The sequence below is a fragment of the Candidatus Saccharibacteria bacterium oral taxon 488 genome, assembly GCA_010202645.1.
Lineage (GTDB): Bacteria > Patescibacteriota > Saccharimonadia > Saccharimonadales > Saccharimonadaceae > Nanosynbacter.
In genome coordinates this window covers 401,385-632,070 of record CP047920.1, presented here as the reverse complement: position 1 = coordinate 632,070, position 230,686 = coordinate 401,385, and the positions used below count along the sequence as shown (strand labels likewise).

General features: G+C 51.0%; 238 protein-coding genes, 14 tRNA genes and 1 pseudogene (2 of these 253 only partly in view). 202 read left to right on the top strand and 51 right to left on the bottom strand.

Going from position 1 to position 230,686, the window contains the following annotated elements; all coding sequences use genetic code 11:
• On the bottom strand, positions 1-1,722 hold the 5' portion of the coding sequence (locus GWK77_03415; GenBank protein QHU93200.1) for an ATP-binding cassette domain-containing protein. It extends 42 nt beyond the left edge of the window; the window shows 1,722 of its 1,764 coding nt (coding positions 1-1,722); it begins with the start codon at positions 1,720-1,722; its stop codon lies off the left edge, out of view.
• A 268-nt stretch (positions 1,723-1,990) separates the two neighbouring features.
• On the opposite strand from GWK77_03415, the gene GWK77_03410 reads away from it, so the two are divergent.
• Genes GWK77_03410 through GWK77_03400 form a run of 3 tightly spaced genes read left to right on the top strand, consistent with a single transcriptional unit; the run spans position 1,991 to position 3,866 of the window.
• Complete coding sequence (locus GWK77_03410; protein QHU93199.1) at positions 1,991-2,701, top strand: NUDIX domain-containing protein; 711 nt, start codon at positions 1,991-1,993, stop codon at positions 2,699-2,701.
• On the top strand, positions 2,688-3,104 hold the full coding sequence (locus tag GWK77_03405; GenBank protein QHU93198.1) for a hypothetical protein: 417 nt from the start codon (positions 2,688-2,690) through the stop codon (positions 3,102-3,104). Before GWK77_03410 ends, GWK77_03405 begins: the two co-directional genes overlap by 14 nt.
• 48 nt (positions 3,105-3,152) lie before the next feature.
• Positions 3,153-3,866, top strand: a complete 714-nt coding sequence (locus GWK77_03400) for a phosphohydrolase (GenBank protein QHU93197.1) — start codon at positions 3,153-3,155, stop codon at positions 3,864-3,866.
• Here GWK77_03400 and GWK77_03395 read toward each other — a convergent pair.
• Positions 3,847-4,299 (bottom strand): hypothetical protein, encoded by a 453-nt coding sequence (locus tag GWK77_03395; GenBank protein ID QHU93196.1) that lies wholly within the window; start codon positions 4,297-4,299, stop codon positions 3,847-3,849. The two genes, GWK77_03400 and GWK77_03395, sit on opposite strands and share 20 nt — an antisense overlap.
• Positions 4,300-4,379: 80 nt before the next feature.
• Between GWK77_03395 and GWK77_03390 the strand changes: the two genes are divergently transcribed.
• Complete coding sequence (locus GWK77_03390; GenBank protein ID QHU93195.1) at positions 4,380-4,958, top strand: uracil-DNA glycosylase family protein; 579 nt, start codon at positions 4,380-4,382, stop codon at positions 4,956-4,958.
• Positions 4,959-5,000: 42 nt separating this feature from the next.
• Here the strand turns inward: GWK77_03390 and GWK77_03385 are convergent, their stop codons facing one another.
• Complete coding sequence (locus GWK77_03385; GenBank protein QHU93194.1) at positions 5,001-6,965, bottom strand: 1,4-alpha-glucan-branching enzyme; 1,965 nt, start codon at positions 6,963-6,965, stop codon at positions 5,001-5,003.
• A 39-nt stretch (positions 6,966-7,004) separates the two neighbouring features.
• On the opposite strand from GWK77_03385, the gene tgt reads away from it, so the two are divergent.
• Positions 7,005-8,207 carry a tRNA guanosine(34) transglycosylase Tgt gene (gene tgt, locus GWK77_03380; GenBank protein ID QHU93193.1) on the top strand — a complete coding sequence of 401 codons (1,203 nt, stop codon included), beginning with the start codon at positions 7,005-7,007 and terminating at the stop codon, positions 8,205-8,207.
• Between the two features lie 10 nt (positions 8,208-8,217).
• On the opposite strand, the gene glmS is transcribed toward tgt, so the two are convergent.
• Together glmS and GWK77_03370 are read right to left on the bottom strand one after the other, a co-directional pair.
• Positions 8,218-10,044 carry a glutamine--fructose-6-phosphate transaminase (isomerizing) gene (glmS, locus tag GWK77_03375; protein ID QHU93192.1) on the bottom strand — a complete coding sequence of 609 codons (1,827 nt, stop codon included), beginning with the start codon at positions 10,042-10,044 and terminating at the stop codon, positions 8,218-8,220.
• A gap of 136 nt (positions 10,045-10,180) precedes the next feature.
• The gene (locus GWK77_03370) at positions 10,181-10,699 is read right to left on the bottom strand and encodes a hypothetical protein (GenBank protein ID QHU93191.1); all 519 of its coding nucleotides are present in this window, start codon (positions 10,697-10,699) and stop codon (positions 10,181-10,183) included.
• Between the two features lie 123 nt (positions 10,700-10,822).
• Here GWK77_03370 and tuf point away from each other — a divergent pair, with 123 nt between their 5' ends.
• The 6 genes from tuf to GWK77_03340 all read left to right on the top strand — a co-directional run bounded on the left by tuf (position 10,823) and on the right by GWK77_03340 (position 15,629).
• The gene (gene tuf, locus GWK77_03365; protein ID QHU93190.1) at positions 10,823-12,007 is read left to right on the top strand and encodes an elongation factor Tu; all 1,185 of its coding nucleotides are present in this window, start codon (positions 10,823-10,825) and stop codon (positions 12,005-12,007) included.
• 148 nt (positions 12,008-12,155) lie between these two features.
• Positions 12,156-13,082 (top strand): L-lactate dehydrogenase, encoded by a 927-nt coding sequence (locus tag GWK77_03360; protein QHU93189.1) that lies wholly within the window; start codon positions 12,156-12,158, stop codon positions 13,080-13,082.
• 41 nt (positions 13,083-13,123) lie between these two features.
• Positions 13,124-13,738 carry a hypothetical protein gene (locus GWK77_03355; GenBank protein ID QHU93188.1) on the top strand — a complete coding sequence of 205 codons (615 nt, stop codon included), beginning with the start codon at positions 13,124-13,126 and terminating at the stop codon, positions 13,736-13,738.
• A gap of 119 nt (positions 13,739-13,857) precedes the next feature.
• Positions 13,858-14,175, top strand: a complete 318-nt coding sequence (rpsJ, locus tag GWK77_03350; protein QHU93187.1) for a 30S ribosomal protein S10 — start codon at positions 13,858-13,860, stop codon at positions 14,173-14,175.
• A 132-nt stretch (positions 14,176-14,307) separates the two neighbouring features.
• Positions 14,308-15,204 carry a hypothetical protein gene (locus GWK77_03345; GenBank protein QHU93186.1) on the top strand — a complete coding sequence of 299 codons (897 nt, stop codon included), beginning with the start codon at positions 14,308-14,310 and terminating at the stop codon, positions 15,202-15,204.
• Positions 15,205-15,296: 92 nt separating this feature from the next.
• Positions 15,297-15,629, top strand: coding sequence for a hypothetical protein (locus GWK77_03340; protein ID QHU93185.1), 333 nt, complete (start codon positions 15,297-15,299; stop codon positions 15,627-15,629).
• Between the two features lie 8 nt (positions 15,630-15,637).
• Here the strand turns inward: GWK77_03340 and GWK77_03335 are convergent, their stop codons facing one another.
• Complete coding sequence (locus tag GWK77_03335) at positions 15,638-16,162, bottom strand: TrmH family RNA methyltransferase (GenBank protein ID QHU93184.1); 525 nt, start codon at positions 16,160-16,162, stop codon at positions 15,638-15,640.
• Between the two features lie 52 nt (positions 16,163-16,214).
• On the opposite strand from GWK77_03335, the gene GWK77_03330 reads away from it, so the two are divergent.
• Entirely contained in the window at positions 16,215-17,837 is a 1,623-nt protein-coding gene (locus GWK77_03330; protein ID QHU93183.1) for a hypothetical protein, read from the top strand.
• 75 nt (positions 17,838-17,912) lie between these two features.
• Here GWK77_03330 and GWK77_03325 read toward each other — a convergent pair whose 3' ends face one another.
• A complete protein-coding gene (locus GWK77_03325; GenBank protein QHU93182.1) occupies positions 17,913-19,046 on the bottom strand; it encodes an NAD-dependent malic enzyme in 1,134 nt (377 codons plus the stop codon).
• Between the two features lie 176 nt (positions 19,047-19,222).
• Here GWK77_03325 and rplS point away from each other — a divergent pair, with 176 nt between their 5' ends.
• From rplS to GWK77_03310, 3 genes are all read left to right on the top strand, one after another.
• Complete coding sequence (gene rplS / locus GWK77_03320) at positions 19,223-19,744, top strand: 50S ribosomal protein L19 (GenBank protein ID QHU93181.1); 522 nt, start codon at positions 19,223-19,225, stop codon at positions 19,742-19,744.
• A 62-nt stretch (positions 19,745-19,806) separates the two neighbouring features.
• On the top strand, positions 19,807-20,316 hold the full coding sequence (locus tag GWK77_03315; GenBank protein QHU93180.1) for a hypothetical protein: 510 nt from the start codon (positions 19,807-19,809) through the stop codon (positions 20,314-20,316).
• Positions 20,300-21,376 carry a ribonuclease HII gene (locus GWK77_03310; protein ID QHU93179.1) on the top strand — a complete coding sequence of 359 codons (1,077 nt, stop codon included), beginning with the start codon at positions 20,300-20,302 and terminating at the stop codon, positions 21,374-21,376. Before GWK77_03315 ends, GWK77_03310 begins: the two co-directional genes overlap by 17 nt.
• A 44-nt stretch (positions 21,377-21,420) precedes the next feature.
• Here GWK77_03310 and GWK77_03305 read toward each other — a convergent pair whose 3' ends face one another.
• Positions 21,421-23,937, bottom strand: coding sequence for an aminopeptidase (locus GWK77_03305; GenBank protein QHU93178.1), 2,517 nt, complete (start codon positions 23,935-23,937; stop codon positions 21,421-21,423).
• 20 nt (positions 23,938-23,957) lie between these two features.
• Between GWK77_03305 and GWK77_03300 the strand changes: the two genes are divergently transcribed.
• The 5 genes from GWK77_03300 to GWK77_03280 all read left to right on the top strand — a co-directional run bounded on the left by GWK77_03300 (position 23,958) and on the right by GWK77_03280 (position 27,636).
• Positions 23,958-24,647 carry a DUF1524 domain-containing protein gene (locus tag GWK77_03300; protein ID QHU93177.1) on the top strand — a complete coding sequence of 230 codons (690 nt, stop codon included), beginning with the start codon at positions 23,958-23,960 and terminating at the stop codon, positions 24,645-24,647.
• A 63-nt stretch (positions 24,648-24,710) separates the two neighbouring features.
• Positions 24,711-25,163, top strand: a complete 453-nt coding sequence (locus GWK77_03295; GenBank protein QHU93176.1) for an RpiB/LacA/LacB family sugar-phosphate isomerase — start codon at positions 24,711-24,713, stop codon at positions 25,161-25,163.
• Positions 25,160-25,810 carry a hypothetical protein gene (locus GWK77_03290; GenBank protein QHU93175.1) on the top strand — a complete coding sequence of 217 codons (651 nt, stop codon included), beginning with the start codon at positions 25,160-25,162 and terminating at the stop codon, positions 25,808-25,810. Before GWK77_03295 ends, GWK77_03290 begins: the two co-directional genes overlap by 4 nt.
• A gap of 6 nt (positions 25,811-25,816) precedes the next feature.
• Positions 25,817-26,677 (top strand): transketolase, encoded by an 861-nt coding sequence (locus tag GWK77_03285; protein QHU93174.1) that lies wholly within the window; start codon positions 25,817-25,819, stop codon positions 26,675-26,677.
• Positions 26,674-27,636 carry a transketolase family protein gene (locus GWK77_03280; GenBank protein QHU93173.1) on the top strand — a complete coding sequence of 321 codons (963 nt, stop codon included), beginning with the start codon at positions 26,674-26,676 and terminating at the stop codon, positions 27,634-27,636. The genes GWK77_03285 and GWK77_03280 overlap by 4 nt, the downstream gene beginning before the upstream one ends.
• Here GWK77_03280 and GWK77_03275 read toward each other — a convergent pair.
• On the bottom strand, positions 27,629-27,853 hold the full coding sequence (locus GWK77_03275; GenBank protein ID QHU93172.1) for a hypothetical protein: 225 nt from the start codon (positions 27,851-27,853) through the stop codon (positions 27,629-27,631). The genes GWK77_03280 and GWK77_03275 overlap by 8 nt on opposite strands.
• A gap of 44 nt (positions 27,854-27,897) precedes the next feature.
• Between GWK77_03275 and GWK77_03270 the strand changes: the two genes are divergently transcribed.
• The 3 genes from GWK77_03270 to GWK77_03260 are packed head-to-tail and all read left to right on the top strand — an operon-like array spanning position 27,898 to position 30,412.
• Positions 27,898-28,809 carry a class II fructose-bisphosphate aldolase gene (locus GWK77_03270; GenBank protein QHU93171.1) on the top strand — a complete coding sequence of 304 codons (912 nt, stop codon included), beginning with the start codon at positions 27,898-27,900 and terminating at the stop codon, positions 28,807-28,809.
• Positions 28,809-29,771 carry a hypothetical protein gene (locus GWK77_03265; GenBank protein ID QHU93170.1) on the top strand — a complete coding sequence of 321 codons (963 nt, stop codon included), beginning with the start codon at positions 28,809-28,811 and terminating at the stop codon, positions 29,769-29,771. Before GWK77_03270 ends, GWK77_03265 begins: the two co-directional genes overlap by 1 nt.
• Positions 29,771-30,412, top strand: coding sequence for a hypothetical protein (locus tag GWK77_03260; GenBank protein ID QHU93169.1), 642 nt, complete (start codon positions 29,771-29,773; stop codon positions 30,410-30,412). The genes GWK77_03265 and GWK77_03260 overlap by 1 nt, the downstream gene beginning before the upstream one ends.
• Positions 30,413-30,429: 17 nt before the next feature.
• Here the strand turns inward: GWK77_03260 and GWK77_03255 are convergent, their stop codons facing one another.
• Entirely contained in the window at positions 30,430-31,116 is a 687-nt protein-coding gene (locus GWK77_03255) for a TIGR00730 family Rossman fold protein (GenBank protein ID QHU93168.1), read from the bottom strand.
• A gap of 93 nt (positions 31,117-31,209) precedes the next feature.
• Here GWK77_03255 and uvrB point away from each other — a divergent pair, with 93 nt between their 5' ends.
• The 11 genes from uvrB to GWK77_03200 are packed head-to-tail and all read left to right on the top strand — an operon-like array spanning position 31,210 to position 45,137.
• Positions 31,210-33,180 carry an excinuclease ABC subunit UvrB gene (uvrB, locus tag GWK77_03250; protein QHU93167.1) on the top strand — a complete coding sequence of 657 codons (1,971 nt, stop codon included), beginning with the start codon at positions 31,210-31,212 and terminating at the stop codon, positions 33,178-33,180.
• Positions 33,181-33,211: 31 nt separating this feature from the next.
• The gene (locus tag GWK77_03245; protein ID QHU93166.1) at positions 33,212-34,057 is read left to right on the top strand and encodes a hypothetical protein; all 846 of its coding nucleotides are present in this window, start codon (positions 33,212-33,214) and stop codon (positions 34,055-34,057) included.
• Positions 34,050-35,903, top strand: coding sequence for a hypothetical protein (locus GWK77_03240; GenBank protein ID QHU93165.1), 1,854 nt, complete (start codon positions 34,050-34,052; stop codon positions 35,901-35,903). Before GWK77_03245 ends, GWK77_03240 begins: the two co-directional genes overlap by 8 nt.
• 32 nt (positions 35,904-35,935) lie before the next feature.
• The gene (gene gatC / locus GWK77_03235) at positions 35,936-36,223 is read left to right on the top strand and encodes an Asp-tRNA(Asn)/Glu-tRNA(Gln) amidotransferase subunit GatC (GenBank protein ID QHU93164.1); all 288 of its coding nucleotides are present in this window, start codon (positions 35,936-35,938) and stop codon (positions 36,221-36,223) included.
• Positions 36,223-37,593, top strand: coding sequence for an Asp-tRNA(Asn)/Glu-tRNA(Gln) amidotransferase subunit GatA (gene gatA, locus GWK77_03230; protein QHU93163.1), 1,371 nt, complete (start codon positions 36,223-36,225; stop codon positions 37,591-37,593). Before gatC ends, gatA begins: the two co-directional genes overlap by 1 nt.
• Complete coding sequence (locus GWK77_03225; GenBank protein QHU93162.1) at positions 37,593-38,012, top strand: hypothetical protein; 420 nt, start codon at positions 37,593-37,595, stop codon at positions 38,010-38,012. Before gatA ends, GWK77_03225 begins: the two co-directional genes overlap by 1 nt.
• The gene (gene gatB / locus GWK77_03220; GenBank protein ID QHU93161.1) at positions 38,009-39,511 is read left to right on the top strand and encodes an Asp-tRNA(Asn)/Glu-tRNA(Gln) amidotransferase subunit GatB; all 1,503 of its coding nucleotides are present in this window, start codon (positions 38,009-38,011) and stop codon (positions 39,509-39,511) included. The genes GWK77_03225 and gatB overlap by 4 nt, the downstream gene beginning before the upstream one ends.
• Positions 39,511-40,083: an NUDIX domain-containing protein gene (locus GWK77_03215; protein QHU93160.1), complete on the top strand. Its 573-nt coding sequence runs from the start codon at positions 39,511-39,513 to the stop codon at positions 40,081-40,083. Before gatB ends, GWK77_03215 begins: the two co-directional genes overlap by 1 nt.
• Entirely contained in the window at positions 40,080-40,988 is a 909-nt protein-coding gene (locus GWK77_03210) for an NTP transferase domain-containing protein (protein QHU93159.1), read from the top strand. The genes GWK77_03215 and GWK77_03210 overlap by 4 nt, the downstream gene beginning before the upstream one ends.
• Entirely contained in the window at positions 40,975-41,319 is a 345-nt protein-coding gene (locus tag GWK77_03205; protein ID QHU93158.1) for a hypothetical protein, read from the top strand. The genes GWK77_03210 and GWK77_03205 overlap by 14 nt, the downstream gene beginning before the upstream one ends.
• Positions 41,320-41,375: 56 nt before the next feature.
• On the top strand, positions 41,376-45,137 hold the full coding sequence (locus GWK77_03200; GenBank protein ID QHU93157.1) for a DNA polymerase III subunit alpha: 3,762 nt from the start codon (positions 41,376-41,378) through the stop codon (positions 45,135-45,137).
• 14 nt (positions 45,138-45,151) lie between these two features.
• Here the strand turns inward: GWK77_03200 and GWK77_03195 are convergent, their stop codons facing one another.
• Complete coding sequence (locus tag GWK77_03195; protein QHU93156.1) at positions 45,152-46,570, bottom strand: threonine/serine exporter family protein; 1,419 nt, start codon at positions 46,568-46,570, stop codon at positions 45,152-45,154.
• A 78-nt stretch (positions 46,571-46,648) separates the two neighbouring features.
• Between GWK77_03195 and GWK77_03190 the strand changes: the two genes are divergently transcribed.
• From GWK77_03190 to GWK77_03135, 12 genes are all read left to right on the top strand, one after another.
• On the top strand, positions 46,649-47,386 hold the full coding sequence (locus tag GWK77_03190) for a phosphohydrolase (protein QHU93155.1): 738 nt from the start codon (positions 46,649-46,651) through the stop codon (positions 47,384-47,386).
• A gap of 18 nt (positions 47,387-47,404) precedes the next feature.
• The gene (locus GWK77_03185; protein QHU93154.1) at positions 47,405-48,091 is read left to right on the top strand and encodes a hypothetical protein; all 687 of its coding nucleotides are present in this window, start codon (positions 47,405-47,407) and stop codon (positions 48,089-48,091) included.
• A gap of 142 nt (positions 48,092-48,233) precedes the next feature.
• Positions 48,234-49,817 (top strand): GIY-YIG nuclease family protein, encoded by a 1,584-nt coding sequence (locus GWK77_03180; GenBank protein QHU93153.1) that lies wholly within the window; start codon positions 48,234-48,236, stop codon positions 49,815-49,817.
• A gap of 2 nt (positions 49,818-49,819) precedes the next feature.
• Positions 49,820-50,188: a prepilin-type N-terminal cleavage/methylation domain-containing protein gene (locus GWK77_03175; GenBank protein QHU93152.1), complete on the top strand. Its 369-nt coding sequence runs from the start codon at positions 49,820-49,822 to the stop codon at positions 50,186-50,188.
• Positions 50,189-50,213: 25 nt separating this feature from the next.
• Positions 50,214-50,585 (top strand): phage holin family protein, encoded by a 372-nt coding sequence (locus GWK77_03170; GenBank protein QHU93151.1) that lies wholly within the window; start codon positions 50,214-50,216, stop codon positions 50,583-50,585.
• Positions 50,586-50,594: 9 nt separating this feature from the next.
• Positions 50,595-50,831 (top strand): preprotein translocase subunit SecG, encoded by a 237-nt coding sequence (gene secG, locus GWK77_03165; protein ID QHU93150.1) that lies wholly within the window; start codon positions 50,595-50,597, stop codon positions 50,829-50,831.
• A gap of 9 nt (positions 50,832-50,840) precedes the next feature.
• Positions 50,841-52,637: a hypothetical protein gene (locus GWK77_03160; protein ID QHU93149.1), complete on the top strand. Its 1,797-nt coding sequence runs from the start codon at positions 50,841-50,843 to the stop codon at positions 52,635-52,637.
• 25 nt (positions 52,638-52,662) lie between these two features.
• Positions 52,663-52,749 (top strand) — tRNA-Leu (locus GWK77_03155).
• A gap of 22 nt (positions 52,750-52,771) precedes the next feature.
• Positions 52,772-54,574, top strand: a complete 1,803-nt coding sequence (locus GWK77_03150; GenBank protein ID QHU93148.1) for an ATP-binding cassette domain-containing protein — start codon at positions 52,772-52,774, stop codon at positions 54,572-54,574.
• Between the two features lie 20 nt (positions 54,575-54,594).
• Positions 54,595-54,668 (top strand) — tRNA-Cys (locus GWK77_03145).
• A 114-nt stretch (positions 54,669-54,782) separates the two neighbouring features.
• On the top strand, positions 54,783-55,157 hold the full coding sequence (locus tag GWK77_03140; protein QHU93147.1) for a hypothetical protein: 375 nt from the start codon (positions 54,783-54,785) through the stop codon (positions 55,155-55,157).
• 267 nt (positions 55,158-55,424) lie between these two features.
• Positions 55,425-55,510, top strand: a tRNA-Leu gene (locus GWK77_03135).
• 78 nt (positions 55,511-55,588) lie between these two features.
• Here GWK77_03135 and GWK77_03130 read toward each other — a convergent pair.
• The 3 genes from GWK77_03130 to GWK77_03120 are packed head-to-tail and all read right to left on the bottom strand — an operon-like array spanning position 55,589 to position 57,272.
• Positions 55,589-56,338, bottom strand: coding sequence for an ABC transporter permease (locus tag GWK77_03130; protein ID QHU93146.1), 750 nt, complete (start codon positions 56,336-56,338; stop codon positions 55,589-55,591).
• The gene (locus GWK77_03125) at positions 56,335-57,060 is read right to left on the bottom strand and encodes an ATP-binding cassette domain-containing protein (GenBank protein QHU93145.1); all 726 of its coding nucleotides are present in this window, start codon (positions 57,058-57,060) and stop codon (positions 56,335-56,337) included. The genes GWK77_03130 and GWK77_03125 overlap by 4 nt, the downstream gene beginning before the upstream one ends.
• Positions 57,057-57,272, bottom strand: coding sequence for an AbrB/MazE/SpoVT family DNA-binding domain-containing protein (locus GWK77_03120; GenBank protein QHU93144.1), 216 nt, complete (start codon positions 57,270-57,272; stop codon positions 57,057-57,059). Before GWK77_03120 ends, GWK77_03125 begins: the two co-directional genes overlap by 4 nt.
• A gap of 158 nt (positions 57,273-57,430) precedes the next feature.
• Here GWK77_03120 and GWK77_03115 point away from each other — a divergent pair, with 158 nt between their 5' ends.
• From GWK77_03115 to GWK77_03075, 9 genes are all read left to right on the top strand, one after another.
• Positions 57,431-58,000, top strand: coding sequence for a LemA family protein (locus tag GWK77_03115; protein ID QHU93143.1), 570 nt, complete (start codon positions 57,431-57,433; stop codon positions 57,998-58,000).
• A 71-nt stretch (positions 58,001-58,071) separates the two neighbouring features.
• Positions 58,072-58,947 (top strand): M48 family metalloprotease, encoded by an 876-nt coding sequence (locus GWK77_03110; GenBank protein QHU93142.1) that lies wholly within the window; start codon positions 58,072-58,074, stop codon positions 58,945-58,947.
• A 2-nt stretch (positions 58,948-58,949) separates the two neighbouring features.
• Entirely contained in the window at positions 58,950-60,065 is a 1,116-nt protein-coding gene (locus tag GWK77_03105; GenBank protein ID QHU93141.1) for a hypothetical protein, read from the top strand.
• Positions 60,046-62,076: an NAD-dependent DNA ligase LigA gene (ligA, locus tag GWK77_03100; protein QHU93140.1), complete on the top strand. Its 2,031-nt coding sequence runs from the start codon at positions 60,046-60,048 to the stop codon at positions 62,074-62,076. The genes GWK77_03105 and ligA overlap by 20 nt, the downstream gene beginning before the upstream one ends.
• 13 nt (positions 62,077-62,089) lie before the next feature.
• Positions 62,090-62,494, top strand: coding sequence for a hypothetical protein (locus tag GWK77_03095; protein ID QHU93139.1), 405 nt, complete (start codon positions 62,090-62,092; stop codon positions 62,492-62,494).
• A gap of 436 nt (positions 62,495-62,930) precedes the next feature.
• A complete protein-coding gene (locus GWK77_03090) occupies positions 62,931-63,155 on the top strand; it encodes a DUF1653 domain-containing protein (protein ID QHU93427.1) in 225 nt (74 codons plus the stop codon).
• 2 nt (positions 63,156-63,157) lie between these two features.
• Positions 63,158-63,715 (top strand): non-canonical purine NTP pyrophosphatase, encoded by a 558-nt coding sequence (locus GWK77_03085; protein ID QHU93138.1) that lies wholly within the window; start codon positions 63,158-63,160, stop codon positions 63,713-63,715.
• 20 nt (positions 63,716-63,735) lie between these two features.
• Positions 63,736-64,086, top strand: coding sequence for a hypothetical protein (locus tag GWK77_03080; GenBank protein QHU93137.1), 351 nt, complete (start codon positions 63,736-63,738; stop codon positions 64,084-64,086).
• 68 nt (positions 64,087-64,154) lie between these two features.
• The gene (locus tag GWK77_03075) at positions 64,155-64,724 is read left to right on the top strand and encodes a hypothetical protein (protein QHU93136.1); all 570 of its coding nucleotides are present in this window, start codon (positions 64,155-64,157) and stop codon (positions 64,722-64,724) included.
• Here the strand turns inward: GWK77_03075 and GWK77_03070 are convergent.
• Positions 64,714-65,577 carry a phosphate acetyltransferase gene (locus GWK77_03070; GenBank protein ID QHU93135.1) on the bottom strand — a complete coding sequence of 288 codons (864 nt, stop codon included), beginning with the start codon at positions 65,575-65,577 and terminating at the stop codon, positions 64,714-64,716. The genes GWK77_03075 and GWK77_03070 overlap by 11 nt on opposite strands.
• A 20-nt stretch (positions 65,578-65,597) precedes the next feature.
• Between GWK77_03070 and GWK77_03065 the strand changes: the two genes are divergently transcribed.
• The 5 genes from GWK77_03065 to GWK77_03045 all read left to right on the top strand — a co-directional run bounded on the left by GWK77_03065 (position 65,598) and on the right by GWK77_03045 (position 71,480).
• Complete coding sequence (locus GWK77_03065; GenBank protein QHU93134.1) at positions 65,598-66,035, top strand: GNAT family N-acetyltransferase; 438 nt, start codon at positions 65,598-65,600, stop codon at positions 66,033-66,035.
• A gap of 192 nt (positions 66,036-66,227) precedes the next feature.
• Positions 66,228-67,529, top strand: coding sequence for a hypothetical protein (locus GWK77_03060; protein QHU93133.1), 1,302 nt, complete (start codon positions 66,228-66,230; stop codon positions 67,527-67,529).
• Positions 67,530-67,559: 30 nt separating this feature from the next.
• On the top strand, positions 67,560-68,033 hold the full coding sequence (locus GWK77_03055; protein ID QHU93132.1) for a hypothetical protein: 474 nt from the start codon (positions 67,560-67,562) through the stop codon (positions 68,031-68,033).
• A complete protein-coding gene (locus tag GWK77_03050; protein QHU93131.1) occupies positions 67,943-68,884 on the top strand; it encodes a hypothetical protein in 942 nt (313 codons plus the stop codon). Before GWK77_03055 ends, GWK77_03050 begins: the two co-directional genes overlap by 91 nt.
• 13 nt (positions 68,885-68,897) lie before the next feature.
• On the top strand, positions 68,898-71,480 hold the full coding sequence (locus tag GWK77_03045; GenBank protein QHU93130.1) for a leucine--tRNA ligase: 2,583 nt from the start codon (positions 68,898-68,900) through the stop codon (positions 71,478-71,480).
• 3 nt (positions 71,481-71,483) lie between these two features.
• On the opposite strand, the gene GWK77_03040 is transcribed toward GWK77_03045, so the two are convergent.
• Positions 71,484-71,897 carry a hypothetical protein gene (locus tag GWK77_03040; protein ID QHU93129.1) on the bottom strand — a complete coding sequence of 138 codons (414 nt, stop codon included), beginning with the start codon at positions 71,895-71,897 and terminating at the stop codon, positions 71,484-71,486.
• 184 nt (positions 71,898-72,081) lie between these two features.
• Between GWK77_03040 and GWK77_03035 the strand changes: the two genes are divergently transcribed.
• Genes GWK77_03035 through mnmA form a run of 21 tightly spaced genes read left to right on the top strand, consistent with a single transcriptional unit; the run spans position 72,082 to position 91,888 of the window.
• Entirely contained in the window at positions 72,082-72,231 is a 150-nt protein-coding gene (locus GWK77_03035) for a hypothetical protein (protein QHU93128.1), read from the top strand.
• A gap of 27 nt (positions 72,232-72,258) precedes the next feature.
• The gene (nusB, locus tag GWK77_03030; protein ID QHU93127.1) at positions 72,259-72,714 is read left to right on the top strand and encodes a transcription antitermination factor NusB; all 456 of its coding nucleotides are present in this window, start codon (positions 72,259-72,261) and stop codon (positions 72,712-72,714) included.
• Entirely contained in the window at positions 72,695-73,192 is a 498-nt protein-coding gene (locus GWK77_03025) for an NUDIX domain-containing protein (GenBank protein ID QHU93126.1), read from the top strand. The genes nusB and GWK77_03025 overlap by 20 nt, the downstream gene beginning before the upstream one ends.
• A complete protein-coding gene (gene rnc, locus GWK77_03020) occupies positions 73,193-73,816 on the top strand; it encodes a ribonuclease III (GenBank protein ID QHU93125.1) in 624 nt (207 codons plus the stop codon). It abuts the gene before it with no gap.
• On the top strand, positions 73,795-73,908 hold the full coding sequence (locus tag GWK77_03015) for a hypothetical protein (GenBank protein QHU93124.1): 114 nt from the start codon (positions 73,795-73,797) through the stop codon (positions 73,906-73,908). Before rnc ends, GWK77_03015 begins: the two co-directional genes overlap by 22 nt.
• A gap of 46 nt (positions 73,909-73,954) precedes the next feature.
• A complete protein-coding gene (gene pyk / locus GWK77_03010; GenBank protein QHU93123.1) occupies positions 73,955-75,379 on the top strand; it encodes a pyruvate kinase in 1,425 nt (474 codons plus the stop codon).
• Between the two features lie 12 nt (positions 75,380-75,391).
• A complete protein-coding gene (pgk, locus tag GWK77_03005) occupies positions 75,392-76,627 on the top strand; it encodes a phosphoglycerate kinase (protein QHU93122.1) in 1,236 nt (411 codons plus the stop codon).
• A gap of 16 nt (positions 76,628-76,643) precedes the next feature.
• On the top strand, positions 76,644-77,408 hold the full coding sequence (locus tag GWK77_03000; protein QHU93426.1) for a triose-phosphate isomerase: 765 nt from the start codon (positions 76,644-76,646) through the stop codon (positions 77,406-77,408).
• Positions 77,409-77,416: 8 nt separating this feature from the next.
• Complete coding sequence (locus GWK77_02995) at positions 77,417-79,621, top strand: hypothetical protein (protein ID QHU93121.1); 2,205 nt, start codon at positions 77,417-77,419, stop codon at positions 79,619-79,621.
• Between the two features lie 5 nt (positions 79,622-79,626).
• Positions 79,627-81,717, top strand: coding sequence for a UvrD-helicase domain-containing protein (locus GWK77_02990; protein QHU93425.1), 2,091 nt, complete (start codon positions 79,627-79,629; stop codon positions 81,715-81,717).
• Positions 81,718-81,735: 18 nt separating this feature from the next.
• Positions 81,736-82,959, top strand: coding sequence for a DUF348 domain-containing protein (locus tag GWK77_02985; GenBank protein ID QHU93120.1), 1,224 nt, complete (start codon positions 81,736-81,738; stop codon positions 82,957-82,959).
• A gap of 57 nt (positions 82,960-83,016) precedes the next feature.
• Positions 83,017-84,075 (top strand): DUF348 domain-containing protein, encoded by a 1,059-nt coding sequence (locus tag GWK77_02980; protein ID QHU93119.1) that lies wholly within the window; start codon positions 83,017-83,019, stop codon positions 84,073-84,075.
• The gene (gene rsmA, locus GWK77_02975) at positions 84,076-84,864 is read left to right on the top strand and encodes a ribosomal RNA small subunit methyltransferase A (protein ID QHU93118.1); all 789 of its coding nucleotides are present in this window, start codon (positions 84,076-84,078) and stop codon (positions 84,862-84,864) included.
• Complete coding sequence (locus tag GWK77_02970) at positions 84,861-85,601, top strand: hypothetical protein (GenBank protein ID QHU93117.1); 741 nt, start codon at positions 84,861-84,863, stop codon at positions 85,599-85,601. Before rsmA ends, GWK77_02970 begins: the two co-directional genes overlap by 4 nt.
• 57 nt (positions 85,602-85,658) lie before the next feature.
• Positions 85,659-87,170: a methionine--tRNA ligase gene (locus GWK77_02965; protein QHU93116.1), complete on the top strand. Its 1,512-nt coding sequence runs from the start codon at positions 85,659-85,661 to the stop codon at positions 87,168-87,170.
• A gap of 26 nt (positions 87,171-87,196) precedes the next feature.
• Positions 87,197-87,991 (top strand): preprotein translocase, encoded by a 795-nt coding sequence (locus tag GWK77_02960; protein QHU93115.1) that lies wholly within the window; start codon positions 87,197-87,199, stop codon positions 87,989-87,991.
• 13 nt (positions 87,992-88,004) lie between these two features.
• On the top strand, positions 88,005-88,367 hold the full coding sequence (locus tag GWK77_02955; protein ID QHU93114.1) for a hypothetical protein: 363 nt from the start codon (positions 88,005-88,007) through the stop codon (positions 88,365-88,367).
• A gap of 13 nt (positions 88,368-88,380) precedes the next feature.
• Complete coding sequence (locus GWK77_02950) at positions 88,381-88,884, top strand: hypothetical protein (GenBank protein ID QHU93113.1); 504 nt, start codon at positions 88,381-88,383, stop codon at positions 88,882-88,884.
• A gap of 45 nt (positions 88,885-88,929) precedes the next feature.
• A complete protein-coding gene (locus GWK77_02945) occupies positions 88,930-90,072 on the top strand; it encodes an aminotransferase class V-fold PLP-dependent enzyme (GenBank protein ID QHU93424.1) in 1,143 nt (380 codons plus the stop codon).
• Complete coding sequence (locus GWK77_02940; protein ID QHU93112.1) at positions 90,069-90,665, top strand: YdcF family protein; 597 nt, start codon at positions 90,069-90,071, stop codon at positions 90,663-90,665. The genes GWK77_02945 and GWK77_02940 overlap by 4 nt, the downstream gene beginning before the upstream one ends.
• Complete coding sequence (gene mnmA, locus GWK77_02935; GenBank protein ID QHU93423.1) at positions 90,665-91,888, top strand: tRNA 2-thiouridine(34) synthase MnmA; 1,224 nt, start codon at positions 90,665-90,667, stop codon at positions 91,886-91,888. The genes GWK77_02940 and mnmA overlap by 1 nt, the downstream gene beginning before the upstream one ends.
• 159 nt (positions 91,889-92,047) lie before the next feature.
• On the opposite strand, the gene GWK77_02930 is transcribed toward mnmA, so the two are convergent.
• The gene (locus tag GWK77_02930; GenBank protein QHU93111.1) at positions 92,048-92,758 is read right to left on the bottom strand and encodes a hypothetical protein; all 711 of its coding nucleotides are present in this window, start codon (positions 92,756-92,758) and stop codon (positions 92,048-92,050) included.
• A 137-nt stretch (positions 92,759-92,895) separates the two neighbouring features.
• Between GWK77_02930 and rpsP the strand changes: the two genes are divergently transcribed.
• From rpsP to GWK77_02915, 3 genes are all read left to right on the top strand, one after another.
• Positions 92,896-93,258 (top strand): 30S ribosomal protein S16, encoded by a 363-nt coding sequence (gene rpsP / locus GWK77_02925; GenBank protein QHU93110.1) that lies wholly within the window; start codon positions 92,896-92,898, stop codon positions 93,256-93,258.
• A gap of 128 nt (positions 93,259-93,386) precedes the next feature.
• Positions 93,387-94,916, top strand: coding sequence for a BspA family leucine-rich repeat surface protein (locus tag GWK77_02920; GenBank protein ID QHU93109.1), 1,530 nt, complete (start codon positions 93,387-93,389; stop codon positions 94,914-94,916).
• Between the two features lie 42 nt (positions 94,917-94,958).
• Positions 94,959-96,866, top strand: a complete 1,908-nt coding sequence (locus GWK77_02915) for an alanine--tRNA ligase (GenBank protein QHU93108.1) — start codon at positions 94,959-94,961, stop codon at positions 96,864-96,866.
• A 43-nt stretch (positions 96,867-96,909) separates the two neighbouring features.
• Here the strand turns inward: GWK77_02915 and GWK77_02910 are convergent, their stop codons facing one another.
• Entirely contained in the window at positions 96,910-97,752 is an 843-nt protein-coding gene (locus GWK77_02910; GenBank protein ID QHU93107.1) for a hypothetical protein, read from the bottom strand.
• A gap of 77 nt (positions 97,753-97,829) precedes the next feature.
• Between GWK77_02910 and GWK77_02905 the strand changes: the two genes are divergently transcribed.
• The 6 genes from GWK77_02905 (at position 97,830) to trmD (ending at position 103,447) form a co-directional block, all read left to right on the top strand.
• Entirely contained in the window at positions 97,830-99,092 is a 1,263-nt protein-coding gene (locus tag GWK77_02905; protein ID QHU93106.1) for a hypothetical protein, read from the top strand.
• Complete coding sequence (locus GWK77_02900; GenBank protein ID QHU93105.1) at positions 99,093-100,706, top strand: hypothetical protein; 1,614 nt, start codon at positions 99,093-99,095, stop codon at positions 100,704-100,706. It abuts the gene before it with no gap.
• Positions 100,696-101,100 (top strand): Holliday junction resolvase RuvX, encoded by a 405-nt coding sequence (gene ruvX / locus GWK77_02895; protein QHU93104.1) that lies wholly within the window; start codon positions 100,696-100,698, stop codon positions 101,098-101,100. The genes GWK77_02900 and ruvX overlap by 11 nt, the downstream gene beginning before the upstream one ends.
• Positions 101,097-102,185 carry an endolytic transglycosylase MltG gene (gene mltG, locus GWK77_02890; GenBank protein QHU93103.1) on the top strand — a complete coding sequence of 363 codons (1,089 nt, stop codon included), beginning with the start codon at positions 101,097-101,099 and terminating at the stop codon, positions 102,183-102,185. The genes ruvX and mltG overlap by 4 nt, the downstream gene beginning before the upstream one ends.
• A gap of 61 nt (positions 102,186-102,246) precedes the next feature.
• Complete coding sequence (locus tag GWK77_02885) at positions 102,247-102,639, top strand: KH domain-containing protein (protein ID QHU93102.1); 393 nt, start codon at positions 102,247-102,249, stop codon at positions 102,637-102,639.
• A 136-nt stretch (positions 102,640-102,775) separates the two neighbouring features.
• Positions 102,776-103,447, top strand: coding sequence for a tRNA (guanosine(37)-N1)-methyltransferase TrmD (gene trmD, locus GWK77_02880; GenBank protein QHU93422.1), 672 nt, complete (start codon positions 102,776-102,778; stop codon positions 103,445-103,447).
• Here trmD and GWK77_02875 read toward each other — a convergent pair.
• On the bottom strand, positions 103,444-104,568 hold the full coding sequence (locus GWK77_02875; protein QHU93101.1) for a hypothetical protein: 1,125 nt from the start codon (positions 104,566-104,568) through the stop codon (positions 103,444-103,446). The two genes, trmD and GWK77_02875, sit on opposite strands and share 4 nt — an antisense overlap.
• A gap of 247 nt (positions 104,569-104,815) precedes the next feature.
• Between GWK77_02875 and GWK77_02870 the strand changes: the two genes are divergently transcribed.
• Positions 104,816-105,319 (top strand): hypothetical protein, encoded by a 504-nt coding sequence (locus GWK77_02870; GenBank protein QHU93100.1) that lies wholly within the window; start codon positions 104,816-104,818, stop codon positions 105,317-105,319.
• 21 nt (positions 105,320-105,340) lie between these two features.
• Here GWK77_02870 and GWK77_02865 read toward each other — a convergent pair.
• A tRNA-Gln gene (locus tag GWK77_02865) sits at positions 105,341-105,415 on the bottom strand.
• 97 nt (positions 105,416-105,512) lie between these two features.
• Between GWK77_02865 and GWK77_02860 the strand changes: the two genes are divergently transcribed.
• Genes GWK77_02860 through rmuC form a run of 3 tightly spaced genes read left to right on the top strand, consistent with a single transcriptional unit; the run spans position 105,513 to position 107,619 of the window.
• Positions 105,513-105,995 carry a phosphatase PAP2 family protein gene (locus tag GWK77_02860; GenBank protein ID QHU93099.1) on the top strand — a complete coding sequence of 161 codons (483 nt, stop codon included), beginning with the start codon at positions 105,513-105,515 and terminating at the stop codon, positions 105,993-105,995.
• A gap of 40 nt (positions 105,996-106,035) precedes the next feature.
• Positions 106,036-106,530, top strand: coding sequence for a hypothetical protein (locus GWK77_02855; GenBank protein ID QHU93098.1), 495 nt, complete (start codon positions 106,036-106,038; stop codon positions 106,528-106,530).
• A gap of 18 nt (positions 106,531-106,548) precedes the next feature.
• Complete coding sequence (gene rmuC / locus GWK77_02850; GenBank protein QHU93097.1) at positions 106,549-107,619, top strand: DNA recombination protein RmuC; 1,071 nt, start codon at positions 106,549-106,551, stop codon at positions 107,617-107,619.
• Positions 107,620-107,679: 60 nt separating this feature from the next.
• Here rmuC and GWK77_02845 read toward each other — a convergent pair whose 3' ends face one another.
• Positions 107,680-108,675, bottom strand: a complete 996-nt coding sequence (locus GWK77_02845) for a hypothetical protein (protein ID QHU93096.1) — start codon at positions 108,673-108,675, stop codon at positions 107,680-107,682.
• Between the two features lie 56 nt (positions 108,676-108,731).
• Here GWK77_02845 and GWK77_02840 point away from each other — a divergent pair, with 56 nt between their 5' ends.
• Genes GWK77_02840 through GWK77_02825 form a run of 4 tightly spaced genes read left to right on the top strand, consistent with a single transcriptional unit; the run spans position 108,732 to position 111,430 of the window.
• Complete coding sequence (locus tag GWK77_02840) at positions 108,732-108,968, top strand: hypothetical protein (protein QHU93095.1); 237 nt, start codon at positions 108,732-108,734, stop codon at positions 108,966-108,968.
• A gap of 1 nt (position 108,969) precedes the next feature.
• Positions 108,970-110,013 (top strand): phenylalanine--tRNA ligase subunit alpha, encoded by a 1,044-nt coding sequence (gene pheS, locus GWK77_02835; protein QHU93094.1) that lies wholly within the window; start codon positions 108,970-108,972, stop codon positions 110,011-110,013.
• A 30-nt stretch (positions 110,014-110,043) separates the two neighbouring features.
• On the top strand, positions 110,044-110,970 hold the full coding sequence (locus tag GWK77_02830; GenBank protein ID QHU93093.1) for a hypothetical protein: 927 nt from the start codon (positions 110,044-110,046) through the stop codon (positions 110,968-110,970).
• Positions 110,960-111,430, top strand: a complete 471-nt coding sequence (locus GWK77_02825; protein QHU93092.1) for a hypothetical protein — start codon at positions 110,960-110,962, stop codon at positions 111,428-111,430. Before GWK77_02830 ends, GWK77_02825 begins: the two co-directional genes overlap by 11 nt.
• Here GWK77_02825 and cyaB read toward each other — a convergent pair whose 3' ends face one another.
• Entirely contained in the window at positions 111,431-111,991 is a 561-nt protein-coding gene (gene cyaB / locus GWK77_02820; GenBank protein ID QHU93091.1) for a class IV adenylate cyclase, read from the bottom strand.
• A 143-nt stretch (positions 111,992-112,134) separates the two neighbouring features.
• Here cyaB and GWK77_02815 point away from each other — a divergent pair, with 143 nt between their 5' ends.
• From GWK77_02815 to GWK77_02780, 8 genes are all read left to right on the top strand, one after another.
• Positions 112,135-113,847: a hypothetical protein gene (locus tag GWK77_02815; protein QHU93090.1), complete on the top strand. Its 1,713-nt coding sequence runs from the start codon at positions 112,135-112,137 to the stop codon at positions 113,845-113,847.
• 37 nt (positions 113,848-113,884) lie between these two features.
• Complete coding sequence (locus GWK77_02810) at positions 113,885-114,340, top strand: HIT domain-containing protein (protein ID QHU93089.1); 456 nt, start codon at positions 113,885-113,887, stop codon at positions 114,338-114,340.
• Between the two features lie 23 nt (positions 114,341-114,363).
• Positions 114,364-114,870, top strand: coding sequence for a hypothetical protein (locus GWK77_02805; protein QHU93088.1), 507 nt, complete (start codon positions 114,364-114,366; stop codon positions 114,868-114,870).
• Between the two features lie 18 nt (positions 114,871-114,888).
• The gene (gene pheT, locus GWK77_02800) at positions 114,889-117,402 is read left to right on the top strand and encodes a phenylalanine--tRNA ligase subunit beta (GenBank protein QHU93087.1); all 2,514 of its coding nucleotides are present in this window, start codon (positions 114,889-114,891) and stop codon (positions 117,400-117,402) included.
• On the top strand, positions 117,402-119,201 hold the full coding sequence (locus GWK77_02795; GenBank protein ID QHU93086.1) for an ATP-binding cassette domain-containing protein: 1,800 nt from the start codon (positions 117,402-117,404) through the stop codon (positions 119,199-119,201). Before pheT ends, GWK77_02795 begins: the two co-directional genes overlap by 1 nt.
• Before the next feature lie 114 nt (positions 119,202-119,315).
• Positions 119,316-119,906, top strand: a complete 591-nt coding sequence (locus tag GWK77_02790; GenBank protein QHU93421.1) for a hypothetical protein — start codon at positions 119,316-119,318, stop codon at positions 119,904-119,906.
• Positions 119,899-120,831 (top strand): FAD-dependent oxidoreductase, encoded by a 933-nt coding sequence (locus GWK77_02785; GenBank protein ID QHU93085.1) that lies wholly within the window; start codon positions 119,899-119,901, stop codon positions 120,829-120,831. Before GWK77_02790 ends, GWK77_02785 begins: the two co-directional genes overlap by 8 nt.
• A 3-nt stretch (positions 120,832-120,834) precedes the next feature.
• Complete coding sequence (locus tag GWK77_02780; protein QHU93084.1) at positions 120,835-121,368, top strand: inorganic pyrophosphatase; 534 nt, start codon at positions 120,835-120,837, stop codon at positions 121,366-121,368.
• A gap of 329 nt (positions 121,369-121,697) precedes the next feature.
• On the opposite strand, the gene GWK77_02775 is transcribed toward GWK77_02780, so the two are convergent.
• Positions 121,698-123,221, bottom strand: a complete 1,524-nt coding sequence (locus GWK77_02775; GenBank protein ID QHU93083.1) for a RelA/SpoT family protein — start codon at positions 123,219-123,221, stop codon at positions 121,698-121,700.
• Between the two features lie 66 nt (positions 123,222-123,287).
• Between GWK77_02775 and gap the strand changes: the two genes are divergently transcribed.
• Entirely contained in the window at positions 123,288-124,316 is a 1,029-nt protein-coding gene (gene gap / locus GWK77_02770) for a type I glyceraldehyde-3-phosphate dehydrogenase (GenBank protein ID QHU93082.1), read from the top strand.
• Between the two features lie 80 nt (positions 124,317-124,396).
• Here the strand turns inward: gap and GWK77_02765 are convergent, their stop codons facing one another.
• Positions 124,397-124,729 (bottom strand): hypothetical protein, encoded by a 333-nt coding sequence (locus GWK77_02765; GenBank protein ID QHU93081.1) that lies wholly within the window; start codon positions 124,727-124,729, stop codon positions 124,397-124,399.
• A gap of 373 nt (positions 124,730-125,102) precedes the next feature.
• On the opposite strand from GWK77_02765, the gene nusA reads away from it, so the two are divergent.
• The 5 genes from nusA to GWK77_02740 are packed head-to-tail and all read left to right on the top strand — an operon-like array spanning position 125,103 to position 131,974.
• Entirely contained in the window at positions 125,103-126,224 is a 1,122-nt protein-coding gene (gene nusA / locus GWK77_02760) for a transcription termination/antitermination protein NusA (protein QHU93080.1), read from the top strand.
• 40 nt (positions 126,225-126,264) lie between these two features.
• Entirely contained in the window at positions 126,265-128,733 is a 2,469-nt protein-coding gene (locus GWK77_02755) for an AAA domain-containing protein (protein ID QHU93420.1), read from the top strand.
• On the top strand, positions 128,717-129,694 hold the full coding sequence (locus GWK77_02750; protein QHU93079.1) for a hypothetical protein: 978 nt from the start codon (positions 128,717-128,719) through the stop codon (positions 129,692-129,694). The genes GWK77_02755 and GWK77_02750 overlap by 17 nt, the downstream gene beginning before the upstream one ends.
• Positions 129,694-131,043 carry a DNA repair protein RadA gene (gene radA, locus GWK77_02745; protein ID QHU93078.1) on the top strand — a complete coding sequence of 450 codons (1,350 nt, stop codon included), beginning with the start codon at positions 129,694-129,696 and terminating at the stop codon, positions 131,041-131,043. The genes GWK77_02750 and radA overlap by 1 nt, the downstream gene beginning before the upstream one ends.
• 25 nt (positions 131,044-131,068) lie before the next feature.
• Positions 131,069-131,974, top strand: a complete 906-nt coding sequence (locus GWK77_02740; GenBank protein ID QHU93077.1) for a hypothetical protein — start codon at positions 131,069-131,071, stop codon at positions 131,972-131,974.
• Between the two features lie 78 nt (positions 131,975-132,052).
• On the opposite strand, the gene GWK77_02735 is transcribed toward GWK77_02740, so the two are convergent.
• The gene (locus GWK77_02735) at positions 132,053-134,761 is read right to left on the bottom strand and encodes a hypothetical protein (protein QHU93076.1); all 2,709 of its coding nucleotides are present in this window, start codon (positions 134,759-134,761) and stop codon (positions 132,053-132,055) included.
• 73 nt (positions 134,762-134,834) lie between these two features.
• Between GWK77_02735 and GWK77_02730 the strand changes: the two genes are divergently transcribed.
• From GWK77_02730 to GWK77_02700, 7 genes are read left to right on the top strand one after another with little or no spacing between them, the layout of a single operon-like run.
• The gene (locus tag GWK77_02730; protein QHU93075.1) at positions 134,835-136,052 is read left to right on the top strand and encodes a tyrosine--tRNA ligase; all 1,218 of its coding nucleotides are present in this window, start codon (positions 134,835-134,837) and stop codon (positions 136,050-136,052) included.
• Between the two features lie 2 nt (positions 136,053-136,054).
• Positions 136,055-137,821: a phospho-sugar mutase gene (locus GWK77_02725; protein ID QHU93074.1), complete on the top strand. Its 1,767-nt coding sequence runs from the start codon at positions 136,055-136,057 to the stop codon at positions 137,819-137,821.
• A complete protein-coding gene (gene recG, locus GWK77_02720) occupies positions 137,818-139,860 on the top strand; it encodes an ATP-dependent DNA helicase RecG (protein ID QHU93073.1) in 2,043 nt (680 codons plus the stop codon). Before GWK77_02725 ends, recG begins: the two co-directional genes overlap by 4 nt.
• A 10-nt stretch (positions 139,861-139,870) precedes the next feature.
• Positions 139,871-140,689: a hypothetical protein gene (locus tag GWK77_02715; GenBank protein ID QHU93072.1), complete on the top strand. Its 819-nt coding sequence runs from the start codon at positions 139,871-139,873 to the stop codon at positions 140,687-140,689.
• Entirely contained in the window at positions 140,679-141,230 is a 552-nt protein-coding gene (gene rsmD / locus GWK77_02710) for a 16S rRNA (guanine(966)-N(2))-methyltransferase RsmD (GenBank protein QHU93071.1), read from the top strand. Before GWK77_02715 ends, rsmD begins: the two co-directional genes overlap by 11 nt.
• Positions 141,223-141,783: a hypothetical protein gene (locus GWK77_02705; protein ID QHU93070.1), complete on the top strand. Its 561-nt coding sequence runs from the start codon at positions 141,223-141,225 to the stop codon at positions 141,781-141,783. The genes rsmD and GWK77_02705 overlap by 8 nt, the downstream gene beginning before the upstream one ends.
• Before the next feature lie 13 nt (positions 141,784-141,796).
• A complete protein-coding gene (locus GWK77_02700) occupies positions 141,797-142,342 on the top strand; it encodes a hypothetical protein (GenBank protein ID QHU93069.1) in 546 nt (181 codons plus the stop codon).
• Here the strand turns inward: GWK77_02700 and GWK77_02695 are convergent.
• Positions 142,339-143,928, bottom strand: a complete 1,590-nt coding sequence (locus tag GWK77_02695; protein ID QHU93068.1) for an alpha-amylase — start codon at positions 143,926-143,928, stop codon at positions 142,339-142,341. The two genes, GWK77_02700 and GWK77_02695, sit on opposite strands and share 4 nt — an antisense overlap.
• Positions 143,929-144,032: 104 nt before the next feature.
• On the opposite strand from GWK77_02695, the gene GWK77_02690 reads away from it, so the two are divergent.
• Positions 144,033-145,013, top strand: coding sequence for an alpha/beta fold hydrolase (locus GWK77_02690; protein ID QHU93067.1), 981 nt, complete (start codon positions 144,033-144,035; stop codon positions 145,011-145,013).
• A 335-nt stretch (positions 145,014-145,348) separates the two neighbouring features.
• On the opposite strand, the gene GWK77_02685 is transcribed toward GWK77_02690, so the two are convergent.
• The gene (locus GWK77_02685) at positions 145,349-149,587 is read right to left on the bottom strand and encodes a hypothetical protein (protein QHU93066.1); all 4,239 of its coding nucleotides are present in this window, start codon (positions 149,585-149,587) and stop codon (positions 145,349-145,351) included.
• A 301-nt stretch (positions 149,588-149,888) separates the two neighbouring features.
• Here GWK77_02685 and GWK77_02680 point away from each other — a divergent pair, with 301 nt between their 5' ends.
• Positions 149,889-150,374, top strand: coding sequence for a hypothetical protein (locus GWK77_02680; GenBank protein QHU93065.1), 486 nt, complete (start codon positions 149,889-149,891; stop codon positions 150,372-150,374).
• Positions 150,375-150,705: 331 nt separating this feature from the next.
• On the opposite strand, the gene GWK77_02675 is transcribed toward GWK77_02680, so the two are convergent.
• The 3 genes from GWK77_02675 to GWK77_02665 all read right to left on the bottom strand — a co-directional run bounded on the left by GWK77_02675 (position 150,706) and on the right by GWK77_02665 (position 151,843).
• A tRNA-Gly gene (locus tag GWK77_02675) sits at positions 150,706-150,781 on the bottom strand.
• A gap of 49 nt (positions 150,782-150,830) precedes the next feature.
• A tRNA-Phe gene (locus tag GWK77_02670) sits at positions 150,831-150,906 on the bottom strand.
• Between the two features lie 49 nt (positions 150,907-150,955).
• The gene (locus tag GWK77_02665) at positions 150,956-151,843 is read right to left on the bottom strand and encodes a family 16 glycosylhydrolase (protein ID QHU93419.1); all 888 of its coding nucleotides are present in this window, start codon (positions 151,841-151,843) and stop codon (positions 150,956-150,958) included.
• Between the two features lie 398 nt (positions 151,844-152,241).
• Between GWK77_02665 and GWK77_02660 the strand changes: the two genes are divergently transcribed.
• A tRNA-Gly gene (locus tag GWK77_02660) sits at positions 152,242-152,316 on the top strand.
• 213 nt (positions 152,317-152,529) lie between these two features.
• On the opposite strand, the pseudogene GWK77_02655 reads toward GWK77_02660, so the two are convergent.
• The 6 genes and pseudogenes from GWK77_02655 to GWK77_02630 all read right to left on the bottom strand — a co-directional run bounded on the left by GWK77_02655 (position 152,530) and on the right by GWK77_02630 (position 156,983).
• A pseudogene (locus GWK77_02655) lies at positions 152,530-152,760 on the bottom strand (NUDIX domain-containing protein).
• 366 nt (positions 152,761-153,126) lie between these two features.
• A complete protein-coding gene (locus tag GWK77_02650; protein QHU93064.1) occupies positions 153,127-153,687 on the bottom strand; it encodes a hypothetical protein in 561 nt (186 codons plus the stop codon).
• A gap of 25 nt (positions 153,688-153,712) precedes the next feature.
• Complete coding sequence (locus tag GWK77_02645; protein QHU93063.1) at positions 153,713-153,892, bottom strand: DUF4342 domain-containing protein; 180 nt, start codon at positions 153,890-153,892, stop codon at positions 153,713-153,715.
• 421 nt (positions 153,893-154,313) lie between these two features.
• A complete protein-coding gene (locus tag GWK77_02640; protein QHU93062.1) occupies positions 154,314-155,156 on the bottom strand; it encodes an alpha/beta fold hydrolase in 843 nt (280 codons plus the stop codon).
• Positions 155,157-155,180: 24 nt separating this feature from the next.
• The gene (locus GWK77_02635) at positions 155,181-155,924 is read right to left on the bottom strand and encodes a slipin family protein (protein ID QHU93061.1); all 744 of its coding nucleotides are present in this window, start codon (positions 155,922-155,924) and stop codon (positions 155,181-155,183) included.
• A gap of 24 nt (positions 155,925-155,948) precedes the next feature.
• A complete protein-coding gene (locus GWK77_02630) occupies positions 155,949-156,983 on the bottom strand; it encodes a D-alanine--D-alanine ligase (GenBank protein QHU93060.1) in 1,035 nt (344 codons plus the stop codon).
• Between the two features lie 62 nt (positions 156,984-157,045).
• Between GWK77_02630 and GWK77_02625 the strand changes: the two genes are divergently transcribed.
• Together GWK77_02625 and GWK77_02620 are read left to right on the top strand one after the other, a co-directional pair.
• Complete coding sequence (locus tag GWK77_02625) at positions 157,046-157,888, top strand: hypothetical protein (protein ID QHU93059.1); 843 nt, start codon at positions 157,046-157,048, stop codon at positions 157,886-157,888.
• 29 nt (positions 157,889-157,917) lie between these two features.
• Positions 157,918-159,063, top strand: a complete 1,146-nt coding sequence (locus tag GWK77_02620; protein ID QHU93418.1) for an AAA family ATPase — start codon at positions 157,918-157,920, stop codon at positions 159,061-159,063.
• Between the two features lies 1 nt (position 159,064).
• Here the strand turns inward: GWK77_02620 and treF are convergent, their stop codons facing one another.
• The 5 genes from treF to GWK77_02595 all read right to left on the bottom strand — a co-directional run bounded on the left by treF (position 159,065) and on the right by GWK77_02595 (position 164,804).
• Positions 159,065-160,663, bottom strand: a complete 1,599-nt coding sequence (gene treF / locus GWK77_02615) for an alpha,alpha-trehalase TreF (protein ID QHU93058.1) — start codon at positions 160,661-160,663, stop codon at positions 159,065-159,067.
• 92 nt (positions 160,664-160,755) lie between these two features.
• Positions 160,756-162,579 (bottom strand): translational GTPase TypA, encoded by a 1,824-nt coding sequence (gene typA, locus GWK77_02610; protein ID QHU93057.1) that lies wholly within the window; start codon positions 162,577-162,579, stop codon positions 160,756-160,758.
• Between the two features lie 116 nt (positions 162,580-162,695).
• Positions 162,696-163,280 carry an oligoribonuclease gene (locus GWK77_02605; protein QHU93056.1) on the bottom strand — a complete coding sequence of 195 codons (585 nt, stop codon included), beginning with the start codon at positions 163,278-163,280 and terminating at the stop codon, positions 162,696-162,698.
• A 1,348-nt stretch (positions 163,281-164,628) separates the two neighbouring features.
• A tRNA-Val gene (locus GWK77_02600) sits at positions 164,629-164,705 on the bottom strand.
• A gap of 14 nt (positions 164,706-164,719) precedes the next feature.
• Positions 164,720-164,804: transfer RNA gene (locus tag GWK77_02595), tRNA-Leu, on the bottom strand.
• A gap of 139 nt (positions 164,805-164,943) precedes the next feature.
• On the opposite strand from GWK77_02595, the gene GWK77_02590 reads away from it, so the two are divergent.
• The 11 genes from GWK77_02590 (at position 164,944) to GWK77_02540 (ending at position 175,600) form a co-directional block, all read left to right on the top strand.
• The gene (locus GWK77_02590) at positions 164,944-166,548 is read left to right on the top strand and encodes an FAD-binding protein (protein ID QHU93055.1); all 1,605 of its coding nucleotides are present in this window, start codon (positions 164,944-164,946) and stop codon (positions 166,546-166,548) included.
• A 60-nt stretch (positions 166,549-166,608) separates the two neighbouring features.
• Positions 166,609-166,695: transfer RNA gene (locus GWK77_02585), tRNA-Leu, on the top strand.
• A 124-nt stretch (positions 166,696-166,819) separates the two neighbouring features.
• A complete protein-coding gene (locus tag GWK77_02580; protein QHU93054.1) occupies positions 166,820-168,250 on the top strand; it encodes an aldehyde dehydrogenase family protein in 1,431 nt (476 codons plus the stop codon).
• Positions 168,251-168,341: 91 nt separating this feature from the next.
• Complete coding sequence (locus GWK77_02575; protein QHU93053.1) at positions 168,342-168,689, top strand: VOC family protein; 348 nt, start codon at positions 168,342-168,344, stop codon at positions 168,687-168,689.
• 94 nt (positions 168,690-168,783) lie between these two features.
• Positions 168,784-169,062, top strand: coding sequence for a DUF1905 domain-containing protein (locus GWK77_02570; GenBank protein ID QHU93052.1), 279 nt, complete (start codon positions 168,784-168,786; stop codon positions 169,060-169,062).
• 83 nt (positions 169,063-169,145) lie between these two features.
• Entirely contained in the window at positions 169,146-169,673 is a 528-nt protein-coding gene (locus GWK77_02565) for a TrmH family RNA methyltransferase (protein QHU93051.1), read from the top strand.
• A 69-nt stretch (positions 169,674-169,742) separates the two neighbouring features.
• Complete coding sequence (locus tag GWK77_02560) at positions 169,743-171,080, top strand: histidine--tRNA ligase (GenBank protein QHU93050.1); 1,338 nt, start codon at positions 169,743-169,745, stop codon at positions 171,078-171,080.
• Between the two features lie 26 nt (positions 171,081-171,106).
• The gene (gene tig, locus GWK77_02555; GenBank protein QHU93049.1) at positions 171,107-172,393 is read left to right on the top strand and encodes a trigger factor; all 1,287 of its coding nucleotides are present in this window, start codon (positions 171,107-171,109) and stop codon (positions 172,391-172,393) included.
• A 98-nt stretch (positions 172,394-172,491) separates the two neighbouring features.
• The gene (locus GWK77_02550; protein ID QHU93048.1) at positions 172,492-173,874 is read left to right on the top strand and encodes a twin-arginine translocation signal domain-containing protein; all 1,383 of its coding nucleotides are present in this window, start codon (positions 172,492-172,494) and stop codon (positions 173,872-173,874) included.
• 55 nt (positions 173,875-173,929) lie between these two features.
• Entirely contained in the window at positions 173,930-174,529 is a 600-nt protein-coding gene (locus GWK77_02545) for an ATP-dependent Clp protease proteolytic subunit (protein ID QHU93047.1), read from the top strand.
• 132 nt (positions 174,530-174,661) lie between these two features.
• Positions 174,662-175,600: a thymidylate synthase gene (locus GWK77_02540; GenBank protein ID QHU93046.1), complete on the top strand. Its 939-nt coding sequence runs from the start codon at positions 174,662-174,664 to the stop codon at positions 175,598-175,600.
• Positions 175,601-175,647: 47 nt separating this feature from the next.
• Here GWK77_02540 and GWK77_02535 read toward each other — a convergent pair whose 3' ends face one another.
• On the bottom strand, positions 175,648-176,145 hold the full coding sequence (locus GWK77_02535) for a dihydrofolate reductase (protein ID QHU93045.1): 498 nt from the start codon (positions 176,143-176,145) through the stop codon (positions 175,648-175,650).
• Positions 176,146-176,257: 112 nt separating this feature from the next.
• Here GWK77_02535 and dcd point away from each other — a divergent pair, with 112 nt between their 5' ends.
• The 29 genes from dcd (at position 176,258) to GWK77_02390 (ending at position 200,539) form a co-directional block, all read left to right on the top strand.
• A complete protein-coding gene (dcd, locus tag GWK77_02530) occupies positions 176,258-176,977 on the top strand; it encodes a dCTP deaminase (protein QHU93044.1) in 720 nt (239 codons plus the stop codon).
• The gene (gene tmk, locus GWK77_02525) at positions 176,974-177,621 is read left to right on the top strand and encodes a dTMP kinase (protein ID QHU93043.1); all 648 of its coding nucleotides are present in this window, start codon (positions 176,974-176,976) and stop codon (positions 177,619-177,621) included. The genes dcd and tmk overlap by 4 nt, the downstream gene beginning before the upstream one ends.
• A gap of 162 nt (positions 177,622-177,783) precedes the next feature.
• Entirely contained in the window at positions 177,784-181,155 is a 3,372-nt protein-coding gene (locus tag GWK77_02520; GenBank protein QHU93042.1) for a DNA-directed RNA polymerase subunit beta, read from the top strand.
• 1 nt (position 181,156) lies between these two features.
• Positions 181,157-185,005, top strand: a complete 3,849-nt coding sequence (gene rpoC / locus GWK77_02515; GenBank protein ID QHU93041.1) for a DNA-directed RNA polymerase subunit beta' — start codon at positions 181,157-181,159, stop codon at positions 185,003-185,005.
• A gap of 119 nt (positions 185,006-185,124) precedes the next feature.
• A complete protein-coding gene (locus tag GWK77_02510; GenBank protein QHU93040.1) occupies positions 185,125-186,690 on the top strand; it encodes a hypothetical protein in 1,566 nt (521 codons plus the stop codon).
• Positions 186,687-187,352 carry a hypothetical protein gene (locus tag GWK77_02505; protein ID QHU93039.1) on the top strand — a complete coding sequence of 222 codons (666 nt, stop codon included), beginning with the start codon at positions 186,687-186,689 and terminating at the stop codon, positions 187,350-187,352. The genes GWK77_02510 and GWK77_02505 overlap by 4 nt, the downstream gene beginning before the upstream one ends.
• A 241-nt stretch (positions 187,353-187,593) precedes the next feature.
• A complete protein-coding gene (gene rpsL, locus GWK77_02500; GenBank protein QHU93038.1) occupies positions 187,594-188,007 on the top strand; it encodes a 30S ribosomal protein S12 in 414 nt (137 codons plus the stop codon).
• 2 nt (positions 188,008-188,009) lie between these two features.
• A complete protein-coding gene (gene rpsG, locus GWK77_02495) occupies positions 188,010-188,489 on the top strand; it encodes a 30S ribosomal protein S7 (protein QHU93037.1) in 480 nt (159 codons plus the stop codon).
• Positions 188,490-188,569: 80 nt separating this feature from the next.
• Positions 188,570-189,064 (top strand): YajQ family cyclic di-GMP-binding protein, encoded by a 495-nt coding sequence (locus GWK77_02490; GenBank protein ID QHU93036.1) that lies wholly within the window; start codon positions 188,570-188,572, stop codon positions 189,062-189,064.
• 63 nt (positions 189,065-189,127) lie between these two features.
• Positions 189,128-190,039 carry a hypothetical protein gene (locus GWK77_02485; protein QHU93035.1) on the top strand — a complete coding sequence of 304 codons (912 nt, stop codon included), beginning with the start codon at positions 189,128-189,130 and terminating at the stop codon, positions 190,037-190,039.
• 123 nt (positions 190,040-190,162) lie between these two features.
• Complete coding sequence (fusA, locus tag GWK77_02480; GenBank protein ID QHU93034.1) at positions 190,163-192,250, top strand: elongation factor G; 2,088 nt, start codon at positions 190,163-190,165, stop codon at positions 192,248-192,250.
• A gap of 144 nt (positions 192,251-192,394) precedes the next feature.
• A complete protein-coding gene (locus tag GWK77_02475; GenBank protein ID QHU93033.1) occupies positions 192,395-192,646 on the top strand; it encodes a hypothetical protein in 252 nt (83 codons plus the stop codon).
• Between the two features lie 255 nt (positions 192,647-192,901).
• Positions 192,902-193,516, top strand: coding sequence for a 50S ribosomal protein L3 (gene rplC / locus GWK77_02470; GenBank protein ID QHU93032.1), 615 nt, complete (start codon positions 192,902-192,904; stop codon positions 193,514-193,516).
• Positions 193,516-194,115 carry a 50S ribosomal protein L4 gene (rplD, locus tag GWK77_02465; GenBank protein QHU93031.1) on the top strand — a complete coding sequence of 200 codons (600 nt, stop codon included), beginning with the start codon at positions 193,516-193,518 and terminating at the stop codon, positions 194,113-194,115. The genes rplC and rplD overlap by 1 nt, the downstream gene beginning before the upstream one ends.
• Before the next feature lies 1 nt (position 194,116).
• On the top strand, positions 194,117-194,437 hold the full coding sequence (gene rplW, locus GWK77_02460) for a 50S ribosomal protein L23 (protein ID QHU93030.1): 321 nt from the start codon (positions 194,117-194,119) through the stop codon (positions 194,435-194,437).
• Positions 194,437-195,276: a 50S ribosomal protein L2 gene (gene rplB / locus GWK77_02455; GenBank protein QHU93029.1), complete on the top strand. Its 840-nt coding sequence runs from the start codon at positions 194,437-194,439 to the stop codon at positions 195,274-195,276. Before rplW ends, rplB begins: the two co-directional genes overlap by 1 nt.
• Before the next feature lie 4 nt (positions 195,277-195,280).
• The gene (locus GWK77_02450) at positions 195,281-195,679 is read left to right on the top strand and encodes a hypothetical protein (protein ID QHU93028.1); all 399 of its coding nucleotides are present in this window, start codon (positions 195,281-195,283) and stop codon (positions 195,677-195,679) included.
• Entirely contained in the window at positions 195,676-195,942 is a 267-nt protein-coding gene (rpsS, locus tag GWK77_02445; GenBank protein ID QHU93027.1) for a 30S ribosomal protein S19, read from the top strand. The genes GWK77_02450 and rpsS overlap by 4 nt, the downstream gene beginning before the upstream one ends.
• A 2-nt stretch (positions 195,943-195,944) precedes the next feature.
• A complete protein-coding gene (gene rplV, locus GWK77_02440; GenBank protein QHU93026.1) occupies positions 195,945-196,409 on the top strand; it encodes a 50S ribosomal protein L22 in 465 nt (154 codons plus the stop codon).
• Positions 196,410-197,045 (top strand): 30S ribosomal protein S3, encoded by a 636-nt coding sequence (rpsC, locus tag GWK77_02435; protein ID QHU93025.1) that lies wholly within the window; start codon positions 196,410-196,412, stop codon positions 197,043-197,045.
• Positions 197,046-197,459: a 50S ribosomal protein L16 gene (gene rplP / locus GWK77_02430; GenBank protein QHU93024.1), complete on the top strand. Its 414-nt coding sequence runs from the start codon at positions 197,046-197,048 to the stop codon at positions 197,457-197,459.
• Positions 197,459-197,665 carry a 50S ribosomal protein L29 gene (gene rpmC, locus GWK77_02425; GenBank protein ID QHU93023.1) on the top strand — a complete coding sequence of 69 codons (207 nt, stop codon included), beginning with the start codon at positions 197,459-197,461 and terminating at the stop codon, positions 197,663-197,665. Before rplP ends, rpmC begins: the two co-directional genes overlap by 1 nt.
• Positions 197,665-197,976, top strand: coding sequence for a 30S ribosomal protein S17 (gene rpsQ / locus GWK77_02420; GenBank protein ID QHU93022.1), 312 nt, complete (start codon positions 197,665-197,667; stop codon positions 197,974-197,976). The genes rpmC and rpsQ overlap by 1 nt, the downstream gene beginning before the upstream one ends.
• Positions 197,973-198,341 carry a 50S ribosomal protein L14 gene (gene rplN, locus GWK77_02415; protein ID QHU93021.1) on the top strand — a complete coding sequence of 123 codons (369 nt, stop codon included), beginning with the start codon at positions 197,973-197,975 and terminating at the stop codon, positions 198,339-198,341. Before rpsQ ends, rplN begins: the two co-directional genes overlap by 4 nt.
• Positions 198,341-198,661, top strand: a complete 321-nt coding sequence (gene rplX / locus GWK77_02410) for a 50S ribosomal protein L24 (GenBank protein QHU93020.1) — start codon at positions 198,341-198,343, stop codon at positions 198,659-198,661. Before rplN ends, rplX begins: the two co-directional genes overlap by 1 nt.
• Positions 198,661-199,245 carry a 50S ribosomal protein L5 gene (gene rplE, locus GWK77_02405; GenBank protein QHU93019.1) on the top strand — a complete coding sequence of 195 codons (585 nt, stop codon included), beginning with the start codon at positions 198,661-198,663 and terminating at the stop codon, positions 199,243-199,245. Before rplX ends, rplE begins: the two co-directional genes overlap by 1 nt.
• Positions 199,245-199,514, top strand: coding sequence for a 30S ribosomal protein S14 (rpsN, locus tag GWK77_02400; protein ID QHU93018.1), 270 nt, complete (start codon positions 199,245-199,247; stop codon positions 199,512-199,514). Before rplE ends, rpsN begins: the two co-directional genes overlap by 1 nt.
• Positions 199,515-199,534: 20 nt before the next feature.
• Positions 199,535-199,936, top strand: a complete 402-nt coding sequence (gene rpsH / locus GWK77_02395; GenBank protein QHU93017.1) for a 30S ribosomal protein S8 — start codon at positions 199,535-199,537, stop codon at positions 199,934-199,936.
• A gap of 90 nt (positions 199,937-200,026) precedes the next feature.
• The gene (locus GWK77_02390; protein ID QHU93016.1) at positions 200,027-200,539 is read left to right on the top strand and encodes an RDD family protein; all 513 of its coding nucleotides are present in this window, start codon (positions 200,027-200,029) and stop codon (positions 200,537-200,539) included.
• A gap of 41 nt (positions 200,540-200,580) precedes the next feature.
• On the opposite strand, the gene GWK77_02385 is transcribed toward GWK77_02390, so the two are convergent.
• Positions 200,581-200,940: a hypothetical protein gene (locus GWK77_02385; protein ID QHU93015.1), complete on the bottom strand. Its 360-nt coding sequence runs from the start codon at positions 200,938-200,940 to the stop codon at positions 200,581-200,583.
• Between the two features lie 138 nt (positions 200,941-201,078).
• Here GWK77_02385 and GWK77_02380 point away from each other — a divergent pair, with 138 nt between their 5' ends.
• The 3 genes from GWK77_02380 to GWK77_02370 all read left to right on the top strand — a co-directional run bounded on the left by GWK77_02380 (position 201,079) and on the right by GWK77_02370 (position 202,829).
• Positions 201,079-201,576 carry a hypothetical protein gene (locus GWK77_02380; protein ID QHU93014.1) on the top strand — a complete coding sequence of 166 codons (498 nt, stop codon included), beginning with the start codon at positions 201,079-201,081 and terminating at the stop codon, positions 201,574-201,576.
• On the top strand, positions 201,566-202,174 hold the full coding sequence (locus GWK77_02375) for a hypothetical protein (protein ID QHU93013.1): 609 nt from the start codon (positions 201,566-201,568) through the stop codon (positions 202,172-202,174). The genes GWK77_02380 and GWK77_02375 overlap by 11 nt, the downstream gene beginning before the upstream one ends.
• Before the next feature lie 106 nt (positions 202,175-202,280).
• Complete coding sequence (locus GWK77_02370) at positions 202,281-202,829, top strand: hypothetical protein (protein ID QHU93012.1); 549 nt, start codon at positions 202,281-202,283, stop codon at positions 202,827-202,829.
• Here GWK77_02370 and GWK77_02365 read toward each other — a convergent pair.
• On the bottom strand, positions 202,801-203,340 hold the full coding sequence (locus GWK77_02365) for a hypothetical protein (GenBank protein QHU93011.1): 540 nt from the start codon (positions 203,338-203,340) through the stop codon (positions 202,801-202,803). The genes GWK77_02370 and GWK77_02365 overlap by 29 nt on opposite strands.
• Positions 203,341-203,910: 570 nt before the next feature.
• Here GWK77_02365 and GWK77_02360 point away from each other — a divergent pair.
• The 6 genes from GWK77_02360 (at position 203,911) to rplO (ending at position 207,055) form a co-directional block, all read left to right on the top strand.
• Positions 203,911-204,159 (top strand): hypothetical protein, encoded by a 249-nt coding sequence (locus GWK77_02360; GenBank protein QHU93010.1) that lies wholly within the window; start codon positions 203,911-203,913, stop codon positions 204,157-204,159.
• 392 nt (positions 204,160-204,551) lie between these two features.
• The gene (locus GWK77_02355) at positions 204,552-204,974 is read left to right on the top strand and encodes a DNA-binding protein (protein ID QHU93009.1); all 423 of its coding nucleotides are present in this window, start codon (positions 204,552-204,554) and stop codon (positions 204,972-204,974) included.
• 123 nt (positions 204,975-205,097) lie between these two features.
• The gene (gene rplF / locus GWK77_02350) at positions 205,098-205,631 is read left to right on the top strand and encodes a 50S ribosomal protein L6 (protein ID QHU93417.1); all 534 of its coding nucleotides are present in this window, start codon (positions 205,098-205,100) and stop codon (positions 205,629-205,631) included.
• Positions 205,632-205,633: 2 nt separating this feature from the next.
• Entirely contained in the window at positions 205,634-205,984 is a 351-nt protein-coding gene (locus GWK77_02345) for a 50S ribosomal protein L18 (GenBank protein QHU93008.1), read from the top strand.
• Between the two features lies 1 nt (position 205,985).
• A complete protein-coding gene (rpsE, locus tag GWK77_02340) occupies positions 205,986-206,576 on the top strand; it encodes a 30S ribosomal protein S5 (GenBank protein ID QHU93007.1) in 591 nt (196 codons plus the stop codon).
• Positions 206,576-207,055 carry a 50S ribosomal protein L15 gene (gene rplO, locus GWK77_02335; GenBank protein QHU93006.1) on the top strand — a complete coding sequence of 160 codons (480 nt, stop codon included), beginning with the start codon at positions 206,576-206,578 and terminating at the stop codon, positions 207,053-207,055. The genes rpsE and rplO overlap by 1 nt, the downstream gene beginning before the upstream one ends.
• Before the next feature lie 70 nt (positions 207,056-207,125).
• On the opposite strand, the gene GWK77_02330 is transcribed toward rplO, so the two are convergent.
• The gene (locus tag GWK77_02330) at positions 207,126-207,830 is read right to left on the bottom strand and encodes a hypothetical protein (GenBank protein ID QHU93005.1); all 705 of its coding nucleotides are present in this window, start codon (positions 207,828-207,830) and stop codon (positions 207,126-207,128) included.
• Positions 207,831-207,967: 137 nt separating this feature from the next.
• Between GWK77_02330 and secY the strand changes: the two genes are divergently transcribed.
• From secY to GWK77_02225, 21 genes are all read left to right on the top strand, one after another.
• Entirely contained in the window at positions 207,968-209,431 is a 1,464-nt protein-coding gene (gene secY, locus GWK77_02325; protein QHU93004.1) for a preprotein translocase subunit SecY, read from the top strand.
• 38 nt (positions 209,432-209,469) lie between these two features.
• The gene (infA, locus tag GWK77_02320; GenBank protein QHU93003.1) at positions 209,470-209,736 is read left to right on the top strand and encodes a translation initiation factor IF-1; all 267 of its coding nucleotides are present in this window, start codon (positions 209,470-209,472) and stop codon (positions 209,734-209,736) included.
• Between the two features lie 48 nt (positions 209,737-209,784).
• On the top strand, positions 209,785-209,913 hold the full coding sequence (gene rpmJ / locus GWK77_02315) for a 50S ribosomal protein L36 (protein ID QHU93002.1): 129 nt from the start codon (positions 209,785-209,787) through the stop codon (positions 209,911-209,913).
• Between the two features lie 2 nt (positions 209,914-209,915).
• A complete protein-coding gene (gene rpsM, locus GWK77_02310) occupies positions 209,916-210,302 on the top strand; it encodes a 30S ribosomal protein S13 (GenBank protein ID QHU93001.1) in 387 nt (128 codons plus the stop codon).
• 15 nt (positions 210,303-210,317) lie between these two features.
• Positions 210,318-210,707: a 30S ribosomal protein S11 gene (gene rpsK / locus GWK77_02305; protein QHU93000.1), complete on the top strand. Its 390-nt coding sequence runs from the start codon at positions 210,318-210,320 to the stop codon at positions 210,705-210,707.
• Between the two features lie 2 nt (positions 210,708-210,709).
• Positions 210,710-211,330 (top strand): 30S ribosomal protein S4, encoded by a 621-nt coding sequence (gene rpsD, locus GWK77_02300; protein QHU92999.1) that lies wholly within the window; start codon positions 210,710-210,712, stop codon positions 211,328-211,330.
• Positions 211,331-211,351: 21 nt separating this feature from the next.
• Positions 211,352-212,269: a DNA-directed RNA polymerase subunit alpha gene (locus GWK77_02295; GenBank protein QHU92998.1), complete on the top strand. Its 918-nt coding sequence runs from the start codon at positions 211,352-211,354 to the stop codon at positions 212,267-212,269.
• 2 nt (positions 212,270-212,271) lie between these two features.
• Positions 212,272-212,658, top strand: coding sequence for a 50S ribosomal protein L17 (gene rplQ / locus GWK77_02290; GenBank protein ID QHU92997.1), 387 nt, complete (start codon positions 212,272-212,274; stop codon positions 212,656-212,658).
• 1 nt (position 212,659) lies between these two features.
• Entirely contained in the window at positions 212,660-213,091 is a 432-nt protein-coding gene (gene rplM / locus GWK77_02285) for a 50S ribosomal protein L13 (protein QHU92996.1), read from the top strand.
• A 1-nt stretch (position 213,092) separates the two neighbouring features.
• Positions 213,093-213,491 (top strand): 30S ribosomal protein S9, encoded by a 399-nt coding sequence (rpsI, locus tag GWK77_02280; protein ID QHU92995.1) that lies wholly within the window; start codon positions 213,093-213,095, stop codon positions 213,489-213,491.
• Positions 213,492-213,566: 75 nt separating this feature from the next.
• A complete protein-coding gene (locus tag GWK77_02275) occupies positions 213,567-214,421 on the top strand; it encodes an alpha/beta fold hydrolase (protein QHU92994.1) in 855 nt (284 codons plus the stop codon).
• Positions 214,422-214,535: 114 nt separating this feature from the next.
• On the top strand, positions 214,536-215,192 hold the full coding sequence (locus GWK77_02270; GenBank protein QHU92993.1) for a hypothetical protein: 657 nt from the start codon (positions 214,536-214,538) through the stop codon (positions 215,190-215,192).
• Between the two features lie 49 nt (positions 215,193-215,241).
• Entirely contained in the window at positions 215,242-215,712 is a 471-nt protein-coding gene (locus GWK77_02265) for a hypothetical protein (GenBank protein QHU92992.1), read from the top strand.
• A 190-nt stretch (positions 215,713-215,902) separates the two neighbouring features.
• The gene (locus GWK77_02260) at positions 215,903-216,610 is read left to right on the top strand and encodes an amino acid racemase (GenBank protein ID QHU92991.1); all 708 of its coding nucleotides are present in this window, start codon (positions 215,903-215,905) and stop codon (positions 216,608-216,610) included.
• On the top strand, positions 216,610-217,671 hold the full coding sequence (gene trpS, locus GWK77_02255) for a tryptophan--tRNA ligase (GenBank protein QHU92990.1): 1,062 nt from the start codon (positions 216,610-216,612) through the stop codon (positions 217,669-217,671). Before GWK77_02260 ends, trpS begins: the two co-directional genes overlap by 1 nt.
• Before the next feature lie 92 nt (positions 217,672-217,763).
• Positions 217,764-218,945 carry an RluA family pseudouridine synthase gene (locus GWK77_02250; protein QHU92989.1) on the top strand — a complete coding sequence of 394 codons (1,182 nt, stop codon included), beginning with the start codon at positions 217,764-217,766 and terminating at the stop codon, positions 218,943-218,945.
• Positions 218,938-219,768 (top strand): hypothetical protein, encoded by an 831-nt coding sequence (locus GWK77_02245; GenBank protein QHU92988.1) that lies wholly within the window; start codon positions 218,938-218,940, stop codon positions 219,766-219,768. Before GWK77_02250 ends, GWK77_02245 begins: the two co-directional genes overlap by 8 nt.
• A 9-nt stretch (positions 219,769-219,777) precedes the next feature.
• Positions 219,778-220,473, top strand: a complete 696-nt coding sequence (locus GWK77_02240) for a tetratricopeptide repeat protein (protein QHU92987.1) — start codon at positions 219,778-219,780, stop codon at positions 220,471-220,473.
• Positions 220,474-220,515: 42 nt separating this feature from the next.
• Positions 220,516-220,592, top strand: a tRNA-Thr gene (locus GWK77_02235).
• Between the two features lie 63 nt (positions 220,593-220,655).
• Positions 220,656-220,740: transfer RNA gene (locus GWK77_02230), tRNA-Tyr, on the top strand.
• Positions 220,741-220,807: 67 nt separating this feature from the next.
• Positions 220,808-221,668: a CPBP family intramembrane metalloprotease gene (locus GWK77_02225; GenBank protein ID QHU92986.1), complete on the top strand. Its 861-nt coding sequence runs from the start codon at positions 220,808-220,810 to the stop codon at positions 221,666-221,668.
• A gap of 201 nt (positions 221,669-221,869) precedes the next feature.
• Here the strand turns inward: GWK77_02225 and GWK77_02220 are convergent, their stop codons facing one another.
• Both GWK77_02220 and GWK77_02215 read right to left on the bottom strand, forming a co-directional pair.
• Positions 221,870-222,160, bottom strand: coding sequence for a hypothetical protein (locus GWK77_02220; GenBank protein ID QHU92985.1), 291 nt, complete (start codon positions 222,158-222,160; stop codon positions 221,870-221,872).
• A gap of 199 nt (positions 222,161-222,359) precedes the next feature.
• On the bottom strand, positions 222,360-222,554 hold the full coding sequence (locus GWK77_02215) for a hypothetical protein (GenBank protein QHU92984.1): 195 nt from the start codon (positions 222,552-222,554) through the stop codon (positions 222,360-222,362).
• Positions 222,555-222,576: 22 nt separating this feature from the next.
• On the opposite strand from GWK77_02215, the gene GWK77_02210 reads away from it, so the two are divergent.
• From GWK77_02210 to rpmG, 7 genes are all read left to right on the top strand, one after another.
• The gene (locus GWK77_02210) at positions 222,577-222,876 is read left to right on the top strand and encodes a hypothetical protein (GenBank protein ID QHU92983.1); all 300 of its coding nucleotides are present in this window, start codon (positions 222,577-222,579) and stop codon (positions 222,874-222,876) included.
• Between the two features lie 36 nt (positions 222,877-222,912).
• Entirely contained in the window at positions 222,913-223,509 is a 597-nt protein-coding gene (locus GWK77_02205) for a hypothetical protein (protein ID QHU92982.1), read from the top strand.
• A 150-nt stretch (positions 223,510-223,659) separates the two neighbouring features.
• Positions 223,660-223,735 (top strand) — tRNA-Thr (locus GWK77_02200).
• Positions 223,736-223,764: 29 nt separating this feature from the next.
• Positions 223,765-224,283, top strand: coding sequence for an NUDIX domain-containing protein (locus GWK77_02195; GenBank protein QHU92981.1), 519 nt, complete (start codon positions 223,765-223,767; stop codon positions 224,281-224,283).
• A 14-nt stretch (positions 224,284-224,297) separates the two neighbouring features.
• Complete coding sequence (locus GWK77_02190) at positions 224,298-224,996, top strand: hypothetical protein (protein QHU92980.1); 699 nt, start codon at positions 224,298-224,300, stop codon at positions 224,994-224,996.
• Positions 224,993-225,664, top strand: a complete 672-nt coding sequence (locus GWK77_02185) for an NAD(P)H-dependent oxidoreductase (protein ID QHU92979.1) — start codon at positions 224,993-224,995, stop codon at positions 225,662-225,664. Before GWK77_02190 ends, GWK77_02185 begins: the two co-directional genes overlap by 4 nt.
• 100 nt (positions 225,665-225,764) lie before the next feature.
• On the top strand, positions 225,765-225,986 hold the full coding sequence (rpmG, locus tag GWK77_02180; protein QHU92978.1) for a 50S ribosomal protein L33: 222 nt from the start codon (positions 225,765-225,767) through the stop codon (positions 225,984-225,986).
• Between the two features lie 97 nt (positions 225,987-226,083).
• Here rpmG and GWK77_02175 read toward each other — a convergent pair whose 3' ends face one another.
• The 4 genes from GWK77_02175 to GWK77_02160 all read right to left on the bottom strand — a co-directional run bounded on the left by GWK77_02175 (position 226,084) and on the right by GWK77_02160 (position 230,463).
• Positions 226,084-227,805: a hypothetical protein gene (locus tag GWK77_02175; GenBank protein ID QHU92977.1), complete on the bottom strand. Its 1,722-nt coding sequence runs from the start codon at positions 227,803-227,805 to the stop codon at positions 226,084-226,086.
• Complete coding sequence (locus GWK77_02170) at positions 227,805-229,022, bottom strand: polysaccharide deacetylase family protein (GenBank protein ID QHU92976.1); 1,218 nt, start codon at positions 229,020-229,022, stop codon at positions 227,805-227,807. Before GWK77_02170 ends, GWK77_02175 begins: the two co-directional genes overlap by 1 nt.
• Complete coding sequence (locus tag GWK77_02165; GenBank protein ID QHU92975.1) at positions 229,013-230,224, bottom strand: glycosyltransferase; 1,212 nt, start codon at positions 230,222-230,224, stop codon at positions 229,013-229,015. Before GWK77_02165 ends, GWK77_02170 begins: the two co-directional genes overlap by 10 nt.
• A gap of 164 nt (positions 230,225-230,388) precedes the next feature.
• A tRNA-Trp gene (locus GWK77_02160) sits at positions 230,389-230,463 on the bottom strand.
• A 156-nt stretch (positions 230,464-230,619) separates the two neighbouring features.
• Between GWK77_02160 and GWK77_02155 the strand changes: the two genes are divergently transcribed.
• Positions 230,620-230,686 carry the 5' portion of a DUF11 domain-containing protein gene (locus tag GWK77_02155; GenBank protein QHU92974.1) on the top strand. The gene runs 1,469 nt beyond the window's last position, so only the first 67 of its 1,536 coding nucleotides appear in the window; its start codon is at positions 230,620-230,622; the stop codon falls past the right edge of the window.

The following is a 230,686-nucleotide window of genomic DNA, read 5'->3' as shown; positions in this document are numbered from 1 at the left end:
TGCGTAGTGGCCGCCATGCTTAATGAGCTGCTCATGTGAGCCATCCTCGACTATCTTACCGTTATGCATCACGATGATTCGATCAAGCTTGGCGATTGTTGAAAGTCGATGAGCAATGACGATTGAAGTACGATTTTTCATCAGTGTCTTGAATGATTTTTGGATTAGAACTTCTGACTCAGAATCAAGCGCCGAGGTCGCCTCGTCGAGGACTAAGATTGGCGCATCTTTCACGATGGCCCGAGCGATAGCGATGCGCTGGCGCTGTCCACCCGATAACTTTACGCCGCGCTCACCGACCAGTGTGTCAAAGCCGTCCTGCAGCTGAGTAATAAAATCATAGGCCCCCGCCTTTTTGGCTGCTTGTTCAATCTCGGCATCAGTAGCGTCGGCCCTGCCATAGGCAATGTTCTCGCGCACTGAACGATGAAATAGTAGCGGCTCCTGTGGCACGTAAGCGATCTGCGAACGGAGGCTGGCCTGTGTGACCTCGGCAATGTCCTGCTCGTCAATCATGATTGTGCCCGAGTCGATGTCGGCAAATCTCAGCAGCAATTTCGTCAGAGTCGTCTTGCCCGAACCACTAGAACCAACCAGCCCGACCTTTTCGCCTGGCGTAATATGCAGTGAAAAATTGTGGAACAAGGTTGCGCCTTTACCCTCGTCATGCGTAAAGGTCACGGTATCAAAATCAATAACACCGCGATTAACATGAAGCTTTTTATCACTTCTATCAACAAGTGATGTTGGTGTGTGTAATATCTCGACCATCTCATGGGCGTCACCGATGATACGGTTATAATTGCGCATGATGCTATTCATATTCCACAGCTCACGAGCGACACTGCCAGTGTAGGTGATGATTAAGTACACCGCTGCAACCGAAACGATATTATGCTGTGCTGCATAAATAGCGAACACGATAGCGCCGATTCGGATGCTGGTGTTTATTGTTGAGTAAACACTGCTGACAGTGAGGAATCCTCGCATGGTGGCCAGGCTAGCCTTGCGCCATGCACGATTCGTTTTATCAAATCGCTGCTGCTCGATTTTTTCAGCGCTGGATGACTTGACAGCAAGCACATTTGACACCATGTCAGCAAGGTTGCCGCTTACTTTGTTGCTGGCCTCCGCCTCATGTCTACTTAATTTGGCCATCGGGCGCGATCCAAAGAAGACGGCTACGCCAAAGATGATTGAGAACATGAATAGAAAGAGTGCGTACTGCCAGAGTAACATTGACAGGATAACGATTGATCCGGTGAGTGAGATAACCAGCGGCAGTACTGCCCACACTAGCTCATCCCAAAATCGCTCAACACAGCTACTGAGCTTGCTGTTTTGGCTGACAAGCGAGCCACCAAATTTGTTGGAGTGGAAAAACATGGTCTCACCAGATAGCTTGGCGAATACCTTGTTTGCGATGTCGCGCTGCATAATGGTTTCTAACGTCCACATCAAATACAGCACTATCCGCCACCCAATAATCTCCGACCATAGCTGACTTATGCCATAGAAAATTACCAATGTCCACACAGAGTCAGTCTGCAGCTGCCCATGTTGAATCATATCCAGGAGCTGTGCGATAATCAGCGGCCCGACAATTGTGCCTACCGCTAAGGTTAAGGTAGCTGTAATGAGCGCTAGATTGCGCCGCCATTTGTATGGACGTGACGCTCGCCATAGTAATTGTAATGTTGTTTTTGCGTGTTGTTGTCGCAAGGTAAAACTCCTTAGATTTATATTTTGATATAAAGATAGGTCATCCACGATCCGCTATGGTAGGCTCGGGTGACCAAGACTCACGATAATAATACGATTTCATTGTATAACAGAGGCGGGTTGGCTGTCAACTGACGGAAGAATGTTAGCGTACTATGAATAAAAGGTAGCCAAGGGAGCGTGACGTGTCTATGTCTCTACACTAGGGAAGTCGACTTCCCTAGTTTTTCTAACCTGATCGCGCTACACTAAGGCCAAAGGAGATGGTATGAGTTTTGAAGCAAAGATCCATGAGGCACAGACGAAAATTTTGCGGGAATTGTTATTTTTGCCAGCGGCTAATTTCGCAACACTACAAAAAGCGAGCGGCCTGGAAAGCGATCATATCAAATTTCATATCAAACGGCTCGTTGAGCTAGGTTATGTGCAGAAAGTCGACGGCGGGTACTGTCTCTCGGTCAAAGGCAAGGAGTACGCGAATAAGCTTGATACTGATGCCGGTGTTATTGAGCGGCAGCCAAAGGTGGCAGTCATGCTCGTGATCGAACGTGAGCGTAATGGAGAAAAACAATATTTATTGCAGCAGCGGCTCAAGCACCCCTACTATGGGTTTTGGGGTGCGCCTACTGGTAAAGTGCGGTGGGCCGAGTCAATCGTCGATGCGGCCTCGCGTGAATTGATTGAGGAGACGGGTTTGCGGGGTGAGTTTGTTCATCGCGGGGTATACCATGAACGTGTGCGCCATGCGCAAACGGGTGAAATTATCGAAGACAAGATCTTTCACCTGATGTTTTGCAAGGTATTTTCGGGCAAATTGGCTGTACAGTTTGAGGGCGGTAGAAATGCCTGGCGTACACTCGATGAGATGCGTGATGAGCCAAAAAAGTACAAGAGTTTTTTGCGAGAAATCACGGCGTGTATCAACGGGTGCGGCGAGTTGACTGAAATAATATATGAATATGGTAATGCGGAGTTCTAGACCGCGGGCAGCACGTGCGGTATTGTGTGGGTCGTACAGGCGCGATATTGACGGGTTGCGGCGAGCTTACGACGAGCTAGCCGTAACTGGCTGTCAGGTATTGTCACCGCGACGAGTGGACTTTATGGATGGTGAATTTGTTGTTGATGCTGCAGAAGTTGGCCTGTCGCCTCGAGAGATAGAAAACTGGCATTTACGGGCTATTGAGCAGTCTGATTTTATTTTACTGCATGTCCCCAAAGGCTATGTTGGCATAAGTGCCGCGATGGAGATCGGTTATGCTCTCGCATTAAAGAAACCAATCTTTTCACGAACAGCACCAGTTGATATTATGCTGCGTGAACTAGTTTACGTTGTTCCGAGTGTGTATGATGCATTATGCACCTTGGGGTTTCGTAGCTAATAAATAGATTTACGTCCATAACTTGCATGGGGGTGTATAATAAAGTCTATGAACAAATCAATGACGATAGTAAGACGGGAAGTTTGCCGACTGCTTGGCGGCGATACGTCAGGCCATAGCGACGATCACGTTGAGCGTGTAGCACGGCTAGCGGAGCGATTCGCGAATGAGCATAAAGAAGCGGCTTCGATGGACGAAGTGCTGTTGACGGCATGGCTGCACGACGTTGATGATTATAAATTAGTTGGCAAAAAGCAGGCGGATAAACTCAATAATGCCACGTCAATTATGGCGAAAGCTGGTGTTGCGGCTGATTTGCAGGATGCGGTGCGTCATAATATTGCTCGGATCGGCTATAGTCGTTATCTACATGGTGTGCGGCCAGAGCGTCTAGCTGGTCGGTTGGTGTCTGACGCTGATATGTGTGATGCAATTGGGGCATGTGGTATCGAGCGGGCACTTATTTATGCGGTGAATCACGGTAGTTGTCGGATATTTGATCCAACTGTTTGGCCTGATGTGAACATTGATGCGCATCGATATAACGCTAATGGTGGCACGCATGATGGCGATAGCTTCATTAATTATTTCTTTGAAAAGTTATTGAAGCTACCAAAGATTATGATGACCGACCCGGGCCGAGACGAAGCATTAATTCGTCAGCAAACTATGGTTACTTTTCTTCGTGCCTATTTTCGAGAAAAGAATGTACCGGAGTGGAGCGATTTCCTGGAAGAATATCTTACTTCAATGGATGAGTAGAGGTATATTGCTCTTCCCAGGTCGTTATAGCCTGCCAAATTGTTTCGTTAGTTGCGCTACACAGCTCAGCCACCGTGACGATATCCGATGAAAACTCACTGTCTGCTTGTTCGGCTGATGCTGCGTGTAATTCATCAGCCAGTTTATCAAACAGCAGCATACGTTGTTGAATGTAGGTGACGAGCGGTTTGATATCAAGAGCGATATGCTGCCGCCGTGAACTGTCTGTTTGGTAGGAGATCATATCAAGTGTTTCTAGGTAGCGTAGCCCACCAGTAATGGCTGCTTTGCTAAAGCCAGTTTGCTCATGCAGGCTCGTGTGGCTATGGTGGTACGGCGGGGCGATCAGAAGGCAATGGATGATTGTCGCCGAGGCTGGTGGGATGCCCAGCGAGACCAAGGTAGCTATGATATTTTTTGAGTTTATATCCATGTGAACAGTATATCACATAATATTGACGAAGGGCAGTCTGAAGCGTGAACAGTATAGAATGATTGTGATATACTAATGTGATGACTAGGCCGTTGCTATATGATGAAATCAATCAAGATAGTATGAATGCTTCGTTTCACACTCGTGGTTGGCCGCCAGTCTATACCGCTTCACCCCGCTCACGTATCGTGCTGGTTGGTCAGGCGCCGGGACGAATAGCGCAGGAAACACGCACGCCATGGAATGATGCCAGTGGCCGCACGTTGCGTCAGTGGCTGGGGGTTACCGATGAACAATTTTATGATCCTGATTTGTTTGCTCTAATGCCGATGGATTTTTATTATCCGGGTAAGGCTGCGCATGGTGATTTACCGCCGCGATCGGAGTTTGCCAAAAAGTGGCATCCACGGCTGCTAGCACAGATGCCGGATGTGAGGCTGACGATTTTAGTTGGTGCTCATGCTCAGCAATACTATCTTAATAAGCAGGCGAAGCGCAACCTGACCGAAACAGTCGCGCATTATGTGGAGTATCTGCCTCATTATTTTCCACTTGTCCATCCATCACCGCTTAACTTCCGCTGGCGGGCGCACAATCCGTGGTTCGAAATGAACGTCATTCCGATTCTGTCTGAGATGGTCAAAGAATTAGCACAGTAGTCAAGATCATGGTAGGGTATTCATACTAACATAGCTTCGCGGTCAATCTTTTTGTAGCACGAGGCCACTTCGTGTCGGTGTGTATACACGTATAATATGCTCGTCGTTATGTGGCGTTGTAAAGTAGCGGCCATTAGGGTCAATCCGGCCCTGTCCGCCAAACTGTTGGTCGTCGCTGCTGAGTGCTACCCGGTATGACCCAGCCGCCGCTGGTACGCCGTAATCCGTCCACGACTGGTTGGGCGAGAAATTCATAATAAATAGGAGATCGCCGCGTATGAAGCTGACGACGTGATCGTGCTGGTGAATGGTGAGGTAGTGAATGCCTGGGTCGTCAACGGTTTTGATGAGCTTCATCAGGCTCGCGTCAAATTCGCCCAGCCATTGATACTTGAGAAAGCCATTGTCGCGTAAACTCCACTGGCGCCGTGCGTGCTTGAACGACCAATTATTACCTTGGCGCGGAAAGTCGATCCACTCGGGATGCCCAAATTCATTGCCCATGAAATTAAGGTAGCCGCCGCCATGTAGTCCAGCTGTCAGCAGCCGAATCAGCTTGTGTAGCGCCACGCCGCGTTCCACGGTCAGGTCGGGGTCGGCCTTATCCATGTGCCAATACATGGCTTTATCGATCAGCCGAAAAATCAGCGTCTTGTCGCCGACCAAGGCTTGGTCATGGCTCTCGGCGTAGCTGATGACTTTTTCCTCTGGGCGGTGCGAGCTCAGCGTATGCGCCAGCTCGCCCAAATCCCAATCTTCGTCGCGCTTTTCCTTCAGCGTTTTGATCCAGAGGTCGGGCGCGCCCATTGCTAATCGATAGTCAAAGCCCAGGCCGCCATACTTAGCCGGTGCCGCCAAGCCCGGTAGTCCGCTCATTTCCTCGGCAATGGTCGTGGCATCGGGGCGAACGGCGTGAATGACGTCATTTGCCAGTCTGAGATAGACCAGAGCGTCTTTATCAACGTCGTCGCCAAAATAATCGTCATAGCTGGTGAAGCTTTTGCCCAAACCGTGGTCGTGATACAGCATACTGGTCACACCGTCAAACCGAAAGCCGTCAACATGGTACTCGTCCAGCCACCAGCGGCAATTGCTGGCTAAAAAGTGTAGCACTTCCTGCTTACCATAATCAAACAGCCGCGAATCCCACGCTGGATGGTCGTGAGCTTTGAAATATTGCGTTGGATCACCCGCGAAATTGCCCAGGCCCTCGACTTCATTTTTGGCGGCATGAGCATGAACTATGTCAATGATGACGCGTAGCCCCAATCCGTGCGCCGTATCAACCAACCGCTTAAAATCATCGGGCGTGCCAAAGCGCGATGACACCGCGAAAAAGTTACTGACGTGATAGCCGAAACTGCCGTAATATGGATGCTCGGCGATGGCCATCAGCTGGATAGTGTTGTAGTCAGCTTGCTTGATGCGTGGCAGCACGCCCGCGGTAAATTCATTAAAGCTAGAGACCTTTTCCTCCTCGCTGCTCATACCAACGTGCGCCTCGTAAATCAGCGGTACTTTTGGTGCGGGTGGAATGTCGTGTTGCCACTGATACGGCTCATCTGGCTGCCACACCACGGCCGAAAAATCCACCGAATCATCATTCTGAACGACGTAGGTTGCGTATGACGGTAAACGCCAACCGTCGCCATTTGGCCAATAGACGCGTAGTTTATAGTTCTGCCCGTGGCGCAGTGCATCTTTCGGCAAATCAACACTCCATTCACCATGTGCACCCGGCTGCAAAGCAAACTCCTCGCGCTCCTGCCAATCCGAGAAATCGCCAACCATCACGATGCGAGTGGCATTCGGCGCCCATTCTCTAAAAATCCAACCGTCTTGAGTGCGGTGCAGTCCAAAATGATGAAACCCCAGCGCAAAATCCGCCGGCGATTTACCATCCAAAACCCTCCGCAGCGTCGATGAAACATAAGTCTCGCGGGCGTTGATGACGCCCTCATGCGGTGCTAACCACGGGTCAAGCTCAACCAGCGTTTTCTTGCTCATGGTTATAGTGTAGCGGAAAAAACTGATATAATCTATCAAATGAAACCATTTTCTTTTGAAATAACATCTAGGCTTGACGACACTTTGGCGCGTACCGGTATTATTCACACGCCGCACGGGGATATCAAGACCCCGGCGTTTATTGTGGTCGGCACTAAGGCTAATGTCAAAGCGATGTTGCCCGAGATGGTGGCGGATGTTGGCGCGCAGGCGGTACTGGCGAACGCCTATCATCTGTATTTGCAGCCAGGTCATGAATTGATTGAAAAGGCTGGTTATTTGGGCAAGTTTATGCATTGGGACGGGCCGACATTCACCGATAGCGGCGGCTTTCAGGTGTTGAGTTTGGGTTCTGGTTTTAAGAAGGTTTTAGCGATGAGTACGGATGTTGATGAGGAGATCGCCATCGCTAAAAAATCCTCGCGCCACGCTTGGGTAGATGAAAACGGCGTGACGTTCAAATCGCACCTGGACGGCTCGTATCATAAATTTACGCCAGAACTATCCATGCAAATTCAGGCGGGCATTGGTGCGGATATTACCTTCGCCTTTGACGAGCTGACTTCACTGATTGATCCGTATGAATATCAAGTGGAAGCTTTGGCGCGAACGCACGCGTGGGCGGAGCGGAGTTTGGCGGAGGTTAAACGTCTGCGCGAAGTCCGTCCCGATAAGCCGTATCAAGCGTTATTTGGCGTGCTGCAGGGGGCAAATTATGAAGATTTACGCAAGCAAACGGCTGAATTTCTAGGCGCAATGGACTTTGATGGCTACGGCATCGGCGGCGCGCTAGAAAAGGAAACCATGGCCCAGACGATTCAGTGGGTCAATCAAATCTTGCCTGAGAACAGGCCGCGGCATTTGCTCGGCATCTCCGAGCCAGACGACATCTTTGCGGCGATTGAGCAGGGAATTGATACCTTTGACTGTGTTAGCCCGACGCGCGTGGCCAGAAACGGCGCGGCCTATACGCCATTTGGCCGGGTCAATGTCCGCGGCCAGAAATATCGCGAACTGTTTGAACCAATTATGGAAAATTGCGATTGCTATACTTGCAGGAATTATACTGCCGCCTATCTCTGTCATTTACTCCACGCCCGCGAATCTCTGGCTGGCACGCTGCTGTCGATCCACAATGAACGATTTATCGTCAAACTAGTTGATGATATTCGTGCCAGCCTAGAGGACGGAACATTTTACGAGTTTCGCGAGGCGTTTTTAGCGACGTACTATCGCCACTAGCGCGAGAGCATTATTCGACCGTCACGCTCTTGGCCAGATTGCGTGGCTGATCGACATCATGACCGCGCCTGACAGCCACGTGATAGGCTAGGAGCTGCGATACGACATTGAATAAGAGCGGCGTGAGGTGCGTCAATTTGGTTGAGACGCGAATCACCGTTTCGCCTGGCACCTTTTTCGTCGTATCGGTGATAACAATGGCATGAGCGCCACGAGTGTTCATCTCGATCAAGTTGCTCTGCGACTTCTCGTACAGCCAGTTGTCTTGGAGATAACAGACTTCAAAGAAACGATCATCAATCAGGGCGATCGGGCCATGCTTCAGCTCGCCAGCGGCATACGCTTCGGCATGAATGTAACTTACTTCTTTAAGCTTTAGCGCGCCCTCCATAGCGATCGGATACAGCGTATCACGACCGATATAGAGTGCGTGATTGTAATCAGCATACGCCCTAGCGATGGAAGGTATCTCGGCACCTTGTTTATCGAGGACTTTTTGGATCTCGCTTGGCAGTATCGCTAATTCTTGCACAAATTCATCAATAAATTGTGGGTTGGTGCCCTTGGCATTGGCGAGCATAATACCAAAGATCGTCAGAGCGGCGACTTGTGAGGTAAAGGCCTTGGTGCTGGCGACACTAATCTCGGCGCCAACGTGTAAGTACACGCCGCCATCAACCGCTCGGGCGATTGTGCTGCCGACGGCATTGACGACGCCGAGGCATTTAACGCCACGTCGCTTCAATTCATTCAGACAGGCAAGGGTGTCGGCTGTTTCACCACTCTGGCTAACAATTATAGCGACCGATTGCTCAGGTACGTTGAATGCGCGGTAGCGTAGCTCACTGGCAATCTCGACGCTGATAGTCACGTCATCGGTCAGTTGCTCGATAAAGTAGCTGGCTTGCACACCAGCAAAGTAGGCAGTGCCGCAGCCAACGATGATGACATGTTTGACTTGGCGTAGTTCATCATCGCTCATATTGAGACCGCCCAGGCGCGCATATTTCTGTTCAGGCAGTACGCGGCCAGCCAGAGTGGAGGTGAGACTGGTTGGCTGTTCGTAAATTTCTTTGGCGAGGAAATGGTCAAAGCCTTGCTTCTGAATTGCCTGCATATCCATGTCGAGCATTTCGATCTTGACGTCAAGCTTCTGTGATTCGATTGTTTGTAACTCTAGTCCGTGCCGAGTACAGCGGCCGATTTCACCATCGTGTAGATATACCACTTGATTGGTGTAGCCAACTAGCGCCGAGGCGTCACTAGCGATATATGTTTCGCCATCTCCGACGCCAATGATCAGCGGGCTGCCTTGGCGAGCCACGATAATTTCTTCGGGGTTTGTGGTGTCAAACACCGCGATACCGTACGCCCCGACCACCATTTTCAATGCACCGGTGACTGCTGTCAGCAAATCCGGCGAGTCACGCCGTAGATAGTCAATCAGGGCCGCCAACACCTCGCTATCGGTATCGCTCTTAAACTCGTACTCATGGCCAGAAAGCATCGTTTTAAGGTCTTGGTAGTTCTCAATGATACCGTTATGTACCAGATAAATCTCACCAACATGGTGTGGATGGGCGTTGCGTTTACTTGGTTCACCGTGTGTTGCCCAGCGGGTGTGTCCGATGCCGACCGTATCGTTCGTCTTATGTTGTCCGACGAGCTCTTCCAGCGCTGCCACCTTGCCTTTGGTGCGCAGCAGGGTTGGTGTGGCAGAACCCGACAGGGTGACAATTCCGGCGCTGTCATAGCCGCGGTACTCGAGCCGCTTGAGCTCGGCGACAAGGATGTTCTGCGCCTCGCGCTCACCGATATAGCCAACAATTCCACACATACATTATTTCTCCTTTAGCATTAACTGATACACATTCTTCAGTATACGACATCACAGAGAAAATAATAAACAAAAAGTAATAATTACAACAATCTAACCCTGTAAGAAAGTGTTGTATATAATACAATTATTGATATCACCATTCAAAATGGACGCAGCATTTGGCGAGTATACTCGTCGCAACGTAGTGTCCACCAGTAGCGACCAACAAAGTTGGGAGCGGCAGTAACAGAAGTGTGTGAAAGGGAGCGACACCGAGTTGGTGGCAGCACCCGAGTACGACACTAATGAGTGCGACGTAAACGATAACAAATTTTGTGCCACTAACGCTGAGCCTATCAAGGGTGCGCTTGACGTAGAAAAATGTAACACCGTAGCAGATCGCGATGAAGATAAATAGAAAGAATAATAGAAAGACGGCAGACTGTCCGCTGGCCTTGATAAATAAGGTGGTGAGCTTGATGAACATCCAGGTTGCTGCGAGCGCTATGGTTAGAAGGAAGGCGATACTTAAAGAGGGTAGCTTCGGTAGACTGGTTTGATGACGACGATCATACTCGGCATTTAGCTCCTGACGCTCGTCATATGATAATCGTTTTGGATATACACTAGTGCGGGTTGCTTCAGGTGTTGCTTTCTTAGAAAAGATACTCATGCTCATAGTATAAACCCTATTTACAACAGTTTGCAAACCAGTTATAATTAGCCCATACGCCGTGGAGCCTTTTTCGGGGGCTTATCGCGTGAAAATATTATTAAAAAAGGAGAACTTCTACAAATGGCAGATGCATTTGACCGAAGCAAGCCGCACGTTAACGTGGGTACAATGGGCCACGTTGACCACGGCAAGACGACACTGACCGCCGCAATTACGGCAGTGCTCGCAAAGCGCCTCCCAAGCGCAGTTAACAAACCAATTGCGTACGACCAGATCGACAACGCACCAGAAGAGCGCCAGCGCGGTATTACCATCGCCAGCTCGCACCAAGAATACGAGTCACCGAACCGTCACTACGCACACGTTGACATGCCAGGCCACGCTGACTACGTCAAGAACATGATCACTGGTGCTGCCCAGGTTGACGGCGCGATCCTCGTGATTGCGGCAACCGACGGCCCGATGCCACAAACCCGCGAGCACGTGCTGCTGGCGAAGCAGGTTGGCGTGCCAAAGATCGTTGTCTTCCTCAACAAGATGGACATGGCTGACGCAGATATGGTCGAGCTAATCGAGGAAGAGGTTCGTGAACTTCTCGAGAAGAATGGCTTTGACAAAGATGCACCGATCATCAAGGGTTCAGCTCTCAAGGCGCTGGAAGGCGACGAGAAATACGAAGACGCCATCATGGAGCTGGTTGATGCTATGGATAGCTATATCCCAGAGCCACCACGCGACATGGACAAGCCATTCATTATGCCAATTGAGGACGTCTTCTCAATCAAGGGTCGCGGTACTGTGGCAACTGGTCGTATTGAGCAGGGTGTTGTTAAGCTGAACGACGAGGTTGAAATCGTTGGTATCCGCCCAACCCAGAAGTCTGTGGTGACCGGTATTGAGGCATTTAAGAAGTCTCTGGATCAGGGTCAAGCAGGCGACAACGCTGGTGTCTTGCTACGCGGTATTGAGCGGACTGACATTGAGCGTGGCCAGGTCTTGGCAAAGCCGGGCACCATTACCCCGCACACCGAGTTTGAAGCTGAAGTATACATCTTGAAGAAGGAAGAAGGCGGTCGCCACACTCCATTCTCCAAGGGTTACAAGCCACAGTTCTACTTCCGCACCACTGACGTGACCGGTGAAGTTGAGCTGCCAGCTGACAAAGAAATGGTTATGCCAGGCGACACTGTAACCTTCAAGGTTAAGTTGCTCGCCCCAATCGCTATGGAGCAAGGTTTGAACTTTGCTATCCGCGAGGGTGGCCGTACCGTTGGTGCTGGTGTGGTAACAAAGATTAACAAATAATCTTCATAACCTAAGCATAAAAATCCCCTGGGAAACTGGGGGATTTTTGATGGGCTACATTGTCAATGGACTATCATGAACAGTTTGACAAGTTAACGAGATAGCGTTACAGTAGAGGGGTTATTGCAATAAAAATCAGGAGACAGACATGAATAAACAGAAGTTGGTGGTCGTCGGTGCGGGCGGTATGGTCGGTGCGACAGCGGCATACGCCTGCGCACTACGGAGTGTGGTTGAGGAAATCGTGCTGATTGACCGTAACCCCGATCTGGCGTGGGGTCAAGCGGCGGATATCACTGATGGAATGGGAATTGATCGGTGTGTTGTGGTGCGGCCTGGTAGTTATGATGACATCAAGACTGATGATATCGTGGTTATCACCGCTGGTGCACCGCAACAGCCGGGGCAGACGCGACTGGAGCTGCTCGGCGTGAATGCTGAGATTATGCGTGGGACAGTGAGAAATATTATGAGAAACGGTGCTCGCCCGTATATCATTGTGGTATCAAATCCGGTTGATGCACTAACGTATGTGGCGCTGAAAGAATCGGGCCTGCCAAAGAGTCGGGTGTTTGGCACGGGGACGGCACTCGATACCTCACGGCTCAAATCATATATTGCAGACGAGCTAGATGTGCATAGTCGGGAGGTTGACGCGTACATTTTAGGGGAGCACGGCGATTCATCATTTGCGACAATCGAATCGGCGCAAGTCGGTGAGGTGCCACTCGCTGATTATCCGGGATTTAAGCCAGCGATGGTCGATGGTATTGAGGAAAAAATTCGTCAACGGGCGTACCGGGTGATCGAGACCAAGCGGTCGACGTATTATGCAATTGGTTTCGTTATCTCCAAGATTGTCTCGGCACTACGCTCGTCGTCACGCTCGGTCTATCCAGTCTGCTCACTGGTTGAGGGCGAGTATGGACTGCACGATGTAGTGCTTGGCCTACCGTCAACAATTTGTGCAGATGGCGTGAAGATCTTGACAGGGTATCCGCTTAATGAGCGCGAGCAGGCGGCACTACGTCATTCAGCCGAGGTGGTAACGGAGGCAATTCGTAGCTTAGAGTGATGCTTGACGGAATAAATATTATATGTTACAGTTAGATTGCTATGGAAGAGTTGTCGCACAAAAAAGAGCAAAAATTAAGAGTCAAAACACTTGGTGAGTATATCAATCCGCTAGCAGGTGATATTTACGAGACCGCCTTGAATTTGTTTCCGGCTCGGACACTAGAGGAGATGCAAATTGTTATTGATGAGAACAGTGGTGATTTCAGGGGTGGTGAGGGTGAAACACGGAATGGTGAGAAAATTCCAATGATTGTCATCGGCACGAGGGAGACGCTGTCTAGTCCGAATCTTATAGCACGGATGTCGTCTCGACTGGGTGTGCCGCGTGAGCGACTTGAGGATGCAGAAATAGGTCGTCAAATCGTCGGGTTGATAGCGTTTTGTCATGAGTTAGGGCACGTAATCCAGCTTGACGAAAAGATAATGCAGGTTTTTGGTGAGATAGATAATACCATCGTACCTCTGCCAGTGGACTATACTAGTGAGCAATACCAAGAATATGTCCGGTCTGACCACGAAGCTAGTGCCGACTATATTGCAGCCTGTATTTTGGCGGCGAGCCGGTTGGGTGAAGCTATGGGTTATCGACCGCCGATTGAAGATGTCGCGCAGTGGCGTCAGTGGGTGGCAGCAAATCCGGTAGTTCTTGACTAGCCATACTTCAGGTATTGTGATATAATCGCCAAACAGTATTAATTTACTCCGAGAACTCGGCCATCCGTGAGGCACGGGCGTGAGCAGAGGTTACGGAGTCGCACATAAAAGGAGGAGCTATGGCTCAAGACGCTGGTATTAAGATTCGTATTCGCTTGAAAGCGTACGACCATAAAGTCATCGACCAGTCGGCAAAACAAATTATTGATACGGCAATTCGCACCGGCGCGAGCGTGGCTGGCCCTGTGCCGCTGCCGACCCGTCGCAGTACCTACACGGTAGTAAAAAGCCCGCACGTCTATAAAATGGGTGGTGAGAGCTACGAGATGCGTACTCATAAGCGCCTCATTGACATTACCAATGCTACGCCAAAAACGATTGATAGCCTGCAGAATCTGAGCCTACCGGCTGGCGTTGACGCTGAGATTCGGATGTAATTGGTCGCTAATCCTACAGTAGAATTTACCACGATCCCGCTTGATAATCACAAGCGGGATTGCTTTTATTTAGAAAACGTAGTACGGTAGGAGTGTACTAAATAAATACCGTCTATGACGGTGGAGGGACGTATGGGAATACTAAAGAAAACGGTAACGGTGCTTGGGCTGTCGGCGACGGTGTTTGGCTTGGTGCTGAGTGGCGCACCAGTTGCGAATGCTACCGAGGGTGTTGTCTTCAGTGACGCAGTTGGCTTGAGCAAAGATGGCTCGTTGTGGCTGTATCAGAACAATGCTATCCCGGGTTGGCCGTTTAGTGGCGGTTCGACGAAGATCGGGCAGGGCTTTAACAAATACACAAACATTACATTTGCTGACATGGATGGCGATGGTCGTCCGGATATCGTTGCCTATTCAAAGAATCAAAAGGCTCAAGTATTCCGTAACAATGGCTCAGTAACGACGCCATTTGCCGACAAGCCGGTTGCGAGCGACATCGACCATCATGGTGGCGCGGTATTTGCTAAATTGAACGGTAAGGATAGCCCAGTCTCACATGTTTATGTCGACGCTAACGGTAACTTGATGGCAGGCAAGGTTTATCTGCGCTACAAGAAGCTTGAAGGGACGTATGATTTCGTGTCAGATGAAGCCCGTCAAATCGGTCACGGTTGGAATAATGTTCGATCGATTGTTGCTGGTGATTTGAATGGTGATGGTTATGATGATATCGTCGCAGTACGCCAGGACGGTACGATGTGGGCATATCTCAATCGTGGACGCGACAACAAGACGACAATGTTCGAGAGCGGTCGTCAAATCGGTCATGGCTGGAACGGGTTTGATACCATTATGCTCGGTGATATGAATACTGATGGCCTGGCGGATATTGTCGGTCGGACGAAAGACGGACGGTTGCTGCAATATACAAATAGCGGCAATATGAATTGGCCGTTTAGTAGTGGTTCAGCAGAAGTTGGTCACGGTTGGAATGGATTTAAGTCGGTCCATCTGACAAACATGTGGTAATTTATTTCTCATAACCTAAACTTAGGGTAGCCTCGCTTTCATGCGGGGCTGCTTTGCTATGGTGCGCCTGGTATGATATGATAAAAAAGCTTATGGCAAAACAAAAATCGCGAACGTACGCTCGTAATCGCTCGAAGGCAAGTAGCATCACCAACCGCAAAGGTCGGGAGCGGCTGTACGAAACTGATAGCACCTTTTTCGTAAAGTTGGTGGTGTGTGTCGTGCTGGCGGCATTGTGGTTGCGACTGAAGCAGCCGATTGAGCTGGGCGTGGTAGCGATCCAGGCGCTGCCGGTTGGACTGATTGTCGGCCTCCTTTTAGTGGTGTCAGTCGAGAAATATCAATTTAATCGCAAGATTTGGTACGTGACGCTGATTTTAATGGCAATTGTGACATCATTTACGCCTGTAGGGATTATGATCTAGCCTAGAGCTTATATTGAGTGCGGGAAACAGAGGCCGTAGAGTGCGATACCGGCCGCGACTGAGACATTAAATGACTCCTTGGCACCCCGCATGGGGATTTCGACGATGTGATCGCACCGCGCTAGAATGTCCGGCTCAATGCCATGGACCTCCTCGCCGAGGAGTAGGGCAAAGCGGGCTGGTGGCCGAAACGTGTTGAGTTCTGTGCTCGACACTGATTGCTCTAGGGCGACCACGGGCAAACGTTCCCTGTTGGCATTCTCCGCAAACCACTGACGAATATCGGCTACGTAGCTAAAGGGCAGCATTGTTTCTGCGCCCAGTGCAGTCTTGTGAATCTGGGCGGTCAACCTTTCGGTAATGTGCGGCAGCCTTGGGTCGATAGACCAGGGGTCGGCTAATCGTAAATCGGGGTACGGCGTATAGCCACTAAAGATAATTTGTCTGACACCAAAGCCTTCGGCTGTTCTCATAATTGCACCGACATTGTACGTCGAGCGAATATTGTGCATGAGGAGGGTAATTTCTGGCATGATATCATTATAGCACTCGCTCAAGGATAAGCTTTTTGCTATAATAAGGTTGATGGATGAAGATCGAATTCAACAACAACGTCGCGATCAAGATGAAGACGCAACCCGGAAACGAGCGGCGATTTTAGGCTTACAATATCTGGATGCTCGCGAGTTTGAGCAGACAATTCCGCTGATTCGTGATATTTTGACAATCGAAGAGATGTATAACGGACATGTTGTGCCGCTAGCGATCAATCCTGATGAGCAGTCATATCGGTTTGGCATTACGTCACAGACGCCACAATCATTAGTAGCGACGATGACCAACAACTACCGCGAGCAGGGCATCATTGCTAAGTTCTTCCTGATATCGGCCTCGGGCTTTCGGGCCTTAATGCTGCGATTTGATCCGCCGAAAAAAGTGATTTATGATAATATCGAAATCGCCAAAGAGGGCGACAGTGACACCCTTCAGCAGGTCAGCCAAACATTGGCGACCGTCGGCACAAACGACGTGTTTAACTATTTGATTGATCAGGCGGATCGGCTGAATGCGTCGGATATTCATATTGAGAATCAGCGCGACACCATTCGGGTGCGGATGCGCGTTGATGGCGCGCTGCACTCGGTGGCGGAGCTGGGCCGTGATCGTTATCGAGTTATCATGGCGGCACTGGCTTCGCGAGCAAATATTTCGACGGCGTCCAATGAGCCGCAGTCGGGGCACATGCAGCAAGAAATCCATCGTGACGGGGTATCACACCTCCTTAACCTCCGTGTCGAAGCGGTGCCAACCATGTATGGTCAAGATGTGGTGTTGCGCTTATTTAATTTTGACACCTCGATGCTGAACCTAGACTTGCTCAGTATCGGTGCGGCTGAACGGGCGCAAATTGATGAGATTATTTCTCATCCGCGTGGCCTGGTGCTGTTAGTTGGGCCAACCGGTTCGGGTAAGTCAACGACTTTGTACAGCATTCTCAATGCGCTCAATACGCCGGATCGTAAAGTGATTACACTGGAAGACCCAGTAGAGAATACCATTCCTGGCATTACGCAAATCCCGATTGATACGACGGCTGGCCAGCGGTTTGATGATGGGCTGCGTAGCGTGCTGCGCCTCGACCCGGACGTGGTGATGGTTGGTGAGATTCGTGATCAGGAAACTGCCAAGACAGCAATTCAGGCGTCGATTACTGGGCATCTGGTGCTGTCAAGCTTTCATGCTAACTCGACGTCAGTGGCATTTAGTCGAATTATTGATATGATTGGGCAGAATCCAATTTTTAGTTCAGCGGTGCGACTATTGATCGCTCAGCGGCTGGTGCGGCGACTGCATGATGAGAGCAAGGAAGAGTATGAACCAGATGAGGCAACGCGCAACTGGGTAAAGGAAGTCTTACAGGATCTACCGTCACATGTTGATTGTCCTGATCTTGATACGTTCAAGCTGTGGCGACCCGTGGCGACCGATGAGGTGCCGTTTGGTTACAAGGGGCGTATCCCGGTGATGGAACAGCTGGTGGTGACTGAGGAAATTCAGAAATTCCTGCGAGGTGATATCGCCGACGTTCACACTGAAGCAATTGAGGCTGCAGCCAAGAAACATGGTATGGTGACATTATTGCAGGCGGGCGTGCTGGCGGCTTTGCGCGGCGAGACGACACTTGAGGAAGTCAATCGAGTTATCTAGTGGATATCAGAAAGCCACGCTAAAGCCAGCTCTCCGACAGCTTCTATTGTGATCGTTAGCATGTGGCGAATAGGGTTATGTGATAACACGAGCGACGGTTGGCGCTACTCGCTCGTCAAACGGCGAAGGAATGACTTCCTCAGCAGTTGGGTTTTCGACTAGTCCAGCTAGCGCTTCGGCGGCCGCCAGTTTATGCTGGTCGGTGATTTTTTTCACACCATGATCCAGGGCGCCGCGGAAGATGCCTGGGAAGGCCAAGGAATTATTGATCTGGTTTGGAAAATCGCTGCGGCCAGTGGCGATGACTGCTACACCCGCCTCTCGAGCGACGTCTGGCATGATTTCTGGAACTGGATTGGCTAGGGCAAAGATGATTGGATTGTCGGCCATTTTTTGTACCAATTCAGGCGTAAGTAGCCCAGCGCGCGACACACCAATAAACACGTCAGCATCGGTGATAGCGTCTTCAATTGAGCCAGTTTGTGAAGCATCGATGTATTCTAGTAGTGCAGTTTTTTCTGCATTCAAATCCGTGCGAGATGAGCCAACAATGCCACGGCTATCTACCGCCACAATGTTCCGTGCGCCGTATAGATGCAATAATTTAATGATCGCCGTACCAGCTGCGCCCGCGCCAATGACCACAAATTTACAGTCTGCCAGGTTTCGTCCGGTTAATTTCGCGGCATTGATTAGTCCTGCTAACACCACGACCGCGGTACCGTGCTGGTCATCATGAAATACGGGGATGTCTAGTTCCGCTTTCAAGCGCTCCTCAATCTCAAAACACTTTGGCGCAGCGATATCTTCCAGGTTGATAGCACCAAAGCTCGGCGCGATGGCTTTGACGGCGGTGATGATGTCTTCTGGCTGATGAACGTCCAGCACGATCGGCACGGCATCGACGCCCGCAAAGTGCTTGAACAGCAATGCTTTACCTTCCATCACCGGCATGGCGGCTTTCGGTCCCAAATCACCGAGGCCCAAAATGGCTGAGCCATCAGAAATCACGCCGACCAAATTGTTCGTCCAAGTGTACTTTGGTAGGTCCGCTGGGTTTTCGGCAATCGCTTGGCTGACCGCACCCACGCCCGGGCTGTAATAGGCGCTCAGTTTGTCGCGGTCGAGTTCCTCCTGGTCGCGCAAGCTAGTGGTGATTTTACCCTTATACTTTTTGTGTAGTTCAAGTGCTAATATATTGTAATCCATGCGATCAATTATAGCGCAGTTTAGTGAAGTTTTCAGGAGTTGTCATCTTTGGGTAATTGTGCTAAAATTGGTAACTGATTGTATCGGTGATATTAAATATCGAGTCTTTCAGTGTGGAGCTATAGGGATACAACTATATGGCCAGCTGTTAAGATCCCGAAACAGAGGAAAACAGTATGAGTTTTGATCTAATCAACAAAGTCAATCAAGCACAGAAAAAGCAAGCAGTTGTTGATGCCCGCAGCGGTGACACCGTTCGTGTTTACCAGAAGATTAAAGAAGGCAATAAAGAGCGTATCCAGATGTTTGAAGGTGTGGTTATTCGCACTGACAACAAAGGCTCGCACACCTCACGCATCACCGTTCGTAAAATCGCCTCAGGTGTTGGTGTGGAAAAATCATTCTTGCTGCACAGCCCACTGATTGAAAAGGTGGAAATCGTCCGCCGTGCCAAGGTTCGCCGCAAGTTCCTCAGCTTCCTACGTAAGCGTTCTGGTAAATCAGCTCGCCTGACCGCCAAGAACTTTGACCGTGCTGCTGTTAATAATGTGCACGATGCTAAAGCTGAGGCTGAGGCGGAGCGCCTGAAAGAAGAAGCTGCACAAGCTGCCGCTGCCAAACAAGCTGAAAAAGATGCTGCTCAGGCAGAACTTGACGCCAAGGCTGCTGAAGTAGAAGCTCGCCATAAAGAAGCGTAATTGGTTTTGAGGTAAACAGACCGCCCTCTCTGGGGGCGGTTTTCTCATGGTATAATGCTAGTATGTCAATCTTTCATTATATTTCTGTGTTTGTCCCCGTGACTTTGGTATTTGCGGTGCCGTATATGTTGCGTCGCCAGGGTTTTACCGATGAAGTAAAGTGCCGCTGGCTGCTATACGTTGCGTGCGTGTTGTTTTTTATCTCGTGGTATTTGCCATCGCCGCTGATCGAGGGGCGAGACACTAGTTTTACTACGCATTTCGTGGGCGGCGGATTGTTTACGGGATTGTTGTGGATATATTTGGTGCTGGCGACGCGCTGGCGGGCGCACTGGTTGGTGATGGTGTTTTCGGTGTTTGCACTGGTGTCGGCGCTGGGCTGCATTAATGAGCTAGCGGAATTATTTATGGTCAAGGTTGGTTTGGCGCGCATCAAGCTGGACGATACCAATTGGGATATCTTGGCAAATACGCTGGGTGCGGCGGCGGTGTGGCTGGGCTGGGTGGTCATGGGTTCGGACGTAAAAAAGGATGTGAAAAAGGGTAGGCGCGCGCATGATCCTCGGCATTGATGAAGTCGGACGTGGGCCGTGGGCGGGGCCGCTGGTGGTGGGCGCGGTGATTTTGGGTGGTGTCGAGATTGAGGGTTTGGATGATAGTAAAAAGTTGACTAAAAAACGCCGCGAGGCTTTGGATGAGGTGATTCGCGAGCAGGCGGCTGCGTGGGCGCTGGGCTGGGTGAGCGCTGGAAAATTGGACGAGGTTGGTATGAGTCAGGCGCTGCGATTGGCAACGCGGCGAGCGGTACAACAAATTCAGTCGCAGTGCAAGGAGAAGAATTTGGCATTTGATGAAATTATCATTGACGGAACGGTCAATTTTCTGGCGGATACGGCGCTGGAGCGATACGTGACGGCGATGGCCAAGGCCGACGGTTTGATTCCCAGTGTGTCGGCGGCGTCGATCATCGCCAAAGTGGCGCGCGACCAGTTTATGGCCGAGCAAGATGCGGTCTATCCAGGATATGGTTTCGCGTCAAATGCTGGCTATGGCGTGGCCAAGCATCGTGCGGCAATTGAGCGGTTGGGCGTGACGCCGCTACATCGGCTGAGTTTTGCGCCGCTACAGAAGTATGTGGAGGTAGGTTTGCTACCATCCTCCTCCAGAGTACACTCTTCACTCGCATTTCCACCGGAGATGGCTCGTGAGCGTTCGGCTGAAACGTCCGCTCTTCGCGAACGTTCCACAGCCTCTGTCGGAGGAGATAGCGAACCCGTTGCTCGCCTATCCACTACTCGCGACATTGGTAATGCAGGCGAGCAAGCAGCAGCGGATCAGCTAGTGGCGGACGGACACGAGATCATCGTCCGCAACTGGCGGACGCGGTACTGTGAAATTGATATTATTAGCATGAAAGATGATGTGCTGTACTTCACCGAGGTCAAATACCGTAAGAATGATGACTTTGGCGATGGGCTGGCGGCGATTACTGCCAAAAAACAGCGACAAATGCGTTTTGCGGCGGAGCTATTCATAGTAAAACATCCGCAATATGAGGGACGCGACATGCAGATACTAGCGATAGCTGTTGATGGAGAGCAGAGCGGCAAGCAATCTGTCGTTATCGACTAGCTATGCCACTACAACATAGAGGTAACGCCTAAGGCCAAATAGATCTAATTACTAAGTGCATCAATAACCGCCGCCTGATCCCGCTCAATCAGTGCTACTCTGCCGGCAATCTCGCGGATGCCCAGATCGATGGTGCGGGTTAGGGCTGGTTCGGCGCGCAGCGGCGTGGTAAATTCGGTAAAATCGTTTAACTCATCGCGGGTCAACAGAGCGCTGGCAGCGTAGCGGATAAAATTATCGTAGCTTTTATCGCCGCCAAAGGTGTCTTTCACCCACGACCAATTTTCTTTCAGCCAGTTCCAGGCAATTTTCCGGTTTTCTCGCGTGCGGATGAGGTAAATAAACCAGCGGCTGGCATCTTGCGGGCGGATAATGTCAGCATCCTTGATCGCCGTTAAAATTCGCTCGGCAGTCACTGGATTCTTCGTCGAGGTCAGGCTTAGCGCGATATCAACTTGCAGGTCGGCTGACGGCGTATTCTGATATATCGTAAAAAGTTTGTCAATCATTTCTGGCGTCTCGAAGTATCTGACATTGGCATTGATAATCAGCGGGCGAATCTCAGCTGGTAAATCATCTGAGTTAGTCTCATCAAAGCGTCTTTTGGCCTCCGCGAGCGCTGCCGGATCCTCGCCGTATAACATCAAACCTAGCGCTGCCGTGCGCCGCTCGCGATCGTCATCAGATTCGCCGTCCTGCTCATCCCAGCCAAGTTCCATGAATGTATCGCGGGCAAATTCAACAGAAATCTGCTTTAGCCGAGCGTGTCCTGCTTCATTGTCGTCGACGAATTTGCGTAATTCCACCAAATTTGTCCCGGCTTTATTAAAGACTCTTTCATTGGTCTCGTGCTGAAAAACGCGTGCCAGCGGCAGCAGTGCCGCCGAACTTTCTCGTCCAGACCGCGCCAACAACGTCATGTCTTGCAACAAGCAAATTTTATCTAACGTCGGTAATTCTGCTGCCTTTTCGATTAATCGATCTCGTGTTGCTGAGTCATAGTGCGTTACGAAATGTCCGTTCAGTCCGCAGTTCAGCCGAACGTCGCCATTTGCCGTAAATATTTTCTCGCGCTCAGTCAGAATATCATCAAGCGGCTGATTGGCGAACAGCGGAATCGGCCACAAGGCGTCGGATGGCTGATGGTTGCCGATGAAAAATCGTTCTTGGCGGAGGGTAGCGGTCGGTTGCTCGCCGGAGTTGTTCTGCTCAACTTGCACAATTGGTAGTCCTGGCTGCGAAATCCAGGTATTCATCAAATTAACAATCGGCTGGCTGCTGGCGGTTTCTAGCTCCTGCCATAAATCATCGCCAACAGTGTTTTGGTAGGCGAATTTTTCAAAATATGACTTTAGTCCTGCGCGAAATGCCTCCTCACCGATTAGCCGCCGCACCATCACCAGCAGCCGCCCACCTTTAGCGTAGACAATCGCCGGGTCAAACAAAGTGCTGATCTCATCTGGGTGATTAACATCGGCCTGCACTGGCTGCACACCATCCAAGCTGTCGCGCCGCAGCGCCGCGGTGACCTCGCTCGTCGCAAAATCCTCCCACATCCGCCACTCAGGGTGTAGTGCGTCGACCGCCACATACTCCATCATATTCGCGAAACTCTCATTTAGCCACAGGTCATTCCACCACTGCATGGTCACTAAGTTGCCAAACCATTGATGGCTGAGTTCGTGAGCGATGACGGTGGCGATGAAGCGCTTGGATGATTCTGGCGTTAATTTCGGGTCAGCCAGCAAGCAACTTTCGCGGTAGGTGATGAGTCCCCAGTTTTCCATGGCACCCGACGAGAAATCTGGCAGCGCCACGTGGTCAGACTTTGGCAGCGGATATGGCACGCCAAAGTATTCATCATAAAAATCAATGGAGCGCGTGGCGATGTCCAGCGCAAAATCCAGCGTCTCCTCGCTTTGGGCTGGTGTGGCCCAAATATTAACTTCAACGCCGGAGGTGGTATGGGCGGTTTTCTTATGTAATTCGCCGACGACAAAGGCGAGTAGGTAGCTGCTCATACGCGGCGTTTGTTCAAAACATGTTGTCATCAAGCCGTTTTTTTCTTCAGACAATTTTACTGGCATGTTGCTGAGTGTGGTCAGTCCAGGCTTAGTTATTAGCATTAAATCATATGTAGCTTTGGCAGCTGGCTCATCAACACACGGAAAGACCTCGCGGGCATGGTGCGATTCAAACTGGGTGGCAAGCAGCTGCTTTTTGACACCGTCATGCGTAAAGTAACACGGATACAGTCCGTGCATGGCGTCGGTGATGGTGCCAGAAAACTCAATGCGAACGACATGCTGGCCACTGGATAATTCTGGGCACGATAGGCGTAACTCATCAAATTCACCGTGAGAAAACTCAGCTGGCTGATCGTCAATCAACGCTGAATGAATAGTTAATTCTTTAGAATGCAGCGAAATTGACTCGCCAGTTGACTCGCCAGAAATAATCACTGTGCCAGAAAACGCTTTTTCTTCGGCGCGTGTTAGGTCGAGGGTTAATGCGTAATGATGTGGTATAAAGGTGTCGAGTAAGCGTGGAACTGTTTTCATACTTTCATTATAATATAGATATGGCGACGAAGAAAATTAGACGGCGGCAGATAATGGTACTGCTTGTCATGGCGGTGGCGGGTGCAGTAGTGTGGGCGGTGCAGCTGCAGCAGCCGCGGGTTGCACCGACTTCGCCGTCCATGCAGCAGCAATTGTTTGGTGACTCAAACGCCCAGGCGGAGTTGGCAAAACTAGAGGTTAAAGGTCGTGCGCCCAAAACAGGCTATAGCCGCAAACAATTTAGTGATGGTTGGGGTAAAATGAGCGGCTGTTCGGTGCGCGAAGTGATTTTGGCGCGGGACTTAACGGAAACAAAAATTGACGATAAATGTCGCGTGTTGGCCGGGACGCTACGTGACCCGTATACCGGCCGGACGATCAAGTTTCAGCGCGGGCCAGAAACCTCGTCGAAAGTACAAATTGATCACGTGGTGGCGTTAAGTGATGCGTGGCAGAAAGGTGCACAGCAACTACCACGTGAGGAGCGAGAAAAATTGGCAAACGACCCGCTGAATTTGTTGGCTGCTGACGGTCCGGCCAACCAAGCCAAAGGCGATGGCGACGCGGCAACCTGGCTGCCTCCTAACAAACCGTTTCGCTGTCAGTACATTGAACGGCAGGTGGCGATCAAGCGTAAATATCGTCTGTGGGTAACAAATGCAGAAAAAGAGGCGATGGGTAAGGTGTTGGCTGGCTGCGGCTCGACGTAATGAGTTGAGCTTCCAAGGACTTGATTGGTTGCAAATATCGCCCAAACCGCTTATACTAAACCCATGAAGATTTATCTTGGTTCAGATCATCGCGGGTTTGCGCTGAAAGAAAAAGTATTTGCGTATTTGGCGAAAAGTGGCTACGCAGTCGAGGATGTCGGTGGTCGTGAGCTTAATCCTGATGACGACTTTCCACAGTTTGCGGCAGCGGCAGCGCTGCGAGTGATTGGTGATGGCGAGGATGATCCACGGGCAATTTTAATTTGCGGCGGCGGTCAGGGTATGTGTATAGCGGCGAATCGTTTTAAGGGGATCCGCGCCAGTGTTATTTGGGATGCACATGAAGCTAGGATGACACGGCGTGACAATAATTCGAATGTACTGTGTCTGCCGGCTAGGGTCCTCGAGGATAACGAGGCTGCCTGGAAGGGTATTGTTGAAACGTGGCTCAATACTGCATACGCGGATGCCCCGCGGTATAATCGGCGCAATGCGCAACTGGATGAAATCGTATGAGTAGTGTTATCGCTCCGGCAATTTTGGCAGAAAATGCCCAGCAATACAAAGAGCAAGTCGATAGAATTACTGGCTTTGCTGAGCGGGTGCATATCGATTTAACTGACGGTGAGTTTGCGCCAACCTTTACGGTCAGCATCCCAGAATTATGGGCACCAGAAGGTTGGACGATTGATATTCACGCCATGGTGAACAAACTAGATGAGTATGTACCGAAGTTAATCGCACTGAGGCCGCATTTGATTATTATTCATGCCGAGGCCGAAGGCGACGTGTTGGGGGCACTCAAAGAAATTAAGCGCTCGGGTATTATGGCTGGGCTAGCACTACTGAGGCCAACAGTGCCGCAAACCGTCGAAGAGCTTATCAAAGAGGCAGAGCATGTCCTGATTTTCAGCGGTGAGCTAGGTAAGTTTGGCGGAACAGCCAGCCTGATGCAGCTGGAAAAAATTCGGCTCGTCAAGATGATTAATCCGAATGTTGAAATTGGTTGGGATGGTGGTGTGATGGTTGACAATGCTTATAGCCTTGTTCAGGGCGGCGTGAACGTCCTGAACGTTGGTGGGACAATCCAAAAAGCAACTGATCCACCAGCAATGTTCGCTAAACTCCAGCAGGAAATTAGCAAGACGGGTGTGCTCGGGTAGTTTACCATGAGCCAACTCACGACTGGCCAGCTAGAAAAGAAGGCGCAAGAGTTACGGCAGCTGATTATTCGCCAAGTGACGGCTGCTGGTAGTGGTCATGTGGCGGGACCGCTGGGGTTTGCTGATGTGATGGCGGTACTGTATTTTCGGATTCTTAGATTGCGGCCAGAAGAGCCGGATTGGCCTGATCGCGATCTGTTCGTCATGAGTAATGGCCATTATGCACCACTGCTATACGCGGCGATGGCGATGCGCGGATTTTTATCGGAATCAGAGTTAATGAGTTTGCGGCAGTTTGGCTCGCGGCTACAAGGGCATCCGGAGCGGGTAAAATTACCAGGGCTAGAGACGACGAGCGGGCCGCTTGGCTGCGGTCTCAGTCAGGCTGCTGGCATGGCATATCATTTGCAGTATTTACAGAATTCGGAACGCTTCATATATTGTAGTTTAGGTGACGGTGAACTTAATGAAGGCAATATTTGGGAGGCGGCGATGTTTGCAGCCAAGTATAAATTAGGCCGGCTAATCACTATCGTTGATCGTAATACTATTCAAATTGGCGGCGATACAGAAAAAGTCATGCCGCTGAATGATTTGGGTGAGAAGTGGCGCAGTTTTGGTTGGCAGGTGCAGGAAATCGACGGGCATGACGTGGCGCGAATTATCGCGGCAATTGAAGCAGCACAGGCAGTACGCGAGCAACCGAGCGTGATTATCGCGCATACGGTACCTGGGCGCGGCGTTGATTTTATGGAGGGCGATTATCGATGGCACGGCAAGGCGCCAAATGCCGAGCAGGCCGTCGCGGCGCTGACACAATTGGGTTTACTGGCTAAGAAACAGTCGGAAGAGGGGGTGGGCGTATGAGCATGTTGCGGGATGATTGGCGTGCGGGAAATACCGCATCGATGCGGCTCGGTTTTGGCCATGGGTTAGTTCACACAGCAATGAACAATAGTCAGGTTGTGGCACTAAGCGCCGACTTGGCGGAAAGTGTTGGCTTTGGCGAATTTACCGAGCGAATCGGTGCGCCGCGGTTCATTGAGGTTGGTGTGGCAGAGCAAAATCTGGTGACTGTGGCGTCAGGACTAGCAGCGATGGGTAATATTCCGTTTGCAGCCAGTTATGCGGCGTTCAGTCCGGGGCGTAATTGGGAACAAATTCGGACGACGATTTGTCTGAATGACCAGCCAGTCAAGCTGGTCGGTTCGCACGCCGGGCTGAATGTCGGTGCGGACGGCGCGACGCACCAAATGCTGGAAGATATCGCGCTGATGCGGAGTCTGCCAAACATGGTGGTCTTGGCACCGGGTGATGCCTACGAGGCCGAAATGATGGCAGCAGTGATGGCGGCTGATTCGCGGCCAAATTACGTGCGATTGCCGCGAGCTGACATGCCGCTGTTTTTGGATGGTGAGGTGGCTATCGGCCGAGCGTCCGTACTGCGCCAAGGCACTGATGTGGCGTTACTAGGTACTGGCACGATGACGTATCAACTCCTCATGGCGGCGGAACAATTGGCGTACGCCGGCGTTCAGGTAGAAGTCGTGCATTTTAGCACTATCAAACCGCTAGACGAAGCAGCGGTCGTTGCTGCCGCCCAAAAATGCGGCCGCGTGGTGACAGCAGAAGAAGGGCAAATTGCCGGCGGATTTGGCAGCGCGGTGGCGGAAGTGCTCAGCGAGAAATTACCAGTCAAAATAAAGCGCATCGGCGTCCGCGACCAGTTCGGCGAAAGCGGCTCGGTAGCTGAATTATGGCAAAAGCATGGACTAGATGTTGAAACAATTGTCCGGCACGTAAAAGATAACCTGTCATTTATTTAGGCTTACGCAGGCGCCAGGGAATTTCTCGAGCGTCTACAGCTATACAGGAAATTGTCACAAGTGTTGCGATCTCCCATGCTGCTGCATAAGTAAAAATACCAAATTCCCTCATCAGGATTGACCCCATGATGAGCCAAAAAATCAAGGCCAGCATTTTGACGAAAACCGTACAAAAATAAATCGTAAAACCCCTTCGCCTCTTTTCATTTTCCGTCACCGCTGCTATAATAACCATAAGTAGCATAAGGGATAAAAGGGTATATGGGACTGACAATTTCTGACATTCGGCGCAATACCACGCATGCGCGCCATTTGATGCAGCGGACACGGGCGCAACATTTTGCGGTCGGGGCGTTTAATATTGATAATCAAGAAACGCTGATCGCGGTAGCGCGCGCGGCGCAGAAACTCCAATCGCCGGTGCTGGTGGAAGTATCGGATGCTGAAGTTAAAGCCATGGGGCTGGAGAACGTGCGCGATTTGGTGGATAATTATAAGGCTGAATACGGCATCGAGATGTATTTGAACCTGGATCACGGGCCAACGGTCGAGGGTTGCAAGCGGGCGATTGACGCGGGTTATGAGTTTGTGCATATCGATATTTCCCAGGCAAATCACGATGCCTCGGATGAGGAAATCATCGCCAAAACTCGCGAAGTTGTCGAGTACGCCAAGTTCACCGGCGCGTTGGTAGAGTCGGAGCCGCATTATTTTTGGGGTTCGTCAAACGTCCATACCGAGGCGATTGACTATGAAGAAATTAAGAAAACTTTCTCTACGCCAGAAGGTGCGCGGGCATTTGTTGAGGCAACGGGGATCGACACATTTGCAGCGGCAGTGGGGAATTTGCATGGGTTGTATCCAGTGCCGAAAGTTTTGGATTTGGAATTATTAGCACGTATCCGCGAAGCGCTGCACTGCCAGATTTCGCTCCATGGCGGATCAGGCACGCCGCTGCATTATTTTAAGGATGCGGCGAAAATTGGCGTTTCTAAAATTAACATTAATTCCGACATGCGCTACGCCTTTCGTACGACGCTGGAAAAGACCTTGCGCGAAAATCCGAATGAATACGCCATCGTCAAACTAATGCCACCAGTGTACGCGGCCGTTCAGGAAGTAGTTGAGGCGAAAATTCAAGCCTTCGATTCAGCCGGAAAGGCGGTGGTGTAATGGCGAAAATTATTACTGTCGGTGCAGGCGTGCAGGATGTTTTTTTAAGCCAGTCAGACGCCTTGGCTCCGGTATGCGATAGTCCAGAACGTTGTTTTGCTAAGTTAGAACTTGGTGCCAAGGCCGACGTCAACCAGATCCATTTTTCGACAGGTGGTGGTGCGACGAATGCCGCGGTAACCTTTGCCAGGCAGGGCCACGAAGTGATGTTTTTGGGCGTTGTCGGCCGTGATCCGGCTGGCCAAGCGGTGTTGGATGATCTGGACGCCGAGAATGTTGATACGCGGTATGTTCGATTTTCTCAAAAATACAATACGGGCTACTCGGTATTGTTATTGGCGCCAAACGGTGAGCGGACAATTTTGACGTATCGCGGTGCATCAACGCATTATCACGCGGCTGATTTTACCGTGGCGGATATTGAGGCTGATTGGCTGTATGTATCAACATTAGCAGGTCAGATGACGGTCTTGGATAAGGTATTCCATGAGGCTCGAGCAGCTGGTATGAAAATTTGCTTTAATCCAGGCAAGCGAGAGCTAGCACTGCGCGAGAAGTTAATGGGACTGCTGGATGATGTGGAGGTATTGGCGCTGAATAAAGAAGAGATGCAGCAGTTAGTGCCGGGTGATGATCTGGAACAGCTGGTGCGGCGAGCGAAAGAGCTCGTGCCGGTGGTGCTGCTGACAGATGGCGTGAATGGCTCGATGGCGTCTGATGGCGTAACGATTGTCAGGGCGGCGATGTACGAGGACGTGCCGGCAATTGATCGGACTGGTGCAGGTGATGCATTTGCCAGTGGTTTTTTGAGTCAGTGGGCTCATGGCGCCCAGCTGAAGGACGCAGTAGTATTTGCCAGCGCAAATTCAAGCTCGGTTGTTAATCATATCGGTGCTAAAACTGGTATCTTATATCAAGGTGCACGACTACATGCCATGCCACTAAGCGAAAAGGAGTTTTAATGTCAAGAAACTTAACAAAATTATTGGGTGATTCAGTGCGGACACGAGTTGCCGTGAGCGAGCTCAGACGAATGGCCGGCGATGATAGCGATGTGAGGTTGATTACTGAGATTTTAGCTCGGGCTCATTCAATTATCCGTGCGCTTGGGCTTGATCCGGCGGACACGACGGGCAGAGAAGTGTATCAGGCGCTAATGGCTGCTGCGCCGCAGATTGATCAGACAGCCTGGGCGAGAGCTAGCGACTGGGTGATGATGGATTTTGACGGGCAGGTTATCTCATTTCATCCGGTGGATATCGTCGAAAATTATCATCATCAATTACCATACGGTCAGCATCGTATCGAATCTGGTAAGCGCGGGCTTGGCTATGAAATAACCCGTCGTTTTTCAGCCCATCCGCGCACGCACACGCCGACTGTTGAGCGTGTCGTCTGCGAGGGCGGGATTTGCTATGTTGCCTCGGCCGTCAGTGAGCCAGTCAAGTCCGCGTCGCCGTTCCGGCTACCGGTAGCTAACGCTAAACCAAAACGTCGCAAGTCAGCTGCCGCGCCCGTAAAATCTAAAAAATCTACTAGCAAAAAACCTCATAAAAAGTCCCAGCAAAACGCAAATACTCCGAAGAAATCCCCAAAAGCCTGAATTGACACGATAGGTGATCAGCAATAGGTCTTATTTGCTTGTACCAGCTCAATGATCTCGTCAACGCTATCGGTGATAGTATAAATATCCAGGTCTTTTTCGACGATAGCTCCCTCGGCCAGCATATGGTTGCGGAAAAAGGCGTCCAAATCGCTCCAAAACGCTGTATCGAACAAGATTACCGGCGCACGGTTGGCTTTTTCAGTCTGGATCAGCGTCAATATCTCCGCCAGTTCATCCAACGTACCGAAGCCGCCTGGGAAATAAATATAGGCATTAGCAAACATCGTCATGACGATCTTCCGCGGCGCAAAGTGCTGAAACTCAAACACCTCGGTGGCATATTTATTAACTTCCTGTTCATGCGGCAGGCGAATATTGAATGCGATCGATTCACCGCCAGCAGCTCGCGCTCCCTCTTGGACGGCCTTATTAGCGCCTTCGTTGGCGGCGCCCATGATGCCGTGTCCACCACCAGAAACAATGGCGTAACCGAGCTTGGCTAACTGCTCAGCTGTTTCTTTTGCAGCGTCATAATAAGCACTATTTGGATCAGTACGTGCTGAACCAAATATCGTTACTGTTTTCTGATATTTCCGGAGAATTTCGTAGCCGCTCTGGATTTCGTCTTCCATCTTGCCAAGGTGGAACATCGCAGCCTGTAGCTGTACGTCACGCGGAATACATGTATTTTGTGGAGTCATTGAAGTGCCCCTTCTTTTTGTTTTATCGCTAATAACTAGTTAACTATATCATGAAAAGTTATTATTTGTCAATAATGCTACAATAGTAATGATATGAGCGCCTTTAATCTCGTCTCCAACTATCAGCCGACCGGTGATCAGCCAACGGCGATTGCTCAGTTAATGGCGGGGCTGGAGCGGGGCGAGCGTGAGCAGACGTTGCTAGGCGTGACAGGCTCGGGTAAAACGTTTACCATGGCGAATATCATCGCTCGAGCTAATGTGCCGACGCTGGTGCTGGCGCACAATAAGACTTTGGCGGCGCAGCTGTTTTCTGAGTTTAAGGAATTTTTCCCGGATAATGAGGTGCATTATTTCGTCAGCTATTTTGATTATTATCAGCCGGAGGCCTACATCGCCAGTAGCGATACCTATATTGAGAAAGATTCGAAAATTAATGATGAGATTGATCGGCTCAGGCATGCGGCAACCTCGGCACTGTTAACGAGACGCGACGTTATCATCGTGGCGAGCGTGTCTTGTATTTACGGTATCGGTTCGCCGGAAACGTATGCTGATATGGCCATTCAATTGACGGTCGGCGAGCGGCGGGTTCAGGATAAGTTCATTCGTTTGTTGACCGACATTCAGTATAAGCGTAATGATGTTGATTTTGCACGCGGTACTTTTCGGGTGCGTGGCGATGTGGTGGATATTTTCCCGGCTGGGCAGGACACGGCGGTGCGAGTGGAGTTTTTTGGCGATGAAATTGAGAGACTAACGCGAATCGATCCGCTGACTGGCGAGATTTTGGATCAGCCAGCTAGCCTGACGATTTTCCCGTCTAGCCACTATTCGACGCCGCGTGAACGAATTGAAAAAGCCATCACTGGTATTGAGAAAGAATTTGACGAGCGGCTGAAGTGGCTTGAATCGCACGACAAATTGCTGGAGGCCCAGCGACTAGCTCAGCGCACCAAATATGACCTGGAGATGCTCAAAGAAACTGGCTTTGTCAAAGGCATTGAGAATTATTCGCGCTATCTGACGGACCGCGAGCCGGGCGAGCAGCCGGCGACGTTGATTGATTACTTTCCTGATGATTGGCTGCTGTTGGTTGATGAGTCGCATATGACCTTACCTCAAGTCCGCGGTATGTATAACGGCGACCGGGCGCGCAAGGAAGTGCTGGTGGAGCACGGGTTTCGTCTGCCGAGCGCGTTGGATAACCGTCCGCTGAGGTTTGATGAGTTTGATCAGCATATTCATCAGGCGATTTATGTTTCCGCTACGCCGGGCGACTATGAAATTGCTCATTCGCCAAAGCCGGCTGAACAGTTAATTCGGCCGACAGGGCTGCTTGATCCGCCGATTGAGATGAGGCCGACTGAAGGGCAGGTTGATGATTTGATGGAGGAGATTCGCCAGGCTATTGCCAAGGGCCACCGCGTACTGGTAACCACCTTGACCAAGCGCATGGCCGAGGACTTAAGCGCTTACTTGACGGACAATGGTGTGAAAACGGCGTATCTACACAGTGAAATTGATACGCTCGAGCGCGGCGATATTCTCAAAGATCTGCGGCTGGGGACGTACGACGTCTTGGTTGGTATTAATCTGCTGCGCGAGGGGTTGGACCTGCCAGAAGTGAGCCTGGTGGCGATTATGGACGCTGATAAAGAAGGTTTCCTCCGTAGTGAACAGGCACTGATTCAGACGATTGGCCGGGCGGCGCGGCACGTGGACGGGCGGGTGCTGATGTACGGCGACAATGTGACTGACAGTATGCGGCGAGCGATTGATGAGACCAATCGTCGGCGTGCTATCCAGCAGCAATATAACGAAGAGCATGGCATCACGCCGCAAACCATCCAGAAGAAAATTGACGATGGCCTGCGCTCTATCATCCCGCAAAAAGAATCAGACAAAAAGCCAAAACTTGATTTGAAGAAGATTCCAAAGGACGAATATCCGACGCTGATCAAGGAGTTGACTGGTCAAATGGAGCTGCATAGCGCCAACCTGGAGTTTGAAAAAGCCGCGGAGCTGCGTGATTTGATTGCAGAAATTCGCCAGACCATGTAGAATGAGGGTAGCATAAGCGGAGGTAATAATTATGACACAAAAGAAAATAGCATCAACACCAGAGATGGTGCAACCGGTACAGGACGCAGATGTTCCGCCAGTTCCACAGTATGCATCACAGCCAACGGCGTATTACCCTCAGGCTACAGTTGATCCAAATCGCGGCAAGGCAAAGTGGCTGACATTTGAATATCTGCTGGCGATGGTATCAACAGTCGTTTCAGCGTTGTTATTTGCGCAGGTATTGGTGGCGTTGTTTGGCGCTTGGGTGAAGGTCAATGGTGCAACAACAACGACTTCGACTTCGATTGGTGGCTGGTTGGCTGACATATTGTCAATAAATATGGTGACACCAGGGACGGGTATCGTCATGGCGGGTGTATTGGCAACGCTATTTGCAGTTGTTGCGCTCATCACATTTGGTCGTGTCTCACGGGCTATCTCGGACCGCAACAACTACACTAGCCGGACAGCGTATAAAGTAGTAACATACGGCGCATTTGGTGCATTGATAATTCCAGCAATAGTGCTTGTAGCAAAAATAATAACAGTTCTCATTAGTTCACTGCTGTTTATCGGTGCGGGCAGTGCCGATAGGGTGTATGGTGCGCTATATCTCGCCGAGTTTGTGCCATATCTCCTGGCACTAGGTGTAATCGGCGCGACATTGTGGATGCTCAAGGGGATTATTTCTGGCCGTAACACATCTAAGACGATGTCTCTGATTTTGCTGGGTGCAACCGGAGCAGTGCTGGTCGCCGGGGCGATTACGGCAGCCGTCCAAGTACACGATACCGGGTCGACATACACTAGAACCAACGTGCAGCGCAACATTCGTTCGACAATGTGCGATAAGTACGGAGTTGGATGTGACTAACAAAGCGTCTGGGTGGGATAAGGACGGTGGGTTCGTCTTGCCGACCGTCCTTGTGGCGAGCATTATGCTGCTGCTGATTTTGTTGGCTGGTCTCCAGCTGGCGTCGGCAGCAGCTAATGCCTTGATGGAGCAGTATTATAATCAGCTGGCGCGTGAAGCGGCTGAGGCAGGCGTGGTGCGGATGAATGAATGTATCAGTCGTGGTCATGACAGTGCCATTGCCTCGGGCGTGCGTCCAGGTACCGATTGCCGCGGCAATGGTACGGCGATTGACGTATTTCGTAATGACAAATTACGTTCGTATTTTATTGGTGAATACACCTCAACAACTAACCCGCGGCGTGCTGATGTCAAGGGTTACCTTGAGTTGATCCGAAAATCTGATGGCCGCCCGTATAAAACCTATATTTACAATTCACGCCAGCAAGCTATCCCGGAAGTTGATTTTAAGGGAACGCGCGCCAGTAAGCGTTGGTGGTGTATCGGTGGGTCAGTCTGCCTTGATTTTGGTGTGGGCGGGTCAAATAAACCGACGCCACACCCTCATCCAACACACTCAAGTGGCCCATCCCATGAGGGTCTAACGACAATTTCCGATCGTAATGGTAATTTGAAATTCTACTCCGACGGACTTCGTATCTGGAACTCGGCACGGAATATTATGCAGGTTGATAGCTCGGCTCCCGATGGCAATCCAACATGTGACGATGGTCAAACGGCATACTATAGTGAATCACCACAGGGATTGTGTGGCTCGCGTACTGGTACGCAGGCAGTGGTTGCCTTTCCAATCAACAAAGAGGAATCTAAGTATCTCGTAGTATCAAACTCGGCAAATGGTCGTGAGCGGGCAAAATTCGGTACGTTATACTACCACGTTGTTGATTTTACCAATGATCCACTCGGACGAGTGACGAAAAAGAACATGTCCATTGGCATGGCGGGCAGTTTTTCGCGCAACTATTCTGGCGAGGCGATGAATGCCGTGCCGAATAATGCGGGAAATGGTGCGGTGGTGTATACCTATCGGCCGGGTTCGCCGAATCAAGTCTATGCCTTCAATATTTTCTCGACTGACAACGGAGCAACTATTCAGACACCAAATGCAGCAGTATATAATGTACCGTCTGGCCCGGCTCAGCCGTGTATCGTGCAACCAAATCCATCAAGTCCTTCGCGAACGGGATTCGGCTCAATTAACTTTAACAACGAGGCTACCAAAATGTTAGTGTTTATGGGTGGTAGTGCCTGTCCAAATCGTAATGGTAACGCTGGAGTATTACACGTATTTGATATATCTGGGGCTGATACCAATATGACACCAATAGCTCACTGGTCAGTTGGCGTGCATAACAACAACCCACTTGACAGTAGCTTAGGATATGCTGCTGATTTCTCGCCAAATGGTGACCACGTCTACGTCTCGAAGTTATATATTGGTGAATTATTCCGCTATGATATAACAAGTCGTAATAGTAGCACTATTAAAGCGAGCGAGCGATTCATCGGCTTCACTAGCTGTGAGCATTTCAGGGACTGTGCGGTTGCCGACTCTCTACCAAACTCGTCAGTGCCGAATCAACCTAGCTGGATGGGTCCTGGCTTTGGTGGCGATGGCGGAGGACAAGTTTTACGTGGCCCGGATGGTCGAGTATATGTGGCAGATCGTGGTGCCAACAAGATTAGTTATATTGAACGACCAGACGCACCAAATGCGGCAACCGATGCAGCAACGGCGGCAGCTATCGGCTGGAACCGCGGTGGGTTATCGCTTGGTTCTGGGATCAGTAGGTATGGCCTACCACAGATGGTGACGCTCCATTCGCCGCGGCTGCTGAGTTATTAGGTTTTCCTCGAGACAGTGCTATAATAGACTGCATGACAACTATTTCTACCAGTGATATTCAGCACCTGGCGAGTTTGAGTAGTCTGGCATTAGCCGATGATGAAGTTGATGGACTGCGCCAAGATTTGGAAAATATAATTGGCTATATTGAGCAGCTCGGCGAGCTTGATACGGCGGGCGTGGAGCCAACTTACCAAGTGACGGGACTAGAGAATGTCTGGCGCGAAGATGAGATTCAGCTGGGTATTCCTGCAGAAAAGCTGCTTGAGATGGCGCCTGAGAAACAGAATAATCAAGTGAAAGTGCCGCAGGTATTGTAATGAGTCGGATTAGTGATTTTACCGGAAAGAGCGCAGTCGAAAATGTTAAAGAAGCACTGCGGCGAGCGCGCGAAGTTGAAGATTATCACGCATTGTTGAGTTTAACGGAAGAACGGGCGCTGGAGCGAGCAGCCAAGGTTGATCAGGGTGAAATTTCTGGGCGGCTGACTGGCGTGCCGTTTGTGGTAAAAGATAATTTCTTAGCCTTTGGGGCGCCGACGACTGCTGCTTCAAAAATGCTCGAGAATTTTGAGGCGCCGCTCCAGGCAACAGCCGTTGAAAAGCTAGAAGCTGAAGGTGCAATTTGCATCGGCAAGGCCAACCTGGACGCCTTTGCTCACGGTGGTTCGACGGAAAATTCAGCCTTTGGTCCGACTAAAAACGCTGCGGACAAAACTCGAGTGGCTGGTGGTTCATCGGGTGGTTCGGCGGTAGTGACAGCACTTGACGTGGTACCGTTTGCGCTAGGTACCGATACTGGCGGTTCGATTCGTCAGCCGGCCAGCTTTAACGGTGTGGTCGGTGTCAAGCCAACCTACGGTGCGGTCAGCCGTTACGGCGTGGTAGCCATGGCATCGAGTACAGATACAATCGGTTGTTTCACCACGAACGCTGATGATGCTAATCTGGTGATGGAGATTATGGCGGGCCGCGATGATAAAGACATGACGACGCTGCCTGACTTTTGGCGGAACCAGCCAGGCTTTAGAAAGAAAAAGATTGGTTTGGTTAAGCAATGTATGACTGACGATGTGAACGCGGCGGTGCGCCAGAAAACGCTTGACTATGCTGAAAAACTGAAACAGTTGGGTTATGAAATTGAAGAAGTAGATCTGGACATGATGCAATATTCGCTGGCGATGTACTATATTATTGTGCCGGCAGAATTATCGTCAAATCTGGCGCGCTATGACGGCGTGCGCTATGGTCACCGAGCGGCCGAGGTAAAAACGCTAGCGGAATTGTACGGTCGTAGTCGCAACGAAGGTTTTATGACGGAGAATAAGCGGCGGATTATGATCGGTAGTTTCGTGTTGTCGAGCGGTTTCTTTGACGCTTACTACATGCAGGCGCAAAAAGCGCGCACGCTGCTCATCAACGAGTTCACTAGATTATTCGCTCAGTATGATGCACTATTGATGCCGACGGCACCAACACCAGCATTCAAACTTGGCGAGAACACTAGCGATCCGATCAAGATGTATCTATCTGATATCATGACTGTACCAGCTAGTCTAGCTGGACTGCCGGCAATTTCTGTGCCAGCTGGAAATAATGACGAAGGATTACCGATCGGCGTGCAGCTAGTTGGTAATTACCGTTCGGACGGAAGCCTGCTGAAACTGGCGGCGGAAGTGGAGGTCCTCTGATGGATGGATTGTTGATCGCACTGGTGGTAGCGGCGCTGGTGATCGGTGGCCTATTGATGCTATTCATTCAGTTGACGTCAAAACAAACGGAGAAGCTCGACCGGGAACTATACCGAAAAGTCTGGCAGGCGGTGCAGCGTGTGGCCGATACAAATAACCCCGATAGCCTGCAGATGGCGATTATCAAAGCTGACAAGTTGCTCGACCGGGCGATGCGCGAATATGGCGTTAGTGGCACGACGATGGGTGAACGACTCAAGGCGCGGCGTGGTCTGTGGACACATGAGGACGCGATTTGGTCGGCACATAAACTGCGTAATCAAATTGCCCACGAAAGTCGAGTCACCATCACCACCCAGACATTCAAGCGGGCAATGGCCGCATTTGAACAAGCACTAAAAGATTTGGGAGCGTTATGATGAGTGTATATGATGAATATGAAATGACTATCGGCATCGAGTGTCACGTCCAGCTGGCGACCAAAACCAAGCTATTCAGCCCGGCTGATAATGACGCGCGTAATGCTGAGCCGAACGAAAAAACGCACGAGATTGACTTTGGTCTGCCGGGCATGCTGCCGGTGTTGAATAAGTATGCCGTCGAGCTGGCGGTGCGCGCCGGTAAAGCGTTGAATGCGCCGATTGCTCGCGTTAGCCGGTTTGATCGCAAGCATTATTTCTATCCTGACTTGCCAAAGGGCTACCAGACATCGCAAATGTACCAACCGATTATTTTGGCTGGCTATGTTGACGCGCCGCTAGAAGACGGTTCGCTCAAGCGGGTGCGGATTCATCATGCGCACATGGAAGAGGACGCTGGCAAGTTGACGCACCACGACGGCTATTCATTGGTCGACCTCAACCGCGCTGGTACACCGCTGATCGAAATCGTTTCTGAGCCGGATATTCACTCTGCCGAGGAGGCCAAGGCGTACGCTTCGGAACTGCACAAATTGATGGTGTATGCAGGTGTGACGCACGGTGATTTATATCATGGCAATATGCGGTTTGATGTCAATATTTCGGTGGCCAAGAAAGGCGCGACAGAGCTGGGCAAGCGCGCGGAAGTCAAGAACCTCAATTCATTCCGCAGCGTCGAGCGTGCCGCTGAATACGAGTTCAAGCGCCAAGTTGACCTACTGGAGCGCGGTGAATCAGTGGTGCAGGAAACCCGTGGCTGGAGCGATGACCAGCAAATCACTACCTCACAACGCTCGAAAGAGGATGCCCAGGATTATCGTTACATGCCTGATCCGGATGTCCCGCCGATTGTTTTGACTGACGAGGAAATCGCCGGTATGCAGGAATATATGCCACTGATGCCGGGCGAGTGCCGCGAGCGTTGGGCTGATCTGGGGTTGGATCATTCGGTGATTACGACGATCCTCGGCCATCAGCCGCTCGCGATATTGCTTGACGCTATCAAGACGCTGACGGTGCATAACGAGCAAGCTGTTCTTGATGAGCTGGGAGTTGACAAGATAAAATATCAGCGGCTGGTCAAGCGGATCTTTAACTGGTTTGCTTCGACGCCGGAGGAGTTGATTGATATGGATCTCATCGGAGAGGGCTATGTCGGGCCGCGTCGGTTGACAGAGTTATCACTGCTCGTCGAGGATAACGAGGTCAGTTCAACTGGCGGCAAGGAGATTTTCCTTAGTCTATTCGACCAACAATATCTCAAACAGGGGCCGCGTGAGATTGCTCAAATCAAGAACTTGCTGCAGGTATCTGACGAGGGGGTGATCGTAGCCATCGTTGACGAAGTATTGAATGACCCAGCCTCGGCGGCATCCATCGCTGATATTCGCTCGGGCAAAGACAAAGCTATCGGCTACCTCGTCGGTCAAGTCATGAAGCGCTCTAAGGGCCAGGCCAACCCGAGTCTCGCCCAGAAACTAATCCGAGAGCGACTGTAATGAAAACATTCACGCGTATTCAGCCAACCACCACGCAGACTGTCGGCGAGGCGTACAAGCGCTCGGCCGTCATCAAGCGGTATCAAGCAGAGGATGGCGAACAGCATGAGTTTACAACCTTCTTTTCTGAGGAGCTAGTGTCAGTGTTGGTGGTGGCAGTGACGACGGATAACAAGATCGCTATGACCTATCAGTTTCGAGCTGGCCCTGAGAAATGGCTCTATGATTTTCCCGGCGGTGACGGGGAGCCGGGTGAAGCAGTAGAGATGGTAGCGCGGCGTGAACTAGTGGAAGAGACCGGCTGCACGCCAGGGCGCTTTGAATATATTGGTGAATGCTATGAGGGGCCGTACATCAATATCAAGATCGCAGTGTACTTGGCGACTGACTGCGTGTACAATGAGGATACAATTCACCTTGATCAAGCTGAAAGCAGCCAGGGCGCTGAACTACGGTTTGTTTCAGCGGCAGAGTTGTTTGCTATCGCTCGGGCGGGTGATTTATGTGTAACAGGGCCATTCGCGCTTTTGTTTGATTATTTAGATAACCTACGACAGGAGGAACTATCATGAAAAAACCAACCAAGGCTATCATCGCCGCCGCTGGCTTCGGTACGCGGTTCTTGCCGCAGACCAAGGCCATGCCAAAAGAAATGATGCCACTGATCGACAAGCCGATTATTCAGTATGTCGTCGAGGAATTAGTCGAAGCCGGCATCAAAGATATCATTATCATCGGTAGCGCTAACAAACGAGCAATTGAGGATCATTTCGACAGGCCGAACGAGGAACTGCTGGTTAATCTACGGGCGGGCGGCGCCAAGAAACAGCCACTGATTGACATCGTGAATAATTTGTCAGAAATGGCCAACTTTGTCTATATCCGCCAAAAAGGCCCGTACGGTAATGCCACACCGTTGACCTGCGCCGCCCATTTGATCAATGGTGATGAGCCGGTTATTTATACGTTTGCGGATGATTTTATCGCTGCTAGTCCCAGCCGATTTCGCCAGATGATCACTGCGGCGCAAAAATTAGACGGCGCGGTGCTATCGTGCAAGAAGATTATTGATGATGCTGAATTTGATCGCTACGGCGTGGTTAACGGTGAGCAGGTTGCTGACGGTGTGATCAAGATGACGAACATTGTTGAAAAACCAGGCAAAGCTAATGCCCCATCCGATCTCGCGAGCGTCAGTAGCTATCTGCTGCCGGGCGAGTTCTTTACCTATCTCGATAAGGCCAAACATGCGTTTGATGGTCACGGCGAATTTACAGTGCAGCCGATTATGCAGAGCATGATTGATGACGGCCATAGTTTTTATGGCGTAGAAATTACCAATGGCACGTACTATGACACTGGCGACAAGCTAGAGTATCTCAAGACAGTGATCGATTTTGGTATGCGTGATCCGAAGCTTGGTGCGAGCCTTCGTGAATATCTGGTCAAGCGGCTTGAGGAAAATGGCGCCAGCTAAATCGTCAAGAGAACGTGGCCATGAGGACAAGAAGGCCGCCGACCCATGTCCCTCGGTAGCCCGCCGAGCCATTGATCGCATCAAGCGTGATAACGAAAACGGCGCTCGGCAAGCAATGATTGAAGACTTGTTTTTTGATTTTCATCGATCACGGCGGCAGATCTATTGGATAAACTCTTGGCGCGGCTTTTTCTTTGGCATGGGTAGCCTCGTGGGCGTAACGGTGCTAATCATGGTGTCAGCTTGGCTGCTGGGGCGGTTTGCCGACGTCTTTCCAGCGCTGGCGGATTTTCTCAACCAGCTGATTGATACCATGCAGCGCCGGCGCTAACATGCTATACTGAGTAAGGAAAATAGGAGGTAACGCCCAGAGCGTCATAGATGATGATGGCTACGAAAAACACGACAGCTCAAGCCGCGGCTACGTTGCAGCCGTCTGATTACGTGCACCTACATAATCACACCCACCATTCGCTTCTGGATGGGCTGACTAAAATTCCTGACATGGTGGCTCGTGTGAAGGAACTGGGTATGGAGGCCTGTGCCATTACTGACCACGGCACGATGTCGGGCGCGATCGAGTTTTATAAAGCCGCCAAGAATGTTGGTATCAAGCCAATTATCGGCATCGAGACTTACGTGGCGGCGCGCACTCGTCACGACCGCGACCCGGCCAAGGACAAGGCGCGTTATCACCTGACGCTGCTGGCCATGAATCACAAGGGTTATCAAAACCTGATGCAGCTTAGCACCATCGCCAACCTCGAAGGCGTCTACTATAAACCGCGCATTGATCACGAGCTACTGGAGCAATACAATGAAGGTATTATCTGTATGTCCGGCTGTATCGGTGGTGAGCTGGGTGAGAATTTGCGCAATGATGATTATGAAAAGGCCAAGGAAATTGCTGGCTGGTACAAGTCAGTGTTTGGCGACCGATACTACATGGAACTTCAAGACCATGGCCACCCCGAAGCGCGCAGCCACTGGCCGGAACAGAAAAAGGTCAATGATTACATTGAGCGCATCAGCGAGGAACTGGATATTCCGTGTGTGGTGACCAGCGACGGTCATTACCTCAATCACGAAGACCAAGAGGCGCATGAGATTTTGCTATGCGTCGGTACTGGTGCGTATTTGAGTGATGAAAAGCGGATGAGCTTGAAGGATTTTGAGCTGCATTTGACCACACCAGAAGACATCATTTCGCGGTGGCAAACCACCAATCCGCAGGCAATCGCCAACACCAAAGCCATCGCCGATCGGTGTGACGTAGAAATTAAACTTGGCGATATTCTCATCCCGAAATTCCCAACGCCAAACGGTGAGTCCGAGAAAGAATATCTAGATCATCTGGTGTATAGCGGTATGGCGGCGCGCTACGCTGGCATGAAGCTGGAGGACGCCAAGAAATTGCCAAACGACGAGCTGCGCGCCATGCTGTCTGATGATCAAATTGAGCGACTGGACATGGAATTTGGCGTGCTCGACAACATGGGCTACAACGGCTATTTTTTGATCGTCCAGGATTTTATCAACTGGGGCAAATCTCAGGGGATTATCTTTGGGCCGGGGCGCGGTTCAGCGGCTGGCTCAATCATCGCCTATGCCCTGAACATCACCGACCTTGACCCGCTGCATTACGACCTACTGTTTGAGCGATTTCTCAACCCCGACCGTATTTCCATGCCCGACATCGACATCGACATTCAAGATACGCGCCGCGGCGAGGTGATCGAATATTGTGCCAAGAAATATGGCTCAGAACGAGTGGCTAACATCTGTACCTTTGGTACCATGGCGGCGCGTGCTTCGGTGCGTGACGTGGCGCGGGTGCTGCAGGTGCCATATGGCGAGTCTGATCGGCTGGCCAAGCTCATTCCACCGCCTGTGCAGGGTCGTCATGTACCCATCAAAAAGTCGCTGGAGGAAGACCCTGATCTCAAGAAAGAATACGAAAGCAACCCGACCGCCAAAACTGTCTATGACTTTGCCTCGCAGCTGGAGGGAACCATTCGCTCACACGGTGTGCACGCTGCTGGTGTGGTGATCGCGCCGGATGATTTGGTGAAATACGTACCGCTCGAGATGGCGCAAAAGGGTGTGGTGGCAACGCAGTATCCAATGGGCCCGGTTGAGGAACTGGGGCTGCTGAAGATGGACTTTTTGGGCTTGTCTAACCTGTCCATCATTAACAACGCTCTGCGTATTATTCGTAAAGTCTATAAAACGGAAATAGATTTATCAACGCTGCCGCTGGATGATGAAGAAACCTACAAATTATTCCAGCGCGGTGATACCACTGGCGTGTTCCAGTTGGAGTCGGCTGGCATGAAGCGGTACTTGCGCGAGCTCAAACCAAGTGTCTTTGAAGACATCATCGCCATGGTGGCCTTGTACCGCCCGGGCCCGATGCAGTTTATCGACTCATTCATCAAACGTAAACATGGCGAGGAAGAGATTACCTACTTACACCCCGGTATGGAAAACTCGCTGAAGAATACGTACGGCATCTTGGTCTATCAGGAGCAGTTTATGCAGATTTCCAAAGAGTGGTGCGGCTTTACTGGCGGCCAAGCCGACACCTTGCGTAAAGCGGTGGGTAAAAAGAAAATTGACCTGATGAAAAAGGTTAAGCCGGAATTTGTCGAGGGCGCAGTCAAGGTCGGTGGCGCAACCAAGGAAATTGCCGAGCAATTCTGGGACGCGCTGGAGGAATTTGCTAACTACTGTTTCAATAAGTCGCACGCGGCGTGTTATGGCTTGATTGCCTACTGGACGGCGTATCTCAAGGCGCACTATCCTGACGCGTTCATGGCGGCGCTGATGACTAGTGATCAGGACGACACCGAGCGCCTGGCCATCGAGATGACTGAGTGTAAGCACATGGGTATTGAAGTGCTCAACCCGGACGTCAATGAGTCATTCGTCGAGTTCGCGGTGGTGCCTGGTGAAAAGAAGATTCGTTTCGGCATGGCGGCGGTCAAGGGCGTTGGTGTCGGTGCGGTGGAAGAAATTATTCGTGCTCGCGAGGCTGATGGCCCGTTCAAGTCGGTCGAAGATTTTGCCAAGCGAGTGTCGACCGGCAAGTTTAACCGCAAGGCTTGGGAGTCGCTGATCAAAACTGGTGCCTTTGATAGCTTTGGTGATCGGTCTGACCTGTTGTTTAATCTTGACACCATTGTCGCCTTTGCTCAAAAAACTCAGAAAGAGGCCGCGTCGGGGCAGACTGACCTGTTTGGTATGCTTGGTGATGAGTCGGCTAATGTTCAGCCAACGATGCAGCTACAGCCAGCGCCGGCCAAACATACCAACAAAGAGCGGTTGATGTGGGAGCGCGAGCTGATGGGGCTGTATATTTCGGCGCATCCACTCGATGCGTATGAAACATATCTGAGTGAGCAAGCGCAGCCATTAACGCAGCTGGTGCCAGAATACGACGGTCGCCTGATGACGATCGGCGGTATTATCACGACGGTGCGCACCATCGTTACCAAGTCAGGCAGCAAGATGGCATTCGTCGGGATCGAAGATAAGTTTGGTGAGGGCGAAGTGATCGTTTTTCCGAATTTGTATGAGCAAGTCGGCGCCAAGCTCGTCCAGGACGCTGTCATTCGGGTGACCGGCAAAAACTCAGCCCGTGATCGGGATGGTAATTTGGGCTCAGAGAGCAAGATGATTGCTGATGAAATTGAACTGATTTCTGACGATGACCTCCGGCAGTATCAGTCAACTGGCCGTAAAATGGAAGCGCCAAGAATGAGTAATAAAGTCAAGCAAGAGCGGCGTACAGCGTTCCGAACTCAAACGACTCAGCGAGCAGGTGCGGCCCGAGTATCGACAGCGAAAGGGACGAACATGAAGTCAACACCGGCCGACACGACAAACACGCCACCGCATCCAGCAGCCACGCACGCCGTGCCCGAGACAGAAAAGCTATTTCTTCATATCAAAAACCCGAGCGACCATGATAAACTAGTAGCACTCAAGTCGCTCTGCTCCGAATACGCTGGTGCGACTGACGTGGTGTTGGTGCTGGGTGAGGCAAATAAGTCTGCCATGCGCATGCCGTTTCGTGTTGAGGCTGGCGATCAGCTCATGAGTCAGCTGCGTCAGACACTGGGCGACGAGTGTGTAGTCTTGAAATAAAATTTGCGCGTACTTTATTGAACTTTTATCTCTCGTCGTCGCAGGAGCTTATTATACCAGCGAATCATACCGCGCCGTACTGGTCGGCCGATCATATTACCAAGCGATGCACCGATGGCGATGGCCACGCCGATCATGATAGCTCGCGCCAATATCGCTAGGGACAGTAAAAATTCAGGGTCGGTCGGTGGATTTTCGATCACCCCCATCAAGCCGTTGTAGAGCGATAAGCCCGGCACCAGCGGCACGATGCCAGCAGCGATAATGGCCACTGAAGGAAAGCGCCATAGTCGGGATAATAGCACCGACATCAGTCCAACAACTGTTGCAGCAACGCCACTTGCGATAACGACTCCGAGCGGCCCAACGAGTGCACTCGATATCCACCACCCCAACACACCGACACCGCCGGCAATCAGCATTCCGAACAAACGCGCGTGATTGCCAGCCGCGAAACCTGCGGCAATGATCAGCGCCCCCAAGTATTGCGCTCGTATATCTGCCGCTAGCCCCAGCCGATCTGGTGTAGCCGGAAAGCTAATCCCAAATCGCTGAATAATATATAGCCCGGTCATTACACCGACAACAATACCCATCGTCGCCATAGTTACCCGCAGCAGTCGGGCATTTGCTGTTACATAATATTCATCAATCGCATCCTGAAAAGCGCCAACGATCATCAGCCCCGCCACCAACAGCACGATACCGCTGATCACCAGCATCGTCGTATCAACTTGCCAGCCCAGCCAGCCATTCAGCCACTGGGCAGCACCCGCCGCCAGGGTGATTAGGAGTGCGGTAATGATTTGCAGGTAAAATGTTGCGAGGCCCCATTTGTCCAGAATCCTCATCGTCGCCGTCGCCACAAAGCCCATCACAAACGCCAGTCCGCTCATCAGGATCGAGCCGTTAAATAAAATCACCACGCCCATTGACACGCTACCGCCTGCTAGGCAGACGATCCAGCGCGAGTGCTCTCGTGAGCCTGCTAATAATTCCTCAGTGCGTTTTTCAGCTTCGGCCAGTGGTAAATGATGGTCACGGATTGTGAGGGCGAGGTTTTGCAATGCCTGAATTGTCTGGTAATTAACGTATTTTAAGGTAATCGTCCGCACTAATGTGAGTGGTTCACGTTCGGTACCGCGATCTTGAGATATGGTAATGAGCGTTGAGCTGATATCAATATGAACCCGTCGCCTGCAGTATGTGCCAGTGATCCCTAGCGCCATATGTACCACGTCCCGAGCAGCCACCCCCATTGCTAATAATTCCTCGGCGATTGTCATCGTCATCCGCAGCGCTCGCATATTTGGCGTCAGGCTCTCGTCGATTTTATCTAATTGCCAAATGGGTTCTGGCGTTGGTAATCGTGGAATTCGTCCCAGTGATCGCTTGATAAATTCAGGTACTTTTCTTTTCACAGTTGTTTTCACATCACTACTATAGCGCCTCTTGGCTAAAATGAAAATAGCTTAGCGGGTTGAGGCCTGCGTAGGTGCTACAATAAGCTTATGGACGAACGGCAAATAGCTCAACTTGAGACAATAAAAAATAAAGTGCGTGATATATTAGGCGGCGACCCATCGGGTCATGCTGATGATCACGTTGAGCGAGTGGCGCTGCTGGCGGAGCGTTTTGCTAGCGAATGCAGCGAGCCAGTGGATCTGTACGAAGTGCTATTGACGGCTTGGTTGCATGACGTTGATGATTACAAATTAGTCGGCAAAGCGCAGGCAGAGAAATTGACGAACGCGGTCAATAGTATGGCGGAGGCGGGAGTGGCCGCTGACTTATGCCAGGCGGTATTAGAAAATATTGCGGCGATTGGTTATAGCAAACGGCTGAACGGCCAGCAGCCGCGGCGGCTGGCGGGGCAGCTGGTGTCTGACGCTGACATGTGCGATGCTATTGGTGCGGTTGGGATTGAGCGAGGGTTGATGTATGCCTGCCATCACGGTGGGCGGATTTTTGACCCCGCGGTTTGGTCAAATGTTGATCTAGCGGCGCACGAATACGACGTTAGCGGCAACACGCATGATACCGACGGCTTCATCAATCACTTCTTTGAAAAGCTGCTGAAGCTAAAAAGCTTGATGCTAACGGAGCCGGGGCGAATAGAAGCAGGGAAGCGCCAGCACGTTATGGTTGATTTCCTTCGTGCCTATTTCCGCGAAAAGGATGTGCCGGAGTGGAGTGAGTTTTTGGAAGGGTATTTACTTGATATAACTAAGGCAAATGATTTACAATAGGCGGACAAGGACTATAGTATGAGTGAAGTTTCAGAAAATATATACCCACTGCTGGTAGAACACAGCATTCATGACAGAATGGAAGATTGCGAAGTCTCGTATAGCGTTGTCGGCGGGCTGGGTCTGCATGCAGTTACCAACGCTGCCGAAATTGATTGGGACAATCACGTTGTGTATCTGCCTGGCGGTGTGTGCTTACCGTGTTTACGTGAAAATGGTACGGTGCGAGACCTTGATACATTAGTGCAAAGCACAGATAAGGTTGTTGTGAAGGGTTGTCAGCGGGAAATGACCGATGCTATCGGTGATAAGTTAGTAATTTCAACCTTTGGACTTAATCCATACAAAAAAAATCGTCGTGGTATATTTGATTTCGTCGGTGATCGTTATATTGATGATGAAGGTCGTCTATACTGGCGCCTTGGCGGTATTGAGACGGAAATTCCTTCATCTAGTCTTGATCAGTGGCTTGTGAAGAAAGATGGCGAGACAGTATGCGCTATCCTTAATCCAATTGCTCAATTAGGAGCGTACGGATGTCGTTCAATTACTGGCTGGCGTCCAAAGGACACAGAGAAGGTTGAGGAATTAGTAAATGTTATAATGCCAAACCACAAAATTTCAGATATTCCGCAAGATTGTCGTGATCAGTATTATACGTTCAGGGAACAATCAAAAAAGTTGCCGAAGCTAGAAAAAAGTTAGGCTGGTTTGGGCTAAAGGCTGGATTGCTATCATTCCTTGAGCGTCAAGAGTGGGCGATACGACTTGCTCAGGGTGAGCTGGATGGCGTACTAAGCGGCATCGTCGGTAAGGCTTGACTGTCTGTATAAGTTATAATGATACTGTGAATCAACGGTTGCAGCAAAAACTTAAAACCCTACCGCGCACTCCCGGTGTCTATTTTCACAAGTCTGCTAGCGGCGAGATTATTTATGTGGGCAAGGCGGCGGTGCTAAAAAACCGCGTGCGCCAATATTTTCAGGATTCGCGCGGGCGGGACAATAAAACCATGGCGTTGGTGGCGGAAATTGCTGATACTGATTGGATTGAGACCGAGAGCGAAGTTGATGCACTGTTCCTTGAGAGCGAAATGGTCAAACGTTATATGCCGCGTTACAACGTGCTGCTGCGTGATGATAAATCGCAAACGTATGTGCGAATCGACATGAAAAGTGAGTGGCCGACTGTCAGTTTTACGCGTAATCCAGCCGATGACGGCGCGGAATATATTGGCCCGTTTTATAATGGCTTTGCTCTGAAAAAAGCTTTACGCTATTTGCGGCGAGTGTTTCCGTATTTGACCAGGCAGAGGCGACCGGGGCAGTCGAAGTTGGATGAAGATTTGGGTTTGAGTCCGCGGCTGAGTGATGGGCCGGAGCTATACAAAGCTAATCTACGCAAACTCATCAGCTATATCAAGGGTAATCGTAAAGCCATCGCCGCCGAGCTGGAGCGCGACATGAAAACGGCGGCTGGGCTGCATGATTTTGAGCGGGCGGCTGATCTTCGCAATAAGCTGCGCGCCATGCAGGAGTTGCAGCGGCGGGTTTGTTTTGGCGACAAAGAGTTTTTGGATATTTCTAAGGACAAGGCGCTGGCTGAATTGGCAAAATTATTGGGTCTAAAAGATATCCCAGCGCGCATTGAGGGCTATGACATTTCGCATATGAGTGGCCAGCAGGTTGTCGCCAGTATGGTGGTATTTACCAATGGCGCGAGCGACCGGGCAGAGTACCGCAAATTCAAAGTTAGTGAGAAAAATGATGACACGGGTAATATCCATCAGACGATTTTTCGCCGGCTGAGCGAGCGTCATCTAAAAAGCTGGGGTCGTCCCGATCTGCTACTGATTGACGGCGGTAAAGGTCAACTAGCGGCGGCCATCAGAGCGCGTGATGAGCGTGGTGTCACCGTGCCGATCATCAGCATCGCCAAGCGTGAGGAAGAGTTGTTGGTACATAAAATTGGTTCGCAGATTGATATGGCGTTTATCAAACAGATCCAGTCGCAGCCACGGGCAGATATCGCGATTCACGAAGACGGCGATGCTTATATAGTGAATTTACACCCGAGTCAGCGCAACGCCGGCTCGCATTCAAAAAACTTACGAGCTAGCATTGAGCAAAATTATAAAGAATACTCGAAGGCGGATGAGAATGCTCTCGCAACAACTGACATCGTCAAACTGTTCCAGCGTATTCGCGACGAATCGCACCGCTTTGCGGTGAGCTATCACACCACGCTGAAGCGTCAGCAGCAAACGAAAAACCAGCTGGAGGAAATTCCTGGCGTGGGGCCAAAAACCCGTGCGAAATTGCTGAAAAAGTTTGGTAGCATCAATCATATACGGAACGCCCCGCTGACTGATCTCGAAAAAATTGTAGGTAAAGAGCTAGCGAAAAAGATTATGCTTATGCTATCATCATAAGTATGAGTCGCAAGTATGGATTTACCGTCATAGAAATACTAATTGTCGTTGTGGTTATCGGCATCTTGGCGGGTATCGGTCTCGTCAGCTATAATGGCTGGCGCAAAGAGACGGTACGTAAAGCCATAACGTCAGATCTACAGAATGCGCTATCAGCGGCGGAGCAGGAAAAAAACTTCAAAGGGTCATACCCAACGACATTGCCGCAGTCATTCAAGAGTGGCTCACCAGACATCGTAATCACTGTACGGACAATCCCGCCGTCTGGTTCGACGCCGGCCGCGATCTGCATTGAGGGGACGAGTAGTCGCCAGCAGCTCCAGCTGCACATTAAAAGTACTGAGCGCAAGGTAGTCGATGGCGTCTGCTAGCATTATGATATAATGAAATGTAGTCATGAGACGACAATTTGCAATATTTTTTGTTAGGTGGGTACTTAATTCTGTTGGTATCTGGGTGGCGGTGCGGCTTCTCGGGACGAGTGAGCCAGTGGTCGAGACGACGGCAACGTTTGTCCTCGCTGGCCTCATCTTTTCGATCGTCAACTCTATCTTAAAACCAATCGTTGTCATTTTATCACTACCGGCGATCTTGCTCACGCTCGGTTTATTTACGCTGGTGGTGAATGGCATCATGGTATATATATCATTGGCGCTGGCGCCGGGATTATCCATGAGTTTTGGCTCGTCAATTCTTGCCGGAATCATACTCAGTCTGGTAAACTATATAGTAAGTAGCGCCTTCGTTATCAAGCCGGCGCCAGAATAAGGAGAAAGCATGTCACTTGATACTATTTTGCCGTATGTCACATTAGGATCAGCCATTTTGATGATCATTGCCATATTATTGCAGCAGCGTGGTGCTAGCTTGGGCGCAGGCTTTGGTTCGTCGGGCGAGCTGTTCACCACGCGGCGAGGTTTTGACAAGAACTTGTTTGATGTGACTATTGTGTTTGCTGTTGTGTTCGTGCTGTCGATCTTGGCGAGTTTGGTGTTGCCGAGTCTGAAGGGCTAGGAGCGCGCCTTGGACACAAAAAAATCATCTTGGAAAAAATTTCTGCGGCTGGACTTCACAACGAAAGACCTCGATGGACGGGCGCAGAAACTAACCAAGACGACCCTGCGTCACGCGCATACGTTTATCTCCTTGCGCCTCGAACATTTGGCTGGAGTCAAGCGACATGTCTTGGGATGGATCTTTCTGGTTATTTTGTTAATTACGGTCAGTATGGTGCAGTGGCTGTCGTTTCGCGAATTGTATGCCAATAATAATGCGCCGGCTAGCGGTGGGTCATATTCAGAGGGCGTACTAGGTCCGCTAGAGACGCTGAACCCAATCTTTGCTCGTAGTAGTGCCGAAAAGTCGGCGGCCCGACTGATGTTTGCGAGTCTTTATAATTATGATACGACCGGACATATCAAGGGGGACCTCGCTGAGTCAGTCACAGTCAATGAGGCCGAGACTGAGTACACGGTCAAATTGCGCCGTAATCTCAAGTGGTCAGACGGAGCGCCACTGGATGCTCGCGACGTGGTGTTTACTGTTAATCTACTCAAGGATGCACGGACACAATCGTCAATTACTGGTTGGCAGTCGATCAACGTCAAGCAGGTTGACGAGCGGACAGTGCAATTTACCCTGCCGGCCCCGTACGCACCGTTCATGCACGCCCTCACCTTTCCGGTTTTGCCTCAACACAGCCTCAGTGAAGTTAATCCGGCTGAGCTACGCGAGCATGGTTATGGTAAGTCGCCCGTAACTTCTGGGCCGTTTGCTATGCGGATTCTACAGAATGCCAATGCTGAAGGGTCGAAAAAAGTGCTTCATCTCGTGGCGAACTCACAGTATCATCATGGTGCGCCAAAGCTGGATCGCTTTCAGCTGTATGTATATCCGACGCGGGACGAGATCACCAAAGGTCTCAAGACGAGTGAAATTATGGCGACACCGGAGTTGTCATACATGGCTCAGTCAGACCAGATCCGTCATATGTATGCCTCGCGGTCGTACGCTATTAACGATGGTGTCTACGCATTATTTAACACCCAGAGCGAAATGGTGAGTTCGCGCAAAGTTCGACAAGCACTGGTCCAGTCGATTAATACCCAAGCACTGCGTGAGAAGTTTGCCTTTGCCAAGAAGCTACTGCATGGCCCAATTTTTGACGACCAAGTGGATGGGCAACTGGCCGGTCGTTTGCCGTATGACACAGAAGCAGCGAAAAAATTACTGGACGAAGAAGGATGGAAAGTAGTCGGTAATCAGCGCAAAAAGGGCGAGCAGGTTTTGCAATTGTCGTTCGTGACACTCAAGGGCTCTGATTTTGAAACTATTGCGCGTGAACTCGTAAAAGTCTGGCAGGAAACGCTACATATCACCGTTGACCTAAGGGTGGTTGATCCAAATGATGCCTCGCAGAACGTTTTGCAGTCCGTCCTGCGGCCGCGTGGCTTTGATGTACTACTGTATGAGTTGGTACTGGGTGGTGATGCCGATGTCTTTGCCTACTGGCATTCATCACAGGCCAATCAAGGTGGTCTCAATTTTGCTAACTATAACAGCGCGGTGGCCGATGATGCCCTCGCGGCTGGTCGCACCAAACAAAACGCCAAGCAACGAGTTAGCAAATACCAAACATTTACCAAGCATTGGCAGTCCGATGTGCCAGCCCTCGCATTATATCAAGTGCAACTGGATTACATTCACTTGCGTTCCGTGTCGGCGCTTGATAAGTCAATGCGGTTGGTATATCCCACCGATCGGTTCGCCGACGTGATCTACTGGACGGTTCGCCAAGATTCAGTTTACAAAACACCGTAGGGTCAGGTATAATGATGACAGTCGTGCGGGCGTGGCGGAATTGGTAGACGCGCTAGCTTGAGGGGCTAGTGAACGCAAGTTCGTGGAAGTTCAAGTCTTCTCGCTCGCACCAAATGGGATTATTGTACATCACTATGTTGGACGTGTCAGAAACTGAGAGACCTCAAGCTCGTCAGATTGTTAAAACACTTATTAGTGCCCTCGTAGCAGTTTGGCAGACATCACCGCGTACTATCATTATTCAAGCGGTTGGAGCGATATTGACGGCATCATTACCGCTCGCAACAACATATTTTGCAGCGTTAACAACCACCGCATTGACAGAGGCATATACCGGTGGTGGTGACTCGCAGCAGCTACTCGTGTACGTAATTATTACAGTGGTGCTTGGCGTGGTCATGAGTTTTTGGGGAATTGTGCAAGCCTATTTTGAGCAGTTAATGCGTTACCAGCTAGAATCGAGTATTAACGATCAGATGTATGCACGGCTTCATGGACTGGATTTTTGGCGTTATGATGACCCGGCGACAATTGATATGTTTGATCGAGCGAAGCGCTTTGCCGGTTCATTTTCGTATCTGTTTTCACGCCTAACTAACATCGTGACAAATATTATCTCGTTAGTGATAGGGTTATGGATTATCTCATCAGTTGGTTGGTGGCTGGGCCTGTTACTTGTCGTGGCTATCATCCCTAGTGGTATCGTTCAGTTCCGGCTATCTCGTTTGACATCAAACTATTGGCGCAAAAACACTAATGTCAGGCGGCGTATGTGGTGGATCGAATATGTGGTGAGTAGGCCAGAGAATGTTGCTGAATTACGATTGTATGGCATTGTCAAGCATCTGTTAACAGAGCGGGCTGCGCTACGTGATAAGGATCAATTACAGATGATTAAATATGAGCGCAGCTTTATGGGTAAGCGGCTTGGTGGCGAGGCACTGCAGGCAGCTGCAGAAGTGGTGGCGCTGGTGTGGGTAACACTAGAAATTATTGCGCATCGCCAGTCGATTGGTCAGTTTGTATTGGTACAACAAATGGTGGGTCGAGTACTTGGTAGCGTTGATAGTTTGATTTCAATATATAACTCCATCGATGAGGAGGTGATAAATATGGCTGATTACCAGCGGTTTATGGAGTTGCCATTGGTAAATATCAAGCCAAGCCTACCGCTTAGTGTAGACAAATCGATTACGATTAGTAATATCAAGTTTCATTATCCAGGTAGCAAAAATCTCGTACTCAAGGGTTTGTCACTAGATATTAAGTGCGGTCAGCATGTGGCGATCGTCGGTGAGAATGGCGCAGGCAAAACCACGCTGGTGAAATTATTGACGGGATTGTATCAACCGACTGGCGGCGAGATTTTGATTGATGGACAGAATCTTCGCGAGGTGAATACAGCTGATTGGCATCAGAAATTAGCCGTGCTAAGCCAGAGCTTTATTCGCTATGATTTTGCGACGGCTCATGAAAATGTGTGGTACGGCGATGTTTCTCGTGGATTAGATCGGCGACGGTTGGCGGCCGCACTCAGGCAGGCGGAAGCTGATGATTTCGTGAAGAAGTTACCAAAGGGCGGAGATAGTTACGTTGACAAGTGGATGATGGATGACGGTGATGACAGAAGCGTGGACCTGTCCGGTGGACAATGGCAGCGGCTGGCGTTGGCGCGTAATTTTTACCGTGATGCACCAATTGTTATTTTGGATGAGCCGACCAGCGCTGTTGATGCGGCGGCTGAGGCACGGATTTTCCGTCATCTCTTCAAGCAAAAAGATAAAACGATCATCACTATCAGCCATCGCCTAAGCACCGTGAAAAAAGCTGATACAATTTACTTTATGAAAGATGGTCGAATTGTCGAGCAGGGATCGTGCAGCGAGTTGATTGCCAAACGTGGTGAGTTCTATGAAATGTTCAAAGAACAACTATAGTTTGCTATAATGAGTAAAGTGGCGCGTTGGCGGAGCGGTTACGCAGAGGTCTGCAAAACCTTTTAGACGAGTTCGACTCTCGTACGTGCCTCCAGGATTGTCGATAAAAGCTCTCTTGGAGAGCTATAGTATAAGTGAAAATATTGAGTGAAATAAAGTTGAATTTGCAACTGAATTTTTGTATTTTGCGAAGGGAGAATATTGATTTATGTTTTCAATATTAGGTGCGGTATTATTTGGAGTTATAGCAACTATGACAGTTCTTGTTGCTTGCGGTTTGCCTTTGGGTGAATTTACTATGGGCGGACAACATAAAATCTTGCCTAAGAAATTGAGAGTTATGGCAGCTATTTCGGTGGCTATTCAAATTTTTGCAATGATAATTATTTTGCAAGCTGGAGGTTTTATTCCTTTATGGTTGTCTTTTGGGGTTACTAAATATATTTGTTTCTTCTTTGCCGCTTACCTATCTTTGAATACTATTATGAATATGATTTCAAAAAGTAGGAAAGAAAAATATGTTATGACTCCGATTTCACTTATATCCACGATATGTTTTTGGATAACGGCATTTCAGATGTAGTATGTAAAATGGGGATAATCTACAGACAGTTTGTCTAATTGAATAGAATAATTTTTGAAACAGTAAATCGAGTTTGGCATGTCGGTCAACAAGACCAGCATCATTTATGTTTAGGCCAACCATTTACGCCATATTGGTGTGTAGAGCAGTCGCTCGTACCGAATGGAGTCATTTTTGAGTGTCTCAAGATATTGCGCATAACTATTGAACGTATTGCCGCCGTGGATGTGTACAATTTGCCGCATAAATATAGTATACTACGGGTAGGCGCGAGTGGCGGAATTGGTAGACGCGAGGGACTTAAAATCCCTTGACCAAAAGTCGTGCGGGTTCGATTCCCGCCTCGCGCACCACAATTGTTACAAAAGCCGCCGATAAAGGGCGGCTTTCGTTATGAATAGTTGAATTCTAGGGTGCCAGATCCAGATAAATTAGGTGTTTCGTCCGGTCATCTTTCGCCGAAAGATATAGATAGCGAGTGTAAAGATAACGGTGGTATAACACAAAACAATCAGTAGATGTGGTGTGATGACTTGCCAATTCCCCTCAATACTGCCTTTAATGGCGGCAACACTGTGGTAAAATGGCAGTGCTTCCGCAACCATTTTAAAGCCACCGCCGATGAGATCAACCGGGACAAATACGCCCGACAGCCAGCCAGCGACATTGGTGAGCAGGGCGCCACATATACCGCCAACTGCTCGCTCGTTAATGAGACTGCCGAAGAATAACCCACATCCAACAAATAGAAGCGACGTTACCGTTGTAATAACGATTGCCCCAATAATATGCACTGAAAAGTCGAGCCCGATACAGCAGGCGATAACGAGGGTAATCACTGCCTGCATGGTAGCAATGATAATCATCGGAATTGTGTATCCAATGATAAAATCTCGGGCTGTCATAGGCGAGGTAAACAGACGCATCAGGAATGATGAAGTTCGGTCTTTTGCTAGGAGCATACCTGAGAATAGTGCTAGGAATGCCGTACCGAACATTGCGATACCTGGTGCCAAATTTTTGATGGCAAACATAGTATTATTGGCTTCGGCGGGAATGCTGGCATTTATAATAGAGAGCAGTCCAAGCAAAACGAGTGGAAAGACTAATCCAAAGAATAGATTGATCGGATCGCGTACAACTTCTTTTGTACAGCGTTTAGCAAATAGTAATGATCTCATCGAATACCTCCTACAAGTGCGACAAACGCATCCTCGAGAGTGCGTGTATTGGTTTGTTTTTGCAGTTCTGCTACTGTACCGATCGCCACGAGCTTGCCGCGCGCCATAACGCCGACACGATCAGACAATGCTTCAATTTCCTCGAGATAGTGAGTTGTCAACAGCGTCGTCACTGTACCTTTGAGCAACTGGATCGCCTCCCATAACTCACGGCGCGAAAAAATATCAAGACCTAGCGTTGGTTCGTCAATGAATAATATTTTTGGATTTGAGATGAGCGCCATGGCGATCGACAGGCGTCGCTGCATGCCGCCAGACAAATGCTTAGCTTTTTTATGTTCGACAGTTTCGAGCTTGAATTGGCTTGCCATACGTGAGGCGCTCTCACTGGCGTTATGAGCAGATTGTCCGTAGAGTCCAGCAATCAGTTCGAGATTCTCGCGGACTGATAAATTACCAGCTACAGCAGTTTCTTGCGGTGAAACGTTGATCATCTGTTTGACTGCCTGAGGTTTTTCGGTAATACTATTGCCGAGTAAAATAGCATCACCTTGTGTTGGTTGGCTTAAGCAAGATAACATTTTAATCAATGTCGTCTTACCTGCACCATTGACACCAAGTAGTGAAAATAACTCACCCTTTTCAATTGATAGATTAAGGCTGTCGACTGCGACAAAGTCACCGTAGCGTTTTGTTAAGTTGGTCGCGGTGATTGCATTCATAATTTTATCTCCGTATCATTGAGTACGGCGGTGATTGTATCAATGACTTTATTCTTAGTCGGAATAGCAATTCCTTGCTGCTTGTCGCCGAGCATGATAAGTGTATCGCCAGGCTTGATATTAAAAATATCTCGTGCCTCTTTGGGTATCACAATTTGCCCGCGTTCGCCAACCTTGACTGTCCAAGCATGTCTACTCTTTGGTTTTGTCATATAATTCCTTTCTTTCATATAAATATGATTTATATGAATAAGTATACGACTATGATGAGCTGCGTGTCAACAATGAGTTGGCATGATTTTGCCACTATATGACTCGTGTGTATGGTATAATTATGTGTATAAGGTACTAACCATAAGGAGAATAGAACATGGATGCAGTAATAATAACCTTAATTATCGTTGGTGTCGTTATCGTTCTGATCGTGGCGTTTTTGATCGGTACGTACAACGGACTGGTGACGCTGCGTAACCGCGTCGAGGAAGCATGGAGTGATATCACTGTCCAGCTCAAACGCCGGACTGACTTGATTCCAAACCTGGTCAACTCAGTCAAGGGCTATGCGACACACGAAAAAGAAGTGTTTGAAAAGGTTACTGAAGCGCGGTCGGCTATTATGGGTGCCAAAGGCGTGGCCGATACGGCTCAGGCAGAGAATATGTTAGAGGGTGCCCTAAAGAGCCTGTTCGCTGTCGCTGAGGCGTATCCGGAACTGAAGGCTAATGAGAACTTCTTACAACTGCAGCAAGAACTGGTCGATACGGAGGACAAGATTCAGGCGTCGCGTCGCTTTTATAATGGCGGCGTTCGCGATTTGAACACAAGGATTCAAAGGTTCCCAGCTAACATGGTTGCCGGCATGTTCGGCTTCCAGGCCAAGGAGTTCTTTGAGGTTGCTGATCGAGCAAGTGTTGAGAATCCAGTCGAGGTGAAATTCTAAGGCGGGATAATCTTTGCCTGAACTAGGCCGCTCGCCTATTTTCGGCGGGCGGTTTTTGGTATAATAACTACATGTATAGTGCAATTTCTCATAATAAGCGAAACACCGTGCTGATCATGGCAGTGTTTGTGGCGATTATCGGCGTAATCGGTGTGCTGGTCGGTATGTATCTACGGAACTATTCATTGTCGTTGATCATTGTCGGTTGTGCACTGCTTTATGCATGGTTACAATATTATATCGCTGGTAAATTGGCCATGGCGATGAGCGGTGCGCAGCAGATTGAAAAGAAGGATGCGCCGGAGCTGTGGCGGGTAGTAGAAAACCTCGCGATTGCTTCCGGCATGCCGATGCCAAAAGTCTACATTATTGACGATCCAGCGCCAAACGCGTTTGCGACGGGCCGCGATCCAAAGCACGCTATCGTCGGTGCGACTACTGGACTACTAGAAATTATGGACAAGCGCGAGCTGGAGGCGGTGATGGCACACGAGATGAGCCATGTGCGCAACTACGATATTCGCGTTAGTATGATTGCCTTTGGGTTGGTGAGTGCTATCGGGTTGCTTGCTGATATCGCACTCCGGATGATGATTTATGGCGATGATGATGACGGGGATACCAGTCCGGTTGTCTACGTCGTGGGTATTATAGTAGTAATCTTGGCACCGATTTTAGCAACGATTACGCAACTGGCAGTCAGCCGCCAGCGCGAGTATCTCGCGGATGCCTCGGGCGCGCTATTGACTCGCGACTCGGAGGGGCTGGCGATGGCGCTGGAGAAGTTACAAAGTTATGGTCGGCCAATGCGCAGGCAGAGTACTTCAACGGCAAACTTGTTTATGAATAATCCGCTGCGCCCTGGCTTTTTCTCAAAGTTATTTAGCACCCATCCGCCGCTAGAAGATCGAATCGCACGTCTGCGAAGTAATGCAACGAAGATGTAATCATGACGAAGCCAACTAAAAAACAACACACCACGCGGCGTAAACGAGCAACTTCAAAAGCGGATAGTCGCGCCGCGACAAAAAAAACAGTATCGTTAAAAAAGAGGCTCAATAAGGCTTGGCAGCGGCTGATGCAGCGCCGTCAAGCGTTTCTCCGCCGTCGGCCGCACCGTAGTTTTCGAGTGACCAAGCGGCGTGACTATCGTCGTTCACTCAAGCTGCCGGGCTACTTCGCCCTGACTGGCCAAGTGTGGCAACTGATGCGAAAAGACTGGCGGATTTTCGTCGGACTGGCGGCGATATATGCAATACTGGGTGTGTTACTGTCGGGATTAATGTCGCAAGATACGTATCAGCAGCTAAAGGATACAATCAATGGAACGAATCAGGGGGGTGCCCTGGGCACTATCGTACCGACGTTGATGCTATTTGCTGGCGTGGTTACCAGTCAGCTTGGTGGCTCGACGAGTAGCGCTGGATCGTCGCAGCAGGTTATTGGCGCGCTGATCGGGCTGTATATATGGCTGACGACAATTTGGCTGGTTCGCGGCGTAATTGTCGGTAAGCGTCCAAAGATTCGCGATGGGCTGTATAATGCGGGCGCGCCGGTCATCGCCCTGTCGGTCCTAGTGTTTATCGCGCTCATTCAATTATTACCAGCAGCGATAGCGGTCATTATTTATGGAGCAGCCGACACGTCGGGCATGTTACAGCAGACGGTGGTGCTGATGTTGGCGGCCGGCGCCACCATATTAATCGTCACCTTGTCGATATATTGGCTGACGAGTACGCTGTTTGCTATGGTAATTATCACTCTACCGGGGATGTATCCACTAGAAGCGGCGCGACTGGCCTCGGATGTTGTCTTGGGGCGGCGGATGCGAATTTTGCTGCGGTTAATGTGGCTGCTGCTGGTGCTCGCCGTGGTTTGGGCGGCGGTGCTTATTCCGGTTATTACGATTGATGGCGCACTCAAAACGGTGATACCGGCGTTGAACTGGTTGCCGCTGGTGCCGCTCGTGGCGTTGATGTTGGTGGCGTTCTCGATTGTTGCCTCGGCGTGCTACATCTATCTATTCTACCGAAAGGTCGTCGCTGATGACAGTGCGCCAGCTTGATAGGCAGGCGGCCGAGCAACGAATTGTCAAACTGCGAGATCTGATCAATGATTATCGCTATCATTATCATGTGCTTGACGAATCGATCATGAGCGAGGCGGCGGCTGATAGCCTGAAACATGAACTGTCGCAGCTGGAAGAGCAATTTCCGGAACTTATCACGCCAGACAGCCCAACCCAGCGGGTGGCAGGAAAAGCGCTCAGTAAATTCGCTAAGGTTCAGCATCAAACGCGGATGATTTCACTGCAGGACGTGTTTGACCGGGCGGAAGTTGCGGCATGGATAGAGCGTATGCACAAAGTGCGTAGTGATATCACTGAAGAATTTTTGTGTGATATCAAGATGGATGGCCTGGCCTGCGCGCTAATTTATGAGGACGGTGTGCTGACGCGGGCAGTGACGCGCGGCGACGGATTAGTTGGTGAAGACGTGACTATGAACGTGCGTACGATTCAGAATGTGCCGCTGACACTGCGCGCCAACCAGCGATTTGCTCATTTTTTGCGTGGTCGAACGGAAATTCGTGGTGAAATTGTGATGCACAAGGCTGACTTTGCAGCATTAAACCAGCGTCGGCGAGCGGCTGGTCAGCCAGAATTTGCTAATCCGCGTAATTTGGCGGCGGGGACGATTCGCCAGCTTGATCCAAAATTGGTGGCAGAGCGTCCGCTCCATTTTGTTGGCTATGACATCATTCGTGATAACCTCGAGGACACGCCGACGATTGCCTTTGGCTATCAGATGATGAACGAGCTGGGTATCACTACCAGTCGGCAGACGCAAATTGTCTATGGCTTGGACGAGGTGATGAGCTATGTTAATCATCTTGATGAGCTGCGTCAGTCGCTGCAGTTTAATACCGACGGAGCAGTCATTAAGCTTAACGACCGGCGACAGTTTGCTGAGCTCGGCATCGTTGGCAAGACACCACGAGCGGCAGTGGCGTATAAATTTGCCGCCGAAGAAGCCACGACCATTGTCCGCGATATTGTTATTTCCATCGGTCGAACCGGTGCGGCTACGCCAGTAGCGGTGTTTGACCCGGTGGTGGTGGCCGGTACGACGGTGCAGCATGCTAGCCTGCATAACGCCGACGAAATTGCCCGGCTGGATGTGCGGCGCGGCGACACGGTGGTGATTTTCAAGGCGGGCGACATCATTCCGCAGGTGCAAACTGTACTGAAAGAATTGCGACCGGCAGATACTAAGCCGATTGACTATCCAGCAGAGCTGGCGCGCCAATATCCGGAACTAGAATTTGTGCGGCCAGCAGGCGAGGCGGTGTACCGGGTTAAAGGTTTGAGCGGTCCGCTGATTTTGAAGCGAGCCCTAGCGCATTTTGCCTCCAAAGGTGCGCTGGATATCGATACGCTGGGCGAGAAAAATGTCGAGGCGCTGGTCGAGGCTAAGTTGGTCAAGGACTTGGCGGATATTTACCGGTTGACGAAAGACGATTTGCTTAGTTTGGAGCGTTTTGCTGAGATTTCTGCACAAAAGCTCATCGATGCCATTGCTGCCAAAAAACAGCCAGCCTTGGAGCGATTTTTGTTTGGCCTTGGCATTCGGCATGTTGGCGCGCAGACGGCGATTGACCTGACAAGTCACTTTGAGAGTCTTGAGGCTATGTCTCGCGCGACCATTGATGAGCTGCGCGAAGTGGATGGCGTGGGTGAAATTGTTGCCGAGTCAATCGTGGCGTGGTTTGCTGATGAAGATAACGCGACGCTGCTCGAAAAATTTACCGATTTGGGTGTGACACCGCAGTTTAGTCAAAAATCCGACCGACTAGCTGGTCAAAGTTTTGTTATCACCGGCACCCTGCAGTCGATGGGTCGTGACGCCGCCGCGGAAATAATCCGTAATCTCGGCGGCACTTTCCAAACCGCTGTTGCAAAAGATACAACATATTTGGTAACCGGTGGTAAAGTCGGTGCCAGCAAGTTGAAAAAAGCCGAGCAATACGGCACCAAAATTATTGATGAACAAACATTGTTAGAGCTTATACAATAAGGAGGTAATAACCATGACTCAGCAATCACATCGCGCCCTCACTATCAAACCCGCCGACACGGTTGTGTTTACGGCGATGTCCAAGAAATATTTTTACATGAGATTTTTCGTCACGAAATTTGCGCTTGAGCAAGGTGTTGTGCCGATCAATCCATTTACCAGTTTTGACTACTTTTTGCTCGACGCGGTGGAGCGTGATACGGTGCGGCGCGCTAATAATACGCTGGTGGCGCGCGCTGATGAGCTGTGGGTGTTTGGCGACATAGCTGATGGCGTGCGGGCGGAAATAGTTCAAGCCTGGCAGCAACATAAAGCCGTCCGATTTTTTGCGTTTCGTAACGACAAGCATATTTACGAAGTTGAGATTGGCGAATTGGTTTATGAAGACGGCGTTGAAACAGTAACTCAACGGAAGTAATGAGATGATCCGATTTTACTTACAAAAATTAGTGCGTGATAAAGTGGTAAAAAAGTGCCTGGATGATCCAGAATTTTTGCATACGGAATACCGGACATTAGACAAGCAAGAATTTCGCCGCGAGCTGCTCCGCAAGGTTCACGAGGAGGCGGATGAGATTCCGCTGGATGATAATCAGCGCGATGAATCGCTCAAAGAGCTGGCTGATTTGCAAGAAGTCGTTGATGCGCTGCGCCAGGCCTTTGGCTTTTCTATAGAGCAAGTTCAAGAAGAAATGGCACGTAAAAAGCAGGATAATGGTGGCTTTGATAATCGGCACTATATTGAATACAATGATTTTACGGATGACAGTAGATGGGTGGAAATACTGCGCGCTCAGCCGGGGAAGTATCATGAAGAAACAGTGGATAGCGAAGAGCAGAGCCATCGTACGAGGATTAGCAAGGGTGTATACCGGTACAGCAAATCAGGCAAGCTGTACGAGGTGATCGGCCTCGCATTGGAAACTGAGACGGAAGATCTTTTGGTGATCTATCGACCTCTCTATGAAAATGAATATGAACTATTCGCCCGCCCCGTCAGTATGTTTACGGAAACAGTAGTGCTGGACGGGAAATCTGTGCCGCGATTCGAGAAAATAAACTCCAAAGCTCAGGTGTAAGTGTGATGAAGACAATCACTTTTATCACCGGCAATCAGCACAAAGCAGATTATTTATCGCGCATGCTGGACTTACCGCTGAAACATCGGGCGGTTGATTTAGCAGAGATTCAATCAACTAGTTTGGAAGAAGTTGTTGAGTATAAGGTGCGTCAGGCGTATGTAATCGCCAAATGTCCGGTTTTGATTGAGGATGTGGCGCTTGAGTTTACAGCATTGGGAGGACTGCCGGGTCCGTTTATTAAGTTTTTTGTCGAGGCGCCGAACGGTTTAGAGAATCTTTGCCGGATGCTTGATGGCTTTGGCGATCGATCGGCAGTGGCGGCATGTGTATTTGGCTACTACGACGGCCAGCGGATCAAGTTATTTCGCGCTGAACTTCATGGCGCCATCTCTGAGCATCCCATAGGCGATGGCGGCTTTGGCTGGGATAAAATATTTTGCCCGGATGGCTACGAGGGTAAAACTCGTGCCGAATTAACGCCAGATGAGGACGCTGAGACGTACCGCTTATTCAAGCCAATCGATGTCGTCCGCCATTTTCTCGCCACACTTGAATAAACACATGCTATTATTTATATATGAAAGTGATCTACCTAGCTGGCAAAAATCTCGATAGGGCGAATCGCGTGGCGGCAACTTTAGAGGCCTCCGGCTATAGCATTCCGTGCAATTGGTATTATAATTACAAAGACGACGAGACAAATTTCGGCCCAGAAGATGAGGTTCAGGCCATTCGCACTGCCGATGTTTTGGTGTATCTATGGGAATCCGACCAGGAGAGTGCGCGCTACGAAGTTGGCATGGCGATAGCGCTTGGTAAACCAGTGGTGGTCGTTCATGATACCCCAAAATGGTTTCTACAACTGCCAAATGTTCATGCGGTCTCACGGGATGAGGATATTATAAAGGCGCTGAGTGAGGTTGGTTGACGAAGGATTCCCTATGGCAAAACCAGTGCTACGGCTACACTAAAATAAGAAATGCTATAATAAACCCCATGACAAAACACATCAATCTCGTCACTGGTAACCCACGTAAAATCGAGGAAGCGACAGCTACGCTGAGTCAATACGACATAGCGGTGGAGATTATTAATCTAGATATTGATGAGATCCAGCACCGTGATCCATTAAAAATTACCGAGGCTAAGGTTCGGGCAGCGTACGAGAGGGCTGGCAAGCCGGTTGTTGTCAACGATAGTAATTGGGAAGTGCCCGCGCTCGGCGGCTTTCCGGGTGGCTATATGAAGGATATCGCGCACTGGTTGACGCCCGAGGATTTTTTGGCGCTGCTACGCGATAAAGACGATTGGCAGATTATTCTCCATGATATTGTTGCTTATTACGACGGGCATACTCTACAGACGTTTATCTTTGATCAGCCGGGGAAGTTTGTCGCTCCGCCGCGTGGCAAGAGTGGTGCGTCGGTTAACAAGATTATTACGATGGATGGTAGTAACGGCCTGACGATGTCCGAGGTGTTTGATCGGCGCGATCAAGGCCTGGCGGTTAGAACCGACACGTTGCAGCAATGGCATCAATTTGCGCAGTGGTATGTCACCCAGTAGCCCTCGTTGCTAGGCGTGCACCCCGCGCTATGCTGGCAGTGATGAGCGTGGCGCCAATCACATCATCAACGCTGGAGCCGCGCGATAGATCGCTGATCGGCTGAGCAAAACCCTGCAAGATCGGCCCGTATGCATGGCCGCCAGCCAGGTGTTCGGCTAGCTTATAAGCGATATTGCCAGAATCAAGATCAGGGAAAACAAGGACATTAGCTCTGCCAGCAACCGGACTGTCCGGTGATTTTTTCTGGCCGATAGCCGGGACGATTGCCGCGTCTAATTGCAGTTCACCGTCAATGAGTATATCGGGCTGTTCTGTTTTGACGAGCTGCAGTGCCTGGGTGACGAGCTCGACACTGTCGCCACCAGCGCTGCCTTTCGTTGAGTATGACAACATAGCCACGCGCGGCTCCCAGCCAAGTGACGCCGCACTATCCGCCGAGGCCACAGCAATTGCCGCTAGCTGCTCGGCGTTTGGCTGAATGTTCATGCCACAATCAGCAAAGAATAACAAACCGTGTTCGCCGCCCTGAAACTGTGGGATATCCATCACGAAAAAGCTAGACGCATACCGAATATCGGGCGCTAGTCCAACAATTTTCAGCCCAGCCCGCAGCACGTCTTTCGTTGGATGATCAATCCCAGCCACCATAACGTCAGTCTCGCTGCTCGTTAGCATCGTTGCACCGCGACTGATAGCGTCCTCTTTTCCATCAAGCAGCACCGGCTGCACCGCGCCGCTTTCTTCTAGTGCGCGCGCTGCCTGCTGGATGATGTGATTATCGCCCTCAGGAAATACCACGCGCGGCGGGTTTAAAGCTAAAATTTTTGCTAAGTCTCGTATGTGCTGATTCATGAGTATAGTATAATGGAACTATGAACGAATTGACAATTGAACGCGCATCCCACATCGCCGAATCTGATGTGGCAGACATTACTAACCTCATCGCGGCACTCACCAGCAAGCCACATCCAGCCGACACCGAGTTATTACAGCAGATCATTGACTCGCCGAGCCATGTGTTGCTGTTGGCGCGGTTATCAGGCAAAGTCGTTGGCATGGCAACGGCAGCACTGCTACTTGGGCCGGCTGCTGGGCGTAAAATCTATCTTGATGATTTTGTGACCGACCCGACGGTACAGGGCAAGGGTGTCGGCTCTCAACTCTGGGACGCCGTCATTGACTGGGGTCGTGAACAGGGTGCTCAAAAACTGGAGTTTACATCGCGCCCAGAACGTGAAGCGGCGCAGCGATTCTACTTGAAAAAAGGCGCGGTCGTACGTAGCACTAATGCCTTCGCCAAACAATTGTAGGTAAATATTGATCAAACCCCTTGTGCTTTTTAACAAAAAAGCGCATAATATCGTCAGAGCTGGTACGCATAGGGGCGTTTCCTATGCTGCCATCCAAAACAAACACACGAAATTGCCCCGGGTGGGCGCGTAACAGCTCTTTTTTATTCGTCAAGTGGCGCGTTTGACAGCGCTTATGGTATGATAAAGGAGATGTTCAAGAAGTCGTTTGAGAAAAAAATGATACGCTATGTCCGGCAATTTTTTGCCGACCATGCTGATGTCAAGTTGATCGCAGTGACCGGGAGTGCTGGTAAAACGAGTGCTAAAACAGCGATCGCTACTGTGCTATCGCAGCAGTTTGCTGTCGCCATGCACGCTGCTGAGCCAACGTCGCACTTACAAACCCTTCTGCAGATCATGGGCGTGCGCTACCCCGAGAATCGTCCGGAGGAGAAGTGGGGATTTTGGCACCGCCGCAAGATGATGCGAGCTGTCAAAAAGCGTACTCGCGCCGAGCATCCCGAAGCCCAGATTATTGTCCAAGAGTTCAGCCCGATGCAGCCTGGTTTTAATGCGTGGTTTCAGCAGGTTATTTTGCCGGACATGGCCGTTGTGACATCGGTAACCTCTGGTCGTATGCGGGTTGAACATACTGTCGAAGAGGTGGCTGGCGAGATGCTAACATTGGCGAATAATGCTCGCTTTGCGGCCATTAACCGTGATGATATCGACGGTCGATTTGCCGCATTTTTGACAAATCCCCAGATGACGACATATGGTACCAGCGAGGTCGCTGAGTATTATTTTGAGCAGCATGATTTCTCGCTGGAGCATGGTTATGTCGGCAAGATTATCGGCCCGGAATATCCTGATGGCATCGCGGTGATGCTGCCGCTGCTTGGTGAGCATAATCTGCGGCCAGCCGTCGTGGCGATGCTCGCCGGGGTGCGGATGGGTATGACGAAAGAATTGATTGAAAAGGGTTTGAGCCAGCTAAGTTCGCTGCCGGGTCGGATGCAAGTGCTTCGTGGTGCGGATCAGACGATTTTGATTGACGATAGCTATAGCTCGTCGCCGCTGACGGCATTGTCAGCACTACAAACGCTGTACAGTCTCGAGGTGCCGCAGCGTATCGTGGTGTTTGGTAATATGAATGGGCTACGCAAGGATACGCAGGCCGGTCATGCGAAGCTCGGCGCTCAGTGTTCGCCAGACGAGCTGGATTGGGTAGTGACCGTCGGTGAGATGGCTAATCAATACCTGGCGCCGGTAGCACGTCGTCGCGGCTGTCAGGTCAAGGAGTGTCGTGATGCGCTGATGGCCGGCGGATTTGTACGCGAAAAACTTCATGCGGGCGGCGTGGCTCTCTTCAAAGGTTCAAGTGGCGGTGTTTGGCTCGAGGAAGCGATTAAAATTAACCTACACAGCACCGAGGATGAGAAAAAATTAGTGCGCCAGTCACCTGACTGGATTAAGCGAAAAAATGAATTTTTCTCGCGCTTTCGCGGATAGTGATACAATGAAAGTATAACGAGGAGGAATATGGACGACAAGGGTACGAATAGCAAGAAAACACCAGCGGATAAAGCTGCTGCGTCAACACCGCCGGCAGCGTCGCAATCGACGGTCGCATCAAGCTCATCACAGTCGACAACGACTCCGCCTACACAGGCTGATCAGCCTGCATCGACGCCGGCACGACCAGCATCGCCGACGTCGCAACCACCGATCATGAATTCGGTTATGCCGCCAAAAAAGAAAACCGGCCTCATCATCGGTATTGTTACCGGCTCGGTCGTATTGCTACTGGCTATCGCTGCGGTACTATTGTACTTTTTCTGGTGGCAAGATCCGCAGAGGATGGTAACTGATGCAGTGGTTAATTCATTCCAGACCAAAAGGTGGTTTCCTCAGGTAAACTCGTCATGGACCTTGGTAGCGGCAATCGGGCTGACATTAAGATTAAAGCCGTTGCCGACTCACCAAAATCAAAAACCGAGGCTACCATTACATTAGCGATCAACGGCATGGAGATCCAGCAAGACGTCATCCTCACAATGGTGGCTGATGGCAAGGGTACGATTTATATTAAGAGCGAACATCTAAAAGATATCGTGCGCCAGATGGTAGAGACGATCATCAAGGCTCGAAGCCGGGGAGTACTACCAGATACGCGGTCGACGATGATACGCGACCAGATCCTCAAACAGCTTGATGAAAAACTTAACAAAATTGAAGGCAAGTGGCTTAAGGTATCATTTGATGAGCTTGGAGCATCACATACAAACAAAGACACGTGCTCTCAAGAAATCTTTGATTTAATCAATGCTGACCAGCAGGTGCGTAGCGAACTGATCAACGCGTATCGCAAAAACAGCTTTGTGACGGTCAAAAAGGACACTAAGGTCGAGCCGCGTGATGGTGCGCCTGGCTTTGAAATTGATCTAGCTTCGGACGGTAAAATGTCAGACAAACTACGCGCATTTGTCGACTCCCTGGGGGATACAAAACTTGGCAAGAAAATCAAGGAATGCTATGGTGACAAAGTATTCAATACAGCAAATAAAACTACGTCGTCAAAGAGATTGCCCACTATACGCATCTGGGTCGATCCGTGGTCGCATCAACTGAAAGCGATTGAGATTAAGGCACACGGTTCAGATGGCAACAAGGACCAGAGCCTTACTATGGATATGACATTCGATTACAGCAAGTCAGAACAGATTGACATACCACCAAATGCCGATAATCTTAAATCAGTACTTCGGGATTTTGCCGGCTCATCACCAATACCGCCGCCGTTTGCTAGGGGTGGTACCTCCACGGATGAGAACGATGAAGACACCGACACTAGCGTCGAGAGATGATATACTAAGGAGTATGAGACGCTACAATCCGACGGAAATTGAGAAAAAATGGCAAGATAAATGGGAGGCTGACGGCACCTATGTCACTGATCTTAGTGATACAACGCGCCCAAAATACTACAGCTTGAGTATGCTTCCTGGTATCACTGGGGCTGGCATTCACATCGGTCACGGTCGGACGTTTCAGTTTGCTGACATCAAAGCGCGCCTGAAGCGTCAGCAAGGCTACAATGTGTACCATCCAATTGGTTGGGACAGCTTCGGACTGCCAGTGGAAAATTACGCTATCAAGGTTGGTAAAACGCCGCGGGTAGCGCACGATGAAGCCAAGGTTCATTTTAAGGAGCAGCTGAAATGCCTCGGCTTTAGTTATGATTGGTCAAAGGAGATTTCCACCGCTGACCCCGAGTATTACAAATGGACTCAGTGGATTTTTACGCAGCTGTACAAGCACGATTTGGCATATCAAAAGGAGCAACTGCAGTGGTGGTGCGATACCGACAATACGGTGTTAGCTAACGAGCAGGTTGAGGGCGGCAAATGTTGGCGCTGCGGCAACCCCGTTACCAAGCGCAACCTCAAACAGTGGTTTTTCCGCATCACGGCCTATGCTGATGAGATTTTGGAGGCGACTGATGACTTGGACTGGACGGAAATGGTCAAAACCATGCAGAAAAATTGGATTGGCCGGTCGGTCGGTGCGGAGGTTGAGTTTGCGGCTGAAGGCTGCGACGATGTCATCACTGTTTTCACTACGCGTCCTGACACGCTGTTTGGCGCGACATATGTGGCGTTGGCGCCAGAGCATCCGTTAGTATTTCAGTTGGTTAATGCCGACACGCGTGCCAAAGTTGAAGCATACATTCAAGCGGCGCAGAAAAAATCCGACGTTGAACGCCAAGAAAATAAAGACAAAACAGGCGTCTTTACTGGCAGTTACGCTATCAATCCAGTCAATGGCCAAAAGCTGCCAATCTGGACGGCTGACTACGTACTGAGTGGCTATGGCACGGGTGCAGTCATGGCAGTGCCAGCGCATGATGAACGCGACTTGGAATTTGCCGAAAAATTTGATTTGCCAGTAGTGCAAGTGATTGAAAAGCCAGAAAACTCGGCGGATGCTGGCTGTTACACGGGTGAAGGCGAATTGATTAATTCGGGCGATTTTGACGGCCTGCGCAGCGAAGAGGCTCGTGAACAGGTGGTGGCTTGGCTGGAGCAACAGGGCCTGGGTCGGAGCAAGACTACCTATAAGATGCGTGACTGGCTGATTTCTCGTCAGCGGTACTGGGGTGCGCCAATTCCAATGGTTCATGTTGATGGTTTCGAGCCAATTACTGTTGCGGATGAGTGCTTGCCGGTGATTCTGCCAGAAGTCGAGAATTTCAAGCCAACGGGCGGTAATACGTCAGTCTTAGCGCAAGTTGATGACTGGGTGCGCGTGTGGGTTGATGTTGAAACGGGTAAAACCATGCCGATTACTGAGCCGAAGCCAGCGGGCAACAATTGGCATGAAGGGCGGCGCGAAACGGACACATTGGATGGCTATGCCTGTTCCAGTTGGTATTTCCTGCGTTATCTTGACCCGCATAATGACGCCGAGGCGTGGGATCCAGAGCGCATTAATCACTGGATGCCGGTTGATTATTATAATGGTGCTGACCACGCGGTAGCACACTTGCTATACAGTCGTTTTTGGATGCGATTTTTCCATAAACTTGGTTTAGTGCCGACACCGGAGCCGTTCAAGCGAATGATGTATAACGCCTACATCATGGCGCCGGACGGTCAAAAGATGAGTAAGTCCAAGGGCAATGTCATCGATCCGATGGAGATTATGGACTCTGGTTACGGTGCCGATGCGCTGCGTGTTTACGAGATGTTCATCGCGCCGTACGATATGGATGCGCCATGGGATCCACGCGGGGTGCCGGGGACGTATCGGTTCTTAAACCGAGTGTGGAACATAGTGCAGGAGTTTTTGGCGGCGCCATCCTCCTTCAGAGTACACTCTTCGCTCGAATCTCCACAGGAGATTACTCGTGAGCGTTCGGCTGGAGTGTCCGCTACTCGCGAACCCTCCACAGCCTCTGTCGGAGGGGGTGACGCCGTCACCCTTCTCCGCCTAACGCACTCAACCATCAAAAAAGTCACTCGCGACATCGAGGACGAAAAGTTCAATACGGCCGTAGCGGCGATGATGGAGATGGTCAATGGCCTATACAAGTTCAAAGAATCACACGGCATGCAAGTGTCGGAAACGTGGCGGTTCACCCTGGAGAGTCTGCTGCAGATTTTGGCACCATTTGCGCCGCACATCACGGAAGAGTTGTGGCAGGAACTGGGCCATACCGACACCATTCACGTCAACCATTGGCCAAAATGGGATGAGCAATATCTGGTGAGCGATGTGATGACGATCATCGTGCAGGTCAATGGCAAGCTTCGATCGAAGCTTGAGCTGCCGACCGACATCGACCAGCAGGGCGTTGAAGCAGCAGCTCTGGCTGATGAAAAAGTTTGCTCCTATCTCAATGCCCGGGCACCGAAAAAGGTGATTTATGTGCCAGGGAAGTTGGTGAATATTGTTGTCTAGATATTAACTATTAAAGGGTCTGGTTGTTACCGAGCCGTTCTCGTGTACCTCGACCCGTACGCGTGTTCCCTGCGGAAGACCAGCGAGCTTCTTGGATTCTGTGGCACAGCCCACTATATCAATCTGTGGAGTATGACTAGCACCGGCATCTCTTACAGCAAAATCTGCTGCTGCACATACATCTGAATCCTTTGTAACACCAGCCTTAGGATCGTAATGCATCATATAAGAGCCAACTAGGGGTGGTCCTGGCGGCTCTTTATCGGCGTTGGCGATACCGTTAATGCCGACGCCGAGACCTGCCGCCATTGCCGCCAGCATCGCCCATGACCCGATGGCCAGTTTCAGTTCACCTAGTCGACTTAGTGCTTCCCCAGACTGAGGGGGTAGGTTTTTCTCATCCTTTTTCTTATCCATGGTTGGTAGGACATATCCTTTCTATCGTAAGTGATGTCTATGATATTACCATAAATATTATATAAAGTCAACAATACCCCCTGACAGCGTATTGCCACTGCTCTGCATCCCCTTGAGAAATCTATCAAAAACCGGTATAATGAAGCCCAAGTGTTACATAAACTGAAATAAAGGAGATTTTTCTATGGCACAACCAAAAAAGCAGAGCAGTCCGCGCAAGACCGGTCTGCGTCGCAGCCACTTGGTACTGAAATTAGCACGCCGCGTCAACGGGACGTCACCAGTGAAGGTCAAGACGACCAAACGTGAGACTGGTAGCAAGAGCACAAAATAAACTAACACGAACAGGAACGTTTTTGTCATGGCTTCAAACCGTCACTTAGGACGAATCGTCGCGTTGCAGACGTTATACGAGATTGAGTTTCGCCAGGAAGTTGGCGACAGCGAGATTAATGTCGCCGATATCTTGACGCGCAATCTTGAGAAATACAAATCATCAGTCGATGATGTCGAGTTTGTGCGAAGTCTGATCGATGGCGTCACCGTGCATAAAGCAGAGCTTGATGATAAACTTCGTCCGCTGGCGCCAGAATGGCCGATTGAGCAGATATCGCGAATTGATCGGACGGTGTTGCGGCTCGGGCTGTATGAATTATTGTTTTCTCGGGCAGTGGTGCCGCCAAAGGTGGCCATCAACGAAGCAGTGGAACTGGCAAAAACGTTTGGTTCGGATAACTCAGGGAAATTTGTGAACGGTGTGCTCGGCACAGCGTATCGCTCCCTTCAAGAGGACGCCGATGAAGACAAGCAGCTTTGATCATATCAAGAAATATTTTGGCGGTCGCAAAAAACCGTCGATCCAGGAAATAGTTCGCGAGCCAACCGCCGGCGGCGTGGTGTTTCGACGTAATAAAAAGGGTGATGTTGAGTTTCTACTTTATCAAGACGCGCGGGATCGCTGGACCATTCCCAAGGGCCATGTTGAGCCGGGCGAGACAGCACAAGCCGCCGCCAAGCGTGAGGTTGGCGAGGAGGCTGGCCTCAAGAATATCGAGGTATGCGGCTGGCTGGGCAAAATTAATTTTCGCTACCGCCGGCTTGATAAATTAGTACTGATTTCGCAGCAAGTATACCTGATGAAGGCGCTTGATCCGGACGAAAAACTACAAAAAGAAGACTGGATGAATGGCCTCAAGTGGTTTACCTTTCATGAGGCGCTGGATGAGATTGAGTATGAGGATATTGGCAAGTTAATTCTGCTCGCTATGAAGCGAATCAGGCAGGAGAATCTATAGATGAGCGGGATGAATACGGCGCCGTATCAGGAGTTTGCGCGTGAGAAGCTAGGGTTTGAGTTTAATAACTTGGATCTGTTGATTACGGCTTTGACGCATCGTAGCTACGTTAATGAACACAGAAAATCAGTCCACGGGCATAACGAGCGGTTGGAATTCCTCGGTGATGCGGTGTTGGAGTTAGCGGTAACGGAGTATTTATTTACGCACTTTTCTGAGCCGGAAGGAGTTTTGACGGCGTGGCGGGCGGCACTGGTGCGCACGGAAAGTATCGGTGCGGCGGGTGATAAATTAGGTTATGGGCCGCTGATTCGTATGTCAAAGGGTGAGAAAAATGGTTCAGACCGGGCGCACTTGCAGATTTTAGCCAATGCGTTCGAGGCGGTGATCGGCGCGATTTATCTGGAGCGCGGCTTTGATGATGCGCGCGATTTTATTCATAAACATATCATCGTTAAGTTGGACGGAATTTTGGAATCAGGCAGCTGGCGCGATCCGAAGTCGTATTTACAGGAAATTTCTCAGCGCGTTGATGGTCAGACGCCGGTGTACAAAGTTTTGGGCGAGGAGGGCCAGATCATGATAAGGTATTTACGCTCGGGGTGTTCGTCGGTGAAACGCTGATGGGGCGCGGCGTGGGCCCGTCCAAACAAGTGGCTCAACAGCAAGCCGCCCGTCAAGCGATCGCTCGATATCGGGCAGCGAATTCTGAATAGTGATTATATCTTTTCTCAGCGTCTAACCGGTGTTATAATCAAAAGGATGAGTAACACAATTTTTAAACGTACCAAAATCCTAGCGACTGTCGGTCCGGCAACGATGAGTCAGGATAAAATTAGTCAACTTATGCAGGCCGGTGTCAATGGCTTTCGTCTGAATTTCAGCCACGGTAGTTATGACGAGCGGCGTGAGCAAATCGACTGGATTCGCACGGCCAGTCATGAGCAGGGCAAACCAGTTGCCATTCTCCAAGACCTTCAAGGTCCAAAAATCCGCCTCGGCGTTCTCAAAGATAACATGCTGACGGTGCGGGCTGGTGATATGCTGACGCTTGATTCGTCAATCACAGAACACGATGGAAGTTTCAATCTGCCTGTCCAATATAACCTCGCTGAGAAAATGAAAGTTGGCGAGCCGCTGTATATGTTTGATGGCAAGATCAAGTCGATCGTTCGTGAAATTGCTGGCCCAACGGCCATCAAGGTGGAGGTGCAGAATGACGGATTTTTGATGAGCCGTAAAGGGTTGAATCTGCCAGATACCGATTTTGGTGGTGATATCTTGACACCAAAAGATATCGCCGATATTGAGTGGGCAGCCAATCAAGATTTTGATTATGTGGCGCTTAGTTTTGTACAGACGGAGGACGACATTATCGATCTGCGCTCGCGGCTGACGGCGCTGGGCTCGGATGCGTATATTATTGCCAAAATCGAGACCAAGTCAGCGATCTCTGATGAGCATCTGGAGGAAATCGTCAAGGCGAGTGACGGCATCATGGTGGCGCGCGGTGACCTGGCGGTTGAGGCTGGGGCCGAGATCGTGCCAGTTATCCAACGGCGTATTATCGCTCTTTGTCGTAAATATTCTAAGCTCAGTATCGTCGCGACACAGATGATGGGCAGTATGGTTGACAATCCTGAGCCATCTCGCGCTGAGGTGAGCGATGTTGCCAATGCGGTCATCCAGGGTGCTGACACGGTGATGTTGTCGGATGAAACGGCCAACGGTAAATATCCGATCGAGACAGTGCAGGCGATGCGCCGGACGATTATGTACACTCAGGAGCACAGTGATGTCATGGCGGTTGAGTCAAGCGAGAAGCGTCGTAAGCACGATGCGCTGCTCAGCTACACGGCGGCGCGGTTAGCCACAGAGCTTAAGGCGCGGGCAATTATTGCCGAGACTAGTACGGGTGTAACTGCGGTGAATGTCGGCGCCTTTCGGCCGAATATGCCGATTATTAGCGTGACTGATAGCCAAAAAACCGCTCAAAAATTAGCACTCAGTTACGCCACGCGCTCATACGTTCGTCCAAGTGGCCTGGGTTCGGCCAATAAATTAGCAGAAGAATTGAAGGCCGAAGGTTACTTTGGCGAGGATCCAGTGACGTTGGTGCTGGTCAGTGGTCATCAACCGGGCCGGCCGGGCAAGACCGATAATATCCAGATCCGGACAATGGAGTAGGACGAGAAAAGGGTGGGCAGATTTTTCAAGCAAACAATTCATGACGTTAATCTCCGCGGGCTAACCGTCCTGGTGCGGGTTGATTATAATGTGCCCTTGACTACGACTGGTGGGATCGCCAGTGACTTACGAATTCGTGCTAGTTTGCCGACTCTATGCTATCTATTAGAGCAACGCTGCAAGATTGTTTTGATGAGTCACCTCGGGCGGCCAAAGGGGGTCGATCCGGCATACAGTCTGCGTCCAGTGGCGCGCCGACTGGCTGAGCTGCTCGGGCGGCCAGTGCAGTTTATTGATGGCTGTGTCGGTGATAAGATTCGTCAAGCAGCGCGGCATATGGCAGCCGGCGACATACTGATGCTAGAAAATTTGCGGTTTTATGATGAGGAGTCGCGTGACGATATGGTGTTTGCCAGGGCAATTGCTCGGGCAGTGCGGCCGGATTATTTTGTGCAGGATGGTTTTGCGGTGGTGCATCGAGCCCACGCCAGTACCCATGCGATTACATTATATGTGCCGGGGCTGGCCGGTGATCTATTGGTGCACGAATATACCGCGCTAACCGCAGCGATGTCGCATCCAGCGCGACCACTAGTGGCGATTATTGGTGGTGTGAAGATTGCTGATAAGATTGCGCTGATTGAGCGGCTGATTGATAAAGCTGACACGATTCTCATCGGTGGGGCGATGGCCAACACCTTCCTCGCCTATCGCGGCCATAGGATGGGCCACAGTACGGTTGAGCCGGATCAAGAGCAGGTGCTGGCGGCCATCTACCGCCGTGCTGCCGAGAAAGTTGGTGGTGAGCGGGTCGATCAGTTTTTGCGGCTGCCTAGTGATGTAGCGGTGGCTTTGTCACCAGAAACATCGGGCGATCGCCATGAAGTGTCGGTTGATGGGATCGGTGACGGTGAGATGGCGCTAGATATTGGTGCTGAGACGATGGCGCAGTTTGCCTCGGTGATTGCCTCGGCGAAAACAGTCATTTGGAACGGGCCGCTGGGGTATTCGACTAATCCGTTGTTTGCTCGGGGGTCGGCTCGGATCGCCGAAGCCATCGTACAAAATCACGGCGTTACGTCAATTATTGGTGGTGGCGATACGGCGGAGTTTGTCCTTGGGTGGGATGGGCATGACGGCAAGCAATTTTCGCATATTTCGACCGGTGGCGGAGCCAGCCTCGAGCTGATGAGCGGTAAAAAATTACCAGGTGTGGAAAGTTTACTAGACGCACACGGACTAAAATGATACACTAAACATAAGCATTATGACGCGAAAAACACTCATTATCGGCAATTGGAAGATGAACCTCACTATGCATGAGGCCAGTTTGTATTTACATAAGCTGATGGAGCAGCTGCCAGTCCGCCGCGACGTCGAGGTGGTGGTAGCGCCAACGATGTTGACACTGCAAAGTTTGAGCTTGCAAATCAAGCGTCGGATCGTCAAGCTCGCCGCCCAAAATTGCTACTGGCGTGACCATGGTCCGTACACCGGCGAGGTGCCAGCGGCACATCTACATGGTATGGTCGATTATGTCATTATCGGCCATTCGGAGCGGCGACATATATTTATGGAGAGCGACAAGGATATTCGTTTCAAGGTGCAGGCGGCACTGCGTAATCGGCTTCAACCAATCCTCTGTATTGGTGAAACGGCACACGAGCGGACGCTAGGCGAAACGCGCGAGGTGCTCCAGGATCAGATTGTAAATGGCCTGGCAAATATTACAGCTGAGGAAATAGACCACGTGGTGATTGCTTACGAGCCAGTCTGGGCGATCGGCAGTGGTGAGTATGCGCAGCCGAGTGACCTTGCCAAGGTGCTCAAGGTGATTCGCCGGCAGATCACGCATTTATTTGGCAAGGAAGCAGCCGAAGCGATACGCGTGGTATATGGCGGCAGTGTCTCAGTCGATAACGCCGGTGATTATCTCGCGGTGGTGGGACTTGATGGACTGTTGATTGGCGGAGCGAGTCTGGACGCATATCAATTTACGGAGATAGTAAAAAAGGCGCATAAAGAATAGGGGGGCTTATGTCAGACATTGATTTTGACGAACTTGATCGGGCGGTGACGTCACTGATGCAGAAACGGGCGGAAAAAGAAGCGGCTCAGCAGGCGGCCGGTGTTGATACGGACGTGGCGACGTCGACGGCACCCGCAACCGGTGCTACTGAAGATGTGACAAATACATCATCGTCTGCACCAGTTTCTCAACCAACTCAGCCAACCGCTGCTCCGACCTCAACACAGCTCGAAACAGCAGATCAGGCCAGTACCCCTATCTCCCAGTCCGATTCAGCCGCCCAAGGTGGCGCTGCTACGCTGTCATCCGAGGCTGTTCGGTCTAGTTCTCTCGCCTCTCGGCCCGAGCCAGTGGCAACATCTCCGGTAGTGCCGTCACGCCCTCAGTCTCAGTCGGTAGCGCAGCCCACCGTGTCATTATCGACGCCGCTAAGCAGACCGGTAGCTACCGCACCGCAGCCGATTGAGAAGTCTGAAACAACATCAACGCCGCCGTCACCTGCCGCCACGCCATCAACACCGATTCCGCCATTGACCATCAAGCCGCTAACGCCTCCGTCGCCGACCGCTGCACCGGCATCGACGCCGGCACCGCTGTCGACGCCCGTGTCTGCGCCCGCATCTCCAACCCCAACCATATCAGCCGTACCCGCATCCGAGTCAACAAGTACCGATACGAGCAAGCCACCAGCCCCGGCCAAGACAACACAATCATCAGCCTCATCGGACACTCCAAGTGCGCCGCCGGCGGCTGCAGCAACACCAGCGCCGACTGCTGTCCCGATTTCTGTTACAAAGCCAGAGCCAAAGCCTGTCTCGAAGCTAACGCTCGAGCCGATACCGTCGTTCAAGACAACCTCGTCGCCTGTCTCGCCGTCGCCTACTTCGATACCAGAACCGCCGACCCGGTCAATAACCCCGGAGTCTAGTCATGACGAGCCACACAGTGAGTCACAGGGCGAGCCACCGACCTCACTACAGGAATCATCTACCAGGGAGACGGCTTCACCGTCGACGGAAGCCAATGGATTTCCGCGCGCTGCCTCAGAGACTAAACCGGCTGTGGTATTTCCAGATATCAAAACACCAGATAAAAAGGCAGACGACCAACCCGCCTCAGACGCGCCGCAGGATAAAGTGGCCGATACGTCAGCAGCAAAACCAACTGACGATTCCTCTGATACAGAACGCGGTAACGAGTCAACTGTCGCTCCCTCACCAGCTATTTCGCGTCGACCGTCTGGCCGTTTCATGGATGTTGTACATCCGTCATCTGTCATGCGCGGGCATAGCGTTTCTCAGTCGCGCGCTGGCGTGACGCTTCAGCCGACTGGTTCGTATCTCTCCAGTCGGACTGGTAATGACGGCCAGCAGGGTGTTAACATGGCTGAAACTACTGAGGACGTGTCAAGTGATATGATGGCAGATGATAGCACCGCTCACTCATCGGTAGCTGATCGCGAGATCAAGCGTCGACCACCACGCCTCGTTCTGCAGCCCGATCCATCGCATGTGGCTGAGGGTCTAACGTCAGACAATGTGTCGCTCAATACCAAGGACGTGCCTGATTATGAATCGATGGCCAGTGAAGCCGAAGCTAGTACTGACAGCGCCTTTATCGAGGAAGGCTTACTAGCAGAGGACGCTCCGGCTAAGGCAGCTGATAGTGAAGGGCTGACCATGGATGAATTAACGGCCGATGATGATCGTCTGGTGACGGATGCGGCGGCTGGAGACGAGGTAGTAGAACACCATGATGAGGCGGCTGATACTGACATTGCTGCTGATCGTACGAGCCTTGAAGCGACCATTGATGAAATTGAAGCCAGCGAGGTCAGTGAGCAACTCGACGCAGATGCTACATCGGTAGGCGCTTCGTCCAAGCAGCCCGCCGCTGATACATCGGAGCTAGACAGTGAGCTGATGGCGATCGAGTCGATGGACGAGAGTGACGCTGAGATAGCTGGTGATGAGACGCCACGTCGACCGCACACTCCGGGCGACATTCCTCAGCAGTACACCGCCGGTGACGAGATCGCGCCAGATCCAGAGCCGATGTTTGATGCGGCAGCCAGCCAGCCAGCCACCGGGGAAGCGCTCCAGCCTGATAAGAAAAAATCCGGCATCGGGACCATTCTATTGATCATTCTTTTTGCCCTTATCGGCGTTGGCGGCGGTGCAGCGGCGTACTTTTTCCTGCTATACTATAAGTAATGGACATCCTATCTGAACTCAACCCCGAACAGCGGCGAGCCGTCCAGCATGATGGCGGGCCGCTGCTTATTTTAGCGGGAGCGGGGAGTGGTAAGACAAAAACCTTAACGCATCGCATCGCCTATCTGATCAGCGAGCGAGGGATTTTTCCCAGCCGTATCTTGGCGGTAACCTTCACCAACAAGGCTGCTCGAGAGATGCGCCAGCGGTTGGCTGATATGTTGGGCGAAGACGCCTCGGATCGACGCTTCATGCCGTGGATGGGGACATTTCATAGTATTTGTGTGCGGCTACTGAGGATAGACGGGATGTCAATTGGCCTCGGTCGTAATTTTATTATTTATGATGAAGATGATCGGCTGGGTCTGATCAAGCAGTTGATGAAATCGCGTGGGCTGACTGATCGCGATATCAGGCCACGCCGTATCGCTGCGGCTATTTCTGCGGCAAAAAATGACATGCTTTCACCCGATGAGTATATGATGCAGGCGGTCGGCCCCACTAAGCAGCAAATTGCCGAATTGTTTGCTGCGTACGAGACCGCTATGCACCGGGCTGGGGCGCTCGATTTTGATGATTTATTGCTTAAGGCGGTGGAGCTACTGCGCTCCTCGCCTGATATCCGTCACAAATGGCAGCAGCAATTTCGCCACATTCTTATCGACGAGTATCAGGATACCAATGCGGTGCAGTATGCACTGATCAAGCTGCTAGTCGGTCCAGAGCGTAACCTCTGTGTGGTCGGCGATGATGCACAGTCAATTTATAGTTTTCGCGGTGCAGATTATACCAACATTCTTCATTTTGAGCGTGACTTTCCGGGTGCGGCAGTGATTAAACTAGAGCAAAATTATCGCTCAACAGGTGCAATTTTAACGGTGGCAAATAACTTAATCCAACATAATACCCAGCGCACCGACAAAAACCTCTGGACAGAAGCGGTTGGCGGGATGACGCCGCAATTGTGGCAACTGTACAGCGAGGCCGAGGAGGCACAAGCAGTGGCTGACGAAATTCATCGCCAGGCCAGGATGGGCCGAGCCTATAGCGACATAGCAGTACTGTATCGCACCAATGCCCAGAGTTACGCCATAGAGCGCGCGCTGCGTCAACGGCACATCCCGTATAAGATTGTGGGCGGTCTGCGGTTTCTGGATCGAGCAGTCGTCAAGGACGTACTGGCGTATCTCCGGTTATTATATCAACCCAGTGACCGCGTTAGCTTCGCGCGGATTGTCAACTTGCCGAAGCGTGGTATTGGTGCGGTGACCGTAGCGAAATTTCTTGACTGGAATGATCAGTCGGGTCGGAATATTATTGAAGGGCTAGTGGCGGTTGATGAGGCCGAAAGTTTGACCGCTCGCGCCAAGCAGTCACTGCGGGCATTTGGTCAATTGCTGCAAAAATTACAACAATTACTGAACGGCGCACCGGCCGAGGTTATCGAACAAATTATTGAGCAGACTGGCTACGGCGAGGCGGTAAATGATGGCAGTGTGCAGGCCGAAGAGCGGCTGGAGAACCTCGGTGTTTTGGTAGCTGAGGCGCGCGCCTACGCTGATGTATCGACATTCCTCGAAGACATGGCGCTGATGTCATCAAGCGATGGCCAAGCGGATCAGCAGGTTACCTTGATGACGCTGCACGCTGCGAAGGGTCTGGAGTTTCCGGTGGTGTTTATGACTGGCTTGGAGGAGGGGATCTTGCCGCATGCACGGGTATTTGACAGCGGTAAAGCGGATGATGTTGAGGAGGAGCGCCGCCTCTGCTACGTGGGAATAACGCGGGCCCGAGAGGTGCTGTTTGTGACCTGTGCTAGTTCACGGACGCAGTTTGGTCAGATTGGCTATAATCTGCCGTCGCGATTTCTCGATGAAATGGGGCTGATGAGCGGTGGTCTGGATGCGCCTGCCGCGCCGCCAGCCGATGACGTGTTTTATGATGACATAGGCCTAGGGGTCGGTGACCACGTGCGAAGCCCACAATTTGGTGCGGGTGAGGTGGTGGACGTTGACGGAATGGCGGTGACGGTGCAATTTGATGATGGTAAGACGAAAAAGCTTAATGTAGAATTCGCCAGATTAGAGAAAATTTGATATAATACATAGCAGTTTGTGGCACTGTCCACGAGCGAGATTATGGAAAAGAGTTTATCTATTCGCTACCATTCAAAGAAGATTTTTCTATTGATCGGTTTGCTCGTGCTTGGAGTGACATTGATCCAGCTAGCGGATGCTGCACTGGCGCAGGGTACCGAGCGTCCATCACGGAGCGACGGCCAGCGTCTGATGAGCGTCTACGATAAGGGAGTCGAGAAAACAATTATCACTCGGGCAAAAACGGTGCGCGAGGCACTGAAGGCGGCGCGGATTGAGGTTGACGAGCGGCGAGATGTAGTGGAGCCAGCACTTGATGAAGAGCTGGTCGCTAGTTCATATAACGTTAATATTTTTCGAGCTCGGCCGGTAACGGTAGTCGATGGCCGGGCGCGTATTCGGCTAACCACGGCCGAGCAAACCCCGGCGGCAATTGCCAAAGCGGCGGGGATCAAACTCTATAGCGAGGATATTGTCGATATCCATGCCGCCGAAAACGTGGTTGCCAGTGGCACGAATGCAGTCTTGACCATCAAGCGGGCCACGCCGCTACAGCTCAATCTCTACGGGTCACTGGCTGAAGTACGCACCCACACGAAAACCGTCGGCGCGCTACTCAAGGAAAAGCGTGTCCAGCTGGCCAGTAACGATACCGTATCAATGCCGCTCGAGGCGCCGATTACTAGTGGTATGCGGCTGAATGTTTGGCGCAACGGTAGGCAGACGATCACAACTGATGAAGATGTCGCTTTTCCGGTCGAGACAGTGCGGGATGCCAATCGCGAGACGGGTCACAAGGAGGTGAAAGAGGCGGGCGAAAAGGGTCGGCGGACGGTGACTTATGAGATTGAGGTGCAAAATGGCAAGGAGGTGAGCCGTCGGGAGCTTGCTAGTCAGGTAACAAAACAGCCTAAAAAACAAATTGAAATTATCGGCACAAAGAATGCCGCTATGCCATATACTGGTGGCGGCAACAAAGATCAGTGGCTATCTTCGTCAAATGTTCCGCGTGACCAGTGGGGCTATGCCGAGTGGCTGGTGCAGAAAGAAAGTGGCTGGAATCCAAATGCTCGCAGCCGGAGTGGCGCCTGTGGTCTCGCACAGGCGTTGCCGTGTAGTAAAGTGCCAGGAAATCCGCTCAACCCAGTTGATTCGCTGAATTGGATGCATGGCTACGTGATGAGACGATATGGCTCGTGGGAAAAAGCGGTGGCGCACAGCAAGGCCAGAGGGTGGTACTAGTAATTATTAGATAAATATGGTATAATACGTCCGTTAATTAAGTACTAGAGCAGAATGATGAACTGGTGGAAATGGCAAATGGAGAAAGGCTGGCGGCCAGTTGTTTTGCTGGGCTGCTTCATGGCTTTCGTGGCCGGTGCGGTTGGCCTGCTACTATCTCAACCTACCCAAGCACAAGATAATCATGCCCAGTCGTCAGCGGAGCGGCTGGTGACGATTCGCGACCGTGGCCACGAGCAGACGATCATGACCCGAGCACGCACTGTACGCCAGGCGTTACAGCTGGCGCGGGTAACGGTTGATGAGCGGCGTGACGTTGTTAAGCCAGACATTGATATGGAGCTGACAGGAACAACATTTACGGTGACAATTTTTCGGGCTCGGCCGGTAACGGTCATTGATGGTTCGCGGCGCTCACATATTACCACAGCGGAGCAGACGCCGCAGCGAATCGCCAAAGCGGCGGGGATCACGCTGTATGTCGAGGATAAGGTTGAATTTATGACGAGCGATAATATGCTGCTGGATGGGACAAACGTGCTGATGAACATTACCCGTGCGCCACTGCGAACCGTGACCGAGGAGGTTGACATTGACTTCCCAGTGGAGCAGATCAAGGATGCGAATCAGCCGATTGGTTTTAAGGAGATCAAGCAGCTGGGCGAAAAGGGTATTCGTATCGTGACCTACCAGGCCCAGGCTGAGCGCGGTGTTGAGATTAGTCGTAAGGAAATAAGTAGCCGTATCAGCAAACAACCTAAAAAGCAAATCGAAGTGATCGGCACCAAGCCCAAAAATCCGTTAACCAAAGGCAAGGGTGCGCAAATATTTACCGACTCCAAGGGTGTGGCGCACCGCGAGACTTATTATGATTTACCGATGAATATTGTTGCTAACGCTTGCGGCGGCGGTGGCTACACGGTGCGGGCGGACGGTGCTAAGGTGGATAAGGACGGCTATATTTTGGTGGCGGCAAATTACGGTAATTATCCGCGCTGTTCGGTGGTGGAAACCAGCATGGGCCCTGGAAAAGTGTATGATACTGGCGGTTTTGCGGCCCGGCATCCGCATGGGTTTGACCTGGCGACTGATTGGACGAACGGGGACGGGCGTTAGATGGCGTCAGCGCGTGGGCCGAAAAAAGAATTAGGCCAGCACTGGCTGCGCGACCCAGAAGTCTTGGCGGATATTGCCGAGGCGGCGGAGCTGAGTAAAGATGATGTGGTTTTGGAGATTGGGCCGGGACTTGGCACATTAACCAGCCGGTTGTTGGCGCGAGCTCAGCGCGTAGTGGCGGTGGAGTTTGACGGGGATTTGGCGCGCAAGTTGCCAGGACAATTTCCCGGCAAAAACCTGGAAGTGATCAACGAAGATATTTTGCAATTTGATTTGAATCAGTTGCCGGCTGGCTACAAAGTGGTCGCCAACGTACCGTACTACATCACTAGCAAAATTGTCGAGAAGTTGATGACGGCGGAAAATAAACCGAGCTTGGCGGTGCTGTTGGTGCAGAAAGAGGTTGCCCAGCGTATCGCAGCGGAGCCTGGTGAAATGAGCATTTTAGCGGTTAGTGCGCAGCTATTTGCCGAGGCAGACCTCGATATTAAGGTGCCGCGGCAGTTCTTCACGCCGCCGCCAAAAGTTGATTCACAGGTGGTGGTATTGAGGACTCGCACCGAACCACTGGTCGCTTCTGAAGACCAAAAAGATTTTTTCCGCATTGTCAAAGCCGGTTTTTCGGCCAAGCGTAAAAAATTGCGTTCCAGCTTGAGCAGCGGACTGGGTGTTAGTAAAGATAGCGCCGAACAGTTGCTGAAAAAGGCTAACATTTCGCCTGATGTCCGTGCTGAGGATTTGGCGATTGACGATTGGCAGCGACTACTGAGTGAATGGCGGGCGCGATGATTGCGGCAGATCAGCCCGTCTGCTTTCCGTCCGATCTGCTAGTTGCGGTTTCGTCGAAAAATGACGGCACCATGCTCAATCGTATTCGCGGTCGCCACGTAGCTGACGTACTAGAGAACCGGCGGCGGTTTTGTGATCAAATTGGCATTACCTATGACGACGTTGTCTATCACGTAATTTCATATGATCAAGCGCAAACTTTTGATATTATTACCGAAGTCACTGAAACTGACACAGTGAAATACAACAACGAGGGGATTTTTGCTGACGCGCTATATACCGAAATGGCTGGCGTCGGCTTATTTTTGCCAGTGGCGGACTGTATCGCCACCGTCATCTATGATCCAAAACGCCGGGCGCTTATGCTGGCGCATTTAGGTCGACATTCGACGGTTGCACAGTTGATGTCTCAGGCCGTTCAGTATTTTGTCGAGCGCGGTAGCCAGGCAAAAGATTTACAAATTTGGATGTCACCAAGTATTACGCAGAAAAATTATCGTATGGATTATTTTGATCATACAAATGATACTAATTGGCACAATTTCTGCCGTCAAACGGCTGACGGAATTTATCTGGACATGCAAGGATTCAATCGTTCGCTAGCCATCCAGACTGGCGTGCCTGGTGATAACATTTTCATTTCGCCAATTGATACGGCGGACAATCCAAATTATTTTTCGCACTCATCGGGTGATACGGCGGGGCGAATTGCGGTAGTAGCAATGATGCGCGGGTGAGCCCTCGGCGAACGCATATCAGTGAAAATTGTTCCAGATGATGATACAATGAGTAGCATGACTAAACAACACGCCTATATCACTACTGCTATTCCTTATGTCAACGGTTTGCCGCATATCGGACACGCCATGGACTATATGTTGGCGGATGTGTGGACGCGCTATCAGCAGCAAAATGGTCGTGAAGTACGTTTCCAGACGGGCGTGGATGAGCATGGCAATAAAATTGCTGCCAAGGCTGCCAGCCAAAATCAGACACCGCAAGCCTATGTCGACCAAATGCATGGCAATTTCCAAAACATGATTGCCGAGTTGAATATTTCAGCGACGGATTTTATCCGCACAACTGACCCGCATCACGTTAGTGCGGTGCAGTATATTTGGCAGAAACTTGCTGCGGCCGGTTACATCTACAAAGGCACTTATGAGGGCTGGTATTGTCAGGGCTGCGAGGCGTTCGTCACTGACAAAGAAGCGGCTGAAAATAATGGCATTTGTCCTGATCATCAGTCGCCGTACCAACGGCTGAGCGAGGAAAATTATTATTTCAAAACCAGTGCTTTTTCGGAGAACATTCGCCAGGCCATTGAATCAAACAAGATGAAAATTGTGCCTGAATTTCGCAAAAAAGAATTTTTGGAGTTGATGAAAGATGGCCTGAAAGATGTGTCAATTTCGCGTCCGCGCAAGAACCTCAGCTGGGGTGTGCCGGTGCCGGGCGACGACACGCAGGTGATGTATGTTTGGCTGGATGCGCTGAGTAATTACATCACGGTCATCGGCTATCCTGATCGAGCTGATGAATGGCAGGCATTTTGGCCGGCGGATGTACAGGTGATTGGTAAGGATATTCTTCGTTTTCATGCCGGGATTTGGCCGGCGATGCTGATGGCGCTGGACTTGCCGCTGCCAAAAGTGCTATTGGTCCATGGCTTTATCAATGTTGGTGGTACCAAAATGAGTAAGAGTCTCGGTAATGGTGTTGGTCCGGTTGATATCATCCCGCACTATGGTGTCGAGGCCTTTCGCTATTATTTTCTGCGCCACGTGCCAACTCAGGATGACGGTGACTTTACTTGGGAGAAGTTTGAAGCGGCTTATAACGGCGAGCTGGGTAATGATCTCGGTAATTTGGTACAGCGGGTGGCAAAGATGGTGCAGAGTTATCAAGCCGGCGTCATTGGCGATGCGCCGCAAGCTGAGCACGATATGGGGCCGTACCGTGCTAATATGGAAGCGTTAAATTTCAATCTAGCGATAGATGAGATTTGGCAGATTATCCGTTCATTGAATCAATATATCGAGCGCGTGCAACCATGGCAAGTTGCTAAAAAACGCGATAAAGATCCAGAGGCGGAAGCGCATTTGGGCGAGATTTTGGCACATGCCAGCGGTACGTTGCTTCAAGTATCCAACATGCTTCGTCCATTTATGCCGCAAACTGCTGAGAAAATTCACGACATGTTTGCCAGTGGTGTCGTGCCGTCAGAGCTGACACCATTATTCCCGCGCAAATATCTACATACGTCCGATCCGCGCGCCCCAAAAGTAGAAGCCCAGGGTAAATAATAATGATTCTGACGGCGGAGAATAGTATGGCGGCAGACTTACGCTTGATTGACTCGCACTGTCATCTGCATGATACCGAGTTTTTCGCGGACAATCGCGAGGAGCTGTATCAGCAAACAATCGCGGCGGGCATCGGCATGATTTGTGTTGGTACTGACGAGCGCAGCAGCCGTCAAGCAGTGGAGTTTGCCGCGAATCGCGACTATACTTGGGCGGCAGTTGGCATTCATCCGCATGACAGCAAAGATGGCTGGGGTGAGGTGGAACAACTGCTTAAAGGTAGAGAGGATAATTCACCAATTGTGGCGATTGGCGAGATCGGTCTTGATTATTATTACAATCATAGCCCGCGCGAGGTGCAAATTCAGGCGCTGGAGGCGCAACTGCAGCTGGCGGTGGATTATAATCTGCCGGTTAGTTTTCATGTGCGTGATGGTGCGCCCGACCAGCCGTCGGTGTGGGATGATTTTTGGCCAATTTTTGATAATTTTCATGGCCTCCGCGGCGTGCTGCACAGTTTTACTGATACGCGCCTCAATTTGGAGAAGGGTTTTGTCCGCGGACTCTACGTTGGTTTGAATGGAATTAGCACGTTCACCAAAGACCAAGCACAGCGAGAATTATTCGCCTCCATCCCACTGGAGCGATTATTATTAGAAACTGATGCACCATTCTTGACACCGAAGCCATTTCGTGGTAAGCTGAATAAGCCAGAATATGTGGAGTTGGTGGCAAAGTATTGGGCGGCGGAGCGCAAGCTAGTGCTTCGTGACCTCGAAAAGGCAGCGACCGATAACACGGTAAAACTTTTTGGCTTGTAAACGTGGAGAGATAATGAATCAGCAGCCAAGACCAATCACAGAAATGATGTCGATTCAAAAGGCGCGGGCCGAAGCGCTGGATTTGGCGACGCAAGCACACCCAGAGCGATCACAGCGAGTGGCGCCGCGTCTATCCGAAGCGGCGGTGCGCGGTAGTGCCGAGGTGGTAGCTGATACGGCCGAGCCGGCAAAGATATCGCTAGAGGAGCGACGAAGACTGGAGAGCTGGGTTGAGGAATGTTTGCAAACTGTTACAGCAACTGGTGAGCGCATTGGGGAGTATCGAATGAAGCATAATGCGATCGCGGCACAAGCTTTCGACGCGTCTGACGCCATGCCAAAGGATCATAGAAATAATTATAGACGAGCAGCCTGAAAGGAGGTGATTTATGCCAACGATTCTCAAAAAAGCCCTTGGTCTCGTCTTGGCGGATAACACGCGTCTTTCACGCTCGTCTCAATTGGCAAAGCCTGCTCACGCCGCCTCGGCGCCAAAAGTCCCGAAATCGACGCGCTCACTACTGCGACTCACTCGTAAAGATCGGCCGCTGAAGAAATTGACTGAGCGCGAACTGATTCAGCTGGAGAGTGAAATTGGTGCAACAATTTTCGGCGAAAAGCCGGCTCACGTCGTCCGACGGACGTTCTTTAACCTCGATAAAACGACGTGGATTTGGCACGAAGAAGTGATGAGCAAGGACGGCAAGCATCATGAGCTGACGACGCGCTACGAGGTGCAGTCGAAGGGCATCTTGAAAATTCAGCCTAATTATCAGTATAACTACCTCGAAGGGCAGGAATTACAAAACTTTGTGCTGGCAGTCAATGAATATCATGAACGAGTGGCGCGCCAACTATATAATCGTGATCCGAAAACTGGACAGCTGGTGTAGTCGCCGTCTGGGCTGCTTGGTATAATAGTATGTGTGGAATCCTCTATGATATATCTTGATCACGCTGCTGCCACGCCGATGGATCCGTTAGTGGTTGAGGCAATGCAGCCGTATTTTTCCGAGAAGTTCTTTAATCCGTCCAGTCCATATGCACCGGCGGTCACTGTCAAGCGCGACTACCGCGAGGCAAAGTCGCGTATCGCGCGGGTGCTGGGTGTAGGTGCGGATGAACTGGTGATGACGGCTGGCGCCACGGAGTCAATCAATCTGGCGTTTACCGCGGCGGGTGGCGTGAGTTTGATCTCGGCTATCGAGCATAGCTCGGTTATCAATTCTGCAAAAGCGCGCTCAGAGGTTCGGTTCATTCCGCCGACGAACAATGGGCGCATTGATCCACAGACTGTTAAAACATTGCTAACGCCAGACGTTAGTTTTATGAGTATCGCGCTAGCGAATCATGAGCTCGGGTATATCCAACCCATTGAAGAAATTGCGGAAGTTGTGCGGCTCGAGCGCGTCAGGCGCCAGGAACATGGCGAATCAACGCCGCTCATGTTTCATACTGATGCCTCGCAGACCACGGCGCTGATGGATGTGAAAATTAAACGGCTGGGTGTTGATTTGTTGACGTTATCAGCGGCAAAGGTTTATGGACCGAAGCAGGTTGGTTTGCTATGGCTGCGGCCGGGTGTCAAGCTGCGGCCAACCATTGTCGGTGGCGGCCAGGAGGCGGGCCTACGTAGCGGCACGGAAAATGTGGCTGGTGTGGTCGGCTTTGCGACGGCGCTGGAGTTAGCTGCCAAGCGTCGCAGCGGTGAAGTAAAACGTCTGCGAGGTCTGCGTGATGTGTTGGCAAAAAAACTATTAGCGGCTTTCCCCGACATGATTATTTCTTCTGATCAGAAAAAATCCTTGGTTAATTTCCTCAATATTTCGTTTCCTGGTGTTGATGCTGAGCGATTGATGTTTTTGTTAGAAGCACGCGGCGTGCTGGTGGCGACAGGTAGTGCCTGCGCGGCTAATTCGGGGACGCGCTCACACGTTTTGGCGGCGATTGGGCTGAGTGATGCGGCGATTGATGGTAGTCTGCGGCTGACGTTGGGGCGGCTGAACGATGAGGCGCAAGTTATGCGGGCGGCGGACGAGATTATTACTGCAGTGCGTACGGAACAGGAGCGAACGCAATGATTCATCGACTAATTGGTTTGGTGCTAGTTGCAGTTGCAGTCATCGTTGGCTTGAGCCATTATCTATCACCGGATGACTTGAAAGATTGTCCGCGTCCGGGTTCGGGGCAATGTCAAAAGGCAGGCGCGATCATTGTTATCAGCGGCGGTGATACCGAAGCGCGTACGGCTGAGGCAGTTAAATTATATCAAGCTGGCTGGGCGCCGACTGTCATCTTATCTGGTGCCGCGGCTGATAAATCCGGCCCGTCTAACGCCGCCGCCATGAGAAAACAAGCCGAAGCGGCGGGTGTGCCAGCTGCGGCTTTGGTGATGGATGAGCGTTCAGAAACCACCAAACAGAATGCCCAAGAAGTGGCGAGTATCATAGCGCAGCGCGGCATCAAGCGTGTCATTCTGGTTACTAGCGGCTATCACATGCGGCGGGCACTGGCTGAGTTTTCGGCACAACTGCCAAATGTTGAGCTGCGGGCACGTCCGACAACGCACGACAAGCATTGGAGTACATGGTGGTGGCTGACACCGTGGGGTTGGTGGCTGGCGGTCGGCGAATTGCTGCGGATCGGTTTGTTTGCACTGGGAGTGTCGCGCTGATGGCTCGGGTGTTCGTCGGTATGTCGGGCGGCGTTGATTCTTCGGTAGCGGCAGCACTATTGGTTGAGCAAGGTCACGAGGTGACTGGTGTGTATATGAAAAATTGGTCGGAAGATTTGCCGGGTATGCATTGTCCGTGGGCGGAAGATGTGGCTGACGCCAAGCGCGTGGCAGTGGGGCTGGGAATTGATTTTCAGGTGTTTGATTTCCAGAAAGAGTACAAGCAAAATGTCGTTGACTATATGATCCGCGAATACCAGGCAGGTCGGACGCCAAATCCTGATGTGATGTGTAATCAAGAGGTGAAGTTTAAGTTATTTTTAGAGGCGGCGTTGGCGGCGGGCGCGGAGTATATTGCGACGGGGCATTATGCACGAGCTGAACATGTAATAGACGGTGCAGCATTGGGTAATTCTGGCGCGGTTGTCTCACGCCATGGTGTTCACGCTGATCCGTCGCTGTCGCCTGCGGAACTCACTGCGTTCAGACAGTCCTCGGCGATTCAGGACGAATCAACGCTTACACCTGGGCTCGTCAAAGCGCCATCACTACCCAACACTGCTCGCTTGCTTCGGGCTCACGATAGCAATAAAGATCAAACCTATTTCCTGTACCGGGTGACGTCCGGGGCGTTGGCAAAAACTATGTTTCCGCTCGGTGATTTTACCAAGGCTGAGGTGCGTAAGATGGCTAAAGAACGGGGTTTGTGGACGGCCAGCAAAAAGGAATCGATGGGGATTTGCTTCGTTGGGCAAGTGGGGATTCGTGAGTTTTTGTCAGAATATGTTGAGACTAGCCCGGGCGACATTATTGACCAAAAAACGGGCGTGGTCGTTGGGCAGCATGACGGAGCGATATTTTATACCCTGGGTCAGCGCCACGGCCTGAATGTTGGTGGCGGCTTGCCGTACTATGTCGTCGGTAAGGACATGGTAAAAAACGAAGTTTATGTGTCCCGCTCAATTGATGATGGTAATTTGTGGCGGAAAGAGTTGACACTGGCTGACGTTCACTGGATTGGCCAGCCGCCAAAAGGTGGTACCTGTCAAGTTCGGGTGCGGCATCGGGCACCGCTCATTAATGCGGAGATTACGCGTGTGAACGACGACGCTGGCGAGAAGGTGACAGTGCAGCTGTCTGAACCGCAGCGCGCCGTCGCCCCGGGTCAGTCAGCCGTAATATATGACGGTGAGGAATGCTTGGGCGGCGGGATTATTTGCTAAGTCATTTAATAGATTACTGTTGCTATCGCTCCGTCTCTGGATTGATCATGATGGCAATTAACACCGGATGCTTCAAGATGGCGTTCCTCTTTTTCTACTCTGTTGGCTACGGCTTTTGTTGGGTAAATTATACACTTTGCGTCAAGCAATGATAAAAAGTTAATTAGCGATTACTTGAAGTTTCTGTGATAGATTCATGCGCTCACGAAAATCGTAGCCCTGTTCTTCAAAACGTCTCAATTGTTGGTAGTCGAATATGTTATCTAACATAGAGACAATTATTCCTGAATAACCAGCTCGAAGATTATCTTTGTTAGTCGAATTATTAATTGTCATATCCTGTAAGTCATAAAAAAACAAGTGCATTGATCCATCGGGCAAAGCGGCAAATGATATGCTGTCTCGCGACAGGACGATTCCCGATTGTGTGAGCGTGGCGATATCGGCGCCAAAACTAGTGATATAGGAAGAAATATCTGAAAAATGTTCAATGTGAGAAAGTGGACCGTGTGTATATGTCTGTGTTCCATCCTTGCCGTCAAAGACCCTAAAAGGAAGATCAGAAAACGGTGTCATACTTAGTGCTGGTAGCTCTTGACCGTTTATAGTAGTGGTTATTATTTCGTATTCAGGAACAGTGAGAAGTCCTAATTCAGACAGTAGTTTCGCGTTTTCAGGTTCTTGTAATACGCTGTTCCATTTCTCTTCCTGTGTATCGTGACCGTCGATACTATTCGGCACCGCTAGCGCCCTTCTTTTTCCATTAATGACCGTGTCAAACACTGTTTTTGAGCCGCCTTCGCCAAGTAGACCCAAAATAATAAAATCTGTATCATCGATTTCTCTTGGTTGGATATGTTCATGTGGCATACTTGGATATTATAACAGATAGAAATAAAAAGTCAATAGCAGACTCAAGACAGAATTGACGTACATAGCGAAATAGTGTACACTCTCTAGGAGTAATACATTAATCAAAGAGTTGTAAGAAAAGGAAGAAATCACACATGCTAGCAATTCGTTTGCAACGGTTGGGTCGCAAGGGTTATCCGGTGTACCGCCTGGCAGTACAAGAGGCGCAGCGCCATCCATCAAGCGGTCGCGTGGTCGCGTATGTCGGCAGCTACAATCCACACACTAAGGTGGCAAATATTCAAGTTGAATTAGCGCAGAAATATTTGGACAATGGTGCCCAGCCAACACCGCGTGTTGTTAAGTTATTGAAAGAAGCTGGCGTCACCTTGCCAAAGTGGGTTAAAGAGCCAGCTGCTGATAGGCACAAAGCCATCCGCAATCCAGAGAAGCTTCGTAAGAATCAGCCAAAAGAAGAGCCGGCTCAGTCGGACGCTGACGAGCCAAGTGCCGAATAATACGACGTGATAAACTGAGACATTTCCCGCCCGCGATGAGGGCGGGATTTTCTTGACAATGGAGGGCTTAGTCGCGTATTATTTGAGGTAATAGTACAACGAAGTAACACGAACATAATAGGGGGTTTATGAAATATTTACAACGACGCAGGCGCTTGCTGCCGACGCTAACAGCAGGGGTTATGATGCTTGGTGTTGGTGGCCTGACGCTACTTGCGATGACGCAGCCAGCGAAAGCTGATGCGATTAACAACACGGATTTTGTTATGACGATCGACACCACGAAACCGGGCGTATCAAACACCGATCAATTTACTATACCGGTGACAGGCGGGGGATATAATTATACGGTTGACTGTAACAATGACGGTATTCCTGACGCTGTGGGCGTGACCAGTAGTCACACCTGCACATACAGCGACGAGGGTCGTCACACAATTCGTATCGGCGGTACATTCCCGCAGATTTATGTGAATAATGCCGGTGATCGTTTGAAAATCATGTCAGTTGACCAGTGGGGAACGGGTGCGTGGCGCAGCATGGACTCGGCGTTTCGGGGCGCTGAGAATATGGATGTCAAGGCGACTGACGTGCCGAACCTCACGAACGTAACGAGCCTGCAAGGTATGTTCGACACGGCTCACTCGCTCAAGGGTGAGGGTGCCAACTGGCAATGGAATACATCAAATGTGACGACAACTGCTAATATGTTCCATGGCGCCGGACAGTTTAACCAAAACATCGGTTCGTGGAACATGGGAAATGTGACGAGCGCTGGCCATATGTTTGCGTATGCAGGGGCGTTCAATAACGGCGGCAGTTCGTCAATTGCCAGCTGGAATACTGCAAAACTTGAATACGCTGATAGTATGTTCGAGTGGGCAAATTCGTTCAATCAGCCGATCGGGCTGTGGAATATGACGAAAGCACATGCTATGGTGCGGATGTTGGCTAATGCGCGGGCATTCAACCAGTCGCTGGCTGGCTGGCAACTGACCTCGCTACAAGATGTTACGGGGAATCCGTATGCTGGCGGGACGAATATGCTTGATAATACGGCGCTATCGGTGCAAAATTACGACGCGACGCTGATTGCCTGGAATAATGCAGTACTCAAGTCACCAGTGACGCTGGGTGCGGCCGGCCTGAAATATTGTACGGCGGAGGCGGCGCATGCAGCGCTGCAAAAGGCAGTGGCCGACAGTGGTCACGGCTGGACGATCAATGGCGATGCCAAGCAGTGCCCAACCTACACGCTGACGTTTGATACCGGCTCAGGCTCACCGGTACCATCTCAAACGGTCGCCTACACTGCCAAGGCGGTGCGGCCGGCTGATCCGACGCGGGCTGGCTATACCTTTGCTGGGTGGTACGCTGATCCAACTTATCTGATGCAGTGGGACTTTAACGTCCATACGATGCCAAATTCTAACTTCACGCTATACGCTAAGTGGAATGCTGTGCCAACAGCGCCGGGTAATCCAGGTGCTCCTAACCAGCCGGGTCAGCCGAGCCAACCGGGGCAGCCGGGCGCTTCGCAAGGCCGAGCGGGCAGTCAACTAGCTGATACCGGTACGAGTTTGCTGGTAGCCATCGGGGCTGGTGTTGCTGCCATCATCAGCGGTGCAGTGCTGCTGATGCGGAAAAAACGCTCATAAAGATCCAGAGTATCTGAGGCGACTTGTGCTATAATTGCTCCTATGAACGCTCAAGAAATTCGCCTCAAATATCTCGACTTTTACAGCAAACAGGCTCATGCAGTCATTAGGCGCGCGCCGCTGATTCTAACCGACGATCCGACCACGCTCTTCACTGGTGCGGGCATGCAGCCAATGATCCCGTACCTGCTGGGTGAGCCACACCCTGAGGGTAAGCGAATCGCTGATTCACAGACGTGCTTGCGGGCCCAAGACATTGATGATATCGGTGATAACCGCCACACGACATTTTTTGAAATGCTCGGCAACTGGAGCCTGGGTGATTATTTCAAACAAGAGCAGATCAATTGGATGTGGCAATTCCTGTCCGAAGAGGTCGGACTGGACATGAACCGGATTTATATCACCTGCTACATTGGTGATGAACGCTACGATATTCCTAAGGATACTGAGGCAGCGGAAATCTGGGCGGAGCTATACGAAAAAGCAGGCCTGAGCAGCGGTCAGGCCGATATTGGTTCGGAAGAGGCCGGTTATGCGCGCGGCATTCACCCGGGCGAGCGAATTTTCTTTTATGATGGCAGCAAGAACTGGTGGAGCCGTAATGGTGGTCCAGAGACCACGCCGATAGGCGATCCGTGTGGGCCGGACAGCGAGATGTTTTATGAGTTTGACTTCATTGAACATGACCCGAAGTTCGGTGAGCATTGTCATCCGAACTGCGATTGCGGTCGTTTTATGGAGATTGGCAACAATGTCTTTATGGCCTATAAAAAGGTGGCGGACGGCGTGTTTAAGCTACTAGAAAAGCCAAACATTGATCATGGCTCAGGCCTGGAGCGAATTGCGGCGGCCGTGAATAATGACCCCGACGTTTTCAAGATTAGCTTGCTGTGGCCAATCGTCGAGAAATTGCAGGATTTGAGCGGCAAAAAGTATGATTCACATACCGAAAGTATGCGGGTAATCGCTGATCATCTGAGGGCCGCTACCTTTATGGCGGTCGATGGCTGTGTGCCGAGCAATAAGGAGCAAGGTTACGTGATGCGCCGCCTGTTGCGCCGGGCGATTCGCTATAGTTTTGACCTAGGGATCGAGCAGAATTTCCTCGAGGAGGTCGTGCCGGTAATTGCTGACTTATATGAAGCGGATTTCCCAGAGGTTAAGGAAAACCGCGAGAGTATCATCGCTGTGCTGGTCAAGGAAGAAAAAGCCTTCCGCCAGACGCTGCGTAAAGGCTTAAAGCAGATGCGACATTATATCGACGACGGCTTGACTGGCGAAGAATTATTTACGCTGTATGATACGTTTGGTTTTCCGGTGGAGCTGAGTACTGAGGAGGCCTATAAACAAGGCATCAAGCTTTCTGATAATTGGCGCGCCGAATTTGATGCGAGAATGGCCGAGCAGCGCCAACGTTCCAAGACAGCGCGCAAAGGACAATTTAGTGGTGGTTTGGAAGGCCACGATCCAATCCATTTGAAATATCACACGGCGACGCACCTGTTGGGGGCGGCGCTGCGCAAAGTTCTGAAGGCGCCGGATTTGCAGCAGCATGGCAGCAATATCACTGCTGAGCGCCTGCGTTTTGATTTCAATCACGATAAATTGACGCCAGAGGAAAAACAGGCGGTGGAGGATCAGGTCAATGCGTGGATTGATGCTGATTTACCAGTCAGCTTTGCCGTTTATCCGACTGACGAGGCGCTAAAAATGGGTGCAATCGGCGCCTTTGGCGAGCGCTACGGCGATAAAGTAAAAGTCTATTCCATCGGTGAAGGCGACAATATTGTTAGTTTCGAAGTTTGCGGCGGCCCGCACGTTGAACACACGGGTATTTTGGCTGAGGGTGGCAAACGCTTTACAATTACCAAAGAGGAGGCGAGCGCTGCTGGGATTCGGCGTATCAAGGCTGTCCTCAGTGAGGGTGGCGCTGCAGACGCCTCCTGATTCAGTTTTGTGTAGAAGTAGGGTCTCGCGTGGGCCGAAGGCGCTATCTATCAAGCTGCTCCAACATAGCAAACGGGTCGTTGTCTGTACGAATTGTCTCGCTGAGCCGTTTGCAGGCTTGAACTGCGCGATCAGTTATTGTGTCTGGATTAGTCTGGAGAAGGTGCCCGTGCGTCGTTGATGGGCTAATTATTGTCTGGGCATCAACTGCACCGGTATACGGGTTTACGACAACGGTGAGGGTATCTTTGATTGCTTGCTGTCCGACTTTCCGTAGAACTTTACTACTGCGCAGCACATATCGCTCTTTGGTGCGCGGTTTTGAAGTGTGTTTTGACCGCGTCTTTTTATGTATGGTATCAATCGCGATCACATCAGTCATTCCAAGCCCAACAGCCGGTTCAAAAAATTCACTACAAAAACGAGTAAGACGATCCTTCTCTACCATGGGTATTTCATCAAGTAACTGCCATATAGTATTGTCACTAACCTCACGTGTGGGGTTTGTATAGTATTCGCTTGTACGGATGGAATCAATTCCACCCAGGGCGGCCACGATATCTTTATTACTAAGGAGGCCTGTCCAGGTTGGTGTATGCTTTGGCCGAACGAGCCGTCTTCCGAATTGACCTTCCCGTAGCTCAAGGTCGGCAGCAAAGGCCAGGCTGCCGGCGATAAGTTCTCTCAGGGCAGCCAGGTGTAGTACCGTATCCTTTTCACGATATGTACCTGTGATGCGTACGGCATTGGGCGTACAGGTATTATTAATAGTATCAGCATGTAATCCGATAATTTCATCTTTTAAGGTGTCACGCTGTTCGGTGGACAGTTTGCGTGACGCAGCGTATGATAGAGTATCGTCATCATGACGGAATGCAGAAAACATATATGTATTATACAACTAAATAATATTTTGTCAAAACTAGCCAATCCACACCCAAATGGTATATAATCATAAAGACTATGGTGTTAGATAGGCTTTTCAAGAAGACAGACAAAGATGAACACCAGTACCTCGTCGGTCTCGACATCGGTACGGAGTATATTAAGGCGCTGATCGCCGAGATCAAGGATGATGATATCGAGATCATCGGAGTTGGTCGGGCGCAGCAGAATCTGGGCGACATGCACCAAGGCGCGATTGCTGATATCGCCGGTGTGGTGACCAATTGCGAGGCGGCGCTGACCGAGGCCGAGGATAAGGCCGGCGTTCAGGCCAAGCGGGTGATCATCGGTATCGCCAGTGAGCTGGTCAAGGGTGTGACCAACACGATTCGCTATCGCCGACCACAACCTGATAAGCCGCTGGACGTTGCTGAGATGGAATTCATCATCGAGAAGGTACAGGAGCGAGCACAGGGCAAGGCACAAGCGCAGATTGCACTGGAAACTGGCAACGAGGACGTCGAGGTAAAGCTGGTTAACTCAGCATTGGTCAGCATTCATATTGATGGCTACAAGGTGTCGAACCCAATCGGTTTTCAGGGGCGGGACGTCGCGGTGCAGATTTATACGGCATTTGCGCCGATGGTGCATATCGGGGCGCTGGAAAAGGTGGCCGACGAGTTAGCACTGGAGCTAATCGCCGTGGCGGCCGAGCCGTTTGCAGTCAGCCGGAGTGTGCTCGGTACAGACGCGAATTCTAACTTCACGGCGATCTTGATCGACTGCGGTGGTGGCACGACTGACATTGCGGTTGTCAATGACGGCGGCGTTGAGGGCACCAAGATGTTTGGCATCGGTGGACGGAGCTTTACGCGGATGATTGCGACGGACCTTGATCTGGGTTACAAAGAGGCAGAAAAATTGAAGGTAAATACTGATAAGGAATATATCAAGCCAACCCTCAAGCGCAAACTTGACGAAGCGATTGATAAAACCCTTGAGGTATGGCTGTCGGGCGTTGAGCTGGCGCTTGGCGATTTTGACAGCGTTGATCATTTGCCGAACCGGATCTTGCTGTGTGGCGGTGGCGCGAGCTTGCAGCAGCTCGTTGATGCACTGGCCAATCAGCCGTGGTACAAGGAGTTGCCATTTACGAAAAAGCCAACCATTCAGCATATCAAGCCCTCTGATGTCATCGGTATCACTGACACGACCGGTGATATTACCGATCATACGTTTATCACGGTAATGGGCCTGCTGCGGGTTGGGTATGATACAATGGTAAGTAATCAAGACGCTCATGGCTTGATGGATAAAGTTAACCGATTACTCAAAATATAGATGAATAAAGATGTTATTTACATTGACGTCGAAGATGATATCACCGCCATTGTTGGCAAGGTAAAGGCGTCAAAGGAACGGATTATTGCGCTGGTGCCGCCCAAGCGAGTTGGTGTGCTGCGTAGCGCGGTTAATATGCGGCTTATCGCTCGGACGGCCGCGTCGGTTGATAAGCGGGTGGTGTTGATCACCGGTGATACGATTCTGTCTGGCCTAGCGGCGGCGGCCAAGATCCCGGTGGCCAAGACACTCCAGAGCAAACCAGAGATGGCCGAGGTGCCGGTACTGAAGGTGGACGACGAAAATGACGTCATTGATGGGCGCGAGCTGCCAGTCGGCGAGCTAGAAAAGAGCGCGCAACCTGTTAATGAAACGGATAAAGCGATTGATTCGGCCATCGCTGATTCATCCAAAAAACAGGACGACGAAACGCCGAAGCCGGCGGATAGCGCTAACAAGAACAAGACAGCACCAAAAGTCCCGAACTTTAATCTATTTCGTAAAAAGTTTCTGCTGATCGGCGCTGCCGCGCTGCTACTCATTGGGTTTTTGGTATGGGCGATTTGGTTCGCACCGCACGCGCGAGTGATTATCACGGCCAAGACAACAACGGTGACGGTAAATAAGAAAGTGACACTCAGGACTGACGGGACGACTGATCCGGCTGCTGACGTGATCAAGGCGCGCCGGCAGGAGCAAAAAGCAGAATTATCCGTTGAGTTCTCGGCAACTGGCAAGAAGAAAGTTGGTGAGCGGGCCAAGGGCAAGCTACGGGTTGCGACTGATTCCATTAGCCTGCTAGATAAGACCATTCCGGCCGGGACATCAATCCGTACGAGCGGTGGGATGACCTTTACGACTGATAGCGCGGTGACGTTTAGCCGCTCTAACGCTTCGGGTTCAACCGTCATGGTGACGGCTGCCAATATCGGGGCGGAATATAACGGTGAAAGTGGTTCGGTATCGGGAATGCCATCAGGGGTTAGCGCTGCCCTTGTCGGTGAAACATCAGGCGGTAGCAGCCGCGAGGTGACGGTGGTCAGTAGCGATGATGTCAAGCGCGCCGGCGACTTATTGAACGAAAAAAAGGCCGACTCTCTCCGCACCAAGGTCGAGCAGTCATTCGGCGGATCAACTGTTGCTATCAAAGAAAGCTACCAAGAACAGCGTAGTGCGCCAACTCCAAGTGTCGCCGTTGATAGTGAAGCGACTGGTGCAGTGACGCTTAAAACAGTGGTGACCGCCTCGATGGTTGGTATCGAAAAATCAGAGTTAAGCACCTACCTCAAGGCGACCGCCAACAAGGAACTAGAGGGCAAGCAGTCGCAAAAGATCTATAAAGATGGTGTTGATAGCGCGCAGTTTGCGCAGTTCAGCGGCCAGGGCAGCAACTTCATCGCTCATATCACCGCCAATGCCATCGTCGGTCCAACCATTGATGAAGAAAAGGTCAAGGAGCAGTCGCGCGGTAAAAGTTATGGCGACATTCAGTCAGCGCTCGAAGCGATCAAAGGTATCGAAAATGTTGATGTGAAATTCTCTCCGTTCTGGGTGCGCACCGTACCAAATGATACCAAACGAATAAGCATCGAATTCAAGCTCAATGAAAGCTAAAAACTTTCTAGCGCTAGATGTGGGCGAGAAGCGGATCGGTCTGGCGATGGCCGATTCACAGGTGCGGATTGCGGTACCGTTTGGCTGGGTGGCTAATGACGAGCGGGTCATGGAAGAGCTGGCAGAGATTATGCTGCGGCACGATATCTCGCTGGTGGTGGTCGGCTATCCGCGCAATCAATCAGGAGAACCGACACAGCAGACGGAGTTCGTGGTCGATTTTGTCAGGCGGCTGGGTCAGCTGGACATTGATGCCGAGATCGCTTATCAGGATGAGTCGCTAACCAGCGTTCAGGCCGAACAGCGCCTGGCTGGCAAGATCAAAGACAAGGGTGACATCGACGCTGAGGCGGCGAGTATTATACTACAAGATTATTTGGAGGTGCACGGATGAAGAAATTGAAGATTAAAAAACGGCGGTTGTGGCTCATTATTGTATCAGCAGTTGTCGCGGTGGTGGGCGTGGTGCTGCTTGGTAGCGTCATTTGGTACAAGCAAATGCTTCGTCCGGTCAGCGCCGGGGCGCGGCAAAAAATCAGTGTCGAGATCGCTAGTGGCGACACGGCACAGGTTATCGCCAAGAAACTTGAAGATAAAAAAATTATTCGTAGCGCCTTTGCCATGACAATTTACCTCAAGTTAAATAATGTTACCGGCACCTTCAACAAGGGCGTGTACAGCTTTACACAAGATCAAGATGTGGCGTCGGTGCTTAAGCATTTACTCGGTGGCAAACCGGATCGGCGCTCGGTATTGTTTTATCCAGGGGCAACGCTGCGTGATAAGACCTCGACGCCTGCCGCCCAAAAGACCGATGTTGCCAGCGCCCTCAAGCGGGCTGGCTACAATGATGAGCAAATTACAGCCGCTTTTGCTGCTACCTATACCGGTACGGTACTAAAAAGTAAGCCAGCGACCGCCGATCTCGAAGGCTATATCTATGGTGATACGTATTTTTTGCCGTCAGACGCGACCGCCCAGCAAGCCTTGCAGCGGGCCGTCAGCGAGCTAGACCGAGTGGTGGCTGAGAATAATCTCGAAAAGAAATTTGCAGCTCGAGGGCTGTCGCTGTATCAGGGGCTGACGCTGGCCTCAATTATTCAGCGTGAGTCAATCGGTTGTCCGGGTAAAACGACCTGTGAGGACATGCGGCGGATTGCCAGTGTGTTTTATAACCGTCTCAAAAAGGATATGCCGCTCGGGTCAGACGTGACGTATCATTATGCCGCCGACAAGGCTGGCGTCGCTCGCTCGCACACGCTTAATTCACCGTACAACACGCGCATTCACAAGGGGCTGCCGCCTGGGCCAATTGCTTCGCCTGGTCTCGCGGCGCTGAATGCTGTGGCCGATCCAGCCCAGGAGGATTACCTTTATTTCTTGAGCGGCGATGACAACGTAACTTATTTTGCGAAGACCGAGGCTGAGCACAAGGCGAACATTACCGCCCACTGCGCAAAAAAGTGCCAATTGCCATAGTTGCCCTCGGCAAATCGCCTATGCTATACTAGGAGTACAGTTAATTCCAAGGAGGGGCAGTATGTCAACGATAGATCAGCAATTTGTAGAATACGTAGTAAAGGCGCTGGTTGGGCATCCAGAAGATGTCGTCGTCGAGCGTTTGATTGATGAAAAGGGAGTGTTGCTCACGCTGACGGTCAACCCAGAGGATCTCGGTCGGGTCATCGGCAAGCGTGGCGGTACGGCACAGAGCCTGCGGACGCTGCTTAGGGCATTGGGGACGAAAAATGATGCGCGCTATAACCTGAAAATTGTCAATAACGACGGCTTTACGAGTGCCAAGCAGGCTACGGCTGCCGCTTCAGACGATGATTCTGTGGACAACTCAACAGATGAAACTGTGGAAAATAACTCTTCTTATGCAGAAAATGCTCGAAAAGAGCTTGCAGAACTGGATGATCTTGATATATAATCATAACTAGTTCAAGCACAGACAATATGCGAGAACAGCTCTATGCGAGCAATGGGTAACCATTGAGAGCCTTATTTGTGCTAAAAAACCGCCTAGCTAAAGGGCGGTTTTTTGGTGGTTTTTATGTGGGCGCGGTATAATGAAGGGTATGCGAAAATTTCAAGTCATTACCCTGTTTCCCGAAATGTTCTCTGGGGTGTTTGAAAATTCTATGATGTGGAAGGCGCAAAAAGATGGTATCGTTTCACTCGAGACGGTGAACTTGCGTGAATTTGGCCTGGGCCCGCGCCGCCAGGTGGATGATACGCCATATGGCGGCGGCGATGGGATGCTACTAATGATTGAGCCGTTGTGGCGGGCGGTGGAATTTGCCAGGTCGCGCGATGAGAGCGCGAAGGTTGTCCTGATGAGCCCGCGCGGTCGGCGCTGGCGGCAGGCGATGGCGCGCACGGCGGCGGATGATTGCCAGGGGCTCATCATAATCTGTGGGCGATATGAGGGTGTTGACGAGCGTATTATGGAACTCGTGGATGAGCAGTGGAGTATCGGTGATTTTGTGCTGACTGGTGGTGAGCTGCCGGCAATGACCATCATTGACTCGATCGTGCGGCTGCTGCCAGGTGTGCTGGGCGGTGCAATGTCAGCGGAGATTGAGAGCTTCTCAGACGGCGAGACGCTCGAGTATCCGCAGTATACTCGGCCAGAGGTATTTAATGACTTGCGAGTACCGGAAGTCTTACTGAGCGGGCATCACGGCAAAATCGCCGAGTGGCGCAAACAGCAGTCGCAAAAAGCAACTGTTGATTAGGCGGATAGCAGCGACTCTTGTTCGTAGCCATTGACAGCAGGAGTCGCTAATGCCTTGGCTTTTGCGACGAACTCCTCGAGTTCAGCTAGCTGTTCGGGTGGCATATTTCTTGGATCGTCTCGACAGGCATGCCGCATGGCCGATACGGCTGTCTTACCGAGGCGGATCTCTGATGCCTTTCGCTGAGCTCCAGAGCTGGTTTCTGCTATAAGGTCAAAGCTGGGCTGGGCATTGATAATTCGTAGTTCTAGGTCGCTAATCTGCTGTTGAATATAGTGATTGCGCTTCTTGGCGCTAAGGAGGCCTTCAACAATGGTATTCGCCACGATATGCAGGTGATTCTCGACATAGGTCTTACAATCTTCTCCGTCCATGGTTTGCCCGAGCAAGGATAGTTTATCATACAGCTCACCTCGTTTGCGCATTAGTGGCTCGAGCCTTACGAGAGTCGAGTAAGGGAGGATATCACCATGAGTGGTGGCAAGTCTTCGGATGCTTTCCGGTAAGCGTTGAAATCGTAGAGCAGTACTAATGATACCCTCGCTGATCCCGGTCATCATAGACAGTCGCCTGTAGGTTGGCTGTGCCCCCTCTTTATTCTCGAGGTAGGTATGTAGTTGCTCAATATATTTGGCGGTTTCAGTAGGCGACACTTTCTCGTGTGTGTTCTCGCGCACTTGGGCAATGAGTGCTTCCTCAAAGGTAATTCCACGGCGAAGATTGACATTTACTAGAGCGCACTCCGGTGCAATGCCATGTTGGCTCAGCAACTGCTCGATAGCGCGTTTACGACGATGTCCGGAGATTAGAATGACGTAGTTGCCATCATCATCTGGTGTGAGATCATCAATTGACTGAGATCCTTTATGAAACGCAGCGTGTTCCTTGAGGTATTGTCTAGTCTCATCTGGTGTGAGGTAGGTGGCTAGGAGAGGATTGTACATATCGAACCAAGTGTTGCCGTCTTCCTCGTGAACGATTGAAGTCGCGAGCTCGGTAATTGCCTGCTTGTCATAGGTTTTACGAATCTGCTCAATTTCGTTAATGGCAGATAATGGTACGGGTGCGGTATTTTTTGGACCAAACTCAACAAACCCTCTCAGATCACAATGTTCTTTCATATTGTTACTATAGCATGTATACGCTATATATAGCGTTGTGATTTATCCAACAACGGAAAATACCGCTACACATTCGTAACGGTATTTTGTTGTGGTGGATGTCGTAGAGCGAAAGAAACGTCAGTAGTGTTTGTTTTTGTATCGTTCGCTTGTTGCTACTGTACGTGTTTTTTATCAAAAAAGCAAGTATTTTAGTAAATAATACAACAAGCTTGAGCTTTTTGGAGTAGGGCGGTATACTGTACCTATGAAGAAAACATCAACCCAACGACCAATGTCAGTTGTGCAAATTATACGGTTCATCGTTGCCGGATACATTCTCGTCATCGTCTTGAGCCAGCTGTTTTCGTTTGATAAGTTTCCATCAATGCTCGCTGGATTGCCGAGCGTGATGGCGGCAGTGTGCGCCATCGTTCTCGTTGTCGCAGAGATTGGGGCGTTGCCATTCCTGCTAGCCATGGATATATCGGCTAGATTGAGAAAGGTCAGTGCCATGATGGGCATCGTGGCGCTACTACTGTTGACGCTGCTAGAAAGCATGGCGTTCTGTCACGGAGTGTCAATGATATTTGGGGCGACGTTTGACCTACCGGGCGGTAGCTGGTCGCTCCTGTTCCTGGCCGGCGTGTGGATTTTGGCGATATGGGCAAGCGGTTTCGGCCAGGGTGGCGCGACAACCACGGTAAAATCTCAAGAAACATCAACTGCTCGCAAAGATCATACCAAACCAAAGTGTAAGAAAAAAGATTGACAAAACGTCAATCCTTTTTCTTGGCTGGGGATGAGGGATTCGAACCCCCGAATGCCGGGACCAGAACCCGGTGCCTTACCACTTGGCGAATCCCCAATGCGTGTCTGATTATACTACGAACGGTAAAGCGGCGCAAGTCGGCAGGCCGAGCTCGGGGTTTGACGCCGACGCCCAGCAGGGTATAATGGGGCTTATGGATATCTCATGGATGGTGAAAATTATTGCCGACGGGCTGGTGATCCCGGTGGTGTTGATCGGGATGTATACGCTCATCCGACACGTACCGCGAGGCCAGCGCTATCAGGTGTATATGCGAGTGCTGATGGCAGGGCTGACGGCGTTTGTCGTAGCAAAAATTATTGGGTTGCTATATCAGCCATCAGGCCTCCGTCCGTTTGAGCTAGCAGGCGTGAGCGCCGGCGCCTCGTTTTTGGATAATCCGGGTTTCCCGTCCGATCACGCCCTGTTTACGATGGCCATCACGTTGGCGGTGTGGTTCGGCGCGAAGTGTCGAGGGTGGGCCGTGGCCTGTTTGGTGATGACGCTACTGGTTGGTATAGGGCGGGTGGTGGCGCTGGTGCATACGCCGCTTGATGTGGCTGGGGGGCTCATTATCGCCTGGGCGGGTATATTCTGGTATATGCCATTGCGACAGACGTCACGCACTGCAAAATAGGGTTGCGGTTTTATCAAGTTACTGCTATAGTTATAGTATTGTGAAGTGGTTTGAAAAAGTTTTTCACGAGGAAGAATCAGACTATATGTTTCCTGTGACGCCGGCGGTGTTCTGGCGAGTTGTCAGCAGCGGTATGATTGGCGGTGTCGTGACATGGCTGATCGCCCTGGCGCTCGATCGCTTTATCCTAAAGCAGATTATTTGCGGTCCGACGGCCGACCCGTCAATGTGTACGAACAGTGCGCAAATCGGTGCCTACGTTGCGCTGGTATTGGTCAGCGTTATGCTCGTACCAATTATCGCCCTCAATCGAGTTCGGCGGCCGCTGCTCGTGGTACTCGCGGCGGTTGGTGCACTGTGGGGTGTTGGCGTCTCGACTGCCGAGGCGTGGTGGTTGTCGCTGATGGTAACAACCGTGGCGTTTGGCTTCGTGTACGCAACCGCAATGTGGTTGAATCGTATTCGCGGTAATGCGGCAGCAATTTTATTTATGACACTGTTTGTGATTTTGGCACGAGTTGTCTTGGCTCTGTAATACCTGTACACTAAGAGTATGGAAATCATTATCATTATTCTCTTGGTTATTATCGTTATGGGTTTAGGCGCGATGCTGTTTGTGCTGCAATCAAAGCTAGGCGAGCTGAAGCAGCAATCATCGGTCGAGCTCATCAAAACTGACGTGGTGGAACTGGGGCGAACCATCGCCAAACTGAATGAATCAGTCAGTGATAAACTCGAGCGTAGTAACGCTCAGGTGCAAACCTCAGTCCAAAAGCAGTTGTCGGAAAGTGCCAAGTTGGTGGCCGACGTAACACAGCGGCTGGCCAAGTTGGATGAAACAAACAAGCGGGTGGTCGACGTGGCGACTGACCTGAAAACCCTGCAGAACGTCCTGCAAAATCCCAAGCAACGCGGCGTGTTCGGCGAGTTTTACCTGGAAAGCGTGCTGGATAATGTGCTGCCAGCCAAGCAGTTTCAGATGCAATATCGCTTCAAGGATGGCGAGATTGTTGATGCAGTTATTTTTCTAGACAAGGGGCAGATTTTGCCGGTGGATAGTAAGTTTAGCTTGGAAAATTACAACCGGATGATCAACGCCGAGACCAAAGCTGAGCGTGAGCTGTGGTTGAATAAGGTGAAGACTGATCTGAAGGGGCGCATTGACGAGACTAGCAAATATATTCGCCCGCGTGAGAACACCATGGACTTTGCCTTTATGTTTATTCCGTCAGAGTCGCTATATTATGACCTACTTATCAACAATGTTGGTGCGGGCGGTTCGAGTCGCGACTTGATCGAATACGCCTTTCGTGACAAGCGGGTGATCATCGTCAGTCCGACTAGCTTTTTGGCGTATTTACAGACGGTGTTGCAGGGTCTGAGGAGTTTACAAATTGAAGAGCAGGCCAAGGACATTCAGGTGCGTGTCGGTCAGCTGGGTGTGCATATCAAAAAGTTTGATGAGCTGATGACCAAGATGGGCAAGAGTCTTAGTACCACCGTCGGGCATTATAATAATTCGTATAAAGAGCTGGGCAAGATTGATAAAGACGTGGTGCGGATCGCTGGCGGTGATCATCAAGTGCAGCCAGAACTGATCGACCGACCGGCGCAGGAAGAATAATTGTCTCACCAAAAATCCCCGCCAAGCGGGCGGGGATACGGTAACTACCGAGGAAGAGAATTATTCTTCAACCTTATTGCGGTAGCCGATCAGCAGGAACAAGTTACCGCCGAGCGCTGCGCCAACGAGGGTTGCAGCGATTACCTCAAGGCTGAGGCGGGTATACATTTTTTCTGTTTTCTGTGCTGGTGCTGAGGCGTTTTGTAGCTGTGAGTTAGTCTTTTCAGTCACCGCCAGAGCAACTGCTGGGTTCAGTGTCGCACCGCTGATATACACTTCGCGTGGGTAGGTGCGCTGGTCTTTTGATTGCTGAGTTTGCCGAGTCGCATTTGCCTGCTCTTCTTGGTACTTTTGAACAGCAGCATTTTGGGCGAGTGGTAGCAATGCACCGCTAACGACGAGGCCAAGCGTCAATGACATACCGATGACTACGGCTCTGCTGGTGTTCTTGAGATCAGTGCGTGACAGGGCGGCGCTCACCCCGAACATAAAGACCGCCATACCGACGAGCTCGACGGCAAAGATCGCCCACGAGAAAGTGGTAAATTGGTCAAAGTTAATGACGAAGCTACCTGATGAAATTGCTCCCATCAAGACAACGGCAGCCATTGCGCCGAGAAATTGTGCTGCCCAGTAGAATGGTACGAGCACAGTTTTGAGTTTGCGCATGGTCCAGAGACCGAACGTGACAGCTGGGTTAATGTGTGCACCAGATATTGCACCGATACCGAGAACCAGCACGACAAGTGCGAGGCCAACGTAAAACGGTGTCATCATATATGCCGAGAACAAGGCGACTAGCGTCAAGATGAACGTACCAGCAACTTCGGCGAGTACGATATTGACGAGATTGCGCGGTAACTTGGTATCTAATTTTTTGCGCGGCGAGCTAGTTCTGACGGGTTTAACAGCAGTCGATTTGACCTCTGGTTTTTTCGTCTCAGCCTTGCTGGTGACGCGCGTTACGGTTGTTTTCGATGTAGCAGCTGCAGCAGTCGTCTTCTTTGGACTGGATTTTGCAGTCGCGGCCTTTTTAGTAGTCTTCTTCGTGGCCATAGTCCCTCCTTACTGTACTATTACTGCCATTATAACATATCTGCTATACTAAGGTTATGGGATTATTTGTAAATCAGAACGATCAGCGCAGTGAGCTGCAAGAGCGCATTGCGGCGGAACTACGCGAAAAGGCGAAAGCGTCGGGTCTCCAGGAAAAAGCCAGCCTAGACGGCGTAGAGGATGTAAAATATTTGGAAGATACGAAGCAGACGACGACGCTGGCACCGGCCTGGATTATAATTGTGATCATGGCGGCCGTGGTTGTCGGTATGTTTTTAATGCAGGGGCGATGACATGGAAACGTTAGAGGAAGTTCGATCACTATTATTATCGCGCGTAGCCGAGGCGGCTGAACCGCGCAGTGCGTTGCGGAGTGCGGAGCTGCGGGAGCTATATGGCACTATTGCGACGTTGCCAGCCGAAGAGCGCGGAGCGTTTGGTAAGAAAGTTAATGAATTGAAGCAGGAATTGGAACGGGCAGTTACGGCTCGTGAGAATGAACTATCGAAAGTTGACTTGCCGCCAATTGACGTGACAGCGCCGATGGACGTCAATGCCCCGCGCCCTAGTTTGCTGCCGAGCGAGCGCGGTACGATTCATCCATTGATGCGCGAGATTGACCGCATCTCTGACATTTTCAATCGCATGGGTTTCGTGACGGAAGAGTCGCGTGAAATTGACGATCAATTCCATATGTTCGAGAGCTTGAACTTCCCGAAAGGCCACCCAGCACGTGATGATTACGATACCTTCATGACCGAAGAGACTGACGCTAATGGCGACCGTTTGATCGCGCCGGCGCACACCTCGACCATGCAAAACCGCGTGTTGAAAAAATATCACGGCAATTTAGCAAACGGCGAGGCGATCGCTGCCATCGTGCCTGACCGGGTGTTTCGTAACGAAGATTTGGATGCACGGCACGAGCATACGTTCTATCAAGTTGAGGGTGTGTATGTTGCCAGAGGGGTCAATGTCGGCAACCTCATCGCGACGCTGCAAGAGTTTTTGCAGGAATATTACGGCAAGAAACTTGATGTGCGCGTCAATCCGTTTTATTTCCCGTTCACTGAACCGAGCTTTGAATTTGCGCTGAGCTGTCCGTTCTGTGAGGGCAAAAATCCGGATTGTAAAGTTTGCTCGGGCGAAGGCTGGATCGAACTCTTGGGCTGCGGCATGATTCATCCGAATGTGCTACGGGCTGCCGATATCGATCCAAATGAATACACCGGCTTTGCCTTTGGCTGCGGCATTGACCGGCTGGTGATGATGAAATACGGCATCGAGGACGTGCGGCATTTTGAGAGCGGCAAGCTGGACTTTTTGGAGCAGTTTTAATTAAGTCATTAGTCCATTCGGAGATATGTGATGATTAAACGCAACGTATTTCTATACAACATCACTAATCGTGATGATGAGGGATATGGTAGCTACCCGTTTGAGGATGCTCTACGTGATTTAATGAATCTTGAAGAAGACGATAGAAATTGGCAGTATAATCCAAATGACAATGAGTCATTCATGCGGCTCTTGCAGTTTGATAAGTTACATAAAACCAGCGAACTATCCAAATGCTATACTGGCATCATCGCCGTGTATGGGTCAAATGTGATTACTATAGGTAGGGACGATGATGATCTCGTCAAGCGCTATCCGCTGCCTGATGGGCAGCTGCCGGTACAGGTAGTGCATTTCCTGTACTATGCTGACAAGGGAATTATGGCGTTAGAATATAACCGAAATGTTGCCACAAACGTAAAGATCCTAGCGTATATAAACAATCGCGCAACAAAGCTCTCGCTTTCTGAAAAGCTAGCGTTTATCGGGACGGTGGTTTGCCATCCCGATGCCATCGAGTTAATCAGGCGGGCGCATCGTATAAAATCTGCGAAGATATTTGTTACTCGTGAAGCCATAGAGCACAATAATAAAATTAGCCAACTAGCGAAAAGTTTATTCTCCGCACCTTCAATCGATAATCATACCGATACGCTCGGCACGGTCGTTATCGATTTTCGGCCAAGCAGAGGTAAGTTTCTGTCTCCTGGCGCGTACATTGATCACTATGTAAAGGAATTTCCGGGTGTCGAAAAGCAGGTCTACGACGTTGAAATTGAAGAAGGTATGGAGGTGACGTCGGTTAATATTATGCAGCCTCAGTTTAAGAATACGATAGACTTGCCAGACAGCAGCATCGAAGACCGAGAAGAATATGACAACCAGGTTTTTAGTAAAATCCACGAGGTATATAAAGCGGCTACTGGCGTCATAGCGGGAGCGAACAATGCAGACTAGACGATGGAGCTCCATTGGGCTAGTGCTGATCATACTGGCGTTATTTTTTGGGGTGTCATTCGGCATGCAAGAGATTGTGAAGATGGTGAGGCCTGATATCATGAAGGTTAACCCGTGGGATGTATTTGAGGGCATAATAACCATCCCATCGTATATCGTTATTGTGTTATTAGTGTTGTTGCCGTCAGATGCTCGATATAACCTGAGGCTATCACTATTTCAGCGCTCTAGCTATGTGCGTGAAATTATTATCTCCGGCCTCCTGATCATTCTCGTGATGGCCGTAGTGGGATTTGTGGCGTACGACCCGACAGGCAGCCCGACCCGCAATCCTTGGAATGATTTTAATTGGGGTAATTATCTGAGCGTGATTTTTTGGGGAGTTATCATTTTTTTGTATAATGTACTGCTGCGATTGGGTGGTGGGGCGAGGCGTGGATTTGATAAAAACGTAGCTTGATTATCCCATACAAACATCTCGATAAGGCCGCGTGACAACTTCTGCCGACTCAAGGCCGAGCTTGGTTTCAATGTCACTAATCATCGCCAGCGCACTAGTCTCATCATCTGATAAAACCTCAACTTCCACGAACGTCCCAGCGTCTTTGATTTCGTCTATGGCCACCGTTGCCTGCGGAAAATCAGAGGACTGGAACGAGCGACGGTATTTGTTGACCTCGACCAGCCGCACCATGCCGAGATTTGCCAGTAGCTGTTTGGCGATTGCTGCGTCACCGGGCTGAATCGGTAGGTTTGTTTCGGGCTTAATAATTACATTATTCTCCGTATGTGTCGCAGTCGTCGTTGCAGGTTTGTACGTCACCTCGGCAAAACCATCGCGCTGGCGAATCCGTAAGCATTCAACCGTCTGCATAAAGTCGACATCAGGACGAGAATAATACGTGTCAATTTCGTGGAGATTACTCTGCAGTTCAAAACCGAGTTCTCGCAACTGCTTGATTAATTCTTTTGCGTCACCAGTTAATTGGCGTTTGCGTTCGATTTCTAATGGTATATCCATGTGGCTATTATACGGTAGGTTGGTATTATTTGTATTAGTTTTTGTCTCAAAAAAGCTAGCGATAAGACCTGGAAAGCAGTTGTGCTGCCACCCGAGGAATCCGAGCGCTTGAAGTTTTGTAATTAAATGATACAATATAGTTTATGAATGAACATATTTTAGCCAACAGTCATGAAGTTACCTCGGATAAAAATCACGACCATGAGTCAGTGTCCCATCAAATTCGTGAAGTTTTTGAGAGGTATAACCCCATGTACTTAAAGGAGCGAGCAGTATTAGATACGCTGTGTGAGTCGGCACAAGATATTATGTTGCCAGCTGATTTCTTTGATAGGATAAACCATTCTTATGATGACGGAAGTTTGATTGGTATCAAAATTGAGACAGGAAAAGTATGTCACTCTACGGAAACATTAGAGTTTACTGACAATATGGATGGGTTTGTCAAGCATTGCCATACAGGTAGTGCGAGTCTCGCTGATATCATGGAATATACACTAACATTAGCTCACTGTGCGCCAGAAACCGTGAAGTATCTTGATGTATATTGGAGTGATCTATTCGAAAAATCAAATTGGCCCACTCGTAAAACAACTGAGGAGCTTCGTGGTGACTGTCGCACATGGTTCGGAGAGCATGAACAGAAAGTGGCGACACTACTGCATGGGCCATTGACAAAAATAGTTGCTGATGCTGAAATACTTGATAAGTATGGTACGAATATTTTAGTGAATAGTACTGACAGGATGGTTAATAGACTACTGGGCGATGCCGAGAGGAGTATCAAGAGCTTACCATTTAGCGAAGCATGTCGCAATGATCTACTTAAAAAGGTGAAAGATGAGATCCTAGCGACTCTGAACGACGAGGATAATCGTAATATTTGGCTTGGCGTGTTGGAAGACGGGTTGTGGAGTGAGATTAGCTGGGGTGAGCAGGGCGGTGGCCTTTTATTGAAATACGATGATGGGTATAGCTACGAAGACGTCATTTCGTGGCTTAAAAAGAGGCGGAAGGTGTTACCTGAGGACTGGGAAGGTGGTGAAGATTTTAAGCAGCACGTCATGAGGCTTGAGCGGTGCGGTGAAGCGGTAGAAACTCTTGATAACATTGCCAATGCTCAGCTCGAGGAACTTGGTATCAGACTGAGCGAGCCTGATCATCGGCTGCCAAAAAGATCATGGGAGTTTCCCGAGGGTTCGCCTAGACAGAAGATGGCTAAAGATTATGAAGAGAGGTTTGACACCGTCAATTCACCAGAGGAGCTACGTCACGTAGTTGAGAATATCGACCCAGCATATAGCGAATATGTAAGAGAGCGGTTTGCTGATACGGTGAGAGCAGTGAGCGACCCGCAGGTGATAATTGACCGGTTACTTAATGAGGATCGGTACGATATCCGGACGAGAATTAATCCTTTGTGGATGCTGCGTAACACTCTTCAGACCTTATTACCAGAGGAATCAAATGACCTTGTACAAAAGTTTGGTATCGAGAAGGAAGTGGAGAAGTTGCGACGACATAATGATGATGTCTATAGCCAACTTGGCGAAGAGAAGTACCAGCGATTATCAGATGACAGCTTGGCGGCTGAGATTGCGTGTAGAATGATTGGCGATATGTGTGGTGATGATCATGAGCTATGCGATGCGATAATGGCGCGCGTGGCAGCCCATACGTATGAACAAATTCATAAGAAGCAGGGGGTTCCTGCGCGTAGTATGCTGGATCGCTTTGCGGTATTTATTAACCATACCAATAAGATCAAATTCCCTATAGACTTGCCTGATGGTGAGGCGGTTTTGCGGGCAATATCCCCAGATGAGACTACCTTTAGTCGTTGTATGCAGATCTAATTTTACTGATTTAGCATAAGTTTGATATAATGGACGCATGAACCATACAATTTTCGACGACATTGTATCAGGCACCGTAAAATCATGGAAGGTTTGGGAGGACGAGCAGTTTTTGGCGTTTCTCACGCCGTTTCCAAATACCCCGGGGGTGACGGTGGTCATTCCAAAGCACAACCCGGGCGATTATATTTTTGCAATTGACGAGACGCTATATCTGGAGTTTATGCGAGCAGTGCGTCAGGTGGCGCGGCTACTAGAACGGGCATTTGATACGCCACGAGTAGCGCTGGTGTTCGAGGGGACGGGTGTAGCGCATGTGCACGCCAAGCTGTATCCGCTACATGGCGACTTGGCGGGACGGACTGACGTCTGGGCGGAAAATGCAGAGTTTCATGAGAACTATCGTGGCTGGCTGACGACGACTGAGGGGCCGAGGATGGACGAGGCCGAACTAGACCGGATTCAGGCACAGATTATTGCTGCTCGGGAGTAATATTTAGTCAACAGGGCGAAATAATGAAGTGGCTCGGAGTTGTCGGTACGCGTGAAGTAAATGACACGATTCGCCGTGACATTGAACAGTTTATCGGGCAAAAGATTGCTGAAGGCGGCGGGATTGTGTCGGGCGGCGCTACTGGTGCTGATCATGAAGCGGCTCGGTTGGCGTATGAACATGGTCTGGGGGCGGTGCGGTTTCGAATATTTTTGCCAGTAAAATTGGAGCTGTATTGCCAAGCATTGTATGACCGTGCAGCCGTCGGCAAATGTCGCCAAGATGATGTGATTGCGACGGTCGCTCTTTTGCGAGACATTGCCAAACATCGGCCAGGAGTACTGCGCGATGCTACTGATTTTAATGAAGTTAACGCTGATTCATTTCATGCGCGTAATTGTCAAATTGTTGACTTGGCGGACGAACTGGTGGCGTTTCGGGTCAACTATAGCCCTGGCACGACGTTTACAATTGATCAAGCTCAAGAAAAAGGTATTCCCGTCAAGGTGTTTGACTACACCATTGATTAGAATGGTATACTGATATATATGAAAGTCAGCCTAAATCTTATCAAACAATTGATTAATTTTGAATTACCGCCGGTGGATGAGTTGGTGGCGCGGGTCAATCAGCAGCTTGGTGGCGTCGAGGAGGTGATTGATCTCAAAGCCAAATACGGCGGTGCGCGGATCGTCCGGGTGGTTGAATGCGCCAAGCACCCTAATGCTGATCGGCTGAGCGTGACCAAGATTGATGATGGCGGTGTGGTGGCGGGCGTACCGCGCGATGATAATGGTCTGGTGCAGGTAGTCTGCGGCGCGCCGAACGTGCATGCGGATATGTGGGCGATTTGGTTGCCGCCAAAAAGCACGGTGCCAGTAAGCTTTGATGACGACGAGCCATTTGTGCTGGACGCGCGACCGCTGCGTGGCGTGCTCAGCCAAGGTATGTTAGCGGCGGCGGACGAACTGGATATCGGTACGGATCACGAGGGAATTGTTGAGATTCATGAACACGACGTGCCGGCGGGAGTTGAACTCACGGCAGGTGCTCGTTTCGCGGAAATGTTTGGGCTGGATGACTATATATTGGACATTGAGAATAAGATGTTTACGCACCGGCCGGATTGTTTTGGGCAACTCGGCGTGGCGCGCGAGATTGCTGGGATTTTTCATCAGCAGTTTACTAGTCCTGAGTGGTACAATGTGATTCAAGAATTTGCTGGTGGCGACGGTCTCGAGCTTGAAATATTCAATGAGGCGACTGAAGTAGTGCCGGTGTTTTCAGCGGTAGCCATCAAAAATATTGAGGTGCAGCCAAGTCCGTTGTGGCTGCAATGTCAGTTGGTGGCGATGGGCGGCAAACCAATTAACAACATCGTCGATGCCACGAATTATATGATGCTCATGACGGCACAGCCAACGCATGCCTATGACTATGACAAATTGCGTGGGCGTACGCTCGGGGCGCGGCTGGCTCGTGACGGCGAGAAGGTCAGCCTGCTCAACGGTAAGGACTACGAGTTGACGAATGACGACATCGTCATCGCTGATGGCGAGGGTGTGATAGGTCTCGCGGGAATTATGGGCGGTGCTGACACTGAAGTCTCAAATGGCACGAAAAACATCATCCTCGAATGTGCTAATTTTGACATGTATGCGCTGCGCCGCACAGCCATGCGCCATGGTATTTTCACCGATGCGCTGACGCGGTTTAATAAGGGTCAGTCACCGGCACAAACCGACCCCGTCCTCAAACAATTGATGGGTATGGCGGGTGGTGTCCAGGCCAGTCCCGTGCTGTTTAAGAATCATCAGTCTCTGCGCTCCGTATTGGCTGGCGGTACGCACTGGTGCGGCGGGTTGTTGGTGCCAAGTGGATTTGTTGAAGAGCGGCTCGGCGTAAATTTTGCTGATGGTGAAATGAATACGCTACTAGGAAACGTTGAGTTTTTCGTTGATGAAGGGCGCGAGTATGGTGAGGACGGCATGATGGTCTACAGCCCGTTTTGGCGCACCGATATTGAGCTGCCTGAGGATATCGTCGAAGAAGTTGGCCGGCTGTATGGCTTTGATAAATTACCGCGTCAATTACCGCATCGCAGCATTAAACCCGCGCCAAAAAATTTGCGTCGTGAATTGAAAAACGCCGTTCGCCGTAGTCTATCGCGTGCCGGTGCCAACGAAGTCTTGACCTACAGTTTCGTTCACGAATGCATCCTAAAAAATGCCGAGCAGGACGTTGCTCAGGCATACAAATTATCAAACGCCCTCAGCCCTGATTTGCAATATTACCGCTTGACGGTGCTTCCGAGTTTGCTGGACAAGGTCCACGCCAATATCAAGGCCGGGCATGATGAATTTGCTTTGTTTGAAATGGGTAAGGGCCACAGCAAAATGCATGGCCTAGGCGAAGATGGCTTGCCAGTAGCCAGTCAGTTTACGGATATCGTCTACGCCGCTAAAAAGCCAGGAGCGGGCGCGCCGTTTTATGTGATTCGTCGCTTGGTTGAGCAGTTGGCGCGTGACCTTGGTGCTGAGCTGGTATTCAAGCCAATTGAAGAGGAGCTTAATTTCCCAGTCACGGCACCGTTTGACCAGTCGCGTAGTGCACTGATTGAGACAATCGACGGGCAATTCATCGGTATGGTTGGCGAACTGAAGCAGTCGGTCATCAAGAATTTCAAATTGCCAGCGTGCGTAGCGGCGGCCAGCCTGGACACAGCTGGTTTGGAGGCCATTTACGCCAGGCACGACAGTCATTACCAGCCGCTCAGTCGCTATCCATCAACGACGCGCGATGTCTCGCTCAAAATACCATCCACTGTCAAGTATCAGCAGCTACTGCAGACGCTGGACGAGGTTGTGCAGGACGTTGATATGGCGGTGCGAATTGAGCCACTCACTATTTACCAGTCTGAGGATGATGCGGCGCAGAAAACAATAACATGGCGGCTGACGTTTACCTCGCATGAGCGGACGTTAGTGGACAAGGACATCACGCCAGTGATGCAGCGAATCGAACAGATAGCCAAAGATAGATGGGGCGCTGAAACAGTCTGATGAAGCCGCTAATCCACATGCTCCGGTATGCGCGCGGTATGGGCAGATACTACGTCGGGGTTAGTATCAGCTCGGTTGTCGTGGCACTGACCGGCATCGCGGTGCCGTTCGTGATTTCGCGGGCGACCAACTTGATGGTTGAAGTGGTTGAGGGCGGCGCGGTAGGAATTGAGCAGGCGATTTTTTTGGCGCTGGTGCTGCTGGCGCTTGACGTGACGAATACGATGGTGCGAAACCTCGGCGGTTACTGGGGCGACGTGATGGCCACGCGGCTCAAGCAACAGCTGTCGACGCGGTACTATCATCACTTGCTTGGCTTGCCGCAAAGTTATTTTGATGGCGAGCTGACTGGGACGATTATCAATCGCCTCAACCGGGCGATTACCGAAACGACGAATTTCCTGAACATGTTTGCCAATAACTTTTTCCAAATGCTACTCACGACGGGTATCACCATCGGTATCGTTCTGATGTACAGTCTGGAGCTGGCGGTAATGGTGGTCATTATGTACCCGCTATTTATGTGGCTGACGGCGCTGACCAGCAAGAAGTGGCAGGCCTTTCAGAATCGTAAAAATCACGAGACAGATATGGCCAGCGGTCGGTTTGCCGAGGTGATCGCCCAGATTAAAGTCGTCAAAAGCTACGTTCGCGAGTCGCTCGAATATCGTCATTTCGCCAAGCGCTACCGCAAAACGATTGCTATTACGCGCAAGCAATCGCGCTACTGGCACAGCATGGACATCGTGCGCGGCGTGGTGTTGTCGGTCATTTTCTTTATGATTTTTGCCTACATTTTTGTGCAGACGACCGAGCGGCGTTTTTCGATCGGCGATATGGTGCTGTTGATCACGCTGATTAATAATTTGCGGATGCCGCTGTTTAACATGAGTTTCATCGTTGATAATTTCCAGAAAGCTCTGGCTGGGAGTCGGGATTTTGTTGGTGTGATGACGCTACGCCCAGCAATTGAAGATGTGCCTCACGCGCCGGAATTAGTCGTGAGCCGCGGGGCAGTCGAGTTTCGCAACGTCTCGTTTCGCTACGCCTCTGCTCCGCAAAAACCAGTGTTGACCGACATCTCGTTCACGCTTCGTCCCGGTGAGCATGTTGCTCTCGTCAGCGAGTCGGGTGGCGGCAAGACCACCTTGACGAATTTACTGATGCGCCTATATCAGCCAGATAGTGGCGAGATTACCATTGACGATATGGCCATTGACGCGGTGCAGCAAAAGAGTTTGCGCCGTCATATCGCCACGGTATTTCAGGAGCCAGCGCTCTTTTCTGGCACAATTCGTGAAAATATCGCTTATGGCGCCGACGAGCCGACGGATGAGCAGGTGATCGCCGCTGCCAAGGCCGCCAACGCGCACGACTTTATCAGCGGGCTTGATAAAGGGTACGATACACAAATTGGCGAGCGTGGCCTCAAACTGTCTGGCGGTCAAAAACAGCGCATCGCCATCGCGCGGGCGGTACTCAAGGATGCGCCGATTCTCATTCTCGACGAGGCAACAAGCAACCTTGACAGTAAGAGCGAGCACCTAGTGCAGCAGGCGCTGGAGCGGCTGATGAAGGGGCGAACGACGCTGATTATCGCTCACCGGCTGAGTACCATCGCTACGGTGGATCGGATCGTGACGCTAAAACATGGCCGGGTCGACGAGATCGGTACGCCGAAACAGCTGGCGAAATCAGGCGGCATTTATGCTGATTTACTCAAGCTACAGCGGACAGCCGGTGTGGGGATTGATGATGAGCTGGCACGTTATGACATTGCGGCCGAGAGGAAACATTGATATAATTTCAAGGTAAGATAAAGGAGGATTATGGCAACGAGGGGACAGCGATTCGGTATATGGATCATCACGGGGACATTAGCGGTTGGGACAATTGGCGGGTTCATCGCCATGATGGTGCAGCCAGGCAATGACGCCAAAGACCAGGCCGAGCTGAAGCAGGCGCAAGAAGATTATAAAAAAGCAACCACGGAGTGGCAAAAGAAAGTTGACGCTCAGACGGCGGAATTGAACAGTAAATATCACGGCAAGTTTTCGGGATTTAGTACGCGAGTCGGCGCGTTTGAGGCTGCTGGCGTGAAGGAGCTAGGCAAAGAAGATTTGATCGTGGGTGACGGCGCGGAGGTCAAGGGTGACACCAAATTTGCGGTCTACTACATCGGTTGGAATGCCAAGGGTGAGATTTTTGATCAGTCAATCAACAGCGGTAAATTGAAAGCACCGTTTGCGGTAAACGGCCCAGCACATACGTCGGTGATTCAGGGATGGAAAGAAGGGCTGATTGGTATGAAAATTGGCGGTGTGCGTGAATTGACAATTCCGGCGGACAAGGCTTATGGCAATAAGAGTCAGGGTGATAAAATTCCTGCTAATTCGCCACTCAAATTTGTGGTAATGGCTATCGAGAAACCGGCGGAGATTCCACGGCCGGAGATGCCAGAAGTTATCAAGCGATATTATAGATCAAGGGGGTTGAATGTCTAAGGAGGTTATCATTGTCGGCGCTGGCCCAAGTGCGCTGACGGCCGCAATTTACCTGTCGCGCGAAGACGTGCCGACGACGCTATACGAACGCGGCGTGGTTGGCGGTATGGCGGCTATCACCGACCAAATCGATAATTATCCAGGTTTCGCCGAGGGCGTGACTGGGATGAAATTGGCGTCCGAGCTGCAGCAACAAGCTGAGCGGTTCGGTGCGGAGATTGAGTACGGTGATGTCACGGCCCTGAAGCAAGTTGACGGCGAATTGGAATTGACGGTCGATGGTCAGCCGGTGCGCGCCAAAGCGGTGCTGCTGGCGACTGGCTCAAATCACCGCAAGCTGGGCGTGCCAGGCGAAGATGAATTGTATGGTCGCGGCGTACACTACTGTGCAACGTGCGACGGTGCATTTTACCGCGACAAGCGCTTGATCGTCGTTGGCGGCGGCAACTCGGCGGTGCAGGAAGCGATATTTTTGACTCGCTACGCCAGCCACATTGACCTGTTGGTGCGCAGTAAATTACGCGCCAGCGATGTCCTACAAAAAGAGTTACAAAAATATGTTGATGAGGGTAAAATTACCGTCCACCTTGGCGCAACCACCGACGAAATTATCGTCAAAGACGACAAATTTTACGGTGTCAAATCGACTCAGAACGGCGAGCAGAAAGAGTTTACCGCAGACGGTTTGTTTGTCTTTATCGGCTTGATTCCGAACACACAGTTTTTGGCAGACTCAGGTGTTGAACTGGACCTCGGCGGACACATCATCACCGACGAACATTTGCACACCAATGTCCCCGGCGTCTTTGCCTCGGGCGACGTACGTTCGGGCGCAACCATGCAAATTGCTTCGGCGGTCGGCGAGGGTGCGGTCGCAGCCTTGCAGATTCGTGAATATTTACAAGAAAAAGCCAGAGAGGAGTAGATCATGGCGGATTTTAATCAAGTATTAACCCCGGGAAACTATCAGGACGGCGAAATCACCGTTGTCGTGGAGATTCCGGCTGGGTCAAATCATAAAATTGAATGGGATCGGAAAGTTGGCGTTATGCGGCTGGACCGGGTTGATCCGGCGATTTTTGCCAAACCGACTAATTATGGTTTCATTCCGCAGACATTGGATGAGGACGGCGATGAGTTGGATGTGCTGTTGGTAACAGACACGCCGCTAACGACTGGGCTGGTGGTCGAGGCGCGAATCCTTGGCGTGATGAAGTTTGTCGATGACGATGAGGTTGATGATAAAATTATCGCGGTGCCGAGCGACGATCGCCATAATGGTAACGCCATTCAGTCGCTGGAGGATTTGCCGGCGCAGCTGATTAAGCAAATTGAATTTCATTTTAATCACTATAAGGATCTGAAAAAGCCAGGTTCGACCATTGTCAAAGAATTTGCCGGCGTTGATGCTGCCAAGCAGGTTGTGGCGGCAGCGATTGAGCGCTGGAACGAGCAGGCGTAATACTATCTTGTAAAGCAAAGCGACATCGCGTCTCACCAAAAATCTGGTATGCGTATTTGTTGCGATGTGACCGTCAGCCTTTCTGGCAAGTCGATAGCTCTGCGGACGGCCGTTGCCGGATGCATTCGACTTGGAGGAGACGGCTGGAAGCCGAACCACGGCAGCCGCTCCACCGTCCTCCGCCAGAGCACACTCTTCGCTCAAATCTCCACTGGAGATTTCTCGCGAGCGTTCGGCTGAAACGTCCGCTACTCGCGAACGTTTCACAGTCTCTGGCGGAGGAGGCGTCGCGGCTGCCACAGTCTCTGGTATGAGGGTGAGTGTTTTGCTTACCGTCGAAACAGCGACGAAACGCCGTCAGTTAAGCCGGTTAGATGTGCTAGTACGCCGCCGCTTTTTGATAATTGCATGCGTAGTTTAGTCTTGGCATGCGGCGTGATGACCATGTCGCGCCAGGCTGGTTTGGGTTTGGCGGATTTGCTGGTCAAGACTTCGACGACGTCGCCGTGTTGTAATTCATAGGTAAATGGTTTCATGACGCCATTGACCTTAAATCCGCTGGCATGTGCTGCAATGTCGGAATGAATGCGATATGCGTAATCCAGCGGGAAGGCGCCGCGCGGCAAATCGTAAATATCACCTTTGGGTGAATAGACAAAGATCCGATCCTTAAACAACTTCATGCGGAATTTTTCTGAATCAAAGGCCTTGCCTTCGCGGGCCCGAGCTGCCGTCTCCTGCAGGTCGCGAATCCACGCCAAATCCGTCGGTAGCGCAGCGATTCGCCCCTGCCGGTAGGCGTCAGACATCTTTTGCTCGTTGTAATGAAAGCTGGCCGCCAAACCACGCTCGGCATACTCGTGCATATCTCGGGTGCGGATCTGGAACTCGACGATCTGCCCGGTCGGCGTCTGGACTGTCGTGTGTAAGCTCTGGTAGCCGTTCGGTTTGGGATTGGCAACGTAATCTTTGATGCGCTCGTACAGCGGCTGGTACATCTCATGCAGTACGCCCAATACCAGATAGCCAGTCGCTAAATCATCAACGATGATGCGTAGGGCGATGAGGTCGTAAATCTTATCAATATCGCCAACACGGTCGAGCTTCTTAAACAAGCTATACACGCTTTTGACCCGGCCATCCATCTCGAACTGCAGACCCTCGCTCTGGAGGCGCGCCGTAACGTCGCGGCGGACCTTGGCGAGTTTACGCTGGCTTTTCTTTAGGCGGCTATCCATCAGGCTCTTGGTGCGCTGGAAATCCTTGGGCATCAAGAATCGGAAACTGAGCTCTTCTAATTGTACGCGGACGCGCCCCATATTCAGCCGATCTGCCAACGGCGCAAATACCTCGATCGTCTCGCGAGCAATTTTCTTCTGCTTGTCGCGCGGCATATATTGAAGCGTGCGCATATTATGCAGCCGATCCGCCAGCTTGATAATAATCACCCTGATGTCCTCGCCAACCGCGATCATCAGTTTGGCGAGGTTGTCCTTGGTGTGCGGCAAATAGCTATCAAGGCTGCGCATACCAGCACGCGCCTGCGAAACCTTGGTTACGCCGTCAACCAGAAAGGCAATGTCGCGGCCAAACAAACTTTCTAATTCATCCAGTGTCGCATCGGTATCCTCGACCGTATCATGCAGCACGCCAGCGATCACCGTGTCGATATCCATACCCCATTCCACTAAAATCCCAGCCACTGCCAGCGGGTGTGTGATGTAGGGTTCGCCGCTCTTGCGTTTTTGGCCGGCGTGTTTTTTGGTAGCGTAGTCAATGGCGCTATCTAACACCAGTACTGGCACTTCATCGTACTGCGGTGCCGCCAGATGTAGTAATTCCTCGCGCGTCATGGTTTCATTATACAACTTTGTAGTATAATTAGGAAAAAGCTAATGCTACTCGGGAGGGATACTTGTATGGCGATAACGAAAATAGCAATTAATGGTTTTGGACGGATTGGGCGCAGCGCCTTTAAGATCGCACGTGAGCGCAGCGACGTGGAGATCGTAGCGATCAATGACTTGACAGATACCAAGACGCTGGCGTACCTGCTCAAACACGATAGTAATTACGGGGAATATGGTCGCCGGGTTGATGTTACAGAGGATGAACTCATTGTTGACGGGAAACCTGTCAAAGTGCTGGCGGAAAAGGATCCAACAAACTTGCCGTGGGGTGAGATGGATGTTGATGTAGTAATTGAATCGACCGGGTTTTTTACTGATAAAGACGGTGCGGGCAAGCACTTGACTGCCGGCGCTAAGCGCGTGGTTATCAGCGGGCCGACTAAATCTGACGGCGTTGATACCATTGTCCTCGGTACGAATGATAGCAAGATCAAGGGCGCAACACCAATCATTTCTAACGCCAGCTGTACGACCAATAGTTTGGGCGCGGTGATGGCAATTCTGGATGCGGAGTTTGGCGTGGAAAAATCAATGCTGACGACGGTGCATAGCTACACTGCCAGCCAGCGCCTGCAGGACGCGCCGGCCAAGGATCTGCGCGAGGGTCGCAACGCGGCCGAGAACATCGTGCCGACAACCACCGGTGCGGCCATCGCCGTGACGAAAACCCTGCCGCAGCTAACCGGCAAGTTCGACGGCCTCAGTGTCCGCGTACCGACGCCGGTGGTGTCGCTCAGTGACGTGACGGCACTGCTACGGCGCGACGTGACGGTCGAGCAGGTGAATGAGGCGTTCAAGAAAGCCGCCGCTGATAGTTTCTATCAAGGGATCTTGGGCGTCAGTGAAGAGCCGCTGGTCAGCCGCGACTTTATCGGTAATTCACATTCCGGCATCGTTGACCTGTCACTGACCAAGGTCGTTGGTGGCAATATGGTGAAAATCATGGTCTGGTATGATAACGAGTGGGGGTACTCTAATCGCCTGGTCGAGCTAGTAGCGGACGTCGGCCACTACCTCCAGCAGCCAGCGATGTCATAAGTTCTATAGCATAAGTTCAGTGATGTGAGTGGGGCGGGAGATACGAAAAATCGTGTCAATCCCGCCCCCGCACCTCAGTTTTAGAGTCTTCCTCCTTTCTTGCGTCGGGGGAGGTGGATGTAGTCATCCACCAGTGCAACTATGGCCGCGACGGCCATAGTCCCTGCAGCTGTGAGGCCGGCCACGGTGAAATAGTCTGGCACATCAGCGAATGGTCTGAAAAAGGGTTCTAGCCACGGCGGGGTAGCCCTTCCTCTTTCTAGTAGCGTGCCTATTCTACAAAACGCCGTGATACCTAGTGTCGCCATAGCCATTCCTGAGAGTCTGACAAAGGTATCTCCCGACGCGGCAATCGCCAGACTTGCCCCTGCGGCGGTGAAGACGACAATGATAACAAGCAAAACCTCAAGCACGAGGTACCCCTTTCCACTTGTTGAGGTGCGGCCGTTCCGCGCCTCAAGCCACCGTAGGTATCCGACCTGCGGTAGCGAAGCGCAGTTGACAAAACTTACGGTAAGTTGTCAAAAGGCTGATATATATATATCACTATTAGTAGAAAATGTCAATGCTTTTTGTCAAGATTGTGAATAGCTATGAGCTCCCACCTCTGTTAGATACGTATACCCGTTCACAGGCTAACATGGGTAAATGAGATGACTAAACTTGACGTCGCCCGGCTGGGTATGCTACACTACTGACATATCCGGCCAATCAGGTCGGAGTTTTTCGTCTCTTGGGCGTTTGCAATGAAACGTAGTATAATAAAAATAGCGTAAAGGAGCTAGTATGGAAGATTTGAATATCAAGCAGTTGACGTTGGCGGTGCGGACAATTGCCGAGGAAAAGAACCTGCCAGAAGAAGCGGTTTTGGAGGTGATCGAGCAGGCCATCGCCGCAGCGTGGCGGCGTGATAACGGCACGCGCGAGCAATTGGTGCGCGCTAGCCTCAACATCAACAGCGGCACGGCTGTGGTATCAGTCGTCAAAACTGTGGTTGAAGAAGTCGAAAATGACGTCAATCAAATGAGCCTCGACGAGGCTAAGACGGTTGATCCGGTGGCTGAACTGGGCAGTGAAGTGACAGTCGAGACTCACAACGTGACGACGTTTGGCCGGGTGGCAGCCCAGACCGCCAAGCAAGTGATTTTGCAGCGGCTGCGCGAGGCAGAGCGCGAAGTGGTTCTGGCGGAATTTGAAGATAAGATTGGCACAGTGGTGACTGGTACGATTCAGCGGGTTGAGCCGCGCGTGGTGCGAATCGAGCTGGGCAAGGCAGTCGGCATCATGCCGCAGTCTGAGCAAATCCCTGGCGAATACTACGGTGTTGGTCGCCGCGTCAAGGTATATATCAAGGACATTGAGCGCGAAGGTCGCGGTCCGCAGTTGATCTTGAGCCGCGGCAATGAAGAATTTGTGCGGTTCTTGTTCAGCCAGGAAGTGCCAGAGATGGAAACGGGCGCCGTGGAGATCAAAGCCATTGCCCGCGAGGCTGGTCGCCGCACCAAATTGGCGGTTGCATCGGCATTGCCGGGTGTTGACCCAGTCGGTACCTTTGTCGGTGGTCACGGGACGCGTGTTCAGGCGGTGATGAATGAAATTGGCGAGCAGGAAAAAATTGACATCATTCCGTTCGAGGAGGATACAGCTGGTTTTATCGCGAATGCCATGAGTCCAGCAGAAGTACTGAGTGTGACGGTTAATGAAGATGAAAAGCGAGCAACGGTCTACGTCAGCGAGGATCAGCAATCAGTGGCTATTGGCCGGGCTGGGCAGAATGTTCGCTTGGCATCACGTCTGACTGGCTATGAACTGGACATTGAGGCGAAGGCGGCTGTTAAACCTGAAGCAAAACCTCGCAAAAATATCGAGGACAGTTTGATGAGCGTAGTTGAGGAGGTGGCAGAATAGGCTGCTTTCTGACAATCGCCAAAAACGAAAGGAGGGCGATATGCCGGAAGATTTTTCTGAATTGGAATCTCGGCTGACTGATACCGCCAAGGCCAGCTTAGAGCGTGCCGGGCTGCTGGCGCATAATAGCGGCAGTCCATATGTTGGTACTGAGCATGTGCTGCTCGGCGTGCTGGCGCAAAATTCATCGCTGGGTGCGAAGATTTTGGCGGAGAGTGGTGTGACGCTGGATCGAGCGGAGTTGGCTCTAGGCTTAACCGCGCAGTCGTTCGTGGTGGTGGTTGTTCACAAAGGTATGAACGCCGAGGTGCTGGAGACGATACGGACGGCTTGGCAGCTAGCGACGGAGTTTGGGCAGGAGCGCATCGGCACTGAGCACATTGTTTATAGTATGCTGTTGCAGCACAAGGCGCGGGCGACAAAGCTACTCAGTGATATGAATGTGGATCTGGAGGAGCTGCGCGGTACACTAGAGGACGTATTTGATCGGCAGCAGCTGGAGGCCATACAGGACGAGTCGAAGGAAGGTGCGGCGCCGCATGCTCGTCGGTCGGCCGATCTCAAGCTCCTTGATCAGTATGGAGTTGACATGACGGAGCGAGCGCGGAGCGGACTGCTTGATCCAGTGGTCGGTCGGGAAGTCGAGACAGAGCGGCTGATCACAGTGCTTGGGCGGCGCGGCAAAAATAATCCAGCGCTGATCGGCGAGCCGGGCGTCGGTAAAACCGCAGTGGTCGAAGGATTGGCACAGCGCATCGCAGCGGGGAAGGTGCCGGAGTTTTTGGTCGGCAAGCGGCTGATTCAGCTTGACCTGACGGCTATGGTCGCCGGCACAAAGTTTCGTGGCCAGTTTGAGGAGCGCTTACAAAAAGTGGTGGCCGCAGCGCGTAATCATCAGGAGATTATGTTGTTCATTGATGAGCTGCATTTATTGGTCGGGGCTGGCTCGGCCGAGGGGTCGATGGATGCGGCGAACGTCCTAAAGCCAGCGTTGGCGCGTGGTGAGGTACGGGTGATCGGCGCAACGACATTTGACGAATACCGCAAGCACATCGAAAAAGATGCGGCCCTCAGTCGGCGGTTTCAAGCGGTGACCGTGGCCGAGCCAGACGAGCAGGCAGCCGTGACCATGGTGCGGGCGCTAGCGGGTCGGCTGGCGACACATCATCGACTGCGGATTTCTGATGAGATGATCGAGCTGAGCGTGGCCCTCAGTCAGCGCTACGTGACGGAGCGTCATTTGCCGGACAAGGCGATTGACGTACTCGATGAGGCGGCGGCGCTGGTTAATACGCAACGGCCAGCCAAGCCAACCAAACAGCAACAGCTAGCACGGCGGATCAAGCAGCTGGCGGGCAAGCTTGATGCAGCGGTCGAGGCTGAGCAATATCAACGCGCGGCTGAGCTAAAGGTTCGCATCAAACAACTGGAGCAGCAGGCCAAGCAGCTGCCGGCTGATGATTCGGTACTGCCGGAACTGACCGAGGATGACGTACGGCGAGCGGTGGCGGCGATGGCTGGTGTACCGGCGGAAAAAGTAACGGTGAATGAGCGCAAAGACCTGGCGGCGCTGGAACAGCGGCTGGGCCGGTCGGTGCTTGGTCAAGAGAAGGCCGTGGCGACACTGGCGCGAACCATTCGCCGGGCGCGGGCCGGGCTAAATCGGCGGTCAGGGCCACTTGGGTCGTTCATTTTTCTCGGGCCGACTGGTGTGGGCAAGACGGAGCTAGCTCGCGTATTGGCGCGGGAAGTGTTTGGCGGCGACAATAGTTTGATCAAGATTGACATGAGTGAGTTCTCGGAGCGGCATACGGCCAGTCAGTTGATTGGCGCACCGGCTGGTTATGTTGGCTATGATGAGGGCGGCAAATTGACCGACAAAGTTCGCCGGCAGCCGTACAGCGTGGTGCTGTTTGATGAGATTGAGAAGGCGCATCCGGATGTACTGAACTTGCTGCTACAGATTTTAGAAGACGGCAAGCTGAGCGATTCGCGCGGTCGGTCGGTGAGTTTTCGCCAGACGATCGTGATCTTGACCAGCAATGTTGGCGCCGAGGCGATGGTGCGCGACGGTGAGCTGGGCTTTGGCTCGCACAGTGACGATACCTCACGGGCGGACGATGTGAATGAGCGCAACGCTCGAGCGGCGCGTCGCGAGCTGGAGGAGTTACTGCGGCCGGAGCTAATCGGGCGGTTTGATGCGGTGGTGCATTTCAAGCGTTTGATTCGGCCGGTGGTGGGCAAGATTTTTGATAATCTTGTGAGCGAGCTCAAGGCGGCAGTGCAGGCGCAGCAGATGACGCTGGTCATCACGCCGACCGCTAAACGTTGTATCATAGACAACGGATTTGATGAACAGCGAGGGGCACGGGTGCTTCGGCAGACGATTCAGACGATGTTGGCCGATCCGCTCAGTGACGTCTTGTTATCCGACCAGGCCCGTCCCGGTGCGGTGTTGGTGGCAACCACGAAAAATCGTGAGGTAGTGATCAATGTTACGGCTGCGTAATCTCCTCGGCGTCGTGGTGTTTGTGGGGCTGGTGGCCGGCGGTAGCTGGCTGGTACTCAATCGCCAGCTAGTGCTGGATCATATCAGGGTCTGGCAGTATCAACCGAGCCAGGACATAGCAACATTGGCGCAACGGGCAACGATGACTGACAAGGCCAAATTTAGCTTTTATCTCGCGCAGCCGCGACTAGAAAACGCCACGCAGTTTAATCACGATTGCCGTCGTGTCGAACAGGCCAGCCCGATCGTCGGCTGTTACGCCCACGCCAAAGAGACCATTCACATTTATAACGTGCAGAACGCGGAGCTAGACGGTATCAAAGAGGTGACGGCGGCTCACGAAATGCTGCACGTGGCGTGGTCGCGCTATTCGGCGGAGCAGCGCCAGCGGCTGGGCGAGCTACTGGAGGCGGCTTACGCCAAGGTCAAGACCAAAAAGCTGGAGGAGCGGATGGCGTATTATGAGCGTGCTCAGCCGGGTACGCGCGCCAATGAGCTGCATTCAATTTTGGGTACAGAGTTTGCTGATCTCGGGTCGGAGCTGGAGGCGCACTATGCTGAGTACTTTAGCAATCGAGCGGCGCTACTAAAATTGCATGCCCAGTATAATCAAAAGTTCACTAGCGCCGAGGCCGAGGCCGATGCGCTGGCGGCTAGTCTCGCCAGGCGAAAGCGCGAAATTGAGCAGCTAACGACGTCATACAGTGCACGCATTAGTGCCTATAACCAAGACGTAGCAGCATTTAATCAGCGCGCGACGACGGGCGGTTTTCAGACACAAGCTGAGTTTCAGGCTGAGCGAACCCGGCTGAGCCAGCGTGGCCTGGCGCTTCGTCGTGAACAGCAAACCATCCAGGACAAGGTCGATGCCTATAACACTGACGTTGAAAAATTAAACGCACTGGGGCGCAAGATTGATCAGCTAAACCAAAGCCTCGATAGTCAAAAGGTGGTTAAATAATGGCCCGAGCAAAGTCGCAATTTATCTGCCAGCAATGCGGCGCCAGCTATCCGAAATGGGTCGGCAAGTGCGACAATTGCGGCGAGTGGAATTCGCTGGTTGAGCAATTGCCAGTTGACACCGGCGCGTCGGCGGTAGCGCGTAGCAGCGGCAAGGGCAAGGCGCTCACCACGCTCAGGCTCAGCGAGACGGCCGCCGAAGCCAAGCAAGCGCGGCTGGCAACCGGCATTGCTGACCTCGACGCGGTACTTGGCGGTGGCTTTTTGCCAGGCGGCGTGGTGCTGGTGGCGGGGCAGCCAGGGATTGGTAAAAGTACCCTGCTGGCGCAAGTGGCGGCATTCATCGCCCGGCAGCAGCCGGTGCTGTACGTTAGCGGCGAAGAGTCAGTGTCGCAGGTTAAATTGCGGGCTGAGCGGTTGGGTGCGGTTGATTCAGAAAATCTGCAGCTGGCGTCCAGTAACAGCGCCGAGGACATCGCCGCCTCCATCCAGACTGGCCAGTACAACTTGGTGATTGTCGATTCCATACAGACATTGTCGCTCGCAGAAATTGCCTCAGCGCCAGGCTCGGTCAGTCAAATCACCAACTCATCCAACGTCATCATTCGCGCTGCCAAGGCCGCAAACACCGCGGTGATTTTGGTCGGTCACGTCACCAAAGAAGGCTCAATTGCTGGGCCGAAAGTCCTGGAACATTTGGTTGATGTGGTATTGAACTTTGAGGGCGACCGCTACGGCGGGTTCCGGGTGGTGCGGGCGCAGAAAAACCGCTATGGTTCGACCAATGAGGCGGCAATTTTTGAAATGCACGAGGACGGCTTACAGATTGTGGCTAATCCATCAGCTAGTTTGCTATCGGAACGGCAAAATCTCGACGGCTCCATCGTCCTCGCGACCATGGAGGGCGCGCGGCCGCTATTGGTGGAGATTCAGGCATTGGTCAACCCGACGAATTTTGGCTATCCCAAACGCGCGGCCAGCGGCTTTGATCTCAATCGCTTGAACTTGTTGGTGGCGGTGCTAGAAAAGCGCACCAAGCTCGATCTCTCCGACAAAGATATTTACATCAACGTGGTTGGCGGCTTGAAACTGAGCGATCCAGCGGCGGACTTGGCGGTCGCCATGGCCATTGCCTCAGCCTCAGCTGGCCGTAAGCTCAGCGACGAAGCGGTGGTGTTTGGCGAAGTCGGTTTGGGTGGTGAAGTGCGCTCGGCTCAAGGCTGGCACGTCCGCGTCAAAGAGGCCAAGAAGCTCGGTTTCACCTACGCCATTGCGCCAAAAACTCACAAGGATGCATTTGTGCGCGGCGTCGGCGATTTACGCCAGGCGCTGATTGATTATTTACAATAACGTTATTATATAAAAGGAAATTATTATGGAAAAAACAATTGAACTTCTCATCATTATCATGCTGCTGGCCATCATGGCGGAGATATATCTGCTGGTTAAGCCGCGGCGGCACGCAGGCAGCGGCACGCAGTTGCCAATTTTGGTCGACACCTCGGTGTTGATGGACGGCCGGGTGGTTGATCTGGCAAAAACTGGGTTCTTACTGGGGCAGATCATCGTGCCGCGTAGTGTGCTGACAGAATTGCAACTGTTGGCCGACGGCGCTGATCATGCTAAGCGCGAACGTGCCCGCTTTGGTATGGACGCCATGAAGGAATTAAAAGATGTGTTGGGTGGCTCGTTTACGTTACTTGATGACGCAACGCGCATTCCTGAGGGCGTTGATAACCGCCTGTTGCAACTCGCCAAGGAAATGAATGCTGCTATTTTGACGCTGGACTACAACCTGAACAAGGTGGCGCAAGTCGAAGGCATTCAGATCCTCAATATTAATGAGCTGGCCAAGAGTTTGCGGATGAGCTATTTGCCTGGCGATGAGCTGGTGCTTGAATTGACGCAAAAAGGTCAGGATTCTCATCAGGCGGTTGGTTACTTGCATGACGGTACGATGGTGGTGGTTGAGCAAGCCAAAAAGTTCTTGGGTCAGAAAAAACGCATTGAAATTATTCGTAGCCTACAGACCGACGCTGGCAAGATGATGTTTGCGAAGGTTTGCGCCGAGCCAAAAGAAGCAAAAGAGGCGGCGCAACAGTCACCAGCTCAAGCTGCCCCCAAACAACCCAAGCAGCGCTCCACGGGTCGTCGGCCGCAGACCAGCAAGGCGGCGAAACCCGATGCCTCGCGCGCCGCAGCTCAAGGTCACCGTTCGGCTCGCCCCAAGACCCAGGCGCAGCGCGAGGCTGACTTGATCCGGATGGTTAATGAGCAATAGTCGCTAAGACTAAGAAGAAGTAAAAACCAGACTGAAGCGGTCTGGTTTTTATGTGTCACAGGGGGAAAGAGAGGCGGATTAGTCGGAGCTTGAGCTGCTGCCTACCGAGAAGCTGCCGCTGTCTGATGCAGTATAGTAGCCTTCGTCGCGGGCGATCGCCTGAATGGTGTGCCGACCTGGGCTACTGACCCTGATATCGACCGAAACACTGCCACCACTACCGGAGATCGACTCGCTTTTGACGCTGCGACCATCAACGAGGATGTCAATCGAGGTGAGCGGGAACGTGCCGTTGGTGGCGCGGGCGGTGATGGTGCGGCTGGAGCCAGAGCCAGAAAGCGATAGGCTGACACTCGGCTTGGCGTCGTCACATTTGTGCTTATCGTCATCAGCGTTGGCGTCGTAACCTTCAGGCGCTGAGTATGATGGTTTCTTAGTGAGCGGGTCAATGGTCTTGGTGACCTCAATTTCCTCGATGGCGTCAGCTGGCGTACAATTTGTCGCCTTTTTCTTGGAGACACGGTCAAACTTAATCTTTTCAGTGGTCTCGCCCTGTTTTTTATTCCACCACGATGGATAGAGCTCTTTGCCTTGCTGTTGGATACCATTTGGTCGCTTGAACCAATCATTTGGCTTCCATTTGCCTTGTTTGGCATAGACCTCGTTGTGAGCAAATGACATGACGTTACGCACCACCGGCATACCAAAGGCCGAGTTCGGGGTGTTGATGGTGCTGGTGTCGGAATTACCGAGCCACATACCCATGACCAGCGCCGGGCTATAGTTAACGATCCAGACATCCTTGGCGTGGCCGTTTTTGTCGGTGGTACCAGTCTTGGCGGCGGTTCTAACGCCAGGCACATTCATTGCACCGTAACCGTGCAAGTCACGCGCCGCGTCCGCGTCACCCAAGATATCATTGATGATGTAGGCGACTTGCGGGTCGGTTGCCTGTTTGCTCTCGTCTTTCCATTTCTTTAGCGTATCGCCCTGGCTGTTGGTTACCTCGAGGACGTTGGTGCTTGGTTTGGCGACACCCATGCGGGCAAAGGTGCCATAAGCATTCACTAACTCGGTCTGCTTCGTACCGCAGGCGCCAATGGCTGCTGACAGTCCGTAGCCGCCGGCCGCTTCTTCTTGTTGGCAATAATTGGTATTACCCATGTTGTGAATATAGTCAACGGTTGGTTTTGGTGAGCCGTTACCTGCGATGTACATTGCCTTGACCGCTGGGATATTACGGGAAAGCGCTAGCGAGCGGCGAATAGAAATACTTCCCATAAATCGTCGGTCCCAGTTGTTCAGCTTGGCGCCATAAATCTTGTCTATGTTCTCGTCGCTGAGGATTGAGCCTGAGCCGTAATTTTGCTGATTACTGCCGCGATTCTCAAACAGTTTGGCGTAGTCGAAAGCCTTGATGGTCGAACCCGGCTGGATAAAGGCGGTGGCGGCATTATCCTGTCCAAAGCCAGCATAATTAAAATCACGACTGCCAACGAGGGCGACAATCTGTCCAGTCTGTGTGTCCTCAACCGTTGCCGCGCCGTTACTAATGCGCACTCGACCCGGACGGCCTGAGTCAAAGAAGGCTTTCATCTCTGTTTCGAGCTTCTCCTGAATCCTCCAATCCAGTGTCGTCTTGACAGTTAGTCCGCCGCGACCAACGACCGCTTTACCGAGTTCACGCTCCAGTTGATTGCGCACCATGAGCACGAAATGCGGCGCCTTGATGCCGGCTAGCTGTTCGGTCTCGGGCTTGATCTTGTCAAGGATCGGATACTGCTTGGCTTCTTTGGCCTGCGCTTCAGTGATGTAGCCCTGTTCCAGCATGTAGTCCAGCGTCGTGTGCTGGCGCGACAACAGCATCTTGCGGCCAGCGACATTGTACGGATTGAACGTGCTCGGGTTTTGCGGAATTGAAGCTAGCAGCGCTGCCTCGGCCAGAGTGAGATCCTTGGCGGACTTGCCAAAGTATGTTTGAGCAGCTGATTCTGCGCCATTGCGCCGACCGCCGTATGGTGCTTGATTGAGATAGAGCGTGAGAATTTGCTCTTTGTTGTACATGCGCTCAACTTCGATCGCCAGGATGATTTCCTTGATCTTGCGTGGAATACCACTAAGGCCACGTTTATCGGCGTCATCAGCAAAGAAGACTTGCTTGACGAGCTGTTGTGTCAGCGTCGAGCCGCCCTGCACCTGTCGACCCGATGCCGTGCTAAACATAGCACGGGTCAGTCCACTGACGCTGATGCCGTGGTGCTTATAAAAATCACGATCCTCGATGGCGATGGTTGCTTTCTTGAGATAATCGCTAATTTTATCAGCCTCAACCACTAGCTTATAATTATCCGTACCCTTATCTTCCCAGAGTAGCGCACCGTTGCGGTCATAATACTTGGTGACTGTCGTCTGGACGCGCTTGGCGAGTTCACCCGGGCGGATCTTGTCGAGGTCTTTACGGAAGTAAGCAAACAGGCCGCCGATCAGGATAATCACCGCAACAATGGCGACGCCAAGGATCTTGAGCGCCATTAAGCCGCCGCGCTTTGAGAACCAATAGCGAAAGACGCGCTTGGGGTGGAGGCGGTAAAAGAACCGCTTGACAGGGTGCTTTGGTAGGCTTGCCAGGTACTCCGCTTTTTCGCGGGAGCGCTTATCCTTCTTTAGTCGACGCTTATTCGCCAAGTTTGCATAGACACTTAGCCGTTTTGCCGGCTTTGGATGCGGACGTGACGGCGCTGGTTTGGCGCTGGAGCCCGACTGCTTATCTGAGGGTTTCTCGTTCACACTATCATTATATCACGCCTATGTTTCGCTTCAATCATAAAATTGCTATACTAATAACCAGAAAAGGAGGAATATGCAATTATCAGAGGAGCTAAAGTGGCGCGGGTTTTGGAATCAAGCGACATTCACCGATGATGAGCGTATCGATTCGGGAAATTTTACGCTCTATTTGGGGACAGATCCGTCGGCGGACAGTTTGCATGTCGGGCATCTGGCGGTCTATATGATGGTGCGGCATTTTTTGGAGCGCGGTCACAAGGTGTTTTTGCTGGTTGGTGGCGGCACAGGCATGATTGGTGATATGCGCGACACCGAGGAGCGGAGTCTGCTTTCTTATGCAGAGATTGAGCACAATAAACGAGCCTTGAAAGCCCAGGTATCGCAAATTTTTGCTGGACGCGATTTTACCCTAGTGGATAATGCGGACTGGTTGGGTAATCTGGAGCTATTACCGTTCCTCCGCGACATTGGCAAGAATTTCAACATGGCAGAGTTAACGACGCGGGAGTTTTTTAAGGCACGTATCGCTAACGGCAAGGGGTTGAGCTTTGCTGAATTTACCTACACCTTGCTGCAGGGTTATGATTTCTGGCATCTGTTCAAACATCACGGTGTTAATTTGCAAATCGGCGGTTCCGACCAGTGGGGTAATTTGCTCTCAGGCGTGGAATTGATCCGCAAAAAAGAAAATGCCGAAGTCTACGCCATGACTGCGCCGCTACTCATCAACAAGTCAACTGGGCGCAAATTTGGCAAATCCGAAGGTGGTGCCGTGTGGCTGGACGAAAATAAAACCAGCGTGTACAAGTTCTATCAATTCTGGCTGAACGTTGATGACGAAAGCGCCATTGAATACATGAAGATTTTCACCATGCTTGATCGCGACACTATTGAAGCCATCGCTGAAAACCACGCCGTCAATCGAGGTGCGCGCTCAGCTCAAAAAGTCTTGGCGCGCGAAGTCACCGACATCGTTCACGGCGTCAATCGGCGCGAATCAGTGGAGCGGGTGACGGAAGTATTGTTTGGCGGCGGCGATTTCCGGCAATTGTCAGACGACGACTTGGATACCCTGGCCAAAGAAATTCCACGTGTTGATGTCGGCGTCGGTGTCATCGAAGCGTTGGTGGTTTCTGGCGCGGTCAGCTCCAACGGCGAGGCCAGGCGCCTGCTCAAATCTGGCGCCATCAGCCTCAACGGCGAAAGACTCGCCGAAGACCAAGCTATCAACACCACGTCGTTATTGAAAAAAGGTAAAAATACGTTTGTATTAATTATGGAGGGAGAATAGTCATGGACTCAGTCAAGCAACACGTATCAGCAGAAGCAGCAGCAAACATCGAGCGTTGGCTAACAGAATCGAAATATGCCGAATACAAGGTAGAGCTAGAGCAGATGATTGCAAATGAGCAGTGGCAAGATCTGGAAGACGCATTTTTCAAGGTAATTGAGTTTGGTACTGGCGGTCGACGCGGCACAACGGGAGTCGGCTCAAACCGCATCAATCGCGTCACGATTGGTGAATCGGCGCAAGCACTGTGTCGCTATGCTCAGCAGTTTGATCCTGATGCACCAGCAAAAGGTGTGGTCATCGCGTGTGATACGCGCTTGACCTCACCAGAACTCAGCCAATACACCGCGCGGGTGTGTGCCGCCAATGGATTTAAGACATATATTTTTGATAGCTTTCGGGCGACTCCAGAGCTGAGTTTCGCCGTACGACACCTTGGCTGTGCTGTCGGAATTGTGATTTCGGCCAGCCACAATCCACCGACCGATAACGGCTTTAAGGCGTATTGGGACGATGGTGCGCAGGTAGTGCCACCGCATGACCGAGGCATCTTGGATGCGGCAGCAGCGGTGACCGAGGTGTTAGCCGAGCCGGATTTTGAGGCGGCGGTGGCCGAGGGCAAGATTACCATTATCGGTCAGGATGTTGACGAGGCGTATTATACGGCGGTGTTAGCGCAAGCTGATGGCCAGGAGCGTGATTTGATAATCGCCTATTCACCGCTCCATGGTGCGGGGCAGACTAATGTCCTACCGGTATTGCGTCAGGCTGGATTTACTCAGATTACGACGGTCGATGAGCAGATGGTGCCGGATGGTAATTTCCCAACAATTGCTAATCGTAAGCCCAATCCCGAGGAGCGCGCCGCCAATGACATGGTTGTTGCACGGATGATGGAAACGTCGGCTGATATTGCGATTACCAACGATCCCGATGCTGATCGAATTGGTGTAATTGTGAATCATCATGGCCAACCAATCTATCTCACCGGTAATCAATCCGCCGCACTTGCGACTGATTATGCCCTCCGGAAATTGCAAGAGCGAGGCGGCGTCACCCCGCAGCATTACATCGTTAAGACCATCGTTACAACTGATATGATGAAGGCACTGGCAGACAGCTATGGTGCTACCTGCTACGGCGACCTGCTGATTGGCTTTAAGTATATCGGTGAAGTTATTCGCCAGAAAGAAGGCACTGATGAGGTGTTTGTGCTGGGTGGTGAGGAAAGTTATGGCCTGCTCAAGGGCGACTATGCTCGTGATAAAGACGGTGCGGTTGGTGCGCTGGCACTCGCAGAATATGCGGCTGAGCTCAAGCAGCAGGGAAAAACGCTCGTTGATAAGCTGATGGAGCTGTATCGTGAAGTTGGGTTGTATGTGGAGCGGCTCGAAGTCGCCATCTATCCGGGTGCCGAAGGGTTCGCAACGATGCAGCAGATTATGAACTCACTGCGCACCGATCCACCAAAGATGATTGGCGATCAGGTAGTGTCCGCAGTGTCCGACTATCAGACACTGGTGCGAACGGCAGCTGATGGGGCGACCACGGCAATTAATTGCGTCAAGGGTAATGTACTGGTATTTGAGTGTGGTGATTCACGCCGCCGTATTACGATTCGCCCGAGTGGTACTGAGCCAAAGCTAAAATTCTATATACAGTGGCATGAAGAGACGACAAATCCAGAAGAGGACTATACACGAGTACAAGACGCCCTCAAGCAGCTATTCGAGGCGCTGCAGGCTGAGGCGCTCAGTCGAGTGCAATGAAACTAACAACCCCACTGGAACACATCAAAGGCGTCGGCCCCAAAACCGCCCAAGCGCTGTCGGCGGCGGGTCTGGAGACGGTGGCGGACGCCTTGGATTTTTTGCCGCGGGCGTATGATGATTATTCAGCGGCGGTCAACATCGCCGATCTTCAGCCGGGCAAGGTGACGGTGCGGGCGCGCTGCGAGTCGATTTCGACGCGGATTGTGCGCCGAGGCCTGAGGATTACCACAGCGGTGCTGGCGGATGATTCTGGCAAGGTCAAGGCCGTTTGGTTCAATCAGCCGTACCGCGAATCGCAGCTGAGATCCGACGCCGAGTTCATGTTCTCCGGCCAATTTGGCATGCAATATAACAGCTATCAGATCAGCAATCCATCGGTCGAGCTCGCCAAGTCAACTGATACATCCGACGTCCACCATACGTCAGGCATCCATCCCGTCTACAAATCCATCAAAAACCTCCGCCCTAAAACCGTGCAGGATTTGCTGAAAAATTTGCGCCCCATCATGGAATTTTTGCCCGAAACACTGCCGGAGCACATCGTCCAGCGGCAAGCATTAGTCAGCCGTGCCGAAGCTGTCAAGTTTCTCCACGCGCCCAACAATCACGAGGAAATTACCCGCGGTCGTGAGCGGCTGGCGTTTGAAGAGTTGTTTGAGATGATTTTGGCGGCGCAGTTTAATAAGCAAGAGCAAACCAAGCTGACTGGTTGGCGTATCCCGTTCAATCAGCCGGTCGTCAAGCAATTCGTTGAGCAGCTGCCGTTTCCCTTGACCAACGCGCAGCGCCGCGCCGCCTGGCAGATTCTGCAAGATTTGGAGTCTGATCATCCGATGAACCGCTTGTTGCAGGGCGATGTCGGTTCAGGCAAAACAGTAGTCGCCGGGCTGGTGGCGGCGGAGGTGGCGCAGGCTGGCTTTCAGACGGCCATCATGGCGCCGACGGAGATTTTGGCGGCTCAGCACACCACAACGCTGGATGAATTATTGGCGCCATTTGGCGTGTCAGTGGCGCTGCTGACAGGACACGTCAAGGGCGCTCAGCGGCGGCAGCTGCTGGACAATTTAGCAAATGGTGACATTAACGTGGTGGTTGGTACGCACGCGCTGATTCAGGAAAAAGTGGCGTACCATAAGCTCGGTTTTGTGGTGATTGACGAGCAGCATCGGTTCGGCGTCAAGCAGCGGCAGGCATTGCTACAAAAGTCAGACCACATGCCGCATCTCCTCAGCATGACCGCTACGCCGATTCCGCGGAGCTTGGCGTTGACCTTGTACGGTGAACTTGATATCTCGATTTTGGACGAGCTGCCAGCTGGCCGTCAGCCGATTCAAACGAAAATTTGGTCGCCAGCCTCAGCGCCGAAGCTTTATGAAACCATTGACCATGAGCTAGCCCAGGGTCGCCAAGCCTATGTCATTTGCCCATTGATTGATGATAATCCCGACAATGACAAAAAGTCGGTCGAGGCGGAATATCACAAATTAGCGAAAACGATGTTTCGTCATCGCCAGGTCGGATTGCTACACGGTAAACTGCCGCCAGAGGAAAAAGCGGCGGTTATGCAGCAATTCGCGGACGGTGATATTGACATGCTGGTGAGTACCACGGTGGTGGAAGTTGGCGTCAACGTACCGAACGCCACGGTCATGCTCATCGAAAATGCCGATAATTTTGGGCTCAGCCAGCTTCATCAGCTGCGCGGGCGGGTTGGCCGTGGTGAACATCAGAGCTTTTGTCATCTGATGATGTCGAGCCATGACAAGCCAAGCCAGCGCCTCAGGGAAATTGAGAAGTCTCAAGACGGTTTTTATCTAGCGGAAGTTGACTTGAAACTGCGCGGTCCTGGCGAGATCTACGGCCGAGCGCAACATGGCGCATTGAACCTAAAAATTGCCTCGCTGAGCGACACGCCGCTGATTGCCCGTGCGCAAACTGAGGCCGAACGCTTTGTCAAAGAGGGGCAGGATTTGCTACAATATAACCATCTGGCGCGTGCCGTCAGTCGCTATCAGCGATTAACCACGCTAAATTAGTGAGATAAGTATGTATTCAGGAACCACATTTCACACCAAGTCAGGCAATCTGATGGGTGTTCATCAAAAAATTGATCGGGTCGCGCGGCGGCATATCGTGCAGCTATTGCCGTCGTGGTGCAACTTTCCGTCAAGCAGGCAGATTTTGCATTTCGAGGGTAATAATGGTCCTGACGGTATCAAGCGGAAAAGTCCGGCCGTTGATGAGCCGTGGCACTTCATTGACCCGCATGATCCGAATGACGTGGCGCTCCTCGAGATGGTTGATCAACATATCACCAATCTCGCAGCGGCGCTCAATGCTGATAACTGTGAGCGAGCAGCGTTTGAGGCAGCATGGATGGCGCATGCGATCACCGATGGCTTGACGCCACCGCATCATTTTCCGCTGGAGGAGAAATTGGCCCAGCTGCGCGGTGAAGGTATGGAGACTCGTAATTCGCTGATCAAAAAGAGCCTCATGCCGGGCGAAACGGTGCTCAAAACCCTGCGCAATAACTGGGAATTTTGGGGCGCAAAGGGCGTGATGACTATGCACCTGGCGTTTGAGGCGGGTGTCGCCAGCGTAGTGGCCTACCAACGGTTTGCCGCCGGCCTGCCGCAGCAGCACGATATTGAGGAGGTGCGACGAGCGGGCTTTCGGGCGTTTTATCTCGGCTGCGTTCACGAGGTGGCGGATATGGCCATGTATGAAAAGTTCGCCAAGACTGGCTGGACAACGGAGCTAGCGCGGCAGACCAATCGTCAACTGATGCCGCTGATCATTCGTGCGGTGGTGCTAGGCTGGCTGAGTGCAGTGTGGCTGGCCGAGGAACAGCGTGCGCGTTAAGCTCATCGCTGGTAAATTTGGCGGACGATTCATCCAAGCACCGCCAGGCTCAACGACGCATCCCATGGGCGAGCGAGTGCGCTCAGCGATGTTCAATTCACTAGGCAAAACCGTGCGTGGTGCGCGAGTGCTGGATGCCTTTGCCGGCTGTGGCGCGATTGGCTTGGAAGCGCTCAGTCGCGGTGCTGAGTCAGTGGTTTTCGTGGAACGAGATCGAGTTGCGCAGCGCGTTATCGCCGAAAACATAGCTAATTTGGGTGTTGATGAACAATCTATTGTAATAAAAACAACGGTATCAAATTGGCTGGAAAGCATGAGCGTAACAGAGGAGTTTGATATTATTTTTGCCGATCCGCCATACCACAACCCGCAGTTTTCCACAGTCTCGCGACTGATGGGACTTCTCAAACCGGGTGGACATATGGTATTATCACACTCAGGAATAGGTGAGGTGCCAATTCAGAACGGAATTGTTGTGGTGGACAATCGTAGTTATGGGGGTGCGCACCTCACTTACTTCCGTAAGGAGATAAGTGACTGACGCCAGTGAGGTGATGATGGAGAAGCAGCGAGACAAACACAATCACTCAGCTCTTCGCCCTGAACCCCTGCCGTTATGGACGAAAATGGCGGACGTAGCGATGCGGCCGCTGATGTTTATATTGGGCGGTTTTCGCCGAGACAGTATGCAGGAGACCCACCCGTGGCATTGCCAGCGTGATATTGATCCGTCGCTGATAGATCCAGCGCTGACGGTGACGACGAATGGTGAGACAGACGAGCTACTACCGGGCCACTTTTCATTTCTTTTTCATGCGCCAGGGCTCGTTGGCTGGCGTCATTATGCCGTGCTGCGGGCTAAGCCGCCGTTTCACATTGGTTGGGTAGTGCGTGAACGTGGGAGTGGTCAGGTAAGGCAGTCAATACTCCATCGTCTGCCAATCGATGATCAATACGTGCGAATGTTGAGTGGTCCAGCACACCTAGAGACAGAGTTTTTTGCGGTACATCCTGACGGAACGCAGATCGGACTGGAGATTATGGACACTGGTATGCTCGGTGATAACAAGTACCCAAGGGTACGATTATTATAAGGAGGAGGCGAGTATGAAAGAGCAATTTGACAGTGAAGCGCCACTACGGCCACTCCCGTACGGTCTATTAAAACGAATGGCGGACGTAGCGATATCGCCACTGCGGCTACTAGCGGCTGGAGGGTGTGCGTATGATATTAATCATTCCAGCCCATGGTCATGTCACGAAGTCGACCCGGATGCTGTTGATCCGAAGAAAGTACTTATCATGCCAGGAGTCAAAGGCCAAAAACCAGTCGATAAACGGACGCCACGATTTCAGATGCCAGTTGCTGGCGGCTGGAATGAATATGGGGTGCTGGAGTCTGAGTTTGAGGGTGGTGGTGATAAGCTTGATAAGTTGCTATTCTATATCGGCTGGGTGTCGGTAGCCGGTAAGGCTGAGTTAAATGATCGGCCAATTGAGGGGGCGGTACGAGTGCTGCGTGGTCCTGATCCAACCGCGTTCTTTGCGGTCAATGGCTTGGGTCAGCAGTTGAGATTGAAGTGTATCGGTGCAGGGCGGCTCGGCCCAAATGGACTTAATAGATATGTTGCGTCGTGGGCGCAGCTGTATTAGCGTGATATTGGTTTCATGAGTAGGCCGCCGTAGCGCGCGATGACGATGGTTTGGCTGTCGGTGTGTGCGATATATTGACTTAACGTAGTGGCTTGTATCATCATTGGCTCAGGTAGGTGAATCGTCTGGTCTTGGTCAGCGAAATTAATGTAAATATAAGCCCGCTCGCTGCCCAGCTCTCGTTTGATACCGAGGACAAATCCATTACCGGTGTTAATCACTTCAAGCGTACCGCGCTGCAAAACTGGCATACTCCGCCGCAGGCGAAGCAGCCGTCGGTGTAGATGTAGGAGTGAGTCAGGGTGTATGGCCTGTGTCAGGACGTTGGTTCTTGTCGCGTTGGCGTGAACGGGCAGCCACGGCTGTATACTTGAGAATCCAGCAAACCGCGTGTCATCCCATTGCATCGGCGTACGCTCCAGGTCGCGGCTGTCGATGGTAGAATGAGCGGGGCTAAAATTATCCTGAATATCCTCGGCAGTCAGCTCGCCGTTGGTCATGCCAATCTCATCGCCATAGTAAACTACGCTAACACCCGGCGTGAGTAGATTGAGGAAATGTAAGGCCCGTGCTCGCTCCGCCCCGAGCCGCGAGGCAATGCGCGGCTGATCGTGATTACCAACGCAGAAAAACGGCCTGGCTGAACCTGCCGCCCGCAGATAATTCTCAATCTTCTGTCCAACATGCTCCGCGTGCCACTCGTCCTGGCGATATTCCATAAAGAATGCCGACGCCTTCGGGTGGGCGGTCAGCACTTGGCGGTACTGCTGGTAAATATCACCCAACTTTTCATCCGGATAAAATTCAAACACCATCTGTCGGTCGTCATATTCATCGCAAACTGACGCCAGCTCACGCAAATATTCTTGAAAATGCGGCCCCATTTTACAGTGGTCGTGGATGAACGCACCGTAAGCTTCAGGATCGCCGTGAAAATCAGGATTTGGCGAATCATTGCCGAACTCTGAATCTTTAGAAATACCCCAAATCGCGTCAACCCGCATGCCGTCCACGCCCATATCAAACCAAAATCGCACCACGTTTTTTATCTCATCGCGAACCGCAGGATTATCCCAATTCAAATCCGGCTGCGTTTTCAGGAACGAATGGAGATAATACTGACCGGTCTGCTCGTCAAACTCCCATGAACTGCCGCCCGATAAACTTCGCCAATTGTTCGGCTCATTGCCGTCCCGTCCGTCATGCCAGACGTAATAATCACGCCTAGGGTTGTCACGCGATGACCGCGCTTCCTGAAACCACGGATGCTGGTCAGACGTGTGGCAGGGAACGAGGTCGATCATGACTTTAATGTCTAGGGTGTGGGCTTTTTCTAATAGCGCCCGAAAATCATTCAGCCCGCCGAATGTCGGATCGATGGCTCGGTAGTCAGCGATATCATAGCCAAAATCAGTCAGCGGCGAGAGGAAAAACGGCGAAATCCAAATCGCGTCAACCCCCAGCCACGCCAAATAATCCAGCTTTTCGGTAATGCCATTCAAATCGCCAATCCCATCGCCGTTAGTATCTCGAAAACTGCGTGGATAAATTTGATACAGAGAAGCGACATCTTGCCAAGTTTTCATGACTTAAGTATAAGCGAGATGAGGGATTTGGGCAAATGAGTGATGGGTATGGTGTTATTATACAATCTATTCACATAGCCTAGTTGAAATGCTATAATTACCCCGTGAAGTATAAAACTAAGATAATTAAAGTTCTCCTATGGATATTCGGCGGTTTAGCTACTATCTTGCTAATCCTCGCTTTGATAAACATTGTTTTGAGTGGAGTTGAATACAATGGAATCAAAGACTCGTACGGTCAATATGTGCAGATTGATGGCGGGAGAGTGCACGTTGACATTCAGGGTAATGCTAAAAAAGTTGTCGTGCTGCTACCTGGTCTTGGCGTCCCCGCCCCAGCACTTGAATTTAAGCAACTTGTCGATAATCTCAAAAAAGATTTTACTGTAATCGTGTATGAGGGATTTGGCTATGGACTAAGTGACGATACGACAAAACCTCGCTCCACCGATAATATCGTATCCGAGATCCATCAGACTATCTCGAAGTTGGGGTATAAGAAATATTCTATAATAGCCCACTCAGTCTCTGGTTTATACGCATTGAAGTATTCCTTGACGTATACTAATGAAGTTGAAGCGGTTGTCGGTATAGATACTTCGGTGCCTGAGCAGCTGAGGTCTATGCCATCAGATTTACAGAAACAACAGGCAGCTTCGTCAATAACGACTGGCTTGTTGCGGTTTGCTGGCGGAGCGGGTTTAATTCGCACCTATCTGGCCATAAACCCGAATGCTATTTCCGAGATGACGGGACGAACTTATACTGACGAGGAGCGATTATTAGCTAACAAACTTATGAACCGCAACTTTACGAGTAGCGCGGTACTTGATGAGACAGTGCGGTCTGATAGCGATAGTGGTGGCTTAAGTGCAACCTCCAAATTCCCCTCTGATATACCCGTTAGATTTTACTTGTCGAACCAGTCACAAGAGCTGTTTCCCAAATGGAAAGAAATACATATCGCACAATTACCACGCCCCAACGAATCGTTCGTTACGGTTTTAGGTGGCAGCCACTTCCTTTATAATACGCATGCCAATACGATAGCCGATGGATTTCGTTCGCTATTGAATGAGCGTTAAGTATATTTCTCCACTAGAGACTTCTAGTTTGCCAGACTGAAAAGAATATCCTCTGGGTATAAATATATAATTAGAAGATATAAATAAGCAAGACAAGGCTCGATTTATGGAGTTTGCCCTGGAGAGGGCCGCAGCGTACTTTACAGATTGACTATAAACAAAAAAGACCTTTCAGAGCTTGAAAAGTCTTTCATGGTGCGGGTCGTGGGTAAATGTTTACACGAAATCGAAGCTGAAATCAGTAGATGGAGGGATATTCTAGCAGTTGAGTATGCTCAATTCTTGAGGGGAGAATTAATACTGCATCCAATAGTAGACTTACACTAGACACTGACTTATTCGGTCAACAACTTACACAGGGCTATATACCTATTAAATAGATTGATTGTCATCTCTCGGTCGTTTAAATAAGCGTAGGTTTTAATAAGATTACCAAAACCGCCATGTCCTCCATTAAGGTATAGATAATCTAAAGTCTCTTGCTTATAATTAGGGTTTTCAAGTGTGTACGCAAGACCCAGATGAGCATATTTTCCATTTGAAGAATAATAATCCGAATGAGGATAGCTAATGCTCTCCAGGTACTTTATAAATAAGTTAATATTTCCAAACAACTCGTATGTCTTATCGATAAGTACTTCCCATGACTTAGCATCCTTGAGAGATATTTCATTCTTGTAGTTTCTGAGCCTCTTGTATGCACCTCGTATTTTCTGTTTAGTCTTTGCGTCTTTTAGCTCATCCCGAAATCTCTGTTCATTACTAGAGGAGTATTTCCTTGTGGGTATTGAGTCACGTTTTTGCTCTAGCTTAATATTAGGTTTGATATTGGACTTTTTACACAGTTCTAAAAAATCTTGTACTTCTTCTTCATAATAAGTGTCAGAGAGGTAATATGTCAGCCCCTGGTCCTGCATAGATGCAATCTGCGCATTGGCTTTATTGAGTACCTCGACTTTCTCTTCGTCAGAGTATAGCTCCGATTTAGAGATTTCGAGATATACAACAAATTTTTGCTCGTAATATTCAGCGTAGGGCTTTCCCTCATAATCGTAATCCATTTGGAATTCATCAAAACCCTCCTCGACAGACTCAACAGACAAACCCGCACGCACCCTAGATAGTAGAATTGGGGTATATAAAGAATTCGAGACACTGTACCTGCCTTCCTTCTTTACATACTTGTCCTTATATCGAATTGCTATGTCTCTATCAAATTTTGCTACGGTCTCAATAAAGCGGTATGGGCCGCGAGAGGTTCCACTCCCATCTGATATTTCATACGCCCTAAGTACAAGATTCCATACTTCATCGAGAGCAGAGTTCAACTCACCATCCCTCAGCCACTGCTTCTCAAGTAGTACTCCCAAAGCACTGACAAGGTCATAGTGAACAATTGGGTCTTTTCTCCAGCCATGCCGCAGAGTGCCGTCTACGATGGCCTTAATGAATAGTTCGGATGCTCTTTGTGGGTTGACTCCCTTATACATCCGACTAAGGTCTAGGTATCGGTCTACCTTGGATTGAAAATCGTCTGTCCAAGTATCTAGGTCGGTCTCGAACGATGCGATTTCAGATTCGCTTACAATGCTGCTAAATAAGGACGGAAAATATGTATTAAGATTGAGGTAAAAACTGTATTTATTTATATGTAGCTCTTCAACAAGTCTTTTTGTAAGTAGTTTCTTTGCTGAATTATCTACGGTGCTGTGACCATAAATATAAGCCCAAAGCACAGTAATTGGAAATAGCAGAGCTTTGGAGTTGTAGCGAGTATCGTCTTTCAACTCACAATATTTTGCATATTGACGATATATGTACTCAAAACTAGCGTCACCCTTAATCATAGAAATATATGCCACATAGAGAGTTGCATATACTACACGTTCACTGTATAGGTCGAGTCCATGTATGCTTTTTGCCTGTGCAATCTCTTGCTCTAGAGAATAGTCGCCAATAACGTATGCGATTAACGCAAATTCGGTTTCATAACCATATGTTCGCCAGTCAATATCTCGCTGATTTACTATTTTCTCTTTTCTTTTGTCCAGGTATTCATATTCATCTTTGGTAATATTTAGTGAAAAGTATTTCTTGAAAAACAGAATATGATAGCTATTTTCGTTTAGCTCGAAGTCATAAGTATCGACAAATCTTCTCACACTTTCGTGAATTTCTGTGTATTCAATAAATAGCTTTAGGTTTGGTACTCTTGTTAATATTTTAAGAAGCTCCAAAAGCACTGGCTGTGGTAACTTATCAATAACGCTAACCAGTTGAGATGGTTGACTATCAACAAGAACAGATAGATAGGATTTTATAGCCTCGGCAACTCCACGCTTTGACTCAAAGTCGTCCTCGTTATCGTTCATCATAGGTAAGATTTTTTCATTGAGTATCTTTTCGGCACTATCTCCAAGGATGTTCATGAGGTAAAAAATCCAAGATTTATATGTATCGTGAGACGAGCCAACAATATGCCGTCGTTGTTGCTTGTCTAGCAACTTAAAAAATTTATTCTTTTTATAGAGTGTTTGAATTTCTCGTATATTGTTTATGATTTCATTTGCAATATCTTTTCGACCAGCTTGCCAGAAGTCCACAACAAGATTCATTAAACGTGAACGCCCCTCCTGCCATCCGTCAATCAACACTTGCTCGGCTCGATAATGAGCCAGGTTATCTGTATCTTGCTTCCACTCCTGGAATTTATCTTTTAGTAATTTGGTATCGACAAAAACTTTACTTCTAATGTCCAGATTGTCATCTTCAAATAGTGCATTAAAGACGGCGTCCTGCTGGTCTACGAGAGTCTTTATAAAGTCAGATGAATTGAGATAGTAAGGGCTATCTACACCCCAGCCAGAATGGTTCCCTAGATAAACGTCTAGAAGGCTCAAGTCAAGACAACCAATCAGATTATTCTCTTCGATATACTTCTTGCGTAAGCCCTTTATGAAGAATGTCTGGAATAGCTCAAGATTAGATAAAATCGATAGTTTCCTTAGAATACTCGGATTTGCCGTATATTGTTTTTGGAGCAAGGTAATAAAGAAGTACTCCTGGTAGCGTCGATGCTTATAGACATAGTATGCTTCTTGAGGATTTGTAGAGGAGGTGTCAAAAAATAGACTGGCTATATAGTTAATAATAGAATTGATTGCATTGTAATCAATCTTTGGGTAAGCCGTACCGACCACTTCCTGTAAATCGCGTATCGGAAGTAAAAATTGAAACTTTTCGTGAAACTTATAGGATATAGCTTCGTTTAATAGAAGAATGGCCTCGTCTTTCGGATTTGGCAGATTTAACCCTGGCAGGTCCTTGTAGTGATTCGGGTCATGCAAAACACGTTTCACCTTTAACTCATATAAGTCCAGTACCGTACTATCGCTATTAAGCTGCTCAATTGAATCCCAAAGTAGCAGTAATCCTAGTACGTCAGTTATAGAGGATACTAGCTTTGGATTTGATAATTTTAGTGAGTCATAGGCCAATTGTTTATCGGCGTTACCTTTCGCCTTAAAATAGCTATCAACATCCTTTATATCTAATTGTCCGACTTTGAATTCAACGCAATTCTTGAAATAGTTTTTGAGCTGAATTTTATTAAAATTTCCGCTTCTACAAGTTACGATAATTTTATGAGTGTTTTTCTTTTTTGACAATTCGAGCATCTGAAGCAATATAAGGTCAGCCCTGTCTTCGCTAATCTCATCCAATCCATCAAGCAAATAGATAATTTTTAGTTCGGCACCTTGGATAGTGTAAGCACTTTGTCGAGTCCGTATTATATTTTCCAGACTGTCTGTTGCACAAAGTTTAAGATTTATAACTTGAGGCACTGCACCAGTTGAGATTATCTTATGTACCATTTTCGTATGACTCGCTTCGCCCATTCCCGAATACGAAGAGAAGAGCCGATGAACTAAGGTACTTTTACCAGAAGCTGGGTCTCCTGATATGAGTACTAGTTTTTCCGAAAGTTTTAAAATGGTCTCTTCCAGATTCTGAACACGCTTATTTTTCGAGTCCAAAAAATGCAACTTTAAAAATTGTTTTGATTTCACCAGTGTTAGTTTAGTATGGTCTGCACTATCTTCTATAAACTTAAACTCAGAGCCGTATCCAAAGTAGAAAAATGATAAATCTAGATTCTGAGGCTTTGTTAAGGCTACTTCAAAATTACTGCGAGTATACCATTGTATTTTGACGCCATATTTTGCAGCTTCCTTGGCAATTTCCTTGCCGCTCTCTGACCTGTTTGGTTGAGCGTTAAGATTAATGAATATACATATCTCATCAAGCAAGCTTCCGTATTTTTGCAAAGCCGTAATGACAGATTTCTTTATTTGCGAGTAGCCAACGCTATCATCAAAATACTTTGACTGAAATCCATACGTCTTTTTGCCAACTTTGACAGGTTCTGTTTCAAGGCCAGCTTGGTTGAAATCACCTGACACACCTTCTGATAATTTGTGCTTACGGCAGAATAAATGTAAGCAAAGCTCTTCAAAAGAGTCTTGTTTGCTTGCTCCAGTTACTCCAAATTTATTCCAGTCAATCGCAGGCATAGTCCTAGTATACCACCCTTTAAGCTAGATATTTGACAGCTATCTAGATTGAGTTCTGAATAATGTTTCGAGAGATACCAAAAGTTTCTTAGGTGTGACTAAATGCGGCATAATCATAATTGTTCTAGGTTTTACCACATTTAAGCAATGCGATTTTTTCGCACGATAGAGTTCTGAAAAGGACATCGTGTGAAACATTTTGAGCTTTATCGCTTGAATGTGTATAAAAGGCCGTGCAAAATACAAAATGGACAAGTTTAGGGCTATCTGCACGCATTCTTTCTGTGCAGGCGTCGTGGAGATGAATAAGCAAGTAAAGTATCGTAATGAGAATGGCTTACATAAGCCCCTTATAACGATGGAGCAGCACTTGAAGCTCGTGGAGATATTTGCAGAAAAGAAGAAGACGCAAAGTGGTCCGCGAAAAAACGGTAATCCAGAGTACCCTCTGCCTAATATCGTGCATTGTCAAAAGTGCGAACAAGAGAAGTACGGACGGTATGTGGGATTTCCAGTAAACAATGGCAAAAATAAGGAGTGTATTTATCATAAATATCGTTGCAGGAGTTGTGGCGAATATTTTACTCGTAACGATTTACGTCGGAATATAAGTGGCTATATTGGTGAGTACCAAATAACAGAATACGGACGCACTAAGCTCCTAAAAGCACTAAATGCAGTATGGAAAGCACGCAGGAAAACGGCCGAAGTAGAAAAGCTGCGTATTGCTCGTGATATGGCCTCATTACGACAGTTAATAGATAATCGAGTAGATGCAGCCATATAGCCCGAAAATCAATCTATCAAAAGCGATATTATGCGAAAGATTGAAGACGATAAGCTAAGACTCAAGTAACTAGAGCATCGGTACGAAAATTACGATAAAGACGACCTTGCGGAGAAAGAGCGTTTTATTGCGTTTGCACTAGAGCATGCCGAAAATATGGAGCAACACTTTATCAAACTACCAAAGCCTCGTCTCTTGCAGTGTAAACAAATGCTATTTCCTGCTGGATTTTGGGTAAACGTTGATAGAAAAGTTTACACCCCAGAATTAAGCATTCTCACCAGATTAACGAGCAACAAAAAAGACCTTCCAGAAACCGAAAAGTCTTTCATGGTGCGGGTAAGGAGACTCTAACTCCTGGCCTCTTCCATGGCAAGGAAGCGCTCTAACAACTGAGCTATACCCGCATGTGGTTCACGGTTTATTGTAACAAAGCCGCGAATAAAATGCAATGTTTGGTGGCTCCTCCCAGACTCGAACTGGGGACACAAGGCTCTTCAGGCCTCTGCTCTACCAACTGAGCTAAAGAGCCACAAACTTGCTATCTTATTGTACTAAAGTTACCGTTATCTGGCAAGCCGCTATTTCCGCACGTAATGCGCTACATAGTCAATTTCGATATCAGATACAGCTGGCGTGAGTGGATTAGGTACGCCGCCGTCAACGGTCTCGGTATGTTTATTAATGCCGTTCGGGTTCATCGCTCCAGCCTGCACGCCGAGGAACATCTGCTTGTCAGTCACGTTCGGATGCTTGATGCGACCCCATTCTTTACCATCCAGCGTAAAGATTATATGATCTTTCTCGACGATAACGCCGTACGTGTGCCAGCCGCTCATATCGTGATTATCGAGGGATGCTTGCTTTTGCTTGTTGTCCGGATCCCAGTGGTACGTTGCCTCAACACGAGGACCATTGACGCGCCCCTCGGCGAAATCAATCTCTGGCGGCCAGCCTTCGTCCTTTGGCCAGAGAAGGAATGCGTAGCCAACGCCTTTGGCTTTCGGGAACTTGGCGCGAACTTCCCAGCGGCCGCGTGAGGCGGTGAATACATCACCTGAACCGGCGCCACCAGTGCTCCACTGGCCGTTCTCGTACTGAGTGCGAATTACCAGTTTGCCGTCTCGAGTGAACGAATTACGCTGCGACATCACGCCCATACAGCCGTGGCCAACCGCTGGATCGCCCCAACCGTATTGCACCCATTTAGTTTGCTTGATCGATGAGTCAAAGCCTTCAAAATAATCCATCTGCCAGCCATCAATTGCCGCCTGGTTTCGGTCGTGGTTCGCCGGGCCGCTGGGCTTTGATGGCTGAGGCTGGCTTGGAACGCTACGCTTGCGCCTCTTATTGCTAGGGTGATTGTTTGATGAGTTGTTGTGTGGCAGTTGATTAGTCTGCTCAGTTGAGCCATGAGGGTCGCGACGTTCGGACTGTTGATTTGTGGTCTGGGCTTGGTTGTGGCGCATCGTCTGCGTTACCCAATTGTGCTCAGCTGGCGTCGGCTTATTGTCAGTGTTTTGGTTAGGCTTGCTTGATTGCTGATTGTCGTTCGTGGAGTTGGTATCAGAGCGAGAGCGATTATCGGTACTCAATGAGCCAGATGAGCCAGTCGGCGACGTAGTTCGGTCAGCGTATTTTGTCGCTTGGGGCGGGGCGTTATTTACCTGCGACAAGAAGTGCAGTGCGCCAAGCGACAAGCCGCCGATGACGATTATAGTTGCTATGCTAGTTGTAACCAGTTTTCGCTTCGTCATATGTCTATTGTAGCGCACTAAAATTATATGTCAAACTTTTAGCGTAAGCGTCAAGAAAATGCTACAATACTCTAGTAGTTTGGCGGAGAATCAGGTATAATATTCTCGTCGCGGGTGTCGTATAACGGCTATTATGTGACCTTCCCAAGGTTGAGACGGGAGTTCGACTCTCCCCATCCGCACCAATTCAGAACTAAAATGGCAACGGCCGATACCCGTCCCTCGGGTAAAGGAAGTTTAAAATACCGAGCGTCAACAATATCTTCGTAGTTTCCGTCCATTATAGGATTGCCTTTGTATGAAACTTCATAGAAATGACGCGTTGACTCCCATCCTTGCCCGGAATCGATATCGTAGAAGTACTCGGTGAATTTGCATATTTTTGTGGGTCTACCTATGACATCCAATCCTGTCTCTTCTTTTATCTCACGCTTTAAGCCATCGAGTAATCGTTCTTTGGGCTCAATGCCTCCACCCGGCAGATCCCATTTCTTATCGGAGGAGGTTCTGTCTCTGACGAGCAGGATTCCTTTTTTACTCCTTATGACTCCATAGGCGGATGTTCTCTTGATTAAGCTTGTCTTGGCGACGACATGGGCTTTACCATTAATATCTCGACATAGTATCATATTCATATGGTTATTATAAACTAATTTTATTCAGCTAATCATGTATACTTAGAGAAAATCCACGATACTATTTGATTGGTTGGGACATAAACATTCTAGAAAGCAGCTTAGTAAGGGGTGCGGACTTATGAAACCAATCAAGCAGGATACGCGCTTTAATTTCTTTATAAACTCAGAAATTATTAGCGGGGGAAATTTCAAAAAGATAATTCAAAGGGTTCTTGGTGGGGTGAGCGGGCGTGGGCGCCCGCAGGCGTTGGAGCTGAACCTGCGCGACTCAGCATTTACGCTCGAAATAGGTTCGAGTTTCAGAGTAAATTGCCACCAAGTGGACTTAACGAGTACAAGTAGTCATGCAATCATTCTTCAATCCATTGTTGATAGCCTACCACTTTGTATAAGTTCTTCTGTAAATTGTTTAAAGGTGTTTTGCGACCTTTTCAAAAAATCTTCAATCTGTGAAAATGTCAATTCCGTATCTCCTGTCTTTATAGCATCAACATCAAATCCTACATGAACGAGGAGTCTATCACCAATACCAAGTTCTTTGGCGCGCTTTTCTCGGCGTTTTTTGTTGTTCTCTGAATTATCGTCAAATATATTATCGCATATGTCATGGCGTATGTGATTTCTCATATTTAGAATAGTTTGGCTCAGTTCGTCTTTTTTATTTTCAATTTTATTCTTATATTTATTTATGGCGTTAAGATGTTCTAGTATATTGGATGCTTCGTAAAGACATGAACAACAATATCTCATTTCACGAGTCTCTTCTAGACTACTATAGGCTGATTTATATCTGTTAAGTGTATGGTATACGTCACTTATCTCTAAGCTAGCGATAAAGACAAGCATCTCGTTATTGACACTGTTATTGTGATTGTCTAGCTTGTATATTTTAATGCCAGCGTGCATTCCTCTAGCCATATTTTTATATAAACTAGACCGTTGTTTAATCCCGCCGCTCTACCGCGATTGTGCACTGCGCCATCAACGCCACCGCCGCGCCGAGTGCTGCAAGTGTCGGTAGTAATAATCGGCGGACGTTGCCTTCTTTGATAAGCTGCTTGACCTTCTCGACAACTTGATCGCCGTTAACGCTAAATTCTTCGGTATAGTTTTGTTTACTCATAATTGCTCTCCTTACGTTTTACTGCTCTTAGATAGTTTATTTATGATGACTTAGCTTTTTTGGGCTATATCTAGTATCTTGCGCCACAACTTTCGTGATTTATTAAGACTTGCTTGTAATGCAGTCTTATCTTCGGTCGAACCAAACTCTAACATATTTGTAATATTATGACACTGCCAAGCCATTATTTTCAAGTAGCGGTAGCCACTTTGAATACATAGTCTGCTGATCGTGTATATCTATCGTATCACCTCACCACCTCACCACCTCTGCAACATCTCAACAGGCGTCCGCAGCTGTATGCCTAAGTGTATCCTTTCGTTGCTCGACCAGCCCCCCGAAATGTCGCGACCGCCTCGTGCAACGAAGAAGCCAGGCAATCGCTGAACTTGGCAGAATAATGATTTAAGCGGCGCCCTTATCACTTTGAAGCGAGAAACTCATCGAGCGTATTTTCAACTTCCATCCACCTAGGACTCAGCCACATCACGTGCGATTCGGTATTATTGATGGAAAGCACGGCGTGCTTGATCTGCTTCGCGGTGTGAAGCGGATGGTCGAGCGGAACCGAACCATCATACTTACTATGCAGTATAAGCGTCGGTTGTGTGATAGTTTCGGGATTACCCTTCATCAAACGCCGACTAATGTCATTCATGAACCCACTGCCAGAGCGAAATTGCATAAACATCGACGCGATTGCATCGATAGACGACGGCGGGTAGCTAGCAAGCACGTCACGCGCGTCCAATGTCGTGAGTTGTTGAAACAAATAACTGACTATTTTTCGCGACCATCTGCGGAGCAGCCAGCGCATCACTGCCCACGTTGCATGTTCGAGCACAGGATTAAACGCGATACGGGCTGCCATACGAGTACTTTGACTAGGCCATTTCTTGAAACTCACCGCGCTCATCAGGACGAGTTTATCAACGCTGTCGGGGTGAAGCTCGGCGAACCGCATCGCCGCTCTGCCGCCAGCCGATATGCCGACCAGGATGACACGCTCAATCCCGAGCTGCTCTAGCAACTCGTTTGTCGCCTGTTCGAACTCGCCATAGGTTTCGCTAAGCGCCGTATCTGTCCCACCATAGCCGGGTCGGCTGACGCTGAGGATTGAATAGCCGCGACTAACGAAGTAATCCTCACCCGTACGCATGGCGGCAGTCGTGTGACCGCCGTTCAAAATGAGAACCGTTAACGAGCCGTGCATGTCATGTCGATATTCGATCGTACCGCGGGACGTTTGAAGCAGCTCCATCATGTGCAATCAACCGTGCGAGGCGTGCTATTTCTTACCGCCGCGAATTGCGTCAATCAGTTCAATCGGGAAGAGCATCATCGTCTTTTGTGATGGTTCGGTGGAGATGCGCTCCAGTGTGTTCAGGGTGCGCAGGTTAATCGCGCCTTGGGTTTTTGCCAGGATCTCGGCGGCTTGCGCCAATGTTTCGGCAGCAGCTTTTTCACCGTCGGCGTTGATGATGTTGGCGCGGCGCTCACGCTCGGCTTCGGCCTGCTTGGCCATGGCACGCTTCATATCACCCGGAAGTTCGATGTTCTGAATCTTGACATTCTCAACATCGATACCCCATTTGTCAGTCTCGGCGTCAACAATTTCTTTAATCTGCTGTGAAATCTCCTCCCGTTTGGCGAGCAGATCGTCCATATCGACGTTACCGGTGACGTCGCGCAGGGCAGCCTGGGCAAATTGGCTGGTGGCATAAATGTAGTTGGTCGTCTCCAGCACTGCCTTTGGCGCGTTAATCACTCGGAAGTAGACCACCGCGTCAACGCCGACAGTGACGTTGTCTTTGGTGATGACTTCTTGTTTCGGCACATCAATTGGCGTGGAACGCACATCCACCATCATCATCGTCTGAAAAATCGGTACCACCACCCTTAGGCCTGGCTCGCGTACGCCAGTAAATTTACCCAGCGTCAATACTACGCCGCGCTGGTATTGGTTGACTACCCTAATGCCGCTCAGTACAAACATCAGTACGATGACTAAAATTACTGCTACTATTTCCATATTGACCTCCTGTTTATAAGGAAATTATACGCCACGTATAGAGCGGCTGGCAAGCGCCTCCTTGATCAGCTCGTCAACCAGCGCCTGTGGGCTGAGGCCCGAAGCTTCCCAGAGCTTCGGATACATACTGATGTTGGTGAAGCCGGGGATGCTATTAATCTCGTTGAGAAAAATCTGGCCCGTCGGATCAAGGAAAAAGTCAACTCGTGCCATGCCGTGTCCACCGGTTGCGCGGTAGGCAGTCAGTGCGAGGCGCTGTAGTTCTACCGTCACTGACTCGTCAACCTCCGCGGGGATAACAACGCGTGAGGTGCTAGCGGTGCTGTACTTATCGTCGTAGCTATAAAACTCTTCGCCAGGAAGAATCTCACCAGGTACGCTGACGCGGGCAGATGTGCCGTAGCCGAGGACAGCCAGCTCAAGCTCGCGGGCGGTGATCGCTTGTTCGATCAACACGGTGTTGTCGTGGCGAAAGGCTTCGTCAAGCGCGGTGGTGAATGCTTCGGCCGAGTGGACTTTGTTGACACCGACGGACGAGCCAGCACGGGATGGCTTGATAAAAACAGGCGTACCAAGCTCATCAGCTATCTCGGCGAAGGTCGGTTGCGGCGCATCACTTGCTAGCGTGCGCCACGGCACAACCGGAACGTGAGCGCCGAGCGCCAGCCGCTTGGTCATGTCTTTGTCCATGGTGACAGCCGCCGAAAGGAGACTTGGGCCGACATAGGGAATATGAAGTAGCTGCGCCAGACCTTGCACGCTGCCGTCCTCGCCATTTTTGCCGTGAAGCACCGGAATTATCACGTCAATCGGCAGCGGGTCAACACCGTCGATGAGCAGCGACCGCTGGCCGAGTTGTGGCATTAAGTGTGGGCTTGGTTGGTCGCGTGCCTCGATCGTCTCGACGAGCCGCCACTGACCAACACGGTCGATGTAGCATAGGTTAATGTCGTAGCGTGCTGTGTCCAGTGCCGCCAGCACATTAGTAGCGGAACTGATCGAGACCTCGTGCTCGGATGACTCGCCGCCAAGTATGAGGAGAACGCGTAATCTATCCATTATCCCAGTATAGCGCACTATGCCCTGACGAGGCGAATTTCTGGGCGTGATATAATGAAACGATGATGGCGGAGAATGAAAGAAATAGGAGAAATAGATCACTGTCACCTGAGGTCATCGGTGGTAGTGGCCCAATGACTGGGTGCAGCGGGCGTGAGGTTGTCGGTAATATTAGTGTAGTCGCCGGCATGTTGACAGCCCTATCTGGTGAGGTGTGGCATAATGTGTTACCAGAAGCTGGTCAGCAGGCGACATTTTTTGGTGGTATAGCGGTGGCGATAGGGGGGTTGTGTCAGATATCTCAGGCTGTCCGATTGCGCGAGTATAGCGAGCGTGAGCCTGAGTTCCTTAGGGGGGCAGTCGACAATCTGCCGCCACTAGTCGATACCATCAAAGATAGCAGCGAGCGGCTAGATGAGCTGCTTAGGGAGCTCGACCAAAAGCTATTGGCGTGTGAGATGGCGGTTAAAACTGGTCGTACATCGGCCATACCGCTCACCACTGATGAGGCGGAACGTCATGCGGCACTTGTGCGACTGACCAGTCACTGTTCTGGTGGTGCTGGTCTGGTCAATGGAGCAGCGGCGCGGGTTTTACACTGGGCTGGCTGTGCGTTACCGCCGGAAATGACGGCAGCCGGGCAGCGTTGGTCTCGTCGCAAGGATGGTCAATCAGAGGCAGACAGCGTACATCAAACGACACTTGCAATGCTTGATCAGTGTGCACCGCTAGATGGAATGACATGGCGAGAATACGTGACCTCGCCGGAGTTTACTATCGTCTGTGAAAGCGCTCAGCAGATTGATCGAGGGTTACGTCTGCAGACAAAACCGCTCGGGCGGCGACCGGCCGATTGTTTCTCACGCTTTTCACAGTACCATCCGCGAGAGGATGCCAGGTGGTGATAGACGGGCGACAACCCCTGGCCGAACAGATGCGGCCACAAAAATTGGATGAGGTGATTGGGCAGAGTCATTTGCTGGGCGAGGGCGAGTTACTTCGCCAGATTGTGAGGCGCGCTGAGCCGGTCAGTTTGATTTTGTGGGGGCCGCCGGGGACTGGCAAAACGACGCTGGCGCGAATTATCGCCCGCGAAGTCAATGCCGAATTTATTGAGCTGTCAGCGGTGACTAGCGGTAAGAAAGATGTCGAACGGGTAATTGAGCACGCTCGGCAGAACTGGAATTTGGGGCTGAGGACGATATTGTTTGTCGATGAGATCCACCGCTTCAACAAGGCGCAGCAGGATGCGTTTTTGCCGCACGTCGAGAGCGGGCTGATTACCTTGATTGGTGCGACGACCGAGAATCCGAGTTTTGAGGTGATCACGCCGCTGCTCAGCCGGACGCGAGTGCTGGTGCTCCAGCAACTGACCAAAGATGAAATTGTATTGGTGCTGAAGCGAGCGCTGAAGACTTTGAAACAAACCAAGCGGGTGTCACCCAAAGCTTTAGACTATCTGGCGGAACTGGCGGACGGCGATGCGCGGGTGGCTTTGGGTAATTTGGAATTGGCGTTAAGTTTTGGCGGGAAGGTCACGCCTGAGGTTGTCAAGGCAGCGGCTCAGCGGCGACTGCCGGGCTATGATAAAAAGGGCGATGCGCATTATGACGTCATCTCGGCGTTTATCAAATCACTGCGGGGCAGTGATGCGACAGCTGCGGCGTATTATTTGGCGCGCATGATTGACGCCGGTGAAGATCCAAAGTTCATTGCTCGGCGGATGGTTATCTTTGCGTCAGAAGACATTGGACTGGCCGGTAACGGCGCGTTGAGTCTGGCAGTTGCTACCTTTGAGGCGGTGGAGCGCGTTGGGCTGCCTGAAGCCAAATATAATCTATTCCATTGCGCCATCGCCCTGGCGCGCAGCCAGAAATCGCGCGAAATTACTGATTTGATGAATGAGGCTTTTTCTCTGGCGCACAAGTACCCGAACTCGCCGGTGCCGCTGCATCTTCGTAACGCTCCGACCAAGCTCATGAAAGATCTAGGTTATAACAAAGATTACAAATGGCAAGCTGGCTTCCAGCACAAAAAAGGATTTTTGCCAGAAGCCATTCCGCGTCCGACCAAGAATTAGCTTACCTTGGGCAGCGCTCATCAAACCGATCATACAGCGCCGCGTACACGCCATTGGTCCAGCCAAAGCCGTCTTGCAACGGATATTCACCACCGCCACCAATGCGTGACTCGCTATCAACGTCATATTTCTCGATCATCTTGCCCTGATCAGCAAAGACGCGCTCGGTCGAAGCCAGCCAGCGCTTTCTAATTTCTTCCGCTAGCTCGTCAAGTCCGTATCGCTTCAAACCGCAAACCGCCACCCACTGCAGCGGCGCCCAGCCATTTGGCGCGTCCCATTGCTGACCATTGTCAACCAGCGTCATCCGCAGTCCACCATCGCGCAAAAACTCGCGTTCTAATTTCTCGGCCACGCGCTTGGCTTGTTTCTTGGTGGCGATACCGCTGTAGAGCGGGAAGACGCCGGCCAGCGTGGCGTGGCTCGTCTGATGACCGGTGCGGAAATTATAATCATAGAAAAAGCCGTCGGTTTCATTCCAACAGTGCTGGCGGATGCTCTCGGCGCGGCGCTCAGCCAAGCGAATAAAGCGTTTCTTAAGCGGCGCCTGACGCAGTACGCCGTAACAATGGGCGATCGTCATCTCTAGTTCGTACAATAAACAATTCAGGTCAATCGGCACGAGGTCAGTCGTTTGAATCGTTTCAATGTCGTGCGGATCGCCAAACCAGCGTGAACTAAAATCCCAGCCACTCTCAGCCCCAGCCCGCAGGTCGAGATAGACCTTGGCCTTGTTGGCGGAGCGGCTGTTCCTGGCGGTTTCGATATCTTCGCGGCGACTTTCTGGGCGCGGCGTGGCCTTGTCGTCGTAGTAGCGATTGAGCACCTGGCCATCAGGCATGGCTACCACGCGGTTGGTAGCCATAAAGTCGATGCTCGAAAGCTTGCGCTGGCCTTTCATCCAGAACTTGTATTCGGCCAGTAGTGAGGGAAAGTACTCGAGATAAGTCAAGCTTGGGGCACGCCGGCCGGGTTTGCTGGCGAGGAGCTTGACCATCGCTGCAAAAAACGGCGGCTGGCTGCGACTGAGAAAGTACGTCCGATTAGCAGTCGGGATGAAACCAAAGCGCTGAATCATGTATACATAATTTTTCATCATGCCGTCGATCAGCTTCCACTTGCCGTCCACCGCCAGACCCAGCATGATAAAATACGTATCCCAGTAAAATTGCTCAGCAAATCGACCGCCCGGCACCACGTAATCATGCGGCAGGGCGATCAGCGAACCCTTCGACTTGTGGGCGCGGCGGATGAGCAGCGGCCAGAGATTGGTGACGTGCTGTCTGGCAGAGTCTGCCTGGACAAAGCTCACCTTTTTGACCGGCGATTCAAATTCATAAAAATGTAGCTTCACAAATTCATCCAGCCGAAAGTTGGGATCACGTCGGGCCAGGCGATACTCCTGGAGGATGCGGGTGGCGCGCTTTCGCGGTACGAGATCGACGAAAGTTTTACCATCGGCAAACACGCGGTGTGACTGCACCTCATGAAACAACTGCCCGAGCTTTTCGTCGGGATCTTTGCGGTCGATCGGTGTGATGCGCTGGGCGGTGCGTGCTAACGTGCGCTTGATAATTGTTGTGGTTTTTTTGGGAAGCATATGGTTAAGTATAGCGTGTTACCGTGGGATAATCTATAGTAACGTTAAGTTTCTTATGTATTTTGTCAATCGGGAGTTTGTCGGGGTGGGGTCTACCGTTTGGCGGCGCGCTTTCGCTCATTAGCGTCGAGGTAGCGTTTGCGCAGGCGCAGGGATTTTGGCGTCACTTCCAACAGTTCGTCGTCCTCGATAAAGTCGATACATTGCTCCAGACTAAACTGCGTAAATGGCGTCAACTGTACCGTGCCATCGGACGATTTGGAACGCATGTTGGTCAGGTGTTTAGCCTTGCAAACGTTAATCTCAATGTCTTCTTGGCGGTTATAAATACCGACGATCATACCGGCGTAGACTTCCGTGCCAGGTCCGACCAAGAGTTCACCGCGCGCCTCGGCCGCCTGTAGTGCATACGGTGTGGTAGTGCCAGCTTCAAAGGCGATGAGTACGCCGCTGCGGGTTTTTGGCAATTTGCCGCCCAGCGGTTGATAGCCGTACGGCAGGGAATTCATGATTACGGTGCCTTTGGTAGCGGTCAACAGTACGTTGCGTAGACCGATCAACGCTCTCGTCGGCAGCACGTAGGTCATGCGGGTAACGCCGCTGGCGGTGGTTTCTTGCGATTTCATTTCAGCGTGGCGCGCACCCAACTCCTGGCTGATTGCGCCGATGAATTCACTGCTAATTTCGATTTGTAGTTCTTCAATTGGCTCTTTTTCGACACCGTCCTCAGTGATGGTGACCACTTGCGGACGGCCGACTTCAAACTCAAAGCCTTCGCGCCGCATGGTCTCGATCAAGACGCTCAGGTGCAGCTCGCCGCGGCCAGACACCGTAAAGCCGATGCCGTTTTCTTCAACGCGCAGCGCCACGTTGGTTTCCAGCTCTCGCCGCAATCGGTCGCCAATTTGCCGCGAGGTGGTAAATTCGCCCTCGCGACCTTTCATCGGGCTAGTGTTTGGGCCGAGGTACATGCTCAGCGTCGGCGCTTCAATGGCAATCGCCGGCAAGGCTTCGGGGTGTTCTTTATCAGCAATCGTATCGCCAATGTGCGCTTCAGCTACACCGACCAGTGCCACAATGTCGCCAGCAAACGCCTCCTCAAGCTCTTCGCGGTTCAGCCCGCGGTAGCCAAAAACTTTCTCAATTCGCGCTGAGCCCGACACTTCGCCCTGTTTCATCAGGCTAACCGCCAGGCCGCGCTTGACCGACCCGCGAGCGATCCGCCCGATGGCATATTTACCCTGAAAGGTGTCGTACTGCAGGCTGGTCACCAGCATCTGGAAGCCGCCATCAGCCGTGACGCTCGGCGCTGGGATATCGTTGATAATCGCTTCAAAAATTGGTGTGAGATCGGCGTCTTCAGTCGGGTCAGCAGGAATCTCCCGCCACGCCTTGCCATCGCGCCCAACGGCATAATAAATCGGATATTGAAGTTGAGCATCATCAGTCGCTAGCTCCAAAAATAGATCGCTCAGCTCGTCTTCAACCTCGGCAATTCGCCGGGCAGGTTTGTCAATTTTATTGATCACCACCACCGGCTTCAAGCCCAGTTCTAGCGCCTTGCTCAACACGAACTTCGTCTGTGGCATCGGCCCTTCCTGTGCATCAACGATCAACAGCACACCGTCCGCCATCTGCAGTGTCCGCTCGACCTCGCCCGAAAAATCGGCGTGCCCCGGCGTGTCGATGATGTTGATCTTATAATCACCGTAAAAAATCGAGGTCTGTTTGGCGGTGATGGTGATACCGCGTTCGTGCTCCTGATCGCCCGAATCCATGATCAATTCTTGGCTCATCTCGGCCTGATTGTCGCGGAATGTGCGCGACTGTTTGAGCAGCCCATCAACCATGGTCGTCTTGCCGTGATCGACGTGGGCAATAATGGCAATATTTCGAATCTTGCTAGCGTCCTTCATAAAAATATGGTCTGGGATTAATAACAGACCTTCCTTTGGTGACTAATTGTAGCACATATGGGCGGGGATGAGAAGGTTGGCTAGCTGAATTATCAGTGGTCGTACCTGTCTTTTATCTAAGCATCGTGTGGCATTTCTCGCGGCATAAACCGCTCTTTGTACTTCCCAGCTAGCAGGATTGCCTCCCTCACATCGCCGAGTGCACGATGATTGTGGCGGCTGGTTCGTCGATATCGCCCCTGGCTCGTCCAAGCATCGGCCATTTCTTCAGCACAACGCACGTCAAGTTGCCGGAATCCCAAACGCTCGTACAGCGCGGGCATGCACTTTGCGAGGATCTCGCGATCGCATTGCAGATAGTAGCCGCAGTGAATTAAAACAGCGTCATTTGCGGTTTGCTGTAGCCAATTGAGCGCTTGCTTTTCGAGTGCGGCCTCGTTATATTTTGACGCGGAGACATCGTTCAGTAGGCCATTTTGCGTGTGCATATCGACAACTGATTCAGGCATAGAATGCCCAGAGAAGTCGTTGGGCTTGCAGGCCAAAGAAAACGGCTCGCCAATTTGCTCCAACTGGCGGTTGGTAATAATCGCAGCAACTTCGAGTATCCGCGCTGTATCAACATCGGTCGTCGTATACTCCAAATCCATCCAGACAAAGAGGCCGGGTGGAAGTGGGTCGTATTCGGTGTTAGTGTTCATGGTAATAGTATAACACTGGATTACGTTTGTGGTGGAGATGGAGGAGTCTCTAGGACTGTTACTGTGTGACAGACAGGTATACTCAAATGGTAGTAACCTCTTAAGTAACTCCTATTAATCAACTACTAAGGTCTGCTCGATCACTTAGTTTCTGGCGGGTCGATCCTGATGGCTTCAAAAAACTTACGACTCACCTTACGTCGATTCACCCCAGGTCGACGTTGAATAACGCGAATCATGTCTGCGCCAAGCTCTGGACCAAACCGAGCTAGCAAAGCACCCTCTGGATCTGATCGTTGAAGCCTGATGTTTCTGGCTACTCCTCTGCAGGAAATTCTCATGTAGACGTCGCGATCTGGCGTTGCATCAAAGACTGTTACTTTCATGTCGCCCTTTGAATATACTGACCCGCCTTACTCTGCGGCTGCTGATCTTCCAGCCACTCTTGCTCTGATGATTTGTGGCAATGAACGCCATTGTTTCTCCATACTGCTTTTTAATATAGCACAGGTATTCAAAAATTAGTAGGATAGGCTGGATTTGACCCACTCCACAGAGATGGTATCATATGACTATGCGGGGGATGCTCTCTGGGGGTGTGTAATCTCGAAGACCCTGATTGATAAAACGGTTACATTGTAGCACTAGGCTGATCATGAGTGTAGTTAATAGAATTCAATGCACGAAATGTACGCGACTATGGTCTGATGTTAACGCAGACCTTCCTCTTAAATATGAAATTTTACCATGAGTGAGAGAAAATAAAAAGAGTAGGGGGAATTGTATTTAATAAATGGTCACAGATTGTTTATCAAGCTGATCTTCGGAAAAATGCATTAATCTGGTCTTGTCGTCGGTCCTATGTAAAATATCTGGATTTTCCATCACTATACCTAGGGCTTGAATTGCCATCTTAATGCGTATCGGGTCTATGCCCAGTCTTTGATGAGCTAATTCTGGTACTCTTTTGTTTCTTGTTTCAGCTATTAGCAGGGTGGGGCAATCAGGTATACTGTCAGATGGAGGTATACATATTCCATAGGCGGGCTCTACTCGCGTGAAATAGTTTGGAGCTACATTGTCTCGGCTAGAGTCTTGCATAATGCTAACTCCCCAGCCCTCACGCTCTGATATTAGAAGACCATTGTTTTTCTTGAGATAGTCACAATATATATCCGTATGATGGTTTTTAGGAGACACTATTATGTGCCCTATTGGCTCTCCGTCGGGCGATAGCTTTCGTGAAAATATAACCAAACCAGATGGATGAGGTTCGGTTTCCATTTCTATGTCAAGATGGGTCGATGTAACGTAGAAAGATTCCATATTTATTCATATCAATATTAACTGGTGGGAAATACAGGGCTCGAACCTGTGACCTCACGAATGTGAATCGTGCGCTCTAGCCAACTGAGCTAATCTCCCATAAAATAAAACCTTGGTGCGGATGAAAGGACTTGAACCTTCACGCCGTGAGGCACATGCTCCTAAGGCATGCGTGTCTACCAATTCCACCACATCCGCATAGCTACTTGCCAAGGAGGTGCGTCATGTTGTCAGGCGCCTCCGCCCCTTAATTATACACAACCCGTCGCCCTCGAGCAATACACTTTACGCCCCACCTCGACCGTGCTATCATGAAACTAACAGAAAAAGGGGGACTATGAATAAGGTTGCGACGTATTTGAATGAACATCTGACGGGTGAAGTGGTGACGCATGACGGTGCTTTGGCGGATGTGCAGCGGGACGGGAGCGTGCTTGCGCGCCGGCCGGAGCTGATCGCACGAGTAGCAGATACGAGTGATGTGCGCAAGATTTTGCGGTTTTGTTCGCAGCTAGCGGAGAAGGGCCACGTCTTGCCGGTGTATGCGCGCGGATGCGGCACAGACAGTACGGGCGCGGCGATTGGGCGTGGCATCGCCATCGACATGTCGGCACATATGCATAACGTCGTCGGGATTGATACCAAGCAGCAGCTGATCCACCTCCAGTCGGGTATTTCTCATAGAGCGGCGCAAGCGGTGCTGTCAACGCATAAGGGTTTGGGCCTGCCAGAGATTTCATTGACGGGCGAAGACGGCACGATTGGCGGCGCAATTAGTACTGAAGCGGCTGGCATGCTGTCCTCAGCGTACGGTCTATTGAGTCAGTCGATTCACCAGATGGAGGTTGTCCTATCAAGTGGCGATATTGTGCAGACCGGCCGGCTGTCGAAACGCGAGCTGAGCAAAAAGAAAGGTCTGGCAACATTTGAGGGCGAACTGTACCGGCAGCTGGATAATTTGATAACGGATAATGAAGCGCTGATCGCTCGGATTGATGCTAGCGCGCCAGAGATGACTGGCTTTTCGACCATCGCTCAGGTGCGGCAGCGCGACGGCTCGTTTGACCTCACGCCGCTGTTTGTCGGTGCTCAAGGTAGCCTCGGCATCATCGGCGAGCTAATCATGAAAGCTGACTTCATCCATCCGGAATTGACCGTGGTGAGCGCCGCGTATAGTTCGATGAATGCAGCGCAGGCGGCGGTCGACACGGCCCTGCAAGCGGGCGCCTCGACGGTCGAGCTGATCGACGGGCGACTCTTTTCGCGGGCGGCGGCCCAAGGCAAAAAACTAGCGTGGGCGCCGAAAGAATGCTATCGCGGTGGCGTGGTAGTGGCGCTCTTTCACGCATTTTCAGACCGAGCGCGTAGTAAGGCCGCCAAGAAGTTACTGCGCGCGCTTCGCGGTGGTACGGCAGCAAAGGTTGAGCTACGCGACATGGAAATGAAAGAGGCGTTTACGCTGCATTCAGTGCTGACTCTGGCGGAGCATCCCGCGGATGAGCATGGTATCGTGCCGCAGGTATTCTCTGGGATGTGGCTGCCGGGCGTGCAGCTGGATGGCTTTATCAAGTCGATGCGCGCACTCGAGAAAGAGTATGGCGTGGCCATGCCGCTGTTTATCGACGCGACGACTGGCATGATCAATAGCTATCCGGTGTTCTCGAGTAAAAAGGTCAGTGACCGCCAACGTATCCTCAAACTCTGCTCGGACATGGTGCGGATCGTGACTAGCCACGAAGGGTCGTTCGCGGGATTTGGTGGCGAGGGCCGGCTCAAGGCTGCCTTTGTCCAGCCAACACTCACGCCCGAGGAGCGTGATCTATATGCAAAAATCAAGCACATCTTTGATCCAAAGGGCATCCTCGCGCTAGGTATCAAGACTGCTGTGCCGATGAAGCAGCTGGCAGAAGAGTTAAATGCTTGGTGCCGACTGGCGGGCTGAAACGGCTAGGCAAACTCCTTGCGGCGGGGCGGCTAGTCGTGTATAATACTCGTTAGTCACGCGGATGTGGCGGAATTGGTAGACGCGCTAGCTTCAGGTGCTAGTGTACGCAAGTACGTGAAGGTTCAAGTCCTTTCATCCGCACCAGAAATCATCACCGGCTTCGGCTGGTTTTTTGATGCATCAAGTTTCATCGCATTGACGTTGCTTGTAGTGGTGATGCTATACTGTAGTGCATAGAAGGGATTACACTCTACTAAGCGAGAGACTAATGAAGACAACAAAAGACCTCATTTCAAAGAACCCCGCTACCAATGAACCAATCTGGTCTGGTAGTGTTGCCAATGACGCTGCAATCGCACAGGCTGTTTCTATTGCAACACACGCACAGCATATATGGGAGACGACACCGCTTGATGCACGCAAGGATATTATCCGTGCTTTTGCCGACCAAGTAACGATACATAGCGAAGATGCTGCACGTATTATTTCGCAAGACAATGGCAAGCCACTCTGGGAAGCACGCACTGAAGTCAAATCACTTGGTAATAAAGTACAGGCGGTCTTTGACGCCTATGACCAACGGGCTCAGACAGTTACGAAACAAGTCAATGGACGCCAGTCGGTGACGCGCTATCGGCCTCACGGTGCTATGGCAGTGCTGGGGCCGTACAACTTCCCAATGAGCATGCCAAATAGCCATGTCATGCCTGCCTTGCTCGCTGGCAATACCGTGATTTTCAAGCCAAGCGAGAAAGTACCGTATGCCGGTGAGTACTACGCGCAACTCTGGCAACAGGCTGGACTACCGGATGGGGTGCTTCAGATTATTCATGGCGATGGAGACGTAGCGCAAAAGCTCATTGCGCACCCTCAGATAAACGGCGTTCTTTTCATCGGTAGTCGAGCGGCTGGCGTATCGATCGAAAAGCAGCTTGCCGGTGCACCAGACAAGATCTGCGCCCTCGAAATGGGTGGCAACAGCCCGCTTGTCATTTGGGACTATGATGATATACGCCTCGCAGTGCACATTGCGCTGCAGTCCGGCTATATTTCAAGCGGCCAACGCTGCTCATCGGCGCGGCGGCTTATCGTCAATAAAGCGGTTGCAGACGAATTTATTCCTGCGCTTCGTCAAGCGGTTGAAAGCATCGTTGTTGGTTGCCAATTTGACACCAATCCAACGCCCTTCATGGGTCCGTTGGTTGACCATGAGGCTGTTCGTCATTTCTTTGATAAGTACCATGCTGCCGTCTCAGCTGGCGCACATGTTCTTGTTCCTGCTGAACCGATACCAACACTTGGCGACAACTTTGTCAGTCCTGGGTTGATCGATGTCACCGGCGTGTCATTGCCAGATGAAGAGATCTTTGGGCCGCTTCTTCAGGTGTCAACAGTGCAGACGCTGGCTGAAGCAATCACCCAAGCAAACGCAACACAATTTGGTCTTGCTGCTGGTATCGTCACTCGTGAGCGTGCACAATACGAAGTATTCTACCAGCAAACAAAGGCAGGCATCATTAACTGGAACCAGCCACTGACTGGCGCAACGACTGCGGCGCCATTTGGTGGAGCGAAGGCTAGTGGCAACTACCGATCGGCTGGCTTCCTGTCAGTTGACTACTGCTCATACCCATGCGCGTCAATTGAGGATGAGGCGCCGGTGGTACCATCGACCTTGCCGGCAGGAGTAACATACTAAGACGATTGCGCATAACAATTACACTTATTACAGTACAATGTCGTATGTTTTTTCAGTGTATGTCTAACGGAGAAAATGATATACTACTTACATGAGTAAGGTAAATAATCACATCGACTACATAGAGTTTCCGGCAAAGAGCATGAAGGAATTGAACGCAGTAAAAGACTTCTTTACCGAAGTATTTGGTTGGTCGTACCAACAATGGGGCGATGACTATGCGGACACAAACGACAGTGGCGTGGGTAGTGGTATCAATGCCGAGGATCCAGCAACGGCTCCGCTTCCAGTGATCTATGTTTCGGATATTCAGGCGGTCTATGATAGGGTGAAGGCGGCTGGCGCTACGATTACGAAAGAGATATTTGATTTTCCTGGCGGTAAGCGCTTTCATTTTCAAGACCCAGCGGGCAATGAGCTTGCTGTTTGGTCGGAGTAATTTGATATGGATAAAAATGGTGGAATTGGAAAGACAAAAGATAGGACTATGAAACGTTCGCAGTAGTTAACACAGCAGAGGGGGTAAAATAGCCATGGCAAAACCATACACATTTAAATCCGAGGTGCGCTTGTTTCCGCAGGCTGGCGGCTGGTATTATGTTGCTGCGCCTCAAGAATTCACTGACGAACTCAAGCCGCTCGCGGTGAGGGGTTTAGTGGCGGTGAAGGCGACGGTCGGCGGCTCATCATGGCAGACGTCGCTACTGCCAATGGGCGATGGTTCGCAGTTTTTGGCGCTGCCCGCGAAAGTCCGCCAGAAAGAGCAGATCACCATCGGCGATGTGATCGAGGTGTCGTTTGTTGTGAGATAGTGTGGAAGCTTGAGTGTGAGCCGCATTCCTCATGATGATGAGATTTTTGTCTCTTTTTCCTGACGTTTGCTACAATAACAGAGATGGAAGATACGCGAAATGTGATTGACAAATTCAAAGGTCGGAGCGAAGCGGAGATTGTGAAGGAGCTGGACGCCAAGGATCACGGCTTGGTGATCGCTCTGGAGAACACCGAACGGGACTTTAATATGGGAACGATTGTCAGGAGCGCCAATGCGTTTGGTGTGCGGCAGATTTACGTCATCGGCAGGCGGCAATGGAACAAGCGCGGCGCCATGATGACGGATAAATATCTGCACGTACATTATGTCGGTTCGACAGCGGAGTTTGTCGAGTTAATGCGGGCTGAGGGCAGGATAATTATTGCGATTGACAATATCCCGGGCAGCGTCAATATGGCGGAGACGACATTGCCAAAGCATGCGGTGTTGGTGTTTGGTCAGGAAGGGCCGGGGATTTCCGAGGAAATGGCGCAGGCAGCAGATAAAATTGTCGCCATCGAGCAATTCGGCTCGACCCGCTCCATCAACGTCGGCGCGGCAGCGACCGTGGCGATGTATTGCTGGCTGCAGCAGCATGTGCTCGGTTGATATGCTCCAACCCCTCACCCGCCTTTATTATTGAAAAATTCGCCCCACTATGCCACAATAAAAGCAACCATGAGCAATTTATCAACTCAGAGTTACAAGGGCGCGCGCGATTATTTCCCGGAGGACAAGCGCCTGCAAAACTATATTTTCAAGGTGTGGCACACCACGGCGCAGAGTTTTGGGTACGAGGAGTACGGTGCACCCTTGCTCGAGCCGCTGGATATTTATACCGCCAAGTCGGGGCAGGAGTTAGCGGGCGAGCAGACGTACTTGTTCACCGATCGCGGCGGTCGACAGGTAGCAATTCGCCCAGAGATGACGCCGTCGATTTCCCGCATGGTGGCCAGTCGGCGTCAGGAATTACCCATGCCGGCCCGGCTCTATTCTATCGCTAATTTTATGCGTTACGAACGGCCGCAGCGCGGGCGGGAACGCGAGTTTTGGCAATTAAACGCCGACCTGTTTGGTGCGGAAGGGCCGTGGGCGGACGCGGAGATTATCGAGTTTGGCTACCATAGCATCATGAACTTTGGCGCGCGCGAAGACATGTTTACGGTGCGGGTGAATAATCGCCAGCTGATCAATCAGTTGATGAGTGGGTTTCTCGGCCTCGACGTGATCGGTGCTCAGATGATGACGCGGCTACTTGATCGAAAGAATAAGATTTCGCCGGAAGCTTTCCGCGAGCAAGCCATCGAGATTTTCGGCTCAGAAGAAGCCAAAGCGGGCCTGCCGAAGTTGGCGCAGCTAATCAGCATGCGCAGTGTCGATGATCTACCAGAGGAGCTGGCAGATAGTCCGAGTGTCCAGCAGCTTCGCCAGGTGATGACGCTGCTTCGCCAAAAGGGTATTGGTAACGCTATGTTTGACGTGACGCTGATGCGCGGGCTGGATTATTATACCGGTACGGTGTTTGAGTTTTTTGATAATTCACCGGAGAATAATCGAGCGCTATTCGGTGGCGGGCGTTATGATGGGCTGGTCGGACTATTTGGTGTCGAGCCGGTCGCCACAGTCGGCGTGGGGCTCGGTGCGACGACCATGCAACAGTTCCTCGAGGTGCACGAGTTACTACCAAAACTAACGACGCATACTGACGTGTATATCATCGCGGTGGATCCGGCGCTACTGGAGGGGGCCGATGCTCTAGCGCGGACGCTGCGCAGCGAGGGGGTGCGGGCCGAGTTAGATTTCAGCGGGCGTAAGTTAGACAAGCAGCTGAAAACTGCGCTCAAAAAGAACATCCCATTCGTAGCGTTTGTCGGCGAAGAAGAAGTCGCTTCGGGTGTCTACACGATCAAAAACCTCATCGAGTCAACCGAACAAAAAGTCAGCCTCGAGCGAATGATCAGCGTGGTCAAAGATCGGCGCTACGACGGCGATGACGACGCGGCGTTTGAGATTTAGTGCCACCCCTGTTATAATAAGTAGTTATGAAGACTACCGTAAAGAAACTATCAGATACCAACGTTTGTTTGACAATTACGCTCGGAGCGGACGAGCTAAATGCAGCCGAGCAGGTGGCGCTGACCAAGATGGCGCGCGACCTCAAGGTGCCGGGATTTCGTAAGGGTAAAGTGCCGGTCAGCGTGGCTGCTAAGCACGTCAATCCAATGGCGCTCCAGGAGCAGGTACTCGACAACGCCCTGTCCAAGGCGGTGGCTGAGGCCTTTATGAATGAGAAGCTCCAGGCGCTGGAACGGCCGAGCGTTGAGGTCAAGAAATTTGTCCCCAATCAAGAAGTCGAGTTCACCGCCGAGGCGACCGTTGTGCCGCCGGTCAAATTAGGTGATTACAAAAAGCTCAAGGCCAAGCCTCAGGCTGTCAAGGTTGAGGCCAAGGACGTCGACGAAATCATCGAGCGAATGCAGCAGAATTTTGTCGATAAAGCCGAGGTCAAGCGTGCGGCTCAAGAAGGTGATGAGGCGATCATTGACTTTGTTGGCAAGAAAGACGGCGTGGCGTTTGACGGTGGTTCGGCCAAGGACTTTGCCCTGAAACTGGGTGGCGGTCAGTTTATCCCCGGCTTTGAAGAGGGCGTAGTTGGCCACAAGGCCGGCGAGACATTTGATCTCGACCTCGAATTTCCGAAGGATTACCACGCTGAAAATCTAGCTGGTGCTAAGGTGGTATTTAGCGTAACGCTGCATAAAGTAAATGAGCTAAGGCTACCGGAACTCAATGATGAATTTGCCGCTAAATGTGGCCCGTTCACCGACGTCAAAGAACTCAAGGCCGACATCAAGCGCGAGATTACCGCGCAAAAAGAGCGCGAGGCCAAGGAAAAACTCAAGGATGAGCTGGTGGCGGAATTGGCGGATGGCTCCAAGGTGGCGCTGCCAGAGCTATTAATCGACGATCAGCTGCGGTCAATTGAACAAGATCTGATGCAGAATTTGTCATATCGAGGCCTGACAATGGACTCGTACCTAAAGACGCAAGGCTTCAAGGATAAAGCCGATTGGCAGAAAAAAGAAGCTCGTCCGGCGGCCGAAAAGCGGGTCAAGGCTGGCTTGGTGCTGGCTGAGCTATCAAAGGAGCTGGGCGTAGAGGTTGGCCGCGAGGAGCTTGATAGGCAAATTTCCACCTTCAAGCAGCAATACGGCAAGGACGTTAAGCTGGCCGCGCGATTTGATGATCCGAACGTCCACCGTGACATCGCAAACCGGATGATCACCGACAAGACGATCGACAAGCTAGTTGAGCTGAATAGTAAATAGCGACGACATAGCAATAAAATAATCTGAAGCAGGGGATGGCAAAAGGGCCGCCCCTGTTTTATTGACAAACCTACAATTAGCTGGTATAATGACAAAATATGTGTGAATCCTCAAAGTCTGAGCGTCCAGAGTTGGAGTCTGGGCATTTCCAAGAGACAGACGGGAGCGGCAAGAAGGTTAGCCGTCGCAGTTTTTTGGGAGGTATGGCGCTTGGTGCTGGATGCTTGGGCGCTGGAACTCTTATCGGTGAGGCTATAAAAAATCTAGGATCAGAACAAGGTCAAAATATACCGATACAGCGCAATAACGAGCGAAAAGCTCCGCCGCTGGGCTCGCTAAGTGTTGTCGTCGTGCAATTATTGCCAGAAAACGCCGAGCCGCATCAAGGCATTGAAAAAATTAGCTCTGGGGTACGAGATGCTCTTGGGCGTATCGCGCTAACGACTAGCCATCTATACCTTAATGTGCGGTTCACGCGGGATGGTCACTCGCCTGATACAACACGAATAACTGAGGACGGTAAACAACCTGCCTATGGTCAGCGTCTGCTTCAAGCGATTGGTCAGGCCCATGCTCGTAAAACGGAAAGTGATATGGCACTGGTTATCGTCGATTCTGCTGATACAGAAAAGGACTACTACGCTGGTCTAACCGTGTACGACGATAAACAGCCTCCAGTTGCATTTGTGCGCGACGTGGGTGGCGTGTCCATTGGTACGATTGCACACGAATTAGGACATATGCTTGCTCCAGAGGGTGTCAAGCGCGGTCTTGGTCATGCCTGGGCCCTGCAGTCGTGGGTAAGGCAAGATGGTGATAAGGAGGTAAAAGATTGGTGCCATAGTCCCCATGTTGCTCCTATTCAGGACATTATCGCCGCGGGGTATGGTCTGGAGAAGGATGACAGTGGAAAACCAAATCCCTATGCTTCACGATATAGCGTCATGGGAAATAGTGCATTATTTGATTCCATGGTAGATCCAACGATACCAATGTTCTCTTCCCCTGAGCTTGCCTTTCTCGATCCAACGCTGTCAATTCGCCATATCACAATGCCGTCAATGGGCACAGGCCAGATACCCATTAGCTACGGCGGGCCTGACCGAGCCGGTATTACTATAGACATCCCAGAGGATCATATACTACGCCAAATAGCTCCGAATGCAGATACACTTTTCATTGGCCCAATAGTCCGCTCAAAGCAGTGGAGTAACCCTATTGACCGGATGGGTGTCTTTGCGACATGGTCAGGAGGGCGTGATAGCGCCATATTAAATCCAAGTATATGGGATGAGAGTATTAAATATGGCGAGAATAGCTTTGAACACGTTGCGTATATTGATGAACAGCTCGGTATATTGGTCGCCGCTGGACAGCAATCGGGCCAGGTCTACGTCCGCTTAGTGCCGCTCCATACAGAGGAGGCTCAGGAGCTAATACGTGCGGGGCAAGAGCGGCTGCTAAAAAGTTTCAATATATAATGGATTGACAGGCTATTCTTTACAGCGGCGAGCTAAGCTTATATAATAACTGTGTATGAAGAAGACAACATCGTATCTCATCCCCACCGTCATCGAAAAGTCAGCCGATGGCGAGCGGGCGTTTGATATCTATTCACGACTTCTCAATGAGCGGATTATTTTCCTCGGCGAGGAGGTTAACGAGCATACTGCCAACAGCGTGGTGGCGCAGCTATTACACCTGGCGTACGTTGACCCGGGGGCAGACATTTCGCTCTACATCAACAGTCCGGGCGGCAGTGTCTATGATGGCATGGCGATATATGACACCATGAATTTTATCAAGCCGGACGTGGCGACGTATGGCATCGGCTTGCAGGCCAGCATGGGCGCGTTTCTACTCAGCTCTGGCGCCAAGGGCAAGCGGTTCTGCTTGCCGCACGCCAAGGTGATGATCCATCAGCCGTCAAGCGGCACGCGCGGCAAGGTGACCGACATGGAAATTGACCTGAAGGAAACGCTGGAGGTGAAGGAGATGCTGGCCAAAATTATGGCCAAAAACACCGGCCAGAGGCTCTCTAAAGTCAAGGCCGACATGGAGCGCGACTACTGGATGAGTTCTCAGGAGGCGGTGCAGTATGGGCTGGTGGATAAGGTGTTGAGCAAGCTGGCGTAGGCCGCAAGAAGTCTCGTGACCGCGAGCCGTAAATACATCGAACACGGCCGTAACGTTGTTAAAACTACCGCCATTTTCGCTTGTGGTTATGCTGGGATATTGCCATAATTAAGAAAAGGCGAGGAGGGAAGTATGAGGCAATATTTAGACGTCCTGCGACAGGTTCGTGATAATGGCGTGAAAAAAGACGACCGCACCGGTACGGGCACGACGGAAGTGTTTGGTGTGCAAACGCGGTATGATCTAACGGATGGCTTTCCGGCTATGACCACTAAGAAATTATATTTCAACAGCGTGGCACATGAGCTGCTGTGGTTTCTGAAAGGCACGGGTAATATTGAATATCTGGCGCAAAATGGCGTGCATATTTGGGACGAGTGGCCGTACAAGAATTATCTAGAGAAAACCGGTCAAAGCATTCCGGAGATCAATGGCGAGGAGTGGCGCGCTGGCATGAAAGAGTTTATCGGTAAAATTGCGACTGACCACGCGTTTGCCGAAGAATGGGGTAATTTGGGGCCGGTTTACGGCGTGCAGTGGCGCAAATGGCCGGACGGCAAGGGCGGGACGATTGACCAAATCCAAAACGCCATCGACATGATACAGAATAATCCGACGTCGCGGCGCAACATTGTCAGCGCCTGGAACGTGGCGGAAATTGACGATATCGTGCAGTCGGGCGGACTGCCGCCGTGCCACACCATGTTCCAGTTTAATGTTCGGCCAGGTGAAAATGGCGAGAAAGATAAACTGGATCTGGCACTGACGCAGCGTTCGGCGGATATGTTCCTCGGTGTGCCGTTTAATATTGCCAGCTACGCGCTGCTGCTGTCAATGATCGCTCAGGTGACTGATAAACAGCCCGGCGAATTCATCCACACCCTGAATAGCGCGCATATTTACAATAATCACCGCGCGCAGGTCGATGAGCAGTTGTCGCGCCGTCCGCTGCCGCTGCCAAAACTGTGGCTCAACCCGGATATCAAGAACATCGACGATTTCACCATTGATGATATTCGCTTGGAGGATTACGAGCATCATCCGCCTATTAAGGCGCCGATTGCGGTGTAATGTGTTCGTGCCAGTCTTCGGCAACTATTTAGTAATTTGTTAGTGTACTAAATTATCCGACGATACATCACAAAATCAAAATCATACTTGTTCTCGGTGCCCGCGGGATGATGGATGCGGCTCACTTCCTGCCAGGTGGTCATGTCAATCTCTGGGAAAAAGGTGTCGGCGTCTGGAAATGCAGCGTCGACCTCGGTGGCGTAAATGGTGTCAATTGCTGGGATTTCCAGCGCACCACTATAGACCCGCGCGCCGCCGATGATGAAGGTTTTGTAACGAGCTAGCGCTAGGGCGCTTTCTAAGTTTACCGCAGTCAGCACACCCTTAACGCCCGTTGGCCGCGAGGAAATGACAATGTTTTCACGCTCTGGCAGCGGACGACAACCAATTGATTCAAAAGTTTTTCGACCCATAATGACATTGCCACCTTTAGTCAACTTCTTGAAATGCGCCAAATCCGCCGGTAGGCTGCGTCCCCACGGCAAATCGCCACCTCGTCCGATGGCGCGGTTGGTATCATAGGCAACGATGATGGCTTTCTCCATAACCCCAGTCTAGCATGATGTAAAATTTACGAAAAGCTTGCCCGAGCGGGTAAATGTTGTCATAATAGAATCACTCGGGGAGTGAGGTAAGATAAACAAGAGGAGGCGCGGCATGAGCGTGTATTCAAACCGGGAAATTTTGGCGGCGATCGAGGAGGGGACGATCGTCTGTACGCCATTTGATCCGGACAATGTGTCAGAGGCTAGCCTAGATTTTACGCTGGGGCATTATTTTTATAAACAGGAATTTGACGATCAGTCAAGCGTTTATAATCCATTTGACGAAGCGGAGGTGGCGCGGTATTTTAAGGGGCCGCTGATGGCGATACCGCACGCCGAGTGGTGCGAGCATAACGGCTTTAGGCGGTTTCGTAATATTCCGGACGAGCATCCGATTATTGTGCTACGTCCCGGCGAGCGGATCTTGGCGCACACGCACGAGTTCGTGGGTATTCGGGCGCACGGCGGCGCGGCCGAGGTGAAGAGCCGCAGCTCGTGGGGCCGTAATGGCGTGGCGGTGTGTTTTGATGCGGGCTGGATCGACCCCGGTTATATCAATCGGATTACGCTTGAGATTTACAATTTGAACAAACACGAAAGCGTGGTACTACCAGTCGGCGAGCGCATCGGGCAATTAATTTTTCACCAGACCGGGCCAGTGGACGGCGGCTACGCTGGCGGGCGCGGCGGCATGAGCGGCAAGTACCAACACACCGACGATCTCGCCGAGCTTATCCGCAGCTGGCGGCCAGAAACGATGCTGCCGCGAGCGTTCAAGGATCGGCGTCATGCTCCGGCGATTATTAATGGCCTAGGCGAGGGTATCAAATGAACCGTCCCGGTCGATACATCGTCATCGAAGGCAACGACGGCACCGGCAAGTCAACGCAAGTAGCCATGCTGGCGGATTATTTCCGGGCGCGCGGCCGCGTCGTGTGTGTGGTCGAAGAGCCAGGCAGCGACGATCCAGAAAAGTCGACGCCAGTAGCCAATGAACTGAGGCGCATCGTTAAGAATGGCGACCTAGTACGTTCCAGTGAAATTAACCTAGCGTTGTTCTCGGCGGCGCGGCGCGAGTTGTGGCGCGAAAAGATTCAGCCAGCTCTGCAGCGCGGTGAGATCGTCCTGAGCGCGCGTAATTACATCTCGACACTGGCTTATCAGGGCTATGGCGACGGGCTGGACACGGAGGAGATCATGCGGATGACAGAGTTATTTACCGATGCGCGATACCTACAGCCGGACGCGATGGTGGTCTTGACACTCAGCGACACCCAGCGCCAGCAGCGCATCGCGGAGCGCGGGCGCATCGCTCATCCTGATACATTTGAGTCGCGTGAGCAGTCGTTCCAGGACAGAGTTAACCACGCCTATGAGGCCATCGCCGCCGAGCGAAATATCCCGCTATTGTCAGCCACCGGCACGCCGGAGCAGGTGCATGCTCGGGTTCTTGATAGCATCGCGCACATTGTATAGCATAATTTGGTTATTTTCTCTTGCAATTCATCGCCTCATGCGTCATAATGTGTCACAGTGAAGTAGTGTAGTTTTAGCGAGGGGCGAGCTTGATGGGCGGGCAAACCTCGGGCTCGTGCTGAGACTAAGAGATCTTCCGGCCGTGATCACCAATTATAATCAATGCGAGGAGTAACGCCTGTGGCTCAACAGACCACTCGTGGCGCGCGCGTCTTTTTCACTGGAACAGACAGTGCGATCGCCATGCCAAATCTCATCGCTCACCAAGAGGACTCGTGGCGCTGGTTCGTCGAGGATGGTTTGAGCGAAATCTTTTCAGAAATTAACCCAATTGACGACTACACTGGTCAGAAGTTGGCGCTGCGGTTCGGCAGGTATCATTTTGACGAGCCAAAGACCACCGATCAGTTTGCCAAGGAAAACAATTTGACGTTTGAAGCGCCACTGCACGCAACCGTCGAACTAACCAACAAAGTCACGGGCGAAGTCAAGGAACAAGAAATCTACCTCGGTGATTATCCATGGATGACCGAGCGCGGTACCTTTATCATCAACGGTACGGAGCGCGTGGTGGTCAGCCAGCTGATCCGTTCAGCCGGCGTATTCTTTACTGCTGAAACCGTGGCTGGCCGCAATTACTACGGCGCCAAGATGATTCCGGGTCGTGGTGCCTGGTTGGAGTTTGAAACGGCGACTAATGGCACGATTTATGTCAAGATTGACCGCCGCCGTAAGCTACCAGTGACGACCTTGCTGCGGGCTTTGGGTCATCCAAAGACGTCAGAAATTCGCGAACTGTTTGCTGACATTGACACGGGCGAGACCAGCTACATTCAAGAAACGCTCGAAAAAGACACTGCGCGTGGCGCCAATGAAGCGCTGATCGAAGTCTATCGTCGCCTGCGGCCGGGCGATCTGGCGACGGTTGATAACGCACGTCAGATGATTGAGCGAATGTTCTTTGATTTCAAGCGATTTGACTATTCTCGGGTCGGTCGGTACAAGATGAACCAGCGTCTGGGTCTGGACGTTGCTAATACCGCTGAAAACCGTATTTTCCAGATGAGCGACCTAGTGGCCATTATCCGCGAGATCATTCGCCTCAACAATACCCAAGAGCCAGCTGATGACATCGATGCGCTGAGTAATCGCCGCGTCAAGCTGGTCGGCGAGCTGATTGCCCGTCAGTTCCGCGTCGGTATGCTCAGAATGCAGCGCAACGCCATGGACCGGATGAGTGTGGCCGACATGGAGAACGTCACGCCGAGTCAATTGATCAATGCACGACCAGTGGTGGCAGCAGTGCGCGAGTTCTTTACTAGCTCGCAGCTGAGTCAGCTCCTCGATGAGGTTAACCCACTGTCCGAGCTCAGCCACAAGCGCCGCTTGAGCTCGATGGGCCCCGGTGGTTTGAGTCGTGAGCGCGCTGGTTTTGACGTGCGCGACGCTCACCCAACGCACTACGGCCGTATCTGTTCGGTGGAGACGCCGGAGGGCGCCAACGTTGGCCTGGTGCTGAACCTGGCGACCTACGCGCGGGTTAATGAATATGGCTTTATCGAGACGCCGTACCTGCGCGTCACCGATGGTCGGGTGACTGATGAAGTGGTCTATCTGGACGCCGCTCAGGAAGCCAGCGAGGTTATCGCTGATGCCGGGGCGCGCTTGAATGATGACAAGTCGTTCACTGATAGCCGCGTCAGTGCCCGTAAATTCCTCCAGCCAGGTCAGGTTGACGTCGAAGAAGTTACCTTTATGGACGCTGCCCACAAGCAGATCCTCGGCTCGACGGCGGCGCTGGTGCCGTTTATCGAGAAAACCCGCGTCGACCGCGCCTTGACCGGCTCGAACATGCAGCGCCAAGCAGTGCCACTGCTCACGCCAGAGCCAGCGATTGTCGGTACCGGTATTGAGCAAGCGGTGGCCGAGAATAGCGGTCACTTGATCCAGGCCGAGGCTGATGGCGAGGTGGTGCGGGCTGACGCTGATGAAATTCATGTCAAGTACGCTGATGGCGTCAAGGTCTACGCACTGCGGCACTTCGTCAAGAATAATGACGATCGCTGCTACAACCAAAAGGTTCGCGTAGCCCGTGGCGACACGGTCAAGCAGGGCGACATCCTCGTCGAGGGTGCGTCGATTGCCGAGGGCGAGATCGCGCTGGGACGAAACCTGACGGTGGCCTTTATGCCGTGGGGCGGTTACAACATGGAGGATGCGATTATCCTTAGCCGCCGCTTGGTGGAGGACGATCGCTTGACCAGTATTAACATCAAGGATTACAACGTGGAGGTTCGCGAGACCAAGCTCGGCCCAGAGATCGTCACCCGCGACATTCCGAATGTGTCAGAGGACAGTCTGCGCCACCTCGACGAAAACGGTATTGTCCAAATCGGTTCTGAGGTCAAGGCTGGCGACGTGCTGGTCGGTAAAATTACGCCGAAAGGTGAGCAGGAACTCAGCTCTGAGGAGCGCCTGCTGCGCGCTATCTTTGGTGAAAAGGCCAAGGATGTGCGCGACACCTCACAGCGGATGAACAATGCTGGCGGCGGCAAGGTCGTCGGTGTCAAGATCTTTAGCCGCGAGAATGGCCACGAGCTTAAGGCCGGCGTGTTGATGCAAATCCAAATCTTTGTGGCACAGATGCGCAAAATTGGCGTCGGTGACAAGATGGCTGGTCGCTTCGGTAACAAGGGCGTGGTCGCGCGGGTACTGCCGGTCGAGGATATGCCATTCATGGAGGATGGTACGCCAGTTGACGTAATCTTGAACCCGCTGGGTGTGCCGAGCCGCATGAACCTCGGTCAGCTATTTGAAACGCACCTTGGTATGGCAGCACGAGCGTTGGGCTACCGCGTGGCAACGCCGTCGTTTGACGGCGTGCCCTCAGCAACGATTTCTGATGAACTAGAAAAAGCAGGACTGGCGCGTGATGGTAAATCACAACTATTCGACGGTCGCACTGGTGAAGCCTTTGAAGAGCGCACCACGGTCGGCGTCATGCACATGATCAAATTGCACCACATGGTATCTGACAAGATTCACGCTCGTTCAACCGGTCCATACACCATGGTCACCCAGCAGCCGCTCGGTGGTAAGGCGCAAAACGGTGGTCAGCGCTTCGGCGAAATGGAGGTCTGGGCACTGGAAGCCTACGGTGCTGCGGCGACCCTACAGGAAATGCTAACCATCAAGTCTGACGACGTCTATGGCCGTGCCAAGGCTTACGAGTCCATCATCAAGGACGAGCCAATCGTCGGGCCAAAACTGCCAGAATCCTTCAACGTGTTGGTTAAGGAACTACAAGGCCTGGGCCTTCGGGTTGATCTGCTTGACGAGGGCGGTGTAGTTGACGCTGAGCATGTCATTGCTTCGAGCGGCCCAGCCGACAAGACCGTACCGCAAACTGCCAGCGACGACGATGATGACGATGATCAAGTTTACCTAGACGAATCAGACGACATCGGTGACATCGAGGCCGGTATGAGCGTACAAGATATTGACGAAGTAGAAGAAATAAAGGAGGAGGCGTAAGATGGCGCAATATTCATTTAACGCGACCGGAATTAGCGATTTTGATGCGGTACGCCTAGCGGTGGCCAGCGCCGAGGACATCCTAAAGTGGAGTCACGGCGAGGTTCTCAAGCCAGAGACGATCAATTACCGCACCCAAAAGCCAGAGCGCGATGGCTTGTTCTGCGAGCGAATCTTTGGTCCGGTCAAGGACATCAACCCGCACGATTCAAAGCTCAAGGGCGTGCGTTCACGCGAGGCCGCCGTCGATAAAAACGGCGAACTGGTCACCAAGTCAATCGTCCGCCGCGAGCGCATGGGCCACATTCAGCTGGCCGCGCCAGTGGCGCACATCTGGTTTATGCGCGGTACGCCGAGCGCCATGAGCTTGCTACTGGGGATGACGGTGCGTAATATTGAGCGGATTGCTTACTTTGCGACCTATGTCATTCTCAAGGTTGATGAAGTCACGCGTGACCAATACCTGGCGGATCTGGAGGCCGAGACTGAAGCTGGTCGGATGGCGATCAAGATGCGCTACGAGCAGCTCGCGGAAGCTGACGGCGCTGACATCAAGCAGCTCGCGAAGGAGCAAAGCCGCGAGGTCGACGAGCTTAACGACAAGTACACGACGAAGAAAACGCAGCTCGAGAGCCTCGTCAAGGGTGCGCTGATCTCAGAGACGGATTATCGTAACCTGCCAGAGGAGTATGACGAGCTGATTGAGGTCGGCATGGGTGCCAGCGCGCTCAAGGCGTTGCTGGACGAGATCAATCTGTCAGAACTGATCGCCCAGCTGAGCGAGGAAGCCGAGCACGCCAAGGGTCAGCGCGAGAAGAAACTGCTCAAGCGCCTCAAGATGCTCGAGAGCATGCAGGCTGCTGGCATCAAGCCATCCAGCCTCTGCCTGACCGTACTGCCAGTCATCCCACCGGATCTCCGTCCAATGGTGGCCCTCAGCGGTGGTCGATTTGCAACGTCTGACTTGAACGATCTGTACCGCCGTATCATCAACCGCAACAACCGCCTGAAGAAACTGGTTGAGCTCAACGCGCCAGAAGTGATTCAGCGCAACGAAAAGCGCATGCTGCAAGAGGCCGTCGATGCCTTGATCGACAACGCAGCGGCGCGCGGTGGTCGGGCAGTCAGCTCGACTGGTAGCCGCCGTCGTCTCAAGTCAATCAGCGACATGCTCAAAGGTAAGCAAGGCCGCTTCCGCCAGAACCTGCTCGGTAAGCGCGTCGATTACTCTGGCCGCTCGGTCATTGTCGTCGGTCCAAAATTAAAGATCAATCAGTGCGGCCTGCCAAAACAAATGGCACTCGAACTATTCAAGCCGTTCGTCATCAGCTGGCTGATCAAGGGCGAATTTGCCCACAACATCCGCTCAGCAACTCGCTTGATCGAGTCGGGTGAGGCGGTCGTGTGGGATGCGCTTGACGAGGCGATTAAGGGCAAGTACGTGCTGCTCAACCGCGCGCCGAGCTTGCACCGCCTGTCAATTCAGTCCTTCCAGCCAGTCCTCGTCGAGGGCAAGGCGATTCAGCTTCACCCGCTGGTCTGTGCTGGTTTTAACGCCGACTTTGATGGTGACCAGATGGCCGTGCACCTGCCACTTTCCAAGGAAGCGCAGGCCGAGGCACGCGAGCTGATGAGCGCCACCAACAACCTATTGAAGCCTGCCGACGGTGCGCCGGTGCTGCACATCTCGCAGGACATCGTGCTCGGTAATTACTACCTGACCTATGACAAGCCGCAGGCGCAGACTGACCACATCAAGGCGTTCAGCTCGGTCTACGAGGCAGAGCTAGCGTACGACAAGGGTGCTATCCAACTGCAAACGCCAATTCGCATCTATGCCAAGGGCAAGCTGCGTCAGACGACCTTGGGCCGAGTCTTCTTTAACGAGATTTTGCCAGAGGACTTCCCATATGACAACAACGTTCAGACGAAGAAGCAGCTGAAGAAAGTATTGGCGCAGATCTTCAACAAGTATGGCGCCGAGGAAACTGCCAAGATTGCCGACCGCATGAAGGGTCAGGCCTTCCGCTTCGCGACAACTGCGGCCGTGTCAACTGGTATGACCGACTACGTGCACTTTGACGAGATCGCTGAGTTCGTGGCTGAGGGCGACGCCAAGGCGGCCTTGATTTCCGAGCAATTCGACCAAGGTTTGATCACCGAGGACGAGCGTTACAACTTGACGGTGAATGCCTGGCGAAATGTGGATAATAAGATTACGGCCTTCCTCCAGGATCAGCTGGCGCACATGGACACCAGTATCTCGATGATGGTCAACTCTGGTGCTCGTGGTGATATCTCCAATGTCAAGCTAGCCAGCGCCATGATCGGTATCCAGGTCGACGCCGCTAACCGCGAAATTGAGCTACCAATCCGTAGTTCCTACACCGGTGGTCTGTCCAGCCTTGAGGCCTTTGTGGCAACCCGTGGTGCGCGTAAGGGTTTGATCGACACCGCGCTCAAGACCGCCGACTCAGGTTACCTGACCCGTCGTTTGGTTGATGTGGCGCAGGACGTCTTCACGGTTGAGGACGTTGAAGGTGACGACGAAGGTTACGCAATCTACCGCTCAGAAACTGAGGAAACGATGATCGACTTCTCGAACCGCTTGGCTGGTCGGTATGCTGCCGAGACGATTCCGGGTCACGTCAACAAGGACGAATTGATCACTCGTGAAATCGCTGACTCAATTGATGACGATGAAAGCGTCCAGAGCGTCAAAATTCAATCAGTCTTGTCAACCAACAACCTTAACGGCATTCCGCAGCGCAGCTACGGCGTTGACATGTCAACTGGTAAACTGGTCGGTAATCATCAGCCAGTCGGTGTCATCGCTGCGCAGTCAGTCGGTGAGCCGGGTACTCAGCTGACCTTGCGTACCTTCCACAACTCCGGTGTAGCTGGTGGCGACATCACCCAGGGTCTGCCGCGTGTTGAAGAATTGTTCGAGGCGCGCACACCAAAGGGCCAGGCGTTTGTTACGGAAATTGCCGGGTTAGTTGACGTTTGGGAAGATGGCAAAAAGTACATCGTCCAAGTTACTCCAGAATCAGGCAAGGTTGAGCGCTTGCCACTGGACGGTCGAACCATCGTGGTCAAGGCCGGCTCAAGCGTCAAGGCTGGTGACGTATTGGCAACTGGCGAAGGCGACACCCGCCCACTCATCGCACCATTTGACGGTGTGGTTGAAGCGGCAGAAGACACCCTGGTGATCGCTGCTGAAGCTGGCGCGCCAGCTCGCTATGAAATCCCAGGCACCATGCAGTTGGTGGTTAAAGCGGGCGACGTTGTCGAGGCTGGCGACCGCTTGACGGCTGGTTCATTGAACCTGCATGACTTGATGCGCCTGAAGGGTGTCGAGGCAACTCAGCGCTACATCATCAACGAAGTGCTGCGCATTTACGCCGCTCAGGGTCAAGACGTGGCCGACAAGCACCTGGAGATCATCGTTCGCCAGATGTTTAGTCGCGTCCAGATTGAAGACGCGGGCGACAGTGACTTTGTGACGGGCGACATCGTTTCTAAGGCTGCAGTGGTGAACACCAACAAGCAACTCGCCGCTGAGGGCAAAAACCTCATCAGCTACACTCAGTTGCTGCTCGGTATCACCAAGGTGTCCATCTGGAGCGATTCGTGGCTATCTGCTGCGTCCTTCCAGGACACCACTCGCGTGCTGATCAACGCTGCCGTCTCTGGCCGCGCTGACCACTTGCACGGTCTCAAGGAAAACGTTATCATCGGCCGCAAGATTCCAGTAGGAACGGGCGCTGTTGAAGAAACGGAAACCGACGAGCCAAGTGAGGACGAGTTCGCCGACAACCAAGAAGAGGAATTAGCTGTAGCGGTATAAGCCAGCCAGCCTTCTTTCTCAGAAACCGCTCCGATGGGTACGGGGCGGTTTTTGTTGTCTGGGATGATATGGCCTGATAATGATTGACACAGAAATATAAATATGATATAAAAAATACTATGAAACAAATAGCTGGAGTTGAGCCTTCCGAATTAGTATTGCCAGCTGGCCCTAATGGCTACCGCCGAGCCGGTTCTGGGCTACTCGTGCCGGAGGGGGAGTCGACGCTAAAATTAGAGCCGATACCAAAACTAGATGAGCCAACCCTACTTCTTGGTGCCGAAGCAATTAACGCTTATCCAGATGACATACTAAAGGGGACGGAGACGCCCGCCTCAACGTATGAACCGGTATATCTTTGGTACGATGCACCGGCGGCGCTTAATCGTGTTATTGATAGTGCCTCACTTGATTCATTGAAAGAGAAATTTGGGAAGCTACAGCAGCTCTCGAAGCGTGACAAGCTGCTATCAGTGCTCAACAGCCGGTCGAGCGAGGAGGAGCTGGCCGCTATCACGAGTGATTTCTACTCGTTGTTAGGTGAAGTACATGCTCGTGCCAGCAGTAAAGTACTTGAGGATGGTCGACTGTGGGATTATCTCGGGGCGATGGCAGATTACCTGATGATTGAGTCAGATATGCAGGATCTCGCCATGGATGATGATACGCTTCAGCTAATACTCCGAGGGCTTGATAGTCATAACATCCCAGAGAAACTACTCGATTTTATCGCTCATTTTGATATTCCGAGAGAGCTGGCTGGCAGGCTGCTTGATCGTATCAATGACCATCCAAATCATCCGCTGTACTGGTGGGTGGCATCGCGCTGCCCTGACCATCCGGTGGTGGCGCAGCAACGTAGGGCGGTTGAGGCGCTAGCAGCGGGCGATAAGAGTGAGTCCGTTCATCTTAACCTAAAAACTCTCCTACCCTTAGGTAGCTTACTGCCTGATAGAGCTTTTCCTAGGACGGGTCTCGAACTCGAGACAACAACATTTGTTGATACGGTGAAGGTGCCGGAGGGGACGGTTATGGGCGATGATGGTGCGGAGGATGTTGACGGGATACTTGAACTCCGGTTGAATCATGAGGGAGATAGATCTGTTCTGAATTATGGGCCAGAGTGGCTGCATCGGTACTTTGAGGTTTGGCGCTGGGAGAAAATAGCTCGCGGCGTGAGTTCGTCAATTCACTTGCATTCGGAGGGTGACTTCTTCATGAAGTTAGAGCGAGCAAAGAATTTATTTGGTGTAGATGATAATAGTTGTCGGTATAATAGCCTCGGTACTGTAGAAGTGAGGTCGGCACTAGGTGGTTATGTTGACAATAGATTGGACGGCAGGGGGTACAGTGAGCTGCCACCACCGGTATTGATAGAACTACTTCATCTAGTAGAAGATACTCATTCACCATTATTTCTAGCTGTCAGAGGTCGGTTAGGGCAGACAGCTTGGCGTAGCCGCATCGGCGATCATAATAAATACGCGCAGCAATTGGATGAACAGTTATTAAATGCCCTGGAAAATAATGATTTTCAAGTGTGTAAAAAACTGTTCCATCGAGTCGATAGGCTTAGCCATAATATGCAGGCGACTGCGGTTGAGATGGCAATGGAAAACGATGAATACAACCTAGTTCTTCGTTGTCTTGGTTTACTTAATCCAAGTTTACAAAAGCCGTGGTGAGTGAAATTTGCAGAGTCCCGAGTGACTGGACTAATATGGATCTCGTTAGTCAGATTGGACTGCTTGACCCAGAAATACAGGCTACAGTGATAGAGTATGCACTAGGGTGCGATAAGAACAATGCTGCTGTTATTTACTACTTGGTAGATCAAATTAATATATGCACACAGAAGCAACAGTTAGATTTGGTTGAGAGGGCAATAAGCACAGATGAAGAGCCTATTCTTAAAAAACTAATCGAGAACATTTATAGGATAACGAGTCCATATTTGAGAGACCATGTTGCACAAGAATTGATAGATCGTGGACATGATAAGTATGTTTATAAACTTATCAAGCAATTTGACTCACTTAGTCCAGGTCTGCAAAACAATATTCTTGATAAAGAGCTGAGTAAGGGATATGGTACTATGGATCTTACGGACTACATGGGTGTGCTAAGCCCGGAGCAGCAGGAGCGTGTAATAGAAAATATATTAACAAACTATAAGATAGGGATGTTCATGATTTCATTAGAGGACTACGTCTATCAAATCAAGAGCGAGGAGCTGCGTCTTGAGTGTTTGGCTCGTCTCTACAGGCGGTCATCACTATTCCTGCAAACAGTCATACAGCACAACACGGGTAGGCGAAATGAAGCCAAATTACGTGAAACATCCTAGACAAATTGTTCGCAATAATGCTATAATGCACCCCAGAGTTTCCTCTTTTCGGAGCAAGCGGTGGTTTGAATGTGTACAGGCTGCATGCTCGGCAGAAAAGGTATAGACACGGGGCGGAGTTGCTGAATCCAAGCCGTAGGCGCTAAGAGAAGCTGGTTTTTGCGTGTCAATGCCGCGCCAGCCCGCTAGAGCCATTAGGCGAATATCGCCAGTATTAGTAAATCAACCAAGGAGAAATTGGATGCCAACAATCAACCAATTGGTGCGCAAGCCGCGCCAAACGGCCAAGAAAAAGTCCAAGTCGCCAGCACTGGGTCGCATTCATAACGCCCTGAAAACGCGTTACTACGACCAAAATGCACCGCTCAAGCGTGGTGTGTGCGTGCGCGTGACGACCAAGACACCAAAGAAACCAAACTCAGCTTTGCGTAAAGTTGCCCGCGTGAAACTAAACAACGGCTACGAAGTCTGGGCCTACATCGGTGGTGAGGGTCACAACTTGCAGGAGCACGCTGTGGTCTTGATCCGTGGTGGTCGTGTGCCTGATCTTCCAGGTGTGCGTTATCACATCGTCCGTGGCGCGTTGGACCTCCAGGGTGTCAACAACCGCAAGCGGGGCCGTTCGAAGTACGGTACTAAGAAAGGGGATAAGTAATCATGCCTCGTAAAGTTACCAAGAAACTACAACGCCAATTGCAACCTGATCGCCGCTACCAAAGCGTGCTGGTGCAGCGCTTGATCAACAAATCAATGCTGGACGGCAAAAAGTTGGCGGCTGAGCGGGCTGTTTACACCGCTCTGGAAACTGCTGCCAAGAAACTGGATTCAGAAGATCCGCTGGCAGTGTTTGAAAAAGCATTGAAAAACGTCAGTCCAAACTTTGAGGTGAAGAGCCGCCGCGTCGGTGGTGCCAACTACCAGATTCCGTTCCCAGTTCAGGGACACCGGCAGCTACACTACGCGTTTAGCTGGCTGGTACAATCAGCCCGCGCTCGCAGCGGTATGCCATACTCACAGCGTTTGGCGCTAGAAATCGTTGACGCCTACAACGAAGCTGGTGCTGCCTTCAAGAAGAAGGAAGACACCCACAAGATGGCCGAAGCCAACCGCGCCTTTGCGCACTTTGCTCGCGGCTAATTGTCGGGAAAATGTAAACTCAGAAATCGCTCTGGAAAACGGGCGATTTTTGTTATAATGGAGAAAACGAGGAGGGGTAAATGGCAAGTTTTTCATTTGATATCGTGTCAGAAATTGACAAAGCTGAGATGAACAACGTATTCATGCAGGCGGAAAAAGAGATCCAGGGGCGGTATGATTTTAAGGGGACGAGTGCTGCGATTGACTGGCTGGATGATAAAAAGGGTCTGAAACTCACCGGCGATAACGACTGGCAGGTTGATGCGGTGCTGGATATCGTGCGCAAGAAACTGGCGGCTCGGGGTCAGTCGAGCAAAGTCCTCGATCTCACCAAAGAAAAAGTCACCTCAAATCTCAAAACCACGTGGGAAATTCCCTTCAAACAGGGTCTCGATCAGCCGACCGCCAAGCGCATCGCTGCCGACATTCGCACCAACGCGCCAAAAGCCAAGCCACAAATCCAAGGCGACCTCGTTCGCGTCACTTCCGCCTCGAAAGACGAGTTGCAAAAAGTCATTAGCCTGATGCGTGAGAATGATTATGACACGCCGCTGCAGTGCGTGAATTATCGCTAAGAGTGGATCGTCGTTTTACGGTTATGGTTGCGTCAGTTGGCTTTTACGCCGTATGATTAAGAGATGATGACTGAATCTAGCCCGTCTGCCGCTCCACTGCCCGAGAACCTTGCGTTACTCAATGAGGCTGTTTTCAATCAGCAAGTTGCCACTATTCTCCGTCTGGCTCGAGAACGAACGGCCGACATTCAAAAGCTCAATCCTAATCAGTATCCAGAAGCTACGGCACAGATTAACCGAGAACTATTTGCTGGGTTTATAGGCCAGCTGATGACGGTAAGCGGATGGGTACAACAATACACTAAAAACGGAGCAGAATACGTATATATTGAAGATCATAAACTCCAGTGTGTCGGTTGTCTGATTGTCGCGAACAAGTCTGATCCAGAAATCGCACTTGGTGGTCTTGGCGTAACACCAGGGGATACCACGACTCAATATGTTGTTCCGCTGGATGTCCTTATCCAGTTTCCGCAGCTGATGGATGTCGAACAGGCCAAGGCTATTTTACAGCTGTACACGCCTGAAGTCCTTGATTATTTGAATAATATACGACCAGTTGATCCAAATAATAATTGTATCGACTCAGCTCGGATGATTAAGGAGCTAGCAGATGTTCCGATTAATGAAATTCCTTTTGGGCGATTGTCAAATAGAGACCTCGATCAAGTGATTAAGGCGATAAACATTCACTGCAAGGTACTGGCTTCGCTTGATCCATATATGCCGTATGACGTTACGTATATGGGCCTCGCTTTTCGCAACGAGGGGTGGGTTGGATTAGAGGCGAAAGGTGCGATGTATGTGCAGTCTGTCTCCCTAGAGGCTATCACGGATCCCGAAGGCTACAATTCTTTGGTGATGATGGTGCGTGCAACGCTCCTTGGTCGGTCTGACGCTCAAAACAAAGATTATCTACTAGTAGCCAAGGGAATACAATGGATTCAATCAGGTCGTAGTCAAATTCCGCGGTAAGATGAGGCTCATTCACAAAACGCCAATCGTCTGCTATAATACAGCTCAAGCGTAGTTTTTTGGTGCGTCAAAATAGCTCCGGAGAATCTCGAACAATAACCATTTTTAACAAAGGAAAGAAGAATGGCAGCAAACGTTCCATTACAAAACTTTAGAAATATCGGTATTATTGCCCATATTGACGCCGGTAAAACGACGACAACTGAGGGTATTTTGTACCGCACTGGCTTAACGCATAAAATTGGCGTGGTTAAAGGCGACGGCGACGGTGCCACCACTGACTGGATGGCGCAGGAAAAGGAGCGCGGTATTACCATCACCTCGGCGGCGGTGACCTGTTTCTGGAAAGACCACAAGATTAATATCATTGACACGCCAGGACACATCGACTTTACTGCTGAAGTGGAGCGTTCGCTGCGTGTGCTCGACGGTGCGGTGACGGTGTTTGATGGCAAGATGGGCGTTGAGGCACAGTCCGAGACGGTGTGGCGCCAGGCTAACAAATACGGCGTGCCGCGCATTTGTTTCGTTAACAAGATCAATCAGACCGGCGGCGACTTTTGGAAATCGCTGGAGTCAATTCACAACCGCCTCAGTAAGCAAGCCTTTCCAATTCACATCCCGATTGGTTTTGAAAAGACCATCAACGGTGTGGTTGACCTGGTCGACATGAAGGCCTACACCTACGATGATTACACTGATCATGAGCTAAAGGTCGGCGAGATCCCAGCTGATATGTTGGAGAAGGCGAAGAATGCTCGCGCCCTGCTAGTGGAGAATGCCGTTGAAGCTGACGATGAATTGATGATGAAGTTCCTCGACCAAGGTGAAGAGGCAATTACCATTGATGAACTGAAAATGGCGCTACGCAAGCGCGTGCTGGCTGGCGACTTCTACCTAGTGACCGGCGGTGATGGTCGCGGTGTCATCGTCGAGAAGGTGCTTGACCTCATGGTTGACTACCTGCCAAGCCCGCTGGACGTTGACGAAATTTGGGGTAAAAATCCAAAGACTGGCGACGAAGTGAGCCGCAAGCCGTCGGACAAAGAACCGCTCTCAGCCCTGGCGTTTAAGATTGCTGCCGATCCGTTTGTCGGTAAATTGATTTTCGTACGCGTGTATTCTGGCGTGCTGAATTCAGGCAGCTACGTCCTGAACACCACCACTGGCGATAAGGAGCGTATCGGCCGTATCGTGCGCATGCATGCTGACAAGCGCGAGGATATCGACAAGATTTCTGCCGGCGACATTGCCGCTGTAGTTGGCTTAAAGAACACTGGTACAGGTAATACCTTGACCGATCCGGCACATCCAATTGCCCTAGAGTCAATTGAGTTCCCAGAACCGCCAGTATCCATAGCCGTTGAGCCGAAATCAAAGGCTGACCAGGAAAAAATGGCGCTGGCTTTGCAGCGTTTGGCTGAGGAAGACCCAACCTTCCGCATCCACACTGACGAAGAGACTGGTCAGACCATCATGTCAGGAATGGGTGAGTTGCACCTGGACATTCTGATCGACCGCATGAAGCGCGAGTTCAAGGTTGAAGCGAACATCGGCGAGCCGCAAGTAGCCTTCCGCGAGTCAATCAAGGGCCGCGCCGAAGTCCAAGGTAAGCACGCCAAGCAGTCCGGCGGCCGCGGTCAGTACGGTGATGTCTGGGTGCGATTTGAGCCGAATGAGGCTGGCAAGGGCTTTGAATTTATCGACGAGATCAAGGGTGGTGTGGTTCCTCAGGAGTATCGCCCAGCTGTCATGAAGGGCATCAAGGAAACCCTGGAAGGCGGTGTTATCGCTGGCTATCCAGTGGTTGATGTTAAAGCGACGTTGTACGATGGTTCGTACCACGATGTCGACTCCTCAGAACTAGCCTTTTCATTGGCAGGTTCATTAGCGGCTCGTGAAGGTATTAAGCAAGCAACCCCAATTCTGCTCGAACCAGTCATGAAGGTTGAAGTGACGACCCCAGAAGAGTTTATGGGCGATATCATCGGCGACCTTAACTCACGCCGCGGTCGTATTGATGCCATGGAAGACTTGATGGGCGGTGCTAAGTTGATCAAGGCTTTCGTGCCGCTAGCAAACATGTTTGGCTATACCTCGGACATCCGCTCGATGTCACAGGGCCGTGCTGCATCAACCATGGAGCTCGCGCAGTACGAGGAAGTACCACCAAACGTAGCGCAGGAGATTATCGAGAAGCGCAACAAATAAACCAGCAATGCCACAATGCCAAGACAAGGGTTATCGATTGAGTTTATTATCATTCTACAGCCCTTGTCTTTTGTTTGTATCTACTGGCGCGGTGAGCCGGGGGTCTTATTTGACAAATATAGTCATGTATGATAGTATTTGGATATGGGTAAAAAGATCAGACAAGAGCAAAGCGACAGAGTAAAAGAAATGCTAGGAATAGCAGATATTAATGAGGTTTTCGACCACACCATTATGAAGATTGTTGATAAGACTCAACGCACAATCGAGACTCCTACAGGGCTAGATGAGGTGGGCAAAGCAGCTAGAGAACAAGCTCTTCGCACGTCAGCAGCGTATGCGATATTGTTAGTTGAAAAGCGGCGCATTCGGTTTTTAGAAGAGAAGGGGATCTGATAAGATTATTCCGCAGGTGAGAATATTATAATATCCACTCGAGTAAAGCCTACTCGGGTGGATGTTTCGTTATGTTGTTGCCCCGCTCGGCGATCTATGCTATAATTGCCAAGTAATTTCTATTACGCGTAATATCAACTGTTCTCCTTGATGAATGAGCAGGTCTGGCTATAGTTGAAGTGTTTGTCATGAACACCTCACTCAGAACCCAGAAACCGCACGTCATCAGGAGTATTTAAGTGGGAGTGAGGAAAAGTGAAAACACTTCTCGGTACCAAACTTGGTATGACCCAGCTCTTGGCTGAAGACGGCAAAGCCATTCCGGTAACGCTGATCCAAGCCGGCCCTGTCACCGTGACTCAGGTGAAGACTGTCGAAACCGACGGTTACAATGCGGTGCAGGTCGCTTATGGAGAGGGTAAGAACCTGAGCAAGGCCGTGGCTGGACACGTCAAGCCAGCCCAAGTGACCCCGAAGCACATTCGGGAATTCCGCGTCGACGAGATCCCTGAAGGTCTCAAAGTTGGCGATGAAATCAACGTTTCCGCGTTCGAAGTCGGCGATTCTGTCGATGCGACCGGAACCAGCAAAGGTAAAGGTTTCGCTGGAACCATTAAACGCCACAACTTTAAGCGTCACCGCAAGACGCATGGTGGTAAAGGTAATACTCGTAAGCCAGGTTCAATTGGCTCGATGTATCCACAAAAAGTGTTCAAGGGTAAGACGATGGCTGGCCATATGGGTCACGAGCGTGTTACGGTCAAGAACCTGGAAGTGGCATATGTTGATCCAGAGACCAATCTGATCGGGGTGAAGGGCGCTGTCCCTGGGCCGCGAAAAGGGCTGATCATTTTAGGAGGTAACAAGTAATGGCTGAATCAACCAAACTTCCTAAAGACATTTTCGCTGTTGAAGTGCCAAACCACGAACTGTTGAAATTGGCATACGATAGCTATCTGGCGGGCGCCCGCCTAGCAAGTGCAACCACCAAGCAGCGTGGTGAAGTTTCCGGTGGTGGTAAAAAGCCATGGAAGCAAAAGGGAACTGGTCGAGCACGTTTCGGTTCAACCCGTAACCCAATTTGGCGCGGTGGTGGTGTGGTCTTTGGACCACGCGGCAACGAAAACTACACCAAAAAATTGTCTAAAACCGCCAAGAAAGTGGCAATTCGCCAAGCCTTGACGGTAGCCAATGAAGCGAAGAAGATCGTCGTCAAAGACATCAAGACGACTGGCAAGACCAAAGAGGTCGCCACCTTCCTAGCTGATAACAAGTTTGAGCGCCGCGTGCTGATCGTCGTTGACGAAAAGACGCCAGAATTGATGCGTGCCACAAACAACATTCAGAACGTATTGGTGATTCGTGCGAGCTACCTCAGCGTCTACCATATTCTGAATGCGGATACCATTGTCATGACCCCGAAAGCTCTGCCAGTAATTACTGAGTGGCTGAGTAAGGAGGAAGCGTAATATGAAACAGATGACAATTATCCCACGCATCAGCGAGAAAGCCTATGCACAGAGCGCCAACGGCGTGTACGTGTTCCGCGTTCCGCTGAACCTGAATAAAAACGAGATCAAAGCAGCAGTTGAATCGCAATTTGACGTCACCGTTCTGAAGGTGAAAACCTTGGTCCAAGACGGCAAAGCTGTGCGTTTCTCACGAGGCAAAAACCGCTATCCTGGCACGACTACGCGCAAGGATTGGAAGAAGGCTTACGTGACGCTGAAAGATGGCGATAAGCTCGATGTGTTTGACGCAGTAGAGCAGCAGATGGAGGAGACCAAGTAATGCCAGTGAAAGCTTACAATCCAACCACTCCTGCTCGTCGCGGCATGACGAGTCAGGACTTGTCGGATATCACGACAAGAAAACCGCTCAAAAGTCTGACCAAAGCCAAAAAGCAAAATGCCGGCCGCAACAACCAAGGCCGCATCACCGTGCGTCATCGCGGCGGTGGCGTTCGCCGTCACTACCGTTTGGTGAACCACAATTTGCCGGCTGGTCTGACACTGACGATTGAAGAAATTGAGTACGATCCAAACCGCTCAGCACGCATCGCTCGGGTGAAAGATCAGTACAATTTGTACCACTACGTGTTGGCCGACACCTCGATGGTCAAGGGCAAGACGATTCAGACTGGTGAGGAAGCGCCAATCGAGGCTTCAAACCGCCTGCCACTAGCTGCTATTCCTGTTGGTACGATGATTTATGCTATTGAGCTGACTGCCGGCAAAGGTGCGCAAATGGTTCGCGCCGCTGGCGCCAAAGCTCAGTTGATGGCCAAAGAAGGCAATTACGCAACTATCAAATTGCCATCTGGTGAAGTTCGCAAAGTTCGCTTGGAAGCAACCGCTGCCATTGGTACAGTCGGTAACGTCCAGCACCAGAACGTCAAGATCGGTTCAGCTGGTCGCCGCCGCCGCAAGGGTATTCGCCCAACGGTTCGCGGTGTCGTCATGAACGCTGCAGATCACCCGCATGGTGGTGGTGACGGTGGTCGCCACGGTACTGGTAAAGCACCACGTACCCCATGGGGTCAGTTGACGCTGGGTTATCGAACTCGCCGCCGCAAAGGCTCAAATAAATTAATCGTACGCACGCGTCACGACGCGAAGAGGAAGAGGTAGGGCTATGGATATCGAGAAACTTCCCAAAACTGATATGTGGCAAACAAGGGATAGCCACAAAATTACCTATACGCCAGAAGAAATAGCTGCAATCCAGGAAGCTCTGAAACCCAAGTATGACAGTGATCGACACAAACTCCTGAGGACTATCGGCGCGTGTGCGGTTGTGGAAAATCCAGATCTAGCCCAGGTTAGTTCAACAGACCTGGGCCGGGGTTATGCTAAAGCGCTCGAAGATGAGGGTCCGCTTAGCGCAGATACTGTAGATGAAGTGGATTTTGGTATATATAGCGGCGCGTATGAGGTAACAGAAATACTCAGATGGACTAAGCAAAGCCCCGAGGTACGCCGGGCGCTATTAAAAGCTTTGTCACGCCAAGAAAGCGAAGGAGACGCTGAATGAGTCGTTCATTAAAGAAAGGTCCATTCGTCGATGTGAAGCTTGCGAAAAAAGTCGCTGCTCTCAGCCTTGACGATCGAACCGTTATCAAAACGTGGGCGCGCGCTTCGACCATCACCCCAGAAATGGTCGGTCGAACGATTGCTGTCTACAACGGTAAGATGCACGTACCTGTGCTGATTACCGAAAACATGGTTGGCCACAAACTCGGTGAGTTTAGCCCAACTCGTAAGTTCCGTAAGCACGGCGGAAAGGATAAGAAGTAATCATGGCTGATACAACTTATACTGTTCGCGCTTACGCCAAAGGTGTTGACCAAACACCACGTAAGGTCAGCTTAGTGGCTGCACTAGTACGCGGCCGCACCGTTGCTGATGCATTGGTTATCTTGGAGCACGTGCCAAAACGTGCTGCTTTGCCAGTCAAAAAGGCAATCGACAGTGCCAAGGCAAACGCCATCAACAATCACGGTTTGGACGCTAAAAGCTTGGTGATTACCACCTTGAGCGTTACCACTGGTACGCGCCTGCGCCGCTTTAAGCCAGCATCGCGCGGCCGTGCGTTGCCATTCCAGAAAAAGACGTCAAACATTTTGGTTGAAGTAACTGGTACTGAGAAGCCAAAGAAAGCGCCTGCGAAAAAACCAGAGACCAAGGCCAAGGCAGAGACCAAACCTGCCAAGCCTGCAGCGAAGAAAGCCGCCGAAACCACGGCAAAAAAGGAGGAGAAGTAAATGGGTCAAAAAGTGAATCCAATCAACTTCCGCCTACAAGTTCACAAGAACTGGAGCTCTCGTTGGTTTACGGCCAATAAGAAAGAGTTTGCGGAGGCAATTCGCCAGGATCACGAAATCCGCGAATTGATTGAGAAGAAATTTGCCTCACGCCCAACCATCAATCGCATTGAGATTGAGCGGAGTGCCAACCTGATCACGGTAACTATTCACACGGCGAAAGCTGGTGTGGTGATCGGCCGTGGCGGTGCTGGCGTGAATGAATTGAAAAAGCAAGTTGAGAAGATTGTCGGTCAGGCAGTTCGCATCAACATTGAAGAAGTGCGCCGACCGGAACTAGCAGCCAAATTGGTGGCAGAAAACATCGCTCGCCAATTGGAGCGCCGCATCAACTTCCGCCGCGCAACCAAAATGACCGCGCAAAACACCATGAGTGCTGGTGCTAAAGGTATCCGCATTGAGGTGGCTGGTCGTTTGAACGGTGCTGAAATGGCACGCCGCGAGAAGGTGATTGAAGGCTCAGTGCCACTGCACACCCTTCGCGCTGATATTGACTTCCACTGTGCTCGCGCCCAGACACCAGCTGGTATCATCGGCGTGAAAGTGTGGATTTATAAGGGAGAAAGGAGTCGCTAAATGCTGTTACCGAAAAAGACTAAATATCGCAAAGTGCGCATCGGTAAAAACCGTGGTCGAGCAGCCCGTGGTAATTACATCGCGTTCGGCGACTTTGCACTGCAATCACAATCAAACGAGCGCATCAACTCCCGCCAAATCGAGTCTGCTCGTCAGGCAATGACCCGCTACATCAAGCGTGGTGGTAAGATTTGGATCCGGATTTTCCCACACACCCCAGTTACTCGCAAGCCACTTGGTTTGAAGATGGGTGGTGGTAAGGGTAATCCAGAGTTCTTTGTTGCCAAGGTCAAGGCCGGCACGGTAATGTTTGAAATGCAGGGCGTTTCAGAGGAAGTCGCTCGTGAGGCAATGCGCCTGGCGAGCCACAAACTACCAGTCAAATGTAAGTTCATCAAGCGGGAGGACGCATAATGGCTGAAACAAAGAAAACTGCAAAGGCAGCAGTTGTAAAGACCGTTGACGATTTGAAGAAGGAACTCGCCGAAAAGCGACATGACCTGCTTCAAGCAAAACGTTCTCACGCTGCTGGCGAATTAGTTAATCCAAAAGCGCTGCGTTCACTCCGCAAGGACATCGCACGCCTGCTGACACAACTTAACGAAAAGGAGAGCAAGTAATGGCCCGACGAACATTGATTGGCGTCGTAACGAGTGCCAAGCGCGACAAGACCATCACTGTGACGGTCACCAGCCGCGAAACGCATCCGCTCTACGGCAAACAGTACACCGTGACTCGCAAATACACTGCTCATGACGAGACCAATGAGGCAGGCGAAGGCGACAAGGTGCAAATCGAAGAGACTCGCCCAATTTCCAAGACCAAGAGCTTTACCCTGGTCAAGGTGATCGAGAAGTCTCGCGGTTCTATCAAGCTAAAGGCTGAAGTTTCTGGCGAAACTGAGGAAGAGACCAAGGAGGATGACAAATGATCCAACAAGAATCTCGCCTCAAGGTAGCTGACAACTCGGGTGCCAAAGAAGTGTTGTGCATCCGCGTCCTCGGTGGTACCCGCCGCCGCTACGCTCGCGTTGGTGACGTGATCGTCTGTTCAGTCAAGGACGCCAGTCCAACCGGCAATGTCAAAAAGAAATCTGTCGTCAAAGCTGTGGTAGTTCGCACCCGCGACCAAATCCACCGCAAAGACGGCTCAACCATTTGCTTTGATGACAACGCCGTGGTGATTATCAACGATGACAAGCAGCCAAAGGCTACCCGCGTCTTCGGCCCAGTACCTAGGGAACTACGCGACATGGGCTACATGAAGATCATCAGCCTGGCTCCGGAGGTACTCTAATGGCTCGTATTCACAAAGATGACACCGTAAAAATCATCGCTGGCAAAAACAAAGGTACGACTGGTAAAGTCCTGAAAGTTAACACCAAAGATCAGACTGTTCTGGTCGAAGGTGTTGGTGTCGGACACCGCCACGTCAAACCAAGCCAGTACAATCCAAAAGGCGGCAAGAAAGATATCCACGTACCGATGGACATCAGTAAAGTCGCGCTGGTTGTTGACGAAAAGTCAGGCAAAACCAGCCGGGTTGGTTTAGTAAAGAACGCTGACGGCGGCAAAACTCGCGTCGCTCGCCAAGCAAAAAATAAGGAGATCAAATAATGGCAGAGAAGAAAACCGTCGTGCCAGCTCCTCGCTTGAAAGCCTTGTACCAGGAGAAATACCTGAAGGAACTGCAAGCCGAACTAGATCTAAAGAACGTGCACCAAGTGCCAGCTTTGGAAAAGATCATCGTGAGCGTTGGCACCGGCAAGAAGAAAGATGACAAGCGTCACTTTGAAATTGTCAAAAACACCGTTGAGAAAATCACCGGTCAGGCACCAGTTGCCCGCCAAGCAAAGAAGTCAATCGCTGGCTTTAGCATCCGTAAAGGTATGGGTGCGCCAATCGGCGTGAGCGTCACGCTACGTGGGGCTCGGATGTACGAGTTCATGGATCGTTTGATCAACGTGGCACTGCCTCGCGTGCGTGACTTCCACGGTGTTGGCCTGAAGTTTGACAAAGGTGGTAACTACAACCTGGGTATCATTGAGCAGTCAATTTTCCCAGAACTGACGTTCGAGGAAACGCAGATTTTGCACGGGTTGCAGGTAACATTTGTCATCAAGAACGGCAGCAAGGAAGCATCAAAAGCCTTGCTGGAGAAATTTGGCATGCCGTTTGAGAAGAAAGGAGGCGTCAGGTAATGGCTAAGAAATCAATGATTGCGCGCGACAAAAAACGTCTGAAAATGATAGCTAAGTTCGCAGCCAAACGCGCTAAATTGAAAGAACTTGGCGACCTCATAGGTCTGCAGAAACTGCCTCGCAACTCGAGCCCAACTCGGCACAAGAACCGCGATAGCATTTCCGGCCGTCCACGTGGTTATATGCGCCAGTTTGGCCTGAGCCGCATCAATTTCCGCGAAAAAGCAGCCAAGGGTGAAATCCCAGGCATAACAAAGAGTAGTTGGTAAGAAGGAAAGGAGATTCGACCATGTCTATGCAAACTACAGACCCAATCGCCGACCTTCTGACGCGCATTCGCAATGCGAAACTGGTTGGCAAGACGGAAGTTCGTGTTCCGTCCAGCAAGATGAAAAAAGTTATCGCTGAGCAATTAGTCAAAAACGGCTACCTCGCAGATGTTAAATTAGAAGATGCCAAGCCTCGCGGTGTGCTGGTCGTGACTATCAACGAAGAGGGTACTAACAGCACCATCAACGAGATCACCCGCGTGTCAAAGCCAGGTCGTCGTGTTTACGTCGGCGCTAGCGAAATTCCAAAGGTGAAAAGCGGCCGCGGTTTGGTACTCATCTCAACTTCAAAAGGTGTCATGACTGGCGCCGAGGCAGCCAAGGCAAAACTTGGTGGTGAGTTGTTGTTGAAGGTGTACTAAATTACGCTTTGTCGGCAAAGGAAAGCGCTCGGGGAAAATAATCTCCGAGCGCTTTTTGCATGCCCAAACTACTTCCGTTATAATGCAGCTATGCAGCAGAATAACCCCATCCCATTCACCGCCCGAATCAAAGAATTATGTATTGACTGGCTGGTCATCAGCGCTTATCTACTCTGTCTTTTTGCCGTGTCGATAGCCTGCTATTTTATAACGCTTGGTGGTATCCCGACCTTTTCTGAGTTGCACAGTCAACTCATCGCTACGTTTGCATCAGTTTTGGTTGTCGTCGTACTATTTACCTATCTCGACTTCAAGGGTGGCAGCATTGGCAAGCGCGCCGCTGGATTGGAAATTTATTTTACACATAGAAGCTTTAGCCGCAGTCTCGTTCGTAATAGTATCAAATTCTTTCCTTGGCAAATCGGACATATGGCCGTCATCCATGGAGTGTATACCGAGTTCGATACAATGAGTATTGTATTGTCAATTGTCTCCTGTACTCTCTTGGTCATCATGTTCTTGATGGGCACCATGCGCCGCGACCGGCGACACCTTGGGGATATGCTGGCAGGGACACAGGTGCAATTAGCAAAACATAAATAGAGTTAGCTGTGCTATATTCGCTGCTGTTTTATGCGGACAGGTTACGGCCCTAGTAACACAGACAGCAGGGCAATTAAAAATATGCAGACAGGCAATGCGAGCGGCATTACCCGTTTTGGGCCGGCCAGATCCTTTCGCCTCGTGGCAAAATGTATAGCAAATATTAGCGCGCACAAAGGACCAAGCGGCACGGCAAGCATTGATAGGTTGACGATACCAGATTGGAGTGGTGAATTACGATAGATACCGAAGAGCCCATCAAGAAGCGTGGCGCCTGATACGTTAATTAAAATGATGGCAATCACCATTGGTGCGATAAAGACACTAAAGGCAACCCCGGTCGCTTGCTGCCACGTCAAACGGTCGACAAATCGAGCCTTATGTCTAGAATCCTTATCCATGATGATATTACTATAGCACACGGTGGAGGATTCTTGTGTCTCCAGTGCGGAAGCTGGTCATTGTCTCGTTGAGATCCATTGCCTTAGGAGAATGTTTTGCTTGCTAGTAAACTACTTTTATGGTATAATGCCAAAATAATGACAGAGAAGGTATACGACACAGGGGAGTACACTCCTAAGAGTTCATCATCAATTGATGTATTACTTGATGAGGTGAATAGGGAGAGAATGATACGGCAGGAGATAGATGATATTGCTCGTGAGATACGTGAGATTGACGATAGTATTGCTAGACTAAAAACAATACGCCGTGGACTAGAGTTTACTCATGAGATGGACGGCATTGACCAGACGATAGATAGACTAACTGCAAAACATGCTGGGCTAGTACAAAAACAAAAAGCAGGGCAGTTGAAGCTTCAGCAGACCAGGAATACCGGTCAGAAGAGGCTAGAGCGTAGGGTCGGAAAAAGGTTAGAGCAGGAGATTCGTGATATATATAAAAAGGGTCACAAATATAGCGGAGATACACTTGTTGAGGTTGCTGCGGCCGGTCTCGCAGCGCATGTTTACGACGTAATAATATTGGACAATCCAGATAATCAACCACAAGAAAGGAATAACCATGACTCATAAATCCCCAGAATCCACTATCAGCGGAAAAATTGGTAACGTTTTGCGCCGACCGCTAGCTAGCTTTATGGGCGTAGTGGCACTGTTTGCCTCTGGCTGCGGCCTGTCGGGATTGGATGCCAAGCCAGCCCCAGCGACTGTTACCGTGACCACGACGAACAGGCATCCGCAAACGACCGAGACACCACAACCGACGCAAACCGTACGCGTCACCGAAACCGTGACACAGTCGCCATCCTCATCAGAACCAACCTCGCGTCCGACAAAGACTACGCCGAAAGAGGGAGACATCGTCACTATTGGTGGGCAAATTACCTGTGCCGACGGCGAGAAGTTTGTCGGTGCGTGGGCAGAGAGAACAGGAAAAATAAAATCGGACTGGGTGGAGACTAATCCAACTAGCGACCAGTCAGTCGTTGACACTAAAGACATGGTGGGCGTGGTCGGCGAAAAAATAAAAGTTTCCGTTGGTTGTGGTGGAACGAAGAAGGATTGGGGTACAGTAAGCTATTCTGGCTTTACAAAATTTACCGGCAAGGATGTTGATATCACCTGCTATCCTAACGGTAACAACGGCTGGTGCGAGGTAAAAGAGAAGTAGTCTCTCGGCTAAACGCCCCGTTGTCTTGACACGTACCCGCCTCGCAAACTACGATATTCTTATGAAAAATCATAAGGACGTGTTCACGGACTAGCGGTAGGCAAAAATGATTCCGTTTCTGAAGCTTCCCGCTACTTCTAAAACCGACGTCATCACACTGCGAGATGTGTTCTATAACGATATGTTGCGGCTGTTTGTGTTTGCCCTCGTGTTATTAACGTTGTTTTATGGCGTGGGTGCGCTGATGGCGGCTGCAGGCAATAATAAATATCCGATTGAATATTACACGCAGCTGTTTTTTGACTACACGCCGGTGGTGCGATTGATCATTCCGTTGGGATTTTGCGTAGCAGTAATGGGATTGAAACGAGATGAGCGGTGGTGGTCCTGTTTGGCGGCGGCGGAGTTCATGTTTGTTGTTAACTTTAGTAATCAAACGTATCATTTTGAGCTTAGTGGGATGCTGTCGCTCATTTCTGCCGTTTTATTAACGATTTGTGCATGGCGTTTGTGGGATTATTATGAGCTGCGGCGGGTGTATCATTATGATACACCACAGCTGACGCGGCCGGCACTGGGGGCGTACCTCACGCTAGCGATAGCGTCCTTGCTCATGCTGATACCGCTCAGTTGGACGTCGTGGGTTTGGCGGTGAGTTTTGGTTTACTGGGCTTGATGGTTGGCGCCGGTGCGACCGTCATCCTTCCGTTCGTTATCTCGGTAATCACGCCGATGACTCGATTATCTTTATTGCCAATCGGTGCGAATGTTGCCCGCGTGCCCACTGGTGGCAGGCGCAGCGGATTCATGGCGTTGATAGGCACAGCAATCGTCTCACCATATTCCTTGAGCCGCCAAAAACTGTCCGCCTCGATCTCGATAATAGTTACCGCGCTACTAATCAACAGGCCGTCATTATCTAGTCGCGCATATGTCTCGAGCGCCTCCAAGCGATCCTTCTGCGGCGTGTCTTTGTGAGCGCGCTGCCAGATGTAGAAAAGTATGGACGTGATGAGCAGCGCAAAATTAAGCAGATATACAACATAAGCTAGCATCGGCCCAAAAACCGCAGTCATCGTTCCATTGCGCGCCAAAATATATAGTAGCACCGTGGATGCGGAAAAGACGACAAAGCTTATTTTTGCGATGAGGTATTTTGAGATCATAAGCATATGTTAGCATACTTACGATAGCCTCAGGATACATGCCTATGTGTAAGTAAACTACCAAAATAATTTGCGGTTAGTCAGTGGGGCTGTCAGGAGAGTCTTTTGTGACGCTCAACTGACAGCCCCGGCACTTTAGATGATTTACTTGACATGGATATGATACATGAAGTACCATATCTTACATGAAAAACCATAAGAAATATGCACAAAACAACAACAAGATATCAATCTGGATCATCATTATAGTACAAGTACTTCTTATTGTATGGACAGCTTGGCTACAGGTATCCATCAACATCAGGGACAAGGTATACGAGCAAAATCTTCGGCAGACCCTCGACGATCAACTTACGTTGAAGTTTTGTATCGAACACCAACTGAAAGTATGCAACATCGACACGGTCAACGAGTGGAAAAAGCAACACCCAAACGAAACCTGATGAGGATTTTCATGCTATAGCACGGACGAGATCAGTACTTGATATTAAAGCCCGCCCACTGGGTTGCAGACATGAACGGACACCTGGCTGTGGACGTGCTGCCGTTAGTTTTCACCCACCTTCCTTCGTGAGTGCTGTAGAAACCAAACATATTTCTGCAACTAATGACGACACGCACCTCTCCGGTGCCGTGACTACACCACGCAACACCACTATCAGCATACATGGCCGCCTTGCAATTGCTCGGGTACGCGGCGTTGGCACTATTGACCTGAGCGACGGGGCCGAGGAGGGCCGCCAAGACCAAAAGGATGAGCAAGCCAGTCTTCCTGAGCTTCATAGTCAACCTCTCTTCTTTGTTTGGAGTGTGAAATAGAGCAAGAAATCATCTGTTAAAGTGCAGAATACAAGATAGCCAATCAAGTATCCAATTTTCATACTACCTCCCCAAAGTGATTTTTGTCAATAGCGGCTAAACGTTCTGTCTCCTTGAGGTTTGCCCGTCTCTCTTTCTTCATGCTATACTGGTTATTGTTATCGGCTGGGCGCCGAGCTTGGCCGCATAGCTATATACTATGACGAATTAGAAGGGGGGTGCTGGTCAGGTTTCTTTAGTAACAGAGATAGTAAATAGGCTATCGGGGGACTATCAGGCGGGTTAGCCCGGGTAGCTATATGTATCGATCAAAACATAAAGGCTGTTTTTGAAAACATAAAGGCTATTTTACAAAATATAAAGGCAGTTTTGCCAAATAGATAGGAGTATATATGCCAATTCAATATAAAGCAGTTAGACGAACTAATCCAACCAAGCCGGCCGACCCAAAAAAGTTCTATGCCACAGTTACTGGACGCCAGCCAGTTGACCTTAAAACCATTGCCCAAAGTATATCTGATACATCAACTACCGTCAGCCACGTCGATGTTTATGCCGTGCTGATGGCATTGACCGATGAAATCCGCCGGCGGCTGCTGGACGGCGAGAATATTCATCTTGGCGACCTCGGTTATTTCCATGTTACGTTGCAAGCCAAAGGAGTTGATAAAGCCGAAGACGTTACTCCGGCGACGATTGAAGCCGCGAAAGTCCGTTTCGTATCGGGCAAAGACCTGGATGCCGGGCTGGCTAGCGCCGAGTTTAAGAAAGCTCCTGAGCCGAAGAAAGATAAGCCGACGCCGCCGCAGCCGTAAAAGTTGCTGGGCGGGCAGTGGGTAAGTGCCATTTGCCCTTTTTAGGCTGGGTTTGATTCATATCCTCGGATATGCTATAATTCCAAAGTTACTATCAAATCACACGAAAGGTGAGTAATGAGTCTGAGTCGAATCGGAAAACTGCCGGTGGTTATTCCGGCCGGTGTGACAATCACGGTTGACTCTGGTGACGTGGTCGTAAAGGGCCCGAAAGGTGAATTGACGCAATTCATCACGCCAGCAGTTGAGGTGAAAGTCGAAGACGGACAAGTCACGGTTCATCCCAAGGATGAGTCCAAAACTGCTCGCGCCCAGCACGGTCTGATGCGCGCGCTGATCAATAACATGGTAATCGGCGTAACCAAGGGCTACGAGAAGCGCCTCGAAGTCAATGGTGTCGGTTTCCGCGTGAGCTCCAGCAACAACGAGCTGGAAATGGCGCTCGGGTTTTCACACCCAGTCAAATACAAAGCCCCAGAGGGTATCACCGTTACCAACGAAAAGATGACCATCATCGTTAGCGGTATCAATAAACAGCAAGTCGGTCAAGTCGCTGCGGAAATCCGCGCGCTGAAGAAGCCTGAACCATACAAGGGTAAGGGTATCAAGTACGCTGACGAGCAAATTTTGCGCAAAGCAGGAAAGACAGGTAAGTAATCATGCTAGGAAACAAGAAATTACTCAACCAAGCTCTTCGCAAAAACCGCGTTCGCGCGAAAGTTTCAGGCACTGCAGAGCGCCCACGCCTAACCGTCACCATCAGCAACCTGCACGTCAGTGCTCAGCTGATCGACGACGCCACAGGCAAGACATTGGCTGCCGCAACCACCGTTGGCACCAAAGCAAAAGGTACGATGAGCGAAAAATGTGCTGCCATCGGTACTGAAATTGCCAAGAAAGCAAAGAAAAGTAAAATTAGCGCAGTAGTCTTTGACCGCAATGGCCGCCAGTACGCTGGTCGCTTGAAAGCATTGGCTGATGCTGCGCGCCAAGAAGGATTGGAGTTCTAGTATGGCAGAGCAAGCTGCAAATACTACCCCACGCGCAGAAGGCCGTCGGCCTCGCAGTCCGCGTGGTGGTCGCCGCGATGACCGGCGAAACGTGCGCGATGACGCACCAAAAGAGTTTGAAGAATTGGTAATCAACATTGACCGCGTGAGCCGAGTTGTGAAGGGCGGCCGCCGTTTCCGCTTTAAAGCGTTGGTGGTTGTCGGTAACCGCAAGGACAAGGTTGGTGTTGGTGTAGCCAAAGGTGCCGACGTACAGGCTGCTGTCGCCAAGGCAACATCAGTTGCTAAGAAGCACTTGATCACCTTACCCTTGAGCGGCGAGACCATTCCACACGACAGCGAAGTTAAGTTCTCAGGCGCCCGCGTGCTGATCAAGCCGGCTGCTCCTGGTACTGGTATCATCGCTGGCGGTGTGGTGCGACAGATTATCGGCGTGACCGGTGTTCGCAACCTATTAACCAAGTCGCTTGGTTCAACCAACAAGGTGAACATCGCCTACGCAACTATTGAAGCATTAAAATCATTGGTTCCACGCGAAGAATGGCTCAATGCTCAGCCAGTCAAAAAAGCTGCTAAAAAGGAGGCTAAGTAATGAAATACAACGATCTCCAAGTTTCAGCAAACAAGAATAAAAAGCGTGTTGGCCGCGGTATCGCTGCTGGCCAGGGTAAAACTGCTGGTCGCGGTACCAAGGGTCAGAACGCCCGCACTGGTAAAAAGCTTCGCGCCATGTTCCAGGGTGGCCAGCGTCCACTGGCTCAGGCTGTGCCAAAGGCTCGCGGTTTCAAGAGCCTGCGCACACCAGCTCAGGTAGTCTACTTGGATCACTTGAATGCTTTTGACGGTAAAACCGTTGACAACGCCCTGCTGTTTACCGAAGGCTACATCGCCACGCCGTTCCACACGGTCAAGGTGATCGCCCGCGGTGAATTGAAAGCTAAGGTTGACTTGAAAGTACAAGCTGCTTCCGCTTCGGTCGTTACAGCGATTGAAAAAGCTGGCGGTTCATTTGAGAAAGTCGCTACACCTTTGCGCCAAAGCGCAAAAGATGTTGAGTCTGCTGAAAAATAAGGCCCTTTAGGCTCTATGCAACCTACAGAACGCCTCGCTAGTCCGGGGCGTTTTGTCTTGGTGGGTCGGATTACTTTTCGCTACATTTCTGCGGTGCAACGAAATAAATCGTTACACGCCTGTTGGCCGTATCATCGCTAGCATCATGGGTGGCGACTATTGGATCAGAAACAGTAATCTTACGCTCTGGAATTCCATTAGATACCAAATCGTGCTTAATCTTATCGGCACGCTCCAAAGCCAGCTTTGAGCCCTCACCCGTCTCATTAGGGACCAGTTCAATCGAAAATTGCTTGTCAGTATTAAATTTGTAAAGCACCCCTAGCTTAGCCATTTCAACATTGGAAGTTCCACGTTGGTATTGCGTTGAATCTGGCTTAAAGAGAATGCTACGAAAGTTAAATTTGCCGTTCTCTAACACAAAATAGCCATCCTTTACGTGCGTATAGCCAGATCTTCGAAAATCTGCAGACGTTAGGCATTTTGTGGCCTTCGTAGTTGAGCCTTGCTGATTGTCTTCATCCTCCTCATTGTCATTATTCTTATCAGGCTTGGTCGCTCGCTGACGTGAAGTTGTTGTATCAGCTGAAGAAGTGGAGTTATTCGACACAATAATAATTGTTATAATAATCCCGACTATCACCAACACGCCGACAATCGCCAGCGTAATCCACAGCCATAGCTTACTTTTCTTTGGCGGATAATGTGGCGGTAATTCTAGGTTTGGCTGCGGCATTGGCGATGGAGTTACTGGAGTTTCGGGCTGCTGTTGCATATGACACCTCAATCTTGCGTTATGTTGTTATTTCAATTATAGCGCATGTGCTTTATGTTTTTAGTATGGAAATATTGGCCGCGGTCATGTATAATTAACAGAGTTAAGAATTGTTAGTGACTATGAGGGGCTAAAACATGAATTGGAGAATAATTTTCCGGTCGCTGAAAAATAAAGATATGCAGAAACGCCTGGCCATTGTGGTGGGGATTATTGTGGTGTATCGAATGCTGGCGCATATTCCGGTGCCGCTGGCGAATCCGACACAGATGAAGACGGCACTGGCGGCAGCGCTGGGGCAAACCGACCTCGGTGGGTTCTTGAACTTGCTTTCGGGTGGCGCGCTGGCGAGCTTTTCACTCGTGCTCGTTGGGCTCAGTCCATTCATTACCGCCAGCATCATCACTCAGCTGCTCACCAAGGCCATCCCAAAGCTCGAGGAGCTACACAAGGACGGCGAATCAGGCAGGCGCAAGATCCAGCAATGGACGCGGCGGCTGACTATCCCGCTGGCCATTGTCCAGTCAATCGCCTTTATCTTCCTGTTGCGCCAGACAGTGCTGGCCGGCGGTACGACCACGCTGAGCGATCCAACGATGCTCGAGTGGACAGTTGGCGTGACGGCAATGACAGCCGGATCGGTACTTTTGATGTGGCTGGGTGAATTGATCACCGAGCAGGGTATCGGTAATGGCATCTCTATCTTGATTTTCGCTGGTATCATCAGCCAGATCCCGCAGATGCTCGGCTCACTCATTTCGTCGCTTGGGAACACTGCGGCTGGCGGGCTGAACGTCTTTAACTGGTTTACCCTGCCAGTGAATCCAACCGTCTTTTGGCTAGTGGTGATCATGGCTATCGCCTCACTCATCGTTCTCTACTTCTTGGTGAAAATCAACGAAGCCCAGCGTGTCATCACCATCAATTATGCCAAGCGCGTTCACGGCAATTCCAGCTACGGCGGCATCAAAAGCATCCTGCCGGTCAAGCTGATCGCTGCTGGCGTCATCCCGGTCATCTTTGCCGTCGCCTTCCTCAGCTTGCCGCAATTCATCGGTCAAGTCATGAAGGCCTCGGGCAATCCAGACCTGCAAAATACCGCCAACACCCTGATCACGTGGTTCCAGGCGCCAAACCCAGGCTCCTTTACTGGAAGTACCTGGGAGGCATTCATTTATCCGACGCTGTATTTCCTCCTGGTCATTGCCTTTACCTACTTCTACACCGGGATCGTCTTTAACGCCAACGAAATCGCTGAGAATCTGCAAAAGCAGGGCGGCTTTATCGAGGGCGTCCGGCCGGGTGAGCAAACCGAGAAATATCTGATGCGCACCGTCAATCGTCTGATCTTGTTTGGCTCAATCGTCCTCGGTATCATCGCCATCTTGCCATTCATTGCGGAGTATTTGATGTATCACCTGGCGGCGATTAGTGGTTCACGCCTGTCGATCGGCGGCACCGGTCTGCTCATTGTGGTCTCAGTCGGCCTCGAGTCGCTGCGCCAGCTCAACTCGCGTGCCCTGATGGTCACGTATGACGACTTTGATCCAGATGAACTAACTACTAAAAAGTCGAAAAAACGGCGCTCCTCGCTCTTGTAATCGCCGGGGCAATACGGTATAATTGACAACTGTAACTTATGGCGAGTCAAAAAGAAGTCATCAAGATGATTGGTAAGGTAGTGGAAGCACTACCTAATACCCAATTTCGGGTGGAACTGGAGAATGGCCATAGTATCATCGCGCACATTTCAGGACGGATGCGCAAGAACTACATCCGCCTAGTGCCTGGTGATAAGGTGGAGGTCGAGATGACCCCTTATGATCTCACAAAGGGTCGCATCATCTTCCGCCTCAAAGAGGAGCGACCAGCGCACGTGGCTCGAAACACGCGGCGCTCGTCATAATAGTAACGATAATCTCGGGTTTACTCGGGAAGGGAGATTTACACTTCAATGAAAGTTCGTGCAAGTGTGAAGAAAATCGACAAAGATCCCAAGAAAGGTGACAAGCTAGTGCGCCGTAAAGGCCGCCTGTACGTCATCAACAAGAAAAAACCTAAGAACAAGCAAAGGCAGGGTTAAGCATGGCTCGAATTGCTGGGGTAGTTATCCCAACAGAGAAGCAGGTGCAAATTGCGCTCACCTATATTTATGGGATTGGGCCAAAGCACGCTTTGAGCATCCTTGCGGCGGCTAAGATTGAGCCGACCACTCGGGTGAAAGATCTCACCGAGGCTGAAGAAAACAAGATTCGCGAAATTATCGACAGCGAATACACCGTCGAAGGTGATCTCCAGCGCTTGGTAACTAACAACATTAAGCGCTTGAAGGATATCAACGCCTATCGCGGTCTTCGCCACAAAGCAGGACTGCCGACACGCGGACAGCGGACTCGTACGAATGCACGAACTCGCAAGGGTCGCGCCATCGCCGTGGGCGGTACACAACCAAAAGCAGCAAGTAAGACCTAAAGAAAGGACTAAGAAATGGCAGACGCAAAATCTACCAAGAAGAAGCAGCGCCGATCAGTCCCAGCTGGTCAGCTGCATATTCAAGCAACATTTAACAACACCATTGTTACCTTTTCAGACAAGAAGGGTAATGTGTTGACTGCTTCATCAGCTGGTGCATGCGGCTTCCGCGGCAGCAAAAAAGGCACCGCTTACGCTTCACAGGTTGCTGCTGAAAAAGCTGCTGAAGCCGCGAAAACTCAATATGGTTTGAAATCAGTTGACGTTTTCGTCAAAGGTGTCGGCTTGGGCCGCGATGCCGCTATTCGTGCGGTTGGCGCTTTCGACATCTCAGTAGAAAGCATTAAGGACGTAACTGGCGTGCCTCACGGCGGTGTTCGTCCACGGAAGGCACGGAGGGCATAATTATGGCACGAGATAATTCACCGATTGTCAAGCAAAGCCGCCGCGAAGGTTATGCGCTTCATCCAAAAGCACATAAAGTTTTGGCGCGGAAATCTGGCATTCCAGGCCAGCACGCGCACGGCCGCCAAAGTAAGCCAAGCCTGTACGCTACGCAGCTGCGCGAAAAGCAAAAGGTTCGCCGTCTGTATGGTTTGGTGGAAAAGCAATTTGCGCGGTTGATGAACGAGGCAACCCGCGCCCAGGAAGGTTTGGCAGGCGAAAACCTGTTGAAACTGTTGGAGCGCCGCCTGGACAACGTGGTTTACCGTTCTGGATTCGCTGTTAGCCGCCGCGCTGCTCGCCAGTTGGTCAGTCACGGCCACTTTGAATTAAACGGCCGCCGCGTCGATATTCCATCGATTCGTGTTAAGGCTGGTGATGTTATCACCGTTCGTCCAAAGAGCACCAAATCTGAGTACTTCACGCGGATTGATGATGTGATCAATAATTCAATCCAAGGCCCGCTGAGCTGGCTGAAGAGCGATAGCAAGAAGCTGAAGATTGAAGTGACTGGACTGCCAAAGCGCGAGGAAGCAGAAGCTGACATCAACGAGCAATTAATTGTTGAGTATTACTCACGATAAAAGAAGGGTTAGGGAAGAATTATGGCAAAAGCAATTTACAATCCAGCACTCGCGAGCGTTGATGACACCTCTGCGACCAGTGCGACCTTTCTGATCGAGCCGATGCACGCCGGCTATGGCAATACGCTTGGTAATTCCTTGCGCCGGGTGCTGCTCTCGAGCATTCGCGGCGGCGCGATCGTCGCCTTTCGTATCGAGGGTGCGACACACGAGTTCACCACCGTCGAGGGCGTCAAAGAGGACGTCGTCGATATCATGCTGAACCTAAAGGGTGTGCGACTCCGCGTTCACACTGACGAGCCAGTTGAGTTGCGTCTGGAGAAAACTGGTGGTGTTATCACCGCTGGCGATATCCAAGCAAACGGCGAAGTAGAAGTTGTTAACCCAGACCACATCATCGCTACCATCGATGATCCGAATAAGACCGTCATCATGGACTTGGTGGCAGAAGCTGGCCGTGGCTATCAGACGATCGAGGAGTCGAGTGCCAATCGATTGCACTCCGACATGATCGCACTTGATGCTATCTTTACACCGGTGCTGCGCGTTCGCTACAAGGTTGACTCGACCCGTGTTGGCGACGAGACCAACCTCGAGAAGCTGGCACTGACGGTTGAGACTGATGGCACATTGACACCGCGCGAAGCATTTGAAGAGGCAGCGGCTATCCTCGTCAGCCAATACAGCGCGCTGGCAGGCTCGACTGTGGTAGCCGGTGCGCCAGCACTGGGTAACGACGAGGCAGATGATTCTGAACTTGACACATCCATCGAAGAATTAAACCTAAGCGCCCGCACCACGAACGCGCTGATTAACAATGAAATCCGCACGATTCGCGACCTGGTGACTTTGACCGAGCAAGATTTGCGAGAATTGAAAGGCTTTGGCTCAAAGGCGCTGGATGAAGTACGCGACAAGATGGCGGAGTTGGAGTTTTAACTATGCATAGACACGGATATCAAGGGCGCAAGTTCGGCCGTGAGCGTGATCAACGGCGAGCCTTGCTGAGGGGTCTGGCAACCAGCCTAGTCGAGTACGGCAAAATCGAGACCACCTTGCCGAAAGCCAAAGAGCTGAAGCGCCACATTGAAAAAATCATCACCAAGGCGAAGAAGGGCGATCTAGCCAGCCGCCGCCAGGTGATCGCAGCACTCAGCACCCGCGCTGCTGCTTACAAGCTCGTTGATGAAATTGCCCCGCAACTCGGCGGCCGCACCAGCGGACACGTTCGCGTTGAACGAACACGTTTGCGTGTTGGCGACGGCGCGCAAATGGCAATCATCGAGTTTGTCGACGACATCAAACCAATGCCAAAGAAGGAGAAATAAGATGAAGACTTATTCACAAAAACCATCTGACGTTTCTCGCCGCTGGGTATTGTTTGACGCGAGCGAATTGCCACTCGGTCGCTTGGCAACTGAAATTGCTAAACACCTGACCGGTAAATACAAGCCAACCTACACACCACACGTTGATGGTGGCGACTATGTGGTGGTTATTAACGCCGCAAACACCGTCGTTACTGGCTACAAGGAAACCGACAAGTACTACTACCGTCACAGTGGTTTCCCGGGCGGCATCAAAGAAACGCAGTTCAAAGAAATGCGTGAACGCCACCCAGAACGAATTATTGAAGAAGCTGTCAAAGGCATGTTGCCAAAGAACAAATTGCAAGCAGAGCGCCTCAAGCGCCTCCGCGTATTTGCCGGCAGCGAGCATGCTCACGCAGCACAAACCCCAGAGAAAGTTGAGGTAAAGTAATATGGCTACTGATACCTATTTCTACGGCTTGGGACGACGCAAAAGCGCCTCGGCAAGTGTTCGCTTGCTTCCTGGCAAGGGTACCATCACCATCAACGGCAAAGCAGCCGCTGAGTACTTGGATGGCAACAAAACCTTGCTGGCAGAAGTAACCGATCCACTGGCTATCGTCAGCAAGCAAAAGGAATACGACGTTACCATCTTGGTGAAAGGTGGTGGTCTCGCTGGTCAAGTTGACGCCATCAAGCTTGGCATCGCTAAAGCATTGACGGCTGCTCACGCTGACCTGCGCCCAGTCTTGAAAAAGGCTGAGCTATTGAAGCGCGACCCACGCGAGAAAGAGCGCAAGAAATACGGTCTGCGTTCTGCCCGCAAGCGCGAACAATTCTCCAAGCGTTAAAACAGAGGAGAGACCAACTATCAAAAATACTCCGTCTCATGTGCAGGCGGAGTATTCTCATAGTATACTAATATAATGTTCGACAGAATCGTCCATCGCTGGCTGTGCGTCCCGTACACCCTGAATGTACATTATTTTTGTCGCCCAGATAACCCAAAATCTACTATTCTACTTATCCATGGGCTGGGCACATCGTGGCGTACCTGGAAGCCGCTAGAGCCACATTTACCCAAAGATACGCAAGTTATCGCCATCGACATGCTAGGATTCGGCAATTCACCAAAACCAGACTGGAAATCATACAATGCTCACGACCAGGCCACCAGCATCGCCGCCACGCTACGCCACGAATCAATCAATCACCTAGACATCGTCATTGGCCACTCCATGGGGTCGCTAGCTGCCGTAGAACTCGCTAAAAAATATCCAAAATTAGCTCAGTCACTAATCCTATGTAGCCCGCCAATATATCACCCTAAGATTGATGAGAAAATCCATCATCCAGAAAAAATATTACGGGCCCTATATAGCCTTATCAACAAGCATCCGAGGAGCTCAAAACGTCTATTACAGTTTGCCGACCGACATAATATATGGCCCGACGCGGGATTTAAGGCCGATAAAATTACTGCTAAATCCTTCCTGACCGCTCTAAATACTGCAATAATCAATCAAACCACGATGACTGATATATCACAATTGAAACTGCCAATCACTATTCTGTCAGGCAAACTCGACCCACTGATCGTCGAACGGAATTTGAAGAAACTAGCCAAAGAGCATAAGAATATCGCCCATCGCTCGATGACCATGCAAGGGCACGAAATAACGGATACATACGCTGAGCGCTTGTCCGGACTAATCAGGCAGCACTTTGCGGGCGAGTATCCGTCAAAATCTACAAGTCGCACAAAAAGATTAAGAAAATGATCTATAATTGAGATCGGGTCCAAGCCCAGACTATCGTATCAATGAATCTGTATAGCGATGCCAAGTAGCGTATACTAACAATATAACCATCCCCATAAAATCAAAGGAGACCGTATGACAGCAGTAAAACAAACTATAGGGGTTATCGGTTCGCTAGGCGATTTGGGTTCGCAATTGGTACGGCGCGCTAAAAAGTACGGCTTTTTAGTCCGCGAATTTGACATAGCTGACCGCCACACCAACACAGAAGAACTATCCGATTGCGAAATTATCCACGTGTGTGCGCCCCTGGAAAATTTTACCTTACTGCCCGTAAGAGGGATGATAATTTTACACGATAGCGTCATGGACGCCAGCCGCCGATTTAACGATCAGCTTGACCAGAAAGCTGCCGTCGTCCATTTGCTAATGAATAGCGCTCAGCGCGCAGTTGTCGCCAGCGACCAGCCAAACGCCGAGGCGGCAGCCAGCCATTTGCAACAATTAGGATTTAATCCGATTTCTATGCCGGTCGATGAACACGACCGAATCATTGCCCGGTCGCAAGCGCCGCTGGCACTGCTTTGCGACGCACTGTTGCCTGAATTGTTTCAATTGGATAAAGAAGGCTTGCTGACGCCATCGGGCGAAACGCTGGCAGAAACTTTACGTTCCCGCACGCTCATTTGGACGCCAGCCACCTGCCGGGCAATCTTGCGCAACCCTCAACTGCGCGAGCTTATTAGCGAACTGTCAAAGATCCTAGACCAAGCGCAGCCGCCAGATAAATAATCCTCCAATCCAAACCATATACTTCCTGTCAAATGCTATACTAAATAACATGAACCAAGAACCTCCATATTATAATCTACAGCGTAGACACCGTCCGCGCTGGATTGGTATTTTATTAGCATTTTTACTAGGTATCCCCATGATAATTGGCCTATGGCTACTGCTGTGGCGGTGGAACTACGTGTCGTATTTAACTGGGCCCATCGGCGCGGGCATCATCTGCCTAATATATGGTTTTATAACCCAGGAAGAAAAACCGCCGCTCCTTGATATCATTTTATTAATCGCAGCCTCTGTACTTGGCACGGTAATCGGTTTCGCCGTTTGTTTGGCTGAATCGCTGCATATTTATACTAAAATCGGGTTCTTAGCAATGGTAGAATTTATCATTTCGCCGCCAACATGGACAATATTATGGAAAGCAAATCCGATGGCTGTCCTATCGCTCTTATTTTCAATCGGTTTATCTATTTACATCATTTTATGGGTTTGGCGCATATCCAAGCGAGCTGTTTTATAGAACATTTGCGGATTTTAGCCGTTGGTATTATAATCACCCTATGACCATAACACGGCAATTCATCAGCACCGCCTGGCAAAGCACGCGTTTTCGCCGCGGCTTGTTGAATTGTTCGTAAATTTCTTCTGAAAGTACTAACCATGATTAGAGGCCGCACGCGGCCTTTTTTTATATAACCAAAGGAGGAATTATGAAACAAAGAATAATTATCATTGGCGGCATGGGACCGCAGGCAAGCTTGGAGCTACACCAGCGAATAATTCGGCGAGCATCAGCAAACGGCGCAAGAGACGGCACGGATTTTCCGTACACCGTTCACTTGTCGCTACCAGTTCCTGATTTTATCGCCAACGAATCGCGGCGCAGCGAAACCTTGGAAATTATCATAAACGAACTGAAAAACATTGACGCGTCGATGGACGACGTTATCATAATTGCTTGCAATACCGCGCATTTATTGCAGCTCGATATTGAACGGCGGCTGAATATCCACATAACTTCCATGGTGGATGCCGCAATTGATTACGTTAGCAGCCATCATAAAACAATTCGATTGCTAGCGTCGCCGACGACCATCCGCACTGGACTATATGACAAGCCGTTGAAAGCCGCCGGAGTAACCGTATTAACGCCGGATAAGGACGAAGAACAAGCGCTGGAAGTAATAATTCGCGCAGTAATTTCTGGTCAGGCAATACCGCAGTCAGTGCTGTATAAAATACCAATAATAACCCAATCCGAGCAGGCAAACGCAGTAAACTATATCAATAATTACCCCAGCAGTCCGCCGGTATTATTAGGTTGCACCGAACTATCCTGCGCCTTCGCCGAAAAACCAAACACCATCGACCCAATGAACATTTTATTACGTTATTTAACAACCAAAGGAGTGCTATAATGAATACAATGAAACTATCCAAACCCGTCATCCTCACTGGCGTACGCGCCAACAACGATATTCACATTGGCAATTATTTTGGGGCGATTCTGCCGATCGTCGATATGGCGAAGCGCCGCTCGGCTGATTATGATATCAATCTGTTCATTCCGGATCTACACAGCTTCACCACGCCAATTGATCACAGCAAATTGTACGGCAGCATTCTCAGTAATGCCCGGATTTACACAGCCGCGGGACTGCCGCTGGACAACGAGGCCATTCATTTGTACCGCCAAAGCCGCGTCCCAGCCCACAGCGAGCTGGCGTGGATTTTGGACTGCTTCACCGGGTTTGGTGAGATGAGCCGGATGACGCAGTTTAAGGATAAATCTGACAAGCTTCACGGCGACCAGATTTCCATCGGTCTCTTCAACTACCCAGTCCTGATGGCGGCCGACATCTTGCTCTACGGCGCCAGCTACGTGCCAGTCGGTGACGACCAGACGCAGCACCTGGAATTTACCCGCGACATCGCCGAGCGAATGAACCGCAAATTTGGCGACTTATTCATCGTGCCTAAACCAGTCGCCCAGCAACACCAATTCTTCGGCAACGACCAAGGCCTGAGGATTAAAGATCTGATGAACCCGACCAAAAAGATGAGCAAATCCGACGACAGCGGCAAGGGCGTCATTTTCCTTGGCGACGAGCCGCAGATAGCACACAAAAAAATCATGAGTGCCACCACCGACTCACTGGGTAAGGTACAGTACGACCGCGACAACCAGCCGGGCATTTCCAATCTACTGGAGATTTTGACACTAGTGCGCCAGGACGCTGGACGAGACGTCAGTTTGGAGCAAACCATTAGCGAATACACCGGTATGGAGCGCTACGGCGATTTCAAGCGAATCGTGGCGGATGAAGTAGCGGAATTCTTAGCGAATTTCCAAGCGCGTTTGGCGGCAGTTGATGAGCGGGCCATCGAACGTAAACTGGAGTTCAGCGAGCGCGATATGAACCTCGTTGCTAACGAAACCTTGCACCGCGTCCAAACGGCTGTGGGGCTACGGAGGTAGCAGGCGATGGCAGGTTGTCTCACCAAGCGGGAAACGCCGCCACATCAAGCGCCGCAGATGTCTAGCCGCCCAAACCGCAGAGGACACGCCGCGTGAAAATATCGCCGCGCACCGTCCTCAAGATCGCCAGGCTGTACCAACTGGTAGATGACAACACGCCCGTCAAAGCCCTGCGCCATCTGAAGGTTCAGACGGACGAATCGCACGTGCTGGCAGAATTCATCCTGAACAAACAGCACTTCGCCGTGCTGTACGGCTCGATTGTTGACGAAGAATCAATTGACGAATTGTGGCCCGGTAGGCCCGCCAATGCTGAGATTTTGCCAAACCCGCTTGATGCAAGCTGTATCGAAACGCCATTTCAAGGCAAGTTTGTCATCACGCTCCATATCGTGCCAACCAAGCAACGCCTGGACGTCTACTTGTCCACGGCATTTGACCCGTCGATTTCGCGCAGCCTCTGGCAAAAATACATCAAAGCTGGCTATGTTTCGGTCAATCATCAAGTGGTGACGACGCCAAAGTTTGAAGTTGACGAGACGGATGAGATCGCCGTCAAGCTGCCAGAGCAGGAGCAGACCAGTGCAGAGCTGCCAGTGTTGTACGAAGACGATGACGTGATCGTTGTAAATAAGCCGAGCGGTCTACTGACCCACGCCAAAGGCGGACTATCGACCGAGCCGACGGTGGCAGAAATTATTCGCCCTAAAACCTCATTTGCCTCAGACACCGACCGGCCGGGCATCGTCCATCGGCTCGACCGTGACACTTCGGGCGTGCTGATTATCGCCAAAACTGCTGACGCTGCCGCCCACCTACAGCGGCAATTCGCCCAGCGCACCGCCAAAAAAACCTACCTAGCGGTAACCGACGGCGTGCCAAAACTAGCCGCCGCAAAAATTGACCTGCCGATTGGCCGCAACCCGTCCGCGCCCAGCACCTTCCGCATCGACCCGAACGGCAAGCCCGCCCAAACGACCTACCGCGTACTGATGGCGACTGACAACCAGGCGCTAATTGAACTTAAGCCCACCACCGGCCGCACCCATCAACTCCGCGTTCATATGGCGCACCTGAATACGCCAATTCTCGGCGACCGCGTTTACGGCAAACCTGATGCCAGCCGCCTGATGCTCCACGCTCACAAATTAGAAATCACGTTGCCATCAGGTGAACAAAAAACCTTTAAGGCGGCCGTTCCGGAGGAGTTTCAACAATTATTCCCGAGAGTTGTCGCAACCCCGAACGAGCCTGGCGAGGCCACTCATGACTAACACCCGCCCGCCACGCACACCAGTGGTGGCGCATCGCGACCGCGCTACACTGCGCCAACTTGCCAAGCGACTGCCGCAGGCGGTGATCATCACCGCCGAGCGCGGGCTGGACGGCATTGGCACCGCCGAATACCTGGCGAAGCTCACACCATCAGAGGTGATTCGACTGCAGCCAGTGGAGGCAAAAACCACGATCACGACTGAGCAGATCCGCACCATGATCGCCATGCTGCGCACGCACGCCACGGTTCGCCGCGTCATCATTATCAATCCAGCCGACCAGATGAGCGAGGCTGCCCAGAACGCGCTTCTCAAATCCCTAGAGGAGCCGAACGCCAACACGCATTTTTTGCTGGTGACCGAGAACGAACAGCAGCTCCTGGCCACCATTCGTTCGCGCTGTCAGGTACTGACCCTGCACCGTACCTCGTCAGTACAGGACGAGACGCTGCTTGATGCTACCTCTCTCACTGCCAGCGAGCGGCGCCAAATCCTGTTCCTGGCCGCCGGCCGGCCACTCCTCATCCGCCAACTAGCACGCACACCGAAACTACTGTCAGAATATCAAGCTATCGCCGCTGACGCCAAATGCATCCTCTCTACACCGGGCTCATACGAAGCACTGCGCACGCTGCCGCCCTATTTCACCGACCGTGCCAAAGCCCTCCAGCTGATCGACATCCTTCTCACCATGGTAGCGTTTCAGATGAAAACTCAACCGAGCCCTTCACACCAGCCCCTCCTTGATCGGATCATCACTGCCGAAACGCGGCTGAGGCATAATGGCAATGTGCGGCTGGCGCTGATCAATATTGTGGTATAATGGATGCATATGTCTGGATTATTAGTTATCCTGCTGGTTATGGTGTGGGCAGTTTGGTATCAGCCGTCAGTCGGCGAAGCACAAAACTTACCAGTTAAATTGTCAGAGAAACTCGACAAGCTCTGGGCTATCGCTCAAGAGTCACTGCGTGAAAACAAGTATCTACGTGCCGAGAAAGCACTCCTAACCATCCTGCGCGTCGATGAAAAGAACGCCACGGCCTACAATCGCCTGGGGATTTTGTATGCCAAGCAGCGTGCCTACAAGGACGCCATCGAGTGCTTTGAAATCGCCCAGAGCCTCGAGCCGAGCGCCTCGAGCCTGCACAATGTCGGCCTCATTTACTACGAGACTCAAGATTATGTCAAGGCGGCGCTGGCGTTTGAGCAGGCGCTTGATATGGAGGCCAGTCATGCCGCCCGGCACATCGCCTACGCCAAGGTTCAGGAGAAATTAGGTAATACGAAGAAGATGCTGGCGGCGCTAGAGAAGGCCGCCGAGCTCGAACCGACGCCGCACACATTGAATACGCTTGCCCAAGCCTACGACAGCGCCAAGCAGCCCGAACTGGCCGCCAAGCTTCGCGAGCGCGCCACCGCCATGCTTACGCCCGACAAGCCAGCCACCGCCCCGCGCCGTTCGCCACACCCAGCTCATCCTCAGCAGCCACGCCAGCAGCGGCAGCCACGAAAAGTGATTATGTAGACCTTGTCTTAGGCTACAAAACTTGCTACAATCATTCAAGATGCCGATTTAGCTCAGCTGGTTAGAGCAGCTGTTTTGTAAACAGCAGGTCCTGGGTTCGAATCCCTGAATCGGCTCCATTTGCATCGCCCCCGCACCAAGCGTGTAAAAACATGTGGGCACCGCGGTGCAGCAAGTTCCATGCCGGAATCGTGTAGTGGCAATCACAGGAGACTGTAAATCTCCCGCCGTCAGGCTTCGTAGGTTCGAGTCCTACTTCCGGCACCAAAACAGGACAAAACTGTGAGCCGCGCCGCTGGTCGCAATAACATCACCAGCAAGGTATAATAAATCCATGAGCCAGCTATCTACAAAAAACAAGTTCATTAGCACTGTTCGTGCCTATCCCCTAGCGTCATTTTTTATTCTCGCATATCTTGGGTCGTGGATTGGGTGGAGTCCGTGGTGGTTGTCGCAGACAGGTGTCGGGTTGCTACCGTATGAGCTGCCACGTTCTGCGGTTGCTGGTATCAATCAGCTCGGACTTATTGCAGGGCCGCTGGTTGCAGTGTTTGTTGTTACTCGCATTGCGAGTGGACGCAAAGGAGTAAAGCAACTACAAAAGAGCTTTACGCAGTGGCGAGCGCACCCACTGGCATATATTCTCGCATTCGCGGCAATTCCTCTAGCGATTTGTGCGGCGTATTTCCTCTTTGGTGGTGTTGGGATTTCGTCCGACATATCGCCTGCGATTATCACGACGCTGCTTGTCACATTTGTCATATATTTTGCTGGTGGTCCGATACAAGAAGAGGGCGGCTGGCGAGGCTTTGCTCTTCATCGTTTGCAGCAGCGGTATCACCCGCTAGTTGCGGCGGTTATTCTGGGCGTTGTGCATTGTCTATGGCATACACCATTATTCTTTACTTCCGAATGGGACACAGCACGTAGTGGTGTTTCGCAGTTATGGGCGTACCTTGTACTAGTGGTGAGTATGTCGGTCGTGATGTCATGGCTCGTCAACAAGGCGCGCGGCAGTGTGTTTCTTGCTATACTCGCACACAATAGCGTCAACTGGTCGCTCTTTGTTGTTGCGACGCTCAGCGGCGTTGCTGTCGCCAACAACTGGCCTGCTGCACTCGGTCTGACAGTGCTAGCAATCGTGGCGATTGTTGCGACACGTGGGCGACTTGCTTTTGAACAGAGCAATAAGTAATAGCTACGCCATATCTGGTGTATATGCGCTAGATATAGCGTATCTCTGGGATTACTTCTTCTTGCTTACCAATTCTTCATTAAACCTTAACGCCAACTCTACCCACTCCCTAAAGTCCTTTCGCTCTTCGCCGTCGAGGTCGATATAACCTTTGATCGGACGATCGATCTTTCATGATTGTCGGGTGCGCGCCCTTTCGTTTCAGTGCGTCCTCGTATGCGTCCGCGCCGATACGCACCATGATGTTGTCTGCTTTGCTACACCAACGCAAACGCACATTTTGTTGTTGACCATAAAGGCAATACCACCATACATCTTGATTTCGTGCGTGTCGGGCAAATGTGTGAGTTCTGTCCGCACCTGGTCGGCGATGGCTTTATTGATCGCTGTGAGCTTGAGCGGCTTTTGTTCAAACAAGTTGTGTGTGATTAGGGTTGTTGCCGAAAACGCCAGCCACAGCCCGAAGTCAACGCCAAGCGCAAGCAGTAGCAAGCTATCGCCGAATGTACTCGCAGTAATGGCGATAGCCGTCTCAGGATTCTTTCTGGCTTCCGGTTATTGGTCAGTTTGTCTTTATCGCATAACTTGCAGTACAAGGGCACGTAGCGCGTCGGCTATGCCGACTAAAGCCGCATCTACCGTTTGCGGTAGGCGAACCCGCCCAGAACACCCTTTACCTTTTTCTAAGAAATCACGGCGGGGAAATTACAAAAAATATACAAAGGGTTTTCTGGGTAGAGCGCAGCACGGCTTGCCGTGCTAGGCGGCGCGGCTCACAGTTTTTAGCATTTTGCACTAAAATAGGTTCTAGCGGAGTTGTAAAATTCCACCAAATAGTTATTTCAGAGAGAGCATCCGTCAGCGCTCTTTGATTGACTTTACTCATAAACAATGCTATAATTTCGAGCATGTTAGAGCTTATCAAGCGAGGGCTGATTACCTGGAACGATCAGAAAAATCAGCGCCTCAAGTTACAGCAGGCCTACGTCGCCCTAGCAGTCATTAGTCTAGCTATCAGCGGCGGGTTGGTACTGATCAGTAATTCGGCCGCACATCTGGCCGCCTCGATCGCGGGTATCGTCGGTGTGGTCTTCTTGGTTAATAGCGTCGCCTGGACGGTGCTGGATGGCATCATCGCACCGCGCTTGCCGCGGCCAGCCAAGCCAACCCGAGCGCGCGCCACAAAATCCACCCGTACTTCACGCTAAGTTGCTCGCCGCCGCCTAACATGCTATTATCAAATCATGAAACGATTTCCATTTGCCAAAACACTCAAAGCACTCTATAAACCATTACCGCGCATGTCCAAACAATCGCGCCAAGCGGTCGCCGACAACCTCTGGATTGTCGCCGCGATGTTAGCGGTGGTAGCTGCCTTGTCACTAACCTCAGCCCTGTCACTTCTGTCGCAAGCTGACCGCATCTCGCTCTTTGGCGTTTCTATTTTTGTACCGAATATCGCTATTATCCGCCTGCAGCAGATCATCACGCTAATCTTTGCCGTCACCGAAATTGTCCTCTTTGGGCTGGCTATCTCACCGCTACGACGCAAACAAACCCGAGGCTGGCTCTTCGCCACCGCCGGCATTGTCGTTACGTTCTTTGCCACCGTTGTCACCTTTATCCTCAGCTTCTTCACCCATTACTACGACGTTACGAGCGGAGTTGTTGCTATCGCCTTGGTCGCCGCTATGGGCTACGTGCTCAGCGAAATTGAATCTGAGTTTGACTCAGACAAAGCCAACAAGCCGACAGCGCACAAAGAAGAGCCGAAACAAACAGCTGCGCCGACCACCCCTGAAGCCACCGACAAGCCAGATCAGGTCGAGGCAGAGAAGTAGTCTGAGAACGCCATCGTCTTTGCACGGCCACGTGAATATGGTACAATACGAATGTTGCCGCGCCGTTTTCGAAAGTAGCGGTGCGGTGCGTAGCCCCTACGCGTGAAACGTAAATATGCGTAGAGCGCGTGCCGAAGGCGATGGTGTAATGCCGCGATAGCTCAGTTGGTAGAGCGCATCCATGGTAAGGATGAGGTCTCGGGTTCAAGCCCCGATCGTGGCTCCATTTTAATTTTTAGATTATTTGTACTAAACATGGACAAGCAATCGTCTGCCGCCTACATGCAACGCATTCGCGACCTTACGGCTGATTATCCACGTTTTGAAGATGGGCGGGTTAACTATACTGATGAACGTGTGTGTTTTGTGTTAAACTGTGTCGTTGTCTCGGGCGATCAGGTCTTACTGACTAAACGTAGCAGTGAAGTTATCGCCTATCCGGAGCTGATTAACGGCATATCCGGTTTTATCGACAACCCTAATCTTAGCATTAAAGACATCGCGTATAGTGAACTAGCCGAAGAGGTCGGCATTTCAAGGCAACATATTATCCGTATGAAGCTCAGCCGGCCATTTGTCCAGATTGACCAGCAGTTAGGTCGTGAGTGGCATGTTGTTGCTATTCTCGTTGAACTGGCGAATACTGTTACGCCGCGACTTAATTGGGAAAATAAATCCGCTGCCTGGTTTAAGCTCAAAGCAGTTCCCAAGATGAAGCTCATGCCGGGTTTCGCCGAAACAGTGGGAGCAGCGTTAGCAATGCGCCACTTATAGGTTATAATAAACATATGCTTCAAGACCTCACGCGCCAACTCGAAACGCTTGCCCAAGGCAACGAATCCTACGCCGCCTTTAACAAGCGCATCGTCAACACCAAAATGCCGGTCATCGGCGTGCGCGTGCCGGATTTGCGGCGGTTGGCGCGGGAATTGGCGCCTGATATGAGCGCAGCGGATATTAGCAGATTACTAACAGCCAAGAACAAGTCATTTGACTACGTACTGCTATGCGGGCTGCTGATCACGCATGCTCGGCTTAATGACCAAACAGCGATTGATTTGACTAAACAATATTTGCCGCATGTTGACTCGTGGGCGCACATCGATATATTTGTCGAGAAAAAGCGGCGCTTTGCCGGCGAACTGTGGTGGTATTTTGCACTAGAATGCCTACAAAGCGAAGCTGAATTTACAGTGCGCTACGGCGTAATTTCTTTGATGACTAATTTCCTGGACAAAGCACATATTGATCAAGTTTTCGCGGCGCTGCGAAACGTCAGGCACGATGGCTATTACGTCAAGATGGGGCTAGCTTGGCTGTATGCGACGACGGCGGTGCACTTCCTTGAGCTGACGCTGGCTGAATTAGAAAACGAGCATATCGACGCCTGGACGCGCAACAAAGCTTACCAAAAAATGCGCGAATCACGGCGATTCACACCCGAAGAGCAACGTATCATTGGGCAACAAAAAGGAGGACGCCAATGACCAGCAAACCAACCATTTCAGCAGCGGAAATTACCAAAGCACTGGACTTTCGCCATGCCTGCAAGAAATTTGATGCTGATAAAAAGATCACCGACGAGGACATGACGCTAATCCTTGAGGCAATTCGCCTCACGCCAACCTCGTACGGTTTTGAGCAATTCGACGTCATCGTCGCCCAAGATCAGCAGCTGCGCCAGGATCTGAAAAAATGCGCGCCGATTAACAAGCCGCGCTTTGACGCCAGTCATTTCCTGATTTTTACCGCCAAGACGGCCGACGCGCTTAGCGACCACATCGATCACATACTCCGTGATGTAAAGCGCATGAATCTGGTCGAGCGCACCGCCTACAAAACGTTCTGGAAGCAGTGGGCCAAGAACGATTTTAAGCTAATGGACACGCCTGACGGGCTGCACCAGTGGTCAGCACACCAGGCGTACATCGCCCTCGGCTTTGCCATGCTGGTGGCAGCGGAGCGGGGGATTGACTCGTGTCCGATTGAGGGATTTTCGATTGATCAAGCGACAGAGGTACTGACAACTCACCAGCTCATTGACCCGGATAAAGACCTGCCGGTTCTCATGCTGGCGCTCGGGTACGCCAGCCGGAGTGACCGGCCACACCCGCGCAGCCGCCGGCCACTTGATGAGATGGTACGCTGGTATTAGCTCGGGGCAAGAGCAATTTTCCTTGTCAGCGCCCCTAGCGTTTCCTAATTATCTGTGCTATAATCGGTCAAGATTGTAAATAAACGTAACGAGTAAAGAGATGGCAAAGAAGAAGAACACGAAGCGGAAGTTGATTGGTTTGGTCAGTGATTTGAGCGGTCACCGCACGTACTACACCACAGTCAACACCCAAAACCGCACCACAAAAGGGCAGGGCAAGCTGACGCTCCGAAAATATGATCCAGTGGCCCGCCAGCACGCAACCTACACCGAGACCAAGAAAAACCTCGGTCGCAACGAGGTCAAGCCGCGCAAGGGCTAATGACATCAAGCGAGAATCACCCCCTCAGACAGGGGTGGTTTTTTTATTTGTGGCAAACAACCAAATCAGTAGGCCGGTTTAACTCCCACACACCAATCTACCGCTGCGCCACGATCATATCAAGCAAGGTATTGACATATTCAGCCGAAGCTACCACCGACGACGCGCTGTGCTCACTCAGCATACCAGTTTTGGTAATGCGCCGCTCACGGATCAAGTCAACAATTCGCTCTGCTCGCGCTATCTCTCCTGTCTCGATATAATATTGCGCCAGCCACAAACTAGCGACCACGCTGCTATCGGGGTCATCTGCTCGGCGCTTAAACAAACCATCGACTGCCGCTAATGTTTGCACCGCCCGGCCAACCAGCTGCTTGGTCCGATCAGCCTCGCCCTCAACGCCGAACATATAGGCAGCGTATACTGCATCCATCGTCACCTCATCAGCATCACGCCCCGCCAGCTGTGTACTAATATCGTCAGCGCAGGTTCGCCACTGCACCGCATTGGCCGGGTCGTCATGTTGCTGCGCGAGTTCACTCGCCTGTTCCAGTGCCGCGCGCGACAACTGCCAAACGAACGCTGTGTCGTCGTCTGCCGCTGGATTATCCCAATTATCCGTCAAAAATGTCGCTACCTTGGCGGCCACCGATTGATATAGCTGCCGCGAGCGCTCCATGCCAACTCGTGACGTCGCAAATTGACAGAAGATAAATAGTACCGCCGCCGCGTCCCTCAAGCGCATTGGCGGCCGGTCTTGACGCCACGCAGTATCAGTCGCCACCGGCTCACCATCCGTATAATACGCCGGTGCAAAGTAGCCATCGGTCTCAAATATCCGCTGACAAGCTTCGAAAAACATCGCCGCCTCATTGCCATACCCCAGCCGAATCAGTGGCCACAGCGCGAACGCCGCGTCGCTCAGACGACAACTGCCCGCCGAGTCATCAGTGAGTACCAGCCCGGATTCATCCACGTGAGCCCGCAGGGTTAATAGGGAATTGATAAAGGCTTTGCGGTGGGCTGGCGGCAATTTCTGGGCCGCGCGAAAACCGGGACTCAGCCACTTGTGCCAGGCATCCGTCGTCCGCGCCAAGCTCCGCACCAGGCCGACACTACGCGTCTTTTCGTGCAGCCCTAGCGCTTCCTTAATCGACGTCCCCGCTGCCAACCAGTAGGTGCAGCGATCCGACGCCAACGCCGCTAGTCGCAGCGAGCAGCCCAGCACCGAGTCAGTCATGCCATACTCATGCGGACAGCCCGCTAGTTCGCCATCCTCCCCGTCGCGCCACGCTCCATCCAGCCCAGCACCAAATCGCCCGACCGTCCACCGATCAAAATCACGCCCAGCAAATGTCCGTAGGCCAGCGGCAAACGCCCGCCGCCCACGATAATGTAGCAGCGCCCGCGAGGCCTCAACATACTGCGCCGTATCAATCACTTGACCATCATCGTATAGCCGGAACGCCTGATGCAAAAACAACCGCACCTGGCGCGTCTCAGTCCGCAGATTGACCACGTGAATATTACGACCAAATACATTAACCTTGCTATCAACGAAATCATCGCACTCCAGCACCAGCCCCAATCGCTCATGTTTGAGCACCGTGTGCGCCACCAGCGCCCCCTGCGGCAGCCGCATCGTCAGCCGCCACGCGCCATCATCAATCCACGAAAACTCGCCGTCCACCCACACACCGATCCGATGCACGGCTTGTCGATTCTGGACTTCGCGGCCAACGTGCGGGAACGACAGCGAACTCACTCGACCAAACTGATCAAGCTCAACCGCCAACCTGCCATTTGCGAGAAGCACCATCAAAACCTCTCGTACCGATGCGCACTCAGCCGCCAGCGCACATCGCGAATTGCGTTAACATAATAGAGAAAGGCCTCGTACGGCGAATCGTATGGACTGAAATAGGCGTGGACGTCGCCGTCAGTAAACCACTTGGTGCACATATAGTAAAAATGATCAGACGACTGCAACCGCCGCCAGTCAGCGATCAGCTGCTCGTCACCACTCCTCAGTACATCAGCCTCCAGCTCGTACAGATACCGCAGCGCTTCTTTCTGTAAATCATTGCCATTCCACGCTGTCAAATCGCGCTCGCTATCCGCCCAGGTCACCGTCTCTGGCATGCTGATCTCACCAACCGGCTGGTGGGCCGCCAGCGCTTCCGACACCGTATAAAAGGTATTACCACTAACCCCAAGCCACGAAGCAACAAACTGATCAAAAAAGCTAAAAATACCGCTATCCGACCACTGGTGCTCGCCAAAGGTTTCATAATCCATGAACAAATTAACCAGCGGCGCCTCGGCCGTCGCCTCCATCAGCCACGTCCGATATTTTTCTGCTGTCAGCGGCCAACCCGCCCATGATCGATTGCTAAACCGAAAGGCGATATCGTCGCTCAGGCGATAGTTCTTGAGCAGCAGTCCAATCTTGTCCGTGCCAACCGGCCGATACACATAATTCGGACTGCGCCACTCCAGCACATCATCCCAACCTTCGGCCAGCACACCGCTAAAACCAGCGTTCTCCGCCCACTTAGCGAGGTCGTCATTGTACGCCAGTTCGGTATTTGCGAGCACCCTGGTCTCGACGCCAAACAGCTGACGTAGCTTCTGCTGGTGACGACGAATCTGCTCCTCAAACTCTGGCCGCGAATAAAAGAACGCCAGGCTGTGATAATACGGGCTTGATAACAATTCAACCTTGCCAGTGGCAACCAGCCGCTTAAAGCTCTCGATGACCGCCGGGTTAAAGCGCTCTGCTTGCTCGAGGAACACACCGCTGATGCCTAGCGACAGCTTGAAATCATGATGCCGCCTGAGCAGTTCCTCCAATAGGGCATTCATCCGTAGATACGACTTCTCGGCGACTTTGTGAAAAATTAACTCGTTGTTTTGGGCTGGATCATTCGTCTCGAAATAATCATGCCGCGCCGCCACGTCAAAAATACTGTATCGTCGCACCCGCCACGGCTGATGTACGTGGAGATAGAGGGTGATGCCTCGACTCATGCCCACCTCCTTTGGGCCGACGCTTGATATAGCGCGACGCACCGCTCCGCAGCATCCCGCCACGACAGCCGAGCGTATTCATCCTTGACATTACGCTTTAAGGCCGACTGCAAGCCTGGCGAGCGCGCAATATTGACGATCTCGTCCGCCAGCTTATCAACATCCCAATAATCAAACCGCATGATGTTATGGAGTACCTCGCCAACACCCGACTGCTTGCTGATGAGCAGGGCCGTATCATGATGTGCCGCCTCCAGCGCCGTCAGCCCAAACGGTTCTGACACCGAACTCATGATAAATATATCGATCAGGTAGTAGGCATCGCGCCACTGCTTGCCGCGAACAAAGCCGGTAAAAATCACCCGGTCGCTCACACCCAGCCGCGCGGCTAAGGCTACCAATTCATCCCGCTGCTCGCCATCGCCCGATAGCAAAAATGCGATCTTGTCGTAGCGCTCTAGCGCTCTGGCCGCTGCCCGCACAAAATAGGTCAGTCCTTTCTGCACCGTCAGCCGTGTCAACGCACCAACGATGGTATAACCATCGGTCTTGAGATCCTCGAGGTATTTGTATGTCGCCGTGTCGTACTCATGTGGCGGCAGATCAGCAAGGTCAATCGCATTATACACCACCTCAACCTTATCTGGCGGGATGTGATAATTCTTGACAATCATATCCTTGGTGATACGGCTAACCGCGATAATTCGATCTGCCATCATCAGCCCCTGCTGTTCAATCTCATGCACCAAGGGATTACCCGAATGCTCACCCGAGCGATCAAACTCAGTAGCATGCACATGAACAATCAACGGAGCACCCGACACCTCCTTGGCGATCACGCCGGCCTCCATCGTCAGCCAGTCGTGAGCATGAATGGCGTCCGGTGGATACATCCGAGCGAACTGCCTGACAAACTTGCCATAGCAGCGCTGCAACCGACGCATCGGTTCAAGTTCGTGCCCATCCGTATCCTCGACTTCTGGTGCGACCCCGTGATCATACGCCCCGAGATCATGATAACCCGGCGGTAGCGGCGAGGCCGCGTGAATGTTCATATGAGTAATATTCGGATGCGCCGCCGAGTAGGGCACGACAAAATCAATAGTAATACCATGCGCTGCCAGCGCCTTTGACATCTGGTAACACGCCACACCAAGGCCGCCACAATTGTGCGGAGGAAGCTCCCACCCTAGCATCAAAATTCTCATCTTATTCCCAGTATAGACCGCCGCTTATGCTTTTTCAAGCGCATCTGGCAATTTTTTCACGAGATCAAGGCATTATTTTCACAAGATACGAATTGATATGCGCTGTCAATTCTACAGCAAGCCATCAAAAAACGACTTTCATCAAGTCGTCACGCCATAAATTGTGGCAGGGGCAGTAGGAATCGAACCTACCTCTGCGGTTTTGGAGACCGCCATTCTAGCCGATGAACTATGCCCCTATCGTCTCACTGAGCGGGTTAGCGTATCTATTATAACAGAAAAAAATATTCTGCAAACTGACCCAAACTAACCATTTTGAAAAAATATGATATAAGTTATTGACAAAATAATGCTTGTGTGATAATATTGGGGAAACAACCAGTGAGGAGGATGTTATGAAATTAAGTACAAAGCTTAAGATCGTGGCGCTGTCGCTGGTCGCTGCTTTCGGAGCAGGACTGG

Coding starts and splice junctions, on each gene's coding strand:
- GWK77_03410 (QHU93199.1), top strand. CDS start 1,991: ATGAGTTTTGAAGCAAAGATCCATGAGGCACAGACGAAAATTTTGCGG.
- GWK77_03405 (QHU93198.1), top strand. CDS start 2,688: ATGCGGAGTTCTAGACCGCGGGCAGCACGTGCGGTATTGTGTGGGTCG.
- GWK77_03400 (QHU93197.1), top strand. CDS start 3,153: ATGAACAAATCAATGACGATAGTAAGACGGGAAGTTTGCCGACTGCTT.
- GWK77_03395 (QHU93196.1), bottom strand. CDS start 4,299: ATGGATATAAACTCAAAAAATATCATAGCTACCTTGGTCTCGCTGGGC.
- GWK77_03390 (QHU93195.1), top strand. CDS start 4,380: ATGACTAGGCCGTTGCTATATGATGAAATCAATCAAGATAGTATGAAT.
- GWK77_03385 (QHU93194.1), bottom strand. CDS start 6,965: ATGAGCAAGAAAACGCTGGTTGAGCTTGACCCGTGGTTAGCACCGCAT.
- tgt (QHU93193.1), top strand. CDS start 7,005: ATGAAACCATTTTCTTTTGAAATAACATCTAGGCTTGACGACACTTTG.
- glmS (QHU93192.1), bottom strand. CDS start 10,044: ATGTGTGGAATTGTTGGCTATATCGGTGAGCGCGAGGCGCAGAACATC.
- GWK77_03370 (QHU93191.1), bottom strand. CDS start 10,699: ATGAGTATCTTTTCTAAGAAAGCAACACCTGAAGCAACCCGCACTAGT.
- tuf (QHU93190.1), top strand. CDS start 10,823: ATGGCAGATGCATTTGACCGAAGCAAGCCGCACGTTAACGTGGGTACA.
- GWK77_03360 (QHU93189.1), top strand. CDS start 12,156: ATGAATAAACAGAAGTTGGTGGTCGTCGGTGCGGGCGGTATGGTCGGT.
- GWK77_03355 (QHU93188.1), top strand. CDS start 13,124: ATGGAAGAGTTGTCGCACAAAAAAGAGCAAAAATTAAGAGTCAAAACA.
- rpsJ (QHU93187.1), top strand. CDS start 13,858: ATGGCTCAAGACGCTGGTATTAAGATTCGTATTCGCTTGAAAGCGTAC.
- GWK77_03345 (QHU93186.1), top strand. CDS start 14,308: ATGGGAATACTAAAGAAAACGGTAACGGTGCTTGGGCTGTCGGCGACG.
- GWK77_03340 (QHU93185.1), top strand. CDS start 15,297: ATGGCAAAACAAAAATCGCGAACGTACGCTCGTAATCGCTCGAAGGCA.
- GWK77_03335 (QHU93184.1), bottom strand. CDS start 16,162: ATGCCAGAAATTACCCTCCTCATGCACAATATTCGCTCGACGTACAAT.
- GWK77_03330 (QHU93183.1), top strand. CDS start 16,215: ATGGATGAAGATCGAATTCAACAACAACGTCGCGATCAAGATGAAGAC.
- GWK77_03325 (QHU93182.1), bottom strand. CDS start 19,046: ATGGATTACAATATATTAGCACTTGAACTACACAAAAAGTATAAGGGT.
- rplS (QHU93181.1), top strand. CDS start 19,223: ATGAGTTTTGATCTAATCAACAAAGTCAATCAAGCACAGAAAAAGCAA.
- GWK77_03315 (QHU93180.1), top strand. CDS start 19,807: ATGTCAATCTTTCATTATATTTCTGTGTTTGTCCCCGTGACTTTGGTA.
- GWK77_03310 (QHU93179.1), top strand. CDS start 20,300: ATGATCCTCGGCATTGATGAAGTCGGACGTGGGCCGTGGGCGGGGCCG.
- GWK77_03305 (QHU93178.1), bottom strand. CDS start 23,937: ATGAAAACAGTTCCACGCTTACTCGACACCTTTATACCACATCATTAC.
- GWK77_03300 (QHU93177.1), top strand. CDS start 23,958: ATGGCGACGAAGAAAATTAGACGGCGGCAGATAATGGTACTGCTTGTC.
- GWK77_03295 (QHU93176.1), top strand. CDS start 24,711: ATGAAGATTTATCTTGGTTCAGATCATCGCGGGTTTGCGCTGAAAGAA.
- GWK77_03290 (QHU93175.1), top strand. CDS start 25,160: ATGAGTAGTGTTATCGCTCCGGCAATTTTGGCAGAAAATGCCCAGCAA.
- GWK77_03285 (QHU93174.1), top strand. CDS start 25,817: ATGAGCCAACTCACGACTGGCCAGCTAGAAAAGAAGGCGCAAGAGTTA.
- GWK77_03280 (QHU93173.1), top strand. CDS start 26,674: ATGAGCATGTTGCGGGATGATTGGCGTGCGGGAAATACCGCATCGATG.
- GWK77_03270 (QHU93171.1), top strand. CDS start 27,898: ATGGGACTGACAATTTCTGACATTCGGCGCAATACCACGCATGCGCGC.
- GWK77_03265 (QHU93170.1), top strand. CDS start 28,809: ATGGCGAAAATTATTACTGTCGGTGCAGGCGTGCAGGATGTTTTTTTA.
- GWK77_03260 (QHU93169.1), top strand. CDS start 29,771: ATGTCAAGAAACTTAACAAAATTATTGGGTGATTCAGTGCGGACACGA.
- GWK77_03255 (QHU93168.1), bottom strand. CDS start 31,116: ATGACTCCACAAAATACATGTATTCCGCGTGACGTACAGCTACAGGCT.
- uvrB (QHU93167.1), top strand. CDS start 31,210: ATGAGCGCCTTTAATCTCGTCTCCAACTATCAGCCGACCGGTGATCAG.
- GWK77_03245 (QHU93166.1), top strand. CDS start 33,212: ATGACACAAAAGAAAATAGCATCAACACCAGAGATGGTGCAACCGGTA.
- gatC (QHU93164.1), top strand. CDS start 35,936: ATGACAACTATTTCTACCAGTGATATTCAGCACCTGGCGAGTTTGAGT.
- gatA (QHU93163.1), top strand. CDS start 36,223: ATGAGTCGGATTAGTGATTTTACCGGAAAGAGCGCAGTCGAAAATGTT.
- GWK77_03225 (QHU93162.1), top strand. CDS start 37,593: ATGGATGGATTGTTGATCGCACTGGTGGTAGCGGCGCTGGTGATCGGT.
- gatB (QHU93161.1), top strand. CDS start 38,009: ATGATGAGTGTATATGATGAATATGAAATGACTATCGGCATCGAGTGT.
- GWK77_03215 (QHU93160.1), top strand. CDS start 39,511: ATGAAAACATTCACGCGTATTCAGCCAACCACCACGCAGACTGTCGGC.
- GWK77_03210 (QHU93159.1), top strand. CDS start 40,080: ATGAAAAAACCAACCAAGGCTATCATCGCCGCCGCTGGCTTCGGTACG.
- GWK77_03205 (QHU93158.1), top strand. CDS start 40,975: ATGGCGCCAGCTAAATCGTCAAGAGAACGTGGCCATGAGGACAAGAAG.
- GWK77_03200 (QHU93157.1), top strand. CDS start 41,376: ATGGCTACGAAAAACACGACAGCTCAAGCCGCGGCTACGTTGCAGCCG.
- GWK77_03190 (QHU93155.1), top strand. CDS start 46,649: ATGGACGAACGGCAAATAGCTCAACTTGAGACAATAAAAAATAAAGTG.
- GWK77_03185 (QHU93154.1), top strand. CDS start 47,405: ATGAGTGAAGTTTCAGAAAATATATACCCACTGCTGGTAGAACACAGC.
- GWK77_03175 (QHU93152.1), top strand. CDS start 49,820: ATGAGTCGCAAGTATGGATTTACCGTCATAGAAATACTAATTGTCGTT.
- GWK77_03170 (QHU93151.1), top strand. CDS start 50,214: ATGAGACGACAATTTGCAATATTTTTTGTTAGGTGGGTACTTAATTCT.
- secG (QHU93150.1), top strand. CDS start 50,595: ATGTCACTTGATACTATTTTGCCGTATGTCACATTAGGATCAGCCATT.
- GWK77_03150 (QHU93148.1), top strand. CDS start 52,772: ATGTTGGACGTGTCAGAAACTGAGAGACCTCAAGCTCGTCAGATTGTT.
- GWK77_03140 (QHU93147.1), top strand. CDS start 54,783: ATGTTTTCAATATTAGGTGCGGTATTATTTGGAGTTATAGCAACTATG.
- GWK77_03130 (QHU93146.1), bottom strand. CDS start 56,338: ATGAGATCATTACTATTTGCTAAACGCTGTACAAAAGAAGTTGTACGC.
- GWK77_03125 (QHU93145.1), bottom strand. CDS start 57,060: ATGAATGCAATCACCGCGACCAACTTAACAAAACGCTACGGTGACTTT.
- GWK77_03120 (QHU93144.1), bottom strand. CDS start 57,272: ATGACAAAACCAAAGAGTAGACATGCTTGGACAGTCAAGGTTGGCGAA.
- GWK77_03115 (QHU93143.1), top strand. CDS start 57,431: ATGGATGCAGTAATAATAACCTTAATTATCGTTGGTGTCGTTATCGTT.
- GWK77_03110 (QHU93142.1), top strand. CDS start 58,072: ATGTATAGTGCAATTTCTCATAATAAGCGAAACACCGTGCTGATCATG.
- GWK77_03105 (QHU93141.1), top strand. CDS start 58,950: ATGACGAAGCCAACTAAAAAACAACACACCACGCGGCGTAAACGAGCA.
- ligA (QHU93140.1), top strand. CDS start 60,046: ATGACAGTGCGCCAGCTTGATAGGCAGGCGGCCGAGCAACGAATTGTC.
- GWK77_03095 (QHU93139.1), top strand. CDS start 62,090: ATGACTCAGCAATCACATCGCGCCCTCACTATCAAACCCGCCGACACG.
- GWK77_03080 (QHU93137.1), top strand. CDS start 63,736: ATGAAAGTGATCTACCTAGCTGGCAAAAATCTCGATAGGGCGAATCGC.
- GWK77_03075 (QHU93136.1), top strand. CDS start 64,155: ATGACAAAACACATCAATCTCGTCACTGGTAACCCACGTAAAATCGAG.
- GWK77_03070 (QHU93135.1), bottom strand. CDS start 65,577: ATGAATCAGCACATACGAGACTTAGCAAAAATTTTAGCTTTAAACCCG.
- GWK77_03065 (QHU93134.1), top strand. CDS start 65,598: ATGAACGAATTGACAATTGAACGCGCATCCCACATCGCCGAATCTGAT.
- GWK77_03060 (QHU93133.1), top strand. CDS start 66,228: ATGTTCAAGAAGTCGTTTGAGAAAAAAATGATACGCTATGTCCGGCAA.
- GWK77_03055 (QHU93132.1), top strand. CDS start 67,560: ATGGACGACAAGGGTACGAATAGCAAGAAAACACCAGCGGATAAAGCT.
- GWK77_03050 (QHU93131.1), top strand. CDS start 67,943: ATGGACCTTGGTAGCGGCAATCGGGCTGACATTAAGATTAAAGCCGTT.
- GWK77_03045 (QHU93130.1), top strand. CDS start 68,898: ATGAGACGCTACAATCCGACGGAAATTGAGAAAAAATGGCAAGATAAA.
- GWK77_03040 (QHU93129.1), bottom strand. CDS start 71,897: ATGGATAAGAAAAAGGATGAGAAAAACCTACCCCCTCAGTCTGGGGAA.
- GWK77_03035 (QHU93128.1), top strand. CDS start 72,082: ATGGCACAACCAAAAAAGCAGAGCAGTCCGCGCAAGACCGGTCTGCGT.
- nusB (QHU93127.1), top strand. CDS start 72,259: ATGGCTTCAAACCGTCACTTAGGACGAATCGTCGCGTTGCAGACGTTA.
- GWK77_03025 (QHU93126.1), top strand. CDS start 72,695: ATGAAGACAAGCAGCTTTGATCATATCAAGAAATATTTTGGCGGTCGC.
- rnc (QHU93125.1), top strand. CDS start 73,193: ATGAGCGGGATGAATACGGCGCCGTATCAGGAGTTTGCGCGTGAGAAG.
- pyk (QHU93123.1), top strand. CDS start 73,955: ATGAGTAACACAATTTTTAAACGTACCAAAATCCTAGCGACTGTCGGT.
- GWK77_02995 (QHU93121.1), top strand. CDS start 77,417: ATGTCAGACATTGATTTTGACGAACTTGATCGGGCGGTGACGTCACTG.
- GWK77_02980 (QHU93119.1), top strand. CDS start 83,017: ATGAACTGGTGGAAATGGCAAATGGAGAAAGGCTGGCGGCCAGTTGTT.
- rsmA (QHU93118.1), top strand. CDS start 84,076: ATGGCGTCAGCGCGTGGGCCGAAAAAAGAATTAGGCCAGCACTGGCTG.
- GWK77_02970 (QHU93117.1), top strand. CDS start 84,861: ATGATTGCGGCAGATCAGCCCGTCTGCTTTCCGTCCGATCTGCTAGTT.
- GWK77_02965 (QHU93116.1), top strand. CDS start 85,659: ATGACTAAACAACACGCCTATATCACTACTGCTATTCCTTATGTCAAC.
- GWK77_02960 (QHU93115.1), top strand. CDS start 87,197: ATGGCGGCAGACTTACGCTTGATTGACTCGCACTGTCATCTGCATGAT.
- GWK77_02955 (QHU93114.1), top strand. CDS start 88,005: ATGAATCAGCAGCCAAGACCAATCACAGAAATGATGTCGATTCAAAAG.
- GWK77_02950 (QHU93113.1), top strand. CDS start 88,381: ATGCCAACGATTCTCAAAAAAGCCCTTGGTCTCGTCTTGGCGGATAAC.
- GWK77_02945 (QHU93424.1), top strand. CDS start 88,930: ATGATATATCTTGATCACGCTGCTGCCACGCCGATGGATCCGTTAGTG.
- GWK77_02940 (QHU93112.1), top strand. CDS start 90,069: ATGATTCATCGACTAATTGGTTTGGTGCTAGTTGCAGTTGCAGTCATC.
- mnmA (QHU93423.1), top strand. CDS start 90,665: ATGGCTCGGGTGTTCGTCGGTATGTCGGGCGGCGTTGATTCTTCGGTA.
- GWK77_02930 (QHU93111.1), bottom strand. CDS start 92,758: ATGCCACATGAACATATCCAACCAAGAGAAATCGATGATACAGATTTT.
- rpsP (QHU93110.1), top strand. CDS start 92,896: ATGCTAGCAATTCGTTTGCAACGGTTGGGTCGCAAGGGTTATCCGGTG.
- GWK77_02920 (QHU93109.1), top strand. CDS start 93,387: ATGAAATATTTACAACGACGCAGGCGCTTGCTGCCGACGCTAACAGCA.
- GWK77_02915 (QHU93108.1), top strand. CDS start 94,959: ATGAACGCTCAAGAAATTCGCCTCAAATATCTCGACTTTTACAGCAAA.
- GWK77_02910 (QHU93107.1), bottom strand. CDS start 97,752: ATGTTTTCTGCATTCCGTCATGATGACGATACTCTATCATACGCTGCG.
- GWK77_02905 (QHU93106.1), top strand. CDS start 97,830: ATGGTGTTAGATAGGCTTTTCAAGAAGACAGACAAAGATGAACACCAG.
- GWK77_02900 (QHU93105.1), top strand. CDS start 99,093: ATGAATAAAGATGTTATTTACATTGACGTCGAAGATGATATCACCGCC.
- ruvX (QHU93104.1), top strand. CDS start 100,696: ATGAAAGCTAAAAACTTTCTAGCGCTAGATGTGGGCGAGAAGCGGATC.
- mltG (QHU93103.1), top strand. CDS start 101,097: ATGAAGAAATTGAAGATTAAAAAACGGCGGTTGTGGCTCATTATTGTA.
- GWK77_02885 (QHU93102.1), top strand. CDS start 102,247: ATGTCAACGATAGATCAGCAATTTGTAGAATACGTAGTAAAGGCGCTG.
- GWK77_02875 (QHU93101.1), bottom strand. CDS start 104,568: ATGAAAGAACATTGTGATCTGAGAGGGTTTGTTGAGTTTGGTCCAAAA.
- GWK77_02870 (QHU93100.1), top strand. CDS start 104,816: ATGAAGAAAACATCAACCCAACGACCAATGTCAGTTGTGCAAATTATA.
- GWK77_02860 (QHU93099.1), top strand. CDS start 105,513: ATGGATATCTCATGGATGGTGAAAATTATTGCCGACGGGCTGGTGATC.
- rmuC (QHU93097.1), top strand. CDS start 106,549: ATGGAAATCATTATCATTATTCTCTTGGTTATTATCGTTATGGGTTTA.
- GWK77_02845 (QHU93096.1), bottom strand. CDS start 108,675: ATGGCCACGAAGAAGACTACTAAAAAGGCCGCGACTGCAAAATCCAGT.
- GWK77_02840 (QHU93095.1), top strand. CDS start 108,732: ATGGGATTATTTGTAAATCAGAACGATCAGCGCAGTGAGCTGCAAGAG.
- pheS (QHU93094.1), top strand. CDS start 108,970: ATGGAAACGTTAGAGGAAGTTCGATCACTATTATTATCGCGCGTAGCC.
- GWK77_02830 (QHU93093.1), top strand. CDS start 110,044: ATGATTAAACGCAACGTATTTCTATACAACATCACTAATCGTGATGAT.
- GWK77_02825 (QHU93092.1), top strand. CDS start 110,960: ATGCAGACTAGACGATGGAGCTCCATTGGGCTAGTGCTGATCATACTG.
- cyaB (QHU93091.1), bottom strand. CDS start 111,991: ATGGATATACCATTAGAAATCGAACGCAAACGCCAATTAACTGGTGAC.
- GWK77_02815 (QHU93090.1), top strand. CDS start 112,135: ATGAATGAACATATTTTAGCCAACAGTCATGAAGTTACCTCGGATAAA.
- GWK77_02810 (QHU93089.1), top strand. CDS start 113,885: ATGAACCATACAATTTTCGACGACATTGTATCAGGCACCGTAAAATCA.
- GWK77_02805 (QHU93088.1), top strand. CDS start 114,364: ATGAAGTGGCTCGGAGTTGTCGGTACGCGTGAAGTAAATGACACGATT.
- pheT (QHU93087.1), top strand. CDS start 114,889: ATGAAAGTCAGCCTAAATCTTATCAAACAATTGATTAATTTTGAATTA.
- GWK77_02795 (QHU93086.1), top strand. CDS start 117,402: ATGAAGCCGCTAATCCACATGCTCCGGTATGCGCGCGGTATGGGCAGA.
- GWK77_02790 (QHU93421.1), top strand. CDS start 119,316: ATGGTGCAGCCAGGCAATGACGCCAAAGACCAGGCCGAGCTGAAGCAG.
- GWK77_02785 (QHU93085.1), top strand. CDS start 119,899: ATGTCTAAGGAGGTTATCATTGTCGGCGCTGGCCCAAGTGCGCTGACG.
- GWK77_02780 (QHU93084.1), top strand. CDS start 120,835: ATGGCGGATTTTAATCAAGTATTAACCCCGGGAAACTATCAGGACGGC.
- GWK77_02775 (QHU93083.1), bottom strand. CDS start 123,221: ATGACGCGCGAGGAATTACTACATCTGGCGGCACCGCAGTACGATGAA.
- gap (QHU93082.1), top strand. CDS start 123,288: ATGGCGATAACGAAAATAGCAATTAATGGTTTTGGACGGATTGGGCGC.
- nusA (QHU93080.1), top strand. CDS start 125,103: ATGGAAGATTTGAATATCAAGCAGTTGACGTTGGCGGTGCGGACAATT.
- GWK77_02755 (QHU93420.1), top strand. CDS start 126,265: ATGCCGGAAGATTTTTCTGAATTGGAATCTCGGCTGACTGATACCGCC.
- GWK77_02750 (QHU93079.1), top strand. CDS start 128,717: ATGTTACGGCTGCGTAATCTCCTCGGCGTCGTGGTGTTTGTGGGGCTG.
- radA (QHU93078.1), top strand. CDS start 129,694: ATGGCCCGAGCAAAGTCGCAATTTATCTGCCAGCAATGCGGCGCCAGC.
- GWK77_02740 (QHU93077.1), top strand. CDS start 131,069: ATGGAAAAAACAATTGAACTTCTCATCATTATCATGCTGCTGGCCATC.
- GWK77_02730 (QHU93075.1), top strand. CDS start 134,835: ATGCAATTATCAGAGGAGCTAAAGTGGCGCGGGTTTTGGAATCAAGCG.
- GWK77_02725 (QHU93074.1), top strand. CDS start 136,055: ATGGACTCAGTCAAGCAACACGTATCAGCAGAAGCAGCAGCAAACATC.
- recG (QHU93073.1), top strand. CDS start 137,818: ATGAAACTAACAACCCCACTGGAACACATCAAAGGCGTCGGCCCCAAA.
- GWK77_02715 (QHU93072.1), top strand. CDS start 139,871: ATGTATTCAGGAACCACATTTCACACCAAGTCAGGCAATCTGATGGGT.
- GWK77_02700 (QHU93069.1), top strand. CDS start 141,797: ATGAAAGAGCAATTTGACAGTGAAGCGCCACTACGGCCACTCCCGTAC.
- GWK77_02695 (QHU93068.1), bottom strand. CDS start 143,928: ATGAAAACTTGGCAAGATGTCGCTTCTCTGTATCAAATTTATCCACGC.
- GWK77_02685 (QHU93066.1), bottom strand. CDS start 149,587: ATGCCTGCGATTGACTGGAATAAATTTGGAGTAACTGGAGCAAGCAAA.
- GWK77_02680 (QHU93065.1), top strand. CDS start 149,889: ATGAATAAGCAAGTAAAGTATCGTAATGAGAATGGCTTACATAAGCCC.
- GWK77_02665 (QHU93419.1), bottom strand. CDS start 151,843: ATGCGCCACAACCAAGCCCAGACCACAAATCAACAGTCCGAACGTCGC.
- GWK77_02650 (QHU93064.1), bottom strand. CDS start 153,687: ATGGCTAGAGGAATGCACGCTGGCATTAAAATATACAAGCTAGACAAT.
- GWK77_02645 (QHU93063.1), bottom strand. CDS start 153,892: ATGAGTAAACAAAACTATACCGAAGAATTTAGCGTTAACGGCGATCAA.
- GWK77_02640 (QHU93062.1), bottom strand. CDS start 155,156: ATGATGGAGCTGCTTCAAACGTCCCGCGGTACGATCGAATATCGACAT.
- GWK77_02635 (QHU93061.1), bottom strand. CDS start 155,924: ATGGAAATAGTAGCAGTAATTTTAGTCATCGTACTGATGTTTGTACTG.
- GWK77_02630 (QHU93060.1), bottom strand. CDS start 156,983: ATGGATAGATTACGCGTTCTCCTCATACTTGGCGGCGAGTCATCCGAG.
- GWK77_02625 (QHU93059.1), top strand. CDS start 157,046: ATGATGGCGGAGAATGAAAGAAATAGGAGAAATAGATCACTGTCACCT.
- GWK77_02620 (QHU93418.1), top strand. CDS start 157,918: ATGCGGCCACAAAAATTGGATGAGGTGATTGGGCAGAGTCATTTGCTG.
- treF (QHU93058.1), bottom strand. CDS start 160,663: ATGCTTCCCAAAAAAACCACAACAATTATCAAGCGCACGTTAGCACGC.
- typA (QHU93057.1), bottom strand. CDS start 162,579: ATGAAGGACGCTAGCAAGATTCGAAATATTGCCATTATTGCCCACGTC.
- GWK77_02605 (QHU93056.1), bottom strand. CDS start 163,280: ATGAACACTAACACCGAATACGACCCACTTCCACCCGGCCTCTTTGTC.
- GWK77_02590 (QHU93055.1), top strand. CDS start 164,944: ATGAATAAGGTTGCGACGTATTTGAATGAACATCTGACGGGTGAAGTG.
- GWK77_02580 (QHU93054.1), top strand. CDS start 166,820: ATGAAGACAACAAAAGACCTCATTTCAAAGAACCCCGCTACCAATGAA.
- GWK77_02575 (QHU93053.1), top strand. CDS start 168,342: ATGAGTAAGGTAAATAATCACATCGACTACATAGAGTTTCCGGCAAAG.
- GWK77_02570 (QHU93052.1), top strand. CDS start 168,784: ATGGCAAAACCATACACATTTAAATCCGAGGTGCGCTTGTTTCCGCAG.
- GWK77_02565 (QHU93051.1), top strand. CDS start 169,146: ATGGAAGATACGCGAAATGTGATTGACAAATTCAAAGGTCGGAGCGAA.
- GWK77_02560 (QHU93050.1), top strand. CDS start 169,743: ATGAGCAATTTATCAACTCAGAGTTACAAGGGCGCGCGCGATTATTTC.
- tig (QHU93049.1), top strand. CDS start 171,107: ATGAAGACTACCGTAAAGAAACTATCAGATACCAACGTTTGTTTGACA.
- GWK77_02550 (QHU93048.1), top strand. CDS start 172,492: ATGTGTGAATCCTCAAAGTCTGAGCGTCCAGAGTTGGAGTCTGGGCAT.
- GWK77_02545 (QHU93047.1), top strand. CDS start 173,930: ATGAAGAAGACAACATCGTATCTCATCCCCACCGTCATCGAAAAGTCA.
- GWK77_02540 (QHU93046.1), top strand. CDS start 174,662: ATGAGGCAATATTTAGACGTCCTGCGACAGGTTCGTGATAATGGCGTG.
- GWK77_02535 (QHU93045.1), bottom strand. CDS start 176,145: ATGGAGAAAGCCATCATCGTTGCCTATGATACCAACCGCGCCATCGGA.
- dcd (QHU93044.1), top strand. CDS start 176,258: ATGAGCGTGTATTCAAACCGGGAAATTTTGGCGGCGATCGAGGAGGGG.
- tmk (QHU93043.1), top strand. CDS start 176,974: ATGAACCGTCCCGGTCGATACATCGTCATCGAAGGCAACGACGGCACC.
- GWK77_02520 (QHU93042.1), top strand. CDS start 177,784: ATGCGAGGAGTAACGCCTGTGGCTCAACAGACCACTCGTGGCGCGCGC.
- rpoC (QHU93041.1), top strand. CDS start 181,157: ATGGCGCAATATTCATTTAACGCGACCGGAATTAGCGATTTTGATGCG.
- GWK77_02510 (QHU93040.1), top strand. CDS start 185,125: ATGAAACAAATAGCTGGAGTTGAGCCTTCCGAATTAGTATTGCCAGCT.
- rpsL (QHU93038.1), top strand. CDS start 187,594: ATGCCAACAATCAACCAATTGGTGCGCAAGCCGCGCCAAACGGCCAAG.
- rpsG (QHU93037.1), top strand. CDS start 188,010: ATGCCTCGTAAAGTTACCAAGAAACTACAACGCCAATTGCAACCTGAT.
- GWK77_02490 (QHU93036.1), top strand. CDS start 188,570: ATGGCAAGTTTTTCATTTGATATCGTGTCAGAAATTGACAAAGCTGAG.
- GWK77_02485 (QHU93035.1), top strand. CDS start 189,128: ATGATGACTGAATCTAGCCCGTCTGCCGCTCCACTGCCCGAGAACCTT.
- fusA (QHU93034.1), top strand. CDS start 190,163: ATGGCAGCAAACGTTCCATTACAAAACTTTAGAAATATCGGTATTATT.
- GWK77_02475 (QHU93033.1), top strand. CDS start 192,395: ATGGGTAAAAAGATCAGACAAGAGCAAAGCGACAGAGTAAAAGAAATG.
- rplD (QHU93031.1), top strand. CDS start 193,516: ATGGCTGAATCAACCAAACTTCCTAAAGACATTTTCGCTGTTGAAGTG.
- rplW (QHU93030.1), top strand. CDS start 194,117: ATGAAACAGATGACAATTATCCCACGCATCAGCGAGAAAGCCTATGCA.
- rplB (QHU93029.1), top strand. CDS start 194,437: ATGCCAGTGAAAGCTTACAATCCAACCACTCCTGCTCGTCGCGGCATG.
- GWK77_02450 (QHU93028.1), top strand. CDS start 195,281: ATGGATATCGAGAAACTTCCCAAAACTGATATGTGGCAAACAAGGGAT.
- rpsS (QHU93027.1), top strand. CDS start 195,676: ATGAGTCGTTCATTAAAGAAAGGTCCATTCGTCGATGTGAAGCTTGCG.
- rplV (QHU93026.1), top strand. CDS start 195,945: ATGGCTGATACAACTTATACTGTTCGCGCTTACGCCAAAGGTGTTGAC.
- rpsC (QHU93025.1), top strand. CDS start 196,410: ATGGGTCAAAAAGTGAATCCAATCAACTTCCGCCTACAAGTTCACAAG.
- rplP (QHU93024.1), top strand. CDS start 197,046: ATGCTGTTACCGAAAAAGACTAAATATCGCAAAGTGCGCATCGGTAAA.
- rpmC (QHU93023.1), top strand. CDS start 197,459: ATGGCTGAAACAAAGAAAACTGCAAAGGCAGCAGTTGTAAAGACCGTT.
- rpsQ (QHU93022.1), top strand. CDS start 197,665: ATGGCCCGACGAACATTGATTGGCGTCGTAACGAGTGCCAAGCGCGAC.
- rplN (QHU93021.1), top strand. CDS start 197,973: ATGATCCAACAAGAATCTCGCCTCAAGGTAGCTGACAACTCGGGTGCC.
- rplX (QHU93020.1), top strand. CDS start 198,341: ATGGCTCGTATTCACAAAGATGACACCGTAAAAATCATCGCTGGCAAA.
- rplE (QHU93019.1), top strand. CDS start 198,661: ATGGCAGAGAAGAAAACCGTCGTGCCAGCTCCTCGCTTGAAAGCCTTG.
- rpsN (QHU93018.1), top strand. CDS start 199,245: ATGGCTAAGAAATCAATGATTGCGCGCGACAAAAAACGTCTGAAAATG.
- rpsH (QHU93017.1), top strand. CDS start 199,535: ATGTCTATGCAAACTACAGACCCAATCGCCGACCTTCTGACGCGCATT.
- GWK77_02390 (QHU93016.1), top strand. CDS start 200,027: ATGCAGCAGAATAACCCCATCCCATTCACCGCCCGAATCAAAGAATTA.
- GWK77_02385 (QHU93015.1), bottom strand. CDS start 200,940: ATGGATAAGGATTCTAGACATAAGGCTCGATTTGTCGACCGTTTGACG.
- GWK77_02380 (QHU93014.1), top strand. CDS start 201,079: ATGACAGAGAAGGTATACGACACAGGGGAGTACACTCCTAAGAGTTCA.
- GWK77_02375 (QHU93013.1), top strand. CDS start 201,566: ATGACTCATAAATCCCCAGAATCCACTATCAGCGGAAAAATTGGTAAC.
- GWK77_02370 (QHU93012.1), top strand. CDS start 202,281: ATGATTCCGTTTCTGAAGCTTCCCGCTACTTCTAAAACCGACGTCATC.
- GWK77_02365 (QHU93011.1), bottom strand. CDS start 203,340: ATGATCTCAAAATACCTCATCGCAAAAATAAGCTTTGTCGTCTTTTCC.
- GWK77_02355 (QHU93009.1), top strand. CDS start 204,552: ATGCCAATTCAATATAAAGCAGTTAGACGAACTAATCCAACCAAGCCG.
- GWK77_02345 (QHU93008.1), top strand. CDS start 205,634: ATGCTAGGAAACAAGAAATTACTCAACCAAGCTCTTCGCAAAAACCGC.
- rpsE (QHU93007.1), top strand. CDS start 205,986: ATGGCAGAGCAAGCTGCAAATACTACCCCACGCGCAGAAGGCCGTCGG.
- rplO (QHU93006.1), top strand. CDS start 206,576: ATGAAATACAACGATCTCCAAGTTTCAGCAAACAAGAATAAAAAGCGT.
- GWK77_02330 (QHU93005.1), bottom strand. CDS start 207,830: ATGCAACAGCAGCCCGAAACTCCAGTAACTCCATCGCCAATGCCGCAG.
- secY (QHU93004.1), top strand. CDS start 207,968: ATGAATTGGAGAATAATTTTCCGGTCGCTGAAAAATAAAGATATGCAG.
- infA (QHU93003.1), top strand. CDS start 209,470: ATGGCGAGTCAAAAAGAAGTCATCAAGATGATTGGTAAGGTAGTGGAA.
- rpmJ (QHU93002.1), top strand. CDS start 209,785: ATGAAAGTTCGTGCAAGTGTGAAGAAAATCGACAAAGATCCCAAGAAA.
- rpsM (QHU93001.1), top strand. CDS start 209,916: ATGGCTCGAATTGCTGGGGTAGTTATCCCAACAGAGAAGCAGGTGCAA.
- rpsK (QHU93000.1), top strand. CDS start 210,318: ATGGCAGACGCAAAATCTACCAAGAAGAAGCAGCGCCGATCAGTCCCA.
- rpsD (QHU92999.1), top strand. CDS start 210,710: ATGGCACGAGATAATTCACCGATTGTCAAGCAAAGCCGCCGCGAAGGT.
- GWK77_02295 (QHU92998.1), top strand. CDS start 211,352: ATGGCAAAAGCAATTTACAATCCAGCACTCGCGAGCGTTGATGACACC.
- rplQ (QHU92997.1), top strand. CDS start 212,272: ATGCATAGACACGGATATCAAGGGCGCAAGTTCGGCCGTGAGCGTGAT.
- rplM (QHU92996.1), top strand. CDS start 212,660: ATGAAGACTTATTCACAAAAACCATCTGACGTTTCTCGCCGCTGGGTA.
- rpsI (QHU92995.1), top strand. CDS start 213,093: ATGGCTACTGATACCTATTTCTACGGCTTGGGACGACGCAAAAGCGCC.
- GWK77_02275 (QHU92994.1), top strand. CDS start 213,567: ATGTTCGACAGAATCGTCCATCGCTGGCTGTGCGTCCCGTACACCCTG.
- GWK77_02270 (QHU92993.1), top strand. CDS start 214,536: ATGACAGCAGTAAAACAAACTATAGGGGTTATCGGTTCGCTAGGCGAT.
- GWK77_02265 (QHU92992.1), top strand. CDS start 215,242: ATGAACCAAGAACCTCCATATTATAATCTACAGCGTAGACACCGTCCG.
- GWK77_02260 (QHU92991.1), top strand. CDS start 215,903: ATGAAACAAAGAATAATTATCATTGGCGGCATGGGACCGCAGGCAAGC.
- trpS (QHU92990.1), top strand. CDS start 216,610: ATGAATACAATGAAACTATCCAAACCCGTCATCCTCACTGGCGTACGC.
- GWK77_02245 (QHU92988.1), top strand. CDS start 218,938: ATGACTAACACCCGCCCGCCACGCACACCAGTGGTGGCGCATCGCGAC.
- GWK77_02240 (QHU92987.1), top strand. CDS start 219,778: ATGTCTGGATTATTAGTTATCCTGCTGGTTATGGTGTGGGCAGTTTGG.
- GWK77_02225 (QHU92986.1), top strand. CDS start 220,808: ATGAGCCAGCTATCTACAAAAAACAAGTTCATTAGCACTGTTCGTGCC.
- GWK77_02215 (QHU92984.1), bottom strand. CDS start 222,554: ATGAGTAAAGTCAATCAAAGAGCGCTGACGGATGCTCTCTCTGAAATA.
- GWK77_02210 (QHU92983.1), top strand. CDS start 222,577: ATGTTAGAGCTTATCAAGCGAGGGCTGATTACCTGGAACGATCAGAAA.
- GWK77_02205 (QHU92982.1), top strand. CDS start 222,913: ATGAAACGATTTCCATTTGCCAAAACACTCAAAGCACTCTATAAACCA.
- GWK77_02195 (QHU92981.1), top strand. CDS start 223,765: ATGGACAAGCAATCGTCTGCCGCCTACATGCAACGCATTCGCGACCTT.
- GWK77_02190 (QHU92980.1), top strand. CDS start 224,298: ATGCTTCAAGACCTCACGCGCCAACTCGAAACGCTTGCCCAAGGCAAC.
- GWK77_02185 (QHU92979.1), top strand. CDS start 224,993: ATGACCAGCAAACCAACCATTTCAGCAGCGGAAATTACCAAAGCACTG.
- rpmG (QHU92978.1), top strand. CDS start 225,765: ATGGCAAAGAAGAAGAACACGAAGCGGAAGTTGATTGGTTTGGTCAGT.
- GWK77_02175 (QHU92977.1), bottom strand. CDS start 227,805: ATGGTGCTTCTCGCAAATGGCAGGTTGGCGGTTGAGCTTGATCAGTTT.
- GWK77_02165 (QHU92975.1), bottom strand. CDS start 230,224: ATGAGAATTTTGATGCTAGGGTGGGAGCTTCCTCCGCACAATTGTGGC.